Source organism: Enterobacter genomosp. S, from assembly GCF_001631805.1.
GTDB classification, from domain to species: domain Bacteria; phylum Pseudomonadota; class Gammaproteobacteria; order Enterobacterales; family Enterobacteriaceae; genus Enterobacter; species Enterobacter quasihormaechei.
Genome location: NZ_LVVA01000001.1, coordinates 282,756 through 513,441, shown reverse-complemented (window position 1 = coordinate 513,441; position 230,686 = coordinate 282,756). Strand labels below are relative to the sequence as shown.

The window sequence follows — 230,686 nt, the reverse complement described above, 5'->3', positions numbered from 1 at the left end:
GCGGCATGAATGGCGGGATAATCACGATCGGCTTCCGGCGTGCGGATAAGCCCCATCAGGATCACCCGGTGCGTTGGGGAAAGCGTCTGGTTTGCCCAGTCCATCCATTTTTCGCCCTGCGCGCGCTGGGCCGGATTTTCTACCCACAGCCGACCCTGACCGTACTGTGCGGCGAGGTAACGCACGATGGTGTTGGACTCCCACAGCGTGGCGTCTGTCTCATCATCGCGCAGCAGCGGCACCAGCCCGTTTGGGTTCATCGCCAGGTAGTCCGCGTCTTTATTCACGCCAAACTCCAGGCCCGCCATAACCTGCTTAAATGGTAAATCCAGCTCTTCCAGCGTCCACAGCACTTTTTTCACGTTGGTCGAATTGTTCCTGCCCCACAGCGTAATCATATTTACTCCCGATGAGATGTGAATCCGAGTCAGCTTTTCGCCATGGTGAGATAAACCTAACAATTACGCAACAGATGCTAAAAAAATCGCCGCAATCAAAGCGTATCTGAATGTTATTGCATAAACTTTAAAAACTTTACCTGGAACAGGTTTCTTTGAACGCTGTAGTGCGCTATTACTCATCGCTTCTTGCGACACGGTGATTGTGACGTGATTTTTAGAATGGACACTCGGGTGGCATTTATGACGCAAAAAACTTCCTCTCTGCGCAGCCTGGCGGCAGGCTCGGCGCTGCTTTTCCTTTTTGCCCCAACGCTCCACGCGGCGGAACAGACGGCGCCCGAAGCGCCGCCTGTCGATGCGCGCGCCTGGATCCTGATGGATTACGCCAGCGGGAAAGTGCTGGCGGAAGGTAACGCTGACGAAAAACTTGACCCGGCGAGCCTGACGAAAATTATGACCAGCTATGTGGTAGGCCAGGCGCTTAAAGCGGGCAAAATCAAGCTGGACGACATGGTCACCGTCGGGAAAGATGCCTGGGCGACCGGTAACCCGGCGCTGCGCGGCTCGTCCGTTATGTTCCTGAAGCCTGGCGATCGGGTTTCCGTTTCCGATCTGAATAAAGGGATAATTATTCAGTCAGGAAATGACGCCTGCATCGCGCTGGCCGATTACGTGGCGGGCAGTCAGGACTCTTTCATTGGTTTGATGAATGGCTACGCGCAAAAGCTGGGCCTGACCAACACCACCTTTAAAACCGTTCACGGCCTGGATGCGCCGGGTCAGTTCAGCACCGCGCGTGATATGGCGCTGCTGGGCAAAGCGTTGATCCACGACGTGCCGGATGAGTACGCCATTCATAAAGAGAAAGAGTTCACCTTCAACAATATCCGCCAGCCTAACCGTAACCGTCTGCTGTGGAGCAGCAACGTTAACGTGGACGGCATGAAAACCGGGACAACCGCAGGCGCGGGCTATAACCTGGTGGCTTCCGCAACCCAGGGCGACATGCGCCTGATTTCGGTGGTGCTGGGGACGAAAACCGACCGCATTCGGTTTAACGAATCAGAAAAACTGCTGACCTGGGGTTTCCGCTTCTTTGAAACCGTCACGCCGATTAAGCCGGATGCCACCTTCGTGAGCCAGCGCGTCTGGTTTGGGGATAAAAGTGAAGTGAACCTGGGCGCGGGTGAAGCCGGTTCCGTGACCATTCCACGCGGTCAGCTGAAAAACCTGAAAGCCAGCTATACCCTGACCGATCCACAGCTCACCGCGCCGCTGAAAAAAGGCCAGGTGGTCGGGACGATTGATTTCCAGCTTAACGGTAAATCCATTGAGCAGCGTCCGCTGGTAGTCATGGAAGCGGTAGAAGAGGGCGGCTTCTTTAGCCGGATGTGGGACTTTGTGCTGATGAAATTCCACGGCTGGTTTGGCAGCTGGTTTAGTTAAATTTTTGCCGGGTGGCGGCTTCGCCTTACCCGGCACAACCTCAATACATCAACTTCACCTGCTGCGCCTTTGCATACGACACCAGCTCTTCATCCGGGCGGCAATCGCTGACGATGGCGTCAAAGCGCGACAGTTCTCCCATCCTTGCCGGACGGACCTTGCCAAACTTGCTGTGATCAACCACCAGCACATGCTGCTGCGCGGCGTTGAGCGCCCAGTGTTTCACCGGCAGCTCTTCAAGATTAAAGCAGGTTGCGCCCTGCTGCACGTTCACGCCCGCCGCAGAATAGAAGGCGATGTCGGGGCATACATTGCTCAGCGTGTCCTGAATATTCAGCGGCTTAAAGATGGCATTGCTGGCATGAAACTCACCGCCACACAAAATCACCCGGCACGCCGGTTTTTCCTGCAAGGCCAGGAAGGTATTCAGGGAATAACAGACGGCGGTAAAAGGAACGCTGCTGTCGATGGCCTCGATGATCCACGGGGTTGTCGTCCCGCAGTCAAAAAACAGCGTTTGATGCGGCTGCACCAGCGAGGCGGCGAGCCGCGCGGCTTTGCGCTTCTCTTCCACCAGACGCGTTTTTTGATCGCTTAACAGGTAATGGCTGGCGCTGCGCGGCTCCAGGACAATGTATCCGCCAAGCAGCACAACGGGGGCGCTGTCGCTGTTCAGATCGCGACGAATGGTCATTTCAGACACGCCAAGCAGGGTAGCGGCTTCCTTGAGATGCAGCTTGTCGCTGCGCTTCAGCGCCTGAAGCAGCTGAGCAATGCGGTCATCGCGACGTGTTTCCATAGATCCTCGGGCTAAAAAAGTGAGCCCCCGCAGGGCGGGGGCTCAAGTGTAACCTGACGGACCGGGGTTAGTCACGTATCCATCCTTTGCGGATCGGGAGGGCAAACAGAACGCGATAGGCCTGCGATAATCCCCGGTAAAGCGCTGGACCAAAAAGGCTCCACATAATGGCTGCGCTGACGCAGCCCATCAGCCCCACCAGGAAACCGCCTACCATGTCCAGCGGCCAGTGCACGCCCAGATACACGCGGGACCAGGCGATGGCGACGGCGACCCCCATCAGCACCACGCCGGACCACAGGCGATGCCAGAACAGGAAGGCCAGCGCGAAGGTGAAGATCACCGTGCCGTGATCGCTCGGGAACGAGTCATCCGGCGCGTGGTGCAGGAAGTTATAGCCAACGTGCTCGACAAACGGCCGATCGTGCGGGAAGGCGAGCCCCAGCACATAGCTTGCCAGCACGCTGACGCCGATGGCCATCGCCATTTTAATCACCAGGTGGCGCTGGGCGGTGACCTGATTGCGCGGGCCCCATAGCCAGAGGATCGCGGCCAGCGCCGGCACGATGCTGATCAAATCCTTAGCAATGAAGGTGGCGAGATCAATCATCCATTCCGGCGACGCTGGCGTGGCGTTGAGCAGGTAAAACAGTCCGTAGTTCAGATTCTCTAGCATCGTATCGTTACTCTTTAGCAAACCAGGTAGAAACCAGCCCGTAAACCAGCACCTGGGAAAACCAGACCCACCACCCGGCCCACAGGTTGTGAGAGAAAAAATGCGCGCCGCGCATGACCTGTCCGAAGCCCATCAGCAGCCCCAGAGCGGCCCCCAACGCGACAAAGGTCCAGGCCAGGCGCGGACGTTCACGCCAGAAGGCAAAAAACAGCCCCATGACCATAAATCCGCTCGAGGCGTGGCCGCCGGGAAAGCAGCGTCCCGGTCCGCTGTCGGCCGGAATGGCGCTGAACAGGGGATACGAGACGGCTTTGCCGCCATACTCCACCAGATCCCACGGACAGCTGTGGTGGCTCATGCTTTTCAGGGCGCCTACAACGAGCGCGCCCAGACCCATCAGAAGCGCGGCCGTCACCAGCCGGGCATTGCGTCTGTAAGCCCCGTAAACCAGCGCGATGACGGCCAGGGCAATGGCCACATATTTCGCCAGCCGATGGTTCAGCAGATCCAGCAGCGGATTTTGCTGTAGCGGAAAATGGTGCGTCGCGGCGTCATACCAGAAGCCGGTTAGCCATCGGTCGAGCGATTCATCGCGAGAAAGCCAGGTAAAAAGCACCGCGAGGGCGATCAGCACGAAAAGTTGATAACCATAAAAGCGGGCGGGCAACCGGTAAAGGCGTTTTGTCTTATTTATCGGTAAGGTAGATAATTCTGAAGGGCTGACGGCGTGTGTCATAATTTCGGTCAATAACGTGAAATAGCGCTATCTTAACGAGGGCAACTTAAGGAAACCTTAAACAACAACGATAAGTGCGTTATTTCTGTTTTCTCACGTTATTGTGCTATCTCAGACAGCAGCAATTCATTACACTCATCGCGATTTTTTCATATTAAAGAGATTGCATGATAAACCGTTCTTCTTCCGGTAATCGTCTGGGCCGTCAGGCGTTACTTTTTCCTCTGTGTCTGGTGCTTTACGAATTCTCTACCTACATCGGCAACGATATGATCCAGCCGGGCATGCTGGCCGTGGTTGAGCAGTACAACGCAGGTATTGAATGGGTGCCAACATCCATGACAGCCTATCTCGCGGGCGGCATGTTTTTACAGTGGCTGTTAGGGCCGCTGTCGGATCGTATTGGCCGCCGTCCGGTGATGCTGACGGGCGTGGTGTGGTTTATCGTCACCTGTCTCGCCACGCTGCTGGCGCAGAACATTGAACAATTTACGCTGCTGCGCTTCCTTCAGGGCGTGAGCCTGTGCTTTATCGGCGCCGTGGGCTATGCCGCCATTCAGGAGTCGTTTGAGGAGGCGGTGTGTATCAAGATCACCGCGCTGATGGCGAACGTGGCGCTGATTGCACCGCTGCTGGGGCCGCTGGTGGGGGCCGCATGGGTGCACGTTGCGCCGTGGGAAGGGATGTTCGTCCTCTTTGCTGTGCTTGCGGCTATCTCTTTTTTTGGCCTGCACCGCGCGATGCCGGAGACCGCGACGCGTCTGGGAGAAAAGCTCTCGCTTAAAGAGCTGGGCCGTGATTATAACGCGGTGCTGAAAAACGGTCGTTTTGTCGCGGGCGCGCTGGCGACGGGGTTTGTCAGCCTGCCGCTGCTGGCGTGGATTGCCCAGTCGCCGGTCATTATCATCAGCGGCGAGCAGCTTAGCAGCTATGAGTATGGCCTGTTACAGGTGCCGATTTTTGGCGCGCTGATTATCGGAAACCTGGTGCTGGCGCGTCTGACGGCACGCCGTACCGTGCGTTCATTGATAATTATGGGCGGCTGGCCGATTGCGGCAGGGCTGATCGTTGCGGCGGTGGCGACCGTTGCTTCGTCGCATGCGTACCTGTGGATGACCGCGGGGCTGAGCGTTTACGCGTTTGGTATTGGCGTGGCGAATGCCGGTCTGGTGCGCCTCACGCTGTTTGCCAGCGAAATGAGTAAAGGCACGGTGTCCGCCGCGATGGGGATGCTGCAAATGCTGATTTTTACCGTCGGTATTGAGGTGAGCAAGCATGCTTACGCGTTTGGCGGTAACGGGCTCTTCAGCCTGTTTAACCTAGCCAACGGTGTGCTGTGGGTAGGGCTTCTAGTGGTGTTCCTGAAGGACAAACGCGTCGGAAGCACACTGCAACCCTAATCCTTATTCCCTCTCTTTGCGGGGTGAGGGCATCAGGCCGCAGTAAATGTCACCCGGTGGCGCTGCGCTGACCGGGCCTACGGGCTGGGTGTTTTCCCTCTCCCTGTGGAGCGCACGGAATCAATTAAACGGTGCCTTCCCATCCAGCACCTTATCAATCACGTCCAGTACGCCTTCGTCATTATTGTTCGGCGCTTCATAGCTGGCCACCGCCTTAATGTGCGGTTTGGCATTGGCCATCGCGAAGCCATACCCTGCCTGGCGCAACATTTCCACGTCGTTACCGCTGTCGCCAAAGGCCACTACTTCGCTGTCTTCAATGCCCCAGCGTGCCTGAAGGATCCGCAGGCCGTTAGCTTTATGCACGCCGGGGATGATCAGGTCGATACTGCCGTGTCCGGTGGTCACCGGCACCATGATGTCGCCGAGCTTTTCGTGCAGCAGCGCCTGAATACGCGGGATCTCTTCGTCAGAGACGTTAAGCCCGAACTTGAAGAAAATATCGTTGAGATGGTCAAAGCTGCTGACGCTTTCAAGGCGGTGATAGTACTTTGCGGCGACCGCTTTGAAGAGGTCGTCATAGGTTTGCAGCGTGTAGGCGCTGTTTTTACCGCAGGCGATAATTTCTATGCCGGGCACCTCGTTCAGCAGGGTGGCGACGGTCTGGAAGTGCGCTTTCGACAGTTCGCCGTTAAACACGTCTTCGCCGGCATCCACCACCCAGCCGCCGTTTTCGGCCACGAACGCGATTTCATGGGCGATCTCCGGGAAAAACGAGATCAGCTGGTAGTACTGGTTTCCGCTGGCAACCACAAAACGGATGCCTTGCTCTTTCATACGCGCGTACTGAGCCAGAAAACGCGCCCGATTATAGGTTTTCGCATCGCTCAGGAAAGAGCCATCCATGTCGACTGCAATCAGTTTAACGCTCATATCCCTTCTCCATTGACGTTGATTCTGCTTCCGGTTTTGCCACCGCACGTGCCACCAGTGCGGCAATAATAACTAACCCTAATACCACCAGCATCGCACTGCGTAATCCGTAGTGCTCACCAAGGAACCCAAGCAGCGGCGGCCCCACCAGGAAAGCGAGGTAGCCGGTGGTTGCCACCACGCTCACGCGCGTCGGCGCATCCGGGCCAGTATCGCTGGCAGCAGAAATGGTTAGCGGGAAGCCAAGGGAGGCGCCAAGTCCCCACAGGATCACCGACACGCCGGCAATCCAGTCAACATCCACAAAGATGATCATCGCGATGCCCAGCCCGCCCAGCAGAGCGCTGGCACGCACCACCGCCACGCGGCTGTAGCGGTCGATAAACCAGCCGCCGGTGAAGCGCCCGACGGTCATGCCGAGCGTAAACCCGGCGTAGATCAGCGAGCCGGAGGTGGGGCTAAAGCCGTGTCCGTCCACCATCAGCAACGGAAGCCAGTCGTTGGCGGAGCCTTCTGCAAACGCCATCGCCAGCACGACCACGCCAATCAGCATCAGCTGGAAGTCACGGTAGAAGGGCAACCCTTTTGCCGCGGACTTCTGTTCATCCGAGGCGTTTTGTCCCGTACCGGCGGGAATAGCCCTGATGCCGGTGAGGACAGGGATAATGCAGACCAGCGCCGCCAGCAAAATATGCACGTTAGCCGCAATGCCCAGCGCCGTCAGCGCCATCCCCACGCCCGCGCCCGCCAGCGTGCCGAGGCTGTAAAAGCCATGCATCATCGGCAGCACCGTTTTGTTCATCTCCTTCTCGACGGCGGCGCCTTCAACGTTAATGGCGACTTCTGCCGCACCAAAGCTCCCGCCGAACACCATCAGCCCGAGGGCGAACATCAGGGGCGAGGCAAACCACAGCGCCACGCTCAGCGCGATCATTCCGACCACGGCGAAGCACATGGTAGTGCGGATCACCGTACGGGTGCCAAAGCGCTTCACCAGCCAGGCCGAGCACAGGATGCCGCTCATCGAGCCAATCGACAGACCAAACAGCACAATCCCCATCTCTGCCGTCGAGACGGATAGCGTATCGCGGATGGCCGGGGTGCGCGTCGCCCAGGAGGCCATCAGCAGCCCGGGTATGAAGAAGAACATAAACAGCGCCCACATGCGCAGATGCAGGGCTTTGCGAGGAGAAGATAACGTCATTGGGATCAGCACCAGAAGAACAACAATAGCGACAACACTAGCAACTTTGTGTACATTTGTACACAAACCGGATGAGGAATTTATGAGCAGACCACCGAATGACCCTAACCGTCGGGAGAAGATACTTCAGGCGACACTGGACACCATTGCAGAGCACGGTATTCATGCCGTCACGCACCGCAAGATTGCCACCTGCGCAGGCGTACCGCTGGGGTCGATGACCTACTATTTCGACGGGATGGAGTCGCTGCTGGAAGAGGCATTCACGTGGTTTACGCAGCAGATGTCCCGGCAGTACCGGGATTTCTTCGCGGAGGTTACCGGGCGGCAGAGGGCGTGCGAGGCCATTACCACACTGATCCACAGCTCAGCCGTGACCACGCCACACAATATGGCGCTAATGTATCAGCTGTACGCCTTTATGCACCGCAGCGCCGCGCTGAAAACGGTCATGCAGGACTGGATGAAGATGAGCCAGACCACGCTTGAACAGTGGTTCGATCCGTCGACCGCCCGCGCGCTGGACGCGTTTATCGAAGGGATGACGCTGCACTTCGTGACCGACCGCGCGCCGCTAACCCGGGAGGAGATTCGGGCGATGGTGGGACGCATCGCGCAGGAGCAGGTGCCCTGCGATTAACCGCAGGGTAACCGCGACGTTATCGTCCCTGAATTTTTTTTCCGGAAGCGTCTACAACCGCTTCGCCATCCTCTTTGGTGAACGCCCCTTTTTGTGCGTCGGGCAGAATATCCAGCACGCGCTCCGACGGACGACACAGCCTCGTCCCCAGCGGAGTAACGACAATCGGGCGATTGATCAGAATTGGATAGTGCAGCATGTAGTCAACGAGCTGGCAGTCGCTAAACCTGTCTTCCGCCAGGCCAAGGTTTTCGTAAGGCTCCACGTTTTTTCGCAGCAGATCGCGGGGTGAAATGCCCATCTCAGCCAGCAGCTTCACCAGTTCGTCGCGAGACGGCGGCGTCTCCAGATACAAAATAATCTCGGGTTCGGTGCCGCTGTTGCGGATCATCTCCAGCGTATTGCGCGACGTGCCGCAGGCGGGGTTGTGGTAAATGGTAATGTTGCTCATATCAGTTACTCACTACAGTGTGACGGAGAGACGTAACGCCAGTGCGGCAAGCGTTACAAACAGGACCGGCAGCGTCATTATCAAGCCCGTCCGGAAATAGTAGCCCCAGGAAACAATCATGTTTTTCTGCGCCAGTACATGGAGCCAGAGCAGGGTGGCCAGGCTACCGATAGGGGTGATTTTCGGCCCCAGATCGCAGCCAATCACGTTCGCGTAAATCATCGCCTCTTTAATCAAACCTGTTGCCGAACTGCCATCAATCGAGAGCGCGCCAATCAGTACCGTTGGCATATTGTTCATTATGGATGACAGGAAGGCGGTGATGAATCCGGTGCCCAGCGTGGTGGCCCAGAGTCCATAACCGGCTAAGCGATCCAGAACGTCTGAGAGATGCTCCGTCAGCCCGGCGTTGCGCAGGCCATACACCACCAGATACATCCCCAGCGAGAAGATAACGATCTGCCACGGTGCGCCGCGAAGCACTTTTCCGGTATTGATAGCGTGCCCGCGTTTTGCGACGGCAAACAAAATCAGCGCGCCCACGCTCGCGATGGCGCTGACGGGAATGCCGAGAGGCTCAAGCACAAAGAATCCGACGAGAAGTAGCAGCAGCACGATCCAGCCCGCCCTGAAGGTTGGCAGATCGTTAATGGCCCGTGCCGGCTCTCGGAGTTTCGCCAGTTCGTACGTCGGAGGAATTTCCCTGCGAAAGAACAGGTGCAGCACGATGAGCGTTGCGGCAATCGCGGCGATATCAACCGGGATCATCACCGAGGCGTACTCGCTGAACCCCAGCGAGAAGAAGTCTGCCGACACAATGTTGACCAGGTTGGAGACAATCAGCGGCAGGCTGGCGGTATCGGCGATAAAGCCTGCCGCCATCACAAACGCCAGCGTGGCTTGTTGACTAAACCCGAGTGCCAGCAGCATGGCGATAACGATAGGCGTGAGGATCAGCGCCGCACCGTCATTGGCGAACAGCGCCGCAACGGCCGCACCCAGCAGCACGATCCAGGTAAACAGCACTCGCCCCCGACCGTTCCCCCAGCGGGCAACGTGCAGCGCCGCCCACTCGAAAAAACCGGACTCATCCAGCAGCAGGCTGATAACGATCACCGCGATAAACGTGGCCGTGGCGTTCCAGACAATATTCCAGACCACCGGAATATCGTTAATATGAATAACGCCGCTCGCCAGCGCCAGCGCGGCGCCAATGGTCGCGCTCCAGCCGATGCTAAGCCCTCTGGGTTGCCAGATGACCAGCACCAGCGTGAATAAAAAAATCGCTCCTGCCAGAAACATTGCTTACTCCATTATATCTGATTTTGTGAATATGTTTTACTTAGCACGCACCTTGAACTTTACCTTTCAGCTTCAGGCGGGTGTCTTCACGCAGGCAGTTCCAGCTGTTATCGATAATGGACGCTGCCCACGCGGGCATGTTCGGAGATAAACGGTAATGGACCCATTTCCCTTCACGTCGGTCTATGACCAGCCCGGAATCCCGGAGCAGTGCCATATGGCGGGAGACTTTCGGCTGTGGCTCGTTGGTGGCGGCGCAGAGATCGCAGACGCACAGTTCCCCCGCTTCACGCAGCAGCATGACGATGGCGAGCCGCGTTTCGTCGGAGAGGGTTTTGAAAAGCTGAAGGGGGTGAAGCATTTGGTCATCCTGAGGGTATCTCATTCATATTCATTAAATCATATATGTATATGGCGGGCGAGGGAAGGGGGATAAGGGCAAATAGATGCCCTTAAAGAATTGCTGTTATTTTACGCCGTCGCGCGTTCATTCCAGGCGTCGCTGTGCTGAATGTTCCCATCAACAATGCGCCAGGTGATCTTCTCATACTGTAAGCTGACGCTTTCGACGTGGTTAATTTTATCGTTGGCTGCGATTTTCACGTTAGGCACGCTACAGTTAACCCCGGTCACCTTCACGTTCTCCATAAAGACGGTGTAATAGCAGACCTCCTGACCAGCATCGTTAATATGATAAAACTTTATTTCTGCGCTTTTCAGCGCTTGGCCATTGGCGGCTGCTTTATAAGGATAAGGGGTAGAGCTATCCACCTCTTTTTCGATCCTCATGGAAGAGTGCTGACGTGTGCCGGTAATCGCTCCGTTTGCGCTGTTTACCGGAAGATTGATACCGTGACTTAAACCGATTATCTCAATGCTTCCTTCGCGGTCCTGGACATCTACTGAGCCTTTGATATCCGCGCCGCCGTCGTCTTTGAGCCACATATAGGGAGGGATTGGCATGTTATTTGTTCCTTTTTTTGTTAAATAACTTCATTGTTAAGAAATAGAAGACCGTTGTGAGAGTAACCAGGATTAAAATATCGGCGTTTATATATGTTTCGTACATTGTCTCCGCATTCACATCATCATAGATGTATTCGCAAATAGCAGTCGCAACGTCATGATTAATGTAAGCTGTTGAAGGACCCAGGGTGCGACCTACCAGGAAGCTAATTAAAACAAACCAGACGGCCTTTAACAGCCTTGAGGCCCATTTACGGGCAGGCGTAGCTATATCCACTGTCAATAACCTCAATGCAACCGCGAGCCATGAGTGAACGCATACACGGGACTTGAATAAGCTCTGTATTCATCAAAGCGCTATGAATCGCTGCATAATCGGAGTTATGAGCGATTGTTATACATCCTTCTGACACTGTACCCGGATGGAGTCTGAACAGCCCGCGATAGACGTGTTCAACCCATGTTCCATCGTCGATCCCCCAATCATCCCTATATAAAGCAAACCACTCATCACGGCCAAATTCCGCACCGGATCTTATTTTGTTCCACTGGTCCTGAACATGAGCCTTTATTGAAGATAAGAAACCGCCTGAACCTCGATCGACAATCCAATATTTACCTGGGGGAATTGGGCCTGCACCTTAAATTGCGCCGCAGGCTCCTTGATTACGGTAAGCTCCCTGACCGGAATGTGCCATAAAGATGCCAACCCCATATAAATTAAATGGGGCGTAGTCAGCACCGTTTAGCGTCATTGTTCCATTTATAGCCATACATATCTGCCTTTCGTTTTAGCGGCGGATATGATGTCTGGCATGTACTGCGCCTTTTTATCAGGGCTCAAACAAGTGTATGGGGCGATTGATGTTACCTCCGCTATTGACATTACTGCGCTTAAAAACTCCATTCCTTTCCCTGCCATCAGGTGGTTTATTCGTTCCAGCTTAAGCCCGCTACCTGTATGGAAGGTCAAACCCGATCATGTTTACGCTCAATCGGTGTTCTTTTAAGATATTGACCAGGCAAATTTTAACCGCATGAGACGATCAGCGATGCCGCCACGCTTTCGCCATGGGCATAAAGGTAGGGTTATAAGCAACGGATTGGAAAGAGGGGTAAATCTCAGGCAACAAAAAACCCATCAACCTTGAACCAAAATGGCGGGGTTGATGGGCTCCACAAATTGGGGACATCAAAGAAAAGCAGTGGCAATAGTTATGACTGTGACCTGTGTAAAAAGTTCTGCGCGTAACGAAAATTTTTTCAGCCACGCGCAAACTTAAGATTTATCCGAGTCCGGGCCAGATAATGACGATCAGCGTACCTGCCAGCGTCAACAGCACGTTTGCGATCGCGTACGTGCCTGCATAGCCCAGCGCCGGAATATTGCTGCGCGCGGTGTCGCTGATGATTTCCATCGCCGGTGCGCAGGTACGTGCGCCCATCATCGCGCCGAAGAGCAGGGCGCGGTTCATGCGTAGCACGTAGGCGCCGAACAGGAAGCAGATCACCACCGGCACCAGGCTGACAACAAGTCCGGAAAGCAACATTTGCCAGCCGACAGCGCCCAGTCCGTTGCCAATGCCGCTCCCGGCGCTTAAGCCGACACCCGCCATAAAGACCATCAGGCCGAACTCTTTCACCATGTTCAGCGCCCCCTGAGGGATATAGCCGAAGGTCGGATGGTTCGCTCGCAGGAAGCCCAGCATGATCCCGGCGAACAGCAGGCCGGCAGCGTTACCGATGCCGAAGCTAAAGTTGCTAAACTGGAAGGTGATCATCCCAATCATCAGACCGACAATGAAGAAGGCGCAGAAAGCTAACAGGTCCGTCACCTGGCTGTGAATGGAGATAAAGCCGATACGGTCGGCAACGGTTTTCACACGTCGGGCATCGCCGCTGACCTGCAACACATCGCCTTTGTTGAGCACCACGTTATCGTCGATAGGCATTTCAATCTGGCTGCGGATCACGCGGTTGAGGAAACAGCCGTGGTCGGTCAGCTTCAGCTGTGCCAGTCGGCGGCCCACGGCGTTATGGTTTTTCACCACAATCTCTTCAGTGACGATACGCATGTCCAGCAGGTCGCGGTCGAACACCTCTTTCCCGTTGCGGAAGCTGGGATCGAGACGCGCGTGGGCGTCCGGGTAGCCGACAAGGGCGATGTCATCGCCCATCTGGAGCACCGCGTCACCGTCCGGGTTAGCCAGAATACCGTTACGACGAATTCGTTCGATGTAGCAGCCGGTCTGACGGTAGATCCCAAGTTCGCGCAGGTTTTTCCCGTCGGTCCAGGCAACCAGCTCCGGGCCGACCCGGTACGCGCGGATCACCGGCAGGTAAACCTTACGTTTGGAGTCCGTGTCCAGGCCGCGCTCGCGGGCAATGGTCTGGGCGCTGGTCTGGAGATCCTGATGCTGAAGTTTCGGCAGATAGCGCGCGCCAACAATCAGGCTTACCAGACCAATCAGATAGGTCAGGGCATAGCCCAGGCTCAGGTTGTCCAGCGCGACGGAAAGCGGCGTGCCTGCCATGCCAGAATGACGAAGCGTATCCCCGGCACCCACAAGCACCGGCGTGGAGGTCATCGAGCCGGCCAGCATACCGGCCGTTAAGCCGATGTCCCAGCCAAACAGTTTGCCCAGCCCTAACGCAATCAGCAGCGCGCTGCCGACCATCACCAGCGCCAGCATCAGATAATTTTTGCCGTCACGGAAGAAAATCGAAAAAAAGTTCGGGCCGGCTTCCACGCCTACGCAAAAAATAAACAGCATGAAACCTAAGTTAAGCGCGTCCGTGTTAATACTGAAATGTTGCTGACCTAATAACAGCGAGACGACTAAAACGCCAATGGAATTACCAAGTTGAACTGAACCCAGGCGCAATTTACCCAGACAAAGGCCCAGTGCCAGTACCACAAATAATAACAGGATGTAATTCCCATTTAACAAGTCTGCGACGTTTATATTCACGGAGGCTAACTTCTTGTTTACCAGTAAGTTGTTGAATGAAAGGACTATTTGGGCTACTGTTTTCAGAGTCAGGGAATCACTGAGACTCTCCCTGCTTCCTGATAAATACCCTAAACACTAGCAGGCGGTTAGTTTAATCGTAATAGCCACCGACAGCCACCTATTATCGCACGACTTCCGTGCGTGTTTTGGCAAGGATTGCCGCAATGCTTTATCTGACCGGGCGTCCACCGGACGATTTTTGTATTTGATAGAGATAAGTCAGGAGGATAGTTTGAACTTTAAACGAAACTGGGCTGGCGTAATCAGCTGTTTTTTGCTGTTTACGGTCGTTTGCATGTCGCTTGCATTTAACGTGAAGGGCGCCTTCAGAGCGTCCGGTCATCCGGAGCTGGGCCTGCTGTTTTTCATTCTGCCGGGGGCAGTGGCCAGTTTTCTCTCGCGCAAAGGCGAGGTGGTGATGCCGCTTCTGGGAGCAATCCTTGCGGCACCCATCTGCTTGCTTCTGATGCGCGTGCTGTTTCTCTCGTCGAGGAGCGTCTGGCAGGAAGTGGCGTGGTTGTTGAGCGGCGTTTTCTGGTGTGCGCTGGGCGCGCTGTGTTTCTTATTTACGCGTAGCCTGCTGCAACAGCGGAAACACCGTAAATAAAAACGCCCTCAGGGTGAGGGCGTCTTCAGATTGCCTTACTGAGCGGCAAACAGGCCAAGGTGCTCTTTGGCGTAGGCTTCAAAATCGGTGCAGCCGCCGATGTGTTTCTGATCGAGGAAGATCTGCGGCACGGTTTCAACCGGTTTACCCACGGTTTTTTCCAGATCGGCTTTGCTGATGCCTTCCGCGTGGATATCCACGTAGCGGAAGTTAAAATCATCACGTTCTTCAGTCAGTTTCTCTGCCAGCTCTTTCGCGCGCACACAGTAAGGGCATCCTGGACGACCAAAAATTACTGCAAACATTTCTCTCTCCTCAAAAAACAAGCCTGACGGCGAATAATGCCTATAGTGCACGATAACCTGTCGTCATGGAAAGAAGGTTTCACCTGTCACTTTGATACAGTCAGGCTATGTTTCGCCAATTACATCATGGGGATCATTGCCTATACTGGCTGCCATACGTTTTACGCAATACAAAGAGAGACAAAATGACGCCAACCATTGACCTGCTTCGTTCCCACCGTTCCATTCGCCATTTTACCGATGAGCCGATTACTCAGGCACAGCGGGAAGCGATCATCGACAGCGCGCGCGGCACCTCCAGCTCCAGCTTTTTGCAGTGCAGCTCGATTATCCGCATCACCGATCCGGCGATGCGTGAACAACTGGTGACGCTCACGGGCGGACAAAAGCACGTTGCCCAGGCGGCCGAGTTCTGGGTGTTCTGCGCCGATTTTAACCGTCACCTGCAAATCTGCCCTGAGGCGGAGCTGGGGTTGGCGGAACAGCTGCTGCTGGGCGTGGTCGATACGGCGCTGATGGCGCAAAACGCCTTCACGGCGGCGGAATCGCTGGGGCTTGGCGGGGTGTATATCGGCGGGCTGCGCAACAACATCGAAAGCGTGACCGAGCTGCTGAAGCTGCCGAAACACGTGCTGCCGCTGTTTGGCCTGTGCCTCGGCTGGCCGGCGGATAACCCGGATCTGAAGCCGCGTATTCCTGCCGCGATGCTGGTGCATGAAAACCACTACCAGCCGGTCGACCAGGACGTTCTGAATCAATACGACGAAGAGCTGGCGAACTACTACCTGACGCGCGACAGCAACAACCGTCGCGACACCTGGAGCGACCATATTCGTCGCACCATTATCAAGGAGAGCCGCCCGTTCATTCTTGATTACCTGCACAAGCAGGGCTGGGCAACGCGGTAGTCCATTCCTCCCGCGCCTCGTGTATGATAGGCAGGCTTTTACCATGTCTTTAGAGAGGTGCAGGGTGAAGATTGCCATATTGTCCCGGGATGGAACGCTCTATTCATGTAAACGTCTGCGAGAAGCGGCGGCGAAGCGCGGGCATCAGATTGAGATCCTCGATCCGATGTCCTGCTATATGAACATCGATCCTGCGGCGTCGTCGATTCACTACAAGGGCCGCAAGCTGCCGCACTTCGATGCGGTGATCCCCCGCATTGGCTCCCAGATCACCTATTACGGCACGGCTGCGCTGCGCCAGTTTGAAATGCTGGGAAGCTATCCGCTCAACGAGTCCGTGGCGATTTCCCGCGCCCGCGATAAACTGCGCTCGTTACAGCTGCTGGCGCGCCAGGGAATCGATCTGCCCGTCACCGGGATTGCCCACTCCCCGGACGACACCAGCGATTTGATCGACATGGTGGGCGGTGCGCCGCTGGTCATAAAGCTGGTGGAAGGCACGCAGGGAATCGGGGTGGTACTGGCGGAGACGCGTCAGGCGGCTGAAAGCGTGATCGACGCGTTTCGCGGTCTGAATGCCCATATTCTGGTGCAGGAATATATTAAAGAGGCCAAAGGGTGCGATATCCGCTGCTTTGTGGTGGGCGATGAAGTGGTGGCTGCCATTGAGCGGCAGGCGAAAGAGGGCGACTTCCGCTCAAACCTACACCGCGGCGGTGTTGCGCGGGTGACCATTATCAGCGAGCGCGAGCGCGCGATTGCGGTGAAAGCCGCACAGACGTTAGGCCTGGACGTTGCGGGGGTCGATCTGCTGCGCGCCGAGCGCGGGCCGCTGGTGATGGAGGTCAACGCCTCGCCGGGGCTGGAAGGGGTGGAAAAAACCACGGGCGTCGATATTGCAGGTAAAATGATCGCGTGGATTGAACGTCACGCGACGCCGGGATTTTGCCTGAAAACGGGCGGTTAAATGGATCGGCGCGCACTTTTTGCGTAATCTGGACAACGTTTTTATTTAAGAGGCTGCACAGCGATGGATTTACAGGTCGTACCTACACTGGATACGTTACGTCAATGGCTTGATGATGCCGGTATTACTTTCTTCGAATGCGACTCCTGCCAGGCGCTGCATCTGCCTCACATGCAAAATTTCGACGGCATTTTCGATGCCAAAATCGATCTGATTAACGACGTCATTCTTTTCTCGGCGCTGGCCGAAGTGAAGCCTTCTGCGCTGCTGGCGCTGGCGTCCGATCTGTCTGCAATTAACGCCAGCTCTCTGACGGTCAAAGCGTTTCTCGACATACAGGATGATAACCTACCGAAGCTGGTGGTTTGCCAGTCTTTATTCTCCGGCGCCGGGCTCTCCTTCAAGCAGTTCGCCTGGTTTATGCGCCTGAGCGAAGAGCAGATTTCCATGGTAATGATGGAAGCCAACGCACACCACCTGCTGTACAGCGCGGAAGATGATGCTGAGAATAATGATGCATCTCCCAATTTTCTCCACTAAGGCCGTCTGACTTTTTGCGCAGTCGCTGCCAGAGCGGCTGCATAACACCGTTTTTTCTGCTGCTTTTAACCTTTATTTAAAGAATTTTTCACCTCCTCTCAGGCCGTTTCGGCTTATCACGTAGACATAATCTGCATAAAAAATTGATAAAAGGCGTTTTTTCGTCTGGGCTATAGCCGGAGACACGGGCTACAGTTATTCTTGCGATGCTTAAAAAAGCGAGCGGATCCTGCCGGAAAAAGGGGGGTATATTTATTTCGGGCAGAGCGACAAACTATGCATGATTATTGCATATCTTCAGGCTGCACAGTTTTGGTTCGTTTGTTAACGAGCTTTCAGAAGGAATAACAATATGATCGCCTTGAATAAAAAATGGTTATCGGGTCTGGTTGCGGGTGCTCTGATGGCCGTCTCTGCCGGCACGCTCGCTGCGGAACAAAAAACGCTGCACGTCTATAACTGGTCTGACTATATTGCGCCGGACACCGTCGCCAATTTTGAAAAAGAGACCGGGATTAAAGTGGTCTACGACGTATTCGATTCCAACGAAGTGCTGGAAGGTAAACTGATGGCGGGCAGTACCGGCTTTGATCTGGTTGTGCCGTCGGCAAGTTTCCTTGAGCGTCAGTTGACTGCCGGCGTTTTCCAGCCGCTGGATAAGAGCAAATTACCAAACTGGAAAAACCTCGACCCGGAGGTGCTGAAACTGGTGGCTAAGCACGATCCGGAGAATAAATACGCGATGCCATACCTGTGGGCGACCACCGGCATCGGCTTTAACGTGGATAAGGTCAAAGCCGCGCTGGGCCCGGACGTTAAGCTGGACAGCTGGGACGTGGTGCTGAAGCCGGAAAATCTCGAGAAACTCAAAAGCTGCGGCGTCTCTTTCCTCGATGCGCCTGAAGAAATCTTTGCCACCGTGCTTAACTACCTCGGCAAAGATCCCAACAGCAGCAAGGCCGACGACTACACCGGTCCGGCAACCGACCTGCTGCTAAAGCTGCGTCCGAATATTCGCTACTTCCACTCCTCTCAGTACATCAACGACCTGGCGAACGGCGATATCTGCGTGGCGATCGGCTGGGCGGGTGACGTCTGGCAGGCGGCGAACCGTGCGAAAGAGGCGAAAAACGGCGTGAATGTTTCCTACTTCATTCCAAAAGAGGGCGCGCTGGCGTTCTTCGACGTCTTCGCCATGCCGGCTGATGCAAAAAACAAAGAGGAAGCGTATCAGTTCCTCAACTACCTGATGCGTCCGGAAGTGATTGCCCACATTAGCGACCACGTTTACTACGCTAACGGTAACAAGGCCTCCGTGCCGATGGTCAGCGAGGAGATCCGCAATAACCCGGCAATCTATCCGCCAGCGGACGTCTTTGCCAGGCTGTTCACCCTGAAGGTGCAGGAGCCTAAGATCGACCGCGTGCGTACCCGCGCGTGGACGAAGGTGAAAAGCGGTAAGTAACGGCGTTTGATATCGTTGCCCGGTGGCGCTAACGCTTACCGGGCCGACACAACCCGTAGGCCGGGCAAGCGTTAGCGCCGCCCGGCGATGCGCACCCTGACGGTGCGTTTGCACCAGTGTTGATCTATGCCGGAGAGCACCCCGTGAATGACGCGATCCCCCGCCCGCAGGCGAAAGTCCGTAAAGCGCTGACCCCGCTTCTTGAAATTCGTAACCTCACCAAATCCTTCGACGGCCAGCATGCCGTGGACGACGTTAGCCTGACGATCTACAAAGGCGAAATATTCGCTCTGCTCGGCGCATCGGGCTGCGGTAAGTCCACGCTGCTGCGCATGCTCGCCGGGTTTGAACAGCCGACCGCCGGGCAGATAGTGCTGGACGGCGTTGATCTCTCCAGCGTGCCGCCGTACCAGCGGCCCATAAACATGATGTTTCAGTCCTACGCGCTGTTTCCGCACATGACCGTCGAGCAGAATATCGCCTTCGGCCTGAAGCAGGACAAGCTGCCAAAAGCCGAAATCACCGCGCGCGTGGCAGAGATGCTGAGCCTGGTGCACATGCAGGAGTTCGCGAAGCGCAAGCCGCACCAGCTTTCCGGCGGCCAGCGTCAGCGCGTGGCGCTGGCAAGAAGCCTGGCGAAGCGTCCGAAGCTGCTGCTGCTCGACGAGCCGATGGGCGCTCTGGATAAAAAGCTGCGCGACCGGATGCAGCTGGAAGTGGTGGATATCCTCGAGCGCGTGGGCGTGACCTGCGTGATGGTGACCCACGACCAGGAAGAGGCGATGACCATGGCCGGGCGCATTGCGATCATGAATCGCGGTAAGTTCGTGCAGATTGGCGAGCCGGAAGAGATTTACGAGCACCCGACCACCCGCTACAGCGCGGAGTTTATCGGCTCGGTGAACGTCTTCGAAGGGCTGCTGAAGGAGCGTCAGGACGATGGCCTGGTGATTGAATCGCCGGGGCTGGTGCACCCGCTGAAGGTTGACTCTGACAACTCCGTAGTAGACAACGTGCCGGTCTACGTGGCCCTGCGCCCGGAAAAAATCATGCTTTGCGATGAGCCGCCCACCGATGGCTATAACTTTGCCGTGGGCGAAGTGGTGCACATTGCCTATCTCGGCGACCTGTCGATTTATCACGTCCGCCTGAAAAGCGGGCAGATGCTCAGCGCCCAGCTACAGAACGAGCACCGGTATCGCAAGGGACAGCCAACCTGGGGCGACGAAGTGAGCCTGTGCTGGGATGCGGACAGCTGCGTCGTACTGACGGTATAAGGAGCGGCCATGAGTACACTTGAACCTCCAGCCCGCGTCAAAACACCGGGCGTCTTCGCGCGCTGGCTGGCGCGCGTGCAGATGGCGCATGGCCGCAAGCTGGTCATCGCCATGCCGTATATCTGGCTGACCCTGCTGTTTCTGCTGCCGTTCCTGATAGTCTTTAAGATCAGCCTGGCGGAGATGGCGCGGGCGATCCCGCCGTACACCGATCTGTGGGAGTGGGCCGACGGGCAGCTGACGCTGACGCTAAATCTGGGCAACTTCCTCCAGCTCACCGAGGATCCGCTCTATTTCGAAGCCTATTTACAGTCGTTACAGGTGGCTGCCGTCTCGACGATCTGCTGTCTGCTGATGGGCTACCCGCTGGCGTGGGCGGTGGCGCACAGCAAGCCGTCAACGCGAAACATTTTGCTGCTGCTGGTGATTTTACCGTCGTGGACGTCGTTCCTGATCCGCGTATACGCCTGGATGGGGATCCTGAAAAATAATGGCATCCTGAATAACTTTCTGCTGTGGCTTGGCGTCATCGACCAGCCGTTGACCATCCTGCATACTAACCTCGCGGTGTATATCGGGATTGTTTACGCCTACCTGCCGTTTATGGTGCTACCGATTTACACCGCCCTGACGCGCATTGACTACTCGCTGGTGGAAGCCTCACTGGATCTCGGCGCGCGGCCACTGAAGACCTTCTTCAGCGTGATCGTGCCGCTGACCAAAGGCGGGATCATTGCCGGGTCGATGCTGGTGTTTATCCCGGCGGTCGGGGAGTTTGTGATCCCGGAACTGCTCGGCGGTCCGGATAGCATCATGATTGGCCGCGTGCTGTGGCAGGAGTTCTTCAATAACCGCGACTGGCCGGTGGCCTCGGCGGTGGCGATCGTCATGTTGCTGCTGCTGATCGTGCCGATCATGTGGTTCCACAAGCATCAGCAGAAACAGATGGGAGATCGCGGATGAACAACTTGCCGGTAGTACGCTCTCCGTGGCGCATTCTGATCCTCGTGATTGGCTTCACCTTCCTGTATGCGCCGATGCTGATGCTGGTGATCTACTCGTTCAACAGTTCAAAGCTGGTAACCGTCTGGGCGGGCTGGTCAACGCGCTGGTATAGCGCGCTGTTCCACGACGAGGCGATGATGAGCGCGGTCGGATTAAGCCTGACCATTGCAGCGCTGGCGGCGACGATGGCCTGCGTGCTGGGCACGATTGCCGCGCTGGTGATGGTGCGCTTTGGCCGCTTCCGCGGGGCCAACGGCTTTGCGTTTATGATCACCGCGCCGCTGGTGATGCCGGACGTGATCACCGGCCTGTCGCTGCTGCTGCTGTTTGTGGCGCTGGCGCACGCCATCGGCTGGCCGGCGGATCGCGGGATGCTCACCATCTGGCTGGCGCACGTGACCTTCTGTACGGCGTACGTGGCGGTGGTGATCTCTTCGCGTCTGCGCGAGCTGGACCGCTCCATTGAAGAGGCGGCGATGGATCTCGGTGCCACGCCGCTGAAGGTTTTCTTCATCATCACGCTGCCGATGATTATGCCGGCGGTCATCTCCGGCTGGCTGCTGGCGTTCACGCTCTCGCTCGACGATCTGGTTATCGCCAGCTTTGTCTCGGGGCCGGGCGCGACGACGCTGCCGATGCTGGTCTTCTCCAGCGTGCGCATGGGGGTGAATCCGGAGATTAACGCCCTGGCGTCTATCATTCTCGGCGTGGTCGGAATTGTCGGATTTATCGCCTGGTATTTGATGGCGCGCGCGGAAAAGCAGCGCGTTCGCGATATCCAGCGTGCAAGACGCGGCTGAAGGAATTATTATTTCCAGTGATGTGCCGCGCATGACGCGGCACTGTTTTTCAGGGAAGTAAAAACATTGGGATTCTTGCAAAAAACACGTCATTCGCACGCCCGTCCGAACGTCCCTGCGCTGGTTCAGGTGGCGGCGCTCGCCATTATTATGATCCGCTGCCTGGATGTGCTGATGATTATGAACACGCTGGGCCCGCGGGGCATGGGGGAGTTCATTCATCGCAGCGCGCAGACGTGGAATCTGACGCTGGTGTTTCTTAGCAGCCTGATGCTGGTGTTTATTGAGATCTACTGCGCGTTCTCGCTGGTAAAGGGGCGCAACTGGGCGCGCTGGGTCTATTTTCTTACGCAGATCACCGCCGCCAGCTATCTGTGGGCCGCCTCGCTGGGCTACGGCTATCCGGAGCTGTTCAGCATTCCCGGCGGCTCCCGCCGCGAGATTTTCCATTCCTTAGTTATGCAGAAATTGCCGGACATGCTGGTGCTCTGCCTGCTCTATGTTCCCGCCTCCAGTCGGCGGTTCTTCCGCCTGCAATAATGTGTATAATCGCAGCCCTCGTTTTCCTTGAGGTTTTCATATGCAGTGCGCACTCTATGACGCCGGTCGCTGCCGCTCCTGTCAGTGGATAGAGCAGCCGGTCTCTCAACAACTCACCGCCAAAATGGCCGATTTACAGCAGCTGCTTGCCGGTCACGCGGTGGGCGAGTGGTGCGAACCCGTCAGCGGGCCGGAGCAGGGCTTTCGTAATAAAGCCAAAATGGTGGTCAGCGGCAGCGTCGAAAAGCCGCTGCTGGGCATGCTGCACCGTGACGGCACGCCGGAAGACCTCACCGCCTGCCCGCTGTATCCCGCTTCGTTTGAACCGGTGTTTGCCGCACTGAAGCCGTTTATCGCCCGCGCGGGGTTAACGCCCTATAACGTTGCCCGCAGGCGCGGCGAACTGAAATACCTCCTGTTGACCGAAAGCCAGATGGACGGCGGCATGATGCTGCGCTTCGTGCTGCGCTCCGAGAGCAAGCTGGAGCAGCTACGCGCAGCGCTTCCGGCATTGCAGGCCCAGCTTCCACAGTTGCGGGTGATTACGGCCAACATTCAGCCGGTGCACATGGCGATCATGGAAGGGGAGAAAGAGATTTTCTTCACCGAACAGCATGCGCTGGCGGAGAACTTCAACGGCGTGCCGTTGTGGATCCGTCCGCAAAGTTTCTTCCAGACTAACCCCACCGTCGCCAGCGCGCTGTACGCCACCGCGCGCAACTGGGTGCGCGCGTTACAGGTTCATCATATGTGGGATCTGTTCTGCGGCGTCGGCGGCTTTGGTCTGCACTGCGCCACGCCTGAGATGCAGCTCACCGGCATTGAGATCTCCGCCGAAGCGATTGCCTGCGCAAAGCAGTCCGCCGCTGAACTGGGGTTAACCAATCTGCACTTCCAGGCGCTGGACTCCACGCAGTTCGCGACCGGCCAGGGCAACGTGCCGGAGCTGGTGCTGGTGAATCCGCCGCGACGGGGTATCGGCCAGGCACTTTGCGACTACCTGAGCCAGATGGCACCTAAGTACATCGTTTATTCCAGCTGTAACGCACAGACCATGGCGAAAGATATCGCCAGCCTGCCGGGTTACCGCATTGAGCGCGTTCAGCTCTTTGATATGTTCCCGCACACCGCGCATTACGAAGTGCTGACGTTGCTCGTGAAATCTTAAACAAAATGTGAACTCTTCATCCCTGCGAAATCAGGTAAGCTTACGTCATAAAAATTGAATAAAGGCTTACCGATGAAGCAGATCCTGCTGGTGGAAGATGACCACGATATTGCGGCGCTCCTGCGCCTCAACTTAGAAGACGAAGGCTACACCATTACCCACGAGCCGGATGGGGGAAAGGCGTTACCGCTTCTGGAAAAACAGCCGTGGGACGCGGTGATCCTCGATCTGATGCTGCCGAACGTCGACGGCCTGGAAATTTGCCGCCGTATCCGCCAGATGACCCGCTACCTGCCCATTATCATCATTAGCGCCCGCAGCAGTGAAACCGATCGTATTACCGGCCTGGAAACCGGGGCGGATGATTATCTGGCAAAACCGTTCTCGGTGCAGGAGCTGATTGCCCGCATTAAGGCGCTGTTCCGCCGTCAGCAGGCGATGGGGCAGGCGCAGACGGACGGCATTATCCATGCGCACGGCCTGACTATCGATCCGCTGGCGCGCAGCGTGCGTCTCAACGGGCAACACGTCGATCTCACCCCGCGCGAATTTGAGCTGCTCTATTTCTTTGCCCGCCATCCCGGCGAGGTCTTCTCGCGGCTGGCGCTGCTGGAGCAGGTGTGGGGCTATCAGCACGAAGGCTACGAACACACCGTCAATACCCACATCAATCGCCTGCGCATCAAAATTGAGAAAGATGCCGCCGAGCCGGAAATCATTCGCACCGTCTGGGGCAAAGGCTATAAGTTTGCGGAGCGTAACCATGATGCGTCGCTTTAGCCTGAGCCAGCGCCTGACGCTGCTGTTTACGGCATTATTGCTGCTCTGCGCTACCGTTGCCTGTGCGGTGCAGCTCTACAGCAGCATGCAGTACGGCAACGCCATGGTGCAGCGGCTATCCGGCGGGCTGGCGCAGCAGATCGTCCAGCGGGAACCGATTCTGGACGCGCAGGGCAGGGTGGATCGCAGTGCCTTAAAGCCCCTGTTCGACCGGCTGATGACCTTTAATCCGAGCGTCGAGCTGTATGTTGTCTCCCCGGATGGCGAAATCCTGGCCGATGCCGCCCCGCCGGGCCACATCCAGCGGCAAAAAATTGACCTTGCGCCGATTCAAAATTTCCTGAGCGGGACGGTGATGCCGGTGCTGGGCGACGACCCCCGCAGTCAGAATAAAAAGATCTTCAGCGCCACGCCGCTGCGTCAGGACGGCGAGCTGAAGGGCTATCTGTACATTATTTTGCAGGGGGAAGAGTTCAACGCGCTGGCGGAGTTGGCCTGGCACAAAGCGCTCTGGAGTACGGCGCTGTGGTCCATGCTGCTGGTGGCGCTGTTTGGCCTGCTGGCGGGGCTGCTCATCTGGTACTGGGTGACGCGTCCGGTCAAACAGCTCACGATGGACGTGGCCGGGCTGGAGCAGGACAGCATCAGCGCGATCAAGCAGCTGGCGGCCCAGCCGCTGGCGCCTGCCGGCCAGGATGAAGTGGCGATCCTGCGCAATACCTTTATTGAGCTGGCGCGCAAAATCACCTCTCAGTGGGATCGGCTGGCCGACAGCGACCGTCAGCGCCGCGAATTTATCGCCAATATTTCACATGATTTGCGTACGCCGCTGACCTCGCTGCTGGGGTATCTGGAAACGCTGTCGCTGAAATCCGCGACGCTGACGCCGCAGGAGCACCAGCAGTATCTCGCCACCGCGCTGCGTCAGGGGCAAAAGGTGCGCCATCTGTCGCAGCAGCTGTTTGAGCTGGCGCGTCTTGAGCACGGCGGCATCAAGCCCCAGCGCGAGCGTTTTGCCATGGCCGAGCTGATTTCCGACGTGGCGCAGAAGTTTGAGCTGGCCGCCCGCACGCGGGAGTTAAATCTGCATATTGATGTGCCGGGTCCGCTGCCGCTGGTGAACGCCGACGTCTCCATGATTGAACGGGTGGTGACGAATCTGCTGGATAACGCCATACGCCATACGCCACCGGGCGGAGACATTCGTCTGGCGGTGTGGCAGGAGAACGACCGGTTGCAGGTTGAAGTGGAAGATAACGGCGCGGGCGTCGATGCGGCCTTGCGGGACGATCTGTTCCAGCGGCCTTCAGCGTTAAATCCTCAGGCGTCGCGGGACAACCGGGGCGGATTAGGGCTGTTGATTGTGAAAAGAATGCTGGAGCTGCACGGCGGGGGGATCCGGCTGATGGAGTCCGTGAGCGGGGCGCGGTTCAGGTTCTTTGTGCCGTTGTGAGAAATTGCCGGGTGGCGCTGCGCTTACCCGGCCTACAGACCACCCCCGTAGGCCAGACCACCCGGCAAAAAGAGATTACTGCGGGAACCACTGCTCGCTGATTTTCTGGTACGTACCATCAGCCTTGATCGCTTTCAGCGCGCCGTTCAGTTTCTCCAGCAGGGCTTTGTTATCCGGGCGTACCGCGATGCCGAGGCCAGTGCCGAAGTACTGCGGATCGGTCACTTTCTCGGTCGCCGTCCCCAGCTGCGGGTTGGTTTTCAGCCATTCGTTCACCACGGCGGTGTCGCCGAATACGCCGTCAATACGGCCATTTTTCAGGTCGATAATCGCGTTCTGGTAGCTGTCATAGGCCACGTTTTTGACTTCAGGATGCTTGTCCTGGAGATATTTCTGGTGCGTGGTGCCGTTTTCCATGCCGATGCGCTTGCCTTTCAGCTGGTCAAAGGAGGTGTACGCGCCTTTCTTCGCAATCACCACCGCAGAGTTCGCGTAGTACGGGTCGGTGAACGCAACCTGCTTGCTGCGCTCTGGCGTGATATCCATACCGGAGATCACCGCATCATATTTTTTGAACTTGAGGGACGGGATCAGGCTGTCAAACGCGTGGTTAGTAAAGGTGCAGTCGGCCTGCATCTGCTTGCACAGCGCTTTCGCCAGGTCGATGTCAAAGCCGACGATCTGGTTGCTGGCATCCAGCGATTCAAACGGCGGATAGGTGGCAGAAACGCCGAAATTGATTTTATCTGCGGCTGACGCGCCAGCGGCGAAGGTTGCCAGTAATGCGGCCAGAACTAACTTTTTCATTGTGTTGCTCCCGTCTGTAGGTCTTATGAACGTACAATGCCATTTAATGAATTTATATGCAATATAAATGATTATATATCAGGTGGTGGACAAAAAAAAACGGATAACCAAAAGGTTATCCGTCACGTGTATTCACGATTATGCATTTCATGCCGGGCGGCGCTGCGCTTGCCTGACCTACGATCTCCGCTCGAATGCCAGCGCCTTACGCTCGATCAGGCGCATCATCAGCGTCAGCAGGCCGTTGACCACCAGATACACAAGCCCGGCCGCACCGAACACCATCACGTCGTAGGTGCGTCCATACAGCAGCTGCCCGTGACCCATCACTTCCATCAGGGTGATGGTGTAGGCCAGAGAGGTACTTTTGAACACCAGAACGACTTCGTTGGAATAGGAAGAGAGCGCGCGCTTAAAGGCGTACGGCAGCAGGATCGCCAGCGTGTCCTTCTTGCTCATGCCCAGCGCGCCGCAGGACTGCCACTGGCCTTCCGGGATCGCGCGGATCGCACCGTAAAACAGCTGCGTGGTGTAGGCGGCGCTATTCAGCGAGAGGGCAATCAGGGCGCATAGCCACGGCTCAGAGAGCAGGTGCCAGATCACCGGGTATTTCTGCAACGACGGGAACTGCCCCGGGCCGTAGTAAATCAGGAAGATTTGCACCAGCAGCGGCGTACCGGTAAACAGCGTAATGTAACCGCGTACAATCCACACCAGCACCGGCGTTTTCAGCGTCAGGACGATGGTGAAGATCAGCGCCAGAATCAGCGCCACGATGATGGACGCCACGGTCAGCGTCAGGCTGGTGTGCAGCCCTTTCATCAGTTCGGGTAAATAGTCCAGCATCAGCCTGGTCTCCGTTCAAAACGCGTTGCACGCAGATCAATACGCTTAAGAACGTACTGGCTCAGCAACGTGATCGCCAGGTAGATCGCTGCCGCCACAATGTACCAGGTAAAAGGCTCCTGCGTACGGGTGGCGATACTTTTGGTTTGCAGCATCAAATCGTTCACGCTGATCAGGCTCACCAGCGCGGTATCTTTCAACAGGACCAGCCACTGATTACCCAGCCCTGGCAGGGCATGACGCCACATTTGCGGCATCACCAGGCGGAAGAAGATCGCCGCTTTCGACAGGCCCAGCGCCTGGCCGGATTCCCACTGACCCTGCGGTACTGCCTTCAGCGCGCCACGCAGCGTTTGTGACGCATAGGCCGAATAGAGCAGGGAGAGCGCAATCACGCCGCACAGGAACGGGCTGACGTCGAAGTTCTCGATCTGCATCTGCACCGGGATCTGCGCAACGCCGAGGTTAAGGGTAAAGCCGTCCGACAGCGTGAGCAGCAGCTGTGAGGAACCGAAATAGATAAACAGGACCACCAGAATTTCTGGCAACCCGCGCAGCACAGTCACCAGCGCTGAACCGAGCCATGCGACAGGGCGCCACTTAACGGACTCCCACACCGCAAAGAACATCGCAAGTACCAGGCCGATAATCAGTGCACAAACGGCAAGGCCGACGGTCATCCCGGCGGCGCTTGCTAAAGGAAAAATTTCATTCATCAGGAATTACTTCTGGAACCATTTTTTGTAGATGGTTTCGTAGGTGCCGTCTTTCTTCACTTTTTCCAGCGCAGCGTTGAATTTCTGCTGCAACTCGGTGTTGCCCTGACGTACAGCAATACCCAGACCTGTACCGAAGTAGTCTTTATCGGTCACCTTGTCACCCACGGCGGCCAGCTTGTCGTTCGCTTTCAGCCATTCAGTCACGACAGCCGTGTCCCCGAAGACCGCATCGATACGACCGTTTTGCAGGTCCAGCTTCGCGTTCTGGTAGCTGTCATACGGCACGGTGGTGATTTCCGGATGCTTATCCATGATGAATTTCTGGTGCGTGGTGCCGTTTTGAACGCCCACCTTCTTGCCTTTCAGCAGATCGACAGAAGCGTATTTGCCTTTCTGACCGATGAACAGGGCAGAGTTGTCATAGTAAGGCGCAGTGAACAGAACCTGCTTTTCACGCTCCGGGGTGATGTCCATGCCGGCCATCACCGCGTCGATGCGGCGGAACTTCAGGCTCGGGATCAGGCTGTCGAACGACTGGTTGCTGAAGGTGCAGGTCGCGTCGATCTCTTTACACAGGGCGTTGGCCAGGTCCACGTCGAAGCCAACAATTTTGTTGTTCGCATCGATGGATTCAAACGGAGGATAAGACGCTTCGGTGGCGAAACGGATGGTCTGGGCTGCGGTAGCGGAAAGGCTGACGCTAGCGAGCAGCGCGGCAATCAATACTTTTTTCATTATAATTTCCCTAACACGTCAGTGAGATAAGTAATTTTTGAAGGCATCGGTTTGCGGGTTAGTGAAGCAGCTCGCGTCACCTTGCTCAACGATATACCCGTTTTCCATGTAGACCACGCGGCTGGCGGTTTTGCGCGCCACTTCCACCTCGTGGGTCACGATGACCTGGGTAATGTTGGTTTCCGCCAGCTCGCGAATAATACTTACGATCTGGGCAGTAATTTCCGGATCCAGCGCCGCAGTCGGCTCATCAAACAGCAGCACCGCCGGCTCCATCATCAGCGCACGGGCAATCGCCACACGCTGCTGCTGACCACCGGAGAGGTGAAGCGGATAGCGGTCGCTGTAGGGCTTCAGGCGCAGACGTTCCAGCAACTTGTCGGCACGCGCCATCGCCCGATCTTTGCTTAAGCCGAGCACGCGACACGGGGCTTCAATCAGGTTTTGTACCACGGTCAGGTGCGGCCAGAGATTGTATTGCTGAAAAACCATACCCACGTTTTGACGCAGTTCACGAATCGCTTTATCAGAAGGGGTTTTCGCAAAATCAAAATGGTTACCGGCAATGGCCAGCGTGCCCGAGCGGGGCATTTCAAGCAGATTCAGAACGCGCAGAAGGGAGCTTTTTCCCGCGCCGCTTGGGCCGAGCAAAACCAGCGTTTCGCCCTCCGGGCAGCTCAGCGTAATGTCGAACAGCGCCTGGTGTGCGCCGTAGAAGCAGTTAATGCCGTTTAGTTTAATACTCATCGGGGCAGTCTTTACTCATCCAGGCAATCTATAGCAATTGAGGCCGCAGATAGTACCGTTGACAGAATAGTTATGCAATATTTCTGCGTTAAAAGTTAAATATAACCCGTGTTTCTACTTAAACATAGCACAAAATAGCGAAGGGGGAGGGGGGCGAGAATAAATGTCGGCATTCCGCCTGAAATGCCGGACATTTTACGGGGTTAACGTTTATTTCACCGCTGCGTTAGCGGTTTTCAACGGACTGGCGCAGTGTGCCAGCCGGGGCATGAACGCTGCCGCCAATGTAGCGAACATCATCAATGGCCCAGCACTGCCCTTCACGGATCATCAGCACTTCATCCTGCCAGGTCTGGGTGCCCTGCGTCAGTTTCACGCGCAGCGGGATATTGCGCGCGTCGGTGTTCGGAATGGTTGACGCGCTGGCAACCTCGGCGCTGTCGGGCAGCGTCGCGCGGCTGGAGAACGGATCGGCAGACAGCAGCGCGTTATGCTGCGGATCGCGCGAGGCGTCGTTAAGCAGTTTCGCCAGGTTATCGCTCAGGTACGGGCGCAGGGCGGTGAGGTCATTACCGCGATGCTGAATGCGATAATCATAGAACTGTTGCGCCACGGCATCCGGGCCGCCCTCGATGCAGGGGCCGCTGCGGGAACCGATATCCTTAAAGGCTGGCGTGACCGGCGTAGTGCAGGCGCTGAGCACCAGCGCGCAGGGCACTAAAAGCGTTAAAGCAGAGTAGCGCATGTTGATTTCCTTATTTATTAACTATCCTTTCAATCATAGCGTAACGAACCGATAATGCAGTTGCTAACGCATTGAACGCTAAAGAAGGAGAGAAAGTATGCAGTTTTCAACGACCCCAACCCTGGAAGGGCAACCGATCACCGAGTACTGCGGCGTGGTCACCGGCGAGGCGATCCTTGGCGCCAACGTCTTCCGCGACTTTTTTGCCGGCATTCGCGACATCGTCGGCGGGCGCTCCGGCGCGTATGAAAAAGAGCTGCGTAAAGCGCGAGAGATTGCGTTTAAGGAGCTGGGCGAGCAGGCCAAGGCGCTGGGCGCGGATGCGGTGGTGGGCATTGATATCGACTACGAAACGGTCGGTAAAGATGCCAGCATGCTGATGGTGAGCGTAAGCGGCACGGCGGTGAAGATCCGTTGATGAAGCGTTCGCTCTCAGCCGTCCTGCTGGCGCTGCTGCTGGCAGGATGCGCCGCAGAAAAAGGCATTGTTGATATGGGCGCTTACGAGCTGGATACCCGCCATCAGGCGCAGGCGGCCTACCCGCGTATAAAGGTGCTGGTTATTCACTACACCGCAGACGATTTTGACACCTCGCTTGCAACCCTGACCGATAAAAACGTCAGCTCGCATTATCTCATCCCCGCCAGGCCCCCCGCGCCAGACGGCAAACCGCGTATCTGGCAGCTGGTGCCGGAGAGTGAGCTTGCCTGGCATGCGGGTATCAGCTTCTGGCGCGGCACCAACCGCATCAACGATACCTCCGTGGGAATTGAGCTGGAGAACCGCGGCTGGCAGAAAGTTGGAGGGGTAAAAACCTTCGTGCCTTTCGAACCGGCACAAATCGCGGCGCTGATCCCTCTCGCCAAAGACATCATTGCCCGCTACGACATCAAACCGCAGAACGTGGTGGCCCATGCCGATATTGCCCCGCAGCGTAAGGACGATCCCGGCCCGCTGTTCCCGTGGCGCGAGCTGGCGCAGCAGGGGATAGGCGCCTGGCCCGATCCGGCGCGCGTGGCGTTCTATATGAACGGGCGATCGCGTTATGAGCCGGTGGATACCGCGGCGCTGCTCGATCTGCTGGCCCGCTACGGCTACGAGGTGCCCGAAGACAGCACCCCCGCGCAGCAAAAACGCATTATCATGGCGTTCCAGATGCATTTCCGCCCGCAGCTGTGGAACGGCGTAGCCGACGTTGAATCCCTGGCTATCGCCGAAGCGCTGTTAGAAAAATACGGACAGGGGTAATTCTTCGGAATACCCCCGAATAGGTAAATTCCCCTTACTTGTCATAAGATTAATCTTAAGTACATCGTCAATTAACTTTTAGTAAATTGACTTAAAATTATCCGGATTTAAGATAGACACATAGCTTGCTAACTAAATTGGCAAATAAATATAAGCATTATTCCTTCTTTTTTTTTCTTGAGAAGATCATCAGGACTCATATTCAGGATCCGGCATCAGTCCGGGGCCATTATTAATCATTAAAATCTTAAATCGGGTATAACAATGCTAAGCATCTACGCAAAAAAATTACGACCGCAGCCTGAAATGGAAAAAATTATTGCTGCCACTTCCGGCGTTGAGGAAAAAACGCTAAAGAAATGGCAAAAAATTTCTACGGCTGATTCCGAATATATCCATATTATCGTTAGCGGAGAGGTAGAGTTTCGCCGCGAGTCTGACGAACTGTGCATGTTCACCGTAACGGGATACTGCATATTTGGCCTCTCATCAATGTACTACCAGTCCGCCCATATGTACGGCCTCGTGCGGGCCAATACCGTGGTTCGCTCAGTTAAGAAAGAGGATTTCGCCCGGCTGATGACCGAGAAAAACCTGTGGCCTGAACTGACGAAGGTGCTTTCCTGGTATATCTGCATGCTGAGCAAACGCGATGATGTTCTGGTTGCCCGCAGCGCGTATTCCGTTGTCCGCGAATTTTTATATGAAATAAACGATCTGATTGTCCAGCATCAACGCGATATCAACGTTTATGATTACATTCAGGAATACACTAACCTGGCGCGCAGCACCATTATCAAAATTCTCTCCGACCTTAAAAAAGGCCAGTATATTGTGGTGGAAAAAGGTCGTCTGCTTAATCTCACCTCACTGCCTGAAAAATATTAATGCTGCTCCCGCCGGTCTCCTGATTCATCTGACGGAGGCCGGCTATTATCGCTCTGTTTTACGCTTGCCTGTGTATTATCCTGCGTTTCGTCTACCGGCGGCGCGGGTATTTTTCCCTGCGAATAATCCTGCTCCTGTTCTTTTAACGCCTGCTTAAGTAATTCTTCCAGCGACGCATCGTTGCTGCCTGCGGTGGCAGGCGTGACGTCGCGCTCGTGCGCCTCGGTTCCCGGTAGCGTATCCCGCGACGTGTCCTGCGGCACCGCGCCGTCGGGCGCCTGCTGCCAGTCGGCATCATCGCTGTTTATGGGCAGATCCTGCATGAGCGGAACATCAGCATGCACCGGAGCAGCTTTAGGCTGCGGATGCGGGAACGGTTTGCTCACATACACATAATGCATATCCGAAAGCTGCGTTTCCGGCTTCGCCACGCTGGCTTTGAACGGTTCGGGCGTCGGGTGGCGGAGGTGCCAGTACACATGTGCATACAGGCCGGCAACCAGCATGGCGCAAAGCCCGAACGCCCATAACACCGTTTTGCCGAATACGTTTTTCAGGCTGGGGAGGCGGTACGAGAACCAGACCGCCTCTCCGGTTGAGTAACTGCGCTGGGCCGCAAGACAGATGGTCGACATTAGGCTTTTTTCTCCTGCGTTTTCGCGTTCGCGGTGGTGCGGGCGGCCTGAATCAGTACGCTCGGCGTGCTATTAGTCACGCGCATTAATTGCATCAGCGTATCTTCTCCCGGGATACCGTCCACGTGCAGTTTCATTTGTTGCTGGAACTCGCGGGTGCGTTTCATCATCTCTGCGGTCCAGATCCGGGCGTGCGTTTCCGGCTTGCTGAGCGCGAGGCTTAACTGCTGATCGAGCCAGGTCATGTCTTTACCGTCGCTGGCGGCGCCGATCGCGTCCTGGCCTTCCGGCGTCAGGCGGTGCAGCTGGGTGAAATTGCCGGTCGCATGCTGGTTAAACCAGCTGCGGCTCACCTGCCAGGTGCGGTTATTCATGAGCAGGTCAATCGACGTGTCACCGACCCGGGCGACAACCGCATAGTTAAGGTGGCCGCCGGTTTTGAGCTCGCTGACCCACGGATACCCCTCCCGCGCCAGCGCATCCGGCGAAGCGTTCCCCTGCTTACACATCAGGTTCACCTTCGCCGCGTTATGGCACAGGGCCTCTTCTGCCGAGGCGTCATACCCCCACATCAGATAAAGCTGGTGCATCGCATCCGGCTGATTCACCACTTCGTTGTCGATAACCGGCACCATGGCTGCATCAGGTTTTGGCGTCTGCTGTTTCCAGCTGACGGGGACCGGCAGCGGGATGGGAAGGTGCGCGCTGATCGACGAGGTCAGATACCAGCCGCAGGCCGCAAACAGCACCGACGCGAACAGCCCCACGGTCGCCAGGCGTTTACCCTGTTTTTTGGCGGGCAGGATCTCTCCCGCCGCCAGGCGTAAATGAAGCGGGCTGACCTGCGCCGCGCGTTCCGTCCAGGCGGCGAGCATTGACAGGTGTGCCAGAGCATTGAGCTGGCTGATGTTGCCCTTGGTCAGCGCGTGCATTTTGCGCACGCGGGCCGGCGTTAACGGCGAATTTTCACAGCCGTGTTCTTCGCACTGCGCCTGAACGTAGCTCAGGTATTCGCGGCAGGTCAGGGGGCGCAGAACGTGATGGGTGTGCATATATTCGCGCAGTTCAGGTTGCTTAATCAGGCTTTCCCGATCCGCTGCGCCCGTTAACACCACGGACAGGCGGACGTTCAGCTCCTGGGCACGCGTGAGCAGCGTACCCAGGACTTCCAGACAGCTCTCTTTCATGGCTTCGGAGTGGGCGATGGTCAGCACTCTGGATTTCGCTTTCCCCTCCTGCCACTGGCGCAGTACGGCATCCACCGCCTGCATACGGTTGCCGATCGCTTTCGTTCCCGGGTTGAGCTTGTACAGCAGGCTACTGGCACTCAATTTCGGAAACGCGTTGATGGCAAGTACGTTGCCGCTGCTGGTTTTCAGCGCATCGCTGAAGTGAGCCAAAAGCGGCGCGTCGTCGCTAAAGAGCCCGATAATGCCCGCCTGTTGGGTTTTCTCTTTCAGCAGGTTAAAGACATCCTGATGATAAGGCACCAGAAAATCCCCGGATAAACGGGCGATCGTCCTGAATGGCGGGTTTTTAAAATTAAAGTGGCTCTGATACATAACGACTTACCGTCTCTGATTAGGAATAGCAACTGCACCAGAAAGTAAGTTAATGCTCATGAGTGGTCAATTTGCAAACAGGGTAAAAATATCCTGCTGGCAGTGTCTAACATCTGGATTTTATACGGTCAATATTTTTCTTTATGAAAGTTAGCGGCAAAGTCAGTGGTCGCATTTGCAACAGCTTATTACTATTTTCATCCATATTGGCGCAGTATGACGCTGCTTATTTTTGCTTTGCTATAGGCCGGATAAAAAATGAGGTTCTCATTTCTGTCACGGTGGATAACGCCTTGTATTATGTTTGTGCTGCTGATTTTTTGCGGCCAGCAAGGGTATCTCACCTTTAAAGATTATAAAAAAGTTACGAATAAGTTGGCTAATTCTGACGAGCAGCCGCTGAAAACCTTGCGTGAGGAAAAAGTTTTCACGCTATTCACCGCGGCCGTGCGTCAGGATAACGTGCCCGCGGCGGTAAAAGCCCCGCTGGCGGCGGAAATCGAGGGCATCGTGAGCAGCGATGACGCCTGGCTCTCCTTCGCCGTCATCAAGACGCCGGGCGGTCAGAAAAGCTACCGCGAGGGCGAACCGCTCACCGGCTTTAACGACGCATTTATTCAGGAAATTAATAAAGACAATGTGGTGGTTAATTATGAAGGTGCTACGCAGGTACTGGCATTAAATAAGCCGGACTATTTTAAGGGCGGCACAGAAAGCGGCCCGGTGACCAAATCGACAAAAGATCCCGGTGCAGACAGTTTGCATCTGGATGATTATCTGGTGTTAAAGCCGTTAATAGAAAAGGGCCAGCTGGAAGGCTACAGGATCAACCCACGGAATGCCTCCTCGTTCTACAGCCAGTCTGGTCTGGAAAAAGGGGATGTGGCGGTAAAAGTTAATTCTGTCGATATGACTGACGAAGCATAAGCGAAAAGCATTATTGCTAACTGGTCGAAAATGAAAGAGGCGGAGGTCGTGGTTCGGCGTCACGCTCACCTTGAAAATATTCGGGTCAATGTTCTAAACAATTAACAAGTGTACAGACATGAAGAAATTTCCATGGGCGTGCGTGGCGCTGACCGCATTGTCGTTATATTCCAGTTCGCTGCTTGCAGCTAACTTTAGCGCGAGTTTTAAAAATACCGATATTCGCGAGTTTATCGATACGGTAGGCCGCAATCTCAACAAAACCATCCTGGTCGATCCGTCCGTCCAGGGCACCGTCTCGGTCAGAACCTACAACGTGCTGACGGAAGATGAATATTACCAGTTCTTCCTGAGCGTGCTGGACCTGTACGGTCTGTCGGTGATCCCGATGGACAACGGCATGGTCAAAGTGGTGCGCTCCAGCGTGGCGCGTACCGCCGGTGCGCCGCTGGCGGACAGCAAAAACCCGGGCAAAGGCGATGAGATCATCACCCGCGTCGTGCGGATGGAAAACGTGCCGGTGCGCGAGCTGGCCCCGCTGCTGCGCCAGCTGAACGATGCCACCGGCATCGGTAACGTGGTGCATTTTGAACCGTCCAACGTGATGCTGTTAACCGGTAAGGCCTCGGTGGTGAACCGCCTGGTGGATCTGGTGCAGCGCGTTGACAGAGAGGGCGTTCAGCGCCGCGAAATCGTGCCGCTGCGCTTTGCCTCCGCTAAAGAGCTCTCCGACATGTTGAACAACCTCAACAATGAAGAGCAGAAGGGGCAGAACGCGCCGCAGCTCGCCACCAAGGTGGTGGCAGATGACGAAACCAACAGCCTGGTGATCAGCGGTTCGGAAGATGCACGCATGCGCACCCGCTCCCTGATTCACCAGCTCGATCGCGAGCAGAATAACGAGGGGAATACCCGCGTCTTCTACCTCAAGTATGCCAGCGCCACTAAAGTGGTTCCGGTGCTGACCGGTATCGGCGAGCAGCTGAAAGACAAACCGGGTGCGGCCAAAGCGAAAACCGCGAGCGCCGCGACGGATCTGAATATTACCGCCGACGAGTCAACCAACTCGCTGGTGATCACCGCCCAGCCTAACGTGATGAACTCCCTGGAGAAGGTGATCGACAAGCTCGATATTCGCCGTCCGCAGGTGCTGGTGGAAGCGATCATTGCGGAAGTGCAGGACGGTAACGGCATGGATCTCGGCGTGCAGTGGACCGGCAAGCACGGCGGCGTGCAGTTCGGCGCCACCGGCTTACCGATTAGCCAGATCAAGAACGGCACCATGAAGGGGACGAGCTTCACCGGCCTGGCGACCGGCTTCTTTAACGGCGACTTCGGCGCCCTGGTGACCGCGCTCTCCACCGACGGCAAAAACGACATCCTCTCCACGCCGAGCGTGGTCACGCTGGATAACAAAGAAGCGTCGTTTAACGTGGGTCAGGACGTGCCGGTCCTTTCCGGCTCGCAGACCACCAGCGGCGACAACGTCTTCAACTCTGTTGAGCGCAAGACTGTGGGTACCAAGCTGAAAATTGTGCCGCAGATTAACGACGGCGACATGATCCACCTGAAGATTGAGCAGGAAGTCTCCAGCGTTGACAACAGCGCGACGGAAGACGCCAGCCTTGGCCCGACCTTTAACACCCGCACCATCAATAATGAAGTGATGGTCCACAGCGGCCAGACGGTGGTGCTCGGCGGCCTGATGGAAAACGTCACTAAGCAGTCGGTCTCTAAGGTGCCGCTGCTCGGCGATATTCCGCTGGTGGGCCAGCTGTTCCGCTACACCTCGCAGGATACGTCCAAGCGCAACCTGATGGTGTTTATTCATACCACCGTCCTGCGTGACGACGACAACTACAGCGCGGCGTCGAAGGAGAAATATGATCAGATCCGGGTGCGCCAGATGCAGCGGCTGGAAGAGAAAAAGCTCGGCATCATTGCGCCGAGCGACAATGCCGTCCTGCCCGCGTTTCCTGTCGACGCCAGCGCCGCGCCGGTGAAATCCAGCGCCACGCGCAATCCGTTCAAACACTAAGGCGGAGGGGGCAACGTGGACGAACTGAGTAAAGCGCTGTGCAGCAGTAGCTACGCAAAGGATAACGGCGTTCTGTTTTACAACAACGAGGTCTTTATCCGTGAGGACACCCCGGCGTATGCACTGCTGGAGGTGCGCCGTGTGCTGGGACGTGCGTTCGTTCCGGTCACCCTGACGCCGGAAGCCTTCGATGAGCTGCTGGCCAAAATCTGGCAGCAGAGCAGCGGCGTTTCGCAGCAGCTGGTGGACGATATGGACGCGGATATCGACCTGATGGCGCTAACCGAGGAGATCCCGGATAACGAAGATCTGCTCGATAACGACGAAAACTCGCCGGTGATCCGCCTGATCAACGCCATTCTCAGCGAGGCGGTGAAGGACGGCGCGTCGGATATTCATATCGAAACCTTCGAGCGCACGCTGAGTATTCGCTTCCGCGTCGACGGCGTATTGCGCCCGGTGCTACAGCCGGCGCGTAAGCTCGCCCCGCTGCTGGTGTCGCGCATCAAGGTAATGTCGAAGCTGGACATCGCCGAGAAGCGCCTGCCGCAGGATGGCCGTATCTCTCTGCGCATCGGCCGCAAGGCGATCGACGTGCGTGTGTCGACCATTCCGTCCCAGTACGGCGAGCGCGTGGTCATGCGCCTGCTCGATAAAAGCAACCTGAAGCCCGACATCAACAAGCTCGGGCTGATTGATGAAGAGCTGGAGAAGCTGAAGGGGCTTATCGACCGCCCGCACGGGATCATCCTCGTTACCGGCCCGACGGGTTCCGGTAAAAGTACCACCCTGTACGCCATTCTCTCGGCGCTGAACGGTCATGAACGCAACATCCTGACCGTGGAAGACCCGATTGAATACGAGCTGGAAGGGGTGGGGCAGACACAGGTTAACCCCCGCGTGGACATGACCTTTGCCCGCGGGCTGCGCGCGATTTTGCGTCAGGACCCGGACGTGGTGATGATCGGGGAAATTCGCGACGGGGAGACCGCGCAGATTGCGGTGCAGGCGTCGCTCACCGGTCACCTGGTGATGTCGACGCTGCACACCAACAGCGCAGCCGGGGCGATAACCCGCCTGCGGGATATGGGGCTGGAGTCGTTCTTAATCGGTTCATCGCTGCTCGGCGTCATTGCCCAGCGTCTGGTGCGTCGGCTGTGCACACACTGCCGGACCACCAGTCCGCTGGACGCCAATGAAAAAGCGCTGTTCAGCTTTATGGACGCGCCGCCAAAAGCGATCTACCGCGCGGTAGGCTGTGAACACTGCCGCCAGAGCGGCTATCAGGGCCGCGCCGGTATTCATGAATTTCTGGTGGTGGACAGCACCATGCGCCGCGCCATTCATGAAGATAAGGACGAAATGTCCATCGAAACGCAGCTGTTTAAGCAGGCCTACAGCCTGCGCGAAAACGGGCTGCTGAAGGTGATTAGCGGCGTGACGTCTCTGGAAGAGGTCATGCGCGTTACCGCCGAGCGTGGGGGGGATGCGTAATGGCCTTCTACGCCTGGACAGCGACGGATGCTGCCGGAAAAACCCAGCGCGGGACGCTACAGGCCGAGGGGCAAAAGCAGGTTCGCCAGACGTTGCGCGAACAAAAGCTGATGCCCGTAAGCATCACCGAAACCCGCGAGGCGGCGGCAGCCGGAAAAGCACAAACCGGGGCGAAGCTCTCCACGCCAGTGCTGTCGATGTTTACCCGCCAGCTCTCGACGCTGGTAAACGCCGCGCTGCCGCTGGAGAGCGCGCTGAAGGCCATCTCAAAGCAGACGGAAGACAAAAAGCTGGCGGCGATGGTGGTGGAGATCCGCGAGAAGGTGGTGGAAGGGCATACGCTGTTCGACGCCTTCAGCCAGTTTCCGCGCACTTTCGACAAGCTCTACTGCACGCTGGTGATGGCCGGTGAAAAAACCGGTCACCTGGGCGACGTGCTGGAAAAGCTGGCGGAGTACAACGAGCAGCGCCAGAAGATGAAAAGCAAGTTGACGCAGGCGATGGTCTACCCGATTACCCTCACCGTGGTCGCCATCGCGGTCATCAGCATTCTGCTGGTGGCAGTGGTGCCGCAGGTGATTGAGCAGTTTACCCACATGAAGCAGCAGCTGCCGATCACCACCCGCACGCTGATTGCGGTCAGTGATTTCCTGCAAGCCTGGGGCATCTATATTGCCGGCAGCCTGGCGGGGGCGTTCGTCGGCTTTAAGACCTGGGTGCGAAACGTGAAAAACCGTTTTCGCTGGCACAGCTGGCTGGTGAACGGCTCGCCGATTAAAAAGCTGGTGTGCGCCATCAACAGCGCCCGCTATATCCGTACCCTGAGCATTTTGCAGGCCAGCAGCGTGCCGCTGCTGGAGGGGATGTACATCGCGATGGACGGTATCGAAAACCTCTATGCCCGGCAGGTGCTGGAGCAGGCCGCCGACACCGTGCGCCAGGGGGCGTCGCTGTATGCCGCGCTGGAACAGGCGAAATTATTCCCGCCGACCATGCTGTATATGATTGCCTCCGGCGAAGAGAGCGGGGAATTAGGCAATTTAATGGACCGCGCGGCGGAAAACCAGGAATCGGCATTGCAGCATCGAATTACATTAACGCTGTCGGTATTTGAACCGGCGCTGGTGGTATCCATGGCGACGATTGTTTTATTCATCGTGCTGTCAATATTACAACCGCTTCTGCAACTTAATAATATGGTAGGTTAAATCATGGCTTTAAAACGTAAAAACCTGGCTCGCCAGGCGGGTTTCACCTTGCTCGAATTAATGGTGGTCATTGTTATTCTCGGCGTACTGGCGAGCATGGTGGTGCCAAACTTAATGGGCAATAAAGAAAAAGCAGATACGCAAAAAGCAACCAGCGATATTGTCGCGCTCGAAGGTTCGCTGGATATGTATAAGCTGGATAACCACCGCTACCCGACAACCGAGCAGGGTTTACAGGCGCTGGTAACCAAGCCTGAAATCGCGCCAATCCCGAACGGCTACCGTGCTGATGGCTATATCCGCCGCCTGCCGCAGGACCCGTGGGGCGGTGATTATATTCTGGTTAGCCCGGGTGAACACGGCGCGGTGGACGTTTTCTCCGCCGGTCCGGACGGCGAAGCGAATACCGCCGATGACATTACCAACTGGTCTCTGGATAAGAAAGAGAAATAATGAAAAATCAACGCGGCTTTACGTTGCTGGAAATTATTCTGGCGCTGGTGATATTTGCCAGTTGCGCCATGATGGTGGTGTCAACCATACCTTCACGCAGCGGTGCGGATATATTTGGCCAGCAATTAAAAGCCCTCGTTGATTATGGTTCAGATCGAGCGGTCATGGACGGAAATATTGTCGGGCTGGTGATGACCCCGGATAAATATCAGCTGGTGACGATCGACGATAAAAATGGCGAGCGTCACTGGGTGCCATTATCCGCCGGACGTATTACCACCAAAGGTCATTTCCCGGAAGAGATGCACGTGTCGCTCTCGCCGCAGCGCCTGGCCGCGACGGTGACGTCCGAGCCGCAGGTGATCTTTTTACCGGACGGTGAAATCAGCCGCTTTACGCTGATGCTGCAAAGTGACGACAAACAGCACCATTTCCGCGTGGTGTCGCAGGGTGCGGCACCGGTATCGGTAGAAAACGATGACTAAGGGCAACAAAAAGCAAAAGGGGATGACGCTGCTGGAGGTGATGGTTGCCCTGGTGATTTTCTCCACTGCCGCGCTGGCGCTGATGAACTCGGTCTCCCTCAACGTGCGGTTTACCCATGGTCTGGCCGATACCTTGCAGGCCAGTTGGGTGGCGGAAAACCAGCTGGCGGAAGCACAGCTCGCCAAAACCGACTTCCCGGATGCCGAGCAGCAGGGGACGGAGATGATGGGCGGGCGCAGCTGGAACTGGCGCAAGCAGCGGGTGAAAACCGCCGACAACGTCTGGGCGAATGCCATTCGCGTTTATGCGGAAGGCGACGAGAGCCAGCCGGTCATCTCCCTGCACGTCATTCCGCCGGGAGAGAGCAAGTGAAAAAAACGCGACGCCAGCGCGGGTTTACCCTGCTGGAGATCATGATTGCGCTGACCATCTTCGCGGTGATCAGCACCCTGGCCTGGCAAATTCTGGACGGCGCGATGCGTACCAGCTCGGCGACGGATGCCAGCGCCGCCGGTCTCAACCAGCTTCAGCGCGCCTGGAGTCTGATGGAGCGTGATTTTTTCCAGCTCCAGGCGCGTGCCCCGCGCAATGAGCCGGAGCTGTTTCGTCAGGAGGGTGATGCCCTTGAGCTAACCACCCTGAACAGCGTGAGCGGAACGGTTCAGCTTGAGCGCGTCCGCTGGCGGCTGGAGGAGGGGCGGCTGTATCGCGACGTCTGGCCGGTGATTGACGGTCCGGCAGACGCGAAGCCCGACGATGTGCCGATTGTCAGCGGGGTGAAAGCGTTACAGTGGCAGTTTTACCGTCAGGGCTGGCTGAAGTCCTGGCCCGACGCCACCCATCTGCCGGACGGCGTGGAGGCCACGCTGACGATGGATAACGGGGAGACCTGGCGCTGGGTGTTTACCACGCCGGGCGATATGCCGGAAGTCGCCGCTGCCGCAGCGCCTGAGAAGGCCGCCGACGCGCCGGCGGCGACCCCGGATGCTGCCCCTTTGCCGGAGGCAAAACCATGAGCCGGATCCGTCAACAAAAGGGCGTTGCCCTGCTGGTGGTGCTGATTTTGCTGGTGATGATGTCCGCCCTGGCCGCCAAAATCAGCCAGCAGTTCTGCCGAAATTTGCAGAAAACCCATTATCAGGTAAGCCAGCAGCAGCTGCGCTGGGCGATGCAGGCCCAGGAAAAAGTGATAAAGGACCGGTTGCAGACTGACGCCAGCGGTGAAAGCAAGCCGCTGGCGCTGGATGGCGACTGGCATCAGCCGCTGGAGACGCGGGGTGAAGATTACACGGTCGTAAGCCAGGTGGAAGACGCCCAGGACTGCTTTAACGTCAATAACCTGTTGACCGCCGACGTCGCACCACAGGGGCAAAGTGCGCCTGCCGTGGTGGAAAAAACACATAAAGAGCAGAGTGTCGAACAACTGCTGACGGAGAGCGGCCTTAGCCAGAGCACGGCGGAGGAGGTCTACTTCCAGCTGGTGGATTATCTCGATGGTGACAGCACAACGGTGAAAGAGGGTGCCGAAAGCGACGCGTGGGCCGGCGTTGTGCCCGCGCGACAACCGGCAAACCAGATGATGCGCAGCATTGCGGAAATCAAGCTGCTGCCGGCGTTTCCTGCTTCGGCGTACCCGAAGGTGAGTAAGCTGCTGTGCGCGCTGCCGGATGCCGCCAGCAAGGTTGACGTGAACACCCTGCAACCGGAACAGGCCGCCGTGCTGGCGGCCATGTTCCCCGGAAAACTCACGCAGGATGATGCCGTTCGCCTGCTGGATTCGCGGCCTGAATCGGGCTGGGAGAATATGGAGGCGTTCAGCAAAGCGCTGGAGCAGACCTTCCCGCAGGTAAAAGATGACCTCCCGCAGGTGGCCGATCGCTTTTCTGTAAACAGCCGGTACTTCCGCGTGAACTACAGCGGCAATACCGACGAATTAACGCTTCGCGTGGTCAGCCAGCTTCAGATTAATAACGAAGCCGGTGAGATCGTGACGTGGCAGCGCCGTTACCGAATGATTGAATAAGAAAAGTAGAACGTTATGAAACAGGTACTTTTTGTTCGTCCCGACAGCCGCGAGGGCGGGAAAATAATGTGGTGTGAGTCCGGCAGCGAGCACGTTGAGGTGCTCGACAGCCTGGAGGCGCTGGCCGATCACCCGCTGGCGGCACGCGTCTGTCTCCTGCTGCCCGCCGGCGACATGATTTTCCGCCACTTCACGCTGCCGAAAAAGGTGGCTTCTCAGGCGATGGCCTTCTCATGGATGGCGGAAGAGACGCTGATTGGCGACGTGGACACCCTCCACTGGACGGTGCTCCACAAAAAGGGGGCCGAGGTCGACGCCGTGGCCATTGACGCCGACCGCCTGCGCGCGGCACTGGCTCGCTGTCAGGAGGCCGGACTCCGCGTGATTCAGGCTCTGCCTGATGCCTGGCTGCTGCCCGTGGCGGCAGGCGGCAGCACGCTGGTCGCGCAGGATAATGGCTACTGGCTGCGCTTATCGCCCCACGTGGCGGCAGAAATGGAGGCAAGCCTGCTGCCGCTGCTGATGCAGAAAGCCGGCGAAGGCGAGGTGTGGTGCTACGGCGACGCGCCTGCAAACGTCACCGTTGATGTGCAGCATGCCTGGCAGCATCCGCTGGTGCTGATCCAGCCGCAGTGGCAAGCCTGTCGCGCGAATCTGCTTCACGGTGAGTTCAGCCTCAAGGCCAGTAACGGGCGCGTCGCGAAACGCATGAAAGCCGCATTGGCGGCGGCGGGCCTGCTGTCCGTTGGCCTGCTGCTGGGGCCGCGCATTGCGATGGCCTGGATGCTGGTGCAGCAGGAAAACCAGATACAGGAGGAGATCCTCCAGGTGTATCAGCACCATTTCCCCAGCATGCGTCACCAGACCAACATCAAATATCACTTTGGTCAGAACGTCAAAAAACAGAGCAAGGGGATTTTCCTTCAGCTGGACGAGCTGGCGGCCGCCCGGCAGTCAGTCCCTGCGCTAGAAATCGATCTGCTGGAATACGATGCGCAGCAAAACACGCTGACGCTGAGCGTCAGCGCGCAAAACCAGCCCGCGTTGCAGGCGTTTGTTAATCAGACCCGTGAGAATTTTGATTTTACCTTACAGCCTGTTTCAACCACCGAACCGTATACCGCCATGATCGCAGGGAAACATAAATGAAAGAGCGAATCGCGCAGCTGAAAACACGCTATCAGAATTACAGTGCCCGGGAGAAAGTTATTTTAAAACTCTGCATCGTTGCCCTGTTTGGGGCTGCGGTGTATTACGCAGGAGTGATCCCTTTGGATAATATGATTCAAAATAGTAAATCGACGCTTAAAAGACAAAAAGAGACGCTTAACTGGATGCGCAGTGAAATTAATAAAAATCATCTTCAGGTCCAGTTAGTCAAAACGGATAATCCACGTACGGTGGTCGAGAAAAGCGCCCATGAAATTAATCTTACACTGACGGACGTGCGCCAGGAGGGACAAACGTTATCGTTCGTGGTGAGTCGGGTAAATGTGTATGAATTAAAAAGCTGGCTGCGCGAAATTAATCAGACCTCCGGCGTCAGGTTGCAAAAAATAAACCTCACGCCGGTGGACCATCTCAGCGATGTGAAAGCGCAGGTGCAGCTCACCTGGGCTAAAAATGCATGAATACCGTCTCGCTGATCCGGGAGGCCTGTCCGGTTAGTTTCGCGATGATGAGTGCGATCCTGGGCGGGATTATGGGCAGCTTTCTTGGCGTTGTGGCCGAGCGCCTGCCGGGGATGATGATGGACGAGGAGGGGAGCGGCAATCTACTCTTTCCTGCCTCGCACTGCCCGGTGTGCCAGCACAGGCTGGCTGCATGGGAAAATATTCCTCTGGTCAGCTGGCTGTTATTACGGGGACGCTGCCACCAGTGCGGCACGACCATCCCGCTGCGGTTATTTTTGGTCGAATTTTTCTCCGCGCTGTTTTTTGGCGTCACGGCCTGGTGCATGCCGGACGTACAGGCGATGTTTTCCCTGTGGTTACTGGCGCTCTTTTTACTGCCTCTGGCGATGATCGACTGGCAGCACCAGCTTCTCCCGGACTGCCTGACCCAGCCGCTGCTGTGGGCAGGGCTCTTGCTCCATGCGTTTGATCACCGATTGCCGTTGCACGACGCGCTGTTCGGCGCGGTAGCGGGCTATCTGTCGCTCTGGCTGCTTTACTGGGCCTTTCGTTTGGTCACGGGGCGAGAAGGCCTGGGGTACGGCGATTTTAAGCTGCTGGCGGCGCTGGGCGCCTGGTGTGGCTGGCAGGCGCTGCCCACCATTGAGCTGGCGGCAGCGTTAAGCGGTATCGTCGGTTATTTCGTCCTGAATAATTTAAATAAAAATAACCACACTATTTCTTTCGGACCTTATCTCGCCTTTGCTGGAATAATCGTGTTTATCAGCCAGCAACTGGTTTCCACATTTTAAATATAGCGGTCAAGTTATTTTATAAACTTTTTTGACGGTGGAGGAGAAGGACGTCTCTTTACGCCCGGTGTATTGTAAGGGATATAAGCTAGACGGAATTTAGGCTTGTATCTTTTTATGGAGGAATACAACGCAGTAACAATCTTTTTTTCACGGCATTCAGGTTGGTTAAATACGCATTATGCGAAGCGCATCCATGATCTCAAGGAAGACATGGATTATTAACGTTACGAATAAATTTATCAGGAAATAAAAATGAAATTTATGAAGCCTAAATATCTGGCGCTTTTTGTTGCAGCCGCAACGAGCTCGGTATTTGCAGCGGCGCCGGGTACTCCGTCAATTACATCAGGCAACGATAAGTTTGCGCTGGTAGAGGTGGATCAGGCGGCACAGGACTACAACAACCTCATCAAAGTGCATAAAGATGGCGTTGACGTGAAGGTTGAGTGGAACGTGTGGAGTGGCGACGCCCCTACGTCAGCAAAAGTGCTGCTGGACGGCCAGACCGTCTGGACCGGAGCGGGCAGCACCGCCGGCTCTGCGACGTTCAAAGTGAAAAAAGGCGGACGCTATCAGGAGCAGGTCGAGCTGTGTAATGACAGCGGCTGCACCAAAAGCGCCAGCAAGCTGATCATCGTGGCGGACACCGACGGTAGCCACCTGCTGCCGCTCAACACCCCGCTGCTGGAAAACAACAAAGCGTTCGCGCAGCACACTGATAAAGTGGTTGGCGCTTACTTCCCCGAGTGGGGCGTGTACGACCGTAACTTCTCTGCGGACAAAATTCCGGTGGCGAACATCAACCACCTGCTGTACGGCTTCATTCCAATCTGCGGCGGCGACGGCATTAACGACAGCGCCAAATCCTCCGGCGCGCTGGAGTCTCTGAAGCGCGCCTGCCAGGGCCGCCAGGACTACACCGTGGCGATCCACGATCCGTGGGCGGCGTTGCAGAAACCTCAGCAGGGCGTGACCGGCTGGGATGAACCGTATAAAGGCAACTACGGTCAGCTGATGGCGATGAAAAAAGCGCATCCGGACCTGAAAATTCTGCCATCCGTAGGCGGCTGGACCCTGTCCGACCCGTTCTATCAGATGGATAACAAAGTGCTGCGTGACCGCTTCGTTGCGTCCGTTAAAGACTTCCTGACCACCTGGAAAGTGTTCGACGGCGTGGATATCGACTGGGAATTCCCGGGCGGCGGCGGTGAAAACGCCAAGCTGGGTAACCCGCAGACCGATAAAGCGACCTACACCGCGCTGATGCATGACCTGCGTCAGATGCTGAACGAGTTGTCTGCGGAAACTGGCCGTACCTACGAACTGACCACCGCAATCGGTGCAGGTAAAGATAAGATCGAAGACGTGGATTACAACACCGCGCAGCAGTACATCGACCATATCTTCCTGATGAGCTACGACTTCTACGGTGCGTGGAGTAATACCGATTTGGGTCACCAGACCGCGCTGTACGGTGCGTCCTGGAAACCAGATACCAACTACACCACCGATAACGCAGTGAAAGAGATGCTGGCGCAGGGCGTTCAGCCTGGCAAGATCGTCGTCGGTGCGGGCATGTATGGCCGCGGCTGGACCGGCGTTCACGGTTACACGGGTGACAATCCATTCACCGGTACCGCGACGGGTCCAATCAAAGGGACATGGGAAAACGGTATTGTTGACTACCGTCAGATTGTAAACCAGATGCTGGGCAAACCAGGCTGGGAATACAAATACGACGAAGCAGCAGAAGCACCGTACGTGTTCAACAAGTCTACCGGCGAGCTGGTGAGCTACGATAACGCCCGTTCCGTGAACGCGAAGGGCAAATATGTACTGAACAAAAACCTGGGCGGCCTGTTCGCATGGTCTATCGAATCTGATAACGGCGACATCCTGAACGCCATGAACGAAAGCCTGCTGGGCGGCAGCTCTACGCCTGTTGAGCCGGTTGTAACCAACCATGCGCCGGTCGCGTCTGCTACCGACATGACGGTAACGGGCCCGGCGACGGTCACGCTCGACGGTTCAGCCTCCAGCGACCAGGACGGCGATGCGCTGACCTACAAATGGACGCAGGTTTCCGGCGCTACCGTGACCCTGGCGAACAGCACCAAAGCGAAAGCCAGCTTCAGCGTACCGGCTGTGACCAGCGATCAGAACCTGGTGTTCCGCCTGACCGTGACTGACGCGAAAGGCCTGAGCAACGCGATCGACGTGCAGGTTGTGAACAAAGCGCCGAAAGCGAACCAGGCGCCGGTGATCAATGCCATGGACGCCGTGACCGTTGAAGCCGGTGAAGCGATTTCCCTGCATGCACAGGCGACCGATCCAGACGGCGACGCGCTGACTTACAGCTGGAGCGTACCGGCAGACATGAACGCAACGGGGACAAATACCGCCAACGTTCGCATTACTGCGCCAGAGGTTAACAACACCTCTTCCTATACCCTGAGCGTTGTGGTCACTGACGGCAAAACCAGCGTGCAGTCTAACGTGCAGGTAACGGTGAACCCGAAAGCGGCGCCGGCGCCGGCACCAGTGGACGAAGACACCACCCCGGCCGACGAAGGTAACGTGCCGTCTGATGAAGGGAATACCCCATCTGACGAAGGCACTACCCCGGCGGATCAGGGTACGGCAACCGGCAGCTGCGATGCGCCAGTTGACCCGGCGGCCAGCCAGCATGCGGTTTGGGAATCCAGCAAGGTCTACAACGGTGGCGACATCGTGAGCTTCGACAACCTGGTGTGGAAAGCGAAGTACTGGACTCAGGGCAACCAGCCTGGTTTCGGCGCAGAAGCGTGGGAACTGGTCAGCCAGGTGAAATTCAACTGGCGTTCCGATGTGGTCTATAACGGCGGCGAAACCACCACGTACGAGGGCAATGTTTACCGTGCGAAATGGTGGACCCGCGGTGATAACCCTGCGAACAGCGATGTATGGGTGAAAGAAGGCGCAGCACCAGACTGCAAATAATCTGACCCGATAAACGCTCACCGCGCCCGTCACGGTGCGGTGAGCGATTTAAATTCATTTTACAGGATGTGGGTAAGGAGAAATAACCGATACTGTCAGCAGGTGAAAATGAAAAAGCTCATTTTGTTATTGTTAATAATAAGCCAAAGCGCACTGGCGAACTGTTGGGATAAAGCGGCGCATTATTATCATGTCGATCCTTATTTATTGTATGCCATCGCGAATGTGGAATCTGGAATGAATCCGTATGCGGTTGGACAAAACCGCGACGGCACGCGTGATGTTGGACTGATGCAAATTAACAGCACGCATTTTACCGCGTTGGAAAGCCGGGGCATCGATGAGTATCGCTTAATGACGGAGCCGTGTACGTCCATAATGGTGGGCGCCTCGATTCTCTCCGGCATGATTAAAGTGTATGGCTATAACTGGGAGGCGGTAGGCGCCTATAACGCCGGGTTAAAAAAAGAGAATTATCCGCAGCGTATGAAATATGCCCACAAGGTCTGGGCGAAATACCAACAGCTGAAATTAGCGGCACGGTATTAACGTTTTTTATTTTTGAAGAATTCCTGAAGGTGTTCTTCGAAAAGTGAAAACAGCTGAATGTGGTTTATGTATTAACGGAATAATACATAAGCTGGGTTTTTTAACGTTTAATCTGAAATAAACAGGAATACTGAAATGAACAAAAGGACGTTACTGAGTGTACTCATTGCGGGAGCCTGCGTGGCGCCATTGATGGCCCAGGCTGCAAATCTGAAGGAAACCAGCAGTGAGCCGTACACTATGAAAGCCAGCGATCTGGCGAAGAAAGAAAAAGAATTAACCGATTTCCCGCTCATGACGTCGGTTAAGGAGACCATCAGGACGCTGGATAACGCGCAGGTCGAAATGATTGAGCCAGGCCGCACGGCGAACCCGGAAAACGTTAAGCGCGTTGAAGGGATTGTGAAAGCCAGCGACTGGGAATATCTCTTCCCGCTGCGCGCTCAAGCCTATACCTACAGCAACTTCCTGAAGGCCGTGGGTAAATTCCCGGCGCTGTGTAAGACCTACGACGACGGTCGTGACAGCGATGCCATCTGCCGCAAAGAGCTGGCCACCATGTTTGCCCACTTTGCCCAGGAAACCGGCGGCCACGAAAGCTGGCGTCCGGAAGCCGAATGGCGCCAGGCGCTGGTGCACGTGCGTGAGATGGGCTGGAGCGAAGGGCAGAAGGGCGGCTATAACGGCGAGTGTAACCCGGACGTCTGGCAGGGGCAGACCTGGCCGTGCGGTAAAGATAAAGACGGCGACTTCCTGAGCTACTTCGGCCGCGGGGCGAAGCAGCTGTCCTACAACTACAACTACGGTCCGTTCTCGGAAGCGATGTACGGCGACGTGCGTACCCTGCTCGACAAGCCTGAGCTGGTGGCGGACACCTGGCTGAACCTGGCGAGTGCGATCTTCTTCTTCGCCTACCCGCAGCCGCCAAAACCAAGCATGTTGCAGGTTATCGACGGAACGTGGCAGCCGAACGATCACGATAAAGCCAACGGCCTGGTGCCGGGCTTCGGCGTCACCACCCAGATCATTAACGGCGGCGTTGAGTGCGGCGGTCCAACCGAGATTGCCCAGTCCCAGAACCGGATTAAGTACTACAAAGAGTTCGCCAACTACCTGAAAGTACAGGTTCCGGCAAACGAAGTGCTGGGCTGCGCCAACATGAAGCAGTTCGACGAGTACGGTGCGGGCGCCCTGAAGATTTACTGGGAGCAGGACTGGGGATGGAGTGCGGATACCCCAGACGGTAAGACCTACTCTTGCCAGCTGGTGGGCTACCAGACGCCGTTCAGCGCGTTCAAAGACGGTGACTACACCAAGTGCGTGCAGAAGTTTTATAACGTCAATATCGTGAATGATGACGGCTCTGCCGACACGCCGGTGACCCCAGCGCCAACGCCAGCTCCGACGCCAGCCGAGGATGAAACGCCGGCAGAGCCTGTCGTGGCGAACCACGCGCCGGTTGCGCAGATTGCAGGTCCAATCGGTGCCGTTGAAGCGGGCGCGCAGGTTTCGCTGAGCGCGGAAGGATCTACCGACGCAGACGGCAACACGCTGACCTATACCTGGCGCGCTCAGGACGGCCAGACCGTGGCTGGCGAAGACAAAGCGGTAGTGACCTTCACTGCACCGGAGTCTGCAACGGCGCAGCAGTATGAAGTGAGCCTGACCGTCAGCGACGGCGAGCTGAGCAGCACCACGACTTACCTGCTGAACGTGAAGGCGAAAGCGTCAACGCCATCCGAAGAAGACACGTCTTACCCGGCGTGGAGCGCGAACAGCAAGTACAACGCAGGTGATATCGTGAACAACCACGGTAAGCTGTTCCAGTGCAAACCGTTCCCGTACAGCGGCTGGTGTAACAGCGCCCCGTCGTACTATGAACCGGGCGCAGGCCTGGCATGGGCTGATGCCTGGACGGCTCTGTAAAAGCAAACGGCAACCCTCGGGTTGCCGTTTTTGTGTTTGCTCTTTCCCCTCACCCTACCCTCTCCCCAGAGGGGCGAGGGGACAGTACGGTGCAGTTGTAGGCCCGGTAAGGCGAAGCCGCCACCGGGCAAAAAGGCTAGCGGTGCAACTTCCCGTGATCCCGTAACCATGCCGCCGTACGCACAATCCCTTCATCCAGCGCCACAATCGGCTTGTACCCCAGTTCGTTCTCCGCGCGTGAGATGTCCAGCGTAAAATCAAAGTTGAGCTTCGACACGCCGTAATGGGTCAACGCAGGCTCCTTCGCTGATTTACTGCCAAAGCGCTCCATGCTGCGGGCAATCATGTCCAGCATCGGGTAAGGCACGGAACGAATACGGCAGTCGATTTTCAGCTCGTCAATCAGCCTTTGCACAATACTGCGCAGGGTGCAGGGTTCGCCGTTGGTGATGTTATACGCGCGGCCCGACACCAGCTTATCGCAGTCCGGCTGGCTCGCCAGCCACATGGCGTGAACGGCGTTCTCGTAATAGGTCATGTCCACCAGCGCATCGCCGCCGCGCGGTAAGAGCACGCTGCCGTAGTGGTGCATCATCTGTGCCAGTCGCGGGATGAATACTTTGTCGTGCGGCCCGAACAGGCTCTGCGGACGCAGCACGGTAAAGCGGGTGTGCGGGTTTGACTGGGCCAGCAGGTCGATTACCTCTTCGCTGGCCGCCTTGCTGCGGGCAAACTCACAGGCAAAGCGCGCCGGGCGGAAATCTTCCTGCACGTCACGATGGTGGTGATAGTCAAAATAGAGCGACGGGGAGGAGATATGAATAAAGTTACGCACGCCCCAGGCGACGGCCCATTCGCCCAGACGGCGCGTGGCGCGCACGTTCGCGAGATCGAAGGCTTCCTGGGTCCCCCATGGGGAGGTAAAACTGGAGCAGTGCCACAGCGTATCGATACCGGCGAGCATCACCTTAGCCTGAGAGGAGACCAGCTCCGTCAGGTCGGCATGGACAAATTCAGCGCCCATTTTTTGCAGGAGCTTGCCCATCGCCTCGTTGCGACCGGTGGCCCTCACGCTGATGCCTTTGTTGCGCAGAAACTCGACCGCATTTCGGCCTAAGCCGCTGGTCGCCCCGGTAACCAGTACCTTCATAACAATCCACTGTGTTGAAAAGAATTTCGTGCGCATTCTTTCGTGAATTACGATGTGTTGCAATGGGAAAGGTGAAAGAAAAAGGGTTTTATTTACTTACCTTCCCGCTTTTCTTCTGCCAGTTGCGCAATCCGTTTCGCCATTCCGCGGAAGATAAACAGGTGTGCCGGGATCATCAGCAGCCAGTAGAACAGGCCCGGCATCCCGTGCGGGTGCCACCACGCCCGAACGTCCAGTTCACGGTGGTCGCCGTGGTCCTTAAGCGTGAAGCAGAGCCGCCCCAGCCCCGGCGCCTTCATGCCAAACAGCAGTGCCAGCTGTTTTTCTGGCTCAACGATGATCACCTTCCAGCTGTCGACCGTATCGCCCACGTTCAGATACGGGGCGGCAGGGCGGCCTTTTGCCAGCCGGTGACCCACCAGCAGATCCAGCGCGCCGCGCGTCTGCCAGAGGATATTGCCGAAGAAATAACGCTCTTTGCCGCCGATCTGGTTCACCACGTCCCACAGCGCGCTAAGGCTGGCCGAGGTTTTTACCGTACAGCCCGCCTGTTTCGGGTAATAGCCGTATTCGGGTCGCCAGCGGGCAAAGGCCTGCGCGTCGTAGCCCCAGTCGCTGGAGTTCACCAGCTTCTCTTCTTCTTTCAGCGTATGGCGCACCGCGTCGTCAAAGCGGATCAGTTCCTGAGGGATTAAGGCCCGCAGCTCGCGATCGTCTGCCAGCAGATCGTGCTTCAGTCCCTGGATCAGCGCCTTCGCGGTTGTCGGAGGAACCGAGGTTATAACGTTTAAAAACCACACCGAGATCCAGCGGGTCGGGAAGGGGATGGGCACCAGCCAGCGTTTGCGGCCGCTCACCCGCATAAAATGTTCGAACTGCTCCTGATAACTCAGCACCTCCGGGCCTGCCGCCTCCAGCACGCGGTGTTGCTCCGCCGGGTGATCCAACAATGCCACCAGATAGTGGAGCAAATTCTCCAGCGCAATGGGCGTGGTGCGCGAGCGTACCCAGCGCGGCGGCGTCAGCACCGGCAGGTTGTAGACCATATCGCGCATCACCTCGAAGGCGGCGGAACCCGCGCCGACGATGATCCCGGCCCGTAGCTCGGTAACGGAAATATTGGCGCCGCGCAGCGTGTCCGCCGTCAGCTGGCGGGCGCGCAGGTGATCGGACTGCTCGTTCTCAGGTGCCTGGAGCGAGCTTAAAAAAATCACCTGCTTCACCGGCGTTTGCAGCAGCGCGTCGCGGACGTTCATCGCCACCTGACGCTCGTGGGCGATAAAATCCCCGCCTTCGCCCATGCTGTGCACCAGGTAGTAAAGCGTGTCCACCCCTTCCAGCAGCGCGGGAAGCGCCTTCGGCCAGCTAAGGTCAAGGTGGTGACAGGTTACGCCGGGCAAATGGAGCTTTTGCAGGCGCTCAGTGTTGCGTGCCGCTGCCAGTACCTGATGCCCCTGCTGGCTTAACGCAGTGGTCAGATGCTGACCGATATACCCGCTGGCACCAAGCACCAGAATACGTTGCGGCACGGTATGCTCCTTAACGCTGTAAAAACGCCTGCCAGTGTTTCACCACGTCAGTTAACTGCTCGCGGTTAACGTCAAGATGCATCACCAGACGCACGACCGGAGAGGCGTTGATCAGCACGCCGCGCGCTTTCATAAACTCGCCCAGCGCAGCGTGTTCATCGCCGACGCGGACAAACAGCATGTTAGTGTCGTGACGCATCACGTCAGCGCCTATCTCGCGCAGCTGTGCCGCCATCCACGCAGCATTGTCGTGATCGTCTTTCAGGCGCGCCACGTTATTTTTCAGCGCGTACAGTCCGGCAGCCGCCAGGATCCCCGCCTGACGCATCCCGCCGCCGGTCATTTTGCGCCAGCGGTTGGCGCGCTTGATGTAATCTGCGCTGCCGACCAGCAGCGAACCCACCGGCGTACCCAGCCCTTTTGAGAGGCAAATGGTGAAGGAGTCGCAATATTGGGTGATGTCCTTCAGCTCACAGCCATACTCCACCACGGCATTAAAGATGCGCGCGCCGTCCACGTGCAGGCCGAGATTGCGCTCGCGAGTGAATTCCCACGCCGCTTTCAGGTACTCGCGGGGCAGGACCTTGCCGTTGTGGGTATTTTCCAGACTGAGCAGCTTTGTGCGGGCGAAGTGAATATCGTCGGCTTTGATTTTCGCCGCGACCTTATCCAGCGGCAGCGAGCCATCCGGCGCGGCATCGATCGGCTGCGGCTGGATGCTGCCAAGCACCGCCGCGCCGCCGGCTTCGTACAGGTAGTTATGCGCGCCCTGGCCGACAATATACTCTTCCCCGCGCTCGCAGTGGCTGAGCAGCGCCACCAGGTTAGCCTGGGTGCCGGTGGGCAGGAAGAGGGCGGCCTCTTTGCCGCCAAGTTCGGCGGCATAGCGTTGCAGTTCGTTGACCGTCGGGTCATCGCCGTAGACGTCGTCCCCGACCGGGGCGGCCATCATCTCTTCGAGCATGGCGCGACCCGGGCGGGTAACGGTATCACTACGTAAATCAATCATTTCACATCCCTTTAATTTAAGAGGTCATGTGAAATGTTTTACCTGAGCCAGTTGGTTTTTGCCAGTTCGATCACCTCGTCCCCGCGCCCGCTGATGATGGCGCGCAGCATGTAGAGGCTGAAACCTTTGGCCTGTTCCAGCTTGATTTGCGGCGGGATCGCCAGCTCTTCTTTAGCCACCACCACATCCACCAGCACCGGGCCGTCGATGGAGAAGGCGCGTTGCAGGGCATCGTCCACCTCTGAGGCTTTCTCCACCCGAATGCCGGTGATGCCGCAGGCTTCGGCAATACGGGCGAAATTAGTGTCGTGTAGCTCGGTACCGTCCGTGAGGTAGCCTCCGGCCTTCATCTCCATCGCCACGAAGCCCAGCACGCTGTTGTTAAAGACCACGATTTTCAGCGGAAGCTTCATCTGCGCCACCGACAGGAAATCCCCCATCAGCATGCTGAAGCCGCCGTCGCCGCACATCGCTACCACCTGACGTTCAGGTGCCGTTGCTTTTGCGCCCAACGCCTGCGGCATGGCGTTCGCCATCGAGCCGTGGTTGAACGAGCCAAGCAGGCGACGCTTACCGTTCATCTTCAGGTAGCGTGCGGCCCAGACGGTGGGCGTACCCACATCGCAGGTGAAAATGGCATCCTCGTCGGCGAAGTGACTGATCTGCTGCGCCAGATACTGCGGGTGAATGGCTTTCTCGCTCGGTTTGGCGAGGTCGTCCAGTCCCTTGCGCGCATCGCGATAATCGCTCAGGGCTTTATCGAGGAATTTGCGGTCCGTTTTCTCTTCCAGCAGCGGCAGCAGGGCGGCGAGGGTGGATTTAATATCGCCGATAAGCGCCATATCCACCTTGCTGTGCGCGCCGATACTGCCAGGGTTAATGTCGATCTGAATAATTTTGGCGTCCGTCGGGTAGAACGCGCGGTACGGGAACTGGGTGCCGAGTAGGATCAGCGTGTCGGCGTTCATCATGGTATGGAAGCCGCTGGAAAAACCGATCAGCCCGGTCATGCCGACGTCGTACGGGTTATCGTACTCAACGTGCTCTTTCCCGCGGAGGGCGTGGACGATTGGCGCCTTCAGCTTAGCGGCAAATTCCACCAGCTCATTATGCGCACCGGCACAGCCGCTGCCGCACATCAGGGCGATATTGCTGGAGTATCGCAGCAGCTGCGCCAGCTTTTTCAGCTCTTCTTCAGCGGGGGTGACGGTCGGCTGCGGCGCCGAGTACCAATGAGTGGTGGCGGTTTCAGGTGCGGCCTTCAGTGCCACGTCGCCCGGCAGAACGACCACAGAAACCCCACGATTCAGGACCGCCTTACGCATGGCTATCGCCAGCACCTGCGGGATCTGCTCCGGCGAGGAGACCAGCTCGCAGTAGTGGCTGCATTCACGGAACAGCTCCTGGGGATGCGTCTCCTGAAAATAGCCGCTGCCGATTTCGGATGACGGAATGTGTGCGGCAATCGCCAGCACCGGCACATGGTTGCGGTGACAGTCGAAAAGACCGTTGATAAGGTGAAGGTTTCCTGGCCCGCAGGAGCCGGCACAGACGGCAAGTTCGCCCGTAAGCTGCGCTTCGGCGCCCGCGGCAAAGGCGGCGACCTCTTCATGGCGGGTGGGCATCCATTCAATGGTCTTCATCTTGTTAAGGCTGTCGCTGAGTCCGTTCAGCGAATCGCCGGTGACGCCCCAGATACGCTTTACGCCAGCCTGCTCAAGGGTTTTCGCTATGTATGCAGCCACGGTTTGTTTCATGGTTGTCCTTCTCCTTTATGTGATATCGCTTACAAGCTTAGAAGAAAGTGACTGTATTGCCCGTCAAATCCCCCCATTTAAAAGGTGCTTTTCACGCGCCACGCTTCGGCATAATCTGGTGATATCTCAGTGAAAACAGGCATAATTTCAAATGGTTAAATCATTGTTAATTGCTGTTAATGAAAAGCTATCGTGCGACGATCTTGGCAAACTCTTGTTACGACTTGCCGTCGGTGGGCTGATGCTTTTTCACGGTTTACATAAGCTGTTTGGTGGCGTGGGATTTATCAGCGGCATGCTGGTAGAGAAAGGGCTACCGGGATTTATTGCCTACGGCGTGTTGATTGGCGAAGTGGTGGCACCGATCCTGATTATTGTCGGGCTCTTTACGCGCCCGGCCGCGCTGGTGCTGGCGTTTACGATGATCGTGGCATGGCTGATGGTGGGAATGGGCGAAACGTTCGCGCTCGATAAGGTTGGGGCATGGGCGATTGAAAGCCTGGTTTACTTCTTTGTTGGCTCGCTGGCGGTGGCGTGTTTAGGGGCAGGGCGGTTTGCGTTAGGGAAAGCGCCTGCGTGGCAATAAAGCTGGGTACTGAAAATCTAAGGGTCTCTGGACCCTTTTTTATTGGTGGTTTTTAAGTGTTTGATTTTATTAAGCGGAATTATTTGTGATGAAAAAAGGGTTTAAGGGGTATTTTTTAGGGGAATTCTTTATCTGACAAGGTGATAGGTGTAGATTGTTCCAGTTCACTGCCGTACAGGCAGCTTAGAAAACAATATAAATTTGCACCGCAACATTGCTGGTGTTCACTGCCGTACAGGCAGCTTAGAAACAGCACGCCGCCGCCAATCTTCGTAAACGCTGCGTTCACTGCCGTACAGGCAGCTTAGAAAGGATGCCACCCGGAACTCAGTGATGCTCTAAGGTTCACTGCCGTACAGGCAGCTTAGAAAGTCCACAAATCCCAGGGACTTACCTGTGATCGGTTCACTGCCGTACAGGCAGCTTAGAAAATGCTGGCGCTGTTTATCACGCAGATCATCTAGTTCACTGCCGTACAGGCAGCTTAGAAAAATGAACAGGGGCTGGCTGGCGAGTTTTACACGTTCACTGCCGTACAGGCAGCTTAGAAAATAAGCAATGCGGAAATTGTTTGCGATGGTACGTTCACTGCCGTACAGGCAGCTTAGAAAGGTATATCCACCGGCTTGCCGGCAAAGAGTGAGTTCACTGCCGTACAGGCAGCTTAGAAAACAACCAGCGCCGCAATTGCCGCAATGACCAGGTTCACTGCCGTACAGGCAGCTTAGAAATTAACGGAACATGGTATAACGCAGGAGTGGCGGTTCACTGCCGTACAGGCAGCTTAGAAACACCAGCCGTGCGTTGTGAGTGTGCGCGTCCTGGTTCACTGCCGTACAGGCAGCTTAGAAAACTGAAGCGGAGACCCAAAAGACTGTAGCTGAGTTCACTGCCGTACAGGCAGCTTAGAAATTTGACTTCTGCTACTGATTTGCCGTTATTGAGTTCACTGCCGTACAGGCAGCTTAGAAAGCTCTGGCGAGGCCTTGAATTAAGCGTATTTCGTTCACTGCCGTACAGGCAGCTTAGAAACATGTAGGTTGTTTGCGTATCACGCCTTCATAGTTCACTGCCGTACAGGCAGCTTAGAAAGCGAGGATAAAAGCGGTCCAGACCTGGTCAGCGTTCACTGCCGTACAGGCAGCTTAGAAATTAGAGGGCTTGTTACAGAAAACAGCGCGGAAGTTCACTGCCGTACAGGCAGCTTAGAAACTGAGCCACGCGGCCACCGGCACGAAAATCAAGTTCACTGCCGTACAGGCAGCTTAGAAAACGAAAGCCAGCGACGGAACGCTTAAGGCTGCGTTCACTGCCGTACAGGCAGCTTAGAAAAAGCTGGAGCAGGACCAGGGCCGCAAGCTGAAGTTCACTGCCGTACAGGCAGCTTAGAAAATCAAGCGTGAGCATAAACGCCGGAGCAATCTGTTCACTGCCGTACAGGCAGCTTAGAAAAAGTACACATCAATAGGTGTTATCAACACGCTGTTCACTGCCGTACAGGCAGCATGCACAACGTAGGCCGGGTAAACGCAGTGCCACCCGGCAAAAAAGCCCGGTGGCGCTAGCGCTTACCGGGCCTACGAGCGAACGTTTATCGCTTATGCGAGCACCATATCCCCCTGCGGGTGACACGAACACGCCAGCACGTAACCCTCGGCAATTTCTGCGTCGGTCAGCGTCATGGTGCTGGTGACGGTGTACTCACCGGAAACCACTTTGGTCTTGCAGCATCCGCATACCCCAGCGCGACAGGCTGCCGCTACCGGCACGTTGTTGCTTTCCAGCGCTTCAAGCAGCGTGGTGCCCACGCGGCCAAAGAAGGTCTGCGCCGGTTGTAGCTTCGTGAACTTCATCCCGCTGGTCGCCGCTGCCGCCACGGGCGTGAAGAACTGCTCTTTGAAGAAGCGGGTCACGCCCAGCGCTTTCACTTCTTTCTCCACACTCTCCATGTACGGCGCCGGGCCACAGGTCATCACGGTACGGTTCGCAATGTCCGGCACGCTTTGCAGTAATTCGCGGCTCAGGCGGCCCGGAATAAACCCGTGCGTGGCATTGTTCTCCGCGACCAGCGTCACCGGATAGTTGCGCCATTCTTCGGCAAAAATCACATCTTCCGGGGAGCGCACGCTGAAGATCGCCTGCACGTCGGCCTGCGGACGGTATTTCGCCAGCCAGCGACGCATGGACATAATCGGCGTCACGCCACAGCCCGCCGCCAGCAGCAGGAATTTATCTTCCGTCTTATCGTCACAGGTGAACTCGCCCTGCGCGTCAGACAGCCAGATATAATCCCCGCGCTTCACGTCACGGGTCAGCCACTGGGAGCCTGCACCGTCATCAATGCGGCGGACGGTGAGCGTAATGTATTCGCTCACGCCCGGCGTTGAGGAGATCGTGTAGGCGCGCAGGGTGTCCGCCGAATTGCGGACGCTGACCAGCGCATACTGACCTGCGCGGTACGGGTAGTAGTCATGGCACAGCAGCGACAGCGTCCACACATCCGGCGTCTCCTGATGGATGTGATGCACCTGCATCCGCCACGGACATTGTGAGGTTGGCATGGTCATGAATTACTCCTTACGCGCTCAGCAGCTGTTTCATATCATCTTCAACATTGGTCACGGAACGCAGACCAAATTTCTCGTTCAGGATGGCCAGCAGGTCCGGCGTCAGGAAGCCTGGCGCGGTCGGGCCGGTGACGATGTTGGTCACGCCGAGAGAAAGCAGGGTCAACAGAATGACGATCGCTTTCTGCTCGAACCAGGAGAGCACCAGCGACAGCGGCAGATCGTTCACGCCGCAGCCGAGTTTTTCCGCCAGCGTGACCGCCAGAATGATGGCCGAGTAAGCATCATTGCACTGGCCTGCATCAATCAGGCGCGGCAGGCCTTCGATGTTGCCGAAGTCCAGCTTGTTGAAACGGTATTTACCGCACGCCAGGGTCAGGATCAGGCAATCATCCGGCACGCTGGTGGCGAAATCGGTGAAGTAGTTACGCTCGCCGCGCGCGCCGTCGCATCCGCCCACGAGGAAGATGTGGCGCAGCTTTTCACGGCTGACGAGGTCAATCAGAGAATCTGCCGCACCCAGCAGCGTTTCGCGACCGAAGCCAACGGTGATCAGATGTTCGATTTCGCTGTACGGGAAGCCCGCCATCTGCTGCGCCTGGGCAATAACCGGACCGAAATCATCGCCTTCAAGGTGGCTCACGCCCGGCCAGCCGACGATGCTGCGGGTCCAGATGCGGTCGTCATACGCGCCCACGGTAGGGTCGATGATGCAGTTTGAGGTCATCACGATAGGGCCAGGGAAGCGGGCGAACTCTACCTGCTGATTCTGCCAGCCGCTGCCGTAGTTACCCACCAGATGCCTGAACTTGCGCAGTTCCGGGTAGCCGTGGGCGGGCAGCATTTCGCCGTGGGTATAGACGTTAACGCCGGTGCCTTCGGTCTGCTTCAGCAGGTTGTAGAGATCTTTCAGGTCGTGGCCGGAAATCAGGATGCATTTGCCTTCGGTCGCTTTGACGTTGACCTGCGTCGGGGTTGGGTGGCCGTAGGTGCTGGTTTCACCGGCATCCAGAATGCTCATGACCTTGAAGTTCATCTGGCCGATTTCCATTGCGCATTCGAGCAGGGCGTTCATGTCGGAAGGCCAGGTGCCAAGCCACGCCATGATTTTGTGGTACTGGGCGTAAATGTCGTTGTCGTACTGACCAAGCACGTGCGCGTGTTCCATATAGGCCGCTGCACCTTTCAGGCCGTACAGGCACAGCAGACGCAGGCCGAGGATGTTCTCGCCAATCGCCGCTTTGTCCTTATTGGGGGTAAATTCTGCTGCCTGGCGCTGTAGCTCGCCCAGGTCGTCGCTCACCAGCTGAAGCTCCGCCATTGGGTTGTCCACGCGGGCACTGACATCGGCATTCAGGCACTGCGCTTTCAGAGCTTCACGCAGGGCAATCGCTTCGCGGGCATAGCCCACAATACGTGGAGAATCGAAGTTAACGTTGGTCAGCGTGGAGAAAAATGCGCGCGGCGCAAAGCTGTCGATATAGTGATCGACAATGCCATATTCACGGGCCTTGAAGGCCCAGGCGGACAAGCCTTGTAGCGCCGCAATCAGCAGATCCTGAAGATCGGACGTTTCTGCGGTTTTACCGCACATACCCTGCGCGTAAGAGCAGCCGTTGCCTGCCGGGGTACGGATGGTTTGTTCACATTGCACACAAAACATAATCACACCTGTTAAAGTTATATTTGAGATACATGTTTAAGGTTATGCCTGTGCCACAGCAGAGAAAAGTGCTTTCTTGTACTAAGTGGAGGGTTATTGATTTAGCGCAATTTTGGCGGCAGGGTCACTACCGCCAAAGCAGTATCAGGCTGAGAAAAACGCCATCAGAATGGGCACTAGCAGGCTCAGAATAAAGCCGTGTACGATGGCGGCAGGGACCATCTCCAGCCCCCCCGAGCGCTGTAGCACCGGCAGGGTAAAGTCCATCGAGGTGGCGCCACACAGGCCCAGCGCGGTAGAGCGGCTGCGGCGTACCAGACCGGGGATCAGCATGATGGCTATCAGCTCGCGCGCCAGATCGTTAAAGAAGGCGGCGCTGCCAATGACCGGGCCAAACGATTCGGTCAGCAAAATACCGGAGAGAGAATACCAGCCAAAACCGGATGCCATTGCCAGACTGGTTTTCAGCGGCAGGTCGAGAATAAAGGCGTTAATCACGCCCCCCGCCATTGAGCTGACCACAACGATAACGGCAACAATCATTCCCCTGCGGTTAAGGACAATCTGTTTCAGCGTCATGCCGTTATTGCGCAGCTGGATACCAATCAGGAACAGCAGGAAAATCAGCGTATATTCGCTGGCTTCCGTCGCGTGCTGTAAAAATGCCCATCCGGTTAGCCCCAGTAAAAAACCGAGCACCACAACGCCGCACAGCTTTAATGATTCCAGCGCCATCGCAATTCGGGAGGGAAGCTTTTCCTGATGGTGGTGATTTTTCCAGGGAATAGTGCGTTCCAGCCACAGTAGCGCGGCAATATTGCACAGCAAAATAACCACGACCGTGACCGCAGAATAATGCAGGATGGAAAGTAAATTTGTCGCCAGATTATCCAGGAAGGCCAGGCTGATCCCCATAAAGAAAAGAATGACGTAAACAATCCAGCTGAGAAAACGATTAATAAGCTTTAAGGCCGATTCATGACGCAGCGGAATAAGGTAGCCCAAAATCAGGGGCAGAAGAATGATGAGGAGTCCTGAGAACATGAACAGCCGGTCCTTTTGAGTTTTCGTTAAGCGCCAGTGACACTACCCAATAAAGGCTGTACAGTAAAGCGGCAAAAGAAAGCCGGGTGGCGGCTACGCCTTACCCGGCCTACAAAGTGCACACTCACGTAGGTCGGGTAAGCTTTAGCGCCACCCGACATTACAGGCCGCACTTAATTAATCGCGTTTTTCCAGCAGGGCGCGATACAGCACGCCGCCCAGAATACCGCCGACGATCGGCATCACCCAGAACAGCCACAGCTGCTCAAGCGCCCATCCGCCCTGGAAAATGGCGACGGCGGTGCTGCGCGCCGGGTTTACGGAGGTGTTGGTCACCGGAATGGAGATCAGGTGGATCAGCGTCAGCGCCAGGCCAATCGCGATGGGGGCGAAGCCGGCAGGCGCATATTTGTCTGTCGCGCCGTGGATCACCAGCAGGAAACCTGCGGTGAGGACAATTTCAATCACGATGGCTGACAGCATTGAGTAGCCGCCCGGAGAGTGTTCGCCGAAACCGTTCGCGGCAAAACCGCTGGCCGCTGCGTCAAAGCCCGCTTTACCGCTGGCAATTACGTACAGCACCGCCGCGGCAATAATACCGCCAATAACCTGAGCAATAATATAGCCAATAATGTCTTTCGCCGGGAAACGTCCGCCCGCCCATAAGCCTAACGTAACGGCCGGGTTGAAATGTCCCCCGGAAATATGTCCCACGGCGAAGGCCATCGTTAATACCGTTAAACCGAATGCCAGCGCAACGCCGACAAATCCAATACCTAATTCCGGAAATGCGGCTGCCAGTACTGCGCTACCGCAACCACCAAATACCAGCCAGAATGTACCAAAACATTCTGCCGCTAATTTTCTGAACATAACCACCTCAAAAATAAACCTCCGCACGCAGCTTTGCGCACGGTTTATATCGTCATAAAGGGATGACGACGCAAAGAGCCAGTATTTTGAAACCATCAACTTTCCTTCGCCACTCAAATAAATTCACTAAATTTGATTTAAGGCAATGTGATGTCATTCCTTGTTCAGAACGGAGGGAACCGCGCATGGCCCAATGATTAATCGGGCATATATTCTGCTGTCGTGACAGATAGCCTGCCGCTATACTGCTGATAACGTGAAGGAAAAAGTGGCCGAAATGCGGGGGATGTATGCTACTCGAACGTGTGGAGATTGTCGGGTTCCGCGGGATTAATCGCCTGTCACTACAGCTGGAACAGAACAACGTCCTGATAGGCGAGAATGCCTGGGGTAAATCCAGCCTGCTGGATGCCCTGACGCTGCTGCTTTCGCCCGAAGAGAACTTGTACCACTTCGTTCATGACGACTTCTGGTTTCCGCCGGGGGATGTCAACGGACGTGAAAAACATCTGCATATCATACTGACCTTCCGCGAATCCGAGCCCGGTCGCCATCGCGTGCGCCGTTTTCGTCCGATGTCCCCCTGCTGGGTGCCCTGTGAAGACGGTTTCCACCGTATTTTCTATCGCCTTGAGGGCGAAATGGCGCAAAACGACGGGGTATTAACCCTGCGTGAATTTCTTGATGAGAAGGGAAATCCGATCCCGCTCGAACAGATTGACGATCTTGCCCGGCATCTGATCCGCCTGTCTCCCGTGCTGCGCTTACGTGACGCGCGCTTTATGCGGCGGATCCGTAACGGCACCGTGCCGAATATGCCAGAGGTGGAGGTGACCGCCCGCGAGCTGGATTTTCTCGCCCGGGAACTGGTTTCGCGGCCGCAGAACCTCACCGACGGCCAGATCCGTCAGGGACTTTCTGCCATGGTGCAATTACTGGAGCACTACTTTTCCGAGCAGGGAACGGGGCAGGCACGCCACCGCCTGATGCGCCGCCGCTCGCACGATGAGCAACGAAGCTGGCGCTATCTCGATATCATCAACCGCATGATCGACCGCCCCGGCGGACGGGCGCATCGTGTGATCCTGCTGGGGCTCTTCTCCACGCTTTTACAGGCGAAAGGGACGGTGCGCCTGGATCGGGACGCGCGCCCGCTGCTGCTGGTGGAAGATCCGGAAACGCGTCTGCACCCGATTATGCTTTCCGTGGCGTGGCATCTTCTGAATCTGCTGCCGTTGCAACGTGTCACCACCACGAATTCCGGCGAGCTGCTCTCCCTGACGCCGGTGGAGTACGTCTGCCGCCTGGTGCGTGAATCGTCGCGCGTTACCGCCTACCGGCTCGGGCCCGGCGGGTTAAATGCCGAAGATGGCCGTCGAATTGCGTTTCATATCCGTTTTAACCGCGCCTCTTCCCTGTTTGCCCGCTGCTGGCTGCTGGTGGAAGGGGAAACCGAAACCTGGGTGATAAACGAGCTGGCTCGCCAGTGCGGACACCACTTTGATGCTGAGGGGATCAAGGTGATCGAATTTGCCCAGTCCGGCTTAAAGCCGCTGATCAAATTTGCACGCCGGATGGGGATCGAGTGGCACGTGCTGGTAGACGGCGATGAGGCGGGGAAAAAATACGCGGCGACCGTGCGCAGCCTGCTCAATAACGATCGTGAAGAGGAGCGGGAGCATCTGACCACGCTGCCCGCGATGGACATGGAGCACTTCATGTACCGCCAGGGATTTGACGACGTTTTTCACCGCGTGGCGATGATCCCGGTAGACGTGCCCATGAATATGCGTCGGGTGATTGCCAAAGCCATCCAGCGGTCGTCGAAGCCGGATTTGGCCATTGAAGTGGCGACGGAAGCGGGCAGGCGGGGCGTGGAGTCGGTGCCGACCCTGCTGCGTAAAATGTTCTCCCGCGTGCTCTGGCTGGCGCGCGGGAGGGCAGATTAGCGGGCGGTCGCCTGCGAAACCTGCTGGATCAGGCTATCAAGCAGGGCATAGCGGCGGCGGTATTCGGCCCGTTTTTTACTCGCAATCTCTTCCATCGGTTTACGGGGCATGGTTAAAGGCAGAGCAAAGTGGCCATTCTCCTGCTGCTGTCCGCCAAGAGAGCGCCAGAAGCTGTCGTAGTCAGCCAGCAATTTTCCCTCTTTTTTCTTGCGATAGCGCCAGCTGCGGTAGATGTGGGTGGCGTTGCTCACCGCGAGGATCTGCTCGACCGGGAAAGCGTCTGCCAGCGTCATGACCGCTTCCACCAGCAGACGTTTTGGGAACAGCCCGTGGCAGGCTTTTGTTGCAAGTTGAATGTGCTCGTGCGGGACATGCGCTTTCGCCCCCTGCATTCCGCCGATAAACAGCGTTGTCTTGCCTTCATATTTGCACAGCGTAAAGGTCAGTTCGGCCAGCACCGTGTTCTGGTGGTCGCAAAACGTAAGGGTCGCTTCCCCTTCTTTATCCAGAAACGCATCCGCGCTCAGGCGAATGCTAAACTGCTGCTCCTCTTTGCCCGTTAACGTCACCAGCGTGATGCCCTGGCTGGAGAGGTAGCCGTTCAGCAGCGACGCCGGAAGATGGCGGTTCATCATCTGATAGTGATCGTTCAGTGCCTCCAGCGTATGCTGACGGTCCATGTTGACGGTCAGCCACGGTCGGTGCAGGCGGCACGGCAGGCCGGGCTGTACGCGCAGGAGCTGCATCAGACGGGGCTGTTTAGCAAGGTTTGCGAGCAGGCGCGCAGTGGTCAGAGGCGTTGCCAGCGAGCGCAACATAAACTTACGTCGATAGGCCGGATTTTGCCACGCCAGCCCCGGCGTGAGGGAACCCGATGCCAGGCTTTTGAACAGTTGCCAGCCCGATTTAGGCTGGGGCAGCGTTGAATAGGGTGTATCGACGATGGAAGACATGTTAGATCCTGCTTCTGGTGGAATGTCGCTATTTCAGCAGGCGCTTTATCAACATCGGGTAAACAATTCCCGACGATTACGGGGATCGGGGGTTTCGTTGAGGAGTGGTTTAGATAAAATCAACGTTGATGGTAGCCAGAACAACTATTTGGAATATTTATGAACCTGAAGGGAAAACGCAGAAAGCTGTTTCTGCTGCTGGCGGTAGTGGTGCTGGCGGGCGGATTCTGGTTATGGAAGGTGCTGAACGCGCCGGTACCGCAGTATCAAACGCTGATTGTCCGTCCGGGCGAGCTGCAACAGAACGTGCTGGCGACGGGAAAACTGGATGCTCTGCGTAAAGTTGACGTGGGCGCGCAGGTCAGCGGCCAGCTTAAAACCCTGTCAGTTGAGATTGGCGACAAGGTGAAAAAAGGCCAGCTGCTGGGGGTGATCGATCCTGAGCAGGCGCAAAACCAGATCCGCGAAGTGGAAGCGACGCTGATGGAGCTGCGCGCGCAGCGCGCTCAGGCTCAGGCGGAGCGTAATCTTGCCCAGGTCACCCTGACGCGCCAGCAGGCGCTGGCGAAAACGCAGGCCATCTCGAAACAGGATCTGGACACTGCCGCCACGGAGCTGGCGGTGAAGCAGGCGCAGATTGGCACCATCGATGCGCAGATTAAGCGGAATCAGGCCTCGCTGGATACGGCGAAAACCAATCTCGATTACACGCAAATCGTTGCGCCTATGGCCGGGGAAGTGACGCAGATCACCACCCTGCAAGGCCAGACGGTTATCGCCGCGCAACAGGCGCCGAACATCCTGACCCTGGCGGACATGAGCACCATGCTGGTGAAAGCTCAGGTGTCCGAAGCGGACGTCATTCACCTTAAGCCGGGTCAGAAGGCCTGGTTTACGGTGCTGGGCGATCCGCAAACCCGCTATGAAGGCGTGCTGAAAGATATCCTGCCGACGCCGGAAAAGGTAAACGACGCCATCTTCTACTACGCGCGTTTCGAGGTGCCAAACCCGCAGGGCGTGCTGCGTCTGGACATGACCGCCCAGGTGCATATTCAGCTGACCGGCGTGAAAAACGTGCTGACGGTTCCGCTCTCCGCGCTGGGCGAATCCGCCGGGGATAATCGCTACAAGGTGAAAGTGCTGCGCAACGGCGAAACCCGCGAGCGGGAAGTGGTGATTGGCGCGCGTAACGATACCGACGTGGTGGTGGTGAAAGGGCTGGAAGCGGGTGAGGAAGTGGTCACCAGCGAAAGCCTGCCCGGAGCCGCGCAATGACGGCGCTGCTTGAGCTGAATGACATTCGCCGCAGCTACCCGTCCGGCGACGGGCCGGTGGAGGTGCTGAAGGGCATCTCCCTGCGCGTGGAAGCCGGAGAAATGGTGGCGATTGTCGGGGCGTCGGGCTCGGGTAAATCAACGCTGATGAACATCCTCGGCTGTCTGGATAAACCCACCGGCGGCACCTATCGCGTGGCCGGCATGGACGTGTCCACCCTGGACGGCGACGCGCTGGCGAAGCTGCGCCGCGAACATTTTGGCTTTATCTTCCAGCGCTACCATCTGCTTTCACACCTGAGCGCGGCGCAGAACGTGGAAGTGCCGGCGGTGTATGCGGGCGTGGAGCGGAAAAAACGCCTTGAGCGCGCAAAGGCGCTGTTAACGCGTCTTGGGCTGGCGGAGCGGGTGGATTATCAGCCCTCGCAGCTTTCCGGCGGTCAGCAGCAGCGTGTGAGCATTGCCCGCGCGCTGATGAACGGCGGACAGGTGATCCTCGCCGATGAGCCAACCGGTGCGCTCGACAGCCATTCCGGTGAAGAGGTGATGGCGATCCTCCACCAGCTTCGCGATCAGGGGCACACGGTGATTATCGTCACCCACGATCCGCAGGTGGCGGCACAAGCCGAACGGATCATTGAGATCCGCGACGGGGAGCTTGTCAGCAACCCGCCGCCGCGTCAGTCCAGAGCGGCCGCGCCGAAGGAAGCTTTGCCCGCGTCTGGCGGCTGGGGACAGTTTTCCAGCGGCTTTCGCGAGGCGCTGACCATGGCTTGGCTGGCGATGGCGGCCAATAAAATGCGCACCCTGCTGACCATGCTCGGCATCATCATCGGTATTGCCTCGGTGGTGTCGATTGTGGTGGTGGGCGATGCGGCCAAGCAGCTGGTGCTGGCGGACATTCGCGCCATTGGGACCAACACCATTGACGTTTATCCCGGCAAAGACTTCGGCGACGACGAGCCGCAGTATCAGCAGGCGCTGAAGTATGACGATCTGGCGGCTATTCAGAAGCAGCCGTGGGTCAATTCCGCCACGCCTGCCGTCTCGCAAAATCTGCGTCTGCGCTACGGCAACATTGACGTGGCGGCCAGCGCTAACGGCGTCAGCGGAGATTACTTCAACGTCTACGGCATGACCTTCAGCGAAGGGGCGACCTTTAACGCCGAGCAGTTGGCGGGCAGGGCGCAGGTGGTGGTGCTGGATGCCAACTCGCGCAGGCAGCTCTTCCCCAATAAAACGAACGTAGTAGGCGAAGTGATACTGGTCGGCAACATGCCTGCCACGGTAATTGGCGTGGCGGAAGAGAAGCAGTCGATGTTCGGCAGCAGTAAGATCCTGCGCGTCTGGCTGCCTTACAGCACCATTTCCGGGCGCATTATGGGCCAGTCCTGGCTCAACTCCATCACCGTGCGGGTGAAGGAGGGCTACGACAGCGCGCTGGCGGAACAGCAGCTGGAGCGGCTGTTAACCCTGCGCCACGGGAAGAAGGATTTCTTCACCTGGAACATGGACGGCCTCTTGAAAACGGCGGAAAAGACCACACGTACTCTTCAGCTGTTCCTGACGCTGGTGGCGGTGATTTCGCTGGTCGTCGGCGGGATCGGGGTGATGAACATCATGCTGGTGTCGGTGACGGAGCGTACGCGGGAGATTGGCATCCGCATGGCGGTCGGGGCCAGGGCCAGCGATGTGCTTCAGCAGTTTTTGATTGAAGCGGTGCTGGTCTGCCTGGTGGGCGGTGCGATGGGGATTGCGCTTTCGATGATGATCGCCTTTGCGCTCCAGCTCTTCTTACCCGGCTGGGAGATTGGCTTCTCGCCGATGGCGATCCTGACGGCGTTTTTATGTTCCACCTTCACCGGTATTCTGTTCGGCTGGCTGCCTGCGCGCAACGCGGCGCGGCTGGATCCGGTGGACGCGCTGGCGCGAGAATAACCCGAAAATAAAAATGCCAGCCGATCGGGCTGGCATTTTGCCTGCGGGGTGTACACAATGAATCAGAGAGCTATGCAACCGTTTCTGCTTCAACGGGCACGATAAGACTGGCGTGATTGCCTTTTGGCCCCTGGTGTACATCGAACCGGACGGACTGCCCGGCTTTGAGCGTCCTGTAACCATCCATCTGAATGGTGGAATAGTGAGCGAAGATATCCTCGCCGCCGCCTTCGGGGCAGATGAAGCCAAACCCCTTGGCGTTGTTGAACCACTTAACAGTACCCATTTCCATGCTTCGACATCCTTCGTAAATCTTATAAATTAAGATGGAATGAACCGGTGGTGGAGTGGGGGCTGTTCAAAACCTCGCCAACTCACGCTTGTACAATTTAGAGAATCGGAAGACGCCGTCAAGCGTTTGGCGCTGGAGTTGGGACAATAATCAACCAAAATTTGAGGCAGTTAACGCTATTGCAACAGTTTGTGACAGACATCGCGGATGACAGTAATAGATGATTGTTATCTAACATCTGAGGTAGATTCAAAGTGGTTATGCATCATGGGTAAGACCAACGACTGGCTGGATTTTGACCAGCTGGCGGAAGATAAAGTGCGCGACGCGCTAAAACCGCCATCTATGTATAAAGTTATGTTAATGAACGATGATTACACGCCAATGGAATTTGTTATTGACGTGCTACAAAAGTTCTTTTCTTATGATGTTGAACGTGCAACGCAACTGATGCTTACCGTTCATTATCGTGGCAAAGCGATCTGCGGCATCTTCACTGCCGAAGTCGCGGAGACCAAAGTAGCGATGGTGAACGACTATGCAAGGGAGAACGAGCATCCGTTGCTGTGTACGCTGGAAAAGGCCTGATAAGGCATAAAATTGGGGGAGGTGCCTATGCTCAATCAAGAACTGGAACTCAGTTTAAACATGGCTTTCGCCAGAGCGCGTGAGCACCGACATGAGTTTATGACCGTCGAGCACCTGCTGCTCGCATTGCTTAGCAACCCATCCGCCCGCGAAGCGCTGGAAGCCTGCTCCGTGGATCTGGTGGCGCTACGTCAGGAACTCGAAGCCTTCATCGAACAAACCACACCGGTGCTGCCCGCCAGTGAAGAAGAGCGCGACACGCAGCCGACGCTCAGCTTCCAGCGCGTATTGCAGCGCGCGGTTTTCCACGTCCAGTCTTCCGGACGTAGCGAAGTGACTGGCGCAAATGTCTTAGTCGCCATCTTCAGCGAACAGGAGTCCCAGGCGGCCTACCTGCTGCGTAAACACGAAGTCAGCCGGCTCGACGTGGTCAACTTCATCTCTCACGGAACGCGAAAAGACGAGCCTAACCAGGCGTCAGATCCCAGCGGGCAGATCAACAACAGTGAAGAGCAAGCAGGCGGGGAGGATCGTATGGAAAACTTCACCACCAACCTTAACCAGCTTGCTCGCGTCGGCGGTATCGACCCGCTGATTGGCCGCGACAAAGAGCTGGAGCGTGCCATCCAGGTGCTGTGCCGTCGCCGTAAGAACAACCCGCTGCTGGTGGGGGAATCTGGCGTGGGTAAAACCGCGATTGCCGAAGGGCTTGCCTGGCGCATCGTGCAGGGCGACGTGCCGGAAGTGATCGCTGACTGCACCATCTACTCGCTGGACATCGGTTCGCTGCTGGCGGGCACTAAATACCGCGGTGATTTTGAAAAACGCTTCAAAGCGCTGTTAAAACAGCTGGAGCAGGATACCAACAGCATTCTGTTTATCGATGAGATCCACACCATTATCGGCGCAGGTGCGGCCTCCGGTGGCCAGGTGGATGCGGCTAACCTGATTAAACCGCTGCTCTCCAGCGGCAAGATCCGCGTGATGGGCTCCACGACGTACCAGGAGTTCAGCAACATCTTTGAGAAGGATCGTGCGCTGGCGCGTCGTTTCCAGAAAATCGACGTCACCGAGCCGTCGGTTGACGAAACGGTGCAGATCATCAACGGCCTGAAAACGAAGTACGAAGCGCACCACGACGTGCGTTACACCGCGAAAGCGGTACGTGCGGCGGTGGAGCTGGCGGTGAAATACATCAACGATCGTCATCTGCCGGACAAAGCGATCGACGTGATTGATGAAGCGGGTGCGCGTGCGCGCCTGATGCCGGCCAGCAAGCGTAAGAAAACCGTGAACGTGGCGGATATCGAGTCCGTGGTCGCCCGCATCGCGCGTATTCCTGAGAAAAGCGTTTCTCAGAGCGATCGCGATACGCTGCGCACGCTCGGCAATCGCCTGAAAATGCTGGTCTTTGGTCAGGATAAAGCCATTGAGGCCTTAACCGAAGCGATCAAGATGGCCCGTGCCGGCCTGGGGCATGACCACAAGCCTGTTGGTTCCTTCCTGTTTGCCGGCCCGACCGGCGTGGGGAAAACCGAGGTGACGGTTCAGCTCTCTAAGGCGCTGGGCATCGAGCTGCTGCGCTTTGATATGTCCGAGTATATGGAACGTCACACCGTCAGCCGTTTGATCGGTGCGCCTCCGGGATATGTGGGCTTTGACCAGGGTGGCCTGCTCACTGACGCGGTGATCAAGCATCCGCACGCGGTCCTGCTGCTCGATGAAATCGAGAAAGCGCACCCGGACGTGTTCAACATCCTGTTGCAGGTGATGGACAACGGGACGCTGACCGATAACAACGGGCGCAAGGCGGACTTCCGCAACGTGGTGCTGGTGATGACCACGAACGCCGGGGTACGTGAAACCGAGCGCAAATCCATCGGCCTGATCCACCAGGATAACAGCACCGATGCGATGGAGGAGATCAAGAAGATCTTCACGCCGGAGTTCCGTAACCGTCTGGACAACATTATCTGGTTCGATCACCTGTCTACCGAGGTTATCCATCAGGTCGTAGACAAGTTCATCGTCGAGTTGCAGGTTCAGCTGGATCAGAAAGGCGTCTCGCTGGAAGTGAGCCAGGAGGCCCGCAACTGGCTGGCCGAGAAAGGCTACGACCGCGCGATGGGGGCCCGTCCAATGGCGCGCGTGATTCAGGACAACCTGAAGAAACCGCTGGCGAACGAGCTGCTGTTTGGCTCGCTGGTGGACGGCGGACAGGTGACCGTGGCGCTGGATCAGGCGAAGAACGAACTGACGTACGATTTCCAGAGTGCGGCGAAGCACAAGCCGGAAGCGGCTCACTGATTTCTTACGTAGGTCTAAAAACCGGGCAATAGCCCGGTTTTTTTATGCCTGCCTTTCTCCCTTTCCCTGTGGGAGAGCGGTGGGGTGAGGGCATCAGGCGCAGAGTAATTTTGCGAGGCGCTTTCCAGTTTCGTTCGAAGTTGGTTGCTGGATAAATCCACAGTAATAAAATGGCGGCGCACCTGCAAAATCAGGTGCCGGGATTGGCGTCCTGATTACACACATATGGAAAGATGTTGCTAACGCAACGTCACTTGTTTCGTTCACTCTTTATTTAGCTACGGTATAATCCGTATTTTCAAATATGGTGGGCTGAACCGGGGCTTCTTTTGAAGCGCCGATTTTCCATATGGTCGGTACGCCAAACCGGTTCAGTCTGCCACCCAAAGTTGGCGTTTTTGGTGGCAGTTTTCAGCTTTTAATATGGAAATTATGAATATGGAAAACCAGTCTATCTCCCAGCTCTATAGCGAACTTTCACTCGACCCCGATCTCCCAACTCTTGCCGAACGCTGTAACCTGCTCACTGAAATCCTGCTCGACTGTCATTCGCTCCCACAAACGCAGGCTGTTTGCCGCTGTCTCGGAGCTTATCTGGAAGAGGTAAAATCCGGCCTCACAGAATCCATGCGTGATTTTCAGGTGGTGGAACTTGAGGACGAAGCGGAACAACCGCGACAAAAAGAGTGGCTACTGGAAGATACCGAAACGAAATGTGACTACTGCCGGGCGTTATACCACGTACTGCTGGTATCGCATTTTGATCGCGATATGCTGCCGCATCTTACAGGACTGCTCCATGACATCACGCATTCTATGGCCGCAGATGTTGTTGCGCCTCAACGTGCAGAAACGGTAGTTCACATTATTTCCTGAATGTAGTTTGTGGCGTCCGGGGTAGGCCCCTGACGCCACTGGCTTGACCCTTTTTTTTGAGGATAATGTAAGGTATTGATTTATATGATGCGAATTTACGTTTCAGAAAAAAGGGTTTCATGCGCGAAGATTGATTATTTTCTTTTCTAACAATAAGATGGCTTAGTTTCCTTTCAGTTCACTGCCGTACAGGCAGCTTAGAAATACATCACCGCCCCGAACGGAATCACCCCGGCGTTCACTGCCGTACAGGCAGCTTAGAAAGGTAGCGTCAGTGAAGGACAGCCCCAGCTTTTTGTTCACTGCCGTACAGGCAGCTTAGAAAGGTCTCAGGCGGGATGAGCAGCTCCGCCACGAGTTCACTGCCGTACAGGCAGCTTAGAAAGCTATAACCCGCCGTAATCTCTTTAGTGGCATGTTCACTGCCGTACAGGCAGCTTAGAAAAGAATGGTGAAACCGTGGGATCGCTTTATTGCGTTCACTGCCGTACAGGCAGCTTAGAAAAGAACCTGCAAGTCCAGACGCTTGCTGACGCGAGTTCACTGCCGTACAGGCAGCTTAGAAAATCGCCAGAGGCTTTACAGCGTTTGGCTACAGGTTCACTGCCGTACAGGCAGCTTAGAAAAGTGAGAATCACATAGCCGAACGCTGCCATTGGTTCACTGCCGTACAGGCAGCTTAGAAAATGCACGAGAACGGCATCGATCGCAATACCGTGTTCACTGCCGTACAGGCAGCTTAGAAATGAGTATGGGGGCGACGGTGTGGGACTGTCGTGTTCACTGCCGTACAGGCAGCTTAGAAACGGCCGCGGGTCGCTTACGCGCTTATCTGCGGGTTCACTGCCGTACAGGCAGCTTAGAAAACTCTATCCCGCTGGTTTGAATGTCGAAGGTGGTTCACTGCCGTACAGGCAGCTTAGAAAACCTTACTCATTGGCACCAAGTCGGCATTTGGGTTCACTGCCGTACAGGCAGCTTAGAAACATGAGCATGAGCATGAAGAAGGGGGCCATGAGTTCACTGCCGTACAGGCAGCTTAGAAAAAGCTGACCGGTTAGCTTGTCGCCACATGTTAGTTCACTGCCGTACAGGCAGCTTAGAAAATTCGGTTAACAGCCGAACGCACAACCGCTGTGTTCACTGCCGTACAGGCAGCTTAGAAATGCTCATGCAGCCGCCACCGGGTGGCCACGTTGTTCACTGCCGTACAGGCAGCTTAGAAAGATGCAGCGGACATTGCTACGCGCACTTGTCTGTTCACTGCCGTACAGGCAGCTTTGTAAGCCCCTCTGGGCTTTAATGCCGTGGAAATGGCGTTACTGTCCCACAGACAGTACAAGTAAACCCATCCCTCACAGATATTCACCTCGCCTATTTAAAAACGAAATCCCATCATCCACATGCTTTCCATTTTTAGATTAAATAAAAATCCCATTCAGGGGTTAATTATATTTCTGTGTATATATTTTTTGTAAAAAAATACTTTTAAAAAGGATGTGTTTTTTGTTTGATTATCAAAGAAATTTCCATTCATTTGATATATATCACATTTGTATTTCTCTCATCTCGATAACATACCCGAATTCAATACCTTGAAATTAAAGCCGTTTCTATGCTTGCAAACAGCGTTACCCCAACAGATTTAAAAACCATCCTGCATTCAAAACGGGCCAACATTTATTACCTGGAGAAATGCCGCATCCAGGTAAATGGTGGACGCGTTGAATATGTCACCCAGGAAGGAAAAGAGTCGTTTTACTGGAATATTCCCATCGCGAATACCACGGCAGTGATGCTGGGAATGGGAACATCCGTTACGCAAATGGCGATGCGCGAGTTTGCGCGGGCAGGGGTAATGGTCGGCTTTTGCGGAACGGATGGCACGCCGCTTTATTCTGCGAACGAGGTGGATATCGATGTCTCATGGCTCAGCCCGCAAAGCGAATATCGTCCAACGGTGTATTTACAAAACTGGGCCTCGTTCTGGTTTGATGAAGAAAAACGTCTTCAGGCGGCAAAGCAGTTTCAGTTTATTCGTTTGCAGCAAATCGAAAAACAGTGGACAGGCCTGCGGATGCAGCGAGAAACGTCTTTTCAGCCCGATCGGGACGTGCTGGAGACTATTCTGGAGCGTGCGAAGCAGGGTATGGAAAACGCGAAGGATCACACCTCGCTGATGCTCCAGGAAGCGCAGCTCACAAAATCGCTCTACAAACTCACCAGCCAGACGGTGGGCTATGGCAGCTTTACCCGCGCCAAACGGGGAGGCGGGGCAGATATGGCGAACCGTTTTCTCGATCAAGGCAACTATCTGGCCTACGGGCTGGCGGCCGTCGCAGCCTGGGTGACGGGCATTCCTCATGGTCTGGCCGTCATGCACGGAAAAACCCGACGCGGTGGGCTGGTTTTTGATATTGCCGATTTAATCAAAGACGCCCTCGTTATGCCGCAGGCCTTTATTGCGGCGATGGAGGGTGAGGATAATCAACAGTTTCGTCAGCGCTGCATCAACGCGTTTCAACAGTCTGATGCGCTAGATGTGATGATCACCACCTTGCAGGACACCTCGCAATCGCTGGCGGGCGTCGCAAAATGAATGTGCTGATTATCTCCCGATGTACCAAACGTGCGCGCGAGCAAAGCTGCCGGATTATCGATCAGTTTGCTGAGCGCACGGGTGACGCGGCGTGGCAGACGACGATTACGATGGAAGGCGTCGTCACGCTGCGCAAACTGCTGCGTAAAACGGCCCGTCGTAACACCGCCGTGGCCTGCCACTGGCTGAAAAAAAACGGTCAAACCGAACTGCTGTGGATAGTCGGAAACTTGCGTCGCTTTAACGCGCAGGGGCGCGTGCCAACGAATCGCACGACGCTACAAGTTATTCGCAACGACGGTGAACACCGCTGGCAAAGCGCGGAAAGCATCGCCTTGCTGGCGGCGATCGCCGGGCTGTTTCATGATTTTGGCAAAGCGGGGATGTGCTTCCAGCAGACGCTCAAGGGGGAAAGTCAGCACGTTTGTCAGCCGTACCGCCACGAGTGGATTTCGGTTCGTCTGTTCGAGGCGTTTGTAGATGGGCGAACCGATGAACAATGGCTGACATCCCTCACTCAACTAAAAGCCACTGACGAAAAGGCGATGCTGAAAGCGCTGAAGAGGGACACAGACAAGAAATGCAGCCTTTTGGAAAAGCTTCCACCTCTGGCGAAAGTGGTGGTATGGCTGATATTGTCGCACCACCGTTTACCCCAGTCGCATTCGACTCGTCCTGAGTTGCTCTATTGCGAAGGCTGGTTTGAGAAACAGCTGAACGCAGACTGGAACGCACTTAATCATAAATCTACCGAAAAACATCAGTGGAAAGAGCGTGATTTTAAAAATGTCTGGAAATTCCCCCACGGAACGCCGCTAAAGAGTCAAACCTGGCGCGAGAAGGCCCGGCAAATTGGTAAACGCATCCGGAACCTGCCTGCGCTGCTTCACGCGGGATCGCTGGATAATCTCTTCACCCTCCATCTTGCCCGCCTGTCGCTGATGCTGGCCGATCACGTTTACTCCTCACAACCGGCTTATGCCGGATGGCAGGATGATGCCTTTCAGGCGTGGGCTAACAGCTATCGAGGGACCGGGGAACTCAAGCAAAAGCTGGATGAGCACAATGTCGGCGTAGCGCATCAGGCGCTACTGATGGGGCGTTCTCTTCCTGCGTTGCGCCGTTCATTGCCCGCCATCGCCCGGCATAAAACGTTTCGGGAACGGGCGAAAGAAGAGCGTTTTTCCTGGCAAAACAAGGCATGGGACGTTGCGTCTGCACTTCGCGAGAAGAGTGCCGGGCAGGGCTTCTTCGGCATCAATATGGCCTCCACCGGATACGGTAAAACCTTTGCCAATGCCCGAATTATGTACGCGCTGGCAGATGAACAGGAGGGATGCCGCTTCAGCGTCGCGCTGGGGCTGCGGACCCTAACCCTTCAGACGGGACATGCGTTGCAGTCTCGTCTGGGTCTTGACGATGACACGCTGGCCGTCGTGACCGGCGCGGCGGCGGTGAAGGAGCTTTACCAGGGCAACGACGCAGAAGATAACAACAGCGCCAGCGACGAAACGTTCTTCGCCAGCCATCATTACGTGCATTATGAAGGGGCGACCAGTAGCGGGATCGCGCAGCAATGGCTGGCGAAAGAACCGGCGCTAAACCGTCTGGTCAGTGCCCCGGTGCTGGTGACAACCATCGATCACCTGATGCCTGCCACGGAAGGCGTGCGCGGCGGCAGGCAGATCCCCGCCATGCTACGCCTGCTGACCAGCGACCTGGTGCTTGATGAGCCTGATGATTTTGACGTTGATGATTTGCACGCCCTTTGTCGGCTGGTGAACTGGGCGGGCATGCTCGGCTCTCGCGTGCTGCTCTCCTCCGCAACGCTGCCCCCTGCATTAACGGAAGCGCTGTTTGAAGCCTATCGGGAGGGGCGAAAAGCCTGGCAGGCTGCATGCGGTCAGTCTGACAGACCAATGAGTATCTGCTGCGCCTGGTTTGATGAGTATGGCGCGCAGTCGCAGGATGTGACCGACGACGCGCATTTTCGCCGGGCGCATGACGATTTTGTTCGCCAGCGAATCAAACGTCTGCCTGATCAGCCGCGGCTTCGGCTGGGGAAACTGGCTGCCGTTGAGCCACAGTCTTCAAGGTCGGCAGATATCATCTCCGCGCTGGCACAGACGCTACACCAGCAAATTATCGCGCTGCATGGCCATCATCACAGCACGCACAAAAGCGGCAAAACCGTGTCGTTTGGTCTGGTGCGGATGGCCAACATCAATCCGCTGGTTGCCGTCGCGCAAGCGCTGATGGCATTACCCTCACCGGACAACTTCTGCATTCATTACTGCGTTTATCACAGCCAGCACCCGCTGGCGGTACGTGCGGCGATTGAAAAACGACTCGATTGTGCATTTACGCGACATGAGCCAGAGCTGGTCTGGCAGTTGCCCGAAGTTAAGCAGGCGCTGACGTCACCGGAGCAGCATCATCTTTTTGTCGTGCTGGGAACGTCTGTTCTTGAGGTCGGGCGCGATTTTGATGCCGACTGGGGGATTATCGAGCCGAGTTCGATGCGTTCACTTATTCAGTTTGCGGGACGTATTCAGCGCCATCGTCAGATCGTGCCTGAGAGCGAAAACCTGGTAATTCTGGAACGCAACGTGCGTGCGCTTCGCGGAGAAAAGGTCGCCTACTGCCGACCCGGTTTTGAAACTGAACATCATCTTCTGCCTCACCACGATCTCCATGAGCTGCTCAGCGAAGAGGGCTATCGCACCCTGAATGCGATCCCGCGCATCGCTGAGGGTATTCCAGGCAATGCCCTTGCGGCACTGGAGCACGCCCGGTTGCGTGCCGCGCTGCTGGACGGAGGCGACAAATCTGATGTGGTCGCCGCGTTGTGGTGGCGACGGCCCCTAACCTGGAACGGTGAGCTTCAAAAACGTACGCCATTTCGGCGAGCTTCACCTCAGGCTTCATTCTTTTTGCGTTTGGAAGAGGAAGTCGATGAACCTGAGTTTTGCCTGATGCAGGAAAACGGGGTGTTAAAACCTGCGGGACGATTTTGCGGACAACCGTTATCCCTGGCAGATGGCGTTGAGCCGTGGATTGCTATTGATTATGCCGAGGTATTACAGGCGCTGGCAGACATGAAACAGCTGGAGCTGGCTGCGGTGTCGCGACGGTATGGTGAAATCACGTTGAGAGTGACCAGGGAGGAGGAAACAGATCAATGGTTGTATCACCCGGTATTGGGTGTGTTTCGCGCCCTCTGAAAGAGGGCGCGAGCTGCTTGTACAGCAGTGAACATCTAACTTCAAAACGAAGTTTGTAGGATGTATTTCTAAGCTGTCTGCTCGACAGTAAGAAAGGTTAATTGTATTCACTATGTGTGTATGAAGATACAACATTTCTCAAAATGAAGTATGAAGTATGTAGGTTGATTCACGGTGTGCAAGGACATACAATACCTGTAATGTTTAAGTGGGTATTGTGCAATGTTAATCAAAATGGTTCGTTTTTTGCTCATGTCAGGTGTTGTTGTTGCTGTTTTATACTCTGAATCATTGTTTTAATATGGTTATATTCCAATGATATTAAGGACATAGAAGTATTGGAACAGTTGGCGTGATCAAATAATAAACAAGACGCAGAAGGTGTTATGTCAAGAAATGCTCTGACCGCTTTCATCCTTGAGTACATTGCCGGACGACGGCAAACAAAGCTGGAAGCATTTGATAAAGAGGCCGCGAAGCGCAGCGATACAGATAGCGCAACGCTTGCGGCCGAACGCCGGGAGCTGGAACTTCGCTATGAACCGAAAGCATGGCTCACGGATGCCGCGAAGCGGGCCGGACAAATTAACCTCGTGACCCATGCGGCGAAGTTTACCCACGGGGATTCAAAAAGCAGCAGTATCTACAGCGAGGCAGTGGCGCAGGAAGGGTATCTCAGCACCGCGACGCTGTCAGGTCTGGAACCGGATGCGGTGGGCAACGCCGCGGCGCTGGATGTCGCGAAATTAATGCAAACGCGGGTAGAGGGTGGCGACTCCCTTCTGGCAAGCCTGAAACGAGGCGATCGCGCTGCGCTGGCCGCGTTTACCGATGACGAGAATCAACTGAGGGAGTGGATCGACGGGTTTTCCCGTGCCTTAACTCCCGGAGAACCGGCTTCGCACAAGCTGGCGAAACAGGGATATTTTCCGGTAGGAGAAGGTTACCACCTATTAAGCCCGTTATTTGCCACCTCGCTTGTTCACGCCATGCATCAGAAAATGATTGCCTACCGTTTTGGCGATGAGGTTAAAGCGATCTGGAAAGCACGACGCGAGAAAACATGGCATCCCACTCCGCTGACGCTTTTCCCTGATTCAGCGGAAATACACTTCGGTGGCACTAAACCGCAAAATATTTCGTATCTGAATAGCGTGCGCGGCGGACGTAGCTGGCTCCTTTCCTGCCAGCCGCCGCAGTGGAAAAGGGCAGAAAAGCCGCCAACGCATTTGCGTTCTGTTTTCGCCTCGGGTTGGCAATTTGACCGTCGTGCCAGGAATCACATTCAGCTGCTTGTTTCCTTGCTGACAAGAACGGGCGATTACACCAGCTTTCGTATTCGTGAAGCGCGTGATGGCTATATCAATATGCTTATCGATCTGCTGTTCGAAATTGCTTCTGAACTTCAACGTGAAGGCTGGCAGAACTGGACGCTCAACAACACGGATCTGAAACCACATCAACAGCTCTGGCTCGATCCCTGGCGCACAAAAACAGATGAAGCCTTCCGACTTGAGCGAGAAAAAGACGACTGGCAGGACGCAGTGGCAGAGGATTTTGCCCTGTGGCTGAACGCTCGTCTGCGCAAGGCGATGCCGGATTTAGGCGCCGTGGAAAAACGTGAATGGGAAACCCGCGAACGTTTACGCACCAACCTCCGCGAGATGGAAAAAATCATTCAGGAGGCGCTGAAATGAGCTCACTGATCCTGCTTCGTCGTATCAGAGTTGAAAACGCCAACGCCATTGCGGGCCTGACGTTTGGTTTTCCCGCCATTACCCATTTTCTGGGATTTTCCCATGCGTTATCTCGCAAGCTGAAGGAAACGCACGGGCTAAACATTGATGGCTGTGCTGTCGTCAGCCACGAGCACCAGATCCACGCGCATACGTCCGGTCGTGATTATCAGTTTGCCCTGACGCGCAATCCGCTTACCCGGGACGCGAAAACGGCCTCCTTTAATGAAGAGGGGCGCATGCATATGACGGTTTCGTTGCTGCTGGAATGCCATGGGGAGATCCCTAATGGCGAATACGGGCAGGGCGACCTCGCAGAGCATCTCCGGCAAGTTTGCCCGACGCTCAGGCTGGCGGGTGGCATTATCGTCGATATTCAGGCTATTACCGTCATGGCGATGCCGTCCAACAGCCGTGACCTGTGTCGGTTGCAGTGGCAGCTGATGCCCGGTTTTGCCTTACGCGATCGCAGCGGCTGGCTGGGGGAACATTATCAAACGCTTCTGGAAAACGATCCCAACACCACGATGCTTGATGCCTGGCTCGATTTCGCTGCGCTGAAGTTTCAGGCTGAAACGCCGGAGGAGGGCGACATGCGTGAAGGCGAGCCGGCAAACTGGCACTATGTTCCGAAACCAAACCCCGGTTATCTGGTGCCCTTAATGACTGGCTATCAGCGGATTTCCGAACTCTATTCCCCTGGCGTTGTAAGCAACGCACGTGATGCAGAAACACCATTTGCATTTACGGAGGCAGTATATGGCGTGGGCGAGTGGTGCGGCCTGCACCGGATCCAGTCTCTTGATGAAATTTTCTGGCGTTTTCATACGACAGAAACCGGCTACTACTGTCAGGGCGCGGGCGCGCCGGTGACATCTGCACATTCAAAATAAAAAGGATTTAGCTATGGCAAAGGCTCCAACTGCCGTTAAAACGGCATCTGTACTGGCATTTGAACGTAAACTGGCGACGTCGGATGCGGTGATGTTTGCAGGAAACTGGCAGGGTAAGACCTGGCAACCGATACGCATTCAGGAAAAAGCGGTGCGTGGCACCATTTCCAACCGCCTGAAAAACGCGCTCACCAACGATCCGGCAAAGCTGGATGCTGAGATCCAGAAAGCTAACCTCCAGCGGGTGGATGTGGCGTCGCTGCCCGCAGACGCGGATACCTTACAGGTGAAGTTTACCCTGCGCGTGCTGGGAAATTTATCCACGCCTTCCGTATGTAATGACCGCGCCTATCAGGATGAACTTCAGCAGGTTATCGACGGCTATATTAGTGAACACGGTTTTGCTGAACTGGCGCGCCGCTACGCAACTAACCTGGCGAACGGACGTTTTTTATGGCGTAACCGCGTCGGAGCAGAAAAAATTATCGTGAACGTGACGGGCAGTAAGTCGTGGACATTTGATGCGTACAATTATGCGCTGCGAGATTTTTCATCCAGCGACGAGAGTCTAAACGCCCTGGCGCAGGAAATTGAAAAAGGGCTTAGCGGCAAAGGGTTTGTGCTACTGAACGTAGAGGCGCAGGTACTTCTCGGTGCCGGACAGGAGATTTTCCCGTCGCAGGAGCTGGTCCTGGACAGCAACAGCAGTAAGAGCCGCCTGTTGTATCAGGTGGATAATATCGCTGGCATGCACTCGCAGAAAATCGGCAATGCGATTCGGACGATCGATACATGGCATCCAAAAGTGGATGAGCTTGGCGCGATAGCCGTTGAGCCGTATGGCTCTGTCACCAGCCGCGGCGTGGCCTGCCGTCAGCCGAAAGAGAAAATGGATTTCTACACGCTTCTTGATAGCTGGGTGACGAAAGGGCAGAAGCCCGACGTTGAGCAGCAGCATTACGTGATGGCCGTGCTGATCCGGGGCGGTGTCTTCGGCGAGAAGGGCGAGTAAGGAGTGATTATGGATCACTACATTGAGATCCGCGTCCTGCCCGACCCGGAGTTTAGCGAGGAGATGCTGATGGCCGCGCTGATGGCGAAACTGCATCGTGCGCTGGGTCTGCGGGGGAAGGGGGATATTGGCGTTAGCTTCCCTGCTCACGGCATCAAGCCTGGCGCGGTGTTACGCCTGCATGGCGATCGCCAGGCGTTAAGCGAACTCGAATCGCTGACATGGCGGAAAGGGCTAAACGATTACTGTCTGTGCACGGCAATTAAAGCCGTGCCAGAGGTAAATCGCTGGCGATGCGTATCCCGGATCCAGGTGAAAAGCAGCGCGCAACGGCTTATGCGTCGCTCGGTAAAGAAAGGATGGATAACCGAAGAAGAGGCGCAGGAAAGGGTTCGTACAATGGAGGAAGCGCGGACCGATTTGCCCTGGCTTAATCTACGTAGCCTCTCAACAGGTCAGTCTTTCAGGCTCTTTATCCGTCATGGTGAGCTGCTTCCCGCACCTGTGGATGGTCGCTTTTCAACCTACGGGATGAGCGCGACAGCGACAGTTCCCTGGTTCTGAGAAAACACAGCCGCATCAGCGTTCAGGGTGCGGTTTTTTCTGCGAGACGGGTATCAAAATTAAAAGGGAGTTGCTCAACAGAATTGAGTGCCTTGTGGAATGCAGGATGCAATGGATTGAGTATAGCGTTGTTTTCATAGGGAATGATGCAAGAAGGTAAAATCAGGGCAAGGGCACCGTTAACCTGTAACCAACCGGTTCCCAGGTCCATTGTCGAAACCGGCGCCGGATTTTCCTGCCAGTCGGCGGGTAACCACGCTTTATCCAGGTAATCGATCTGATCGTCCGGGATATCAATGCTGAAAAGCTGGTACTGATTCAGCACGGTATCTTTTCTGACATGCACCAGAATTTCCAGTGAAGCCAGCGAGATGGAGGTGGAGACATACACTGTAGGGTGGCCTTTATGATTCCAGCGTCCGCCATACTGGTTAGCACCACTTCCACTCCACGCTTCCCTGGCATAGCGTCCCGTCACCAGCCGATAAAAAATCATGCAAACACTCCGTGTTCCAGACGACCAATCAAATCGGTGACTTCCAGTGCACCGGTTTCCGTAGCGATTAGGTCAACAGGCGCAACATTGCCAAGCCCGCGCACCGGCGACTGAAGCCAGTTCCATGCTTCTTCTTTACTGCCAAAATAGTCGACGGCCGCATCCAGCACCCGAACAAAACGGGCTACGCGTTCGCTCTCATCCGGCGTCAGCGTCCTGCCTGCGCTTTTGCGGCGGGCCACGTTACGTTCGTTAATCCCGGTAACGCGCAAAATGTCCGCTTTCGACATGGCCGTCCATTCATGAATATTGTCGAGCACGCTGACGGGCAATCCCTGGTTGAGAAATTCTATCAGCCGCATACCTCTGTTCGCGGGTAAACCGGCGTAGCGCCAAAGTGCGTTATCAGCAGGTTTCTTGGCGGGGATCCAGGTTCTCATGTTACCTCCTGATTAATGTCATTTGTCATGGTTAAGTATAGCCATTTGTCAGATGGAGTGGAATGGGGATTTTTTGTGCTGGGTGGTTTGTGAGAAGAAGATGTTTTAACCCTAATTTTTAACGTTTGTGTAATTCATTGATTTTAAATAAGTGTTTTTGGTGGATAAAAAAGAGGGTCAGAGAAGGTTTTTTAGCTTTTTTTGTATGCAAATCAGAAGGGTGTGGAGATATTATTTCAGTGCACTGCCGTACGGGCAGCTTAGAAATGAACAACCATCAATCCATCTTACGGCATCACGTGCACTGCCGTACGGGCAGCTTAGAAAGGATCGTCAGCGGCGCAGAACGCCACTAACAGGTGCACTGCCGTACGGGCAGCTTAGAAAGCTTACGTAACGGTAGGCCAGGCGCAGTTAGCGTGCACTGCCGTACGGGCAGCTTAGAAAATTACCTTTTTATACTTTTTGTGCGCATAAAAGTGCACTGCCGTACGGGCAGCTTAGAAAACCCGCAGCCAGTACCCTCTGGCGTCGTTCGGGTGCACTGCCGTACGGGCAGCTTAGTAAGTAACGTCTAATGTATCGTTCGATAGCTTCCCGTGCACTGCCGTACGGGCAGCTTAGAAATGGCAGAGTGGCGAACCCTTCCCAATCGTATTGTGCACTGCCGTACAGGCAGCTTAGAAATGAAGCAGTGCAAAGAGCTTGGCAAAGAGCCAGTGCACTGCCGTACAGGCAGCTTAGAAAACCGGCCTAAGCATACCGGAAGGGATGCAGATGTGCACTGCCGTACAGGCAGCTTAGAAATGGCTATTGTCGGTTGATGCGCTGGACGTGCTGTGCACTGCCGTACAGGCAGCTTAGAAACGTAAATAAACCTAAAGGTGATAAATCCTTATGTGCACTGCCGTACAGGCAGCTTAGAAAAGTTTCCGCGCCGGTGCCGACGACGTTGCTGAGTGCACTGCCGTACAGGCAGCTTAGAAAATTTTGTTTCCTTAGCTGGTCGATAATGCGAAGTGCACTGCCGTACAGGCAGCTTAGAAAGAAGCACGGTTCGCGGTAGCCGGGGCGAAAAGGTGCACTGCCGTACAGGCAGCTTAGAAATAATCCACGCCTGCACAACCTTGGCTTGATTAGTGCACTGCCGTACAGGCAGCTTAGAAACTTCACTTTCTAAAAAAGTAGTAGCGAAACGTGTGCACTGCCGTACAGGCAGCTTAGAAATAACATTCAGCTCAACATATGGAACGGTGACAGTGCACTGCCGTACAGGCAGCTTAGAAATAAAATACCACTTCTAGCCTGAATATTATTATGTGCACTGCCGTACAGGCAGCTTAGAAAAATCTACGCTGTCAGCAAAGGTGTAGAGATAGGTGCACTGCCGTACAGGCAGCTTAGAAAGCTGACCGGTTGGCGTTGTTACTCCGGCTTGTGTGCACTGCCGTACAGGCAGCTTAGAAAACTGATTCGTCAGGAATTGTTCGTGTTTCGAATGTGCACTGCCGTACAGGCAGCTTAGAAAACCGGAAAAATGCTGCCAATGGGCGACATCCTGTGCACTGCCGTACAGGCAGCTTAGAAACATGATAGGCGGCATAGATTCGCCGCTTTACAGTGCACTGCCGTACAGGCAGCTTAGAAATCTCAGAAAGAGTAACCTTGCGTAAACTTCTTGTGCACTGCCGTACAGGCAGCTTAGAAAGCCGGGATGCAGAAGTCGACGAGATACGCGCCAGTGCACTGCCGTACAGGCAGCTTAGAAAGCGCCCCGGCGAAGTACGGGAACAAAAAAACGGTGCACTGCCGTACAGGCAGCTTAGAAATTGACCCTAAGCAGCAAGACGGCGGCGACGCCGTGCACTGCCGTACAGGCAGCTTAGAAACGCTGGAAAAGGATTTGCCGAACGAATACACGTGCACTGCCGTACAGGCAGCTTAGAAATGCCGCCGCGACGCAGCCGCAGACGTGGTTGAGTGCACTGCCGTACAGGCAGCTTAGAAAAGCTCAAGCTGTCCCAACATTTGCTTAATCTGGTGCACTGCCGTACAGGCAGCTTAGAAAGAGGAGTTTTTAGGCGTAAGCGGGTTACATCGGTGCACTGCCGTACAGGCAGCTAAGAAAATGATTCACAGGCTGATCCGTTCGGTAAAACGGTGCACTTCCGTACAGGCAGCTTAGAAAATTCTGCCATCATCATTTCCAGCTCGCGCAGCGTGCACTGCCGTACAGGCAGTCTAGAAATGAAGGGCCAGCGCAATGTTCTTCAGCCCCTCGTGCACTGCCGTACAGGCAGCTTAGAAAGTTATACGTAATGCGGATTTCAGAAAGCGTTCGTGCACTGCCCTACAGGCAGCTTAGAAAAATCGTTCAAATAATCGACTGTCCTAACAAAAAAATAAGGCCGGGAATATCCCGACCTTTTAAATATTCATCTGCCATTACAGGCGAAAACAATTAGCGACTACGGAAGACAATGCGGCCTTTGCTCAGGTCGTACGGGGTCAGTTCAACAGTCACTTTGTCGCCCGTCAAAATGCGGATATAGTTTTTGCGCATTTTACCGGAGATGTGCGCAGTTACCACGTGACCGTTTTCCAGTTCTACGCGAAACATGGTATTAGGCAACGTATCAAGTACGGTACCCTGCATTTCAATATTGTCTTCTTTGGCCATCTAATCCTCTGGGGTATCACTACCAAGTTTTGAACCGGCAAGATAATGCCGAAATTCATCAATTAAGTAAAGAATTGCGCGTTTAAAACGCAGCAAAACAATTTCAGCGTATTGCCCAAGCGTCACGGTACAACCGAACGGAAAGCGCATTCGTAAAGGGGAGACGACAGGATAAACGTCAGGACGTTATCTGAAGCGGGGGTCCCAAACGGCGGCGGGGCAACAGGCAGAAGCTACTCTGCGGCGTAATTATAACACCCTCATAAAAAATATGCGGAAAACATTTAGGCATTGGGCATAAAGAGCGTTCTGGGAACCCAAAAATCGCGCGGAAGGGTCTCCTGTCGGCACTGTTCAAGGTGTTCGATATAGCGTCGGCGGGAAATTTCCACGGCGCCCAGCGAGGCGGTGTGCTCATTCAGCACCTGGCAATCCATCAGCTGTCCGCCACGTTGGGCAAATTCCTCGCTAAACACCAGCAGCGCGGTTTTCGACGCATTGGTAGCGCGAGAGAACATCGACTCGCCGCAGAACAGCGTGCCCTGCGCCACGCCGTACATTCCGCCAACGAGGTCATCCTCTTTCCATACTTCGATGGAGTGCGCGTAGCCCAGCTCATGAAGCTGGTGGTAGGCGATAATAATGTCGCGGGTTATCCAGGTGCCTTCGTGACGATCTTCAGCGCAGCCTTCAATGACCTGGCCGAAGGCGTGGTTGAGCGTAACGCGATAGGGCGATTTTGCGTGAAAACGCTTCATGCTGCGGCTCAGGTGAAACTGCCCAGGCCACAGCACGGCTCGCGGGTCGGGAGACCACCATAAAATCGGGTCGCCGGGGGAAAACCACGGGAAGATGCCGCGCTGGTAAGCCATCAGGAGACGCGCCGGGCTGAGATCGCCGCCCAGAGCCAGCAATCCGTTAGGTTCACGCAGCGCCCCCTCCGGAGAAGGGAACGCAATATTATGGCGAGAAAGCTGCACCAGGCGCATGACAACAGAACTCCAGTACGCGAGAGAAGACGCTACAAATATAGTCTACAGGCGCTGTTTAAACTGGTAGTAGCGACCCTGTTTTGCCAGCAGCTCTGCGTGATTACCTTGCTCAATTATGTGTCCGTTGTCCATCACAATTATCCGATCGAAATTCACCAGCCCGCGCAGGCGGTGAGTGACCATCAGCACGGTTTTGCCTTTCATCACATTTGTCAGTAAATCTAAAATTTGACTCTCGGTTGTCGCATCCAGACCTTCTGTCGGTTCATCCAGCAGCATCAGCGGCGCATCGTGCAGCAGGGCGCGCGCGATGGCCAGACGACGCAGTTCGCCGCCGGAAAGCTGTCGACCCCCTTCACCCAGCCAGCTGTTTAATCCGTCGTCCTCAAGCAGCTTGTGCAGCCCAACCTGTTCCAGCATCGCCCGCAGCGTATCGTCGGAGGCGTCTGGTGCCGCCAGAAGAAGATTATCGCGCAGCGTAGCGCTGAACAGATGCACCCGCTGGGGCACGACGCTGACCGTTTTACGCAATGCAGCTTCGCTAAAACCAGACAGCGGAATGTCGTTAAGCCGAATCTCGCCCTGCTGCGGATCCCACGCGCGCGTGAGGAGTTGCAGAAGCGTCGATTTACCACATCCCGTACGGCCAAGGATCGCAATGCGCTGCCCGGCATCAACAGATAGGCTGATCTCTTCCAGCGCGTTTTGCGCCTGCTTGTCGTAGGCGAAGGTGACGTTGCTGAGCGTCAGCGCGACCTGCTCCGGCACGGCGGTTTGACCGGCGCTAAACTTCACTTCCGGCTCCTGTTCGGCAATGTCTGTAATGCGCAGCGCAGAGGCGATGACCTGGCCGAGATGCTGAAACGCGCCCGTGACCGGGGCTAAGGCTTCGAAGGCAGCCAGGGCACAGAAAACAAACAGCGCAATGAGCGGACCGGGCTGCGCGTTACCGCCCACGCCACCGGAGGCCATCCAGAGCATGGCGATAACGGCAATTCCACCAATTAACATCATCAGCGCCTGGGAAAACGCGGTCAGCTCAGACTGGCGACGCTGGGCTTCATGCCAGTTTAGTTCCGTATTTTCCATGCGGGCACGGTAGCGTTTGCTGGCACCAAAGATGGTGAGCTCGGCCTGTCCCTGCAACCAGGAGGTGAGCTGCTGGCGGTATTCTCCACGCAGACGCGTCAGGTTTTCCCCGGTGGTTTTACCTGCACGATAAAACAGGGGGGGCAGAATAATCAGCGTCATCAGCATGATGCCGCCGAGCGTTAGCGCGATAGGAACATCCAGGAAACTTAACCCCAGCGTGACCACGACAATCACCACAAACGCGCCCACCATAGGCGAAATGACGCGCAGATAGAGGTGATCCAGCGTATCCACATCCGCAACCACGCGGTTGAGTAATTCGCCCTGACGAAAACGTGCCAGTCCGGCAGGGGAGAGGGGCAGTAGCTTGCTGAACGTATAAATGCGCAGGTGTTGCAGCACGCGGAAGGTCGCGTCGTGGCTGACCAGACGCTCGAAGTAGCGCCCGGCAGTTCGCGTAATCGCCGTGCCGCGCACCCCGGCGGCTGGCAGCATATAGTTAAAGCTGTACAGCCCGGCAAAGCCTGCGACCGCAGACGCGGAGAGGAACCAGCCGGAAAGCGTAAGCAGGCCGATGCTGGCGAGCAGCGTGACGATCGCCAGCACAATCCCGAGCGTCAGCATCCATTTGTGGCGTTTATACAGTGCAAGATAGGGAAGCAGGGCGCGCATCAGATGTCCTCCTGACGATTCGCCAGCAGGTTCGCAAACGGCCCCTGCGCGGCAACAAGCGCGGCGTAATCGCCTTGCTCAACAATGTGTCCGTTTTCCATCACCCAGATCCGATCCCAGTCGGCTATACCTTCCAACTGGTGGGTCACCATCAGGGTGGTTTGCTGGCGTGATGCGGCGTTAAGCGCATCCATCACGCGCTGCTCGCTGTGTGCATCCAGGCTGGCCGCGGGTTCGTCCAGCAGCATTAGCGAACAGGGGTTCAGCAGCGCACGGGCAACCGCGACGCGCTGTGCCTGGCCCACCGACAGCCCGGCAGATTGATCGCCAATGACCGTATCGACGCCCTGCGCAAGCAGCGGCAGAAACTCGCTGACCCAGGCGCGGTCGAGGACCGATTGCAGCTCATCGTCACGCGCATCCGGACGTGCCAGCAGCACATTGTCGCGCAGCGTCGGGGCAGGCAGCTGCGGGTTTTGACCCACCCAGCTCAGCTGCTTACGCCAGGCATCAGGATCAAGCTCGCGCAGCTCCGTTTTGTTGATACGCAGCGATCCGGTGTAGGCCATAAAGCCTGATAGCGCATTCAGCAATGAGCTTTTACCTGAACCGCTGGTGCCCACCAGCACCACACGTTGCCCGGCGGGCAGGGTAAAGTTCAGCGGACCTGCCAGCACTTTGCCTTCAGGCGACAGAACAGAAAAATCCTGTGCTTCAATGGTCACCGGATCGTTCGTATTCAGCGTCACTTCACCACGCTCAGGATGCGCCAGCGGCGTTTCCATGAAGGTTTTCAGGCTGTCGGCTGCGCCAACCGCCTGCGCTTTAGCGTGGTAAAAGGTGCCGAGATCGCGAAGCGGCTGGAAAAATTCCGGGGCCAGGATCAGCGCCAGGAACCCGGCGGAAAGCGTGACCGCCGTACCGTAGTGGCCAAAGTCCAGTGCGCCGAGGTAGGAGAAGCCAAAGTAAACCGCCACCAGCGCAATCGACAGGGAGGTGAAGAACTCAAGCACGCCGGACGAGAGGAAGGCCATGCGCAACACTTCCATGGTACGCTGACGAAAATCCTGCGACGCCAGGCGAATGTTTTCGGTTTCCGCTTCACCGCGACCAAAGATACGCAGGGTTTCCATGCCGCGCAGACGGTCCAGGAAATGGCCGCTTAACCGACCCAGCGCCAGGAAGTTGCGGCGGTTTGCGTCTGCCGCGCCCATGCCGACCATCGCCATAAACAGCGGGATCAGCGGGGCGGTCCCCAGCAGGATTAGCGCCGCCACCCAGTTAACCGGGAAGATGGCGATAACAATCAACAGGGGCACAAATACCGCCAGCGCCATCTGGGGAAGATACCGCGCGTAGTAATCGTGCATATCGTCGATTTGCTCAAGGATCAGCGTCGCCCAGCTGCCGGCTGGCTTACCCTGGATCCACGCCGGCCCGGCTTCCGAAAGCCGATCGAGCACCTTGCGGCGAATCTCATAGCGGATGTGCTGCCCGGCGTGGAACCCAACCCGCTCGCGCAGCCAGACCACCCACGCACGAAGAACGAAAACCAGCACCAGAACGATAAACGGCAACAGCAGCGCTTCGCGCGGAATGTTCTCCATGATCATATGATTGAGAATGCGGGCCAGCAGCCATGCCTGGGCAACAATCAACAGACCGCTGATGAATCCCAGAACGCGGGAAATCATAAGCCAGCGGCGGGATAGAACGCTTTGCTGCTTCAGCCAGCGTGTTAACTCTTGTTGACGGGTTTTTTCCATTGCGTACTTTGCAGGTGACGTTATAAGAAATTAGACCTCTGCATGTTACACGTGAGCAAAAATAAAGGCGACCAATGGCCGCCTTTATTTACGTTTGTTACTGACTTGTAAAGATTATTTACCTTGTTCAGCCAATCCGTCCAGATACCGTTCTGCGTCCAGCGCGGCCATACAGCCGGTGCCCGCAGAGGTGATCGCCTGACGATAAATATGGTCCATAACGTCGCCTGCCGCAAAGACGCCCGGAACGCTGGTCTGGGTCGCGTTGCCGTGAATGCCGGACTGCACTTTGATGTAGCCGTTTTCCAGCTCCAGCTGACCTTCGAAGATAGCCGTGTTCGGGCTGTGGCCGATTGCCACGAACAGGCCAGCCACCTCCAGCGTTTCGACGGTGTCGGTGTTCTGCGTATCACGAATACGCAGACCCGCCACGCCCATCTGGTCGCCGGTCACTTCTTCCAGCGTACGGTTGGTGTGCAGCACGATGTTGCCGCTCGCCACTTTATCCATCAGGCGCTTAATGAGGATCTTCTCAGCGCGGAAGGTGTCGCGACGGTGGATCAAGTGCACTTCCGAGGCGATGTTCGCCAGATACAGCGCTTCTTCGACCGCGGTATTACCACCGCCGATCACCGCAACTTTCTGGTTGCGATAGAAGAAACCGTCGCAGGTTGCGCAGGCTGACACGCCGCGGCCTTTGAACGCTTCTTCAGACGGCAGGCCGAGATAACGGGCAGAGGCGCCAGTGGCAATGATCAGCGCATCGCAGGTGTATTCACCGCTGTCACCCGTCAGGCGGAACGGACGGTTCTGCAAATCCACTTTATTAATGTGGTCGAACAAAATTTCGGTTTCGAATTTGGCGGCATGCTCGTGCATGCGCTCCATCAGCAGCGGCCCGGTCAGGTCGTTCGGGTCGCCCGGCCAGTTCTCCACTTCCGTGGTGGTGGTCAGCTGACCGCCTTTTTCCATCCCGGTGATCAGTACCGGTTGCAGGTTAGCGCGTGCAGCATAGACCGCTGCGGTATATCCCGCAGGTCCAGAACCAAGGATTAGCAGCTTACTGTGTTTGGTCGTGCCCATGAGATCCCCATTGTTGTTGGCAGGCAATGGGCTGGATTGTAGGGAATTTGTTGCCGTAAAAAAAGAGCACGGCAGTTTTGCTTCCGATATATGCAATAGCCGCGCCCTATGAATCATATGCGTACATATCATGTCTGCTACTGAAAATCGCGCGTTTATAAGGCAATAAAATGAGGATTAATACCCCTCCGTAATGAATATCCGGCATCTTGTACTAAAAATCGATGTTTTGCTTTGACAATCCCCTGCGCTTTTGCGAAAACATTCAAGGAAGAAAAAAAGACGCATGAACTGCATGCCGAATAGACATGCACGTAAATGCCATTTTTACCGGGTCAGTGAAATCTACGCATGGTGTGGACAGATGCCATACGTGATGTCTGTGACTGCTTTCGGGCAACGGTCTTCTTACCGCAGAACCCGAATCCACATCGCGTCTAATACATAACCAGGCGATGTGATGAATAACGGGTGCAGGCTCTGAACAGTGATGTGCACAGGGTCCAGGCAGGAGTAGGGAAGGAATACAGAGAGACAATAATAATGGTAGATAGCAAGAAGCGCCCTGGCAAAGATCTCGACCGTATCGATCGTAACATTCTTAATGAATTGCAAAAGGATGGGCGTATTTCCAACGTCGAGCTTTCAAAACGTGTGGGACTTTCCCCGACGCCGTGCCTTGAGCGTGTGCGTCGACTGGAAAGACAGGGTTTTATCCAGGGCTATACGGCTCTGCTGAACCCGCATTATCTGGATGCCTCACTTCTGGTATTTGTTGAGATTACTCTGAATCGTGGTGCACCGGATGTGTTTGAGCAATTTAACGCCGCTGTACAAAAACTTGAAGAAATTCAAGAGTGTCATCTGGTTTCCGGTGATTTCGACTACCTGTTGAAAACCCGTGTGCCCGATATGTCCGCCTACCGTAAGCTGCTGGGTGAAACCCTGCTGCGTCTGCCAGGCGTGAACGACACCCGTACTTATGTGGTGATGGAAGAGGTCAAACAGAGCAATCGTCTGGTTATTAAGACGCGCTAACACGGAACAGGTGCAAAATCAGTGTAGTTTGATTACACTCCTGTTAATCCATACAGCAACAGTGCCGGGGATACCCGGCGCTGTTGTCCGTTTTAGCACACAGGCAGGACATGCCTGATACCTGGAGAGCCTTTCTTGAGCCAGGAATACACTGAAGACAAAGAAGTCACACTATCGAAGCTAAGCAGCGGACGTCGTCTCCTCGAGGCTTTGCTGATTGTTATTGCCCTTTTTGCCGTCTGGCTGATGGCCGCCTTACTCAGTTTCAATCCCTCAGATCCCAGCTGGTCACAAACCGCATGGCATGAGCCTATCCATAACTTAGGCGGCGTTCCCGGCGCCTGGCTTGCGGACACGCTCTTTTTCATTTTCGGTGTGATGGCCTATACCCTTCCCGTCATCATTATTGGCGGATGCTGGTTTGCCTGGCGTCATCGACAGAACGACGACTACATCGATTATTTTGCCGTTTCGCTGCGCCTGATTGGCGCCCTGGCGCTGATCCTCACCTCCTGTGGGCTGGCGGCAATCAACGCCGATGATATCTGGTATTTCGCCTCCGGCGGGGTGATCGGCAGCCTGCTGAGCTCCGCGCTGCAACCGATGCTTCACAGCAGCGGCGGCACGCTGGCGCTGCTGTGTATCTGGGCGGCGGGGCTGACGCTGTTTACCGGCTGGTCATGGGTGAGCATTGCTGAGAAGATCGGCAGCTTTATTCTGACGCTGCTGACGTTCGCCAGCAACCGTACCCGTCGTGACGATACGTGGGTCGATGAAGATGAATACGAAGATGAGTATGACGAAGACGATGCGCCTGATGAGCGTCGTGAGTCTCGTCGCGCGCGTATTCTGCGCGGTGCTCTGGCGCGCCGCCAGCGCGTCGCTGAAAAATTTGCGAACCCGTTAGGCCGTAAAACGGATGCCGCACTGTTCTCCGGCAAACGTATGGATGAAGACGAGCAGATTGAGTATCGCGGTGCGGCCGTCGATCCTGATGACGTACTGTTCTCTGGTCATCGAGCCACGCCGGGAGAGTATGACGAATACGATCCGCTGCTGAATGGTCATTCCGTGACTGAACCGGTAGCCGCCGCTGCTGCCGCAACGACGGCGGCGCAGGCCTATGTTGCACCTGTTGAAGCCGTGATGCCGTCCTCGCCTGTGCCTGCCCCGGAGTCCGCCATCCAGCAACCGCAGGTAGACTGGCAGACTGCGCCAGGCGTCCATACGCCTGAGCCGACCATCGCGCCTGAGCCAGAAAGCTATATTCCCGTTCAGCAGGAGCAGTGGCAGCAGCCGTATCAGCCGCCTGAGCCTGTCACCGAGCCGCAACAATCGTATCAGGCTTATACGCCAGAACCCGTTGTACATGAACAGCCCTACGTTGCGCCGGAGCCAGAACCCGAAGTGGTCGAGGAAGCGAAGCCGTCTCGTCCGCCCCTGTATTATTTTGAAGAAGTGGAAGAGCGCCGTGCCCGTGAGCGCGAGCAGCTTGCCGCCTGGTATCAGCCTGTGCCCGAGCCGGTACAGGAGCCTGTTGCAAAAGCGCCTCCTGTAAGCGTTCCACCTGTAGATCCTACGCCAGCCGTTGCGTTGGGTGCTGAAGCCGTGAAGCAGGCAACGGCAGCCGCTGCCGCATCCGCTCCGCTATTCAGCCCGGCAACCGACAGCGCCCCGCGCCCTCAGGTTAAAGAGGGCATTGGCCCACAGCTGCCGCGCCCTAACCGCGTGCGCGTACCGACTCGCCGGGAGCTGGCCTCTTATGGCATTAAACTGCCTTCCCAGCGTATGGCGGAAGAGAAAGCGCGTGGTTCTGACTACGAAGATGATGCAGACGAACTGCATCAGGACGAGCTGGCGCGTCAGTTTGCCGCCCAGCAGAATCAGCGCTACGGCGACGAGTATCAGCACGACGTGCCTTCACACCAGGACGACGATGATGCGGCCGAAGCGGAGCTGGCGCGCCAGTTTGCCGCTACGCAGCAGCAGCGTTATTCCGGTGAGCAGCCTTCGGGGGCAAACCCGTTCTCGCTGTCGGATTTCGAATTCTCACCGATGAAAGATCTGGTGGATGACGGTCCAAGCGAACCGCTGTTCACGCCGAGCGTAATGCCGGAAGCGGAACCGGTGCGTCAGGCGCCAGCGCCACAGGCGTATACTCAACCACAGACGCCTGCCCAACCGCCACAGCCACAGTTCCAGCAGCCGGCACCGCAGCCGCAGGAGAGCCTGATTCATCCGCTGCTGATGCGTAACGGAGACAGCCGCCCGCTGCAACGTCCAAGCACGCCGCTGCCGTCGCTGGATCTGTTAACGCCGCCACCGGCTGAAGTCGAGCCGGTTGATACCTTTGCCCTCGAGCAGATGGCCCGTCTGGTGGAAGCGCGTCTGGCTGACTTCCGTATTAAAGCGGACGTGGTGAACTACTCACCGGGCCCGGTGATCACCCGTTTCGAACTGAACCTGGCGCCGGGCGTAAAAGCGGCGCGTATTTCTAACCTCTCCCGCGACCTGGCGCGTTCCCTGTCGACCGTGGCTGTTCGCGTGGTGGAAGTGATCCCAGGCAAGCCTTACGTTGGCCTTGAGCTGCCAAACAAAAAACGCCAGACCGTCTATCTGCGTGAAGTGCTGGACAACACCAAGTTCCGCGATAATCCTTCCCCGCTGACCGTGGTGCTGGGGAAAGACATTGCGGGCGATCCGGTGGTTGCCGATCTCGCGAAAATGCCGCACCTGCTTGTTGCGGGTACCACCGGTTCCGGTAAATCGGTCGGTGTGAACGCCATGATCCTCAGTATGCTCTACAAAGCGCAGCCTGAAGACGTGCGTTTCATCATGATCGACCCGAAAATGCTCGAACTGTCCGTCTATGAAGGCATTCCGCACCTGCTGACGGAAGTGGTCACCGACATGAAGGACGCCGCCAACGCACTGCGCTGGAGCGTCAATGAAATGGAGCGTCGCTACAAGCTGATGTCGGCGCTGGGCGTGCGTAATCTTGCCGGTTATAACGAGAAGATCGCCGAAGCGGCGCGCATGGGTCGTCCGATTCCGGACCCATACTGGAAGCCGGGTGACAGCATGGATGCCCAACATCCGGTGCTGGAAAAACTGCCTTACATCGTGGTGCTGGTGGATGAATTTGCCGACCTGATGATGACCGTTGGTAAGAAAGTGGAAGAGCTGATTGCACGTCTGGCACAGAAAGCGCGTGCGGCGGGTATCCACCTGGTTCTGGCTACGCAGCGTCCGTCCGTGGACGTTATCACCGGTCTTATTAAGGCAAACATCCCGACCCGTATCGCGTTTACCGTGTCGAGTAAAATTGACTCGCGTACTATCCTTGATCAGGGCGGAGCAGAGTCGCTGCTGGGAATGGGTGATATGCTCTACTCCGGGCCGAACTCCACCTCGCCGGTGCGTGTTCACGGTGCGTTTGTTCGCGACCAGGAAGTGCACGCGGTTGTGCAGGACTGGAAAGCGCGTGGGCGTCCGCAATACGTTGACGGCATCACCTCTGACAGCGAAAGCGAAGGTGGCGGCGGTGGTTTTGACGGCGGCGAAGAGCTGGATCCGTTATTCGACCAGGCGGTTAATTTCGTCACCGAAAAACGTAAAGCGTCCATCTCGGGCGTGCAGCGCCAGTTCCGTATCGGCTACAACCGCGCGGCGCGTATCATTGAGCAGATGGAAGCGCAGGGCATCGTGAGCGAACAGGGGCACAACGGTAACCGTGAGGTGCTGGCGCCACCGCCGTTTGAGTAACCTTCAGCGATTGCAAAGAAGGGTAAATCAGCAAAAATTAAGCATATTCTTCTGTCGCCTGCCTTCGGGCAGGTACAGAATAGAAACGGAAACCCCATATCGGGAAGACGTATTTTAAGGAATAACAATGAAAAAAATCGCCATCGCCTGTGCATTACTCTCCAGTTTTGTTGCCAGCAGCGTCTGGGCTGATGCAGCCAGCGACCTTAAAAGCCGACTGGATAAAGTGAGCAGCTTCCACGCCAGCTTCACGCAAAAAGTGACTGACGGCAGCGGCAACGCGGTGCAGGAAGGGCAGGGAGATCTGTGGGTGAAACGCCCAAATCTGTTCAACTGGCACATGACCCAGCCGGATGAAAGCGTTCTGGTGTCTGACGGTAAAACCCTGTGGTTCTACAACCCGTTTGTTGAGCAGGCGACCGCCACCTGGCTGAAAGACGCGACCAGCAATACGCCGTTTATGCTCATTGCCCGTAACCAGTCCAGCGACTGGCAGCAGTACAACATTAAACAAAACGGCGACGAGTTTGTCCTGACGCCAAAAGGCAGCAACGGTAATCTGAAGCAGTTCACCATTAACGTGAGCAGCAACGGCACCATCAATCAGTTTGGCGCGGTTGAGCAGGACGATCAGCGCAGCAGCTATCAGTTGAAGTCTCAGCAAAACGGCGCTGTTGATGCATCGAAATTCACCTTTACCCCGCCGCAGGGCGTAACGGTGGATGACCAACGCAATAAGTAAGAGGCATGAGTGAGCAATTTGTCGCTCGATTTTTCAGATAATGCGTTTCAACCTCTGGCCGCCCGTATGCGGCCAGAAAATTTAGCGCAGTACATCGGTCAGCAACATCTGCTGGCTGCGGGGAAACCCTTGCCGCGCGCCATCGAGGCCGGGCATCTGCACTCCATGATCCTCTGGGGGCCACCCGGCACCGGAAAAACCACGCTCGCTGAAGTGATTGCCCGCTATGCCAACGCGGACGTTGAGCGCATCTCGGCGGTCACGTCGGGGGTGAAAGAGATCCGCGAGGCGATCGAGCGGGCGCGACAAAACCGCAATGCCGGACGTCGCACCATTCTGTTTGTCGACGAAGTACACCGCTTCAACAAGAGTCAGCAGGATGCTTTCCTGCCGCACATTGAAGACGGTACGATTTTCTTCATCGGCGCCACCACGGAAAACCCGTCGTTTGAACTGAACTCTGCGCTGCTGTCCCGGGCGCGCGTGTATCTGCTTAAATCGCTGACCACGGAAGATATCGAAAAGGTTCTGACGCAAGCGATGGACGACAAAGCGCGCGGTTACGGCGGGCAGGATATCATTCTGCCGGACGAGACGCGTCTTGCGATCGCCGAACTGGTGAGCGGTGATGCCCGTCGGGCGCTGAACACGCTCGAAATGATGGCCGATATGGCTGAAGTGGACGATGCGGGCAAGCGCGTATTGAAGCCTGAACTGCTCACCGAAATTGCCGGTGAACGCAGCGCGCGCTTCGATAATAAAGGCGACCGTTTCTACGACCTTATCTCTGCGTTACATAAATCCGTGCGCGGCAGTGCGCCGGATGCGGCGCTCTACTGGTATGCGCGTATTATCACCGCCGGTGGCGATCCGTTATATGTCGCGCGTCGCTGCCTGGCGATTGCGTCGGAAGACGTCGGCAATGCCGATCCGCGCGCCATGCAGGTCGCGCTTTCCGCCTGGGATTGCTTTACCCGCGTCGGGCCTGCGGAGGGTGAGCGCGCCATTGCTCAGGCGATTGTCTATCTGGCCTGCGCACCGAAAAGCAATGCAGTGTATACCGCCTTCAAAGCGGCGATGTCGGATGCACGTGAACGTCCGGATTACGACGTTCCGGTACACCTTCGCAATGCCCCTACAAAGCTGATGAAAGAGATGGGTTACGGGCAGGAGTATCGCTACGCCCATGATGAACCCAATGCCTACGCCGCTGGGGAGGAGTATTTCCCGCAGGAGATGGCACAAACCCGCTATTATCACCCTACAAACAGAGGTCTTGAGGGTAAGATTGGCGAAAAGCTCGCCTGGCTTGCCGGACAGGATCAAAATAGCCCTATAAAACGCTACCGTTAGTTCAATCGTTGCGGTAATGTTGGCAATATATCTCTGTGGCCGCAGGCTGTGGTCACTTTTTCCTTTTTTAATTCGATAAGCACAGGATAAGCATGCTCGATCCCAATCTGCTGCGTAATGAGCCAGACGCAGTCGCTGAAAAACTGGCACGCCGGGGCTTTAAGCTGGATGTAGATAAGCTGCGCGCTCTTGAAGAGCGTCGTAAAGTTTTGCAGGTACAAACTGAAAATCTGCAAGCAGAGCGTAATTCTCGATCGAAATCCATTGGCCAGGCGAAAGCGCGCGGGGAAGACATTGAGCCATTACGCCTGGAAGTGAACAAGCTGGGTGAAGAGCTGGATAAGGCGAAAGCTGAACTGGACGTTCTTCAGGCTGAAATTCGCGATATTGCTCTGGCGATCCCGAACATTCCTGACGACAGTGTGCCTGTCGGCAAAGACGAAAACGACAACGTTGAAGTGAAACGCTGGGGTACGCCTCGCGAGTTTGACTTCGAAGTGCGCGATCACGTGACGCTGGGCGAAATGCACGCGGGCCTGGACTTTGCGGCAGCGGTTAAGCTGACCGGTTCTCGCTTCGTGGTGATGAAAGGGCAAATTGCTCACCTGCACCGCGCGCTGGCTCAGTTCATGCTGGATCTGCACACCGAGCAGCACGGCTACAGCGAAACCTATGTACCGTATCTGGTTAACCACGATACGCTGTACGGTACAGGCCAGCTGCCGAAATTTGCCGGCGATCTGTTCCACACCCGTCCGCTGGACGAGGAAGCAGACAGCAGCAATTACGCGCTGATCCCAACCGCGGAAGTGCCGCTGACCAACCTGGTGCGTGACGAGATCATCGACGAAGACGATCTGCCAATCAAACTGACCGCGCACTCTCCGTGCTTCCGTTCTGAAGCGGGCTCTTACGGTCGTGATACTCGCGGCCTGATCCGTATGCACCAGTTCGATAAGGTTGAGATGGTACAGATCGTTCGTCCGGAAGAATCGATGGATGCGCTGGAAGAGATGACTGGCCACGCGGAAAAAGTGCTGGAGCTGCTGGGGCTGCCTTACCGCCGTATGGCGCTGTGCACCGGGGATATGGGCTTCGGCGCCTGCAAAACCTTCGACCTCGAAGTGTGGGTACCTGCGCAGAACACCTACCGTGAAATCTCTTCCTGCTCTAACGTCTGGGATTTCCAGGCGCGTCGTATGCAGGCGCGTTGCCGCAGCAAGTCCGACAAGAAGACCCGTCTGGTTCATACCCTGAACGGTTCTGGTCTGGCGGTTGGTCGTACGCTGGTGGCCGTGCTGGAGAACTACCAGCAGGCAGACGGTCGCATTGAGATCCCTGAGGTGCTGCGTCCTTACATGAAAGGCCAGCAGTTCATCGGCTAATATTTTGCTTCAAAACAAAAAAGCGCCTCAGGGCGCTTTTTTTATATCTCTGATTTGATACGACGCAATACCTCCTCCCTCTAAAGTAGTAATACTCCTCCGAACGAAAGTTAGCATAAAACACCGATAACGTAGCTTTTCGTTATATATAAAACTACATAGCGGTTTGCACCGCCTCTCTTTTCTTTGTGAGCAACCAAAGTGAGTCTTTATGAAAATCAAAGCGCCTGAAGCGTTAATGGCTGCCGAGGTCACTCGCCGTGGGTTGATGAAAACCACGGCAATAGGCGGCCTGGCTGTTGCCAGCAGCGCCTTTACGCTCCCCTTTACCCGACTGGCGTCGGCGGCGGAGGCTCTGTCTCCCGCTTCAGCCCCGGAAAAAGTGGTGTGGAGTGCCTGTACCGTTAACTGCGGTAGCCGCTGCCCACTGCGTATGCACGTGGTGGACGGTGAAATCAAATACGTAGAAACCGATAATACCGGCGATGATAACTACGAAGGGTTACATCAGGTTCGTGCCTGTCTGCGTGGCCGTTCAATGCGCCGTCGCGTTTATAACCCGGATCGTCTGAAATATCCGATGAAGCGTGTCGGTAAGCGTGGGGAAGGGGAGTTCGAGCGCATTAGCTGGGACGAAGCCTACGATATTATCGCGACCAACATGCAGCGCCTGATCAAAGAGTACGGCAACGAATCCATCTACCTGAACTACGGCACCGGAACGCTTGGCGGCACCATGACCCGCTCCTGGCCGCCGGGTAAAACGCTGGTAGCGCGCCTGATGAACTGCTGCGGCGGCTATCTCAACCATTACGGCGACTACTCTTCCGCACAGATTGCCGCAGGCCTCAACTACACCTACGGCGGCTGGGCAGACGGCAACAGCCCGTCGGATATCGAGAACAGTAAACTGGTGGTGTTGTTCGGCAACAACCCGGGCGAAACGCGCATGAGCGGCGGCGGGGTAACCTATTACCTTGAGCAGGCGCGCGCCAAATCCAACGCACGTATGATCATTGTCGATCCGCGCTACACCGATACCGGCGCCGGGCGTGAAGACGAGTGGATCCCCATCCGCCCTGGTACCGACGCGGCGCTGGTCAATGCGCTGGCGTATGTGATGATTACTGAAAACCTCGTCGACCAGCCGTTCCTGGATAAATACTGCGTCGGTTACGACGAGAAGACGCTGCCAGCCAGCGCACCGGCTAACGGGCACTATAAAGCCTATATTCTTGGCCAGGGCAGCGACGGCGTGGCGAAAACCCCGGAGTGGGCATCCACTATCACCGGCATTCCTGTCGAACGTATTGTTCAGCTGGCACGTGAAATTGGTTCAACCAAACCGGCTTATATCAGCCAGGGCTGGGGACCTCAGCGCCACGCGAATGGCGAAATTGCCACCCGCGCCATTTCTATGCTTTCGATTCTGACCGGCAACGTCGGCATTCATGGCGGTAATAGCGGCGCGCGTGAAGGCTCATATGAAGTACCGTTTGAACGTATGCCAACGCTGGATAATCCGGTTCAGACCAGCATCTCCATGTTTATGTGGACTGACGCGATCGAGCGCGGCCCGGAAATGACCGCGCTGCGCGACGGCGTTCGGGGCAAAGATAAGCTGGATGTGCCGATCAAAATGATCTGGAACTATGCCGGCAACTGCCTGATCAACCAGCACTCCGAAATCAACCGCACCCACGAAATCTTGCAGGATGATAAGAAGTGCGAAATGATTGTGGTGATCGACTGCCATATGACCTCGTCGGCGAAGTATGCCGATATCCTGCTACCAGACTGCACCGCCTCTGAGCAGATGGATTTTGCGCTGGACGCCTCCTGCGGCAACATGTCCTATGTGATCTTCACTGACCAGGCCATCAAACCGCGCTTCGAGTGCAAAACCATCTATGAGATGACGTCCGAGCTGGCGAAACGTCTTGGCGTTGAGCAGCAGTTCACCGAGGGACGCACACAGGAAGGGTGGATGCGCCATCTGCATGAGCTCTCCCGCAAAGCCATTCCAGACCTGCCGGACTTCGATACCTTCCGCAAGCAGGGGATGTACAAACAGCGCGACCCGGACGGGCATCACGTGGCGTACAAAGCCTTCCGTGAGGATCCGGTGGCCAATCCGCTGACCACGCCGTCGGGCAAAATCGAGATCTATTCGGAAGAGCTGGCAAAAATTGCCGCGACCTGGGAATTGCCGGAAGGGGACGTTATCGATCCACTGCCGATCTATACGCCTGGTTTCGAAAACTACAACGATCCGCTGACGGAGAAATTCCCGCTTCAGTTGACCGGTTTCCACTATAAAGCGCGTGTTCACTCTACCTACGGCAACGTTGACGTACTGAAAGCAGCCTGCCGACAGGAGATGTGGATCAACCCGATGGATGCGAAAGCGCGCGGCATCAGTAATGGCGATCGCGTACGTATCTTCAACGGGCGTGGCGAGGTGCATATCGAAGCCAAAGTGACGCCGCGCATGATGCCGGGCGTTGTCGCGCTGGGGGAAGGGGCCTGGTATAACCCGGATGCGAACCGCATCGATCAGGCGGGTTGCATCAACGTTCTCACTACGCAGCGTCCGTCGCCGCTGGCGAAGGGCAACCCATCCCACACGAACCTCGTTCAGGTTGAAAAGGCGTAAGGAGTAACCGATGACAACCCAGTATGGATTTTTTATTGATTCCAGCCGTTGCACCGGGTGCAAAACCTGCGAGCTGGCCTGCAAGGATTACAAAGACCTGACCCCGGACGTCAGCTTCCGTCGTATCTATGAATACGCGGGCGGCGACTGGCAGGAGGACAACGGCGTCTGGCATCAGAATGTCTTCGCCTATTACCTGTCGATTGCCTGCAACCACTGCGAAGATCCGGCCTGTACCAAGGTCTGTCCGAGCGGGGCAATGCACAAGCGCGACGACGGCTTTGTGGTGGTGGACGAGGACGTCTGCATCGGCTGTCGCTACTGCCACATGGCCTGCCCGTACGGCGCGCCGCAGTACAACGCCGCCAAAGGCCACATGACCAAGTGCGACGGCTGCCACAGCCGCGTCGCGGACGGCAAAAAGCCCATCTGCGTCGAGTCCTGCCCGCTGCGCGCGCTGGACTTTGGCCCGATTGAGGAGCTGCGCAAAAAACACGGCCAGCTTGCCGCCGTCGCGCCGCTGCCGTCTGCGCACTTCACGAAGCCGAGTATTGTGATTAAACCTAACGCCAACAGCCGTCCGACGGGTGATACCACCGGCTACCTGGCAAACCCGAAGGAGGTGTGAGATGGGAAGTGGATGGCATGAATGGCCGCTGATGATCTTCACGGTCTTTGGGCAGTGCGTGGTGGGCGGGTTTATTGTCCTCGCGCTGGCGCTTATGAAAGGTAATCTCAGTGCCGAACGGCAGCAGCGTCTGGTACTCAGTATGTTCGGTTTGTGGGTGCTGATGGGCATTGGCTTTATCGCCTCCACGCTGCACCTGGGTTCGCCAATGCGCGCGTTCAACTCCCTGAATCGCGTGGGCGCCTCTTCGCTGAGTAATGAGATTGCCAGCGGCGCAATCTTCTTTGCCGTAGGCGGACTGGGGTGGCTGCTGGCAGCGGTGAACAAGCTGCCGTCAGTGTTACGCGTGTTGTGGCTTATCGTCACCATGGTACTGGGTGTGGTATTCGTCTGGATGATGGTTCGGGTGTACAACACGATTGACACCGTTCCGACCTGGTACAGCGTCTGGACACCGATGAGCTTCTTCCTGACGATGTTCATTGGCGGCCCGCTGCTGGGTTATCTGCTGCTGCGCGTGGCCGGCGTTACGGGTTGGGCGATGCGCCTGCTGCCTGCGGTCTCGCTGCTGGCACTGGTCATCAGTACCGTTGTGGCGCTGATGCAGGGAGCGGAGCTGGCGACGATTCACAGCTCTATCCAACAGGCTTCGGCCCTGGTGCCGGAATACGGTTCGCTGATGGCCTGGCGCGTGGTGCTGCTGACGGCGGCGCTGGTCTGCTGGGTTGCCCCTCAGCTTAAAGGCTACCAGCCCGCGCTACCGTTGCTGTCGCTGGCATTTGTACTGGTGCTGGCCGGGGAACTGATTGGTCGCGGCGTGTTTTACGGTTTACATATGACGGTCGGTATGGCTATCGCCAGCTAGTTTTGATTTTTGTTATATAAAGCCGGGACATAGCGCCCGGCTTTTCTTTTTTCATTCATGAAATTTTTCAACTGATGTTTCGCTTAAGAATTTCCCGGATATAAATAAAAACAAATAGATAATTAATATCTGTAGCAGGCTTTGCATTAGCAGGATGAGTTTTTTAAATCGACATGGCGCATATCGTGCGTGACGCCTGAATCGGTGGATTGACTTTGTTTTTGCCAGTGGCATGATGCGCACGAAATCTGAACTTCCTCACGGTTTTTAATCCATGACCACCTATACCCGCCCGGTGCTTTTGTTGCTCTGTGGCTTGCTTTTGCTGACCCTGGCGATCGCGGTGTTAAACACACTCGTCCCGCTCTGGCTGGCCCATGAAAACTTACCGACCTGGCAGGTGGGTATGGTTAGCTCGTCCTTTTTTACGGGAAATCTGCTGGGCACCTTATTAACGGGCAGCCTTATTAAGCGTTTTGGTTTTAACCGTAGTTATTATCTGGCGTCGCTGATCTTTGCCGTCGGATGCGCCGGTTTAGGCCTGATGGTCGGCTTCTGGAGCTGGATGGTCTGGCGCTTTATTGCGGGCGTCGGCTGCGCAATGATATGGGTGGTGGTGGAAAGTGCGCTGATGTGCAGCGGCACCTCACGTAACCGTGGGCGTCTGCTGGCGGCTTACATGATGGTGTATTACGTCGGTACCGTTCTGGGACAACTGATGGTCAGCAAATTCCCAACCGACCTGATGAGCGTACTGCCGTGGGTAACGGGCATGGTGCTGGCTGCGGTCCTGCCGCTGCTCTTTACCCGAATCGTGAATCAGAGCAGTGAGCATCAGGAAGCTACGCACGTCTGGCCGATGCTCAGGCTTCGTCAGGCGCGTTTAGGCGTTAACGGCTGTATCATCTCCGGGATTGTGCTGGGTTCACTCTATGGCCTGATGCCGCTCTATCTCAACCATCAGGGCGTCAGCGATTCCGGGATCGGTTTCTGGATGGCAGTCATGGTCAGCGCAGGGATTGTAGGTCAATGGCCGATCGGTCGTCTGGCCGATCGTTTTGGTCGCCTGCTGGTGCTGCGCGTACAGGTTTTTGTGGTGATCATGGGCTGTCTCGCCATGCTCAGTAACGCCGCGATGGCGCCTGCGCTGTTCATTCTGGGGGCTGCGGGCTTTACGCTCTATCCCGTCGCGATGGCCTGGGCCTGTGAGAAAGTAGAGCATCATCAGCTGGTGGCGATGAACCAGGCTTTATTGCTAAGCTACACCATCGGCAGCTTGCTGGGGCCGACTTTCACCTCCATGCTCATGCAAAACTACTCTGATAACCTGCTGTTTATCATGATCGCCAGCGTGTCGTTTATCTATCTGTTAATGCTGCTGCGAAAAGTCGGCGAGCATCCCACGCCGGTGGCACACGCCTGATGAATTAAAAGCCTGTCGATGACAGGCTTTTTTGTCCCTGTCACATATAAGACTTTTGCTTATTGTGCGTTTTTACTGCCTGGCGATAATTCAAATGCGTACTACCACTAAAAGGCAGCCATCATGTCTACTCGTCGTTTTACCACTACCGCACTTGCCGTAGTGTTGTCCTTAACGTTTGCAACGGCTCCGGTCATGGCTAATCCCGGGAACGGGAATGGCGGTGGCCACGGAAACGGTGGCGGACAAGGTAATAGCGGCAATCATGGTAACGGCAACGCCGGCAACCATGGTAATAAGCAAAATAAGGGTCAGGATAATCCAGGAAAATCGGATAAAAGCTTCAAAAACAGCAAAGATGTCGGTAACGACGTCGATGTGCGCGTGAGCTTCGATCGCGCCCGCCATCTGGCGCTGAACTATGGCTTAACGGGCTATGACTCTCTGCCTCCGGGCATTGCGAAAAATCTTGCGCGCGGTAAACCGCTGCCTCCGGGCATTGCAAAGAAAACCGTGCCTGCCTCAATGCTCGGCCAGCTTCCGTCCTATCCGGGGTATGAATGGCGCGTGGTGGGGGACGACCTCGTCTTAATTGCCCTGAGTACCGCGATTGTGACTGCCGTTATTAACGGCGTCTTTGAATAGAATATAAAAAGGCCCGGTTCTCACCGGGCCTTTTTCTTAATACATGACCTTGTGGCCGTACTGCTCAAGAATGCCTTTGACGCGTTCCATCGTCTCTTTTTTCGGCGGCTTCACACCGTCAAGCTTGTACTCTTCGCCCATCGCCACCCATTTGTGTTTACCCAACTCGTGATAGGGCAGGAGTTCAATTTTCTCCACGTTGCCCATATCCCGGGTAAACTCGCCCAGACGATGCGCGGAATCATCATCATCTGACCAGCCCGGCACCACCACGTAGCGGATCCACGTTTTGACGCCTTTGTTGGCAATGTATTTGGCAAATTCCAGCGTACGGTGGTTCGAGACGCCAACCAGGTTCTGGTGAATTTCATCGTTCATCTGTTTGAGATCGAGCATCACCAGATCGGTTACCTCAAGCAGTTCATCAATAACCGGATCGTAGCGGCGTACAAAGCCGTTGGTGTCGAGGCAGGTATGAATGCCTTCTTTGTGGCAGGCGCGGAACCAGTCGCGCACAAACTCAGCCTGAAGAATGGCTTCACCGCCGGATGCCGTCACGCCACCGCCGGACGCGTTCATAAAGTGGCGATAGGTCACCACCTCTTTCATCAGATCCTCAACGGTGACTTCTTTGCCGCCGTGGGTATCCCAGGTGTCACGGTTGTGGCAGTACAGGCAGCGCATCAGGCAGCCCTGGAAAAAGGTGATGAAACGGATCCCCGGGCCATCGACGGTGCCACAGGATTCAAAGGAGTGAATGCGACCAATAATTGACATTGCGGTGATATCTCCAGCATCGGCCCGTCCGGGGCCTGAGTATGCACAGCTCAAAGCCGGCTGTGTTGAAGTCTGTTTTGGCTGTTATCCATAAAGTATAGATAGCGGACAAAAGAGACTGAGGAGAAGAGGGTGCTAAAAAGGCCCCACTGACGTGGAGCCTTTATTGTACGCTTTTTAACGCGTGATTTCAGTCAATTCCACTTACATGGACTGAGTGAAAGTACGGGTGATAACGTCCTGCTGCTGTTCTTTAGTCAGGGAGTTAAAACGTACTGCGTAACCTGATACACGAATGGTCAGCTGAGGATATTTCTCAGGATGTTCCATCGCGTCGAGCAGCATTTCACGGTTCATCACGTTCACGTTCAGGTGCTGACCACCTTCGATGGACGCTTCGTGGTGGAAGTAACCATCCATCAGACCCGCGAGGTTAGTTTTACGTACTTCGTCATCTTTACCCAGCGCGTTTGGCACGATAGAGAAGGTGTAAGAGATACCATCTTTCGCGTAAGCAAACGGCAGTTTAGCAACGGAGGTCAGAGAGGCAACCGCACCTTTCTGGTCACGACCGTGCATTGGGTTAGCACCTGGGCCGAATGGCGCGCCAGCACGACGACCGTCTGGGGTGTTACCGGTTTTCTTACCATACACAACGTTAGAGGTGATGGTCAGAACAGACTGAGTCGGGATAGCGTTACGGTAGGTAGTGAGTTTCTGAATTTTCTTCATGAAACGTTCTACCAGGTCAACCGCCATGTCATCAACGCGAGCGTCGTTGTTACCAAACTGCGGGTATTCGCCTTCGATTTCGAAGTCGATAGCCAGACCGTCTTCGTCACGAATTGGTTTAACTTTCGCATATTTGATTGCAGACAGGGAGTCAGCCGCAACGGACAGGCCTGCGATACCACACGCCATGGTGCGAACCACGTCACGGTCGTGCAGCGCCATCAGAGAGGCTTCGTAGCTGTACTTGTCGTGCATGTAGTGGATAACGTTCAGTGCAGTCACGTACTGCTTCGCCAGCCAGTCCATGAAGTGGTCCATGCGCTCCATGACTTCGTCATAGTTCAGCACGTCGCCTTTGATAGGTTCAGACTTAGGACCAACCTGCATTTTCAGTTTTTCATCAACGCCGCCGTTGATTGCGTACAGCATGGTTTTCGCCAGGTTTGCACGCGCACCGAAGAACTGCATTTGCTTACCAACAACCATTGGGCTTACGCAGCACGCGATAGCGTAGTCGTCGTTGTTGAAGTCCGGACGCATCAGGTCATCGTTCTCATATTGCAGAGAAGAGGTGTCGATGGACACTTTAGCGGCGAATTTCTTGAAGTTCAGAGGCAGTTTTTCAGACCACAGAACGGTGATGTTCGGCTCCGGAGAAGGACCCATGGTGTACAGGGTGTTCAGGAAGCGGAAGCTGTTTTTGGTTACCAGAGTACGGCCATCTACGCCCATACCGCCGATAGATTCGGTTGCCCAGATTGGGTCACCAGAGAACAGCTCATCATATTCTGGAGTACGCAGGAAGCGAACCATACGCAGTTTCATGACCAAGTGGTCAATCATTTCCTGAGCGTCTTGCTCGGTGATTTTACCTGCTTTCAGGTCACGTTCGATGTACGCATCCAGGAAGGTGGATACGCGGCCGAAGGACATTGCTGCACCGTTCTGAGACTTAACAGCGGCCAGGTAGCCGAAGTAGGTCCACTGGATAGCTTCCTGAGCGTTGGTTGCAGGACCAGAGATATCGCAGCCGTATTTAGCCGCCATCTCTTTGATTTGACCCAGCGCACGGTGCTGTTCAGCAATCTCTTCACGCAGACGGATAGTGGCTTCCAGGTTTACGCCGTTTTCCAGGTCAGACTGGAGAGAGACGAACTGTGCGTATTTGTCTTTCATCAGGAAGTCGATACCGTACAGCGCAACGCGACGGTAGTCACCGATGATACGGCCACGGCCATAGGCATCTGGCAGACCGGTCAGAACGCCAGATTTACGGCAGTTCAGAATGTCTTTGGTGTAAACATCAAATACGCCCTGGTTATGGGTTTTACGGTATTCGGTGAAGATTTTTTTCAGCATTGGGTCCAGCTCGCGGTTATACGCTTTGCAGGAACCTTCAACCATTTTAATGCCACCGAACGGGATGATTGCGCGTTTCAGTGGTGCTTCAGTCTGGAGACCAACGATTTTCTCAAGGGCTTTGTTGATGTAGCCAGCATCGTGAGAAGTGATGGTGGAAGCAACGGAGGTGTCAAAATCAACTGGCGCGTGAGTGCGGTTTTCCAGTTTAACGCCTTCCATTACGCTGTCCCACAGCTTGGTGGTTGCGTCAGTTGCACCAGCCAGGAAGGATTCGTCACCTTCATACGGGGTATAGTTTTTCTGAATAAAGTCACGGACGTTGACTTCATTCTGCCAGTCACCTTTCGTAAAACCTTCCCAGGCTGTGGCTAACTTTTCATTAAGCTCGGACATGTAACACCTACCTTCTTAAGTGGATTTTTTATTTACTGCCTGAGACAACCATTAATGATGATCGCCGCCACGCAGGTAAATGACCCAGTATGTCAACCCAACTAACAGACCCCCACCGATAATGTTCCCGATAGTGACGGGGATCAGGTTATCAGTAATGAAATTCATAATAGTCAGGTGTGAAAAATTTTCCGGGGTTGAACCAACAGCAGTCCAGAACTCCGGGCTTGCAAAGTTGCGGATAACAATCCCCATCGGGATCATGAACATATTCGCAATACTGTGCTCAAAGCCGCTGGCAACAAACATCGCAACCGGCAGAACCATAATCATGGCTTTATCCATCAGGCTACGACCAGAGTAGCTCATCCAGACCGCCAGGCAGACCATCAGGTTTGCAAGGATGCCGAGAGCAACAGCTTCGATAAATGTATGGTGCATTTTGTGGTCAGCGGTTTGCAGGACGTTAAGCCCCCAGCCGCCGTTGGCGGTCATGTACTCGCCAGAGAGCCACATCAACAGAACAAAGAGCAGACAGCCAATCAGGTTACCAACGTAGACGTTGAGCCAGTTGCGCCCCAGTTGACCCCAGGTAATTCTTCCGCTGGCTTTTGCCACAACAATCAACACCGTTGAGGTGAAGAGGTCGGCACCGCAGATGACGCAAAGAATCAGACCCAGTGAGAAGCAAATACCACCAATCAGTTTCGCTATGCCGAAAGGCATCCCGGCCGTGCCGGTGGTGGCTGTGATATAGAAGACGAAAGCGATGGAGATGAACACACCAGCCGTGATGGCCAGAAAGAACGTCGTCATCGGATGTTTCGTTGCTTTGTAGACACCCGCTTCTTCGGCAACTTTCGCCATCGCAGCGGGGAGTAATAGATCAAAAGGGTTGTCAGCTTTCACACTAACTCTCTCTTTATTAAGTCGGCGACGAGATACTAACAAAGCATTATAGAAGAGAAATTGATATAGATCATATCTCGCCTGGCTTATAGGCCCGCAGTGTGTATGGTTTTACAGCAAAAGCGGAGTAAGTATTTGATTATCCGTATAAAAATAAATTTTAAAAGTTATGAAAAGAGTTGAATTTTTTCCTTCAGCCTCCCTTAAAACAGTTAATTAAAATGGAGTATTTATTATAATTAGTAACAGTAAAGCACAGGTAAGTATTTTTATATTTACCCATGGTTAACTTAACTATTACATTTAAATGTCATTGCCTAAAAATAAAAAAAAAGGGGCAATAAAATTGCCCCGTAATATAGCTCAGGCGGTTGAATACGCCTACTGCCATTAATGTTATATGCGCTTATTTTGACCAGTAAGCGGCTTTTGCCTTCTGCAATTTTTCATACGCATTCAGCAGCGACTGATGCGCCGGGAAGGCTTTCAGATCGCTGTCAACCGCTTGCAGGCCATAGAACGGCTCTTCACCGCTCAGTGCCGCGCTGGCAGCTTCAACAGCATCTGCACCGTACATGCGGACAAAGGCGTTCAGATACTGCAATGGCTCGCGCTCGTCTTCCTGAGAAAGCAGAAGCAGCGTTTGCAGGCAACGGTAATAGTTAGTGCGCTCGGCGGAGAAGACGGACTGGTTAAACTCCATCGTCCACTCGGTCCAGGCCAGAGCCTGATCCAGATCGCCGCCCGCCAGTGCCAGCATCGCTTTCAGTTCGCCGATGCGCAGCGTGTACCAGCCGTTATCTTTTCCGGTTGCCAGACCCAGCAGCTCACGTACGCGGGTGAAATCATCGTGACCTTCGTCGTCCAGCTGGGCGATCAGGTTCAGATAATCTTCCTTTTCCCACTCGCTGCCCGGCAGGGCCAGCAGGGTTTCACGCAGATGTGCGCCCATGCTGTTGTTCGCCAGCCACAGATCTTCTGCCGGATAAATGTCGGACATGCCCGGTACAATGATACGGCACGCGTAAACGCCAAGGTGTTCATAGTCGGCAATATAGACTTCCTGATCCTCCGCGTTGAAGATCGCCATCAGCGTGGCGAACTCTTCTTCCGTCGTACCGGCAAAGCTCCAGTCCACGAACGGATAGTCCGCGTCCTGCTTGAACATATCCCAGGAGATCAAACCGCTGGAGTCGATGAAGTGGGTTTCGAGGTTGGTGTGCTCGGCTACTTCTTCATCGTCAAACGTTGGCGGGGTGAATACGTCGAGATCTTTCAGGCTACGGCCCTGCAGCAGCTCGGTCACGGTACGCTCCAGCGCCACGCCGAAGTCAGGATGCGCGCCAAAGGAGGCGAAGCAGGTTCCGTTAGTCGGGTTAAACAGCACGACGCAGATAACCGGATATTTACCGCCCAGCGAGCCGTCATACGCAAAGATTGGGAAACCTTCCGCTTCCAGTTTGGCGATGGATTCCACCACGCCCGGGTAGCGCGCCAGCACGTCTGCCGGAATTTCAGGCAGGCTGATGGATTCGGCAATAATGCGGTTTTTGATATGACGCTCGAAGACTTCAGAGAGACCCTGTACGCGCGCTTCATTGCGGGTGTTACCGGCGGACATACCGTTAGACACATACAGGTTGCCAACGATATTCATCGGAATATAGACGGTCTGCTCATCAGACTGGCGGGTGAACGGCAGGGCGCAGATCCCACGTTCCTCATTGCCGGATTGCAGGTCGATCAGCATGCTGGCGGTCAGTTCGTTTTCCGGATCGTAGAAGGCACGCAGACGCGCATCCAGAATACCTTCCGGCAGTTCATCGTCCTCGGTCAGCGGGAACCATTTTTCATTCGGATAGTGAACGAACGGACCGTTGGCGATGGTGTCGCCCAGCCAGAAGTCGGCGAAGAAGTAGTTGGTCGACAGACGTTCAAAATACTCACCCAGCGCAGAGGCCAGCGCCGCTTTTTTGGTTGCGCCTTTACCGTTGGTAAAGCACAGCGCACAGTCTTTGTCGCGAATATGCACGGACCAGACGTGAGGCACCGGATTCAGCCAGGAGGCTTCTTCGATATTAAAGCCCAGGTCGGTCAGTTTCTGCTGGAAGCGAGCGATGGAATCTTCCAGAGCGGCGTCTTTGCCGGGGATAAACGTTTGAGTCATGGCGTTCACTTTTATCGTACGTAAAGCGCGCAATGATACGGGTTTTGCGTGACGGGTGCTATCTCCGGCGAAAATAAATGGCTGGGCTATGCTTATAAGCAGTAACCTACTGTAAAGGCATAGAAAAATGAAAGCATTTGATCTCCAGCGGATGGCGTTTGATAAAGTTCCCCCCGAGTTTTTAGGTGAAGTGGCGCTGCGCAGCTTCTACACCTTTGTTCTCGTCTTCCTGTTTCTGAAAATCACCGGACGCCGCGGCGTCCGGCAGATGTCGTTGTTTGAGGTGCTGATCATCCTGACGCTGGGGTCGGCGGCGGGGGACGTTGCCTTTTATGATGATGTGCCTATGGTGCCGGTCTTTGTCGTCTTCGTGACGCTCGCGCTGCTCTACCGGCTGGTCATGTGGCTGATGTCGAAAAGCGAAAAGCTGGAAGATCTGTTCGAAGGGAAACCGGTGGTGATTGTCGAAGATGGTCAACTGGCCTGGGAGAACGTGCAACGCGCCAATATGACGGAGTTTGAGTTCTTTATGGAGCTTCGCATCAGCAGCGTTGAACAGCTGGGGCAGGTGCGTCTGGCGATTATGGAAACGAACGGTCAAATCAGCATTTATTACTATTCCGACGATGAGGTCAGGCCCGGGCTGTGCATCCTGCCGGATATGCTCATCGAGCGATACAAAACCGTACCTGAGGCGGGTGAGTATGCCTGCATAAAATGTAGCCACGTGGTGGGCATGCAAGCGGGCGATCATCAATTATGTCCTCGCTGTACGAATCCAGAATGGACGAAGGTTAGCCGGGCTAAGCGCATTACCTGACAGCGATTTTGTCGGTTTTGTGACAACGGTACGGCAGATTGTTTTGTGTGACGAGGGACACATTTCTCCGGCCATAAGTTTTAGACATTGCGGCGCGTGTCACTGAATGATAAAACCGATATCCACAGTTATAACTTATGGCTTTTAGCGTGGTGAGGGGAAATGGCTCAAGTCTTTAATTTCAGTTCAGGTCCGGCAATGTTACCGGCAGACGTGCTTAAACAGGCTCAACAGGAACTTTGTGACTGGAACGGTCTGGGTACGTCGGTGATGGAAATCAGCCACCGGGGTAAAGCGTTTATTCAGGTGGCGGAAGAGGCAGAAAAGGATTTTCGCGATCTGCTGAACATTCCCTCGAACTACAAAGTATTGTTCTGTCACGGCGGTGGACGCGGCCAGTTTGCGGGTATCCCGCTTAATCTGCTGGGCGACAAAACCACCGCTGATTACGTCGATGCCGGCTACTGGGCAGCCAGTGCGGTAAAAGAAGCGCACAAATACTGCACGCCGAATGTCATCGATGCCAAAGTCACCGTCGACGGCCTGCGCGCCGTGAAGCCGATGAGCGAGTGGCAGCTGTCTGACAACGCTGCGTATCTCCACTACTGCCCGAACGAAACCATCGACGGCATCGCCATTCATGAAGAGCCAGACTTTGGCGACAATGTCATTGTGACGGCAGACCTCTCTTCAACCATTCTGTCCACTCCCCTGGACGTTAGCCGCTACGGCGTCATTTATGCAGGTGCTCAGAAAAACATCGGTCCTGCGGGGCTGACTATTGTCATTGTCCGTGAAGACCTGCTGGGGAAAGCCCATAAATCCTGCCCGTCAATCCTGGATTACACTGTCCTGAATGACAACGACTCCATGTTCAACACTCCACCTACGTTTGCCTGGTATCTCTCCGGCCTGGTCTTCAAATGGCTGAAGCAAAATGGCGGCGTGGCGCAGATGGACAAGATCAATCAGCAGAAAGCCGAACTGCTGTACGGCACGATCGACAAGAGCGATTTCTACCGTAACGATGTGGCGAAAGCTAACCGTTCGCGCATGAACGTACCGTTCCAGCTGGCAGACAGCAGCCTGGACAGCGTATTCCTGGAAGAGTCGTTCGCGGCGGGTCTGCACGCGCTGAAAGGCCATCGCGTGGTTGGCGGGATGCGTGCCTCTATCTATAACGCCATGCCGCTGGAAGGCGTTAAAGCTCTGACCGATTTCATGATCGACTTCGAACGTCGTCACGGTTAACGGGCTGTTTTTCACCCCCGCAGCGTTGCTGCGGGGTTTTTATTATGTTGAGTTGAGAGTTGAGTTTCATGGAATCCCTGACGTTACAACCTATCGCGCGGGTAGATGGCACCATTAATCTGCCTGGTTCAAAAAGTGTCTCGAACCGCGCTCTGCTGCTGGCAGCTCTGGCACACGGCACCACCGTCCTCACCAACCTGCTGGACAGCGATGACGTGCGCCATATGCTCAATGCGCTGAAAGCGTTGGGAGTTCATTATACGCTGTCCGACGATCGTACCCGTTGTGAAGTCACTGGTAACGGCGGCGCGTTACGTTCTGCTGAATCGCTGGAGCTTTTCCTGGGTAACGCTGGTACGGCAATGCGTCCTCTGGCCGCAGCGCTGTGTCTGGGGAACAACAATATTGTGCTGACCGGTGAGCCGCGAATGAAAGAGCGCCCGATCGGCCATCTGGTGGATGCCCTGCGTCAGGGCGGCGCGCAGATAGATTATCTTGAGCAGGAAAATTACCCGCCACTGCGTCTGCGCGGGGGATTTACCGGGGGTAACGTTGAGGTGGACGGTAGCGTCTCCAGTCAGTTCCTGACCGCGCTGCTGATGACCGCACCGCTGGCCCCACAGGATACCGTTATCAGCATTAAAGGCGACCTGGTCTCTAAGCCGTACATTGATATTACCCTGCACCTGATGAATACCTTCGGCGTTGAGGTGGAAAACCAGTCTTACCAGCGCTTCGTGGTTCGCGGTGGGCAGCAGTATCACTCTCCGGGTCAGTACCTTGTAGAAGGTGACGCGTCATCGGCCTCTTACTTCCTGGCCGCGGGCGCGATCAAGGGCGGTACCGTCAAGGTGACCGGGATTGGCCGCAACAGCGTGCAGGGCGATATCCGCTTTGCCGATGTGCTGGAAAAAATGGGCGCGGTGGTGACCTGGGGCGATGACTTCATCGCCTGTACCCACGGTGAGCTGAATGCCATTGATATGGACATGAACCACATTCCTGATGCGGCGATGACTATTGCCACCGCTGCGCTGTTTGCGAAAGGCCCCACCACGCTGCGGAACATTTACAACTGGCGCGTAAAAGAGACGGACCGCCTGTTCGCAATGGCAACCGAGCTGCGTAAAGTGGGGGCGGAGGTCGAAGAGGGCGAAGACTACATTCGCGTTACCCCTCCGGCAAAACTGCAATTTGCAGAAATTGGTACCTACAACGATCACCGCATGGCGATGTGTTTCTCGCTGGTGGCGCTGTCAGATACGCCGGTCACTATCCTCGATCCGAAATGTACGGCAAAGACCTTCCCGGACTACTTCGAGCAGCTGGCGCGCATTAGCACCCTGGCCTGATGATCTTGTGCCGCATCACCCGATGCGGCATTTCCTTACGCTTTCTGACAGTCATCCTCTTTCATTTCTTCTACACTCTGCTTCAATCATTTCGGAATTTGCACGCAAAGTTAACAGTTGCGCACGTTGGCGCGTATAATGCGCGGCGTTCATGTTAACGGTATGCCTTAATTAAGGAGAAAAAGATGACGGCAATTGCCCCGGTAATCACCATTGACGGGCCGAGTGGCGCAGGGAAAGGTACTCTGTGCAAAGCGATGGCGGAAGCATTGCAATGGCATCTTTTAGATTCGGGAGCAATCTATCGCGTGCTGGCGCTGGCTGCGCTGCATCATCATGTGGATGTTGCGTCTGAGGAAGCGCTGGTACCGCTGGCTGCGCATCTGGATGTGCGCTTTGTCTCAACTGATGGCAACCTTGAAGTGATCCTGGAAGGGGAAGATGTCAGCGGTGAAATCCGCACGCAGGAAGTGGCCAATGCGGCTTCTCAGGTGGCGGCTTTCCCTCGCGTTCGCGAGGCGCTGTTACGTCGCCAGCGTGGTTTCCGTGAAGCGCCGGGGCTGATCGCCGACGGCCGCGACATGGGAACCGTGGTATTCCCCGATGCGCCAGTGAAAATTTTCCTCGACGCCTCTTCGGAAGAACGTGCTCAACGCCGTATGCTTCAGTTGCAGGAAAAGGGGTTTAGTGTTAACTTTGATCGCCTTTTATCCGAGATAAAAGAGCGCGATGACCGCGATCGTAACCGCGCCGTCGCACCGCTTGTTCCCGCAGAAGATGCATTAGTGCTGGATTCTACCAGTTTAACTATTGAGCAAGTGATTGAAAAAGCGCTACAATATGCGCGCCAAAAACTGGCACTCGCGTAATCGCGACCGATTTAGCAGTACCCCCGCTGCAATGGATTGACGGCGGGTATGTGAAACAACCCCATCCGGCACGGAGCCAGGTGGACGTTAATATTAACCTGAAGATTAAACATGACTGAATCTTTTGCTCAACTGTTTGAAGAATCCTTAAAAGAAATCGAAACCCGTCCGGGTTCCATCGTTCGTGGTGTTGTTGTTGCTATCGACAAAGACGTAGTACTGGTTGACGCCGGTCTGAAATCTGAGTCCGCCATTCCGGCTGAGCAGTTCAAAAACGCCCAGGGCGAGCTGGAAATCCAGGTTGGTGACGAAGTTGACGTTGCTCTGGACGCAGTAGAAGACGGCTTCGGCGAAACCCTGCTGTCTCGTGAGAAAGCTAAACGTCACGAAGCATGGATCACGCTGGAGAAAGCTTACGAAGAAGCTGAAACTGTGGTCGGTGTTATCAACGGCAAAGTTAAAGGTGGCTTCACTGTTGAGCTGAATGGTATTCGTGCGTTCCTGCCAGGTTCACTGGTAGACGTTCGTCCAGTCCGTGACACCCTGCACCTCGAAGGCAAAGAGCTTGAGTTCAAAGTAATCAAGCTGGACCAGAAGCGTAACAACGTTGTTGTTTCCCGTCGTGCCGTTATCGAATCCGAAAACAGCGCAGAACGCGATCAGCTGCTGGAAAACCTGCAGGAAGGCATGGAAGTCAAAGGTATCGTTAAGAACCTCACTGACTACGGCGCATTCGTTGACCTGGGCGGCGTTGATGGCCTGCTGCACATCACCGACATGGCGTGGAAACGCGTTAAGCACCCAAGCGAAATCGTGAACGTGGGCGACGAAATCACTGTTAAAGTGCTGAAGTTCGACCGCGAGCGTACTCGTGTCTCCCTCGGCCTGAAACAACTGGGCGAAGATCCATGGGTAGCTATCGCTAAGCGTTACCCAGAAGGGACTAAACTGACTGGTCGCGTAACCAACCTGACTGACTACGGCTGCTTCGTTGAAATCGAAGAAGGCGTTGAAGGTCTGGTGCACGTTTCCGAAATGGACTGGACCAACAAAAACATCCACCCATCCAAAGTTGTTAACGTTGGTGATGTAGTGGAAGTGATGGTTCTGGATATCGACGAAGAACGTCGTCGTATCTCCCTGGGCCTGAAGCAGTGCAAAAACAACCCATGGCAGCAGTTCGCGGAAACCCACAACAAGGGCGACCGTGTTGAAGGTAAAATCAAGTCTATCACTGACTTCGGTATCTTCATCGGCCTGGACGGCGGCATCGATGGCCTGGTTCACCTGTCTGACATCTCCTGGAACGTTGCAGGCGAAGAAGCAGTTCGTGAATACAAAAAAGGCGACGAAATCGCAGCGGTTGTTCTGCAAGTTGACGCAGAGCGTGAGCGTATCTCCCTGGGCGTTAAACAGCTCGCAGAAGATCCGTTCAACAACTGGGTTGCACTGAACAAGAAAGGCGCAATCGTAAACGGTAAAGTGACTGCTGTTGACGCTAAAGGCGCAACCGTAGAACTGGCTGACGGCGTTGAAGGTTACCTGCGCGCTTCCGAAGCTTCACGTGACCGCGTTGAAGATGCAACTCTGGTTCTGAGCGTTGGCGACGACGTTGAAGCTAAGTTCACCGGTGTTGACCGTAAGAACCGTGCAATCAGCCTGTCTGTTCGCGCTAAAGACGAAGCTGATGAGAAAGATGCAATCGCAACTGTTAACAAACAGGAAGATGCAAACTTCTCTAACAACGCAATGGCTGAAGCTTTCAAAGCAGCTAAAGGCGAGTAAGTTCAGGTTCGCACCATCATTTGAGCTGTAACGCATTTACGGCGCGAAGGATGGAGAGCAGACTTGACAGATTGCAGGATTCGTCCTGTAATCAATAACAAAGGGCGGCTACGGCCGCCCTTGTTTAATGAGCTGTTCAGCTAATTGGTTTGAAAGGAACCGGAGGAATCATGACCAAGTCAGAATTGATTGAAAGACTTGCCAGTCAGCAACCGCATATCCCTGCTAAGGCTGTGGAAGATGCCGTTAAAGAGATGCTGGAGCATATGGCTACCACTCTTGCCCAGGGCGAGCGCATTGAAATCCGCGGTTTCGGTAGTTTTTCTCTGCACTATCGTGCACCACGTACCGGGCGTAACCCGAAGACTGGCGATAAAGTGGAGCTGGAAGGAAAGTATGTTCCGCACTTTAAGCCGGGTAAAGAGCTGCGCGATCGCGCCAATATTTACGGCAACTGAGTTTAATCATCAGGGTTAAACTGAGTTTAAAGAAAGCACCTTAGGGTGCTTTTTTTGTCTCTCGCCTCTGCGATTCTGAATACGCGCCGCATTCTCAGCTGCTCTTTTCTGCAAGTACTTAAAAACGTTGCAGCGCTCGCTGTAAATCACGCCTTTTCTGTCTGACGACGCGCCAGTCCCGCCGCATAATCACCTGAAACATGGAGGTGAAGATGGGCATCCACGTCATCAGTATCTGCGCCATTCTGGCCATAATCCCGCTCTATTGGTTACCCGTTTTGCCTGATTTGCAAACTGTCTGGGTGCTGATTGCAGCAGGAATTGCGTTATCCGTGCGGCAGAAAAAGTGGCTTACGTTTTCAGGCCTCGCAGTGCTCTTTTTGTGCTGGGGATTTCTGGCCGCTCGGGAGAGCGTGTGGCCGATGAACCATTTAACGAAAGGCCCGCAGCAGGCTGAGGTAGTCATTACCGCAACGGACGGCGCAACGATGCATCAGGGAAAGATTGTCAGACTCAATGGCGAACGTGTGTGGGCTAACATGGGCGTGGCGCTATATGGCAACTACCTGCCGCAAAACGTCTGCGTCGGCCAACGCTGGGCGATGACCCTGCGGCTCAGGGCAGTACACGGAGAGCTCAACGATGGCGGCTATGATTCGCAGAAAAATGCCTTTGCCCGACACCAGACGCTGAGCGGGCGGTTTACCCATGCGGCGATCGTTGACGAACGCTGTAGCCTGCGTTCGCAATACCTGACGTCGCTACGGAATACGCTTTCCGCATATCAGTGGGGGCCCGTGATCCTGGGGCTGGGGATGGGAGAGCGTCTGTCGGTCTCGCGGGAGATAAAAAACCTGATGCGTGAAACCGGAACGATGCATCTCATGGCCATTTCGGGACTGCATATTGCGCTGGCAGCCTCTGTTGTCTGGCTACTGGCTCGAGGCATTCAGTTTTTCCTGCCGTGCCGCTGGATTATCTGGCAAATGCCCCTGCTGGCAGGGCTGCTTTTTGCCGCGTTTTACGCGTGGCTTACGGGATTGCAGCCGCCTGCGCTGCGCACGGTTATCGCGCTTGTAGTGCTGGCCGCATTAAAGATGAGCGGTCGCCAGTGGTCGCCCTGGCAGGTCTGGCTTACCTGCGTGGCGGCGATCCTGTTTTTCGATCCTCTGGCGGTGCTGTCACAAAGCCTGGCGTTATCTGCGTTTGCGGTCGCCGCGCTTATTTTTTGGTATCAGTGGTTGCCTCTTCCATCCTGGCAACGGAATCGGGGCCTGCGGCCGCTGGCGACGCTAGTGTATTTGCAGGTTGGAATGCTGCTGCTTCTGTTGCCGCTTCAGGTCCTGATTTTCCATGGTTTCAGTGTATCCTCGCTGGTGGCGAACCTGTTTGCCGTTCCTCTGGTCACCTTTATTTCAGTTCCTCTTATCCTGCTCGGCATGTTTCTGCATCTGTTTCCGGTCGCTGCGCTGGAAAGTATCGTCTGGCTGGCTGCGGATAAATCTCTGGCAGGGCTTTTCTGGGTGTTGATGCGTTTACTAAATGGCTGGCAGGACGTTGATGAGCGCTGGCAATACCTGACGTTACTGCCGTGGCTGCTGATTATTGGCTGGCGATTCAGGGCCTTCAGCGCAGTTCCCGCCGTCTGTCTGGCAGGCAGCGTGGTGCTGGCATTTCCACTCTGGCACAGGGATAAAACCGATAGCTGGTCACTGCATATGCTTGATGTAGGGCAGGGGCTGGCGATGGTCATTGAGCGTCACGGTAAGGCCATTCTGTATGACACCGGGCTGGCGTGGCCCGATGGGGACAGTGCGCAACAGCTGATTATCCCCTGGCTACGCTGGCATCATCTGAGCCCGGAAGGGGTGATCCTCAGCCATGAACACCTCGATCATGCGGGGGGACTGGCATCGTTAAAAACCGCCTGGCCCGCAATGTGGATCAGGAGCCCTTTGGCCTGGGCCGGGCATCTTCCCTGCTTTCGTGGGCAGCGATGGCAGTGGCAGGGGCTAACGTTCACCGCGCACTGGCCGCCGGAAAACACCGCTGCGAAGGGTAATAACCGCTCCTGCGTGGTAAAAATTGATGACGGCGAACAGAGCGTTTTACTGACCGGAGATATTGAAGCGCAGGCAGAGCTGGGAATGCTGAGCCACCGCTGGCGTCAACTTGCGTCTACACTGATTCAGGTGCCGCATCATGGAAGTAACACGTCATCCTCAACGCCGCTGTTACAGCGCGTAGAGGGGCAGGTTTCGCTGGCCTCAATGGCCCGCTATAACGCATGGCGTTTCCCTTCCAAAAAAGTGGTCCGGCGCTATCGAACTCAGGGATATCAGTGGCTTGACACCCCTCATTCCGGGCAGATATCTGTGACGTTTTCGCACCATAGTCGGCACATTCGCCGCTTACGTGAACACTATTTACCGCGTTGGTATCATCAGTGGTTTGGCGCGCCCGTAGATAACGGGTAGAATATGCGGCTATTTCAACAAATGCTGGTTTTTTGAATGCATAACGACAAAGATCTCTCCACGTGGCAAACGTTCCGCCGGCTCTGGCCGATGATTGCTCCTTTCAAAGCAGGCTTGATCGTGGCGGGCGTAGCGTTAATCCTCAACGCAGCCAGCGATACGTTTATGTTATCGCTCCTCAAACCGTTACTGGATGACGGTTTTGGTAAAACGGATCGTTCAGTGCTGCTATGGATGCCGCTGGTGGTTATTGGGCTGATGATCTTACGCGGAATCTCCAGCTATGTATCCAGCTACTGCATCTCCTGGGTATCCGGTAAAGTGGTGATGACCATGCGCCGCCGGCTGTTCAGCCATATGATGGGGATGCCCGTCTCTTTCTTTGACAAACAGTCAACCGGTACGCTGCTGTCACGTATTACCTACGATTCAGAGCAGGTGGCATCATCGTCGTCCAGCGCACTGATTACCGTTGTGCGTGAGGGTGCATCCATTATCGGTCTGTTTGCGATGATGTTCTATTACAGCTGGCAGCTGTCGCTCATCCTTATTGTGCTGGCGCCGATTGTCTCCATCGCTATCCGCGTGGTGTCTAAGCGTTTTCGCAACATCAGTAAAAATATGCAAAATACGATGGGTCAGGTTACTACCAGCGCCGAGCAGATGCTGAAAGGCCATAAAGAAGTGTTGATTTTCGGCGGTCAGGGAGTCGAAACCAAACGCTTTGACAAGGTCAGCAACAGAATGCGTCTGCAAGGGATGAAAATGGTATCGGCCTCGTCGATTTCCGATCCGATCATTCAGCTGATTGCCTCTCTGGCACTGGCCTTTGTTCTGTATGCCGCAAGCTTCCCGAGCGTCATGGAGACCCTGACTGCGGGTACCATTACCGTGGTGTTCTCATCCATGATTGCGCTGATGCGTCCGCTGAAATCGCTGACCAACGTCAACGCCCAGTTCCAGCGCGGGATGGCAGCCTGCCAGACGCTGTTCAGCATCCTCGATTCCGAACAGGAAAAAGATGAAGGTACACGCGTGATCGAACGTGCTAAAGGCGACCTGGAGTTCCGTAACGTCACCTTTACCTATCCAGGCCGCGAAGTGCCGGCACTGCGTGATATCAGCCTGTCCATTCCGGCGGGTAAAACCGTTGCGCTGGTGGGGCGTTCCGGTTCGGGCAAGTCGACCATTGCCAGCCTGATTACCCGTTTCTACGACATCGACCAGGGCGAGATCCTGCTGGATGGTCACGACCTGCGGGAATATACCCTACAGTCGCTGCGTAACCAAGTCGCGCTGGTATCGCAGAACGTGCACCTGTTCAACGACACGGTGGCAAACAACATTGCGTATGCCCGTACCGAAGAGTACAGCCGTGAAGAGATTGAAAACGCGGCGCGCATGGCCTATGCGATGGACTTTATTAACAAAATGGATAATGGCCTGGATACGATCATTGGCGAAAACGGCGTGCTGCTCTCCGGTGGTCAGCGTCAACGTATCGCGATTGCCCGTGCGCTGCTGCGCAACAGCCCGATTCTGATCCTGGATGAAGCGACATCCGCACTGGATACGGAATCTGAACGCGCTATCCAGTCGGCTCTGGATGAATTGCAGAAAAACCGTACTTCGCTGGTTATCGCGCACCGTCTGTCGACAATCGAACAGGCTGACGAAATCGTGGTGGTGGAAGACGGCGTTATCGTTGAACGCGGCAGCCATGCGGACCTGCTGGAACAGCGTGGTGTTTACGCGCAGCTCCATAAAATGCAGTTCGGTCAATGATTGCACGCATCTGGTCGGGTGAATCCCCCCTGTGGGTGCTGCTTCTCCCGCTCTCCTGGCTGTATGGCCTGGTGAGCGGTGCTATTCGTCTGCTTTACCGCCTCGGGATCAAGCGCGCCTGGCGCGCACCGGTACCGGTGGTGGTGGTCGGTAACCTGACAGCGGGTGGAAACGGCAAAACCCCGGTGGTGATCTGGCTGGTAGAACAGCTCCAGAAGCGCGGTATCCGCGCGGGCGTGGTCTCACGCGGTTACGGCGGTAAAGCGGCTCAGTATCCTCTGGTGCTGAGGCCGGACACGACAACCGCTGAAGCCGGTGATGAGCCAGTACTGATTTACCAGCGCACGGGTGCGCCGGTTGCGGTATCGCCGGTGCGTAGTGGTGCCGTGAAGGCACTGCTTGCGCAGCATAGCGTACAAATCATTATTACCGATGATGGCTTGCAGCATTATGCACTGGCGCGTGACAAAGAGATCGTGGTTATTGACGGCGTGCGGCGTTTTGGCAACGGCTGGTGGCTGCCAGCCGGTCCAATGCGTGAGCGTGCGTCGCGCCTGAAGACCGTTGATGCTGTGATTGTAAACGGCGGTGAAGCCAAAGCGGGCGAGATCCCGATGCATCTTCGTCCCGGACAGGCAGTGAATATGCTGACCGGCGAGCGTAAAGACGTCGCGCAGCTGGATCGTCTGGTTGCGATGGCCGGGATTGGTCATCCTCCGCGTTTTTTCGCGACGCTGGAGCAGTGTGGCGCAAGGCTTGAAAAACGGGTTCCGCTGGCCGATCACCAGGCGCTGGTGGCCGACGAGGTCGACAGGCTGGCAGCACCGGGGCAGACGCTAATCATGACGGAAAAAGACGCGGTAAAATGCCGGGCCTTTGCGAAAGAAAACTGGTGGTATCTGCCGGTTGACGCTGAACTCAGCGGTGAACAGCCGGAACATTTGCTCAGGGAACTGCTCGCGTTAGTGCAGTAGATTCAACGCGGTTCCGGTGGCGCTTTGACTGACAGGAAAACGCATGTCTCTACCGCAACTCTCACTTGCAGCCGCACGTAACCTGCATCTTGCCGCTCAGGGGCTGTTGAAAAAGCCCCGCCGTCGCGCGCAGCCAGCCGATATCCTCTCTACCGTGCAACGCATGTCGTTGCTGCAAATCGACACCATTAACATCGTGGCGCGTAGCCCGTATCTCGTCCTGTTTAGCCGCCTGGGAAACTATCCACCACAATGGCTGGATGATGCGCTGCGTCAGGGCGAACTGATGGAGTACTGGGCGCATGAAGCCTGTTTTCTCCCGCGCAGCGATTTTGCGCTGGTGCGTCACCGAATGCTCGCCCCGGACAAAATGGGCTGGAAATACCGTCAGGAGTGGATGGTGGAACACGCGGCTGAAATAGAGCAGCTGATTGCCCATATTCATGAAAACGGCCCGGTACGCTCCGCGGATTTTGAGCACCCGCGAAAAGGCGCAAGCGGATGGTGGGAGTGGAAACCGCACAAGCGCCATCTGGAAGGGCTGTTTACGTCGGGCAAGGTGATGGTGGTTGAACGCCGCAACTTTCAACGCGTCTATGACCTTACGCACCGCGTTATGCCGCACTGGGACGATACGCGCGATCTGCTGTCTCAGGACGCAGCCGAAGCCGTGATGCTCGAGAACAGCGCCCGCAGCCTGGGCATATTTCGCCCACAGTGGCTGGCGGACTATTATCGCCTGCGTCAGCCGCAGCTCAAACCGCTGCTGGAAACGTGGCAGCGCGAACAGCGCGTCTTGCCGGTCTCGGTAGCGTCGCTAGGTGACATGTGGCTGCATGCGGATTTGTGCCCGCTGCTGCCTCAGGCGCTTGAGGGAAAGCTACAGGCAACGCACAGCGCCGTGCTGTCGCCGTTCGATCCGGTTGTCTGGGACAGAAAGCGGGCCGGGCAGCTGTTTGATTTTAATTACCGTCTGGAATGCTACACCCCGGCACCAAAGCGTCAGTACGGTTATTTTGTTTTGCCGCTGCTGCATAAAGGCCAGCTGGTCGGGCGCATGGACGCTAAAATGCACCGTAAAACCGGCATGCTTGAAATTATCGCCCTCTGGCTTGAAGAGGGCATAAAGGTGACGGCTGGCCTGGAAAAGGGATTAACGACCGCGCTCAGTGACTTTGCGCGCTGGCAGGGGGCGCACGACATTGTACTGGGCCGCGTGCCTGCGGGGCTGTTTACGGCTTGTCGAGGTGGCTGGGAAACAGACACTCCCTGAAAAGGGAATGTGATAAGCTTTAGGGATTACCCATACGGAGGAACTATGGATCACCGTTTACTTGAAATTATTGCCTGCCCGGTGTGCAACGGCAAACTGTACTACAGCCAGGATAAACAAGAGCTGATTTGCAAACTGGACAGCCTGGCGTTCCCGCTGCGTGACGGTATTCCGGTCCTGCTGGAAAATGAAGCCCGTTCGCTGGTGGCAGAAGAGAGCAAACCATGAGTTTTGTTGTCATTATCCCTGCGCGTTATGCTTCAACGCGCCTGCCGGGTAAACCGCTGGTGGACATCAACGGTAAGCCGATGATTGTGCACGTCCTTGAACGGGCGCGCGAATCGGGTGCTGGCCGCGTTATTGTCGCTACCGATCACCCGGACGTTGCGCGTGCGGTTGAGGCCGCGGGTGGGGAAGTATGCATGACCCGTGCCGACCATCAGTCAGGCACCGAGCGCCTGGCGGAAGTCGTCGAAAAATGCGGTTTCAGCGACGAGACGGTGATTGTAAACGTGCAGGGCGATGAGCCGATGATCCCGGCGGCAATTATCCGTCAGGTGGCCGACAACCTGGCCCAGCGTCAGGTCGGCATGGCGACACTTGCGGTGCCGATTCACCACGCAGAAGAGGCGTTCAATCCGAATGCGGTGAAGGTTGTCATGGATGCCGAGGGCTACGCGCTCTATTTCTCCCGCGCCACCATTCCGTGGGATCGCGATCGTTTCGCACAATCGAAAGAGACGATCGGCGAAACCTTCCTGCGCCATATCGGTATTTACGGCTACCGCGCCGGCTTTATTCGCCGCTATGTCGCCTGGGCGCCAAGCCCGCTGGAACATATCGAAATGCTCGAACAGCTTCGCGTGCTGTGGTACGGCGAGAAAATTCACGTTGCGGTAGCCCAGGAAGTCCCTGGTACCGGCGTAGATACGCCTGAAGATCTTGAGCGCGTACGCGTCGAAATGCGTTAATTCGCAGCCATCCCCTCGTTCTGAGGGGATGTTCTTCTCCCTTTTCTTTTTCATTATTGATCTCGACCGGGTGACATCCGGGTTTCGCACGCTCATTATAAAAGCAGTAGTCTTAATGGGGGTAATCTCATATGGAACAACTGCGTGCTGAACTGAGCCATCTCCTTGGCGAAAAGCTAAGCCGGGTGGAGTGCGTAAATGAAAAGGCTGATACCGCACTCTGGGCGTTGTATGACGGTCAGGGAAACCCCATGCCGCTGATGGCCAGAAGTTTTAGCTCGCCGGGCGTCGCCAGACATCTGGCCTGGAAAACGTCGATGCTGGCGCGGGAAGGAACGGTCCGTATGCCGACGGTTTACGGCGTCATGACCCATGAGGAGCATCCCGGCCCGGATGTTCTGCTGATCGAGCGTTTACATGGGGTTTCTGTAGAAGCCCCGACGCGGACGCCGGCGCGCTGGGAGCAACTGAAGGACCAGATTGTCGAGGCCCTGCTTGGCTGGCACCGGCACGACAGCCGCGGTCTGGTAGGCGCGGTAGACAGCACCCAGGAAAATCTGTGGCCGCTGTGGTATCGCCAGCGCGTTGAAGTGCTGTGGGGCACGCTCAACCAGTTCAACAACACCGGTTTGACGATGCAGGACAAACGCATCCTGTTCCGCACACGGGAATGTCTGCCCGCGCTGTTTGAGGGTTTTAACGACAACTGTGTGCTGGTGCATGGCAACTTCACGCTGCGCAGCATGCTAAAAGACTCGCGCAGCGATCAGCTTCTGGCGATGGTCGGACCGGGGATAATGCTCTGGGCGCCGCGCGAGTATGAGCTGTTCAGGCTGAGCGAGGGCGGGGCGGCGGAAGAGTTGCTCTGGCATTATCTTCAGCGCGCCCCCGTTGCGGAAGCCTTTCTCTGGCGGCGCTGGCTCTATCTGCTCTGGGATGAGGTGGCGCAGCTGGTCAACACCGGGCGCTTTAATCGCGCCAGTTTCGATCGTGCCGCAACGTCACTCTTGCCCTGGCTTGCCTGACGACCCCTTAAGCCACTGCCACAGGCGGCCAAGCGTCTCGTAGCCGACGCGGTCGCTGTGCATCAGCCATACCGGGGACGGGATTATCCGTTCCCACGGGTTGAGCGGGGCGTCAATGGCCAGCTGGTTTGCCGGAGCAGGAAGCGGATGCAGGCCCTGCTTCTCAAAGAAAATCATTGCGCGTGGCAGGTGTGAAGCAGAGGTCACCAGCAGGAACGGCACGTCACCGATAGCCTGTTTCACCGCCGCCGCCTCTTCTTCGGTATCTTTTGGGCTATCCAGCGTGATGATGGCGGAACGCGGTACGCCAAGCGATTCAGCCACTCTTGCCCCTGCTTCAGCGGTGCTGACCGGGTTGGTTTTTGCCGCAGCGCCCGTGAAGATCATCTTCGATCCCGGGTTGGCAAGCCACAGGCGGATCCCCTCGTTCAGGCGCGGCAGGCTGTTGTTGATCAGGTTTGAGCTGGGGGCCCAGTCAGGATCCCAGGTATACCCGCCGCCCAGCACCACGATGTAGCCCACCTTCTGGTTTCCCTGCCACGTCGGGTAGGTGTTCTCTATCGGGCGTAATAAACCGTCGGCGACCGGTTGCAGGCTGAGCAACAGCAGTGCCAGCCAGCCCGCGGTGACGAGAGATTTACCGCTTTTCTGAAAGCGGCTAAACCATATCAATCCCAGCCCCAGGGCGATGACGAGCAGCAGCAGGGGAAGAGGAAGCATCATGCCTCCGATATATTTTTTTAGGGTAAAAAGCATCCTTTTTGGTTCCTTTTTTAACCATACAGCAGGTGATTGCCCGTGATATTACACCAGAGTGGTTCATTCTCCGCGCGGGTGTGACAAAATAGCGGTTTTGCAGTGAGTGGAACCTTCCCAATGCGGGATCGCAATTTTGATGACATCGCGGAAAAGTTTTCGCGCAACATTTATGGCACCACCAAAGGTCAGCTTCGTCAGACGATCCTCTGGCAGGATCTGGATAAGCTGCTGGCGGAATTCGGTGACCGACAGTTGCGCGTGCTGGATGCTGGCGGTGGGGAAGGTCAGACTGCAATTCTGATGGCGCAGCGGGGGCATCACGTCACGCTGTGCGATCTTTCTGCCGAGATGGTTGCGCGCGCCGAGCGAGCGGCAGAAGAGAAAGGTGTGAGCGACAACATGCATTTTATACATTGCGCCGCTCAGGACATTCCGCAGCATTTGGAAACGCAGGTTGATCTGATATTGTTTCATGCTGTGCTCGAATGGGTCGCCGAACCGCAGGCGATGTTAAAAACGCTGTGGTCGATGTTGCGCCCGGGCGGTGCGTTATCGCTGATGTTCTACAACGCCAACGGCCTGCTGATGCGAAACGTGCTGGTGGGCAATTTTGGCTACGTACAGCAGGGCATGTATAAAAAGAAACGACGCACGCTGTCACCGGATTTCCCCCGTGAACCGCAGCAGGTCTATGGCTGGCTGGAGGAGATCGGCTGGGAAATTACCGGCAAAACCGGCGTGAGGGTGTTTCATGATTATCTGCGTGATAAACAAAAACAGGACGACTGTTTAGACGCCTTAACAGAAATAGAGACGCGGTACTGCCGCCAGGAGCCTTACCTGAGCCTTGGTCGCTATATCCACGTCACCGCGCGCAAGCCGCAGATGCAAGGATAATCTATGAGTGAATTTTCCCAGACAGTCCCCGAACTGGTTGCCTGGGCCAGGAAAAACGATTTCTCCATCTCGCTGCCGGTAGACAGACTCTCTTTCCTGCTGGCGGTTGCGACGCTGAACGGCGAACGCCTGGATGGCGAAATGAGTGAAGGCGAACTGGTGGACGCGTTCCGCCACGTCAGTGATGCGTTTGAGCAAACCAGCGAAACCATTAGCGTGCGTGCCAATAACGCAATCAATGATATGGTGCGTCAACGTCTGCTGAACCGCTTTACCAGCGAGCAGGCGGAAGGAAACGCCATCTATCGTCTGACGCCACTGGGCATTGGCATTACCGATTACTACATCCGCCAGCGCGAATTTTCCACGCTGCGTCTCTCCATGCAGCTCTCCATTGTTGCAGGCGAGCTGAAGCGTGCCGCCGACGCGGCCGATGAAAACGGTGACGAGTTCCACTGGCACCGCAACGTTTATGCGCCGCTGAAATACTCGGTCGCTGAGATTTTCGACAGTATCGATCTGACTCAGCGTCTGATGGACGAACAGCAGCAGCAGGTGAAAGACGATATTGCCCAGCTGCTGAATAAAGACTGGCGCGCGGCCATTTCCAGCTGTGAACTCTTACTGTCAGAAACGTCCGGTACGCTGCGTGAGTTGCAGGATACGCTGGAGGCGGCGGGGGACAAGCTACAGGCCAACCTGCTGCGCATCCAGGACGCGACGCTGGCGCACGACGATCTGCATTTTATCGACCGTCTGGTGTTCGATCTGCAAAGCAAGCTTGACCGCATTATCAGCTGGGGCCAGCAGTCGATCGACCTGTGGATCGGGTACGATCGCCACGTGCATAAATTTATCCGTACCGCTATCGATATGGATAAGAACCGCGTCTTTGCTCAGCGTCTGCGCCAGTCGGTACAGACCTACTTTGACGCGCCGTGGGCGCTGACCTACGCCAACGCCGATCGTCTGCTGGATATGCGCGACGAAGAGATGGCGCTGCGCGATGAAGAGGTCACCGGTGAACTGCCGCCGGATCTGGAATACGAAGAATTTAACGAAATTCGCGAGCAGCTTGCGGCGATGATCGAAGAACAGCTCGCTGTCTACAAAACCAGACAAGCGCCGCTGGATCTTGGCCTCGTGGTGCGCGACTATCTGGCGCAGTATCCGCGAGCGCGCCACTTCGATGTAGCCCGCATTGTTGTAGACCAGGCGGTGCGCCTGGGCATCGCACAAGCCGATTTCACCGGACTGCCGCCGAAGTGGCAGCCGATTAACGATTACGGAGCCAAGGTACAGGCGCATGTCATTGACAAATATTGAAAACGTGATGCCAGTTAAGCTGGCACAGGCGCTGGCAAATCCGTTGTTTCCGGCGCTGGACAGCCAGCTGCGTGCCGGTCGTCACATTGGCCTTGACGAGCTGGATAATCACGCCTTTTTGATGGACTTCCAGGAGTATCTGGAAGAGTTCTACGCTCGCTATAACGTTGAGCTGATCCGCGCGCCGGAAGGGTTTTTCTACCTGCGCCCGCGCTCTACCACGCTTATTCCGCGCTCGGTGCTTTCCGAACTGGACATGATGGTCGGCAAAATTCTCTGCTACCTCTACCTCAGCCCGGAACGTCTGGCGAATGAAGGGATCTTCACCCAGCAGGAGCTTTACGATGAGCTGCTGTCGCTGGCGGATGAAAGCAAGCTCCTGAAGCTGGTAAACAACCGTTCGACGGGGTCCGATCTGGACCGTCAGAAATTACAGGAAAAAGTACGTTCCTCCCTCAACCGCCTGCGCCGTCTGGGGATGGTGTGGTTCATGGGCCACGACAGCAGCAAATTCCGCATCACCGAATCGGTCTTCCGCTTTGGCGCCGACGTGCGCGCGGGTGACGATGCGCGTGAAGCGCAGCTGCGCATGATCCGTGACGGTGAAGCGATGCCGGTGGAAAACCATTTGCAGCTCAATGACGAGCATGAAGAGAATCAGCCGGATAGCGGGGAGGAAGAGTAATGATTGAACGCGGTAAATTTCGCTCACTAACGCTGATCAACTGGAACGGCTTCTTTGCCCGAACCTTCGATCTGGATGAGCTGGTGACGACGCTCTCCGGCGGTAACGGGGCGGGTAAATCCACCACCATGGCGGCTTTCGTCACGGCGCTGATCCCTGACCTGACCCTGCTGCACTTCCGTAATACCACCGAAGCCGGCGCAACGAGCGGCTCTCGTGATAAAGGTCTGCACGGTAAGCTAAAAGCGGGCGTCTGTTATTCCGTGCTGGACGTGATCAACTCCCGTCATCAGCGCGTGGTTGTGGGCGTACGTCTGCAACAGGTTGCTGGCCGCGACCGTAAAGTGGATATCAAGCCGTTTGCGATCCAGGGGCTGCCAACCTCCGTGCAGCCGACCGCGCTGCTGACGGAAACCCTGAATGAACGTCAGGCTCGCGTCCTGACGCTCCAGGAGCTGAAGGACAAACTGGAAGCCATCGAAGGCGTGCAGTTTAAGCAGTTTAACTCCATCACCGACTACCACTCCCTGATGTTCGATCTCGGCGTGGTTGCCCGTCGTCTGCGTAGTGCGTCAGATCGTAGTAAATACTACCGTCTGATTGAAGCCTCCCTGTACGGCGGTATCTCCAGCGCCATTACCCGCTCCCTGCGCGACTACCTGCTGCCGGAAAACAGCGGTGTGCGTAAGGCCTTCCAGGATATGGAAGCTGCGCTGCGTGAAAACCGTATGACGCTGGAAGCGATTCGCGTTACGCAGTCTGACCGCGACCTGTTTAAGCACCTGATCAGCGAAGCCACCAACTACGTGGCGGCGGATTACATGCGTCACGCCAACGAGCGCCGCATTCATCTCGATCAGGCGCTGGAGTACCGCCGTGAGCTGTTTACCTCCCGTAAACAGCTGGTGGCCGAGCAGTATAAGCATGTCGAAATGGCGCGCGAGCTGGGCGAGCACAACGGTGCTGAAGGGGATCTGGAAGCCGATTACCAGGCCGCCAGCGATCATCTGAACCTGGTGCAGACCGCGCTGCGTCAGCAGGAAAAAATCGAGCGCTATGAAGCCGATCTTGACGAGCTGCAAATTCGTCTTGAGGAACAAAATGAAGTGGTGGCCGAAGCCGCCGATTTGCAGGAAGAAAACGAAGCCCGCGCTGAAGCCGCCGAGCTGGAAGTGGATGAGCTGAAAAGCCAGCTCGCGGATTACCAGCAGGCGCTGGACGTGCAGCAGACGCGTGCGATCCAGTACAACCAGGCGCTACAGGCGTTGCAGCGCGCCAAAGAGCTGTGCCACCTGCCGGATCTGACCCCGGAAAGCGCTGATGAATGGCTGGATACCTTCCAGGCCAAAGAGCAGGAGGCCACCGAAAAACTGCTTTCTCTCGACCAGAAAATGAGCGTGGCGCAAACCGCGCACAGCCAGTTTGAGCAGGCGTACCAGCTAGTGGTGGCGATTAACGGTCCGCTGGCGCGTAACGAAGCGTGGGACGTTGCCCGCGAACTGCTGCGCGATGGCGTCAATCAGCGCCATCTGGCCGAGCAGGTGCAGCCGCTGCGCATGCGCCTCAACGAGCTGGAACAGCGTCTGCGCGAACAGCAGGAAGCCGAGCGTCTGCTGGCGGAGTTCTGCAAACGCCAGGGTAAACGTTACGATTTTGACGAGCTTGAGGCCCTGCATCAGGAGCTGGAAGCGCGTATTGCGGCTCTGTCCGATACCGTATCAAATGCCAGCGAACAGCGTATGACGCTGCGTCAGGAGCTGGAACAGCTTCAGTCCCGTTCGAAGACGCTCTTGCAGCGTGCGCCGATCTGGCTGGCCGCACAAAGCAGCCTGAACCAGCTCAGCGAGCAGTGTGGCCAGGAGTTTGCGTCCAGCCAGGACGTCACCGAATACATGCAACAGCTGCTGGAGCGCGAGCGCGAAGCGATTGTTGAGCGTGACGAAGTGGGCGCGCGCAAGCGTGACGTCGATGAAGAGATCGAGCGTTTAAGCCAGCCAGGCGGCTCTGAAGATCCGCGTCTGAATGCCTTAGCCGAGCGTTTCGGCGGCGTGCTGCTGTCTGAGATTTATGACGACGTTGGCCTGGACGATGCGCCGTACTTCTCCGCCCTGTACGGTCCGTCCCGTAACGCGATTGTGGTGCCGGACCTGTCGCTGATTTCTGACCAGCTTGCAGGGCTGGAAGACTGCCCGGAAGATCTCTATCTCATCGAAGGGGATCCGCAGTCGTTTGATGACAGCGTATTCAGCGTCGACGAGCTGGAAAAAGCGGTGGTGGTGAAAATCGCCGATCGCCAGTGGCGCTACTCGCGCTTCCCGGAACTGCCGCTGTTTGGCCGCGCCGCGCGTGAAAGCCGCATTGAAAGCCTGCACGCCGAGCGCGAAACGCTTTCCGAACGGTTTGCGACCCTCTCGTTTGACGTGCAGAAAACCCAGCGTCTGCATCAGGCGTTCAGCCGCTTTATCGGCAGCCATCTGGGCGTGGCCTTTGAGCCCGATCCGGAAGCCGAAATTCGCAAGCTCAACACCCGCCGCGGTGAGCTGGAGCGTGCGCTGGCCAGCCATGAAAATGACAACCAGCAGAGCCGCGTCCAGTTCGAGCAGGCGAAAGAGGGCGTTGCGGCGCTTAACCGTATCCTGCCGCGCCTGAACCTGCTGGCGGACGATACGCTCGCCGACCGCGTGGATGAAATTCAGGAACGACTGGACGAGGCGCAGGAAGCCGCGCGCTTTATGCAGCAGCACGGCAATCAGCTGGCAAAACTGGAGCCGATGGTTTCCGTTCTCCAGAGCGACCCGGAACAGTTTGAGCAGTTAAAAGAGGATTATGCCTGGTCGCAGCAGGTGCAGCGCGAAGCGCGTCAGCAGGCCTTTGCCCTGACGGAAGTGGTGCAACGTCGTGCGCACTTCGGCTACTCCGATTCAGCAGAAATGCTGAGCGGGAACAGCGATCTTAATGAAAAGCTGCGCCAGCGCCTTGAGCAGGCCGAAGCAGAACGTACGCGCGCGCGCGAAGCGATGCGTACGCACGCCGCACAGCTGAGCCAGTACAGCCAGGTAATGGCGTCGTTGAAAAGCTCCTTCGACACCAAGAAAGAGCTGTTAAACGATCTGCATAAAGAGTTGCAGGACATTGGCGTGCGCGCCGACAGCGGTGCAGAAGAGCGGGCACGTATTCGCCGCGATGAGCTGCATGCGCAGCTCAGCAACAACCGTGCGCGTCGTAATCAGCTGGAAAAAGCGCTGACCTTCTGTGAAGCGGAGATGGACAACCTGACGCGTCGCCTGCGCAAGCTGGAACGTGACTATCACGAGATGCGCGAGCAGGTTGTGACCGCGAAGGCGGGTTGGTGCGCGGTCATGCGCATGGTGAAAGACAATAACGTGGAACGTCGTCTGCACCGCCGCGAGCTGGCGTATCTGTCGGCCGATGAACTACGTTCTATGTCGGATAAGGCGCTGGGCGCGCTGCGTCTGGCGGTAGCGGATAACGAACACCTGCGCGACGTGCTGCGCATGTCCGAAGATCCGAAGCGTCCTGAGCGCAAAATTCAGTTCTTCGTGGCGGTGTATCAGCACTTACGCGAGCGTATTCGTCAGGACATCATCCGTACCGACGATCCGGTTGAAGCGATCGAACAGATGGAGATCGAACTGGGCCGTCTGACGGAAGAGCTGACCTCCCGCGAGCAGAAGCTGGCAATCAGTTCCCGCAGCGTGGCGAATATTATTCGTAAAACTATACAACGCGAGCAGAACCGTATCCGTCAGCTGAACCAGGGCCTGCAAAGCGTGTCGTTTGGCCAGGTCAACAGCGTGCGTCTGAACGTGAACGTGCGCGAGGCGCACTCCACGCTGCTGGACGTGCTGTCTGAACAGCACGAGCAGCATCAGGATCTGTTCAACAGCAACCGCCTGACCTTCTCCGAAGCGCTGGCGAAGCTGTATCAGCGTCTGAATCCGCAGATTGACATGGGCCAGCGCACGCCGCAAACCATTGGCGAGGAGCTGCTGGACTACCGCAACTACCTGGAAATGGAGGTTGAGGTTAACCGTGGCTCTGACGGCTGGCTGCGCGCGGAATCCGGCGCGCTCTCTACCGGTGAAGCCATCGGTACCGGTATGTCGATTCTGGTGATGGTGGTGCAGAGCTGGGAAGATGAAGCGCGTCGTCTGCGCGGCAAAGACATCTCTCCATGCCGCCTGCTGTTCCTTGATGAAGCGGCGCGTCTCGACGCCCGCTCCATCGCCACGCTGTTTGAGCTTTGCGATCGTCTTGATATGCAGCTCATTATCGCGGCGCCGGAAAACATCAGTCCGGAAAAAGGGACGACCTATAAGCTGGTGCGTAAGGTGTTTCAGAACACCGAGCACGTGCACGTCGTTGGCCTGCGCGGCTTCGCACCGCAGCCGCCGGAGTCCTTACCCGGCACGGCTGACGCCTCATAAGGCGGTTCAGACAAAAGGCGGCGCGTATGCGCCGCTTTTTTTATTCACTTAACTTGTGTTCAGGGCTGCGTTATCTTTAAACTTCTTTACATAAGGTAAGGCAACAGCGTGTATGCCTTTCTATACTGAAGGAAAGCTCCAGAATAATGGGCATGTCGTGAAAAACAGGGGGCAAGGGATGTTGCTTAAGAAGAATCGTGGTCATCAGCTGTCTGCGCTGAGTTTATGCCTGACGGTGATGTTTGCTCCACTGTTTAGCGCTCAGGCCGATGAGCCTGAAATTGTACCGACTGACAGCTCCGCGACGATGGGCGCGCAGCCGACGTCGCTGTCACAACCGTTGGATCAGTCTCCGGCGACGGCCATTATGGCCGGCATCAAACCGCTGCCGGAAGGCATCGACACGGAATCATTGCGCCAGCAACTGATGACCGGGCTGCCCTCGGGCTATACTCCCGCTTATATTAATCAGCTTACGCTGCTTTACGCCGCGCGCGACATGAAGCCGATGTGGGAAAATCGCGATGCGGTCCGTGCCTTCCAGCAGCAGCTGGCTGAAGTGGCGATTGCAGGTTTTCAGCCGCAGTTCACCACCTGGGTTGAGCTTCTGACCGACCCTGCCGTGACCGGACAGGCGCGTGACGTGGTGCTGTCTGACGCCATGATGGGCTACTTACAGTTTGTGGCGGGCATTTCGGTGAACGGCAACCGCTGGTTATACAGCAGTAAACCGTACAAGCTGGCGACGCCTGCGCTTTCCGTCATCAATCAGTGGCAACTGTCGCTCGATAACGGTGAACTGCCGCGCTTTATCGCAAGCCTTGCGCCTGCCCATCCGCAATATGCCACTATGCATCAGTCGCTCCTTGAGCTGGTTGCGGATTCCCGCCCGTGGCCTCAGCTGCGAGGAACAGCAACGCTTCGTCCGGGGCAGTGGAGCAGCGATGTGCCTGCGATCCGCGAAATCATGAAACGGTCCGGCATGCTTGACGGCGGCCCTAAAATTGCCCTGCCTGGCGACGAGACGCAAAACGCGGTCGTCAGCCCGTCGGCGCCGGTGAAAGAGAAAACCGCCGTTGCGCAGAGCAATAAGCCCGCCGCTTACGATCGCGAGCTGGTTGCGGCGGTTAAGCAGTTCCAGGCGGCGCAGGGGCTGGGCGCCGACGGCGTGATTGGTCCATCCACCCGCGACTGGCTGAACGTCTCTCCGGCCCAGCGGGCAGGGGTGCTGGCGCTGAATATCCAGCGTTTGCGCTTGCTGCCGGGTACGTTATCCACCGGCATTATGGTTAACATTCCGGCCTACTCGCTGGTCTACTATCAGGACGGAAGCGAAGTGCTGGCGTCCCGTGTGATTGTAGGTCGACCTGACCGTAAAACGCCGATGATGAGCAGCGCGCTGAATAACGTGGTGGTTAACCCACCGTGGAACGTGCCGCCGACGCTGGCGCGCAAGGATATCCTGCCTAAGGTCTGGAATGACCCCGGTTATCTGGAGCGACATAACTATACGGTAATGCGCGGCTGGAACAGCAAAGAGACGATTGATCCCTGGATGGTGGACTGGTCAACGATTACCCCGTCGAACCTGCCGTTCCGTTTCCAGCAGGCACCGGGCGCGCATAACTCTCTGGGACGTTACAAGTTCAATATGCCAAGCTCGGACGCTATCTATCTGCATGATACCCCGAACCATAATCTGTTCCAGAAAGACGCTCGCGCGCTCAGTTCTGGCTGCGTTCGCGTGAATAAGGCCTCGGAGCTGGCGAATATGCTGTTGCAGGATGCAGGCTGGAACGATACGCGGATATCAGATGCCCTGAAGCAGGGGGATACGCGTTACGTCAATATCCGCCATAATATCCCGGTCAATCTTTACTATCTGACGGCGTTTGTGGGGGCAGACGGACGTACCCAGTATCGTACAGATATTTACAATTATGATCTGACAGCGCGATCCGGCGCACAAATCTTGCCAAAAGCAGAACAATTAATCAGGTAAATGAAGTAGTTCGGTGAAAATGATTGTCGTAAGTTATGGTGAATATAAGGCGATCTGTCTGCAAGCCGCGTATTCACTGGGGTTGGGCGCCTTGACGTAGCAGGTTTTGCCAGTTATGGTGCCCTTCGTGCGCTAAGCATATTGACAATTTCTTTTACCTGTAGACCTGATTATCATGGACAAATTTGACGCTAATCGCCGCAAATTGCTGGCGTTAGGTGGCGTTGCGCTGGGCGCAGCTGCCATCCTTCCGACGCCAGCATTTGCCACCCTCTCGACACCTCGTCCGCGTATTTTAACGCTCAACAATCTGCATACTGGTGAGACGCTTAAAGCGGAGTTTTTTGATGGCAGAGGCTATATTCAGGATGAATTAGCAAGACTCAACCATTTTTTCCGTGATTTCCGCGCGAACAAAATCAAAGCCATCGATCCTGGATTATTCGATCAGCTTTACCGCTTGCAGGGACTGCTGGGGACCAAAAGACCGGTACAGCTCATTTCTGGCTATCGCTCTCTGGATACCAACAATGAACTGCGCGCCCACAGCCGTGGGGTAGCGAAAAAAAGCTATCACACGAAAGGGCAGGCGATGGATTTCCATATTGAAGGCGTTTCGTTAGCCAATATTCGCAAAGCGGCGTTATCTATGCGCGCAGGTGGTGTAGGATACTACCCACGTAGCAACTTTGTGCATATTGATACCGGGCCGGTTCGGCACTGGTAATAACGAAACACAGGAGCAGTATGAACTATCGTATTATTCCGGTTACCGCGTTCTCACAGAACTGTTCATTGATCTGGTGTGAACAAACTAAACTGGCCGCGCTTGTCGATCCCGGCGGAGACGCTGAGACAATCAAGCAGGAAGTCGCTGCCAGCGGTGTGACGCTGATGCAGATTTTACTGACCCATGGTCATCTCGACCATGTGGGTGCAGCGGCTGAACTGGCTGAACACTACGGTGTGCCGATTATCGGCCCGGAAAAAGAAGATGAGTTCTGGCTACAGGGATTACCTGCTCAAAGCCGTATGTTTGGCCTGGAAGACTGTCAGCCATTGACACCTGACCGCTGGCTGAACGAAGGCGATCGCGTTAACGTAGGGAATGTAACTTTACAGGTGTTGCATTGCCCGGGGCATACGCCCGGTCATATCGTTTTCTTTGATGACTCGTCGCGTCTGCTGATCTCGGGTGACGTGATTTTCAAAGGGGGCGTAGGACGCAGCGATTTCCCGCGCGGCGATCACGGTCAGCTGATTCAGTCGATTAAGCAGAAGTTATTGCCGTTAGGTGATGATGTGACGTTTATCCCTGGCCACGGTCCGATGTCGACGCTGGGCAATGAGCGGTTGCATAACCCGTTCCTTCAGGATGAAATGCCCGTCTGGTAAACCCGGTTAAATAAAAAAGCCTGCATAATGCAGGCTTTTTTGTGGGTGCTGATTACAGCACTGCGACAATGGCTTCGCACAGTGGCGCCATGTTGTCAGGCGTCATACCTGCAACGTTCACGCGACCAGAGGCAACGGCATACACGCCAAACTCTTCACGCAGGCGCAGCACCTGCTCTTTGGTCAGGCCGCTGAAGGAGAACATGCCGTTCTGCTTGATGATGAAGCTGAAATCACGGTTAGCGCCTTTCTCTGCCAGCGTGTTCACAAACAGCAGACGCATGCGCTGAATGCGCTGACGCATATCGTTCAGCTCTTGTTCCCAGATTGCGCGCAGCGCATCGTTGCTCAGGATCGTCGCAACGACAGACGCACCGTGTGCCGGTGGGTTGGAGTAGTTAGCGCGAATCACGGATTTCATCTGGCTGAATGCGCGATCGATGGTTGCTTCGTCAGCAGCCACCAGCGTACAGGCACCGACGCGCTCGTTATACAGGCCAAAGTTCTTCGAGTAGGAGCTTGCGACAATCAGTTCCTGATGCACTGCGGCGAAGGCGCGCAGGCCTTCAGCATCTTCTTCCAGACCACGGGCAAAGCCCTGGTAAGCGAAGTCGAACAGCGGCAGCCAGCCTTTTTCTACAGACAGCTTAGCCAGCTGTTCCCACTGCTCAAGCGTAGGATCGATACCGGTTGGGTTATGGCAGCAGCCGTGGAACAGCACCACATCGCCCGCCTGGGCTTCGCTCAGGCTTGCCAGCAGGCCGTCGAAATCCAGCGCGTGGTTTGCCGCGTCGTAGTAGGCATATTCACGCACTTCCAGACCCGCAGAGTTAAACACGCTCTTGTGGTTCGGCCAGCTCGGGTTGCTTACCCACACGCGCTTGACGGAGGTGTTTTTCGCCAGAAAATCTGCCGCCACGCGCAGTGCGCCGGTACCGCCAGGGGTCTGCGCCGTGCGGGCGCGTTTTTCGCTCACAATGGTGCTGCCTTTGCCGAACAGCAGCTCCTGGGTGCAGCGACCAAATTCAGGAATACCATCAATACCGAGGTAGTTTTTGGTGGTTTCGTTTTCCAGCAGATACTGCTCAGCTTTTTTAACGCTGGTCAGTACCGGAGTTTTGCCGGTTTCATCTTTATATACACCAATACCCAGGTTGATTTTGCCAGGGCGGTCGTCGGCACGAAACAGATCGGCCAGGCCCAGAATTGGGTCGGCAGGAGCGGCAGTAATGTTCTCAAACATGACGAAGTTCCATTGTGATTACAGAAGTGAAATCCGCTATCAGGTTAACGGTAGATTTACAAAATGCCAACCGTTTGCGACGAAAAGCGTGCGGCTTTTCAAAAGTCGCTATTTTTTTCTCTCAGGAATAAAAAAACAGGGCCGAAGCCCTGTTCATTAAGCATATAACAATGAGGTGTGTTGATTAGAACTGGTAAACCAGACCCAAAGCCACGATGTCATCATTGTTGATGCCCAGCTTGTTGTCGTCTTTCAGCTGGTTGATCTGGTAGTCAACATAGGTGGACATGTTTTTGTTGAAGTAGTAGGTCGCACCGATATCGATGTAGTTGATGTAGTCTTCGTCACCGATACCTTCTACGTCTTTCGCTTTAGATTTGTAGTAAGCGATGGACGGACGCAGGCCGAAGTCGAACTGGTACTGAGCCACAACGGAGAAGTCCTGAGATTTGTTAGCGAAACCTCTGTTGCTCAGGCGCGCTGCGTTACGCATTTCGCCGTATACCGCTGCCAGGTAGATATTGTTCGCGTCGTATTTCAGACCGGTAGCCCACTGCTCAGCTTTGTCGCCTTTACCCCAGTCCAGGGTCTGCTGATTATTGGTACGGTCAGCTGCGCCGTAAGCACCCACGATGCCGAAGCCTTCGTAGTCATAGCTCAGAGAGGTCGCCCAGCCGTCGCCGTTAGAACGTACTGCGATATCACGGTCGTTCTTGCCCAGGTACTGAACGCCAAAGTTCAGACCATCTACCAGGCCGAAGAAGTTGCTGTTACGGTAAGTCGCCAGACCACCGGTACGGCCTGAGAAGAAGTTATCGGTTGCGCCGGTGTCACCACCGAACTCAGGCAGCATATCGGTGATGCCGATTGCGTCATAGACCAGGCCGTAGTTACGACCGTAGTCGAAGGAGCCTGCATCGCCGAATTTCAGACCTGCGAATGCCAGACGGGTTTTGTTGCCGTTCTGTGCATCGGCGCCTTCAGAGTTGTTACCCTGGAAGTTGTATTCCCACTGACCATAACCGGTCAGCTGATCGTTGATCTGCGTTTCGCCTTTGAAACCCAGACGCGCGTAAGTGTTGTCGCCATTGCTGCCGTCATTATCAGAGAAGTAATGCAGGCCAACTGCTTTCCCGTAAAGATCTAATTTGTTGCCGTCTTTGTTATAGATTTCAGCAGCGTTTGCTGCACCGGCTACCAGCAGGGCAGGGACTACCACTGCCAGGATATTGCGCTTCATCATTATTTATTACCCTCATTGGTTTTTTTATGACACTCGCCACTGCCGTCAATAAATTCTGTCAATAAATATTTCCGGAACTATTGATGAGAGTTAGGTGTCTTTATGTGTCTGACAGGCATCTTTCCATTCATAGAAGCGTTTCGCTACACTGAAAGTGCTACAACCTTCAAGATTCAGTTACAAAAAGAAAATATGTGTAACTAAATATGTATTATTAGGAACTTTGTGAAGCACCTCAAATTTCAGCGCAGTCTTGTGAATAAAACATCCGCTTTATTCTTATATATATGATTTCCATATGTTTAATTTAGCTAAAGGCCTTTCCTATAAACAGAAGTTAAACGGGTCATTTTTTCTTATGATCGGCAAAAGCCATCCAGATGGCTAAGAAATTGACCATTTATTGTGCTATTAGGTAAGAATTACTTTAAGCGCAATAAGAATGGGGTTATTTTTTTGTCGACAGATGTTTCGTGGAAACAAAACGTAACAGGTAGAGGTTATTGCGGGGTTGTGGTTTAAAGATGCTTACTTTTGACTGACGAAAACTGACGTTGCAGGATAAAATAACGGCCAGCATATGCTGGCCGTTAAGGATGTGGTCGGTTAGAAACTTGCGTTACGCGGCGTGCGTGGGAATGGAATCACATCACGTACGTTCTGAACGCCTGTCACGTAGGCAATCAGACGCTCGAAGCCCAGACCGAAGCCGGAGTGCGGCACGGTGCCGTAGCGACGCAGGTCGCGATACCAGCTGTAGTCCGCCGGGTTCAGACCCATCTCCTGCATACGCGCATCCAGCACGTCCAGACGCTCTTCACGCTGGGAACCACCGATGATTTCGCCGATGCCCGGGGCCAGTACGTCCATCGCAGCAACGGTTTTACCGTCTTCGTTAAGGCGCATATAGAACGCCTTAATGTCTTTCGGATAGTTTTTCACCACAACCGGTGCTTTGAAGTGCTTCTCTGCCAGATAACGTTCGTGCTCGGAGGAGAGATCCACGCCCCAGTAAACCGGGTTCTCGAATTTCTCACCGCATTTTTCCAGGATCGCGACCGCATCGGTGTAGTCCACCTGCGCGAAGTCTGCGGAAACGAAGCGCTCAAGACGGGCGATGGCGTCGTTATCGACACGCTCAGCGAAGAATTTCATGTCGTCTGCGCGCTCTTCGAGAACCGCTTTGAACACGTATTTCAGCATCGCTTCTGCTAGGCCTGCCACATCATTGAGATCCGCAAAGGCCACTTCCGGCTCCAGCATCCAGAATTCCGCCAGGTGACGGCTGGTGTTGGAGTTTTCCGCACGGAAGGTTGGGCCGAAGGTGTAGATCTTAGACAGCGCACAGGCGTAGGTTTCGCCGTTCAGCTGGCCGGAAACCGTCAGGAAGGCTTCTTTACCAAAGAAGTCTTTGTCGTAATCGACTTTACCTTCCGGCGTACGCGGCAGGTTTTCCATATCCAGCGTTGAAACGCGGAACATTTCACCTGCACCTTCGGTATCAGAAGCCGTGATCAACGGGGTAGAAACCCAGAAGTAACCCTGCTCGTCAAAGAAGCGATGCAGCGCCTGCGCCAGCGTATGGCGCACGCGCGCAACCGCACCAATCAGGTTGGTGCGCGGACGCAGGTGCGCGACTTCACGCAGATATTCGATGCTGTGACGCTTTGCAGCCATCGGATAGGTGTCCGGATCTTCAACCCAGCCGGTCACTTCCACCGAGGTCGCCTGAATTTCGTAGCTCTGACCCTGGCCCGGAGAGGCCACCACAACACCGGTGACGATCACGGAACAGCCTGTTGTCAGGTGCAGAACGTCATCATTGTAATTGGGCAGAGAATTATTAATGACGGCCTGTACAGGATCAAAGCAGGAACCGTCATAGACGGCGAGGAAGGAGATGCCAGCTTTAGAATCTCGGCGAGTACGCACCCATCCGCGCACGGTGACCTCCTGGTCAACGGCGACACGGCCCTGGAGTACGTCGGCTACAGGCACAACGCTCATAATATTCTCTCTGTTAATAGTCGGAAAAAATAAACACTTGTCCGCCCTTATTGGGGGGATATCTATGTTACCTGCCATCCGCTATCAGACAAGTAAATTTCACCGTCTTGAGAGAAGAAATAAGAAATAAATAAGAGAAGGGAGCCATGAAGGCTCCCCCGAAGCGGTTAACTGGCTTTTTTGACCTGAGGCAGATCGAAGGCTTTGCGTAATGCGCGAACAAACGCTTTATCATGGCAGATGGTTTTGCCCGGGCTGTCGGAGAGCTTCGCGACCGGCTTACCGTTACATTCCACCAGTTTTATAACGATGTTCAGCGGTTTCACCTGAGGAATATCGCAGGTTAACCGCGTACCAATCCCAAAACTCAGGTTCACCCGGGAAGAGAAGTGACGGTAAAGGTCGATGGCTTTCGCCAGGTCAAGGTTATCGGAGAAGACCAGCACCTTACTCATTGGGTCAATACCCAGCTTTTCGTAATGGGCAATGGCTTTCTCACCCCATTCAACCGGATCCCCGGAATCATGGCGTAACCCCTGGTAGCGTTCGGCAAACTCAGGGCCAAAGTCACGCAGGAACGCGTCCATGGTAATGCAGTCGGTAAGGGCAATACCCAGCCGATCCGGGTATTCATCAAGCCACGCGGCGAGGGCGGCGCGCTGGCTGTTGGCGAGGTCTGGGCTGATCTGCTGGTGCGCCTGGAACCATTCGTGCGCCTGGGTGCCCATCGGCGTTAAATCAAGACGACGCGCCAGATCGTAGTTACTGGTGCCAACGAACCACGGCTCCTGTTGCAGACGTCTGACGATAGCTTCCTGAACCTCGCGAGAGAAGCGGCGGCGCGTGCCAAAGTCCATCAGACGGAAGCGGGACATATCCAGCCCTTCGGTCAGCTGGTTAAACTCAACGAGTTTATTTTCCAGAGCGGCAACGGCCTGCGTCACACCGGTTTCAGGGGAGCGATAGCGGTGGGCCAGCTCGCTGATCACTGCCAGAAGCGGCACTTCCCACATGATCACTTCGCGCCACGGACCGGTCAGGCGAATGTCCAGCTTGCCGTTATCATTGGTGACGGTGACCTGTTCCGGCTTATAGCGGAAGTCGCGCAGCCAGTTCAGATAGTCCGCTTTAAAGAAAGGCAGGCCAGAAAGCCATTGATATTCGTCATCGGTGAGCGCCAGATGCTGCATGGCATCGACCTGTTCACGAATGGAATCTGCGTAGATACCCAGCAAGTCGTCACCCCGGCAGCGAAATTCCGCCGCAACATGAACATCATGATAGTGGTGAAACACGGCTTGCTGCATATGCAGCTTGTACGCATCGGTATCCAGCAACGTATGCAGAACCGGAGAAGCGAATTGAGTCATAGGTGCGCTGTAGCATCCTCTCACGGGAGCGTTTAGTACAATAAACAACTCCGGAGTATACCCTGTTTAGTGATTTATTGAACCCCGATCACAACATAAGCACTCTTTATGGTCGAGAACATTTCGTGCCCTGTGTTACAAAAATGTAGCTAAAAAGGGCGTTGTGCCTGAAAAGATGAACATTCTGCATAGCGTGTTTTACACAACAGGAATATATTGAATCGTTACTCGACAAACGATGCATAAGGTTTTCTATGACACAACAGCCACAAGCTAAATACCGCCACGACTACCGTGCGCCGGAATACCTGATAAGCGATATCGATCTGACCTTCGACCTGGATGCCACAAAAACCGTCGTGACGGCGGTAAGCCAGGTGACGCGCCAGAGCGCGACAGCCGTGCCGCTGCGTCTGGATGGTGAAGACCTGACGCTGGTTTCCCTGCATATTAATGATGAAGCCTGGTCAGACTATAAAGAAGAAGGCAACCAGCTGGTCATCGACAACCTGCCGGAACGCTTTACGCTGCGCATCGTGAATGAAATCAGCCCCGCCGCCAATACCGCGCTGGAAGGGCTTTACCAGTCAGGCGTGGCCCTGTGCACCCAGTGTGAAGCCGAGGGTTTCCGCCACATTACCTGGTATCTGGATCGTCCGGACGTGCTGGCGCGCTTTACCACTAAAATTATTGCCGACAAAACGCTGTACCCGTACCTGCTCTCCAACGGCAACCGTATTGGCGAAGGGGAACTTGAGAACGGCCGTCACTGGGTGCAGTGGCAGGATCCGTTCCCGAAACCATGCTATCTGTTTGCGCTGGTGGCGGGAGATTTCGATGTTCTGCGCGACACCTTCAAAACGCGTTCTGGCCGTGAAGTCGCGCTGGAGCTGTTCGTCGATCGTGGCAACCTCGACCGCGCGCCGTGGGCAATGACCTCCCTCATTAACTCCATGAAGTGGGATGAAACACGCTTTGGTCTCGAATATGACCTCGACATTTATATGATCGTGGCTGTCGATTTCTTCAACATGGGCGCGATGGAGAATAAGGGTCTTAACATCTTTAACTCCAAATACGTGCTGGCGCGCACCGATACCGCAACGGATAAAGATTACCTCGATATTGAACGCGTTATCGGCCACGAGTATTTCCACAACTGGACCGGGAACCGCGTCACCTGCCGCGACTGGTTCCAGCTGAGTCTGAAAGAGGGCTTAACCGTTTTCCGCGATCAGGAGTTCAGCTCCGATCTGGGATCGCGGGCGGTGAACCGCATCAATAACGTGCGTACCATGCGTGGCCTCCAGTTCGCAGAAGACGCCAGCCCAATGGCGCACCCGATCCGCCCGGATAAAGTCATCGAGATGAATAACTTCTACACCCTGACGGTGTATGAAAAAGGCGCTGAAATTATCCGCATGATCCACACCCTGCTGGGTGAAGAGAACTTCCAGAAAGGGATGCAGCTCTACTTCGAACGCCACGACGGCAGTGCGGCCACCTGCGACGACTTCGTCCAGGCGATGGAAGACGCGTCTAACGTGGATCTCTCGCACTTCCGCCGCTGGTACAGCCAGGCCGGCACGCCGATTGTGACCGTCAAAGACGACTACAACCCGGAAACCGAGCAGTACACGCTGACCATCAGCCAGCGCACGCCGCCTACGGCCGAGCAGGAAGAGAAATATCCGCTGCACATTCCGTTCAGCGTTGAGCTGTACGACAACGAAGGCAACGTGATCCCGTTACAAAAGGGCGGTCATCCGGTGCACAACGTACTGAACGTGACCCAGGCAGAGCAGACCTTTATCTTCGATAACGTCTATTTCCAGCCCGTTCCTGCACTGCTGTGCGAGTTTTCCGCGCCGGTTAAACTCGAGTACAAGTGGAGCGATCAGCAGCTGACGTTCCTGATGCGTCACGCGCGCAACGATTTCTCGCGCTGGGATGCGGCACAAAGCCTGCTGGCGACCTACATCAAGCTGAACGTGAACCGTTACCAGCAGGGCCAGCCGCTGACGCTGCCGGTTCATGTGGCAGACGCCTTCCGTGCCATCCTGCTGGATGAGAAAATTGACCCGGCGCTGGCGGCTGAAATTTTGACGCTGCCGTCCGCGACTGAAATCGCCGAGCTGTTTGACATCATCGATCCGATTGCGATCGTGGCGGTGCGTGAAGCGCTGACCCGCACGCTGGCGACCGAGCTGGCGGACGAGTTCCTGGCGATTTACAACGCCAACAAGCTGGACGCCTACCGCGTGGAGCATGCGGATATCGGCAAGCGTACCCTGCGCAATACCTGCCTGCGCTATCTGGCGTTTGGTGAGTCAGAGCTGGCGAACACGCTGGTGAGTAAGCAGTACCACGAGGCCGATAACATGACGGATGCGCTGGCCGCACTGTCTGCAAGCGTTGCCGCCGAGCTGCCGTGCCGCGATGCGCTGATGCAGGAGTACGACGACAGGTGGTATCAGGATGGTCTGGTAATGGACAAGTGGTTCATCCTTCAGGCCACCAGCCCGGCAGCCGATGTGCTCAGCAACGTACGCAGCCTGCTGAAGCACCGTTCGTTCACTATGAGCAACCCGAACCGCGTCCGCTCGCTGATTGGCGCGTTTGCCAGCAGCAACCCGGCCGCGTTCCACGCCGAAGACGGCAGCGGATATCAGTTCATGGTTGAAATGCTGACCGAGCTGAACAGCCGTAACCCGCAGGTGGCGTCTCGTCTGATTGAGCCGCTGATCCGCCTGAAACGCTACGATGCGCAGCGCCAGGCGAAAATGCGCGCCGCGCTTGAGCAACTGAAAGGGCTGGAAAACCTGTCTGGCGATCTGTACGAGAAGATTGCAAAGGCGCTGGCCTGATGTAAAAAAAAGCCCGGTGGCGCTACGCTTACCGGGCCTACGTGGAGTAGCGGGGCATCGGTTTTCTCCCTCTCCCACAGGGAGAGGGCATCAGGCATTAGCCTTAATCAATGCCCGTTCACTCACTCCACGTTTCATCACTCTATCCAGCACTTCCGCCTCCAGCTCCGCCAGTCTCGCTGACCCCACCCGGCGAGGGCGTGGAATATCCACCATCAGATCCAGCCCGATTTTTCCCTCTTCTATTAACAGCACCCGGTCGGCCATCGCCACGGCTTCGCTGACGTCATGCGTCACCAGCAGCACCGTAAAGCCGTGCGCCTTCCAGAGCGATTCAATCAAATCCTGCATCTCGATCCGCGTCAGGGCGTCGAGGGCGCCGAGCGGTTCATCAAGCAGCAGCAGGCCGGGACGATGAATCAGCGCGCGCGCCAGCGCCACGCGCTGCTTCTGTCCACCCGAAAGGGCAGCAGGCCATTCATCGGCGCGATTTTCAAGCCCAACGGCGGCCAGCGCCTGGCGGGCTTCATCGCGCCAGCTGCCTTTAAGGCCTAGCCCGACATTGTCGATAACCGATTTCCACGGCAGCAGGCGCGCGTCCTGGAACATCATGCGGGTATCGTCCTGAATATTCGAAAGCGGCGTGGTGCCCGCCAGAATGTCGCCGCCGTTGGGGGCTTCCAGTCCGGCCAGCAGCCGTAGCAGCGTACTCTTGCCGCCGCCGCTGCGCCCGACAACGGCCACAAACTGTCCGGCGGGGATATGCAGATCCAGTGCATTCAGAATGGTGTTTTTGCCGTAGCGTTTGGTCACGCCGTTCAGCAGTAACGGTGTCCCCTGGTTCAGTCGTGCAGTATTCATGCTTTCGCCTCCTGAGCGGTATAGGCCGGGTTCCAGCGCAGCCAGCTACGTTCCAGCCACTGGGCGCTGACGTCCGCCAGTTTGCCGAGCAGGGCGTAAAGGATAATGGCAACCACCACCACGTCCGTTTGCAGGAACTCGCGGGCGTTCATCGCCAGATAACCAATGCCGGAGTTAGCTGAAATGGTTTCCGCCACGATCAGTGTGAGCCACATCAGGCCGAGCGCAAAACGTACGCCGACCATAATGGAGGGCAGGGCGCCCGGCAGGATCACATGGATAAACAGAGCAAAACCCGACAGGCCATAGCTGCGGGCCATCTCAACCAGCCCGCGATCGATATTGCGGATCCCATGCCAGGTATTGATATAAATCGGGAACAACGTCCCCAGCGCCACGAGGAAGATTTTGGCGCTCTCGTCAATGCCAAACCACAGGATAACCAGCGGGATCAGCGCCAGATGCGGCACGTTACGCAGCATCTGAACGGAGGTATCCAGCAGCCGCTCGCCCCAGCGGGACAGGCCGCTGATGAGCCCCAGGGTCAGGCCGATGCTGCCGCCAATCGAAAAGCCGATGACGGCGCGCCAGGAGCTGATAGCCAGATGCTGCCACAGCTCACCGCTGGCGCTGAGCGTCCAGAACGCTTCCACAACGCCCTCCGGCGAGGGCAAAATGCGGCTGGACAGCCAGCCGGTTGTCGACGCCAACTGCCAGACGAGGACAATGCCGACGGGCAGAAACCACGGCGCGGCGCGCAGCAGCCATTTTTGTGCGATTGCAGACATGGCGGCTCCTTAGCTTTGCGCGACTTTTCTCGGAATAAACGCGTTCGCCACGGCTTCGCCCTGCAACTGAAGCTGACGCGGCTGGGGAATTTCCGGGATAGCGACATCCAGATGCGGGAACAGCAGTTCACCCACCTTGTACGCCTCTTCCAGATGCGGATAGCCGGAGAGAATAAAACTGTCGATCCCCAGCTCGGCGTATTCATTAATGCGTGCCGCCACGGTGGGACCGTCGCCTACCAGCGCCGTACCGGCGCCTCCGCGCACCAGTCCCACACCGGCCCACAGGTTTGGGCTGATCTCCAGATTCTCGCGCTTGCCGTTGTGCAGGGAGGCCATTCGGTGCTGCCCGACGGAGTCGGTTTTGGCAAACGCGGCCTGCGCCTTTGCGATGGTCTCGTCGTCCAGATGGGAAATCAGGCGATCAGCGGCCTGCCAGGCTTCTTCATTGGTTTCGCGCACAAGCACGTGCAGGCGGATACCGAAGCGTACCTTACGACCATGTTCTGCGGCTTTAGCGCGTACCTGGGCAATTTTCTCTTTAACCAGCTCCGGGGGCTCGCCCCAGGTCAGATAGAGATCGACCTGCTCGGCCGCCAGCGCCTGCGCCACGTCAGACGATCCGCCGAAATAGAGGGGAGGGCGCGGCTGCTGTACCGGCGGGAAGTAGAGCTTCGCATCGCGAACGTGGATATGTTTTCCTTCGAAGGTAACGGTTTCCCCTTCCAGCAGACGGCGCCAGACGCGGGTGAACTCCGCGGAAGCTTCATAACGCTCGGTATGATCGAGAAAGACGCCGTCGCCCGCCAGCTCCTGCGGATCGCTGCCCGTCACCAGGTTGAACAGCGCGCGTCCGTTGGACAGCCTGTCCAGCGTTGCGGCCTGGCGCGCCGCGACGGTGGGCGACACCACGCTCGGGCGCAAGGCTACCAGGAACTTCAGGCGCTGGGTGACGGGGATCATGGATGCGGCAACCAGCCACGCATCCTCACATGAGCGGCCCGTCGGGATCAGCACCCCGGTAAAACCGATGCGGTCTGCCGCCTGGGCGATCTGCTGTAGATAGCCGTGATCGACCGGGCGGGCGCCTTCTTCTGTACCAAGATAGTGTCCATCACCGTGGGTGGGTAAAAACCAGAAAAGATTCAGACTCATGATTTTTTTCCTTCAATGCTTGCGGGTTGCCAGATGCGTTCGCGAATATTCACCTGCTTTGGAACCAGGCGGTTTTGATAAAAGAGATCGGCCGTTTGCTGCTGAAGCGCGGCAACGTGAGCGTTAACTGGCGCAATGGTGGTGGGTGGACGATGATCAAGATATGTGGCGATCACCGGTTCAGGTAAGCCCATGGTTTTTGCCAGCAACGTGATGCTCTGCTGACGCTGGCTCTGGGTCAGTGCATCGGCCTGGGTAAAGGTATCCAGCACCTGCTGAATAAAGGCGCCATTTTTCTCTGCGTACGGACGTGCCGCCAGGTAGAACGAACCGGTCTGCTTCAGGATGGTGCCGTCTTTCAGCACCCTTACCCCGCCCTGCAACAGCGCGGCGGAGTAGTACGGATCCCAGATTGCCCAGGCATCGACGTTCTTCTGCTGAAACGCCGCGCGCGCATCGGCAGGCGTCAGGTAAACGGGCTGGATATCGGTGAATTTAAGGCCGGCTTCCTGCAACGCGCGCAGCAGCAGGTTGTGCGAGCTGGAACCTTTCTGGAAAGCAACCTTATGGCCTTTAAGATCGGCGACGCGTTTAATATCGCTGTTTTCCGGTACCAGGATCACCTCTGCCTTCGGCTTGGCGGGTTCAACGCCAACGTAAACCAGATCCGCCCCGGCAGCCTGAGCAAAGATAGGCGGGATATCGCCGGTGCTGCCTAAATCAATACTCCCGACGTTCAGCGCCTCCAGCATTTGTGGTCCGGCGGGGAACTCGACCCAGGAAAACGTGGTTTCCGGAAAGCGCGTCTCCAGCAGTGCATGGCTTTTCGCCAGCACCATGCTGACGCTGCCTTTCTGATAACCGATACGCAGGCTCTCCGGCGTGGTCTCCGCCGCCTGAGCCAGTGACGCCACTGCCAGCAGACCTGCCAGCCCGATACGGGTAACGGTTTTAAACATGGGCCACTCCTTGTGATTGATGACTTGCCGCTGCGTGACGATCCCGGCGGTTCAGGGCATGCCAGAAGGTTTCAAGCGCGCCGTCGAGGCGGGTTTGCAGGTTCGGCGTAAAATGCGGTTTATGTTGATAATCAATCACCTGTGAGTCGTCAGCGAACACGCCATGCAGGATCTCCTGGGCTTTTAGCGCGTTCAGAACCGGCTTGAGGGCATAATCTACCGCCAGCAAATGGGCGACTGTGCCGCCCGTGGCCAGCGGCAGGACGACCTTGCCGTCCAGCGCGCGTTCGGGCAGCAGATCGAGCAGCGTTTTCAGCGCGCCGGAAAAAGAGGCTTTATAAATCGGTGTCGCGACGATCAGCCCGTCAGCACTCTTAAACTGTTCGATCAAGGTTTTCAGCGCCGGGCTGTCGAAACGGGCGTAGAGCAGATCTTCAGGCGCGAAATTGTGTAAATTCCAGTGGCACACTTCCACATCCAGAGCATTAAGCTTTTCGCGAGCGTATTCCAGCAGAGCGCTGGAGCGAGAGGGGAAGCGTGGGCTTCCGGCCAGAGTAATGACGCGCATGGTTGCTCCTTATAACTAATTGTTTGCTTTTATCTAACATTAATAACAATTTTCAGGAGTGTGACATTACGTGGTTATTCCACTAAATGATTTATCCTCAGGATGAATGCTGAAAAATGCATAAGAAGCTTGCCAATAAGTAAACGATTGCGTTTTAAACGGCTTTTTTTGCCACAGGTCAATTCCCTTTCCGGGCGGGATCGCACATAATCCCCTCCCGGTTTGCACACCGGGAATCCAGGAGAGTTCATGTACTACCCCTTCGTTCGTAAAGCCCTTTTCCAGCTCGATCCTGAGCGCGCTCATGAATTTACATTTCAGCAGTTACGCCGTATTACAGGGACGCCTCTGGCCACGCTGGTGCGTCAAAACGTGCCGGAAAAACCCGTTCAGTGCATGGGCCTGACGTTCAAAAATCCACTGGGCCTGGCGGCCGGTCTGGATAAAAATGGCGAATGCATTGATGCGCTCGGTGCGATGGGCTTTGGCGCAATCGAAATCGGGACGGTGACGCCGCGCCCGCAGCCGGGAAATGACAAGCCGCGTCTCTTCCGCCTGGTTGAAGCCGAGGGGCTGATCAACCGCATGGGCTTTAATAACCTTGGCGTCGATCGTCTGGTTGAGAACGTAAAAAAAGCCCATTTTGATGGCGTGCTGGGTATTAATATCGGCAAAAATAAAGACACGCCGGTCGAGCAGGGTAAAGATGACTATCTGATTTGTATGGAAAAAGTCTATGCCTATGCGGGTTATATTGCGGTGAATATATCATCGCCTAACACCCCAGGGCTGCGTTCATTACAATATGGCGAAGCGCTCGACGATCTTCTGAGCGCCATTAAAAATAAACAAATGGCGCTACAGGCGATCCACCATAAATATGTCCCGGTCGCGGTTAAGATCGCCCCGGATCTTTCGGTTGAAGAATTGATCCAGGTTGCCGACAGTTTAGTTCGCCATAATATTGACGGTGTGATTGCGACCAATACAACGCTCGACCGTTCTCTCGTTCAGGGAATGAAAAACTGTGACGAAGCGGGTGGTTTAAGCGGACGTCCGGTTCAATTAAAGAGTACCGAAATTATTCGCGCACTGTCTGCGGAATTAAAAGGCCAGCTGCCGATTATAGGCGTGGGCGGCATTGATTCCGTCATCGCTGCACGTGAGAAGATGGCGGCAGGTGCATCACTGGTGCAAATTTATTCCGGCTTTATTTTCAAAGGGCCGCCGTTGATTAAAGAAATCGTCACGCATATCTAATCTTTTCTCTTAATCAGACAACCAGGGCTTTATTTCCAGCCCTGGTTGTTTTATATTCCGTCATTGTTGCTTATTTAGACATTATAGTCTTTTATTACTAATGTTATAAGCGAAGCGGCAAACAGGACATTTTTAGTACAGGACGTTTTGGGGACGGGAGAGAAGCATGCGAATTAAACCTGACGATAACTGGCGCTGGTATTTTTGTGAAGAGCATGACCGCATGATGCTCGACTTAGCCAATGGCATGTTGTTTCGTTCTCGTTTTGCGCGCCGAATGTTAACCCCAGACGCGTTTGCTCCTTCAGGCTTTTGCGTTGACGACGCTGCGCTCTATTTCTCTTTCGAAGAAAAATGCCGCGACTTCGATCTCTCCAAAGAACAGCGCGCTGAACTGGTACTAAATGCGCTGGTGGCGATCCGTTTCCTGAAACCACAAATGCCGAAAAGCTGGCATTTCCTCGCGCACGGCATGAGCTGGACTCCGGCTATCGGCGATGCGGCAAGCGTCAATCTGAGCGATACCGAAGAAGAGGTGAATTTGCTGGTGGTTGAACCCGGTGAAAACGCCGCGCTCTGCCTGCTGGCGCAACCCGGCGTGACCATTGCCGGGCGAGTGATGCAGTTAGGCGACGCTATAAAAGTGATGAATGACAGGCTGAAGCCACAGCTGCGCGTCGATGCCTTCAGCCTCGAGCAGGCGGTTTAAGCTTCGAGTTGTACGCTCGTTTTTGGCACACAGCTACAGCACAGGATCGTGCCATCTTTGCCAATCGCAGATTTCTTCAGGGCACTCACTTCCCCATCGACCAGTTTAATGCGACAGCATCCGCAGATCCCCGCGCGACAGGAATACGGTACGCGGATCCCTGCCTGCTCCAGCTGCTCCAGTAGCACCTGCTGATTATTGCCTCGAATGACCTTGCCTTCCCAGTGAATATCCACCGCAGCGGCGGCGTTTGTCTCAGGGGCGGCCATGTCTTCTTGCTGGCCTGCGCCGTACACTCGTGCAGGCCCGCGAGTCAGAATTTCGACCTCGTCGCCCACGCGGATCACGCCGCTTGAGCGGGGGATCAGGTTCTGGCCGAAGTCGACATCACCCTTATCCTGCGCGGTACGAAATGACTGCAAGGTTTTCAGCGGTTCGCCGGAAGGGTGTTTCTCGCCTTTCTCCGGGCTGACGGTGGTGAAAATACAGCGGCTGCACGGCTTCACGACATCAAAAATAACGCTGCCGATGCGGATGACTTTCCAGGTATCTTCATCCCAGGCATCCGCGCCGGTCACCACCAGATTTGGACGGAACTGCTCCATCTGCACGCTGGCTTTGCAGCGGCGCTGTAGATCACGCAGCGAGGCCTCGCTGGTCAGCAGGAAGGGAAAACCATCCGCGAAGGAGAGGGGTACCGCGTCGTGGCGTTTTACGCGACGGGTCAGCGCGGGTCCAACCCAGCGCAGTTGAACGTCGCGGGAGAAAAAGCCGCTTAGCCACTGGTTTATAGCGTCCGGCGCGATACGCGCGGTAAAATGATTCCCCCATACTTCCGTTGGCGCATCGACGGTCGCAAAATCAGCAAAGCGGACAACCACGCTTGAGCCGTCCGGTGCGGTCAAATGCAAACCGTCATGAAGCGGGGCAGGGGTAAAGCGAACCATCTGCGGGAACTGGCGCGCGGTGATGAACGTACCGTCAGGCTCGGTGACCATAAAAATGCGATCGAAAGCGAAGCCGCTCATATCGGCCAGCGCGTGGGTCACGCCGATGCCGCGCATGGATTTCACCGGATGAATAAAAAGCCTTGATAACGTCGCCACTGCACACTCCCGCAAAAGAAATAAGCCTTCAACTTTATGACATACACGTCATATTAGCTATAATGCGCGACAATTTTCTATGAGTAAAAGTGACGATATGAATTCTCTGTTTGCCAGTACGGCCCGTGGGCTGGAAGAGCTGTTAAAAACTGAACTGGAAGGCCTGGGCGCGAAAGAGTGCCAGGTGGTTCAGGGTGGTGTCCATTTTGAGGGCGACACGCGGCTTATTTACCAGAGCCTGATGTGGAGCCGTCTGGCGTCGCGCATCATGCTGCCGATGAAAGAGTGCAAGGTCTACAGCGATCTTGATCTCTACACCGGCGTACAGATGATCGACTGGACAGAGATCTTCACGCCGGATGCCACCTTTGCGGTGCATTTCAACGGCGTCAACGACGAGATCCGCAACAGCCAGTACGGTGCCCTGCGCGTCAAAGACGCCATTGTGGACTGCTTCACGCGTCGTAATAAAGAACGTCCGAACGTTGACCGTGAAAACCCGGATCTGCGCATCAACGTCTGGCTTAACGGCGACACGGCGAGCATCTCCCTGGATCTGAGCGGGGCGGGCCTGCACCTGCGAGGCTACCGCGATCGCACCGGCATGGCGCCAATCAAAGAGACCCTGGCCGCCGCGATCGTGATGCGCTCCGGCTGGCAGCCAGGTACGCCGCTGCTCGATCCGATGTGCGGTTCCGGTACGCTGCTAATTGAGGCCGCGATGCTGGCCACCGACCGTGCGCCAGGGTTGCATCGTGGACAGTGGGGCTTTAAAGGCTGGGCGCAGCACGATGAAGCCATCTGGAAAGAGGTTAAAGACGACGCGCAGACCCGCGCGCGTAAGGGGCTGGCGGAGTACACGTCTCGCTTTTACGGTTCGGACAGCGACGCGCGGGTAATTGAGCGCGCGCGCAGCAACGCCCGCCGTGCCGGGATCGGTGAGCTGGTGACCTTTGACGTTAAGGATGTGGCGAACCTGACCAATCCGCTGCCAAAAGGCCCGTACGGTACTGTTATCAGCAACCCGCCGTACGGTGAGCGTCTGGGCAGCGAGCCGGCGCTGATTGCCCTGCACAGCCTGCTGGGGCGCAACATGAAGGCGCATTTCGGCGGCTGGAATCTTTCTCTGTTTAGCGCCTCGCCGGAACTGCTGAGCTGCCTGCAACTGCGTGCAGATCGCCAGTTCAAGGCGAAAAACGGCCCGCTGGACTGCGTGCAGAAAAACTACCATCTGGCAGAGATTGCAGCGGACAGTAAACCGTCCGGCGTGGCGGAAGACTACGCCAACCGCCTGCGCAAGAATTTGAAAAAATTTGAGAAGTGGGCGAAGCAGGAAGGCATTGAATGTTATCGCCTGTACGACGCTGATCTGCCGGAATACAACGTGGCGGTTGACCGCTATGCGGACTGGGTGGTGGTTCAGGAATACGCTCCGCCGAAAACCATCGATGCGCAAAAAGCGCGTCAGCGTATGCTGGACGTGATTGCGGCTACCATCGCCGTACTCGGCATTTCGCCTAACAAGCTGGTGCTGAAAACCCGCGAGCGTCAGAAAGGCAAAAACCAGTATCAGAAGATGGGCGAGAAGGGCGACTTCATCGAAGTGGGCGAATATAACGCTCGCCTGTGGGTAAACCTGACCGACTACCTCGATACCGGCCTGTTCCTCGACCACCGTATCGCCCGCCGTATGCTGGGCCAGATGAGCAAGGGCAAAGACTTCCTGAACCTGTTCTCCTACACCGGCAGCGCCAGCGTTCATGCGGGGCTTGGCGGGGCGCGTAGCACCACCACGGTAGATATGTCCCGTACCTATCTGGAGTGGGCAGAGCGCAACCTGCGTCTTAACGGCTTAACCGGTCGGCAGCATCGTCTGCTACAGGCCGACGTGCTGGGTTGGCTGCGTGACACCGACGAGCAGTTCGATCTGATCTTCATCGATCCGCCAACCTTCTCTAACTCCAAGCGTATGGAGGATAGCTTTGATGTTCAACGCGATCACCTGCGCCTGATGACCGACCTGAAGCGTCTGCTGCGTAAAGGCGGCACCATTATGTTCTCGAACAACAAGCGCGGATTCCGCATGGATCACGACGGCCTGGCCGAACTGGGACTGAAAGCACAAGAAATCAGCCAAAAAACGCTGTCTCAGGACTTTGCCCGTAACCGTCAAATTCATAACTGCTGGCTGATCTCCGCGGTCTGAAAGGAAAAATAAATGTCTTTAATTAGTATGCATGGCGCGTGGCTCTCTTTCAGCGACGCACCGCTTCTCGATAACGCAGAGCTGCATATCGAAGATAACGAGCGCGTCTGTCTGGTGGGCCGTAACGGCGCGGGTAAATCGACGCTGATGAAAATCCTCAACCGTGAGCAGGGGCTGGATGATGGGCGTATTGTTTACGAGCAGGATCTGATCGTCTCTCGCCTGCAACAAGATCCGCCGCGTAACGTTACCGGCAGCGTGTACGATTTCGTGGCCGAAGGGATTTCAGAGCAGGCGGAATACCTCAAGCGCTACCACGAGATTTCGCATCTGGTGATGACCGATCCAAGCGACAAGAATCTCAACGAGCTGGCAAAAGTGCAGGAGATGCTCGATCACCACGGCCTGTGGCAGCTGGAAAACCGCATTAACGAAGTGCTGGCTCAGCTTGGCCTGGAAGCGGATATGGAGCTGTCGGCGCTCTCTGGCGGCTGGCTGCGTAAAGCCGCGCTGGGACGTGCCCTGGTGAGCGGGCCTAAGGTACTGCTGCTGGACGAACCGACGAACCACCTGGATATCGAAGCGATTGACTGGCTGGAAGGGTTCCTGAAAACCTTTAGCGGCACCATTATCTTCATCTCGCACGACCGTTCGTTCATCCGCAATATGGCCACGCGCATTGTCGACCTCGACCGCGGCAAGCTGGTGACCTATCCTGGCGATTACGATACCTATCTGCTGGAAAAAGAAGAGAATCTGCGCGTTGAAGAGCTGCAAAACGCCGAATTCGACCGCAAGCTGGCGCAGGAAGAGGTCTGGATCCGTCAGGGCATCAAGGCGCGTCGTACCCGTAACGAAGGCCGGGTTCGTGCCCTGAAGGCGATGCGCCGCGAACGTAGCGAACGCCGCGAAGTTATGGGCAGCGCCAAAATGCAGGTGGAAGAGGCGTCCCGCTCGGGCAAGATTGTCTTCGAAATGGAGAACGTGAATTATTCGGTTGACGGCAAAGTGCTGGTGAACGATTTCTCCGCTCAGGTTCAGCGCGGCGACAAAATTGCGCTTATCGGTCCAAACGGCTGCGGCAAAACCACGCTGTTGAAGCTGATGCTGGGCCAGTTACAGGCCGACAGCGGTCGCATTCACTGCGGTACTAAACTGGAAGTGGCGTACTTCGACCAGCACCGCGCAGAGCTGGATCCGGACCGTACGGTGATGGATAACCTCGCAGAGGGTAAACAGGAGGTGATGGTTAACGGCAAGCCGCGTCACGTGCTGGGCTACCTTCAGGACTTCCTGTTCCACCCGAAACGCGCCCTGACGCCTGTGCGCGCGCTGTCCGGCGGTGAGCGTAACCGTCTTTTGCTGGCGCGCCTGTTCCTGAAACCCAGTAACTTACTGATTCTCGATGAACCGACCAACGATCTGGATGTCGAAACGCTGGAACTGCTGGAAGAGTTGATTGATGGTTATCAGGGAACTGTGATGCTGGTCAGCCACGATCGTCAGTTTGTCGATAACACCGTGACCGAGTGCTGGATCTTCGAAGGTGAAGGACGCATCGGGCAATATGTGGGCGGCTATCATGACGCGCGTGGTCAGCAAGCGCAGTCGATGGTGCAAAAACAGGCGAAGACCAAAAATGTCGCCGAACCTGCTGTTGCAAAAGCAGAAAGTGCCAAAAAATCTCCAGCTAAAATGAGCTATAACTTGCAGCGCGAGCTGGAAGGGCTGCCGCAGCGTCTGGAAGAACTGGAAGCGGCGCTGGAAGCACTGCAAATTCAGGTCGCGGATGCGTCATTCTTTACGCAGCCTCACGACTATACTCAGAAAGTATTGGCTGAACTCTCCCAGGCCGAGCAGGCGCTGGAAGAAGCTTTTGAGCGCTGGGAGTACCTTGAGTCTCTGAAAAACGGCGCATAACAGGGATAATCTATGTGTGACCAGCACCGTGCCGATCGGCATATATTATGCTCGCAATGCGATATGCTCGTGGCGTTGCCAGAGCTTGGTCACGGACATAAGGCTGCCTGCCCGCGCTGCGGAGCTACGCTGACGACCGAGTGGGACGCGCCAAGGCAGCGTCCTACGGCTTACGCGCTGGCAGCCCTGTTCATGTTACTGCTCTCCAATCTCTTCCCTTTCATCTCTATGAAAGTGGGCGGGATGACAAGCCAGGTGGATTTACTGGAAATTCCAGGCGTGATGTTCTCGGAAAATTACGCCAGCCTTGGCACCTTCTTTCTTCTGTTCGTTCAGATAGTCCCGGCTTTTTGCCTGGTGGTCATTCTTTTGCTGGTCAACCGCGTCAGGATGCCTACCGCCCTTAAAATCAAACTCGCGCGGATCCTGTTCCAGCTGAAAAGCTGGGGGATGGCGGAAATTTTTCTGGCAGGCATCCTGGTCAGCTTCGTGAAGTTGATGGCCTACGGCGACGTGGGGATTGGCAGCAGCTTTATTCCCTGGTGTCTGTATTGCGTGCTGCAACTGCGCGCGTTCCAGTGCGTGGACCGACGCTGGGCCTGGGACGATATCGCCCCGGCCCCGACGCTTTCGCGGACGGTAAAGGTGGGCGTACCGGGTATTCGTCAGGGGCTTCGCTCCTGCTCCTGCTGCACCGCCGTGCTGCCAGCGGAGGTCGAGGTGTGCCCGCGCTGTGAAACAAAAGGTCACGTGCGGCGAAAAAATAGCCTGCAATGGACCATGGCGCTGCTGGTGACTTCCATCATGCTCTATCTGCCCGCCAATATATTGCCAATCATGATCACCGATCTGCTTGGCGACAGAATGCCCTCGACCATCCTTGCCGGGGTAATTTTGCTGTGGAGCGAGGGATCATATCCTGTTGCAGGGGTCATATTTCTCGCCAGTATTATGGTCCCGACCTTGAAGATGATTGCCATTGCCTGGCTTTGCTGGGATGCAAAAGGGCACGGTAAGCGTGACAGTGAGCGCATGCATCTGATTTATGAGGTCGTGGAATTTGTTGGTCGCTGGTCAATGATTGACGTGTTCGTGATTGCGGTTCTCTCTGCGCTGGTGCGTATGGGAGGGCTGATGAGTATTTATCCCGCTATGGGAGCGCTGATGTTTGCGTTGGTCGTCATTATGACCATGTTTGCGGCCATGACCTTCGACCCTCGTTTATCGTGGGATCGTGAGCCAGATTCAAGCCATGAGGAAGAGTAAGAGCATGGAAAATAAAAGTGGAGAGGCTAAAGTGCAGAAGGTCAGAAACTGGTCGCCGGTGTGGATTTTCCCCATCGTGACCGCGCTGATCGGAGCATGGATCCTGTTTTATCATTACAGCCATCAGGGACCGGAAGTGACGCTCATCACCACCAATGCAGAGGGGATTGAGGGCGGGAAAACCACCATCAAGAGCCGCAGTGTGGATGTGGGCGTCGTCGAAAGCGCGACCCTGACCGATGATTTAACCCATGTTGAAATCAAGGCTCGCCTGAATGCCGGCATGGAAAAACTGCTCCATGAAGATTCCGTTTTTTGGGTGGTGAAACCTCAGGTCGGAAGAGAAGGCATCAGCGGTTTAGGGACGTTGCTCTCAGGGGCTTACATTGAACTCCAGCCCGGCAGCAAAGGTATCCAGCCAGCAGACTATCAGCTGCTGGATTCACCGCCGCTTGCGCCGCCGGATGCAAAAGGGATCCGCGTTATTTTGGACAGCAAAAAAGCGGGCCAGCTCTCGCCGGGCGATCCGGTGTTGTTCCGTGGGTATCGTGTCGGTTCGGTTGAAACAAGCACCTTCGATCCGCAAAAACGGACCATCAGCTATCAGCTTTTTATCAATGCGCCTAATGACCGCCTGGTGACCAGCAACGTTCGCTTCTGGAAAGACAGCGGGATCGCGGTGGATCTAACCTCTGCGGGTATGCGCGTTGAAATGGGATCGCTCACCACGCTGTTTGGCGGGGGCGTCAGTTTCGACGTGCCGGAAGGCATGGATCTCGGACAACCGGTGGCGGAGAAAACCGCCTTCAGGCTGTTTGACGATCAAAAAAGTATTCAGGATGCGCTCTATACCGATCACATTGACTACCTGATGTTCTTTAAGGACTCTGTACGTGGCTTGCAGCCAGGGGCGCCAGTCGAGTTCCGCGGTATCCGTCTGGGGACTGTGGGACAAGTGCCTTATTTTGTTCCGGGTCTTAAGCAGATGCTTGATGATGATTATCGTATTCCGGTACTGATCCGTATTGAACCTGAGCGTTTGATTAATCAGATAGGTGAGGATCAGGATATCGGGGAGCATATCAGCGACCTGCTGAACCGCGGCCTGCGTGGCTCGCTGAAAACCGGCAACCTGGTGACAGGGGCGCTGTATGTGGATATGGACTTCTATCCTAAAGCGCCTGCCATGACGGGTATCCGCGAATTTGGCGGCTACAAAATCATTCCTACGGTCAGCAGTGGTCTGGCGCAGATCCAACAGCGTCTGATGGAAACGCTGGATAAGATTAATAATCTGCCGTTGAATCCTATGCTTGAAGCCGCGACGGGTTCACTGCATCAGAGCCAGGCGACGATGCAACGTCTGCAAACCACGCTGGATAATATCAACAAGATCACTGCTAACCAGTCCATGCAGCAGCTGCCGCAGGATATGCAGAAAACCTTGCGTGAGCTGAACCGCAGCATGCAGGGCTTCCAGCCGGGCTCGGCGGCCTACAACAAGATGGTGGCGGATATGCAACGTCTTGATCAGGTTTTACGCGAGCTACAGCCCGTTCTGAAAACGCTCAATGAAAAGAGCAACGCGCTGGTATTTGAAGCGAAAGATAAAAAGGATCCTGAGCCTAAGAGGGCGAAACAATGAAAAAATGGCTAATCATCGTGGGTGCACTGGTATTAACGGCCTGTAGCTCCGGAAGCGACAACAAAAGCTACTACCAGCTACCGCTAAGCGCGCAGCCGGGTGCGCAGAGCAGCACCTCGCAGGGCAGTCGTCTGCTGTGGGTTGAACAGGTTGCCGTGCCGGATTATCTGGCGGGCAACGGGGTGGTCTACCAGACCAGCGATGTGCAGTACGTTATCGCCAACAATAACCTGTGGGCCAGCCCGCTGGATCAGCAGCTTCGCAATACGCTGGTGGCGAACCTGAGCAGCCAGCTTCCTGGTTGGGTAGTCGCCTCACAGCCTCTGGGAAGCGATCAGGACACACTGAATGTTAACGTGACGGGGTTCCACGGCCGCTATGACGGCGCCGTGGTTATCAGCGGAGAGTGGCTGTTGAATCACCAGGGCCAGCTGATTAAGCGTCCTTTCCATCTGGAGCTTAAACAGCAGAAAGATGGCTATGACGAAATGGTGAAAGTGCTGGCACAGGGCTGGGCACAGGAGTCAGCGGCCATTGCCAGAGAGATTTCACGCCTTCCATAAGTAAAATTCATCGACAAAAGCCGCACTCAGCGACGCGCTGATGGCGGCTTTTTTTTCGTTTTGCGTTCAGGCTGTTACTTGTGCCGCATCACATTTTTTGTACAAACGATCTTCCATGTAGCTCACAAATATGACACCCGTATGAATTTTGAACGTTGACGCTGAAGCTGATTCGGGGTATTCGTTAACTGTGCTTGCACATATTGCAACCACTGTTTTCTTTCCACCAGACAAAAGAATGAGGGAAACGAGGCATGAAGAGACAGAAACGAGATCGCCTGGAAAGGGCTCATCAACGTGGTTATCAGGCTGGCATCGCCGGACGTTCTAAAGAAATGTGTCCCTATCAGGCCCTGAATCAAAGGTCCCAATGGCTAGGGGGCTGGCGAGAAGCCATCGGAGACAGGGCAGTACTTGCCTGATACCGTCTCTTTAAAAAGAAACCTCCGCAATGCGGAGGTTTCGCCTTTCTGGGAGGCGCTAAAAGCCGTTATCAGAAAGCAGAGGTATCCTGGAACAGACCCACTTTCAGGTCGTTTGCGGTATAGATCAGTCGACCATCTACCAGCACTTCGCCATCCGCCAGGCCCATGATCAGACGACGGTTAACGATACGTTTGAAGTGGATGCGGTAGGTGACTTTCTTTGCGGTAGGCAGAACCTGACCGGTAAATTTCACTTCGCCTACGCCCAGCGCGCGGCCTTTGCCTTCACCGCCAAGCCAGCCCAGATAGAAGCCTACCAGCTGCCACATGGCATCGAGGCCCAGGCAGCCAGGCATTACCGGATCGCCAATAAAGTGGCAACCGAAGAACCACAGGTCCGGGTTGATATCGAGTTCTGCTTCTACGTAACCCTTATCAAAGTTGCCGCCGGTTTCGGTCATTTTCACGACACGGTCCATCATCAGCATATTTGGGGCCGGTAACTGCGGACCTTTCGCGCCAAACAGTTCACCGCGACCAGAGGCAAGAAGGTCTTCTTTCGTATAAGATTCGCGTTTATCTACCATGTTCTCAGTAAGCCTTATTTTAGTGAAGCACGCAGGATAGCTAACACGTGTACGCTGAACAAGTCCGATCAGTTTGAACTAAACCAACTTAACCAGCGCAACGGCCACGGATAACGATGACGAGCATCCTGCTGTGTCGCCTGAGCTATACGTTCCTGAATGGTCTGCATCAGGGTGGTCTGGCCTTCGCCATCCCAGACCAGGTTCGTCAGTAAGGGTAGTGCATCCTCAACGCCTTCGATGGCCCAGACGGTGAATTGTTCCTGCTCTACCGCATCCAGAATCGCCTGGCTCAGGCTCAAATGGCGAGCGTTAGGTGCCGGAATAATCACGCCCTGTTTGCCGTTTAAACCGCGCTGCTGGCAGATAGCAAAGAAACCTTCGATTTTCTCATTCAGTCCACCCACCGGTTGGGCACGACCAAACTGATCCACGGACCCGGTAATCGCAATGTTCTGGTTAATCGGCACGTCTGCAAGCGCGCTGATCACGGCGCACAGCTCCGCCATGGAGGCGCTGTCGCCGTCGACTTCGCTGTAGGACTGCTCAAAGGTCAACGAGGCAGAGAAGGGGAGCTGCTGCTCAAGCTGGAGTTCAGACATCAGGAATGCCTGCATGATCATCATGCCTTTAGCATGAATATTTCCGCCCAGTTCCGCCTTGCGTTCAATATCGGTAAATTCGCCGTCACCAATGTGCACCACGCAGCTGATGCGGGAAGGCTCGCCGAAGGCGCGCGGGTGTCCTGGGAACTCGATGACGGATAAGGCGTTGATTTGCCCGATACGTTCGCCCTCGGTCTCCACCAGAATCTGTTCCAGCAGAATTTCATCCTGCATACGGTCAGCAAGATAGCCTTCGCGCCATTCACGCTGGGCCAGCATCTGGCTAAGCTGCTCGCCGGTAAACGTACCGTTGCCGTTGATTACGCCGACTTCACGCAGCTGTTTGCCGATCCAGAGCGGGCAGAGCGGCAGGGTTTCCTGATCGCCGGTGTAGCGTACGGCCTCGCGGATTAAGCCAGGCCACGCATCGCTGGCAGGCGAGGGCAGCGCAAAACGTTCCGCCACGGCCATCACCCACTGGCACCACTGCGCCATGTCATCGGCATCAGCAATCTGAATATTGTCTTCAAATTCGCTGTAGACAGCCTGCTCCGCGAGTTCTGGCTCCATTTCCTGGAAGTCCGCCAGCGATTCGCGATCGCCCGTCAGCACGACGGTCAGCGACAGCGGCATAGACGGGATGGAGACCGGCAGAGGACGTGAATCGTCGTAGCCTACCCAGTCAAAACGTTGCTGCGTCACTACCGTTTTCAGGCGCATCCACAGCAGCGGCTGCGCAAGCAGCGTGCGAAGGGAGATGAGCAGCACGCCGCCGTTCGCGCGGTGTACCAGCCCGGGTTGCAGTGACACCTCGCCATTGAACTGACGAAGGCAGCCGAACAGCTGTTCGGCTTCCGCCCAGCTGGCAGTAATCACTTCGCCTTTGGCAGCGAACAGCCCGTCGGCCTGCGCGGCGGGTTCGAACGTCACGTCACGTCCGGCAATATGATACTGACCACCAAAAACGGCGTTCGTTTTTGGCTGCAACTGGCGCATGGCATCACCGAGAAGCGTCAGATACTCGGCTTCTTCCGGGGCTTTGAGCAGCATGAAGGGAGATGTGGCCCATGGGGATGACATCTGCTCCAGCGCGTAATGCAAACGCGGTTGTGTCTCGCTAAGTATGTATTCGTGTTCTTTTGTGAGGTCTGGCTGTGTAAACAGTTCCTGATAGCTCTCGGTATCCGGAACAAGGTCACGCCATGCAAGTTTCGTAATGGTCAAAGTTGATGTTTTTTAGTCAGAAGTAAAACCGTGGAGTATACCGTAAGCGGCGCACTCTGCCCAACCAGGATTCGGGTTTTCATCATGCGTATTGCCGCAGCGTTTCACAGGATATGATTTCTTTTCAGCAGATTGCCAAAAAACTGATATTCTGAACTGAGTTACACGGTAACACTGAGATCGCAATGAAATATCAACAACTGGAAAACCTCGAAAGCGGCTGGAAATGGAAGTACCTGGTCAAAAAGCACCGTGAAGGGGAGCTGATCACCTGCTACATCGAAGCCAGCGCGGCACAAGAAGCTGTGGATATGTTGCTGACCCTCGAAAACGAACCGGTACAGGTCAACGGCTGGATCGAGAAACATATTAATCCGGCCTTGTTGAACCGGATGAAGCAAACTATCCGTGCTCGTCGTAAACGGCATTTCAATGCCGAGCATCAGCACACCCGTAAAAAATCTATCGACCTGGAGTTTATGGTCTGGCAGCGTCTGGCCGGGCTTGCGCAACGGCGCGGGAAAACGCTGTCGGAGACGGTGGTGCAGCTGATTGAAGATGCCGAGCATAAAGAGAAGTATGCCAGCCAGATGTCGACGCTGAAGAACGATTTGCAGGCACTGCTGGGTAAAAAATAACGTTTTTGCTTTTGTTCAGATAATAAAAAACCCCGCATGGCGGGGTTTTTTTATAAGACGATAACTTATGCCGCAGGCTGAGTTACAACGTCTTTGATACCTTTAACTTCGATCTCTACGCGACGATCTGGTGCCAGGCAGTCGATCAGTGCAGCGCGTGGTTTCACGTTGTCACAGGTAGAACCGGTAACTGGGTTAGATTCGCCCATACCACGTGGGGAGATCTTGTTAGCTGGGATACCTTTAGAGATCAGGTAATCAACAACAGACTGAGCACGTTTCTCAGACAGACCCTGGTTGTAAGCGTCAGAACCGATACGGTCGGTATAGCCCAGAACCACTACAGAACCGTCTTTAGGATCCATGTTGCTCAGCTGGGTGTACAGCTGATCCAGTGCCTGCTGACCTTCTGGTTTCAGGGTAGCTTTGTTGAAGTTGAACAGAACGTCAGACTTCAGAGTGAAGTGCTTGGTCTGTACTTCTGGAGCTGGAGCCGGCGCTGGAGCTACGACTGGCGCATCTTCCTGCTGACCGAAACGGTAAGAAACACCAACGCTCAGCATGCCGTTGTCTGGACGAACGCCAACGGTAGCACCGTCACCGATGTTGTTAACCCACTGGTATTCCAGACGGGTAGCGATGTCACGGGTCATTGCCCACTCAACGCCGCCAGCGAATACTGGGGAAACGCCAGTGTCGTGGTCGTCACCAGCGATGCTGTTGCTGGAGTCTGCACGCCATACCATGCCGCCCAGACGGGTGTACACGTCCAGATCGTCAGTTACTGGGTAACCCAGTTTAGCGGTCAGCTGAACGCCTTGAGCTTTGAAAGCGCCATTTACGTTGTCGCCTTTGTACGGCATACGACCTAACCAGTCGTAACCCATTTCAAAGCCAACATACGGGTTAACCTGATAGCCACCGAACGCACCTGCACCCAGCTGGCTCTCGTGAGTAGGGCCATCGTTGTTCAGGCTGCTGTTGTACCAACCGGTGTCATGGAACTGAGACCAGCCCAGTTTACCACCTGCATACCAGGTATTATCTTTCGGAGCGGCCTGCGCTACGGTAGCGAAGCCAGCCAGTGCCACTGCAATCGCGATAGCTGTCTTTTTCATTTTTTGCGCCTCGTTATCATCCAAAATTTGCCATGAATATCTCCATCGGAGAAATCACGGTTAAATCCTTCACCGGGGGGCGTGGTCAAATATAAACCTACCGATATCTTCGGCTTAGGCCGAGCACCCCTGGCGATGTAAAGTCTACAACGTAGCTGAAAACTTACAAGTGTGAAGTCCGTCAGGCATATGAAAAAAAAAGTTCCGTATACCTAATATTTAACATTTTCTGAACGATTTTTGTGCAGTAAAATTAACGAGAACCGCGTCAGACAAGCCTTGCCGCAGTTTTGGCGCATTGAACTTTTTTTGCATACTGCGGTCGAAAAAAATTCCAGGAAAACTCTTAAAATGACTCAATGGTACACATTTGAGTGAATTTTTAGCCCGGGATGTTGTCCTCTGCGATAGGAATCTTCACGAACCGGCCGCATGATGAACCCCATCGCGTTACCTTCTTCAGCAGCTTCAGTCAGACGCAAATGTTCCTCTTGCGACAGATCTTCAGGTAACCATCCAATCACGACGCTATAGTTCCCGGTACGTAATGCCCGAACCATCGACTCGACCGTATCGCAAGGGGAGAGTTGGTTGATCTGCATTACCTTCGCCAACGGCAGACCCGCCGACTGAACCCATTCACGACTTAGTTTTTGCTGTGGCGTCAGCCAGAGCTGCCAGCGAGACTGTTGGCCGAGCTGCTGCAAAAGCGGCAGGAGTAACAGTTGTGTTAACAGCGGCTGGTCTTCACGGTAAACCACTTCACTGATAAGCCCTGTCGATACACGCCCGATAGAATTCTGCGCAACATTGCCTGCGGCAGAAGTAGAAGGTGTTAAGTGATTTGCATAGCCTGAAGTGTACATGTTCATTCCAGCCCTGTAGTTACTGTATGGATATACAGTAACCCCTGTGTGCATAAAGATCAACCTCATTTTCGGAAAGCGACTCGCAAATTTCATCCATTCCCGGTGAACCTGAAAAAATCATCTTGCCCAACGGCAATAAGTTGCCTATTTTCCTGCTAACGGATCCGTTAGTAAGAAATATCGTGTTTACTGTATGATTTTAAATGGAATTATCATGAAAAAGATATCCTATGAGCGGATTTATCAATCGCAGGAATACCTCTCTCCGCTGGGTGAAATTCACCATCGAGCCCTGTTTGGCGGTTATACCCTGGCCGTGGATGAAGCGGTGTTTGCAATGGTGTCTGACGGTGAGCTTTATCTTCGCGCCTGTGAGCAGAGTGCAAAATACTGTGTAAAAAATGCCTCCTCTTTTCTGACGCTGATGAAACGAGGACGTCCTGTTCTGCTTAATTACTATCGTGTGGATGAGGGGCTTTGGCAAAACAGGGAAAAGTTGCTTCAGCTCTCCTCGTTTGCGCTCGATGCTGCCAGGAAAGAGCGCTACCAGCGCCATCAGCGTAACCGGCTAAAAGACCTGCCAAACCTGACTTTTCAGATTGAGGTCCTGCTGATGGAAGCGGGCATCACCAATGAAGAGACGCTACGACAGCTGGGTGCGAAGACGAGCTGGCTGAAAATGCGCTCCAGGAATAAGGCGCTGAGCATCCGGGTTTTGTTCGCGCTTGAAGGTGCCATCGAAGGGCTTCACGAAGCGGCGCTCCCGGCGGATATTCGCCGGGAGCTTACGGAGTGGTTTAATGCGCTGCCTGAGTCGCAGGGGCATCATTCCGCCAGGTAGCAATCTGCTGTCGCAGTCGACAAATTTCCGGCAGCAAAGCGATAAGCAGGCCAATTTGCTGTAGGACCAGCGGAGCTTTGTTGTCGGTGCCCGGATCAAGGTGTGCGATACGCTGCACCAGTTCATCCAGTGCCTGGTGTACCCGCGGCTCGTCCGCAGGTTGATGATGAAGCGCGTCATCAACGTAGCAAACGGCATCGTCCAGCAGCGCCAGGATCCCCGGATTGGTCAGCTTCTCGCGGTGGGCGCCCAGGGTAGAGATATAGCTGGTGAACGTATGGTTCAGGCACAGCAGCCGGAAGGCCGTTTCGCGAATTTCTGCCGTGGCGCGCGGCTCTGTTGACATATTAGAGACGACTGAAGCCAGCTCTGCGTCAGTATTATGCGCGTCGCGGCGGGCAATGCGATAGGCCAGACGGTTATCGCGACCCTGATGGTACTGCTCAAGAATGGCGTCCAGATAGCGGCAGTTGGCGTTCATTGCTCTGTCGGAGACGCGCGGTAAGTTTCGAAAACGCCAGTCCGGCCAGATGAAGCTCACCGCTGCCCAGGCAATGGCGCAGCCGATTAGCGTGTCGATCACGCGGGGGAGGGCCACTTCAAATCCTTCCCCCAGCAAATTGAAGCAGAGCAGCACCAGCAACGTGATGAACATCGTGGCGTGGGCGTACTGCACATTGCGGAAGGCGAAGAACAATACGCCGGTGATCACAATAAGGATAAGCTGTCCTTCTACAGAAGGCACAAAATAGAGCACCGGCAGCCCGATGGCGACCCCGACTAACGTCCCGACAATACGCAGCGCGAGCCGATGGCGGGTAGCGTTATAGTTCGGCTGGCAGACGAACAGGCTGGTCAGCAGGATCCAGTATCCGTGATGCAACCCTGTTATCTGGATAAACGCATAGCCCACGCACAGCACCAGCGACATCCTCACCGCATGGCGAAAGAGTGCGGAATCCGGCGTAAAATGACGGCTCAGGCGCAGCCAGATATCGCTGAAGCCGTTCAGACTGTCATCCGCAAGCCGGTTGTCAGCATCGTTGGCCGGCATCGCCATCGCCTGTTCAGACTCAATGGTGGCCAGCTGAGCATCAATGGCTCGCAGGTTGTTGAGCAGGAATCCCAGGGCTTTGAACTGTTCCGGCGAGGTTCCGCTGGCCTGAACGCGATCGAGCGCCGCATCCAGGTGACTGAACGCGCGCTCAAAGCGAGGATCATGCTGATAGGGCGTGCGCAGCAGTATTGAGCGCGCAAGCTGCTGGCAGGCCTGAGACTGCATCGACAGCAGGCGCTGGAAGCGAAACATCACGTCGCTGTAGCGGAATTTCTCGCGCAGGTCAGCGTACTGCACATGCGAGGAGCTGGCGCGCTCGTGAATATCCTGGGCGACGAAGTAGTAGTGGAGGGTGCGTCGGGTACCGCGCTGACCGCGATCGCCGCGCAGACGGGTGAGCAGAGACGCTTTGGTCTGGTTCAGCGTAGCGACCAGTTGGCCATTTGCCAGCGCCAGATCGTACAGTGGCGCCTGGCTATCCTCTTCGATATCCGGATCGAACAGCCGTGATTTCAGCTCCAGATAGTGGGCCAGCTGTTCATAGCTGCGGGCAAGGTTGTCCTGCAAGGCACGAACCGGGAAAATAAGATGCCCGGTTAAGGTCAGCAGGTTATACCAGATAGCGCCCAACAGCAGCAGGACCGGCTGCTGATACCACTGATCGTAAAGGGAGACCCCCAGCATGGTGTAAATGGCAATCAGCAGGGCGCCGAACGCGATAGTGGCGTAGCGTTGCCCGAGGCCGCCGAGCAAAATGAAGCCGCTGGTCGACACCGTCAGCCCTAAGGCAAACAGCCAGGGCCAGGGGAAAAGCAGCTCCACGGAGGCGGAGGCAATAAAGAAGCAGACCAGCGTGATAACCAGGTTACGCAAACGTCCGGCCAGGCGGTCGTCGAGATCGGCCAGCGCGCCGGCCACCACCCCAAGCGTGAGGGGAATGGTGAGCTTAACGTCATTCAGCCACCACGGCAGCCCCACGGTGCCGCAGAGAGCGATAAAGATCCTGACGTTATACAGCCAGTTACTGTTCCACGTATAGCGACGAATCAGGGGGCTTAGCATGAGAGCGGCCAGTCCTTATTACTGAAAACGACGACGGGCATTGGCTTCACGCGCGGCTTGCGCCACTTCGACCGGGACAACGCGGCGTCCGACCGGCCACAGGGCGATGGTGGCAATCTTGAAATTAGCGATGCCAACCGGAATGCCAATAATCGTAATGCACTGGGCAATACCGGCGAAGATATGCATCAGACACAGCCACCAGCCAAAGAAGATCAGCCACAGAATATTCAGCAGCGTGCCGCCGGTATTCATCAGGGCATTTTTTCTTTCCGGCTCCAGCTCATCCACGTGTACGGCTTCATTTCCATAAGGAACGAGGGACAGTTTGGTGATTTCCCAGCAGGAGCGCGTCAGCGGAAGCGTAAAGATGAGCACAATGCTCACCAGGGTGGCGAAAAGCCAGGAAAGGGTGGTGGCAAAACCGCCAAGGACAAAATTCAACACATTCAGAACGGTACGCATAAACCCTCATTTCCTTCGATATGATTAACGCCTGGTGATTGTAACGTTTTTTTGGGCTGGAGCACCTTAAAACTGGCAGTTAAACTGTCTGACAAATTATTACCTCGTGGATCCGGCAGGATATGGAACTGAAAGCTACTTCAATGGGCAAACGCCTGGCGCAGCACCCTTACGACAAGGTTGTCCTCCTCAATGCGGGAGTGAAAGTCTCCGGTGAACGCCACGAATACCTTATTCCGTTTAATCAGCTGCTGGCCATCCACTGCAAGCGTGGGCTGGTGTGGGGCGAACTGGAGTTCGTCCTGCCGGCAGAGAAAGTGGTGCGACTCCACGGGACGGAGTGGGCTGAAACCCAGCGCTTCCATCATCATCTGAACACGCGCTGGCAGCAGTGGAGCCAGGAGATGAGCGTGATTGCCGCACAGGTACTGCACCAGGTGCTGGACGATATCGCGTTAAGCAATACCCAGCAGAAGTGGCTGACGCGTCAGCAAACCGCCGGGCTTCAGCAAAAAATCACCCAGGCGCTGACGGCGTTGCCTTTACCCGTGGCGCGGCTTGAGGCATTTGATAACTGCCGTGACGCGTGGCGGCAGTGTCAGGCATGGCTCAGCGATATTGAGAAAAGCCGTCTGGCGCACAACCAGGCCTGGACCGATGCGATGCTTACGCAATATGCCGATTTCTTCAGCACGGTGGAATCATCGCCCCTCAATCCTGCCCAGGCGCGCGCCGTGGTGAATGGCGAGCAGTCTTTGCTGGTGCTGGCAGGGGCCGGTAGCGGCAAAACATCGGTGCTGGTGGCGCGCGCGGGCTGGCTTCTGACGACGGGCGAGGCGGTTGCCGATCAGATTTTGCTGCTGGCCTTTGGCCGCAAAGCGGCCCAGGAAATGGACGAGCGCATTCAGGCGCGTTTGCATACCCAGGATATCTCGGCGCGCACGTTCCACTCTCTGGCGTTACATATCATTCAACAGGGCAGCAAAAAAGTCCCTGTGGTCAGCAAGCTGGAGAGTGATGCTCAGGCTCGCCAGGCGCTGTTTATCAAGACATGGCGTCAGCAGTGCAGCGAGAAAAAGGCGCAGGCGAAAGGCTGGCGTCAGTGGCTTGAAGAGGAGCTGAACTGGGCGGTGCCGGAGGGCAGCTTCTGGCAGGATGAAAAGCTGGCGCGCCGGCTGGGTTCCCGTCTCGACCGGTGGGTAAGCCTGATGCGCATGCACGGCGGCTCTCAGGCCGAGATGATAGAAAGCGCACCGGAAGCGATCCGCGCCGTCTTCTCTAAGCGGGTTAAGCTGATGGCGCCGATGCTCAAAGCGTGGAAAACCGCGCTGAAAGAAGAAAACGCGGTCGATTTTTCCGGGCTGATCCATCAGGCCATTATCATTCTGGAAAAAGGGCGCTTCGTCAGTCCGTGGAAACACATTTTGGTGGATGAATTTCAGGATATCTCGCCGCAGCGCGCTGCGCTGCTTTCGGCGCTGCGGGCGCAGAATAAACACACGTCGCTGTTTGCCGTGGGCGATGACTGGCAGGCTATCTACCGTTTCAGCGGGGCGCAGCTTTCCCTCACCACGGCTTTCCACCACTATTTTGGTGAAGGCGACCGCAGCGATCTCGACACCACCTACCGCTTTAACGCGCGAATTGGTGAAATTGCCAACCGCTTCATTCAGCAGAACCCGCATCAGCTGTCGAAGCCGCTTAACAGCCTGACGCCGGGGGATAAAAAGGCCGTCACCCTGTTGGCGGAGGATCAGCTGGAGCCGCTGCTGGACAAACTGAGCGGCTATGCGAAACCCGATGAGCGGATCCTGGTGCTGGCGCGTTACCACCACCTCAAACCCGCGGCGCTGGAAAAAGCGGCGACGCGCTGGCCAAAACTACAGCTCGATTTTATGACCATTCACGCCAGTAAAGGGCAGCAGGCTGATTACGTGATTGTGGTGGGGCTAAAAGAGGGGAGCGACGGTTTCCCGGCACCCGCGCGGGAATCCGTGATGGAAGAGGCGTTACTGCCGGTTCCCGAAGATTTCCCGGATGCCGAAGAGCGGCGTTTGCTGTACGTGGCGATAACCCGCGCGCGGCATCGCGTGTGGCTATTGTTCAACAAAGAGGAGCCGTCGGTGTTTGTCGATATTTTGAAGAGTATTGACGTGCCGGTAGCGAGAAAGCCGTAACATGTCGGCCCGGTAAGCGCAGCGCCACCGGGCAAAAAACTACTTCAGCCTTTCCGCAAGATAGCGCGGGTAATCCGGGATCAAAATCTCTACCGGATCGTTAAACTGCGGTGATTCAATGATGAAATCGGCCGTTGAAAGATTTGTCGCCACCGGAATGTTCCACACTGTCGCCAGACGCAGCAGCGCCTTAACGTCCGGGTCATGCGGCACCGCGTTCAGCGGGTCCCAGAAGAAAATCAGCACGTCGATTTTGCCTTCCGAAATCTGAGCGCCGACCTGCTGGTCACCCCCCATCGGGCCGCTCAGCATGGCATTCACTTCCAGACCGGTTTCGCGGTGGATCAGATTACCGGTTGTCCCCGTGGCGGAAAGGGCATGATGCTGGAGAAGAGGCTGATGGCGACGAACCCAGTTAAGCAGCATTTGTTTACAGTGATCGTGCGCAACCAGAGCAATGTGCTTGCGCGCCGGAAGTGTGCGTGTTGTCAGTTCCATAATCTTATCCGTGAAGTTACCTCGCTACACGATGACGGGAACTGACTGATGCTGCAAGAGAAAGGACGAAAAAATGTGGCTTACGACGACGGTTGTCGTTTCACCCATTGCAGAAAACGGGCCCGCGTATCCGTATCGGCATTCTGGAACCAGAACCTGAGGCGTTGCTCGGTGAGCGTCTGCGACTGAGGGGGAAGCACATCCAGTTCCGATACGCCCGAAAGCAGGGGGCTGTCGTCTGCCATCATGGTAGCGAACTGAGGCAGGGAGGCGGGCCGGCTGGCTCTGTTAGAGATCGCCGTGTCTGCTTCGTAATCCGTTCCTTTGGGCCTGTTTGTCAGCGCCAGGACATCCAGCTTTACCGGGATGGGTATGGAATCCCCGTCCACCAGTTCAAGGCGTGGCGAAGCGTCAAAGGCCTGTGACTCTTTCTCTGTATCGAGACGCGGAAGCCTGAAGTTGACCTTACTGATACGCTGCGTGTTAAAGCTGACGACCAGCGGCGGAGAAATGTATATATGCTGTTCGTCGTCGGCGAGGCGAATCGTCTTTTCCACCCGAAAAACGACCTGATGCGGACCGTTATCCAGCTCGATGCTGTCTGCGCCTCGCAGCAGGGAGCTGGAGACTTTTTTCCCGTCCAGCACCAGCAGGTCAACGTCCGGTGAGAGTCTGAGGGTGGTTGCGAAAACACACACCGGCATGATTAACGCAACCACAGCCGAGGCAATGCCGGTTTTCATAGCAGACTCCTGTAGACAAACTACCCATGTAAGAATGTATCAAAATTTTTCGATAATCACGTTTACTAACATATAGACATATTCTGCCGTTTTGCCCTCATACTTCTGTAGGGACAGCGTGGTTGAGATGGCTGCTTTGACGTACACTTTGAAAAAAACTAGGAGGAAGAGCATGAAAGAGAACGACATTGTCGAGATCCTGACGTCCACGCGCACTATCGCGCTGGTTGGCGCGAGCGACAAACCGGATCGCCCAAGCTATCGGGTAATGAAATACCTTCTGGATCAGGGTTATCACGTGATCCCGGTCTCGCCGAAGGTGGCGGGGAAAACGCTGCTGGGCCAGCAGGGCTATGCGACGCTCGCGGACGTGCCGGAAAAGGTGGATATGGTAGACGTGTTCCGCAATTCTGAGGCGGCCTGGGGCGTGGCGCAGGAGGCGATCGCCATTGGCGCGAAAACGCTGTGGATGCAGCTGGGCGTGATCAATGAGCAGGCGGCCGTGCTGGCACGCGATGCCGGGCTTAAGGTGGTGATGGATCGCTGTCCGGCAATCGACATCCCCCGTCTGGGGCTCGCAAAATAAAAAAAGCCCGCTTGACGGGCTTTTTTACACCTTTAGTTTCGCAGTCTTGGTGCCTGTAACTGTTTGCGGATGGTCTGAGCAAGCTCGTCCATAGTGGGTTGTTCCGGATGCTCATCCTGTAATTCGCCACTCAACTGCGCTTCGGCAAGATAGGTATGGACAGGCTGACCATCGTCGCCCTCCATGACCACATGATACCAGGGCGCGGCGCGAAGCTCTGCGTCAACCGCCAGCTCGTCTGCTGACGGTTCATCAAGGGAATACTCCGGGTCGATATCCACGACCACACCCAAATATCCAAGCAAGGTGTGGCGGACCTGCTGGCCGATACCGAATTTGCTGGCAATCATAGTCACCTCCCGGGAAACATCACATACACACTATGTGCGGGCAATATTTCTCTTTTCAAGTTACATGACGCGACAGGCAAACCCTTTCAGATACAGCCCTTCCGGGTAGGTGGCGATCACCGGGTGATCGGCGGCCTGACGGAACTGCTCTATAAATTGTACATCACGACCCGCATCTATTGCGGCATCGGCGATGATTTTTTGGAATAAATCTGTCGTCATCAGTCCAGAGCAGGAGAATGTCAGCAGTACGCCGCTCGGGTTCAGCAGCTGGATCGCCAGCATGTTAATGTCTTTATAGCCACGGCAGGCGCCCATCAGCTGGCTTTTGTTTTCCACAAATTTTGGCGGATCCATTACGATGACGTCAAATTTCTCGCCCTGATCGCGGTATTTACGCAGCAGCTTAAACACGTCGTCGCGCACAAACTCCGCTTTGCTCAGATCCAGCTTGTTCAGCTCGACGTTCTGCTTCGCCACGTCCAGCGCTTCCTGGGAGGTGTCGACGCTGACAACCTGGGCACAGCCGCCCATCAGAGCAGAGACCGCAAAGCCGCCGGTATAGGAGAAGCAGTTCAGCACGCGCTTATCGGCAACGTACTGGCGCGTTGCCAGACGGCTGTCACGCTGGTCGAGATAATAACCGGTCTTATGGCCGCCCTGGATGTCCACCAGCAGCTTCATGCCATGCTCCTCGATAGGCAGCAGGGCAGGCGGCAATTCTCCGGTGACCGGGCCTTGCGTCAGCTCCATTCCCTCTTTTTTACGTACCGCCACGTCGCTGCGGTCGTAAATGGCGCATGACGGGAACAGCGTTTGCAGGGCGCTGATCAGCGCAGCACGCTGGTATTCCGCCCCGGCGCTCAGCAGCTGCAACACCAGGAAATTGCCGAAGCGGTCGATGGTCACGCCCGGCAGGCCGTCAGACTCACCGGCAATCAGACGATAGCTGTCCAGCCCGTCGCGCTTTGCCAGCCACTCGCGCCACTGCTGCGCCTGTTGCAGACGGCGGACAAAGAAATCGATATCGATGGTTTCATCTTTATCGAACGTCCAGACGCGCGCGCGGATCTGGGAGGCGGGCGAGTATGCGCCGCGCGCTAACCATTTCCCCTGATGGTCAACAATATCGATGGTTTCGCCGAGGCTGGCTTTGCCTTCCATGCGGGCAACCGCGCCGGAGAAGACCCAGGGATGACGGCGCAGTAATGACTTCTCGCGCCCTTTGGCTAACACTAAACGTACGCTCATAATTTGCTATTCTGTCGATTCCAGTAAAATGGCCGCCATTTTCCCGACTTCAGTGAGGAAATGCAACGCGCCAGTCGGATAAGGAGAAGGATGATGTCAAATGTTTGCACCATTGCCTGGGTCCACGGCCTCGTACAGGGCGTCGGTTTCCGCTACAGCACTCAGCGCGAAGCTCTTCAGCTCGGGCTGACGGGGTATGCGCGTAACATGGATGATGGCAGCGTGGAGGTAGTCGCCTGCGGTGATGCGGATAAGGTTGAGAAGCTGGTGGCGTGGCTAAAAGCGGGCGGACCGCGAAGCGCGCGGGTTGATAAGGTCTTAACGGAACCGCATCAACCCGGCCGGGAATACCCTGATTTCAGTATTCATTATTAAATGCATTTTACCGGTTTTGGCAGGCCGGCAATTTTGGTTGCCTGTTTTGCCGGACCTTTCGGAAACAGGCGATACAGATAACGGCTGTTGCCTTTCTCTTCGCCAAACTTATTCGCCATGGCTTTGACCAGCATGCGGATCGCCGGTGAAGTGTTGAATTCCAGGTAAAACTCGCGCACAAAGCGCACCACTTCCCAGTGCTCCGGGGAGAGGGTGATTCCTTCGTTTTCCGCAATTTTCTCCGCCAGCGCTTCGCTCCACTGGCTGCTCTCTTTCAGATAACCGTCGTTATCGGTTTCGATCTCTTTGCCTTCAAAACTCAACATAATCATTCACGCATTAGTCAAAAACCGCATCAGTTTACCAAAAAAACAAAGCCCCGCATAAGCGGGGCCATGTTCACAGCACGGTGGGTTAATCGCGGCTAGCGAAGCCCAGAATGCTCAGCAGGCTGACGAAGATGTTGTACAGCGACACATACAGGCTCACGGTGGCGCGGATGTAGTTGGTCTCGCCGCCGTGAATGATGTTGCTGGTTTCATACAGGATTGCGCCGGATGAAATCAGGATGAACACCGCGCTGATTGCCAGATGCAGAGCAGGCAATTGCAGGAAGATGTTTGCCAGCATACCGACCAGCACAATCACGATACCCGCCATCAGCATACCGCCGAGGAAGGACATGTCCTTACGGGTGGTCAGCACGTAGGCCGAGCAGCAGAAGAACACCAGCGCGGTGCCGCCCAGCGCCATACCGATCACGTCGCCCATTCCGGCAGACAGGTAGGCGTTCAGGATTGGCCCCAGGATGTAGCCCAGGAAGCCCGTAAAGGCGAAAGCGGAAAGAATACCCACCGGCTTATCCGCAGTTTTATAGGTCAGGAACATCAGACCATACATACCCACCAGCGTCAGGATCAGGCCCGGAGAAGGTAGCATCAGCACGGTGCTGGCCGTCGCGGTGATGGCTGAAAACGCCAGCGTCAGGCTGAGCATGAAATAGGTATTGCGCAGCACCTTATGAGTGCTGAGTAGCGATGTGCGGTCGCGTGAAGAAGAAATTATACGATCCATGAGTCACTCTCTTATGACAGATGTAATTAGCGCAAAGAATAAGAAACGGCGCGGCAGACGCAAAGTGGTTTTACCCATCTTTACTCAGCCCCTTAGAGATTATGCTGGTTTTTTATTCTGAAAAATCGCTAGTCCTCAGAATGAAGTGCGGTTTGCAAAGCGGATGCAGATCAACCTCTTATAGGTTACTGAAAAATATTGCGTTATTTCCCTAAGGCCGCTAAGAGTTATTTCCGGATCGTCATAAAAACAGACAATAAGGCGAAGGAAATGAAACCACAAACACGCACGCACTTTACGCTCTCTTTGTTAACCGCGGGGATCCTGTGCGCCAGCACGGCAACCTGGGCGGCTAACGTGCCGGCAGGAACCCAGCTGGCAGAGAAGCAGGAACTGGTCAGGAACAACGGCAATGAACCCGCCTCGCTCGACCCGCATAAAGTCGAAAGCGATGTCGAATTTAATATTATCAGCGATTTATTCGACGGGCTGGTCAGCGTCTCTCCAACAGGTGAAATCCAGCCGCGCCTGGCGGAGAAATGGGAAAATAAAGATAACACCGTCTGGACCTTTCATTTGCGCCCGGGCATCACCTGGAGCGATGGAACCCCCATCACCGCAGAAGACATCGTCTGGAGCTGGCAGCGACTGGTCGACCCGAAAACCGTTTCACCGTATGCCAGCTATCCCGGCAGCATGCGTATCGTTAACGGCACCGATATCGCAGAAGGCAAAAAAGCCCCCGAGTCGCTGGGCGTGAAAGCTATCAATGACGCCACGCTGGAAGTTACGCTCACGCAGCCAAATGCCGCTTTCCTGGCGATGCTGGCTCACCCGTCTCTGGTGCCGATAGATAAAGTCCTGGTCGGTCGTTTCGGTGAGAAGTGGACCAAACCGGAGCACTTCGTCAGCAGCGGGGCCTATAAGCTGGCACAGTGGGTGGTTAACGAACGCATCGTGGCGGTGCGGAACCCACATTACTGGGATAACGCACATACCGTCATCAACAAGGTGACCTATCTGCCCATCTCCTCTGAAGCCGCAGACGTTAACCGCTACAAAGCGGGGGAAATCGACATTGTATACACGGTGCCGATCAACCAGTTTGCTCAGCTGAAGAAAACGCTGGGGAGCGAGCTGGACGTTTCACCACAGCTTGCCACCTATTATTATCAGTTCAATACCACCCGGCCGCCGTTCAACGACGCCCGCGTGCGCAAGGCGCTGAACCTGGCGCTGGATAAAGACATTATCGCCGGGAAAGTGTTAGGGCAGGGGCAGCGCCCGGCATGGCTGATCAGCCAGCCGGACATTGGCGGCGTCAAGCTACAGACCCCGGATTACGCCAGCTGGCCGATGGATAAACGCATTGCCGAGGCGAAAAAGCTGCTGGCCGAAGCCGGATTTAACGATAGCCATCCGCTCAGCTTTAATCTCCTCTATAACACCTCGGAATCGCACCAGCGCATTGCGATTGCCGCCAGCTCAATGTGGAAGAAGAACCTTGGCGTGGAGGCGAAGCTGCAAAATCAGGAGTGGAAAACCATGCTTGATACCATGCACACCCATAACTTTGACGCGGTGCGCTACGCCTGGATTGCCGATTACGACGATGCGGCAACCTTCCTGAATAACTTCCGTACCGGGGACAGCCAAAACACCACTCAGTACAGCAATCCGGACTACGATCGGGCTTTAGTGGATGCGGCGAAATCGAAAACGGCACAGGAGCGCGGTAAGTTCTACCAGCAGGCAGAAGATCTGCTGGGACGTGACGTACCGGCGATCCCTGTCTATCACTACGTGCGCACGCACCTGGTGAAACCGTGGGTAGGGGGATTCACGCCGGACAAGCTTGGGTACTACTACACCAAAGATATGTACATCAAAAAGCACTCGCGCTAAGCCGGGGAGAATATGCTGGCAAAATGGCCAATCTGTCGTCAATTCAACCGATTAAACGTATTTTGGCTATTTTTAAAGCGAACGAATGCCCGCACTCTTTACAGCGCGCGGTGAGGTGTTTATAGTTCGCCTCACTTAGGAAGCGTGGCCGAGCGGTTGAAGGCACCGGTCTTGAAAACCGGCGACCCGAAAGGGTTCTAGAGTTCGAATCTCTACGCTTCCGCCAAATTCGAAAACCCTGCGATAGCAATATCGCAGGGTTTTTTGCTTTTGCGCCTGGTCTCTGCCATGTCACCCATGCTGTAGCTGATCGTTATCCCGTCGTCGGTCTTGTAGACCTGAGCTTTTACGCACCAGGTGTTCTCGATGTTCGCTGGAGTCAACACCTCTTCGGGCAGGCCCGTGGCTGATATCTGTCCGGCTTTCAGGAGGATCAGCCGCTGGCAGAAATTGGCCGCAAGACTGAGATCGTGCAGCGCAACCACGACGGTAAGCGGCAGGCGCGAAATCAGCCGCATCAGCTCCAGCTGGTGCTGTATGTCCAGGTGGTTTGTCGGCTCATCGAGCAGCAGCACCTGCGGCTGCTGTGCCAGCGCGCGGGCAATCTGGCTTCGCTGACGTTCCCCGCCGGACAAATGCTGCCAGCGCCGCTGGCGTAATCCGCCCAGTTGCATCAGGCTTATCGCCTCTTCAACCGCCTCATCATCCTCGCGTGTGCTTCTTTGAAACGCCTTTCGGTAAGGGGTACGTCCCAGCCGTACGATTTCCTCGACGGTCAGTTCCCCATCGACTTCAGCATGTTGCGGGACAAACGCCATGTGCTGCGCACGTTTTTTCAGCGGCAACATGTCAAGCGTCGTGCCATTAAGCGCAACACATTCGCTGAGTCGCGGAAACAGCCCGGCAAGACAGCGCAGCAGCGTAGACTTGCCCGAGCCGTTTGGTCCTAACAGGCCGACAATCTGCCCGGATGACAGTTTGAGATCGATCTCCTTAAGCACCGTCTGCGCTTGTCGGGTTACGGTTAACCCGGCCACGGTAATATTCATCTATGCTCCTTCCGGTTCTGATAAAGCAACGCCATAAAGACGGGGGCACCCACCAGCGCAGTCACCACACCGATGGGCAGCACCTGGTGCACAATCAGCGTGCGCGACACGATATCGGCCAGGATCATAAAGTGTGCGCCGATAAGAAACGTCAGCGGGAGCGTGCGCCGATGGCCCGGACCGCTCAGCATGCGCGTCACATGGGGAATGACCAGCCCCACAAAGCCGACTGCACCAATAGCGCTCACCAGCGTTGCGGTAACGACGGCACAGGTCAGCAACAAAAGAATACGCACGGCGGTGACCGGTATGCCCAGCGTTGTAGAGATTTCATCCCCGAAGGTAAAGGTGTCCAGCGCACGTGAAAAGAGAAGAACCACCAGTAAACCCGCAAGCGTCACGGCCAGGGCCAGCAGCGCGTCCGGCCAGCGCACGCCGCTCAGGCTACCCATTAACCAGAACATAACGCTACGGGACTGCTCGGCATTCGCGGAGGTGCTGACGATATAAGCGGTCATAGCGTTGAAGAGCTGGGTGCCCGCAATGCCGGCCAGCAAAATGCGCGACGGGCTTTCACTCATGCCGTTGGTAATCAGCATGATGAGCGCAAAGGCGGCGCAGGCGCCCACAAACGCACCGCTGCTCACGCCAATCACGCTTCCTCCGATGCCGAGAAGCATCACGCAGACGGCCCCCAGCGAGGCGCCCGCGGAAATGCCCAGCAGATAGGGTTCCGCCAGGGGATTACGCAGGATCGACTGTAACACCAGCCCGCACAGCGCCAGGCCGCCGCCGCTGCACGCAGCCATCAGCGCCCGGCTCATGCGGTACTGCCAGACGATGCCTTCCTCTGGCTGCGGCAGATCGTATGACGTCAATCCCAGGCCGTTGAGGATCGCTTTTCCGGTAATAGCATACGATACCGGCATATCACCGATACTCGCGGCAAAAACCAGCATCAGCGGCAGCGCCAGGAGGCCTGCCGCCAGTAACCCCTGCTGGCGGCGGTCAGTGAAGAAATGACGCATTATTCGTCCTGAAATGAAGCCAGCCGATCGCTGATAAGCTCAACCGCATCGACGTTACGCATTGAAGGGTTTAACGACATCGCCGGCACCACAATAATGTGGTTGTTCCTGACCGCAGGCAGGTTCTTTGTCACCGGGTCACTTCGTAAGAACGCCTGTTTTACCGCAACGTCATCGGCAGGGTAGAGCCTGCGGGACATCTCTGCGATGACAATCACGTCCGGCTGCGATTGGGCAATATGTTCCCACGTTACGGCAGGCCATTCGTCGTGGGAGTCAATAATGTTCTTCAACCCCAGCGTACGGCTGATCCAGCCCGGCGCGCCATAATTTCCCGCCACCCAGGGATCGCCATTCAGACGGCTGCTGGAGAACCAGAAAACGACGCTAAGCGGTTTCGCAAAGACGCGCGCCCGGGCCTTTTCGATACGTGCCGTCAGGGTGCGGTTGAGCTGTTCACCCCGTGCGGAAACATCAAAAATCGTCGCCAGCTCTGTCACTTCCCGCGTGATTTCCGCCAGCGAAAACGGCGCGCTTCGTGCCCCGTCTGCGTTTGACGTTTCCGTCACCGCTTTATCCGTGCAGTCGGCAGGGGAGATCCACGTATTAATCCCCAGCGACGCAAACTGCTTACGTGTCCCCACTTCGCCCTGCGGACCAATGTGCCAGTGATACTGCGCGAGAACGAGCTCAGGCTTCTGTCCCACTACGGCTTCAAAAGATGGCGAGTTATCCGCAAGCCGGGGAAGGTGTTTCCCGGCCTCCGCCAGCGGAGCCGGAAGTTTGCCAAACCAGACCGACGTCGCGGCTATCTTTTTCTCCAGCCCCAGAGCGAGCAGTAATTCTGTTTCATGCTGACCTACGGTCACGACGCGCTGAGGAGCCTTCGCAAAGGTCTGCTTTATGCCGCAATTTTCAACCGTAAGGGGCCAGGAGGTCACTGCAAAAGCGGCAGGCGCAATGGAAAGCAGCGATGCCAGTAATAACCCTTTTTTAAGAAACATAGAACGCAACCCAGTAATTGTTATGTTATAACATAATACAGGTATTGTGATTGAGAGCAACCGCAGTTGCCCGCAATGAACTGCATAGCCGGATACAGGGTGCGTTTAAGGAATGTAACGGGCAGATCGGGTCACAGTTTCTGATCGACAATCGCCGATTTAACCCGGGACATCGCCAGAATGTTTTTAGCGCGCATATTTAATTTTTCGAGGATCTTCACGCGGTAGGTGCTGGTCGTTTTTTGTGACAGTTGCAGCTTTTTCGCAATTTCATGGTTTTCCAGATGAAAAAGCTTCAGCACGTCATACTCGCGTCGCGTAAACGAGTGCGTTCTGAGCGCCCGATAAAATCGCATCAGCTGTTGAAAAGGATGAACGCTAAAATGCATTGATGAATAGATAATATTGTCGATTCTCACCGCGCGATTCGCTTCTATCTCATGCATCAGGACAATGTAATCACGCCTGATTTTTTTGACCTGCTGGATAGTGCTATTGCGTAACGTATCCTGTTCAATTGCAATGATGAAATCCAGCGTCGGATCGACCTCATCAAGATCGTGAATATCTTTCTTATCGCGAATTAAATGGGTCGATGTCATGGCGCTTGAGACCCCGCGGCACAGGTAATAGTTATCACTGATAAAAATAAAATTCATAATTGCCGTTGAATAAAGTCATGGGGACTCACTTATCGCAGTGAGGCTGGGTTAACGGGGGTTGTACGAAAAAAAAGTCTAAATCACACCCGGTAAAACTGATAAAAGTAATGTATGTAAAAATAAATGTTTACATTTTAGCCAGTCGATGACGAAGAAATCATCTGTGCGGAAGGGAACGACGCAAGATGCTCAAGGTAATGCAATTTCCTGCTTTACATCATGCTCAGAGATGTTTATAGTGCGCCTCACTTTGGAAGCGTGGCCGAGCGGTTGAAGGCACCGGTCTTGAAAACCGGCGACCCGAAAGGGTTCTAGAGTTCGAATCTCTACGCTTCCGCCAAATTCAGAAACCCTGCGATAGCAATATCGCAGGGTTTTTTCGTTATTCCAGCCCCAGCGTATACTGCGCGATTTTGAAGTAGATAATCAGCCCGGTACCGTCGATCAGCGTGGCGATAAACGGCGCGGAGACGACCGCCGGGTCGATTTTGCAGCGTTTCAGTACCATCGGGATCACCGACGAGACGATGGCGCTCCACAGCGTAATGCAGACCAGCGTCAGGCTGACGATAAGCGTGATTTCCATCCCGATACCCATCATCCAGGCGCGAACGCAGCCCGCCAGACCCAGCGTGGCGGCAATCATCAACGACGTGCTCATCTCTTTGCGCAGCACGCGGCCCACATCGCGAAGGTGGACTTCACCCAACGCCATGGCGCGCACCAGCGTGGAGGTGATCTGCGTTCCGCTGTTCCCGCCCGTGCCAATCAGCAGCGGAATAAAGAACGCCAGCGCAATGGCAGACTCCAGCGCCTCTTCAAAATGCTGGATCACCGAGCTGGTATACGCTTCCGCAACGAACAGCAGCAGCAGCCAGACGGAGCGCTTCTTCCACAGGCTGAAGGCGCTGGTTTCCAGGTAGGGTTTTTCCAGCGGCAGGGTCGCCCCCTGAAGCTGCGCATCTTCGGTGACGTCATCTTCCAGCAGGTGGGCGATTTCACGCTCGGTGAGGCAGCCCACCAGCGTGCCGTGGGTGACCACCGGCACGACATCCGCACCCGCGTGCGCCAGCACCCCGGCGACATCCGCCCGCTCATCTTCCGGTTTAAGCTGAATAAAATCCGATATCATCAGTCGCTTAACTGGCTGCACGGTATCCGTGACCTGCAATAATTTGCGAACGGCAATCAAACCCGCGAGGCGACCGTTATCCTCGATAAAAATATGTGAAGGAATATCATCGTCTTTTAATTTTTCGAAGAACTGCTCGCGTGCAAGAGCCACGCATAATGAAATATCGATAACAATAAAATCGGTATTCATATATTGCGCGATGGCGCTGTCATTAAAAGCCGGGTTTTGGTTGTGAATAGCGTAAGACATAGTAAATTCCCTTTGAATAATAAAATCTCTCAGGGGCGAGCAAGACAGGGCATGTCGGAAAGGAGATCCCCACGTCCTGGGTTCAGCACTGTACACCGTATCCCGTAAGGGAAGTTATACTGACAAAGCCTTGATTCGACAGTGCCTGTTTTACCCTGTGCCGGTTCTCTCGAACCCACCAGAGCGATAACGTGTATTTGTACAGGAGCCTCGCCATAACGAGATCGTTGTAAAACGTGAGGGATAATACGCTTATTTAAAACCGCTGCTGAGGAATTTTAATAATGTTTAAGAACGGTTTAAATGAATAGTATTAAACGCATGTTGAGGTTTTATTTAACTGTTTTCTTTTTAAATGGAGAATTCATGTGTTACCGGAGAGAGTAAAATGGCATGGCTGGACACACTGCTGGATCATTTTGCGCATTATCCGACGCATCTGTTCGCGCTGCTCGTTGTTATGGCGTTGAGTAAATCGACGGTGCTGGTCTCCTCGGTGCTGCCGCCCGCATCGGTCATGCTTATGGCGGGGATCGCCGTCAGCCAGTCGAGTCTGCATCCCGGCATGACGTGGCTGGCGGTGGTGATGGGCGCTACGGCAGGTTCGGTGCTGAATTACCATATCGGCCAGCTGATGGGGCATACCCGGCTGGTGTCACGCCTCACCGCAAAACATGCCGATAAGTTTCTGCGGGTACAGCATCAGCTGCAAAAGAACGGTGTAGTCGCGCTGTTCACCTCGCGTTTCCTGGCGGTGCTGCGCTATATCGTGCCGCTGGCGGCCGGTATGCTCAGGATGAGCGCGATGAAGGTTTATGTCGTTAGCCTGTTGTCAGCCTGCGCATGGGCGGCGCTGTATGTCGGCATCGTCACCGGCATCAGCATCTGAACGTATTCATCAGTTTGAGAAATGCTTCCCGAAAAAACGGTCACCAGTCTGTCACACTCAGCGTAACGATAAAAACGCATGAGGAAAAAGGGATGAGAAAAGCACTACTCGCTGTCGCCGTGGCAGGAACGCTTTCAGTGACGTTTGGGGCGCAGGCACAGGACGCGCCGGAAGGTTATCAGTTACAACAAGTGCTCATCATGAGCCGCCATAACCTGCGCGCGCCGCTCGCCAATAACGGCAGCGTGCTGGAACAGTCCACGCCGAAGCAGTGGCCGGAATGGGACGTACCCGGTGGACAGCTGACCACCAAAGGCGGCGTGCTGGAAGTGTATATGGGCCACTATATGCGCGAGTGGCTGGCAGAGCAGGGGATGGTGAAGACGGGAGAGTGCCCGCCAGCGGATACCGTCTATGCCTACGCTAATAGTCTTCAGCGCACCGTGGCGACCGCGCAGTTCTTTATCACCGGCGCGTTCCCGGGGTGCGACGTTCCTGTGCATCATCAGGAAAAGATGGGCACCATGGACCCCACCTTCAATCCGGTCATTACCGATAACTCCCCTGAGTTTCGTGAGAAAGCGCTGAGGGCGATGGAGACGGAACGGCAGAAAATGCAGCTGGATGAGAGTTATAAATTGCTGGAACAGCTGACTAACTACAGCGACTCGCCGTCCTGCAAGGAGAAAAACGTCTGCTCCCTGACGGAGACAAAAGATACGTTCAGCGCCGACTATGAAAAAGAGCCGGGCGTATCGGGGCCGCTGAAGGTGGGTAACTCACTGGTGGATGCCTTCACCCTGCAATATTACGAAGGCTTCCCGGCCGACCGGGTAGCCTGGGGAGAGATCAAAACCGATCAGCAGTGGCGGGTGCTGTCGAAGCTGAAAAACGGCTATCAGGACTCGCTGTTTACCTCGACGGAGGTGGCGCAAAACGTGGCGAAACCGCTGGTGAAGTACATTGATAAAACCCTGGTGACGGAACAGGCAAACGCGCCCAGAATCACCCTGCTGGTGGGGCATGACTCCAACATCGCCTCGCTGCTGACCGCGCTGGACTTCAGGCCGTATCAGCTGCACGACCAGCAGGAACGCACCCCGATTGGCGGCAAAATTGTTTTCCAGCGCTGGCATGACAAAAACAGCAACCAGGAGCTGATGAAAATTGAGTATGTCTACCAGAGTTCAGCCCAGTTGCGGAACGCCAGCGTACTGTCGCTGCAATCCCCTGCTCAGCGCGTAACGCTGGAGCTGAAGGGGTGTCCGGTTGACGGAAACGGCTTCTGTCCGATTGATAAATTCAATGCGGTGATGAATAACGCGGCGAAATAGAAGAGACCCCCCGCGCGAGCGGGGGAAACGTTCAGACGTTTTTACGTTCTATGGTTTGCTCGCCCCAGAACAGCGAGTCTTTGTCGGTTTTTTCGAAGGCGCGAATCAGCACCTCATCGTTGCCTTCTTCCCAAATCTGCTCGGCCAGCTTTTCGTCATAATTGGCGACTTCAAAGATGGCTTCGGCAATCTCCGGAGAGGTATTGCGTAAACTTGCCCATTCGCCCACGTGATGAGCTTTGGATTCTTGCGTTGGCATACTTGTCCTCCTGTTGGGTTAGCCGTTCAGTTTTTTGGCAAGACCCGCGACGTATTCACCCTGGTAGCGGGCGATTGAAAGTTCTTCATTGCTTGGCTGACGTGAACCATCCCCACCGGCAATCGTTGTTGCGCCATAGGGCGTACCCCCACGGACCTGGGAGACATCAAACAGTTCCTGCGCGCCGTAGCCAATCGGCACAATGACCATCCCATGATGCGCAAGCGTTGTCCAGGTGGAAGTGATCGTCTGCTCCTGGCCGCCGCCCGTGCCGGTAGAGCTGAACACGCTGGCCAGCTTGCCGTACAGCGCGCCGGAGGCCCATAGCCCGCCAGTCTGGTCGAGGAAGGTACGCATCTGGCCCGACATATTGCCGAAGCGGGTTGGGGTGCCGAAGATAATGGCATCATAGTCCGCGAGTTCCTGCGGGGTGGCCACCGGGGCATTTTGTGTTTTCCCGCCGGCTTTGGCGAAGGCTTCCGCCTGCATGGTTTCCGGTACGCGTTTAACCACGACCTCAACGCCGTCTACTCTGTTAGCGCCTTCTGCTACAGCGTGAGCCATGGTTTCAATGTGTCCATACATGGAATAATAGAGCACCAGAACTTTTGCCATTTTGCATCACTCCTCGTTGGTTTTTCTGACAGCGGATCGCTGCGTTACTTTAAAGATATGACATCACGGCCAGACTGCAAAAATGAACGGCATTTATTTGATATATAACAATATCTTCTGGATATGTGCTTTGTAGCAAAATGAAACAACTTTCGCAGCGCGGATTTTTCAAAATATAAGAACGGCTTATGAATAACCCGCGCAATATTTCATACGAAAGGCTGTGATCATGTTGCAGAATATTACCTCTCGCTTGCCGGATAGCCGCATTACACTAATCTTAACTTCACGCGGCACAGATAAAGGCACTGTCCTTGAGCCGCGAGGTGAAAGAATCCTCTTTTACTGAATGCAATATGATGTCTAATGTTTCACACTCTGGAGGTTAGAGATGGCAAACCATCGTGGTGGTTCAGGTAATTTCGCTGAAGACCGTGAAAGAGCATCAGAAGCAGGTCGTAAAGGTGGCCAGTCCAGCGGGGGCAACTTCAAAAATGACCCTCAGCGCGCATCAGAGGCTGGTAAAAAAGGGGGTAAAAATAGCCACGGCAGCAACAAGTAGTACGCCGGGTTAACTCTCTGCCGCCGGGTTTCCCGGCGGTTTTTTATGTCTGTCACATTGAACTGTCGCCAAAGGCATCGCACACTACAGGATTGAATCTTCGTGCTGGTGTCTCATGTCCGTTTCCCGTTTTACCTTCTCCATTAAGCCTCAGGAAGCCATCCTGATCCTAATCACCATGTTCTGGGGCGGAACCTTTCTCGCCGTTCAGTACGCGGTCACGCTCAGCGATCCCTTTTTCTTCGTCGGGCTGCGCTTTGCAACGGCGGCCATTGCCGTGGCGCTTATCTCGCTGAAAACCCTGCGCGGGTTGACCCTGAGGGAGCTTAAAGCCGGCGTGGCCATTGGCGTGGCGATTGCCATGGGCTACAGCCTGCAAACGTGGGGACTACAGTCTATCTCCAGCAGCAAATCCGCCTTCATCACCGCCATGTACGTGCCGCTGGTGCCGCTATTGCAATGGCTGTGCCTCGGCAGGATCCCGGGCCTGATGTCGTGCATCGGCATCGTGCTGGCGTTCATCGGTCTGATTTTATTAGCCGGACCGGAAAATAATCTGCTGGCGCTGGGGCCAGGGGAGATCATCACCCTGGTGGGGGCCGTTGCCATTGCGGCAGAAATTATTCTGATTAGCGCCTGGGCAGGAAAAGTGGACGTCAAGCGGGTGACGGTCGTGCAGCTTGCCACCGCGTCGCTGGTGGCGTTCGCGACAATGGTACCGGCAGGGGAGTCTGTCCCACCGATGTCCACCGGACTGATCGTGGTGGCGCTGGGTCTGGGCATTTTCAGCGCCATTATCCAGGTCACCATGAACTGGGCGCAGCGCAGCGTGTCGCCGACGCGGGCGACGGTTATTTACACCGGTGAACCGGTGTGGGCGGGGATATTCGGGCGTATTGCCGGGGAGCGTCTGCCGCTGCTGGCGCTGTTGGGTGCGGCGTTTATTATCGCCGGGGTGCTGGTGAGCGAGTTGAAGTTAAAAAAACGACGTAAGGCGGCTGCCGGGTTGGGCGCTGAACAAGGGGCAGATAGCTAACAATGCGCATTCTGCCCGTTTAGCCCGGCGGCGCTTCGCTTGCGCGGGCCTACTTGCCCATTGCAGGCCGGGTAAGCGCAGCGTCACCCGGCAAGAAAGCGGCACGTATTTCAGGTGGAGGGGGCGATGGCTTTCCCTTGCGTGACATCCCTTTTCCGGCGGCACAGCAGGGCGTTGAGCAGGATCGCGCCGAACGTCGCCGTGCCAATCCCGCCAACCGTAAATCCGCCCAGCGTCAGGGCGAAATCACCTGCCCCCAGCACCAGCGTCACCGCCACCATGATCAGGTTACCGTTCTGGCTCAGGTCAACATGGTTCTGCACCCAGATGCGTGCTCCCGCGACGGCAATCAGACCAAAGACCACAATCGAGGCGCCGCCAATGACGGGGGCCGGAATGGTGTGGATCAGCGCGCCGAATTTCGGTGAGAAGCCGAGCAGCATCGCCATGACCGCTGCCGCCACGAAGACCAGTGTGGAGTAGACTTTGGTCACGGCCATGACGCCGATGTTTTCCGCGTAGGTCGTGACGCCGCTGCCGCCGACCGAGCCGGAGAGCATGGTCGCCAGACCGTCGCCCACAAACGCCCGTCCCATATACGGGTCCATATTGCGCCCGGTCATTCCCGCTACGGCTTTCAGGTGACCCAGGTTTTCAGCCACCAGAATCACCGCGACAGGTGCGATGAGCATCATCGCCTGAGCGTTAAAGGTGGGCGAGGTCAGCTGCGGCATGCCGAACCAGGCGGCCTGATAAATCAACGTGAAATCGACCGGCTTGCCAAGACCGAACGTGTTCGTCAGCAGCGCGTAGATCAGACAGGCCGCAATCAGCCCGACCAGGATCAGCAGCCGCTGGATCATCCCGCGCGTAAAGACCGCCACCACGCCGATGCACAGCACCGTCATCACCGCCATCCAGCTTTCAAACGGCGAGCCGGAAACGCTCTTCACCGCTATCGGCGCCAGGTTCAGGCCAATCGCCATCACCACCGCCCCGGTGACGACGGGGGGCATCATTCGCTCGATCCAGCGCGTGCCGACTTTCATTACCACCAGACCGGTCAGGGTGTAGACCAGCCCGCAGGCAATAATGCCGCCGAGGGCCACGCTCAGGTTGGGGTTAATGCCCTGGCCGTTAAATCCGGTCGCTGCAATGACCACCCCCACGAAGGCGGCGCTGGAGCCCAGATAGCTGGGCACGCGCCCGCCGGTGACAAAAAAGAACAGCAGGGTACCGATACCCGACATCAAAATGGCGAGGTTAGGATCCAGCCCCATCAGCATGGGCATCAGCACCGTCGCGCCAAACATCGCGACTGCATGCTGTACGCCCATCACCATCGTCTGCCCGAGCGGGAGCCTTTCATCCGGCGCGACCACGCCTGCGTCTGTGGAGGTCGATTTCAACTGCCAGTGGGGAAGTCCGAACATGATCTGTCTCCTCATACGGGTTAACAGGCGGGTCGCATAAGCGCGTGGTAGCCGCGGTCGAACCACACCAGCCCTTGCGGCGCAGGGTGGCGAACAATGGACACAATGTCGCAGAACAGAATGTCATGGGTGCCGACGCTGACCACCTGGCTGATGCGGCAGTCGAACGAGGCCAGCGCCGCCTCCAGACGCGGGCAGCCCGTCTTACCCGTCTCCCATTGCGCGGCGGCAAAGCGTTCCTCCATCGGGGTTTTGCCGCCAAAAAGAGTGGATAACGGCTCCTGTCCGGCGCTGAGCGTGTTTACGCACAGGGTGCGGTTTTCGCTAAACGTCGGCCAGACGGACGCGCCGCGGTTGAGGCAAACCAGCAGCGTCGGCGGCGAATCGGTCACGCTGCATACCGCGCTGGCGGTAAAGCCCGCCATTCCCGCCGGGCCGTCGGTGGTGATGATATTGACCGCCGCACCGACGCAGGCCATGGCGTCGCGGAACGTTTGTTGGTCGGGTGTGTTCATGATGGCTCCTTACGCCAGTCCGCAGGCATCTTCGAAGGTCAGACGCGGTAAGCGTCCATAGACTTTGCTCATATCGCCGTAGCCGATGTTGATCAGCAGGTTGCTTTTCAGCAGCGTGCCGGTGAAAAAGGCATCGTCGACCTTTTGCCGGTCAAAGCCGGACATCGGCCCGGTGTCCAGCCCCAGCGCGCGGCAGGCAAAAATCAGGTAGGCGGCCTGCATTGCGCTGTTGCGAAAGGCCGTTTCTTCGGCGTGTGCGGGGCTGGAGGTAAACCAACGCTTTGCATCGGCGTGCGGAAACAGTTCGGGCAGGCGCTCATAGAATTCGCTATCCCAGGCGACAATCGCCGTGACCGGGGCAGTGAGCGTTTTTTCCAGGTTGCCGCTGGAGAGCGCCGGGCGCAGCTTCGCTTTCCCCTCAGCGCTTCGCACAAAGACAATGCGCGCCGGTGAGCAGTTGGCAGACGTCGGGCCCCATTTCATCAGGTCATATATCTCACGCAGCGTCTCGTCGCTGACCGGTATATCCAGCCAGCCGTTATGGGTGCGTGCGCCGGTAAACAGCGTTTCCAGCGCGGCGGGCGTAATGGCTTCGCTCATTAAAACTCCTTACAAAGCGGGTTCAGGGCTGTGCAGCAGGCTGGCAAGCCCGTTCAGCAGCAGGGTGTTAAAGGTGTCCGGCTCGGTCACGTTGCAGGCATGCCCGCCCTGGCGCATAACCGTTCTACGGGCATGCGGAAGGGCGGCGTGCAGTTCAGCGGAGCAGACGGACGGCACCAGCAGATCGTCGGTGGAACAGATAATCTGCACGGGGCAGCGAACGCGTGCAGCGTGGCGGCTAAAATCGGCCTGTTTCAGCGCATGCAGCCGGCGCAGCAGGTTGGCTTTGCCCTGAAAATGGGCCAGCGCCAGCGCTTCTTCAGCCTCCAGGCGCGGGGCGCGGGCGGCCATCCAGTCTGCCGGGTAGAGGAACAGCGGCTGCGCCTCGACCCACGCCTGCGCGCCACCCGCATGCAGCAGGCGTTCGCGAACGTCAAAACAGCGGCGGGTATGGGCATTGAGGGTCAGCCAGCCGTTGATGCAGACCAGCGCGGTAAGGGCATCTGGCTTATCGATGGCCAGCCGCAGGCCCACCAATGCCCCCAGCGCGTGGCCCACCACGCAGTAACGGGCGAACCCGGCCCCGGCTAACGCCAGCGCAAGCTCGTCGGCCATCTGCGCCAGGGTGTAGTCGTCCGGCAGGGTATCCGGGTTATTTCCCGTGCCCCGCTGGTCATAGCACACCACCTGATACTCTTGCTCCAGCACGGCGAGCTGGGGCAGCCAGTAGCTCCCGCTGCCGCCGAGCCCGGCAATCAGCACCACCACGGGTGCGCCCTCGAAGGGGGGCGGTGAAATAGACAGTTTCATGGCTGCCTCACTGTGCAATGTGCGCCACGGTGGCGATTTCAACCAGCGCGTCCGGCTTCACCAGCCCGCACTGAATGCAAAACCGCGCCGGTTTATCCCCGGGGAAGAACTCCGCGTAGATCTCGTTAATCGCGGCGTAGTTTTTCCAGTCGGTGATAAAGATGCTGTTGAAGGTCACGTCCTCCATGGTGCCACCCGCCGTTTCGATCACGGTTTTGATCGTCTCCAGCACGTGGCGGGTTTGCGCCTTTGGGTCGTTGATAAACACCACGTTGTTGTCTTTATCAAACGGCAGCGTGCCCGAGACATACACCACGCCGTCGGCGAGGGTGCCGGGAACGAACGGGGCAATCGGAGTGCTGGTGCCCGGCGGAATAATCACGGATTTCGGCATAGCGGTTCTCCTCAGGCGATACGGGCGAGCGGGGGATCCAGCGCGTCGCAGAAATCATTGACGTTACTGACCCAGCCAAAAAAGGTTTCGATATTGAACAGGGCGGCTTTCTGGGCGAAATCCGGTCCGGCCTGGTGGGTAGCGTCTTCCAGCACCACGCCAAAATACTCGAGGAAAAAGCCGTCGCGCAGGGTCGACTCCACGCACACGTTGGTGGCAATGCCCGTAAAGACCAGATGACGAATGCCCCGGCTGCGCAGCAGGCTGTCGAGCGGGGTATTGAAAAAGCCGCTGTAGCGCGGTTTCGGCAGCACGATATCGCCAGCTTCCGGTACAAGCTCATCCACCAGCTGATAATCCCAGCCGCCTTTCGCCAGCAGCGTGCCCTGGAGTTCGGGCCGTTTGCGCATGGTTTTCAGGGCGTTGGATTTGTGGAAGTTGGGTGAGCCGGGGCCGCCGGCTTCGACGTACTCGTCGTCCCAGCCGTTCTGGAACCAGACGATGAGCATGCCCGCAGCGCGCGCGGCGTGCACGGCGGTTTTGATGTTCTCGATCACCGGCCGCGTGGCGGAGACGTCAAACCCCGCCAGATCCAGATAACCGCCCTTGCTGGCGTAGGCGTTTTGCATGTCCACCACGATCAGTGCGCTCTGCTGCGGCGCAAAGGTGATGGCTTCCGGGCGAGCGTTTAACGTCGTCATTACGCCACCTCCTTCGTGACGGCAGGGATGTGGGCGCGGCACTGCATCAGCGGCTGAATGCGCTCGCCGAAGGTTTCCACGCCGCTAAGAAAATCATCGAAGGTCAGCAGCACGCCTTCCGCGCCGGGCACGGCAGCCACTTCGTCGAGCATTCTGGCGACGCTGGCATACGAGCCCACCAGGGTGCCCATGTTGATATTGACGGCGGAGGTCGGGTCGGCCATCTGGCGCACGTTGGTGTCCGAACCGGAACGGGTGTCTTTCTGGCTCTGCTCGGTAAGCCAGCTCAGGGCGTCGTCGTCAGCGCCGTCCTTATACCGCTCCCATTTGGCGCGCGCGGCGTCGTCGGTTTCGTCGGCAATGATCATGAACAGCACGTACGAGCCCACGTCGCGCCCGGTTTTGTCGGCGGCCTCTTTCATCCGCGCGGCGGTTGGGGCGAAGGCGGCAGGGGTGTTAACGCCTTTGCCGAAGCAGAAGTTGAAGTCAGCATATTTCGCGGAGAATTCCATCCCCGCGTCGCTCTGCCCGGCGCAAATCACCTTCATCGGCACCGACGGCTGCGGGCTGACGCGGCAGTCGTTCATGGTAAAGAAGTCGCCTTTGAAGTCGCTTTTGCCGGTGCCCCACAGATTGCGCAGCACTTGTACGTATTCGGTCAGGTAGTCGTAGCGGCGGGAGAAGTAATCATCCCCCGGCCAGAGCCCCATCTGCTCGTACTCCGGCTTTTGCCAGCCGGTGACCAGGTTAACGCCAAAGCGTCCGCCGGAAATGGAGTCAATGGTGGAGGCCATCCGCGCCACGATCGCGGGCGGAAGGGTGAGGGTGGCGGCGGTGGCGTAAATCTGGATGCGGGAGGTTACCGCCGCCAGGCCCGCCATCAGGGTAAAGGACTCCAGGTTGTGGTCCCAGAATTCGGTCTTGCCGCCGAAACCGCGCAGCTTAATCATCGAGAGCGCAAAATCGAAATGGTAGTGTTCCGCCTTCTGCACGATAGCTTTGTTCAGCTCAAAGGTCGGCATGTACTGCGGGGCAGTGGTCGAGATAAGCCAGCCGTTGTTGCCGATCGGTACAAATACGCCAATTTTCATCACGAACCTCTATTCATTACGTCGCAGGTGTAACGGCTTTTTTGCAAAGGGAGTGCCAGTTTTGAAATCTTCTTTGTTATTAATGTGTTAACTATTGGTTGATTGTCTGGGTGCTAAAAATGTGGACTGACTGGTCAAAAACATTGCACAGAAAACAGGCGCTCATGCGCGATGGGAGTGCAGAAGGTCGTGGCGAGGCGGGGGTTTTGCTATGCTGAGCGCAGGAAAGAAAATGGAGAGCGGAAATGACACAAGGCGCAGTGAAAACACCCGGAAAACGTTCGCAGGCGGTGAGCGCCAAGAAACAGGCGATCCTTAGCGCCGCGCTGGAGACCTTTTCGCAGTTTGGTATTCACGGCACGCGCCTTGAGCAGGTGGCCGATCAGGCCGGGGTTTCCAAGACCAATCTGCTCTACTACTACCCGTCGAAAGAGGCGCTGTATGTGGCGGTGATGCAACAGATCCTCGATATATGGCTCGCGCCGCTCAAGGCATTTCGCGAAGAGCTGGCCCCGCTGGTGGCGATCGAGGAGTACATACGCCTGAAGCTGGAGGTGTCGCGTGATTATCCGCAGGCATCCAGGCTGTTCTGTCTGGAGATGTTACAGGGCGCGCCGCTATTGCAGGCGGAGCTGACCGGCGATTTAAAGCAGCTGGTGGACGATAAGTCGGCCATTATTGCCGGATGGGTCGCCAGCGGAAAGCTGGCGCCGGTTGACCCGCAGCATCTGATCTTTATGATCTGGGCCGCTACCCAGCATTACGCTGACTTCGCGGCCCAGGTTGAGGCGGTAACCGGTAAAACGCTTCAGGACGAGGCATTTTTCCAGAGCACCCTCCAAAACGTGCAGCGGATGATTATCGAAGGGATCCGCGTGCGTTAATTGCCCGGCGGGAGAGGGCAGCTTAGGTCGCCCTCTTCACACTGCATCAGCGAGGCCAGAAACGCTTCGCGCTCCACGGTTTTCTCCGCCAGGCACTGGTTTACAATCATTGGCTGAACGCTCCCGCCCTCCGTGCCCGAACCGATAAACGCGCAGTCCGCATCGCGCAGGGTAATCCACGCCTGTTGCGCTTTTTTCAACAAGTCGCGCTGGGGGGCCGCCGCGCGTTTGATGGCGGCCTGATAGGTCTCGTTAAGCTTTTTATCGGCGGCCTGGTACTGCTGCGCGCTACAGGTGTTCAGTTCAAGCTGCGTGGTGGCGTTGTCGCACTCGTTGGCCAGCGCGCTGGTGCTGAGCAGCAGTGTCGCACCGGCGATAAGATATCGTTTCATATACTCCCCAATAAAATAAGGCTCCGTCTCCGGAGCCTTATTAGCACAGCGTTAGCCGATTGTCATCAGGCTGGCGTTACCACCCGCCGCTGCGGTGTTGACGCTGAGCGAGCGCTCCACGTACAGACGCTCCAGCAGCAGGTTGGTTTCCCCGCGGGCGAAGCCCTGCACGGAAACAATCGCGCCGCTGCGGGCCGCCACCTGCTCGCAAAGTTCGCACAGCTGGTCGGAATCACCGTGGTAGATCACCGCATCGAACGGCTGGGTCAGCAGCGCATCGGCCTTCGCAAAGCGAATACGGGCCGAGACCGCTTTCGGCAGCTGTTTGGCGAGATCGCGATGCAGCGCATCGTCCGGCCACAGCACCTCACAGCCCGTTGCCGTCGCGGCAGCCAGCTGCACCAGTGCGTCCTGCTCGTTATCCGCCACGCACAGCACGCGCTCGCGCGGCATCAGCGTCCAGGTGTTGCGCTCGCCGGTAGGGCCCGGCAGCAGACGCTGGGTACCGGCCTGCGCCAGCTCCCCGTACTGCTGCGCAATCGCACGCAGTTCAGGACGGTTATCGGCCCACTTAATCAGCGCGTCCAGCGGTTGGGTCAGCACGGCTTTCACCTGCGCGTCCACCGGATATTCAGCGTCCTGACGCGCCAGCGTCACGGCCAGCGCATTTTCCGGACGGTTCGCCAGCAGACGGTACAGATAGAGCGGACCGCCCGCTTTCGGACCCGTACCGGAAAGACCTTCACCGCCGAACGGCTGTACGCCCACGACAGCGCCTACCATATTACGGTTGACGTACAGGTTGCCGACTTTGGCCGTGCCGGTGACCTGCGCAATGGTCTCGTCGATACGGGTATGCACGCCGAGCGTCAGGCCGTAGCCGGAGGCGTTGATCTGGTCGATAAGCGCGTTGAGGTTGTTACGGTTGTAACGCACCACGTGCAGCACCGGGCCGAAGACCTCTTTTTTCAGCTCGTCGAAGCTTGCCAGCTCAATCAGCGTTGGCGGCACGAAGGTGCCGGTCTGCCACTCGCGGGCATCTTCACCGTTCTCGCGCACCGCCTGGAACACCGGACGGCCTTTGGCACGCATGGTCTGAATGTGGTTTTCAATGTTGGCTTTGGCTTCCGCGTCGATCACCGGCCCGATGTCGGTGGTGAGACGGCCCGGGTTGCCCATACGGCATTCCGCCATTGCGCCGCGCAGCATCTTCAGCGTGTGGTCAGCCACGTCATCCTGTAAGCACAGCACGCGCAGGGCGGAACAGCGCTGACCCGCGCTGTCGAAAGCGGAGGCCAGCACGTCAACCACCACCTGCTCGGTGAGGGCGGAGGAGTCAACAATCATGGCGTTCATGCCGCCGGTTTCGGCGATAAGCGGGGTAGGACGACCCTGCGCATCCAGACGGGTGGCGATGTTGCGTTGCAGCAGGGAGGCCACTTCGGTCGAACCGGTAAACATCACGCCGCGCACGCGGTTATCGGAGGTGAGTTTGGCGCCCACCGTTTCACCGCGCCCTGGCAGCAGTTGCACCACGCCCGCCGGTACGCCGGCTTCCAGCAGAATGTTAATGCCCTGAGCGGCAATCAGCGGGGTTTGCTCCGCCGGTTTCGCCAGCACGCTGTTGCCTGCGGCAAGAGCGGCGGCAATCTGGCCGGTGAAGATCGCCAGCGGGAAGTTCCACGGGCTGATACAGACCACCGGACCGAGCGGGCGGTGCGTTTCGTTGTCGAAATCATCACGCACCTGACCGGCGTAGTAGTGCAGGAAATCGACCGCCTCACGCACTTCGGCGATGGCGTTGCTGAAGGTTTTACCCGCTTCGCGCACCAGAATGCCGATGAGCGACTGCATCTGATCTTCCATCAGCACTGCGGCGCGTTCCAGAATGGCGGCACGCTCCTGCGGCGGGGTGGCGAACCAGATTGGCGCGTTGTTCACAGCGCTCTCCAGCGCCTGGTCCACTTCCGCTTCCGTGGCTTCACGCGCGTAGCCGACGATGTCCTTCGGCTCTGCCGGGTTGATCACCGGCTGCATTTCACCGTCCTCAACGGACTGCTCAAGGATCGGTTTGGCCTGCCATTTCTGCAATGCGCTGTTGAGCAGGGCAGAAGAGAGCGACGCCAGACGGTGTTCGTTCGCCAGATCCAGGCCCGCCGAGTTGACGCGGCCCGCGCCGTACAGCTCGCGCGGCAGGGCAATTTTCGGATGCGGCAGACCAATCTGGCCTTCCTGCGCCGCCAGCTTCTCTACGGCCTGCACCGGATCGGCCACCAGCTCGTCGAGTGGCAGGGTGGTGTCGGCGATGCGGTTAACGAAGGAGGTGTTCGCGCCGTTTTCCAGCAGACGACGCACCAGGTACGCCAGCAGGGTTTCGTGGGTGCCTACCGGGGCATAGATACGGCACGGGCGGTTCAGCTTGCCGTCCGCCACTTTACCGGTGACCTGCTCGTACAGCGGTTCGCCCATGCCGTGCAGGCACTGGAACTCGTACTGGCCCGGATAGTAGTTCTGCCCGGCCAGGCTGTAGATCGCCGCCAGGGTATGGGCGTTGTGGGTCGCGAACTGCGGATAAATCAGGTTCGGCACGCCGAGCAGTTTTTTCGCACAGGCGAGGTAAGAGACGTCGGTGTACACCTTGCGGGTATAGACCGGATAACCTTCCAGCCCTTCCATCTGAGCGCGTTTGATTTCGCTGTCCCAGTAGGCGCCTTTCACCAGGCGGATCATCAGGCGGCGACGGCTGCGGCTGGCCAGGTCAATCAGGTAATCAATGACGAACGGGCAGCGTTTCTGGTAGGCCTGGATAACGAAACCAATCCCGTTCCAGCCCGCCAGCTCCGGCTCGAAGCACAGTTTTTCCAGCAGATCGAGGGAGATCTCCAGACGGTCAGCCTCTTCGGCGTCGATGTTGATGCCGATGTCGTACTGACGCGCCAGCAGGGTCAGGGATTTCAGGCGCGGATAGAGTTCTTCCATCACCCGGTCATACTGCGCACGGCTGTAGCGCGGGTGCAGGGCAGAAAGCTTGATAGAGATGCCCGGACCTTCATAAATACCGCGACCGTTGGACGCTTTACCGATGGCGTGGATCGCCTGCTGGTAAGAGACCATGTAGGCCTGCGCGTCGGCGGCGGTCAGCGCCGCTTCACCCAGCATGTCGTAGGAGTAGCGGAAACCTTTGTCTTCCAGCTTGCGGGCGTTCGCCAGCGCTTCAGCAATGGTCTCCCCGGTGACGAACTGCTCGCCCATCAGGCGCATCGCCATGTCCACGCCCTTGCGGATCAGCGGCTCGCCGCGCTTGCCGATAATGCGGTTTAGCGAGCGTGACAGGTTGGCTTCATTATGGGTAGAAACCAGCTTGCCGGTAAACAGCAGGCCCCAGGTGGCGGCGTTAACGAACAGCGACGGGCTGCGGCCAATGTGGGACTGCCAGTTGCCGTTGCTGATCTTGTCGCGGATCAGCGCATCGCGGGTCGCTTTATCCGGAATACGCAGCAGCGCTTCTGCCAGACACATCAGCGCCACGCCTTCCTGTGAGGAGAGGGAGAACTCCTGCAACAGGCCCTGCACCATGCCGGCGCGTCCGCTGGCGGTTTTCTGGTTACGCAGCTTGTCGGCTAACTGATACGCCAGGCTGTGCGCCTGGGCGGCCACGGCTTCCGGCAGGCGCGCCTGCTCCAGCAGCATCGGCACGGCGTCGGTTTCGGCACGGCGATAGGCACCGGTAATGGCGGCACGGCTGACGGACTGCGGCAGGATCTGCTCGGCGAAGTCGAGGAAGGGCTGGTGGTTCTCTTCAACGGCCGTAACGGCCTCTTCGCTTTCGTTCGCTGCGCCCGCCAGCAGGGCAGGCAGCTCCGGCAGACCTTCTTCACTCTCCAGTCTTTCCAGATAGTTAAAAATCGCCTGCTTGATTAACCAGTGCGGTGTGCGGTCGATGCGGGTCGCAGCGGTTTTAATCCGTTCGCGGGTAGCGTCATCCAGCTTAACCCCCATGGTGGTCATCCCCATGCCAAAACTCCTGTTGTTCTGTAATAGCGTTCTGTTGATAGCGTGAAATATCCACCATGTTGCAACTTTGTGCAACCGTGTTAAATGTGACTTGGGCTGCAAGCTGGAAAATGAATGGATTGTTAACGATTAGTTAGCTGAGAAAAAGAACGCGCAGCGGTCTGCAAAGCCAGTTTTTATGCGGTGCTTAACACTTTTTAAAGGTGCAACCCGTAAAAGCGTGAGCGAGTGCAACCTATAGGAAAGACGTATAAAACCAGGGATGAAATTCATGTAAATGCAGTGTTAAATCGTTTGTCAGTGGGAAGCGTATACGGCAGGATAGCGCGCCCAACGGAAACACATACACACATCACTACGTTCCGGTGATGACATAACAAGGCAACCCGGACGGTTGTCGCTCGACATTTTGGAGAATTTGAATGGCTATTAGCACACCGATGCTGGTGACATTTCTCGTTTATATTTTTGGCATGATCCTGATAGGGTTTTTGGCATGGCGTTCCACTAAAAACTTTGACGACTACATCCTTGGCGGGCGCAGCTTAGGCCCAATGGTCACCGCACTCTCTGCGGGCGCATCCGACATGAGCGGCTGGCTGCTGATGGGGCTGCCGGGCGCGATTTTCATCTCCGGTATCTCCGAAAGCTGGATCGCCATCGGCCTGACCGTCGGCGCGTGGATCAACTGGAAGCTGGTGGCAGGCCGTCTGCGCGTGCATACCGAAGCCAACAACAACGCCCTGACGCTGCCGGATTACTTCACCGGACGCTTTGAGGATAACAGCCGTATTCTGCGTATTATTTCTGCGGTGGTGATCCTGTTGTTCTTCACCATTTACTGCGCCTCCGGCATCGTGGCGGGCGCACGCCTGTTCGAAAGCACCTTCGGCATGAGCTATGAAACCGCCCTGTGGGCCGGTGCCGCGGCAACCATCCTCTATACCTTCGTGGGCGGCTTCCTGGCGGTAAGCTGGACCGACACAGTGCAGGCGAGCCTGATGATTTTTGCCCTGATCCTGACCCCGGTGATTGTCATTTTCACCGTCGGCGGCTTTGGCGAATCGCTGGAAGTGATCAAGCAGAAGAGCATTGAAAACGTCGATATGCTGAAAGGGCTGAACTTCGTGGCCATCGTCTCCCTGATGGGCTGGGGCTTGGGCTACTTCGGTCAGCCGCACATTCTGGCGCGCTTTATGGCGGCGGATTCTCACCACACCATCGTTCACGCGCGTCGCATCAGCATGACGTGGATGATCCTGTGTCTGGCGGGCGCGTGCGCGGTTGGCTTCTTCGGTATCGCCTACTTCAACAATAACCCGGCGCAGGCGGGCGCGGTGAACCAGAACGCCGAGCGCGTGTTCATCGAGCTGGCGCAGATCCTGTTCAACCCGTGGATTGCCGGTATCCTGCTCTCCGCGATCCTGGCGGCGGTGATGTCCACCCTGAGCTGCCAGCTGCTGGTTTGCTCCAGTGCAATCACCGAAGACCTCTACAAAGCCTTCCTGCGTAAAAATGCGAGCCAGAAAGAGCTGGTGTGGGTAGGGCGCTTTATGGTGCTGGTGGTGGCGCTGGTGGCCATTGCGCTGGCGGCTAACCCGGAAAACCGCGTGCTGGGTCTCGTGAGCTACGCGTGGGCGGGCTTCGGTGCCGCGTTTGGGCCGGTGGTGCTGTTCTCCGTCATGTGGTCACGCATGACCCGCAACGGCGCGCTGGCGGGGATGATCATCGGTGCGTTGACCGTCATCGTCTGGAAGCAGTTCGCGTGGCTGGGCCTGTACGAAATCATTCCGGGCTTCATCTTCGGCAGCCTCGGTATTGTGGTGTTCAGCCTGCTGGGTAAAGCGCCGTCTGCCTCTATGCAGAAGCGCTTTGCGGAAGCGGATGCGCACTACCACACTGCGCCGCCGACTAAGCTTCAGGCAGAATAATTTTCCCCTCACCCTAACCCTCTCCCAAAATGGGAGAGGGGACAGACCGTTCACCCGTTCGAGATGATAAATGATGATTAAACCAGGGTTGATGATGGCAGCATTAATGCTGCTGGCGGGGTGTAACGCACCCTTGCAGCATGCGGCGGTGGAGACCTGCAAAGCGGATAACCAGATGCAGCAGACCACGCTCTATTTTGGCTTGAATCGCCCGGCAGGGGCGCAGATTACCGGCAGCGAGTGGCAGCAGTTTGTTGACCAGGACGTGACGCCGCGTTTTCGCGATGGCTTAACGGTGTTTGATGCGCGCGGGCAGTGGCTGGGGAACGACGGGAAAGTGGCGCGTGAATCCAGCAAAGCGTTAATGCTGATCCACGGTAAAGACGCGCAGAGCGAGAAGAACATCGAAGCGTTGCGCGGGATCTATAAGTCTCGTTTCGCGCAGGAATCGGTGATGCGGGTCGACCAGCCGGTGTGCGTACAGTTCTGAGAAATCGATGCCCGGTGGCGGCTACGCCTTACCGGGCCTACAAAACCCGTAGACCCGTGCAAGCGAAGCGCCGCCGGGCACAAACGGCAAAAAAACTTACAGCACTAATCCCGCAAAGCTTGCCGACAGCAAACTCACCAGCGTCGCCCCGTACACCAGGCGTAAACCAAACCGCGACACCACGTTACCCTGTTGCTCGTTCAGCCCTTTTATTGCCCCCGCTACAATGCCAATCGAGGCGAAGTTAGCAAATGACACCAGGAACACGGACAAAATGCCCAGACCGCGCGGGGACAATTGATGGGCTATTTTTTGCAACTCAATCATCGCCACAAATTCATTCGCCACCAGTTTCGTTGCCATAATACTCCCCGCGTTTAAGGCATCGCTCAGCGGAATACCGATAAGCCACGCCAGCGGATAAAATACGTAACCCAGGATCTGCTGGAAGCTCATGCCAAATACGCTGGAGAAAAGAGCGTTAACGGCGCTAATAAGAGCGATAAAGCCAATCAGCATCGCCAGAATAATCATCGCCACCTTAAAGCCCGCCAGAATATATTCGCCCAGCATTTCAAAGAAGCTCTGGGATTCATGCAGCTTTTCCAGTTTGATATCGGGTTCGGCTTCCGGGCGGGCCGGGTTAATGACCGAAAGAATAATAAAGGTGCTGAACATGTTCAGGATCAGCGCCGCGACGACAAATTTGGCGTCGAGCATGGTCATGTAGGCGCCAACAATCGACAGCGAAACCGTCGACATCGCCGTTGCGGCCATCGTAAACAGGCGACGCGAGGAGAGATCGCCCAGCACCCCCTTATACGCAATGAAGTTTTCAGACTGACCGAGGATCAGCGAGCTCACCGCGTTGAAGGATTCCAGCTTGCCCATGCCGTTGAGCTTTGACAGGAGCGTTCCGATAATCCGAATAAAAATCGGCAGAATGCGCCAGTGCTGAAGAATACCAATCAGTGCCGAGATAAAAATAATGGGGCAGAGTACACCAAGAAAAATGAACGCCAGCCCTTTTTCACCCATCCCGCCAAAGACAAAATTTGTCCCTTCGGCAGCGAATTTAAGCAGAGACTCAAAGAAACCAGAGACATATTTAATAATGAACAGGCCGCTTTGCGCATGCAGAAAAAAGAATGCCAGCACGATTTCCATCACGATCAGCTGTAATACGAAACGAATACGAATTTTTCGGCGGTCGAAACTCACCAGCCAGGCAAGCGCAAGAATAATCACCAGCGCCAGCAGGAAATGAACAATTTTAAACATGGGTTATTTTCAGTTGGTTTTCGAGGCGGACATTTAGCCACAGCCCCGGTTAACCGTAAATGGGCATTTTCGTTATACCTTATAAACGTAACGGTTACTCAGGCAATTATTACTCCGCAATGCGTTTACATCTGGTCATCAAAACTCCACATATTTCGCTTGTTTTTCTTTGTGCCGTAATGATAATCACTATCACTAGAATTTACGTTTCTTTGCATCAGTTGACCGCGATAAACATTTAAGGTGTCGGCATGTTTGTTCCATTTCTCATTATGTTACGTGAAGGCCTTGAAGCGGCCCTGATCGTGAGCCTTATCGCCAGTTATCTTAAGCGCACCCAGCGCGGTCGTTGGATTGGCGTGATGTGGGTTGGCGTTTTCCTTGCCGCGGCGCTGTGCCTGGGGCTGGGTATTCTTATCAACGAAACCACCGGTGAATTTCCTCAGAAAGAACAAGAGCTTTTTGAAGGCATCGTTGCCGTGATAGCCGTAGTGATCCTCACCTGGATGGTGTTCTGGATGCGCAAAGTTTCTCGTAACGTGAAAGTGCAGCTGGAGCAGGCGGTGGATAACGCCCTGCAAAAAGGCAACCACCACGGCTGGGCGCTGATCCTGATGGTCTTTTTCGCCGTGGCGCGTGAGGGGCTGGAGTCCGTTTTCTTCCTGCTCGCGGCGTTTCAGCAGGACGTCGGCATCTGGCCGCCGTTGGGCGCCATGCTCGGGCTGGCTACGGCGGTTGTGCTTGGCTTCCTGCTCTACTGGGGCGGCATTCGGCTTAACCTGGGCGCGTTCTTCAGGTGGACCAGCCTGTTTATTCTGCTGGTGGCCGCGGGGCTGGCGGCTGGGGCGATCCGCGCTTTCCACGAGGCGGGCCTGTGGAACCATTTCCAGGACGTGGCGTTCGATCTCAGTCACGTTCTGTCCACCCATTCGCTGACCGGCACCTTGCTTGAAGGGATCTTCGGCTACCAGGAAACGCCGACCGTCAGCGAAGTGGCAGTGTACTTTATCTATCTGGTTCCGGCGCTGATCCTGTTCGCTATGCCGCCGCGTACCGGCTCGCAGGCGTCGCGCATTGCGCCGTAAGTGATGTATTAGTTACAACATACTTTTTAAGGGAAGAGTCATGACCAGTCAGTTCCGTCGTAGTGCGTCAGGCGCAGGCATTGCCGCGCTGTTCGTGTCTTCCTTTGCCGCTCAGGCAGCAGATATCCCGCAGGTGAAAGTCACCGTCAACGATAAACAGTGCGAGCCGATGACCATCACGGTTAACAGCGGTAAAACCCAGTTTATTATTCAGAACCACAGCCAGAAGGCGCTGGAGTGGGAGATCCTTAAAGGCGTGATGGTGGTGGAAGAGCGCGAAAATATCGCGCCGGGCTTCAGCCAGAAGATGACCGCTAATCTACAGCCGGGCGAATATGATATGACCTGCGGCCTGCTGACGAACCCGAAAGGTAAGCTGATCGTCAAAGGCGCAGCGACGGCAGACGCGGCCAAAGGCACGGCGCTGTTAAGCCTTGGCGATGCCATTACCGCCTATAAAGCCTACGTCACTAAAGAGACGGCGGACCTGGTGGCGGGCACCCAAGCCTTTACCGACGCGGTGAAAGCGGGCGATATCGAAAAAGCGAAATTGCTGTATGCGCCTACCCGTCAGCACTACGAGCGCATCGAGCCGATTGCCGAGCTGTTCTCCGATCTCGACGGTAGCATTGATGCCCGCGAAGACGACTACGAGCAGAAGGCCGCCGATCCGAAATTCACCGGCTTCCACCGTCTGGAAAAAGCGCTGTTTGGCGATAACTCCACCAAAGGGATGGAGAAATACGCCGCTCAGCTGAACGCCGACGTGCTGGAGCTGCAAAAGCGCATTAGCGAGCTGGCCTTCCCGCCGTCGAAAGTGGTGGGTGGCGCGGCGGGCCTGATTGAAGAAGTGGCCGCAAGCAAAATCAGCGGTGAGGAAGATCGCTACAGCCACACCGACCTGTGGGACTTCCAGGCGAACGTTGACGGCGCGCAGAAAATTGTCGATCTGCTGCGGCCTCAGCTGCAAAAAGAGAACGGCGAGCTGCTGGCGAAAGTGGATGCCAACTTCAAAAAGGTCGATACCATCCTGGCGAAGTACCGCACTAAGGACGGGTTCGAAACCTACGACAAGTTGACCGATGCCGACCGTAACGCGCTGAAAGGCCCGATTACAACGCTGGCAGAAGATCTCTCCCTGCTGCGCGGCGTTCTGGGTCTGGATTAAGCACGATGAACAAGCATGACGAGTACGACGTCGCTGAGCCTTCACGGCGTCGGTTGTTAAAAGGGGTAGGGGCGCTGGGCGGTGCGTTTGCCCTGGCGGGAGGTTGCCCGGTGGCGCATGCGGCGAAACCGCAGAGCGCGCCCGGCACGCTGTCGCCGGATGCGCGCATGGAGACGCAGCCGTTTTACGGCGAGCACCAGGCAGGGATTTTGACGCCGCAGCAGGCCTCGATGATGCTGGTGGCTTTCGATTCGCTGGCGAGCGATAAGGCCGACCTGGAGCGTCTCTTCAGGCTACTGACCACGCGCATTGCCTTCCTCACCGCGGGCGGTCCGGCGCCGGAAACACCGAATCCGCGCCTGCCACCGATGGATTCCGGGATCCTTGGGGCGTTCATTGCTCCCGATAACCTGACCATCACCGTGTCGGTGGGGGAATCGCTGTTTGATGACCGCTACGGCCTGGCAAAGCAGAAGCCGAAAGCGCTGCAAAAAATGACCCGTTTCCCGAATGACTCTCTCGACGCGGCGCTGTGCCACGGCGATGTGCTGTTGCAGATTTGCGCCAATACCCAGGATACGGTGATCCACGCCCTGCGCGATATCATTAAGCACACTCCGGATCTGCTCAGTGTGCGCTGGAAGCGGGAAGGATTTATCTCAGACCACGCCGCGCGCAGTAAAGGGAAAGAGACGCCGGTGAACCTGCTGGGCTTCAAAGACGGCACCGCCAACCCGGACAGCAGCGATGCCGCGCTGATGAAAAACGTGGTCTGGGTGACTGCGGATCAGGGTGAACCGGCCTGGGCCGTGGGCGGCAGCTACCAGGCGGTGCGCATTATCCAGTTCCACGTGGAGTTCTGGGACCGCACGCCACTAAAAGAGCAGCAGACAATTTTCGGTCGCGATAAGCAAACCGGGGCGCCGCTCGGCATGAAGCATGAGCACGATGAACCCGACTACGCGCGCGATCCAAACGGCGATGTCATCGCCCTGGACAGCCATATTCGTCTCGCCAATCCTCGCACCCGGGAGACGCAATCCAGCCTGATGATGCGAAGGGGTTACAGCTACTCTCTGGGTGTGACCCACTCCGGTCAGCTTGATATGGGGCTGCTATTTGTCTGCTATCAGCATGACCTGGAGAAAGGATTTCTCACCGTACAGAAGCGGCTGAACGGCGAAGCGCTGGAGGAGTACATTAAGCCCATCGGCGGCGGCTATTTCTTTGCTCTGCCCGGAGCGCGTGACGCGAATGCCTGGCTTGCTCAGGGTCTGACAGAAGCCTGATAATCGTCCCTGCGACAGTTCGTGGGGACATTATTTTTTTCACGGACTATCTTATTGTTATATTTCTGTAATATTTCTATATGAGACTGATTTTCCATGTAGGGGCAGTCTGAAAAGTTGCATTCAGGTAAAATAAATGTTGCATTTATGATAATCCCTGATGTACTTAAGATAAGACAGCGGTAGTTCCCGGCAGTGATGTTACTCACTATGGAGATCGCGAATGGTTGCGTCCTGTACTGGACAAGGTAAACACAACAACCGCAGTACCCGGCGCGGAGGCTCAGACTCCGGCAGCGATTTCCTCACCACTCAATTCTCTCCTTCACCTCAAGAACCTGTTTCGACCGACGTGCATAGCGGTGCGCGTAGCCGTTCTGTATCGTCATCCGGTAATGCAAGCAATGGCTTACAAGGAAGCCAACCCTCTGATGTTCGTGCGCATAATCGTGCCGATGCTGGCGCGTGTGATGAATACCAACAACTCAAGGTGCTATCCATGGGAAGACAAAAAGCAGTGATCAAAGCTCGTCGTGAAGCAAAACGTGTGCTGAGACGGGATTCACGTAGCCATAAACAGCGTGAAGAAGAATCGGTCACCTCGCTTGTGCAGATGAGCGGCGTAGAATCCATTGGCATGGCGCGGGACAGCCGCGACGCATCGCCAATCGTGGCGCGCAATGAGGCTCAGGCGCACTACCTGAATGCTATCGAGAGTAAACAGCTCATCTTTGCAACCGGTGAAGCCGGATGCGGGAAAACCTGGATCAGTGCCGCCAAAGCGGCGGAGGCGCTGATTCATAAGGACGTGGAAAGGATCATCGTTACCCGTCCGGTACTGCAAGCTGATGAAGATCTGGGCTTCCTGCCCGGCGATATTTCGGAGAAGTTTGCTCCATACTTCAGGCCCGTCTATGACGTGCTGGTGAAGCGGCTGGGCGCTTCCTTTATGCAGTACTGCCTGCGACCAGAGATTGGCAAGGTGGAAATCGCGCCGTTCGCCTATATGCGCGGACGTACATTTGAAAATGCGGTCGTTATTCTCGACGAGGCTCAGAATGTGACCGCTGCGCAAATGAAGATGTTTTTAACGCGCCTCGGGGAGAACGTGACGGTGATCGTCAACGGCGATATTACCCAGTGTGACCTGCCGTCGGGCGTGAAGTCCGGCCTCAGCGATGCCATGTCACGTTTTGCGGAAGATGAGATGATTGGGGTGGTCCGCTTCACAAAAGAAGATTGCGTCCGCTCAGCGCTGTGTCAACGCACGCTGGAAGTCTATTCCGATTAAGATCATTCTTTTAAGCCATTTCTTCCCGGCGTCATGCCGGGAAGCTTCGTTTATTCCCACTGAAACAGTGACGTTTGTTTGAATCATATTTATTTCCTATAGCGTTCAACGGGGTTTAGAAATCGTTTTGCGGTATTAATAATATTACCGCCCATTAGTTATGCGCGTTTTTTATACAAAAAGAAAAGTGTGATATGTATTTACAATACCCACAAAATATCTATAAATATAATGATCGCGCTAATTGTTCGTTAAAATCAAACGTGAATGTTGTCACAGAACATGACTAAGCAGCAAAAATTAAGTTGGTGTCTTCTGGGTAATTATCTATGTTTCGTACTTGTTCAAACAAAATTCTAACAAGAAACACGCCGGGGGATCGTTTCCTCTGGAACATCACGCTGAGGGTCATACATGAACGAACTGGTTAGTGCAATTAACGGTGTTATCTGGAGCCCGGCGTTAATATTTTTATGTCTGGGTGTCGGCCTCTATTTCTCACTACGCAGCCGTTTTCTGCAATTACGCCATATTAAGCATATGATTACTCTTATGTTTGAGGGCCGCCCTACCGAGGCAGGCGTATCATCGTTTCAGGCGCTGACGATGACGCTGGCCGGTCGCGTGGGGACGGGGAATATCGCGGGGGTAGCGACCGCCATTACTTTTGGTGGACCGGGTGCGCTTTTCTGGATGTGGATAGTGGCTTTTTTAGGGGCCAGTTCTGCTTTTGTCGAATCCACCTTAGGTCAGGTTTATAAAGAAAAAATTAACGGTGAATATCGTGGCGGCCCTGCCTTTTATATTGAGAAAGGGTTAGGCGTGAAGTGGTACGCATGGTTATTTGCTATCGTAACCATTTTCTCCTGCGGATTATTACTGCCAGGCGTGCAGGCAAACTCTATTGGTGCGAGTCTGGATATTGCCTTTGGCCTGAGTCCGAACGTCACGGCGGCATTACTTGCCCTGTTATTAAGTTTTATTATTTTTGGTGGCGTGAAAAGGATCGCCAGTTTTAGCAGTATGGTGGTTCCGTTTATGGCGCTGGGCTATATTATTGTCGCCTGCGTGATTATCGCTATCAATATCGATCAGCTTCCCGCGGTTATTCTGCTGATCTGGAAAAGCGCTTTCGGGCTTGAAGCTGGCTTTGGCGCTATTCTGGGCCAGGCTATCATGTGGGGCGTGAAGCGCGGCGTCTATTCTAACGAAGCGGCGCAGGGTACCGGGCCGCATGCTTCATCCGCGGCGGCCGTAAGCCATCCGGTGAAGCAGGGGCTGGTTCAGGCGTTCTCCGTTTATATCGACACGCTGTTTGTCTGCTCCGCGACCGGCTTTATGCTGTTGATTACCGGGCTGTATAACGTCCAGGGTGTCGACGGTGCTGCCCTCTATACCGGTATTGCTGGCGTGGCTGCTGGTCCTGGCTATGTGCAGACGGCGATGGAAAGTATGATGCCTGGCTTTGGTAATTACTTTGTTGCTATCGCGCTGTTCTTCTTCGCCTTCACCACAATCATTGCCTACTACTACATCGCTGAAACCAATATCGCCTACATCAACCGTAAAATTCACCGCCCGTGGCTGACGTTCCTGCTGAAATTATGTCTGATGGCTTCCACCGTCTATGGCACCGTCCGCACTGCGGATCTGGCATGGGGATTAGGCGATATTGGGGTAGGGCTGATGGCATGGCTCAACATTATCGCCATTGTGCTGTTGCATAAAAAAGCGTTTGCCAGCCTGAAAGACTATGAAACCCAGAACGCGCAGGGGTTGGATCCCCAGTTTGACCCGGTTCGGCTTGGGATAAAAAATGCCGATTACTGGCTGGAGGATCGCAGGGATGAAGAGGGTTTGAATAGCGGCCAGAGTCCTGCTCCCGAGGGAAAGCAACCGGCTGGAAAGCTGAATAGCTGAGGAATGGTTAAGACGGGCCCGTACTTTGTACGGGCTTTCTTTTATAGGTGAGGCGGCTCAGTCTGCCCCGGGGGGATTGACTCGCTTCGCTCGCCCTGCGGGCAGCCTGTTCGCTTCGCTCTCAGTCTGTCCAACTGGCTGCGCCAGTTGTCGAACCCCGGTGGGGGGTTCTCATCCCCCCCCACAGGCATGCAATATGCAAAAAAAAAGCCCGCATTTTCATGCGAGCTCTTCTTCAATATGGCGGTGAGGGGGGGATTCGAACCCCCGATACGTTGCCGTATACACACTTTCCAGGCGTGCTCCTTCAGCCACTCGGACACCTCACCATATTGTTTTGCTGCCTGACCGCTTGGGGGGCAACGGGGCGCTACTATAGGGAGTTGCGCGAAAGCGGTCAAGCAGATTTTCTGCATTCGTGCCTGTTCGGTTAAGCCTTAATCAGCTTATGGCGCACCGCGCAGGATTAACGCTGCGAATCGAGCACTTCGCTGTTTTTCACCACCTCCTGCGCTTTGCCGTAGCTTTCGATCAGCAGCTGGTAGGCCGGGAAGATATGGGTGTAGACTTCCGCCCAAGCCGCCGCATCTTCACGATTCCATGTCCGCTGAATTTCAGAGGCAACGGCTGCCGTGTCCATCGGCACCACGCCTGCCTGTACCACGCGTGCCAGGGTGATCTCCTGTGCCATTTTGCTGTAGGTGCCGGAGGCATCAATCACCGCAAACACTTTATATCCGTCCGCCACCGCGCTGATGGACGGGAAGGCCATGCAGACGCTGGTGATCGTGCCTGCAATAATTAACGTCTTGCGACCGGTAGCTTTTACCGCCGCCACGAATTCCGGGTTATCCCAGGCGTTGATCTCACCTTTGCGGGCCACATACTGCGCATGCGGCGCGTTGGCGTGGATCTCGGAATAAGCGGGCCGTTCGGCCCCTGTGGAACCGACGCCGTGGTGATCACCGGGATCTCCGCCAGCGTGGCGATTTTTGCCAGCGCCGCCGCACGGGCGCGCAGCTCAGGCATCGGCATATCGCCAACGGTCTGGAACAGCCCGCTCTGGTGATCGATAAGCAGCATAACGGCATCATTAACTTCAATAACGGGACGCGCACCGTTGAAGTTAGCAGGTGTAGGCATAATGCTCTCCTTTATCAGGTTTAGATCTGGCCAAAGCGGCCGGAGTTAAAATCGCGTATAGCTTCGGCGATCTCGGTTTTACTGTTCATCACAAACGGGCCGTAGCCCACAATCGGTTCATTCAGCGGCTCACCGGCCATCAGCAGCACTTTGGCATCGCTGCTGGCTTCGAGATGCAGTTTGTCACCGCTCTGACTCAACACGACCAGCTGCGCCTCACCGGCGGGCGTAGTGCCGTTCACCGTCACGCTCCCCTCAAGTACAACCAGCGCCGTGCTCCAGCCTTCGGGCTGATTAAGCGTCAGGTGGCTGCCCTGGTGCAGCGTGAGATCCCATACGTTCAGCGGTGAGAAGGTATGCGCCGGGCCGGTGACATCGTCAAAGCGGCCAGCAATCACGCGCAATGTTCCGCTGTTATCCGGCAGGGGGACCACCGGGATATCTGCCTTTGTGATGCTCTGGTAGCCTGGCGTCGCCATTTTGTCCCTGGCGGGCAGGTTGACCCACAGCTGCATCATTTTCAGTTCACCACCTTTCTGCGAGAACGTGCTGGAGTGGAACTCCTCGTGCAAAATGCCGGCGCCTGCCGTCATCCACTGCACGTCGCCCGGGCCGATTACGCCGCCTCTGCCGGTGGAATCACGGTGCTCCACTTCGCCTGAGTAAACGATGGTCACCGTTTCAAAACCGCGATGAGGATGCTCACCCACCCCACGTTTCGCGCCGTCCGCCGGAAAGTTGTAGGGACCGGCATAGTCCAGCAGCAGGAACGGGCTCAGCGGTTCGCCGTGCGTCTGGTAAGAAAACATTGAACGAACCGGGAAACCATCACCGACCCAGTGCGGACGAGGGGCGGTATAGACGCCTGTTACGTTTTTCATGATTAACTCCTGATGTTCTGTTGATGTAATTAGCTTATATTCACGGTTAATATCCCGGTAGATAGCGAAAATGACATTCACTGTTCCTGAAATGGAACAATGGAGGCGTATGCAGGATCTCAATGATTTCGTATGGTTTGTGAAGGTGGTGGAGCATGGCGGCTTTGCGGCGGCAGGTCGGGCGCTCGATCAGCCCAAGTCAAAACTAAGCCGCCGGATTGCCCAGCTGGAAGAGCGCCTGGGCGTTCGGCTGATACAGCGAACCACGCGGCAGTTTACGGTGACGGAAGTGGGGCAGACTTTCTATCAGCACTGTAAAGCCATGCTGGTAGAGGCCGAAGCGGCGGAGGAGGCGGTGGCGGCGTTGCAGGCCGAGCCACGCGGCGTGGTCAGGATCACTTGCCCCGTAACCCTGCTGCACGTGCACGTGGGTCCCATGCTGGCGCGATTTATGGCGCGCTATCCGGGGATCAACCTCCAGCTCGAAGCGACCAACCGCCGGGTGGATCTGGTGGCGGAGGGGGTGGATGTGGCGATCCGCGTTCGTCCGCGCCCGTTTGATGACAGCGATCTTGTATTAAGGGTGCTGGCGGACAGGGGGCACTGTCTGGTTGCCGGGCCGGCACTGCTGGAACGGATGGGCAACCCGACGGCGCCTTCTGAACTCAGCGCATGGCCGGGTTTAAGCATGGGCGCGGGTAAGCATCTGCATAAGTGGGAGTTAAGCGGGCCGGAAGGCGCGAAAGCAGAAGTTCACTTCACGCCGCGCCTGGTGACCACCGACATGCTGGCGCTGCGGGAAGCGGCGATGGCGGGGGTGGGCCTGGTGCAGCTGCCCATTTTGATGGTGAAGAATCAGCTGGCATCAGGTGAACTTATTCGTGTGCTAAATGCGTGGGAACCCAAACGGGAGGTGATCCATGCGGTGTATCCTTCCAGACGAGGTTTGCTGCCGTCGGTCAGGACGCTGGTGGATTTTCTCACCGAAGAGTACGCACGGATGGTGGAGGAGTAAAGTCCCTGTAGGTCGGGTAAGCGAAGCGCCACCCGACAGGCGTTTCGCACGGAGCCAAAGGGTTAGAATCCCCCCACAGACGTGCAATATGCAAAAAAAAAGCCCGCATTTTCATGCGAGCTCTTCTTCAAATATGGCGGTGAGGGGGGGATTCGAACCCCCGATACGTTGCCGTATACACACTTTCCAGGCGTGCTCCTTCAGCCACTCGGACACCTCACCATATTGTCATCCCGTTGTTGCCGGGACGGGCGCTAATGTAAGGAAAAGCCGTACTGGCGTCAACCCACTTTTTCAGTAATTTAGCGCGTTTATACAAACTTCAGGCAACCTGATTCCGAAATGTGCGAAAAGCGCCTCTTTTATCAGCAACGCGGTTCGCTGATAAATTTGTTATGCTGGCAATCCAGTTGAAAATGAAAATAAAACAGCGCAATAAAAGGCAGGAATGACTATGGATATTATCTTCTATCACCCCACTTTTGATACGGCTTACTGGATCAACGCGCTCACGGCGGCACTGCCTGGCGCACGCGTTCGCGAATGGAAGCGGGGCGATAATGAACATGCCGACTACGCGCTGGTCTGGCATCCCCCGGTCGAAATGCTACAGGGCCGCCGTTTGAAGGCGGTGTTTGCCCTTGGTGCGGGGGTAGACTCCATCCTGAGCAAGCTGAAGGCTCACCCTGAAATGCTGCCGGAAGATATTCCTTTGTTCCGTCTGGAGGATACCGGTATGGGACAGCAGATGCAGGAATATGCCGTGAGTCAGGTGCTGCACTGGTTCCGCCGCTTCGACGATTATCAGGCCTTTAAGCAGCAATCCCACTGGGAACCTCTCCCGGATTATCAGCGTGAAGATTTCACCATCGGCATCCTCGGTGCAGGCGTCCTGGGCTCGAAAGTCGCAGAGGCACTCGCCCCGTGGGGCTTCCCGCTGCGCTGCTGGAGCCGCAGCCGTAAGGATTATCCGGGCGTCGAGAGCTTTGCTGGAATGGATGAACTTCCGGCGTTCCTGAAAGAGACACGGGTACTCATTAACCTGCTGCCGAATACCGCGGAAACGGTGGGCATAATCAATGGCGCGCTCCTCAACCAGCTGGCAGACGATAGCTACTTAATGAACCTGGCGCGCGGGGTGCACGTGGTGGAAGACGATCTGCTGAAAGCGCTGGACAGCGGTAAGCTGAAAGGCGCAATGCTCGATGTCTATAGCCGCGAACCGCTGCCAACAGAAAGCCCGCTCTGGGCTCACCCACGCGTGGCGATGACGCCCCATATTGCGGCCGTAACGCGACCGGCGGAGGCCGTGGCGTACATCTCGCATACCATCAGCGAAATAGAGAAGGGCAACGCGGTGACCGGACAGGTCGACAGACAGCGAGGCTACTGAGATAAACCCGGCGTTCGCCGGGTTTTTGCTAATATTCGACGCTGATAACTGCTATCCTTTGGAAAAACCGCAGAGGAGAGAAAGATGTATCCCGTTGACCTGCATATGCACACCGTCGCCAGTACTCACGCTTACAGTAACCTCCATGATTATATCGCTCAGGCGAAGCTGAAAGGCATCAAACTGTTTGCGATTACCGATCACGGCCCGGATATGGCGGATGCGCCGCACTACTGGCATTTTGTGAATATGCGTATCTGGCCACGTCTGGTGGACGGTATCGGGATACTGCGCGGCATCGAAGCGAACATCAAAAATACCGACGGTGAAATTGACTGCACTGGCCCGATGCTGGCTTCGTTAGATCTGATCCTCGCCGGTTTCCATGAGCCGGTTTTTGCGCCGCAGGATAAAGAGACCAACACCGCAGCGATGATTGCCACCATCGCCAGCGGCAACGTGCACATTATCAGCCACCCGGGTAACCCTAAATACCCGATTGATATTCAGGCCGTGGCGCAGGCGGCGGCGAAGCACCGCGTGGCGCTGGAGATCAACAACTCTTCGTTCGTTCACTCGCGTAAGGGCAGTGAAGCCAATTGTCGCGACGTGGCGGCTGCCGTGCGTGACGCGGGCGGAATGGTGGCGCTGGGCTCTGATTCTCACACGGCCTTTACGCTGGGTGATTTCAGCGAATGCCTGAAAATATTGCAGGATGTGGATTTCCCGGAAGAACGCATCCTGAACGTCACGCCGCGTCGTATGCTCGACTTCCTTGAGTCGCGCGGCATGGCGCCGATTGATGAATTTGCCGATCTTTAATGACTAATGGAATAAAAACATGAATGAGTTTTCCATCCTTTGCCGCGTGCTGGGCACCTTATATTACCGCCAGCCGCAGGATCCGCTTCTGGTTCCGCTGTTTACCCTAATCCGTGAAGGTAAGCTGGCGCAGAACTGGCCGCTGGAACAGGATGAGCTGCTGGAACGCTTGCAAAAAAGCTGCGATATGCAGCAGATTTCCACCGATTATAACGCGCTGTTCGTGGGAGAAGAGTGTCGCGTGTCGCCGTATCGTTCTGCCTGGCAGGAAGGGGCAACCGAAGCGGAAGTACGGGCATTTCTCTCAGAACGCGGTATGCCGCTGACGGATATGCCAGCCGATCATATCGGTACGCTGCTACTGGCGGCCTCCTGGATTGAAGATAATGCTGGTGACGATGAGAACGAGGCGATTGAAACCCTGTTCGAAACGTATCTCCTGCCTTGGGTTGGAACCTTCCTGGGCAAAGTGGAAGCGCACGCAACGTCACCATTCTGGAGAACGCTGGCTCCGCTGACGCGTGATGCTATCGCTGCCATGTGGGATGAGCTGGAAGAAGAGAACGAAGAGTGATTTAGATCACAAAAATTCTGCAACGATACATTTCAACTTGCACGTAATGTGCTTCCGATCTCATTTCCCGGGTGCGCATCTGCTAAGATGCGCACCATGAATATATTACTTTGTATTGCAATCACGACTGGCATCCTTTCCGGCCTTTGGGGTTGGGTGGCGGTGTCGCTCGGTTTGTTGAGCTGGGCCGGTTTCCTTGGCTGCACGGCCTACTTCGCCTGCCCGCAGGGGGGTCTCAAAGGGCTGTTTATTTCAGGCTGCACGTTGCTAAGTGGCGTGGTCTGGGCACTGGTCATCATGAAAGGCAGCGCGCTGGCACCGCATATGGAAATCCTGGGTTACGTCATGACCGGTGTTGTGGCCTTCCTGATGTGCGTTCAGGCAAAACATCTGCTGTTGTCCTTTGTGCCCGGCACGTTCATGGGTGCCTGCGCGACCTTTGCAGGGCAGGGGGACTGGAAGCTGGTGGTTCCTTCACTCATGCTGGGTTTACTGTTTGGCTATGCCATGAAGAACAGCGGCCTCTGGCTGGCAGCCCGACGCGAGAAGAGCCAGAACGTTTCGGCGGTAAGTGAATAAAAAAAGGCGAGACGGAAATCTCGCCTTTTTGTTGCACTGTCGATCAACGTGAAACCGTTCGCCGGCGGCGCGGCAGAAAAATACCCTTCTAATACCCGTTAATCAGCCGATTGATTTAACGCGGATCGGTTTAAATATTTACTCAGGGGATGCGGTAAAAATGATTGTCACCGTTTCTGATGAAAATTCGCTCCATTTATCGCAGCAGTGGAATGCACCGGCCAGTACGCTTTAATCATTCATGAAATCAATCATTTATTAAAGTGGCGGCGCTGCGCAGGTAAGCTATGCTGATATCAAGAACCCGGTAATTGGGTTGCTTAAATTGATACTTCACAGGTCATAACGGAGCGTTTTTACCCCTCATGGACGAATTTCATTGAGGAGTACAAATAATGTTCAAATCCGCAGCGTGTATTATTTCTGGTCTGGGACTGATCCTGTCCTCTTTTTTTTCTCCGGCTTATTCCGCAACCATTGAAAATGGTGGGGTTATTCATTTTCGTGGCGCGGTGGTGGCCGACCCGTGCGAAGTCGCTCCTCAGCATCAGCAGTTTGCGATTTCCTGCCCGGAAAATAACCGTATGAAAACGCATACCATCAGTTATGACGAGGCGCTCCGGGGACATCATCCTCATTCAAACCTGGCCGCTGTCACCATGAAATACCTGAATGAAGAGAAAACGCTCGCGGTTGTTCAGGTGGACTACCGCTAGCAGCCGTTTCTTTCACGACGGTTTTTCTCCCTCTCCCTCTGCGATACACTTAAGAAAAGGGCGGGTTGCAGAGGGTGTTTATGAGACCGCAAATCGACGTTATTCATGGCGATATCACGACGGTGCACGTTGACGTGATCGTCAACGCAGCCAATTCCTCCTTGCTGGGCGGAGGGGGAGTGGACGGTGCCATTCACCGGGCCGCAGGCCCACAGCTTCTGGAAGCATGCAAAACCGTGCGCCAGCAGCAGGGAGAGTGCCCGCCGGGGCATGCCGTCATTACGCTGGCGGGGGATCTCCCGGCCAAAGCGGTTATCCATACCGTTGGCCCCGTCTGGCACGGCGGCGACCATCATGAAGCTGAGATTCTGGAGCAGGCGTATCGTAACTGCCTGCGGCTTGCGGCCGATAACGGCTATAAGACCATGGCGTTTCCCGCCATCAGCACGGGGGTTTACGGTTATCCAAAGGAAGCGGCCGCAACGATCGCCGTGAATACCGTTTATCACTACCTTTCCCTTAAGCCCATGCCGGAAAAAGTTATTTTTGTCTGTTTCGACGAGCACACCGCCGACCTGTATCAGCGGATATTGACCGAGCGCAGCCAGCTATTTTGATGTCTGAGATGCAAAAACGGCGCCCTGATGGCGCCGTTTTGTTATCACGCTTTAACCTGAGGCTTGCCTGAAAACAGGAAACGCAAAAGCGGGATCCGCAGGTGGATTTCATACAGCACGATGGCAATGCCAACCACAAAGACCAGACCGGTGAAGAAGCCCAGCGCATTCGAGGCAATATGTGGCGTAATGTATGCCCCGAAAAACAGCGTCAGCGGATGGTGAACCAGGTAGATAAACAGCGAAGCATTAACGAAATAGGTTACGCGGCTGGATTTAAAATTCAGCAGGCGATGGCCCAGCGCGAACACCACGTTCACCATCCACAGGCCCATCAGCATCGTTATTACGCTCTCGGTTTCATACATCCACGCGTCCCCGCTGCCGTAGCGCTGATTGAGAAGATAGGCAGCAAAGGCCAGCGCAGCACCCACTGCACACCAGGGGGAGGGGGTGGTAAACAGCGCTTTAAGCCGCGGATGAATAAACGCCAGCGCGCCAATCAGGAAGAAGGAAATGTAAAACAGCGTCTGCATCACCACGAAATTAAACAGCCCATCGCTCAGAATAGGGGGATAGACGAGGAACAGGGTACGCCTGACGGCGGCATACGCAATCCCCAGCGCAAGAAACAGCAGCGACAGCTTGCCCAGAGTGATGTTGGCAAAAAAGGCAGAGGATGTTGAGCTCGCGCGCTGGCGCAGCCGGCTGAAGATCAGCACGCTTACCGTGGTTAACACCACCAGAACCAGCAGGAACCAGAGGTGGGAAATCAGCTCCCAGACCAGGGTGTTGTATTTCTCATAAAGGGAGAGATTCGACCAGGTTTCCGTTTTCCCTTTAACATACTGCAACATAATGAACTGCGGCAGCGTCAGCAGCGGGATGGCCGTCAACATCGGTATGCCCACGCGCTCCACGCGCACTTTCCACCAACGCTTCAGGGGATAGCGCAAAAAGAGCATGTAGGAGAAATATCCAGAAATGACAAAAAACACCTGCATGCGGAAGGCATGAATAAAATCATTAAACAGCGTAAGCCACCAGGAAGGCATCTGACTGTTCACGTGCCAGGTGTGGCTGGAATAAATCAGTGAAATATGAAAAGGGATCCCCAATAGCATGAGCCATGCGCGGATCGAGTCGAGGAAATATTCACGTTGTACAGGGGTTGTGCTCATATAACTTTGCGCATTCTCAGACTTTTCGCCTTATCCCTAAGGCTCATAATGGTTACATTCGGAGCCAACCCTACACCAAGACCGACACCCTGTCTCCAGGATAAGCACGCAAAGTGAAAAGCGGGTTCTTTCATTTGCTTAATCCATGAGCCAGCGAGCTGAACAAAGCAGTGATAATGTTGTCGGATTGCCTGAGTTTCCATTAAAATGGATCGGATCGATATAAGCACACAAAGGGGGAAGTGCTTACTTATTATGAAACATAAACCACAAATGATGAAAATGCGTTGGTTGGGTGTTGCAGTGCTGTTGTCACTGTATACCTCATCTGCACTGGCCTTTAACATCGATGATGTCGCAAAACAGGCAAAATCGATGGCGGGCAAGAGCTATGAAGCGCCAAAAAGTAACCTGCCCTCCGTTTTCCGCGACATGAAATACGCGGACTATCAGCAGATCCAGTTCAATCACGATAAAGCGTACTGGAACAATATTAAAACCCCGTTCAAGCTTGAATTTTACCACCAGGGTATGTACTTCGATACGCCGGTTGCCATCAATGAAGTGACGGCGACTGCGGTACGCAAAATCAAGTACAGCCCGGATTATTTCAATTTTGGCGATGTGCAACACGATAAAGACACGGTGAAAGACCTCGGCTTCGCAGGCTTCAAGGTGCTTTATCCGATTAACAGCAAAGATAAAAACGACGAAATCGTCAGCATGCTTGGCGCCAGCTACTTCCGCGTGATTGGCGCGGGGCAGGTGTACGGGCTTTCTGCGCGCGGTCTGGCGATTGATACCGCGCTGCCATCAGGTGAAGAATTCCCTCGTTTTCGCGAGTTCTGGATCGAACGTCCAAAACCAACCGACAAACGTCTGACAATTTATGCGCTGCTGGACTCCCCTCGTGCGACCGGCGCTTATCGCTTCGTGATCATGCCAGGGCGTGACACGGTGGTTGACGTGCAGTCTAAAGTTTACCTGCGCGATAAAGTGGGCAAGCTGGGCGTTGCGCCGCTGACCAGTATGTTCCTGTTTGGGCCGAATCAGCCGTCTCCGGCAACCAACTTCCGTCCTCAATTGCATGATTCTAATGGCCTTTCCATCCATGCCGGTAACGGCGAGTGGATCTGGCGTCCGCTGAACAACCCGAAACACCTCGCGGTCAGCAGCTTTGCGATGGAAAACCCGCAGGGCTTTGGTCTGCTGCAACGTGGCCGTCAGTTCTCCCGCTTTGAAGATCTGGATGACCGCTACGATCTGCGCCCAAGCGCCTGGGTTACGCCGAAAGGTGACTGGGGTAAAGGCAAGGTTGAGCTGGTTGAAATTCCAACCAACGATGAAACCAACGATAACATCGTGGCGTACTGGACACCGGATCAGCTGCCGGAAGCCGGTAAAGAGATGAACTTCAAGTATGCGATCACCTTCAGCCGTGACGAAGACAAACTGCACGCGCCGGATAACGCGTACGTGATGCAGACGCGTCGTTCGACGGGTGACGTGAAGCAGTCCAACCTGATTCGTCAGCCGGATGGCACGCTGGCGTTTATCGTGGACTTCACCGGGCAGGATATGAAAAAACTGGCGCCGGATACTCCCGTGACGTCACAGGCGAGCATTGGCGATAACGGTGAAATCGTTGAAAACGCCGTGCGCTACAATCCGGTGACTAAAGGGTGGCGTTTAACCCTGCGCGTGAAGGTGAAAGATCCGAAACAGACCACTGAAATGCGCGCCGCGCTGGTCAGTAACGATAAGCCGCTGAGTGAAACCTGGAGCTATCAGCTACCTGCCAATGAATAATACATCTGAATATATTGATGCCATGCCGCTGACGGACATCGAAAAAGCGGCGCTGCCTGCGAGCGACATCCGCGCGGTTCACACCGCGCTGGATGGTGAACACCGTCACTTTTCCCGTGATGATGATACGCCGCTGGGGTCAGTGAAGGCGCGTCTGGAGCAGGCCTGGCCAGACTCGCTGGCAGAAGGGCAGTTGATTAAAGACGACGAAGGACGCGATCAGCTTCAGGCGATGCCGAAAGCGACGCGTTCCTCTATGTTCCCCGACCCGTGGCGCACCAACCCGGTGGGCCGCTTCTGGGATCGCCTGCGTGGGCGTGACGTAACGCCGCGCTATCTGTCACGTCTGACCAAAGAACAGCAGGCGTCCGAGCAGAAATGGCGTACCGTAGGAACGATTCGTCGTTACATTCTGCTGTTGCTGACGCTGGCGCAAACGGTCGTCGCCACCTGGTACATGAAAACCATTCTGCCGTACCAGGGCTGGGCGTTAATTAACCCTGCTGACATGATTGGCCAGGATATCTGGGTCTCCTTCATGCAGCTGCTGCCGTACATTTTACAGAGCGGCATCCTTCTGCTGTTCGCCGTGCTGTTCTGCTGGGTCTCCGCTGGGTTCTGGACCGCGCTGATGGGCTTCCTGCAACTGCTGATGGGACGTGACAAATACAGCATTTCCGCGTCAACGGTCGGGGATGAACCCCTCAATCCCGAGCACCGTACCGCGCTGATCATGCCTATCTGTAACGAAGATGTTGACCGCGTATTTGCAGGGCTGCGTGCAACCTGGGAGTCCGTGAAGGCGACCGGTAACGCGGCGCATTTCGACGTCTATATCCTGAGCGACAGCTACAACCCGGATATCTGCGTGGCAGAGCAAAAAGCCTGGATGGAGCTGATTGCCGAAGTGCAGGGCGAAGGGCAGATCTTCTACCGTCGTCGCCGCCGCCGCGTGAAGCGTAAAAGCGGGAACATCGATGACTTCTGTCGTCGTTGGGGTAATCAGTACAGCTATATGGTGGTACTGGATGCAGACTCCGTCATGAGCGGCGATTGCCTGAGCGGTCTGGTGCGTCTGATGGAAGCTAACCCGAACGCGGGTATCATTCAGTCCTCGCCAAAAGCCTCCGGTATGGACACGCTGTATGCGCGCTGCCAGCAGTTTGCGACCCGCGTCTACGGGCCACTGTTTACCGCCGGCCTGCACTTCTGGCAGCTGGGCGAGTCTCACTACTGGGGCCACAACGCCATTATCCGCGTGAAGCCGTTCATCGAGCACTGTGCGCTGGCGCCGCTGCCGGGTGAAGGGTCGTTTGCCGGGTCCATTCTGTCGCATGACTTTGTGGAAGCCGCGCTGATGCGCCGTGCAGGGTGGGGCGTCTGGATTGCCTACGATCTGCCGGGCTCGTATGAAGAGCTGCCGCCGAACCTGCTGGATGAGCTCAAGCGTGACCGCCGCTGGTGTCACGGTAACCTGATGAACTTCCGCCTGTTCCTGGTGAAGGGGATGCATCCTGTTCACCGGGCGGTGTTCCTGACGGGCGTGATGTCCTATCTTTCTGCACCGCTGTGGTTTATGTTCCTCGCGCTCTCAACCGCGTTGCAGGTCGTGCATGCCCTGACGGAGCCGCAGTACTTCCTGCAACCGCGCCAGCTGTTCCCGGTGTGGCCGCAGTGGCGTCCGGAGCTGGCGATTGCGCTGTTCGCGTCGACCATGGTGCTGCTGTTCCTGCCGAAGCTGCTCAGTATCGTTCTGATCTGGTGTAAAGGTTCGAAGGAGTACGGTGGTTTCTGCCGCGTAACCCTTTCACTGCTGCTGGAAGTGCTGTTCTCGGTCCTGCTGGCACCGGTGCGTATGCTGTTCCACACGGTATTCGTGGTAAGCGCGTTCCTGGGTTGGGAAGTGGTGTGGAATTCACCGCAGCGTGACGATGACTCCACGCCGTGGAGTGAAGCCTTTATGCGCCACGGCTCTCAGCTGCTACTGGGGCTGGTGTGGGCCGTCGGGATGGCCTGGCTGGATCTGCGTTTCCTGTTCTGGCTTGCGCCAATCGTCTTCTCGCTGATCCTCTCGCCGTTTGTGTCGGTGATCTCCAGCCGTTCCACGGTGGGCCTGCGTACCAAACGCTGGAAGCTGTTCCTGATCCCGGAAGAGTATTCTCCGCCGCAGGTGCTGGTGGATACCGATACCTACCTGGAGCAGAACCGCAAACGCACGCTGGATGATGGCTTTATGCACGCCGTGTTCAACCCGTCATTCAACGCCCTGGCAACCGCAATGGCGACCGCGCGTCACCGCGCCAGCCAGGTGCTGGAGATCGCCCGCGATCGCCACGTTGAGCAGGCGCTGAACGAGACGCCAGAAAAGCTTAACCGTGACCGTCGTCTGGTGCTGCTGAGCGATCCGGTGACGATGGCAAGGCTTCACTACCGCGTGTGGTCCGCGCCGGAGAGATACTCTTCGTGGGTGAACTACTATAAAGACGTGAAGCTGAACCCGCTGGCGCTGAAGGCGAAATAAGTAGTTAAGTAGGGCGGGTAAGCGAAGCGCCATCCGCCAAATAAAATACCGGCTTAATCGCCGGTATTTTTTTAGAGGTTACTCATGAGAATAATCATTGTCGTGATGATGGCATGCCTGCTCAGCGGCTGCGGCAGCATTATCAGCCGCACCATCCCCGGACAGGGCCACGGGAATCAGTACTATCCCGGCGTGCAGTGGGATGTGCGCGATTCCGCGTGGCGCTATCTCACCGTGCTCGATCTGCCGTTTTCACTGATTTTCGATACGCTATTGCTGCCCATCGATGCCAGCCACGGCCCGTACGAGTAACGGGAGCTTAACGCTCGTCCCATTCATCCGCTGCGGCCTGACCTTCTTCCGTATCCAGCGGCGGTTCGAGCTGAAACTCACCTTCGTCCCATTCGTGCAGCGTATTTTCTTCGAGCCACTCCTGACGTAACTCAATTTCGTCATAGTCGCCGTCGAATACGGCCTGCGCACCTTCACCACTCAGTATCGGCAGACATTCTCCGTCTTCACCTTCATCAGCAAAGAACTCGGCCTGCCACATAATATCGCCGTCCTGAAGGACATATTTTTGGATATTGAGTTGTTGCACGTCAGCATCTTCTTCCTCAATACCGGGATTATCGGCGAGGAATTCTTCGCGAGCGGCATCAATTGCTTCTTCCAGCGTGGCGTACATGGTCATTAGTGTCTCCCTGTTTTACGTGAAGGTATTCAGGGAAAGAATAGCTGATTATATGATTTTGCAAGTATGAATAAGAAAATTAGCCGTCACGATGTTGTGTTATGCGCGCCGGGCGTAGCGCCCGGGACAAGCTGAGCCAGGAATAGATGGCGTTGAACAGTACGACGCCTGCCGTCACGATAAAAACGGCCCGGAAACCAAAACTGGCCGAAACCCCCGCCCCGACCAGCGGCCCGGTGACGTTACCCAGATCGCGAAACGACTGGTTGTAGCTGAAAATACGCCCGGCAATCTGGTTGGTGGAGTTATAAACCAGCAGCGTCTGCACCGCCGGGAGCAACGCGCCGTCCGCAGCCCCCAGCAGGAAGCGCAGCACCCCGAGCTGCCACGGCGATTGCACCATCGACATGGGGATAAGCAGCAGAACGGAGACGATCAGGGCGCAGATGAGGATCTTCTCCGGGCCGATACGGTCTCCCAGCTTGCCGAGCCGCGGCGCGCTCAGCAGCGCGGCCACGCCGGGCACGGAGGCGATCAGTCCGCTGATAAAGGCAATGTTTCCGACGTTTCCGGCCAGATCACGCACATAAAGCGTCAAAATAGGCGCAATGGAGCCGGTAGCCACCTGGATAATCATGGTGGTCACAAACAGGCTCAGCACCAGCTTTGGATTTTTTAGCGAGGCCAGCACGTCACGGGCGTGCAGCATCTCTTTTTTGGCCACGGGGGTGAAATTCTCGCGGATGCAGATAAGCGTCACGAGGAAGCAGAGGAACAACACGCTGGCGGTAATGAAGAAGACCGGCCGCAGTCCGTAGTGGTCGGCCAGCAGCCCGCCTGCCAGCGGACCGAGCAGCGCGCCGCTTACGCCGCCAGTGGAAAGCGTACCCAACGCCCAGCCGCTTTTCTGGCGCGGGATTTGGGTGGCAATCAGAGCGTTAGCATTCGGGATAAACCCTCCGAGCAGGCCCAGGAGCGCGCGTAATATCAGGAACTGCCAGACGTTCTGCGCCACGCCCATCAGCAGCATAATGATTGCCATCCCGAGCGCGGAGCGCAGCAGCATGATTTTGCGGCCTTTACGGTCGGCCAGGCCACCCCAGAACGGCGACGCAATGGCGGAGAACAGGAACGTAATGCTGAACACCAGCCCGGACCACATATTCAGCGCGCTGTGGCCGGTCACGCCGAGCTGTTCAACGTAAAGGGGCAGGAAGGGCATGACCAGGCTGAAGGCGGCGCCGGTAAGAAAACAGCCCAGCCACGCAACCGTCAGGTTACGTTTCCAGTTTATGGGAGCATCTGAGGGGGACATAACTATCCGCATTATGGGGTGCAGGGCACCGTGACCAGTGAGGTAATAAGCCTGCTAATTATGCGCCAGGGTTATGATTGCCGCAATGACGGGAGCTTTTAAAGCTAAAACAACATGCGACCCGGAAGGCCGCATGTCGATTAATAACGAGAAGGGACGCCCTGAGGCCGGGTTTTGAAGCGGCGATGCAGCCACATGTACTGCTCCGGGGCGAGCATAATGCATTTCTCGACAATGCCGTTCATCCAGCGCGCGGTGGTTTCCGCGTCGTCGAGCGGCGGAGCGAGTTCCGGCTCCAGCATGATGAGCTGATAGCCTGAACCGTCCGGCTTACGGCGTGGCACAAACGGCACGATAGCGGCTTTGGACATCCGCGCCAGCATCCAGGTCCCGGTGGTCGTCGCGGCCTCGTCAACCGCAAAGAACGGGACAAACACGCTGGATTGCGGGCCGTAGTCATGATCAGGGGCATACCAGACCACCTCACCTGATTTCAGGGCGCGGATCATTCCCTTCAGATCTTTGCGGTCGATCATGCTTTTGTTGGAGCGCATGCGTCCGTTGGTCTGGATCAAATCGATCACCGGATTGTCGTTAGGACGATAAACGCCAATACCTGGCGCCTGCATACCGAACATGCGTGCGCCAATTTCGAGGGTCAGGAAATGAACGCCAATCAGCAGGACGCCAGTCTGGTTGGCCTGGAGATGGTGCACGGGATCCATGCCGGTGCCGGCCACTTCCGTCCAGCGCGCCATGCGCTTATCCGACCAGAACCAGGCCATGCCGGTCTCCATCAGCCCCATACCGACCGATTCGAAGTTTTTCACCACCATGTCGTGGCGCTCAGATTCACTCATCTGAGGAAAGCAAAGCTCAAGGTTGCGATACGCGATCCTGGCGCGACGCTTCATAAACTGTTGAGCAACGCGGCCCAGTCCTTTACCCATGCGGAAAATAATCGGATAAGGCAGCTGTACAATGAGCCACAACAAGCCAATGCCTGACCAGGTTAACCAATAGCGGGGGTGCAAAAGCGCGGCAGTAAATTTCGGTAACTGGGTCATGTCTGTCCTGTGTTCTTACGTCCTGAAGGGCTATTGTCTCATTTTTTAATGGATAGCCAAAATATCTGTCATCGAAACATGAAAGAGTCTGCAAGTGTTAAGTCTGATAAATCAGATTGACTGAAATGTAGCGTAAATTGTGTGGATGTAAATTGTCTTTGTTTGCTATATCATGCCGACCGATTTTTATTTCTCAACGATTGCAGGACTTGTACACCATGCCAGTGTTACACAACCGCGTTTCGAATGAGATGTTGAAAGCGCGCATGTTGGCCGAAACCGAACCGCGCACAACGATCTCTTTCTATAAATATTTCACCATCAACGATCCACAGGCGACCCGCGATGCGCTTTACCAGGCTTTCACCGCCCTGAACGTGTTTGGCCGCGTCTATCTGGCGCGAGAGGGGATTAACGCGCAGATCAGCGTGCCGGAAAGCAAGGTCAGCGCCTTCCGCGAACTCCTCTACGGGTTTGATCCCGCGCTCGATGGGGTGCGCCTGAACATTGCGCTGGATGATGACGGTAAATCATTCTGGGTGCTGCGCATGAAGGTGCGTGAGCGTATTGTGGCGGATGGTATTGACGATCCGAGCTTCAATGCCGGCAATGTGGGTGAGTACCTTAAGGCCGCTGAAGTGAATGCGATGCTCGACGATCCGGATGCGGTATTCATCGATATGCGTAACCACTATGAATATGAAGTGGGCCACTTTGAAAATGCGATGGAGATCCCTGCCGACACCTTCCGCGAGCAGCTGCCGAAAGCCGTAGAGATGATGCAGGAGCATAAAGACAAAAAGATCGTGATGTACTGCACCGGGGGGATCCGCTGCGAAAAAGCCAGTGCCTGGATGAAGCACAACGGTTTTAATAAAGTCTGGCACATTGAGGGCGGGATCATTGAGTATGCCCGCCGCGCCCGCGAGCAGGGTTTACCGGTGCGTTTTATCGGTAAGAACTTTGTGTTTGACGAGCGTATGGGCGAGCGAATTTCAGAGGATGTGATCGCGCACTGCCACCAGTGCGGTACGCCGTGCGATACGCATACCAACTGCAAAAACGACGGTTGTCATCTGCTGTTTATTCAGTGTCCTGCCTGTGCCGAGAAGTACAATGGCTGCTGTAGCGAGCTGTGCAGTGAAGAGAGTCTGCTGCCTGAAGAAGAGCAACGCCGCCGCCGTGCCGGCCGCGAGAATGGGAATAAGATCTTTAATAAATCCCGGGGTCGACTGAATACTAAACTGGGTATTCCGGACCCGGAGTAAAACGATGCCCGGCGGCGCAAAAGCCTGCCGGGCCTTTTTTTATGACTTCTGCTGAACGCCTTCCACCGAAATAATCAGCTCCACGTCCTGCGATGCCGGGCCTAAATCCGTGGTGATATTAAAATCTTTCAGATGAATTTTGCCTGCGGCTTCAAAACCAGCGCGTTTGCCG

The 230,686-nt window shown here is 55.9% G+C and carries 200 protein-coding genes, 4 tRNA genes, 4 pseudogenes, 3 CRISPR repeat arrays and 1 riboswitch (2 of these 212 only partly in view); of the genes and pseudogenes, 117 read left to right on the top strand and 91 right to left on the bottom strand.

Features of this window, described 5'->3' with window-relative positions; genetic code table 11:
* Window positions 1-398, bottom strand: partial view of a glutathione S-transferase family protein gene (locus A3466_RS02460; protein ID WP_063449247.1) — the 5' portion only. 229 nt of this gene lie to the left of the window's left edge; only the first 398 of its 627 coding nucleotides appear in the window; the start codon lies at window positions 396-398; the stop codon falls past the left edge of the window.
* 243 nt (window positions 399-641) lie between these two features.
* On the opposite strand from A3466_RS02460, the gene dacC reads away from it, so the two are divergent.
* Window positions 642-1,847, top strand: a complete 1,206-nt coding sequence (gene dacC, locus A3466_RS02455; protein ID WP_063449461.1) for a serine-type D-Ala-D-Ala carboxypeptidase — start codon at window positions 642-644, stop codon at window positions 1,845-1,847.
* A 40-nt stretch (window positions 1,848-1,887) separates the two neighbouring features.
* Here dacC and deoR read toward each other — a convergent pair whose 3' ends face one another.
* The 3 genes from deoR to A3466_RS02440 all read right to left on the bottom strand — a co-directional run bounded on the left by deoR (window position 1,888) and on the right by A3466_RS02440 (window position 4,058).
* Window positions 1,888-2,646 (bottom strand): DNA-binding transcriptional repressor DeoR, encoded by a 759-nt coding sequence (gene deoR, locus A3466_RS02450; protein WP_063449246.1) that lies wholly within the window; start codon window positions 2,644-2,646, stop codon window positions 1,888-1,890.
* 67 nt (window positions 2,647-2,713) lie between these two features.
* Complete coding sequence (gene ybjG / locus A3466_RS02445) at window positions 2,714-3,322, bottom strand: undecaprenyl-diphosphate phosphatase (protein WP_063449245.1); 609 nt, start codon at window positions 3,320-3,322, stop codon at window positions 2,714-2,716.
* A 7-nt stretch (window positions 3,323-3,329) separates the two neighbouring features.
* On the bottom strand, window positions 3,330-4,058 hold the full coding sequence (locus tag A3466_RS02440) for a phosphatase PAP2 family protein (protein WP_063449244.1): 729 nt from the start codon (window positions 4,056-4,058) through the stop codon (window positions 3,330-3,332).
* A gap of 167 nt (window positions 4,059-4,225) precedes the next feature.
* Here A3466_RS02440 and A3466_RS02435 point away from each other — a divergent pair, with 167 nt between their 5' ends.
* The gene (locus A3466_RS02435) at window positions 4,226-5,458 is read left to right on the top strand and encodes an MFS transporter (RefSeq protein WP_063449243.1); all 1,233 of its coding nucleotides are present in this window, start codon (window positions 4,226-4,228) and stop codon (window positions 5,456-5,458) included.
* A gap of 120 nt (window positions 5,459-5,578) precedes the next feature.
* Here the strand turns inward: A3466_RS02435 and A3466_RS02430 are convergent, their stop codons facing one another.
* Together A3466_RS02430 and A3466_RS02425 are read right to left on the bottom strand one after the other, a co-directional pair.
* On the bottom strand, window positions 5,579-6,391 hold the full coding sequence (locus A3466_RS02430) for a Cof-type HAD-IIB family hydrolase (RefSeq protein ID WP_063449242.1): 813 nt from the start codon (window positions 6,389-6,391) through the stop codon (window positions 5,579-5,581).
* A complete protein-coding gene (locus A3466_RS02425) occupies window positions 6,381-7,595 on the bottom strand; it encodes an MFS transporter (protein WP_063449241.1) in 1,215 nt (404 codons plus the stop codon). The genes A3466_RS02430 and A3466_RS02425 overlap by 11 nt, the downstream gene beginning before the upstream one ends.
* 82 nt (window positions 7,596-7,677) lie before the next feature.
* Between A3466_RS02425 and A3466_RS02420 the strand changes: the two genes are divergently transcribed.
* Entirely contained in the window at window positions 7,678-8,235 is a 558-nt protein-coding gene (locus A3466_RS02420) for a TetR/AcrR family transcriptional regulator (protein WP_063449240.1), read from the top strand.
* 19 nt (window positions 8,236-8,254) lie between these two features.
* Here A3466_RS02420 and arsC read toward each other — a convergent pair whose 3' ends face one another.
* From arsC to A3466_RS02390, 6 genes and pseudogenes are all read right to left on the bottom strand, one after another.
* Complete coding sequence (gene arsC, locus A3466_RS02415; protein WP_063449239.1) at window positions 8,255-8,686, bottom strand: glutaredoxin-dependent arsenate reductase; 432 nt, start codon at window positions 8,684-8,686, stop codon at window positions 8,255-8,257.
* Window positions 8,687-8,698: 12 nt separating this feature from the next.
* The gene (locus A3466_RS02410) at window positions 8,699-9,988 is read right to left on the bottom strand and encodes an arsenic transporter (RefSeq protein ID WP_063449238.1); all 1,290 of its coding nucleotides are present in this window, start codon (window positions 9,986-9,988) and stop codon (window positions 8,699-8,701) included.
* A 40-nt stretch (window positions 9,989-10,028) separates the two neighbouring features.
* Window positions 10,029-10,349, bottom strand: coding sequence for a metalloregulator ArsR/SmtB family transcription factor (locus tag A3466_RS02405; RefSeq protein WP_063449237.1), 321 nt, complete (start codon window positions 10,347-10,349; stop codon window positions 10,029-10,031).
* 110 nt (window positions 10,350-10,459) lie between these two features.
* Window positions 10,460-10,951 (bottom strand): Hcp family type VI secretion system effector, encoded by a 492-nt coding sequence (locus A3466_RS02400; RefSeq protein ID WP_063449236.1) that lies wholly within the window; start codon window positions 10,949-10,951, stop codon window positions 10,460-10,462.
* Between the two features lie 254 nt (window positions 10,952-11,205).
* A pseudogene (locus A3466_RS21945) lies at window positions 11,206-11,727 on the bottom strand (DUF2778 domain-containing protein).
* Window positions 11,728-12,240: 513 nt separating this feature from the next.
* Complete coding sequence (locus tag A3466_RS02390; protein ID WP_063449234.1) at window positions 12,241-13,926, bottom strand: aspartate:alanine antiporter; 1,686 nt, start codon at window positions 13,924-13,926, stop codon at window positions 12,241-12,243.
* 274 nt (window positions 13,927-14,200) lie between these two features.
* On the opposite strand from A3466_RS02390, the gene A3466_RS02385 reads away from it, so the two are divergent.
* A complete protein-coding gene (locus A3466_RS02385; protein WP_063449233.1) occupies window positions 14,201-14,575 on the top strand; it encodes an inner membrane protein YbjM in 375 nt (124 codons plus the stop codon).
* Between the two features lie 35 nt (window positions 14,576-14,610).
* On the opposite strand, the gene A3466_RS02380 is transcribed toward A3466_RS02385, so the two are convergent.
* Window positions 14,611-14,880, bottom strand: coding sequence for a GrxA family glutaredoxin (locus A3466_RS02380; RefSeq protein ID WP_014169305.1), 270 nt, complete (start codon window positions 14,878-14,880; stop codon window positions 14,611-14,613).
* Window positions 14,881-15,065: 185 nt separating this feature from the next.
* On the opposite strand from A3466_RS02380, the gene nfsA reads away from it, so the two are divergent.
* The 11 genes from nfsA (at window position 15,066) to A3466_RS02320 (ending at window position 25,783) form a co-directional block, all read left to right on the top strand.
* Window positions 15,066-15,788 (top strand): nitroreductase NfsA, encoded by a 723-nt coding sequence (nfsA, locus tag A3466_RS02375; protein WP_063449232.1) that lies wholly within the window; start codon window positions 15,066-15,068, stop codon window positions 15,786-15,788.
* 64 nt (window positions 15,789-15,852) lie between these two features.
* The gene (gene rimK / locus A3466_RS02370) at window positions 15,853-16,755 is read left to right on the top strand and encodes a 30S ribosomal protein S6--L-glutamate ligase (protein ID WP_063449231.1); all 903 of its coding nucleotides are present in this window, start codon (window positions 15,853-15,855) and stop codon (window positions 16,753-16,755) included.
* Window positions 16,756-16,818: 63 nt separating this feature from the next.
* Window positions 16,819-17,295: a YbjN domain-containing protein gene (locus tag A3466_RS02365; protein ID WP_003858385.1), complete on the top strand. Its 477-nt coding sequence runs from the start codon at window positions 16,819-16,821 to the stop codon at window positions 17,293-17,295.
* Window positions 17,296-17,647: 352 nt separating this feature from the next.
* The gene (gene potF, locus A3466_RS02360) at window positions 17,648-18,760 is read left to right on the top strand and encodes a spermidine/putrescine ABC transporter substrate-binding protein PotF (protein ID WP_063449230.1); all 1,113 of its coding nucleotides are present in this window, start codon (window positions 17,648-17,650) and stop codon (window positions 18,758-18,760) included.
* A 143-nt stretch (window positions 18,761-18,903) separates the two neighbouring features.
* Window positions 18,904-20,037, top strand: a complete 1,134-nt coding sequence (gene potG, locus A3466_RS02355; protein WP_047735313.1) for a putrescine ABC transporter ATP-binding subunit PotG — start codon at window positions 18,904-18,906, stop codon at window positions 20,035-20,037.
* Window positions 20,038-20,046: 9 nt separating this feature from the next.
* The gene (potH, locus tag A3466_RS02350) at window positions 20,047-21,000 is read left to right on the top strand and encodes a putrescine ABC transporter permease PotH (protein ID WP_063449229.1); all 954 of its coding nucleotides are present in this window, start codon (window positions 20,047-20,049) and stop codon (window positions 20,998-21,000) included.
* Window positions 20,997-21,842 (top strand): putrescine ABC transporter permease PotI, encoded by an 846-nt coding sequence (potI, locus tag A3466_RS02345; RefSeq protein WP_063449228.1) that lies wholly within the window; start codon window positions 20,997-20,999, stop codon window positions 21,840-21,842. Before potH ends, potI begins: the two co-directional genes overlap by 4 nt.
* Window positions 21,843-21,884: 42 nt before the next feature.
* Window positions 21,885-22,382, top strand: coding sequence for a YbjO family protein (locus tag A3466_RS02340; RefSeq protein WP_087878582.1), 498 nt, complete (start codon window positions 21,885-21,887; stop codon window positions 22,380-22,382).
* A 40-nt stretch (window positions 22,383-22,422) separates the two neighbouring features.
* Window positions 22,423-23,550 carry a 23S rRNA (uracil(747)-C(5))-methyltransferase RlmC gene (rlmC, locus tag A3466_RS02335; RefSeq protein ID WP_063449227.1) on the top strand — a complete coding sequence of 376 codons (1,128 nt, stop codon included), beginning with the start codon at window positions 22,423-22,425 and terminating at the stop codon, window positions 23,548-23,550.
* Between the two features lie 72 nt (window positions 23,551-23,622).
* On the top strand, window positions 23,623-24,330 hold the full coding sequence (locus A3466_RS02325; protein WP_063449226.1) for a response regulator transcription factor: 708 nt from the start codon (window positions 23,623-23,625) through the stop codon (window positions 24,328-24,330).
* The gene (locus A3466_RS02320; RefSeq protein ID WP_063449225.1) at window positions 24,314-25,783 is read left to right on the top strand and encodes a sensor histidine kinase; all 1,470 of its coding nucleotides are present in this window, start codon (window positions 24,314-24,316) and stop codon (window positions 25,781-25,783) included. The genes A3466_RS02325 and A3466_RS02320 overlap by 17 nt, the downstream gene beginning before the upstream one ends.
* Window positions 25,784-25,858: 75 nt before the next feature.
* On the opposite strand, the gene artJ is transcribed toward A3466_RS02320, so the two are convergent.
* The 6 genes from artJ to A3466_RS02290 all read right to left on the bottom strand — a co-directional run bounded on the left by artJ (window position 25,859) and on the right by A3466_RS02290 (window position 30,382).
* On the bottom strand, window positions 25,859-26,590 hold the full coding sequence (gene artJ, locus A3466_RS02315; protein ID WP_063449224.1) for an arginine ABC transporter substrate-binding protein ArtJ: 732 nt from the start codon (window positions 26,588-26,590) through the stop codon (window positions 25,859-25,861).
* A 177-nt stretch (window positions 26,591-26,767) separates the two neighbouring features.
* Window positions 26,768-27,436: an arginine ABC transporter permease ArtM gene (gene artM, locus A3466_RS02310; protein WP_063449223.1), complete on the bottom strand. Its 669-nt coding sequence runs from the start codon at window positions 27,434-27,436 to the stop codon at window positions 26,768-26,770.
* Window positions 27,436-28,152, bottom strand: a complete 717-nt coding sequence (gene artQ / locus A3466_RS02305) for an arginine ABC transporter permease ArtQ (RefSeq protein ID WP_063449222.1) — start codon at window positions 28,150-28,152, stop codon at window positions 27,436-27,438. The genes artM and artQ overlap by 1 nt, the downstream gene beginning before the upstream one ends.
* Window positions 28,153-28,158: 6 nt before the next feature.
* Complete coding sequence (artI, locus tag A3466_RS02300; protein WP_063449221.1) at window positions 28,159-28,890, bottom strand: arginine ABC transporter substrate-binding protein ArtI; 732 nt, start codon at window positions 28,888-28,890, stop codon at window positions 28,159-28,161.
* 18 nt (window positions 28,891-28,908) lie between these two features.
* The gene (gene artP / locus A3466_RS02295; protein ID WP_063449220.1) at window positions 28,909-29,637 is read right to left on the bottom strand and encodes an arginine ABC transporter ATP-binding protein ArtP; all 729 of its coding nucleotides are present in this window, start codon (window positions 29,635-29,637) and stop codon (window positions 28,909-28,911) included.
* 226 nt (window positions 29,638-29,863) lie between these two features.
* Window positions 29,864-30,382 (bottom strand): lipoprotein, encoded by a 519-nt coding sequence (locus A3466_RS02290; protein ID WP_063449219.1) that lies wholly within the window; start codon window positions 30,380-30,382, stop codon window positions 29,864-29,866.
* Window positions 30,383-30,479: 97 nt separating this feature from the next.
* Between A3466_RS02290 and A3466_RS02285 the strand changes: the two genes are divergently transcribed.
* From A3466_RS02285 to A3466_RS02275, 3 genes are all read left to right on the top strand, one after another.
* Window positions 30,480-30,800 (top strand): heavy metal-binding domain-containing protein, encoded by a 321-nt coding sequence (locus A3466_RS02285; protein ID WP_063449218.1) that lies wholly within the window; start codon window positions 30,480-30,482, stop codon window positions 30,798-30,800.
* Window positions 30,800-31,630, top strand: a complete 831-nt coding sequence (locus A3466_RS02280; protein WP_063449217.1) for an N-acetylmuramoyl-L-alanine amidase — start codon at window positions 30,800-30,802, stop codon at window positions 31,628-31,630. Before A3466_RS02285 ends, A3466_RS02280 begins: the two co-directional genes overlap by 1 nt.
* A 264-nt stretch (window positions 31,631-31,894) precedes the next feature.
* Window positions 31,895-32,518, top strand: a complete 624-nt coding sequence (locus tag A3466_RS02275) for a helix-turn-helix domain-containing protein (RefSeq protein WP_063449216.1) — start codon at window positions 31,895-31,897, stop codon at window positions 32,516-32,518.
* Here A3466_RS02275 and A3466_RS02270 read toward each other — a convergent pair.
* A complete protein-coding gene (locus A3466_RS02270; RefSeq protein ID WP_063449215.1) occupies window positions 32,515-33,153 on the bottom strand; it encodes a hypothetical protein in 639 nt (212 codons plus the stop codon). The two genes, A3466_RS02275 and A3466_RS02270, sit on opposite strands and share 4 nt — an antisense overlap.
* A complete protein-coding gene (locus tag A3466_RS02265) occupies window positions 33,153-34,715 on the bottom strand; it encodes an ExeA family protein (RefSeq protein WP_063449214.1) in 1,563 nt (520 codons plus the stop codon). The genes A3466_RS02270 and A3466_RS02265 overlap by 1 nt, the downstream gene beginning before the upstream one ends.
* 300 nt (window positions 34,716-35,015) lie before the next feature.
* Between A3466_RS02265 and gspC the strand changes: the two are divergent.
* The 15 genes and pseudogenes from gspC to A3466_RS02190 all read left to right on the top strand — a co-directional run bounded on the left by gspC (window position 35,016) and on the right by A3466_RS02190 (window position 51,226).
* Window positions 35,016-35,747: pseudogene (gspC, locus tag A3466_RS02260) on the top strand (type II secretion system protein GspC).
* Between the two features lie 13 nt (window positions 35,748-35,760).
* Entirely contained in the window at window positions 35,761-37,680 is a 1,920-nt protein-coding gene (gene gspD, locus A3466_RS02255) for a type II secretion system secretin GspD (protein WP_063449213.1), read from the top strand.
* Between the two features lie 15 nt (window positions 37,681-37,695).
* Window positions 37,696-39,174, top strand: a complete 1,479-nt coding sequence (gene gspE / locus A3466_RS02250) for a type II secretion system ATPase GspE (protein ID WP_063449212.1) — start codon at window positions 37,696-37,698, stop codon at window positions 39,172-39,174.
* On the top strand, window positions 39,174-40,382 hold the full coding sequence (gspF, locus tag A3466_RS02245; RefSeq protein WP_063449211.1) for a type II secretion system inner membrane protein GspF: 1,209 nt from the start codon (window positions 39,174-39,176) through the stop codon (window positions 40,380-40,382). Before gspE ends, gspF begins: the two co-directional genes overlap by 1 nt.
* A gap of 3 nt (window positions 40,383-40,385) precedes the next feature.
* A complete protein-coding gene (gspG, locus tag A3466_RS02240) occupies window positions 40,386-40,835 on the top strand; it encodes a type II secretion system major pseudopilin GspG (protein WP_028012525.1) in 450 nt (149 codons plus the stop codon).
* Window positions 40,835-41,320, top strand: coding sequence for a type II secretion system minor pseudopilin GspH (gene gspH, locus A3466_RS02235; RefSeq protein ID WP_063449210.1), 486 nt, complete (start codon window positions 40,835-40,837; stop codon window positions 41,318-41,320). The genes gspG and gspH overlap by 1 nt, the downstream gene beginning before the upstream one ends.
* Window positions 41,313-41,693, top strand: a complete 381-nt coding sequence (gene gspI, locus A3466_RS02230) for a type II secretion system minor pseudopilin GspI (RefSeq protein ID WP_063449209.1) — start codon at window positions 41,313-41,315, stop codon at window positions 41,691-41,693. The genes gspH and gspI overlap by 8 nt, the downstream gene beginning before the upstream one ends.
* Entirely contained in the window at window positions 41,690-42,337 is a 648-nt protein-coding gene (gene gspJ, locus A3466_RS02225) for a type II secretion system minor pseudopilin GspJ (RefSeq protein WP_063449208.1), read from the top strand. Before gspI ends, gspJ begins: the two co-directional genes overlap by 4 nt.
* On the top strand, window positions 42,334-43,344 hold the full coding sequence (gene gspK / locus A3466_RS02220; RefSeq protein WP_063449207.1) for a type II secretion system minor pseudopilin GspK: 1,011 nt from the start codon (window positions 42,334-42,336) through the stop codon (window positions 43,342-43,344). The genes gspJ and gspK overlap by 4 nt, the downstream gene beginning before the upstream one ends.
* A 15-nt stretch (window positions 43,345-43,359) precedes the next feature.
* Window positions 43,360-44,493, top strand: coding sequence for a type II secretion system protein GspL (gspL, locus tag A3466_RS02215; RefSeq protein ID WP_063449206.1), 1,134 nt, complete (start codon window positions 43,360-43,362; stop codon window positions 44,491-44,493).
* On the top strand, window positions 44,490-44,975 hold the full coding sequence (gene gspM, locus A3466_RS02210; RefSeq protein ID WP_063449205.1) for a type II secretion system protein GspM: 486 nt from the start codon (window positions 44,490-44,492) through the stop codon (window positions 44,973-44,975). Before gspL ends, gspM begins: the two co-directional genes overlap by 4 nt.
* Entirely contained in the window at window positions 44,972-45,769 is a 798-nt protein-coding gene (locus tag A3466_RS02205; RefSeq protein ID WP_063449204.1) for a prepilin peptidase, read from the top strand. Before gspM ends, A3466_RS02205 begins: the two co-directional genes overlap by 4 nt.
* Window positions 45,770-46,024: 255 nt before the next feature.
* The gene (locus A3466_RS02200) at window positions 46,025-48,751 is read left to right on the top strand and encodes a glycosyl hydrolase family 18 protein (RefSeq protein WP_063449203.1); all 2,727 of its coding nucleotides are present in this window, start codon (window positions 46,025-46,027) and stop codon (window positions 48,749-48,751) included.
* Between the two features lie 108 nt (window positions 48,752-48,859).
* Complete coding sequence (iagB, locus tag A3466_RS02195; RefSeq protein WP_063449202.1) at window positions 48,860-49,300, top strand: type III secretion system invasion protein IagB; 441 nt, start codon at window positions 48,860-48,862, stop codon at window positions 49,298-49,300.
* A gap of 135 nt (window positions 49,301-49,435) precedes the next feature.
* Window positions 49,436-51,226, top strand: coding sequence for a chitinase (locus tag A3466_RS02190; RefSeq protein ID WP_063449201.1), 1,791 nt, complete (start codon window positions 49,436-49,438; stop codon window positions 51,224-51,226).
* Window positions 51,227-51,362: 136 nt separating this feature from the next.
* Here the strand turns inward: A3466_RS02190 and A3466_RS02185 are convergent, their stop codons facing one another.
* The 4 genes from A3466_RS02185 to poxB all read right to left on the bottom strand — a co-directional run bounded on the left by A3466_RS02185 (window position 51,363) and on the right by poxB (window position 56,671).
* Window positions 51,363-52,376, bottom strand: coding sequence for an NAD-dependent epimerase/dehydratase family protein (locus tag A3466_RS02185; protein ID WP_063449460.1), 1,014 nt, complete (start codon window positions 52,374-52,376; stop codon window positions 51,363-51,365).
* A gap of 92 nt (window positions 52,377-52,468) precedes the next feature.
* Window positions 52,469-53,905 carry an SDR family oxidoreductase gene (locus A3466_RS02180; RefSeq protein ID WP_063449200.1) on the bottom strand — a complete coding sequence of 479 codons (1,437 nt, stop codon included), beginning with the start codon at window positions 53,903-53,905 and terminating at the stop codon, window positions 52,469-52,471.
* Between the two features lie 10 nt (window positions 53,906-53,915).
* On the bottom strand, window positions 53,916-54,914 hold the full coding sequence (gene ltaE / locus A3466_RS02175; protein ID WP_063449199.1) for a low-specificity L-threonine aldolase: 999 nt from the start codon (window positions 54,912-54,914) through the stop codon (window positions 53,916-53,918).
* Window positions 54,915-54,952: 38 nt separating this feature from the next.
* Window positions 54,953-56,671, bottom strand: coding sequence for a ubiquinone-dependent pyruvate dehydrogenase (gene poxB, locus A3466_RS02170; protein ID WP_063449198.1), 1,719 nt, complete (start codon window positions 56,669-56,671; stop codon window positions 54,953-54,955).
* Window positions 56,672-56,822: 151 nt separating this feature from the next.
* On the opposite strand from poxB, the gene A3466_RS02165 reads away from it, so the two are divergent.
* Window positions 56,823-57,257: a DoxX family protein gene (locus A3466_RS02165; protein ID WP_063449197.1), complete on the top strand. Its 435-nt coding sequence runs from the start codon at window positions 56,823-56,825 to the stop codon at window positions 57,255-57,257.
* Window positions 57,258-57,419: 162 nt separating this feature from the next.
* Window positions 57,420-58,769: direct repeats of the CRISPR family, unit length 28 nt; unit sequence GTTCACTGCCGTACAGGCAGCTTAGAAA.
* 86 nt (window positions 58,770-58,855) lie between these two features.
* On the opposite strand, the gene hcr is transcribed toward A3466_RS02165, so the two are convergent.
* The 4 genes from hcr to aqpZ form a co-directional block, all read right to left on the bottom strand.
* The gene (gene hcr / locus A3466_RS02160) at window positions 58,856-59,824 is read right to left on the bottom strand and encodes an NADH oxidoreductase (RefSeq protein ID WP_063449196.1); all 969 of its coding nucleotides are present in this window, start codon (window positions 59,822-59,824) and stop codon (window positions 58,856-58,858) included.
* A 10-nt stretch (window positions 59,825-59,834) separates the two neighbouring features.
* Window positions 59,835-61,487 (bottom strand): hydroxylamine reductase, encoded by a 1,653-nt coding sequence (hcp, locus tag A3466_RS02155; protein WP_063449195.1) that lies wholly within the window; start codon window positions 61,485-61,487, stop codon window positions 59,835-59,837.
* A 144-nt stretch (window positions 61,488-61,631) separates the two neighbouring features.
* The gene (locus A3466_RS02150; protein WP_063449194.1) at window positions 61,632-62,531 is read right to left on the bottom strand and encodes a lysine exporter LysO family protein; all 900 of its coding nucleotides are present in this window, start codon (window positions 62,529-62,531) and stop codon (window positions 61,632-61,634) included.
* Between the two features lie 177 nt (window positions 62,532-62,708).
* Complete coding sequence (gene aqpZ / locus A3466_RS02145) at window positions 62,709-63,404, bottom strand: aquaporin Z (protein ID WP_063449459.1); 696 nt, start codon at window positions 63,402-63,404, stop codon at window positions 62,709-62,711.
* A gap of 290 nt (window positions 63,405-63,694) precedes the next feature.
* Here aqpZ and A3466_RS02140 point away from each other — a divergent pair, with 290 nt between their 5' ends.
* Window positions 63,695-65,353: an ATP-dependent endonuclease gene (locus A3466_RS02140; protein WP_063449193.1), complete on the top strand. Its 1,659-nt coding sequence runs from the start codon at window positions 63,695-63,697 to the stop codon at window positions 65,351-65,353.
* Here A3466_RS02140 and A3466_RS02135 read toward each other — a convergent pair.
* Complete coding sequence (locus A3466_RS02135) at window positions 65,350-66,306, bottom strand: VirK/YbjX family protein (RefSeq protein ID WP_063449192.1); 957 nt, start codon at window positions 66,304-66,306, stop codon at window positions 65,350-65,352. The two genes, A3466_RS02140 and A3466_RS02135, sit on opposite strands and share 4 nt — an antisense overlap.
* A gap of 159 nt (window positions 66,307-66,465) precedes the next feature.
* Here A3466_RS02135 and macA point away from each other — a divergent pair, with 159 nt between their 5' ends.
* Window positions 66,466-67,581 carry a macrolide transporter subunit MacA gene (macA, locus tag A3466_RS02130; protein WP_063449191.1) on the top strand — a complete coding sequence of 372 codons (1,116 nt, stop codon included), beginning with the start codon at window positions 66,466-66,468 and terminating at the stop codon, window positions 67,579-67,581.
* The gene (gene macB / locus A3466_RS02125) at window positions 67,578-69,518 is read left to right on the top strand and encodes a macrolide ABC transporter ATP-binding protein/permease MacB (RefSeq protein WP_063449190.1); all 1,941 of its coding nucleotides are present in this window, start codon (window positions 67,578-67,580) and stop codon (window positions 69,516-69,518) included. Before macA ends, macB begins: the two co-directional genes overlap by 4 nt.
* Window positions 69,519-69,588: 70 nt before the next feature.
* On the opposite strand, the gene cspD is transcribed toward macB, so the two are convergent.
* Window positions 69,589-69,810, bottom strand: coding sequence for a cold shock-like protein CspD (gene cspD / locus A3466_RS02120; protein ID WP_006809408.1), 222 nt, complete (start codon window positions 69,808-69,810; stop codon window positions 69,589-69,591).
* Window positions 69,811-70,077: 267 nt separating this feature from the next.
* Here cspD and clpS point away from each other — a divergent pair, with 267 nt between their 5' ends.
* From clpS to cas6f, 9 genes are all read left to right on the top strand, one after another.
* Complete coding sequence (clpS, locus tag A3466_RS02115) at window positions 70,078-70,398, top strand: ATP-dependent Clp protease adapter ClpS (RefSeq protein ID WP_006174393.1); 321 nt, start codon at window positions 70,078-70,080, stop codon at window positions 70,396-70,398.
* A 27-nt stretch (window positions 70,399-70,425) separates the two neighbouring features.
* Window positions 70,426-72,705, top strand: coding sequence for an ATP-dependent Clp protease ATP-binding subunit ClpA (gene clpA, locus A3466_RS02110; protein WP_063449189.1), 2,280 nt, complete (start codon window positions 70,426-70,428; stop codon window positions 72,703-72,705).
* A gap of 432 nt (window positions 72,706-73,137) precedes the next feature.
* The gene (locus A3466_RS02105) at window positions 73,138-73,581 is read left to right on the top strand and encodes a hypothetical protein (protein WP_063449188.1); all 444 of its coding nucleotides are present in this window, start codon (window positions 73,138-73,140) and stop codon (window positions 73,579-73,581) included.
* Window positions 73,582-73,757: 176 nt separating this feature from the next.
* Window positions 73,758-74,867: direct repeats of the CRISPR family, unit length 28 nt; unit sequence GTTCACTGCCGTACAGGCAGCTTAGAAA.
* 329 nt (window positions 74,868-75,196) lie between these two features.
* Window positions 75,197-76,180 carry a type I-F CRISPR-associated endonuclease Cas1f gene (gene cas1f / locus A3466_RS02100; protein WP_063449187.1) on the top strand — a complete coding sequence of 328 codons (984 nt, stop codon included), beginning with the start codon at window positions 75,197-75,199 and terminating at the stop codon, window positions 76,178-76,180.
* A complete protein-coding gene (gene cas3f / locus A3466_RS02095; RefSeq protein WP_063449186.1) occupies window positions 76,177-79,404 on the top strand; it encodes a type I-F CRISPR-associated helicase Cas3f in 3,228 nt (1,075 codons plus the stop codon). Before cas1f ends, cas3f begins: the two co-directional genes overlap by 4 nt.
* Before the next feature lie 386 nt (window positions 79,405-79,790).
* Entirely contained in the window at window positions 79,791-81,101 is a 1,311-nt protein-coding gene (gene csy1, locus A3466_RS02090) for a type I-F CRISPR-associated protein Csy1 (RefSeq protein WP_063449185.1), read from the top strand.
* Window positions 81,098-82,033: a type I-F CRISPR-associated protein Csy2 gene (gene csy2, locus A3466_RS02085; RefSeq protein ID WP_063449184.1), complete on the top strand. Its 936-nt coding sequence runs from the start codon at window positions 81,098-81,100 to the stop codon at window positions 82,031-82,033. Before csy1 ends, csy2 begins: the two co-directional genes overlap by 4 nt.
* A gap of 13 nt (window positions 82,034-82,046) precedes the next feature.
* The gene (gene csy3, locus A3466_RS02080) at window positions 82,047-83,045 is read left to right on the top strand and encodes a type I-F CRISPR-associated protein Csy3 (protein WP_063449183.1); all 999 of its coding nucleotides are present in this window, start codon (window positions 82,047-82,049) and stop codon (window positions 83,043-83,045) included.
* Window positions 83,046-83,054: 9 nt separating this feature from the next.
* Window positions 83,055-83,609 (top strand): type I-F CRISPR-associated endoribonuclease Cas6/Csy4, encoded by a 555-nt coding sequence (cas6f, locus tag A3466_RS02075; protein WP_063449182.1) that lies wholly within the window; start codon window positions 83,055-83,057, stop codon window positions 83,607-83,609.
* Between the two features lie 22 nt (window positions 83,610-83,631).
* On the opposite strand, the gene A3466_RS02070 is transcribed toward cas6f, so the two are convergent.
* The 7 genes from A3466_RS02070 to trxB form a co-directional block, all read right to left on the bottom strand.
* A complete protein-coding gene (locus tag A3466_RS02070) occupies window positions 83,632-84,105 on the bottom strand; it encodes an RES family NAD+ phosphorylase (protein ID WP_063449181.1) in 474 nt (157 codons plus the stop codon).
* Window positions 84,102-84,545, bottom strand: a complete 444-nt coding sequence (parS, locus tag A3466_RS02065) for a type II RES/Xre toxin-antitoxin system antitoxin (RefSeq protein ID WP_045261776.1) — start codon at window positions 84,543-84,545, stop codon at window positions 84,102-84,104. The genes A3466_RS02070 and parS overlap by 4 nt, the downstream gene beginning before the upstream one ends.
* 239 nt (window positions 84,546-84,784) lie before the next feature.
* A CRISPR array of direct repeats spans window positions 84,785-86,913; the repeat unit is 28 nt; unit sequence GTGCACTGCCGTACAGGCAGCTTAGAAA.
* Between the two features lie 93 nt (window positions 86,914-87,006).
* Window positions 87,007-87,225, bottom strand: a complete 219-nt coding sequence (gene infA, locus A3466_RS02060) for a translation initiation factor IF-1 (RefSeq protein WP_002211347.1) — start codon at window positions 87,223-87,225, stop codon at window positions 87,007-87,009.
* A 284-nt stretch (window positions 87,226-87,509) separates the two neighbouring features.
* Entirely contained in the window at window positions 87,510-88,214 is a 705-nt protein-coding gene (aat, locus tag A3466_RS02055) for a leucyl/phenylalanyl-tRNA--protein transferase (RefSeq protein ID WP_063449180.1), read from the bottom strand.
* A 45-nt stretch (window positions 88,215-88,259) separates the two neighbouring features.
* Window positions 88,260-89,981, bottom strand: coding sequence for a heme ABC transporter ATP-binding protein/permease CydC (cydC, locus tag A3466_RS02050; protein ID WP_063449179.1), 1,722 nt, complete (start codon window positions 89,979-89,981; stop codon window positions 88,260-88,262).
* Window positions 89,981-91,747, bottom strand: coding sequence for a heme ABC transporter permease/ATP-binding protein CydD (cydD, locus tag A3466_RS02045; RefSeq protein WP_063449178.1), 1,767 nt, complete (start codon window positions 91,745-91,747; stop codon window positions 89,981-89,983). Before cydD ends, cydC begins: the two co-directional genes overlap by 1 nt.
* Window positions 91,748-91,861: 114 nt before the next feature.
* Window positions 91,862-92,830, bottom strand: a complete 969-nt coding sequence (gene trxB, locus A3466_RS02040) for a thioredoxin-disulfide reductase (RefSeq protein WP_063449177.1) — start codon at window positions 92,828-92,830, stop codon at window positions 91,862-91,864.
* Between the two features lie 543 nt (window positions 92,831-93,373).
* Between trxB and lrp the strand changes: the two genes are divergently transcribed.
* The 10 genes from lrp to A3466_RS01990 all read left to right on the top strand — a co-directional run bounded on the left by lrp (window position 93,374) and on the right by A3466_RS01990 (window position 107,330).
* Window positions 93,374-93,868, top strand: a complete 495-nt coding sequence (gene lrp, locus A3466_RS02035; protein ID WP_000228469.1) for a leucine-responsive transcriptional regulator Lrp — start codon at window positions 93,374-93,376, stop codon at window positions 93,866-93,868.
* Between the two features lie 135 nt (window positions 93,869-94,003).
* On the top strand, window positions 94,004-97,633 hold the full coding sequence (locus A3466_RS02030; RefSeq protein ID WP_063449176.1) for a DNA translocase FtsK 4TM domain-containing protein: 3,630 nt from the start codon (window positions 94,004-94,006) through the stop codon (window positions 97,631-97,633).
* Window positions 97,634-97,760: 127 nt separating this feature from the next.
* Window positions 97,761-98,375: an outer membrane lipoprotein chaperone LolA gene (gene lolA / locus A3466_RS02025; RefSeq protein ID WP_003858270.1), complete on the top strand. Its 615-nt coding sequence runs from the start codon at window positions 97,761-97,763 to the stop codon at window positions 98,373-98,375.
* 9 nt (window positions 98,376-98,384) lie between these two features.
* On the top strand, window positions 98,385-99,728 hold the full coding sequence (rarA, locus tag A3466_RS02020) for a replication-associated recombination protein RarA (RefSeq protein WP_063449175.1): 1,344 nt from the start codon (window positions 98,385-98,387) through the stop codon (window positions 99,726-99,728).
* 92 nt (window positions 99,729-99,820) lie between these two features.
* Window positions 99,821-101,113, top strand: coding sequence for a serine--tRNA ligase (gene serS, locus A3466_RS02015; RefSeq protein WP_063449174.1), 1,293 nt, complete (start codon window positions 99,821-99,823; stop codon window positions 101,111-101,113).
* A 211-nt stretch (window positions 101,114-101,324) separates the two neighbouring features.
* Window positions 101,325-103,769, top strand: a complete 2,445-nt coding sequence (dmsA, locus tag A3466_RS02010) for a dimethylsulfoxide reductase subunit A (protein ID WP_063449173.1) — start codon at window positions 101,325-101,327, stop codon at window positions 103,767-103,769.
* A gap of 10 nt (window positions 103,770-103,779) precedes the next feature.
* Window positions 103,780-104,397 (top strand): DMSO/selenate family reductase complex B subunit, encoded by a 618-nt coding sequence (locus A3466_RS02005; RefSeq protein WP_017384545.1) that lies wholly within the window; start codon window positions 103,780-103,782, stop codon window positions 104,395-104,397.
* Window position 104,398: 1 nt separating this feature from the next.
* Window positions 104,399-105,262 carry a dimethyl sulfoxide reductase anchor subunit family protein gene (locus A3466_RS02000; protein ID WP_063449172.1) on the top strand — a complete coding sequence of 288 codons (864 nt, stop codon included), beginning with the start codon at window positions 104,399-104,401 and terminating at the stop codon, window positions 105,260-105,262.
* Window positions 105,263-105,536: 274 nt separating this feature from the next.
* Window positions 105,537-106,685 (top strand): MFS transporter, encoded by a 1,149-nt coding sequence (locus A3466_RS01995; protein WP_063449171.1) that lies wholly within the window; start codon window positions 105,537-105,539, stop codon window positions 106,683-106,685.
* 123 nt (window positions 106,686-106,808) lie between these two features.
* Entirely contained in the window at window positions 106,809-107,330 is a 522-nt protein-coding gene (locus A3466_RS01990; RefSeq protein WP_063449170.1) for an anti-virulence regulator CigR family protein, read from the top strand.
* A gap of 36 nt (window positions 107,331-107,366) precedes the next feature.
* Here A3466_RS01990 and pflA read toward each other — a convergent pair whose 3' ends face one another.
* The 4 genes from pflA to ycaO form a co-directional block, all read right to left on the bottom strand.
* Complete coding sequence (gene pflA, locus A3466_RS01985; RefSeq protein WP_003858250.1) at window positions 107,367-108,107, bottom strand: pyruvate formate lyase 1-activating protein; 741 nt, start codon at window positions 108,105-108,107, stop codon at window positions 107,367-107,369.
* A 204-nt stretch (window positions 108,108-108,311) separates the two neighbouring features.
* On the bottom strand, window positions 108,312-110,594 hold the full coding sequence (pflB, locus tag A3466_RS01980; protein WP_015570975.1) for a formate C-acetyltransferase: 2,283 nt from the start codon (window positions 110,592-110,594) through the stop codon (window positions 108,312-108,314).
* A gap of 51 nt (window positions 110,595-110,645) precedes the next feature.
* Window positions 110,646-111,503: a formate transporter FocA gene (gene focA, locus A3466_RS01975; protein ID WP_063449169.1), complete on the bottom strand. Its 858-nt coding sequence runs from the start codon at window positions 111,501-111,503 to the stop codon at window positions 110,646-110,648.
* Window positions 111,504-111,909: 406 nt separating this feature from the next.
* A complete protein-coding gene (ycaO, locus tag A3466_RS01970) occupies window positions 111,910-113,670 on the bottom strand; it encodes a 30S ribosomal protein S12 methylthiotransferase accessory factor YcaO (RefSeq protein ID WP_165602739.1) in 1,761 nt (586 codons plus the stop codon).
* A 127-nt stretch (window positions 113,671-113,797) separates the two neighbouring features.
* On the opposite strand from ycaO, the gene A3466_RS01965 reads away from it, so the two are divergent.
* The 13 genes from A3466_RS01965 to A3466_RS01905 all read left to right on the top strand — a co-directional run bounded on the left by A3466_RS01965 (window position 113,798) and on the right by A3466_RS01905 (window position 128,710).
* Window positions 113,798-114,490 (top strand): DUF421 domain-containing protein, encoded by a 693-nt coding sequence (locus tag A3466_RS01965; RefSeq protein ID WP_063449167.1) that lies wholly within the window; start codon window positions 113,798-113,800, stop codon window positions 114,488-114,490.
* A 162-nt stretch (window positions 114,491-114,652) separates the two neighbouring features.
* Window positions 114,653-115,741 (top strand): 3-phosphoserine/phosphohydroxythreonine transaminase, encoded by a 1,089-nt coding sequence (gene serC, locus A3466_RS01960; RefSeq protein WP_063449166.1) that lies wholly within the window; start codon window positions 114,653-114,655, stop codon window positions 115,739-115,741.
* Window positions 115,742-115,809: 68 nt separating this feature from the next.
* Complete coding sequence (aroA, locus tag A3466_RS01955; RefSeq protein WP_063449165.1) at window positions 115,810-117,093, top strand: 3-phosphoshikimate 1-carboxyvinyltransferase; 1,284 nt, start codon at window positions 115,810-115,812, stop codon at window positions 117,091-117,093.
* Between the two features lie 185 nt (window positions 117,094-117,278).
* The gene (gene cmk, locus A3466_RS01950; RefSeq protein WP_000125020.1) at window positions 117,279-117,962 is read left to right on the top strand and encodes a (d)CMP kinase; all 684 of its coding nucleotides are present in this window, start codon (window positions 117,279-117,281) and stop codon (window positions 117,960-117,962) included.
* A gap of 111 nt (window positions 117,963-118,073) precedes the next feature.
* Window positions 118,074-119,747: a 30S ribosomal protein S1 gene (rpsA, locus tag A3466_RS01945; RefSeq protein ID WP_003858235.1), complete on the top strand. Its 1,674-nt coding sequence runs from the start codon at window positions 118,074-118,076 to the stop codon at window positions 119,745-119,747.
* 170 nt (window positions 119,748-119,917) lie between these two features.
* Window positions 119,918-120,205 (top strand): integration host factor subunit beta, encoded by a 288-nt coding sequence (ihfB, locus tag A3466_RS01940; protein ID WP_003858233.1) that lies wholly within the window; start codon window positions 119,918-119,920, stop codon window positions 120,203-120,205.
* 212 nt (window positions 120,206-120,417) lie between these two features.
* Window positions 120,418-122,682: a ComEC family protein gene (locus A3466_RS01935; protein WP_063449164.1), complete on the top strand. Its 2,265-nt coding sequence runs from the start codon at window positions 120,418-120,420 to the stop codon at window positions 122,680-122,682.
* Between the two features lie 36 nt (window positions 122,683-122,718).
* Complete coding sequence (msbA, locus tag A3466_RS01930) at window positions 122,719-124,467, top strand: lipid A ABC transporter ATP-binding protein/permease MsbA (protein ID WP_063449163.1); 1,749 nt, start codon at window positions 122,719-122,721, stop codon at window positions 124,465-124,467.
* Window positions 124,464-125,441 (top strand): tetraacyldisaccharide 4'-kinase, encoded by a 978-nt coding sequence (gene lpxK / locus A3466_RS01925; RefSeq protein ID WP_063449162.1) that lies wholly within the window; start codon window positions 124,464-124,466, stop codon window positions 125,439-125,441. Before msbA ends, lpxK begins: the two co-directional genes overlap by 4 nt.
* Before the next feature lie 43 nt (window positions 125,442-125,484).
* A complete protein-coding gene (locus A3466_RS01920; protein ID WP_063449161.1) occupies window positions 125,485-126,714 on the top strand; it encodes a winged helix-turn-helix domain-containing protein in 1,230 nt (409 codons plus the stop codon).
* Window positions 126,715-126,759: 45 nt separating this feature from the next.
* The gene (ycaR, locus tag A3466_RS01915) at window positions 126,760-126,942 is read left to right on the top strand and encodes a protein YcaR (protein ID WP_006174474.1); all 183 of its coding nucleotides are present in this window, start codon (window positions 126,760-126,762) and stop codon (window positions 126,940-126,942) included.
* The gene (gene kdsB / locus A3466_RS01910; RefSeq protein WP_063449160.1) at window positions 126,939-127,685 is read left to right on the top strand and encodes a 3-deoxy-manno-octulosonate cytidylyltransferase; all 747 of its coding nucleotides are present in this window, start codon (window positions 126,939-126,941) and stop codon (window positions 127,683-127,685) included. The genes ycaR and kdsB overlap by 4 nt, the downstream gene beginning before the upstream one ends.
* Window positions 127,686-127,816: 131 nt before the next feature.
* Window positions 127,817-128,710, top strand: coding sequence for a YcbJ family phosphotransferase (locus tag A3466_RS01905; RefSeq protein WP_063449159.1), 894 nt, complete (start codon window positions 127,817-127,819; stop codon window positions 128,708-128,710).
* On the opposite strand, the gene elyC is transcribed toward A3466_RS01905, so the two are convergent.
* Window positions 128,687-129,466: an envelope biogenesis factor ElyC gene (gene elyC / locus A3466_RS01900; protein WP_063449158.1), complete on the bottom strand. Its 780-nt coding sequence runs from the start codon at window positions 129,464-129,466 to the stop codon at window positions 128,687-128,689. The genes A3466_RS01905 and elyC overlap by 24 nt on opposite strands.
* Window positions 129,467-129,586: 120 nt before the next feature.
* On the opposite strand from elyC, the gene cmoM reads away from it, so the two are divergent.
* The 7 genes from cmoM to A3466_RS01865 all read left to right on the top strand — a co-directional run bounded on the left by cmoM (window position 129,587) and on the right by A3466_RS01865 (window position 140,222).
* Window positions 129,587-130,366 carry a tRNA uridine 5-oxyacetic acid(34) methyltransferase CmoM gene (cmoM, locus tag A3466_RS01895; RefSeq protein WP_063449157.1) on the top strand — a complete coding sequence of 260 codons (780 nt, stop codon included), beginning with the start codon at window positions 129,587-129,589 and terminating at the stop codon, window positions 130,364-130,366.
* Between the two features lie 3 nt (window positions 130,367-130,369).
* The gene (gene mukF / locus A3466_RS01890; protein ID WP_041910621.1) at window positions 130,370-131,692 is read left to right on the top strand and encodes a chromosome partition protein MukF; all 1,323 of its coding nucleotides are present in this window, start codon (window positions 130,370-130,372) and stop codon (window positions 131,690-131,692) included.
* A complete protein-coding gene (gene mukE / locus A3466_RS01885) occupies window positions 131,673-132,377 on the top strand; it encodes a chromosome partition protein MukE (protein ID WP_049132609.1) in 705 nt (234 codons plus the stop codon). The genes mukF and mukE overlap by 20 nt, the downstream gene beginning before the upstream one ends.
* Complete coding sequence (gene mukB, locus A3466_RS01880; protein WP_063449156.1) at window positions 132,377-136,825, top strand: chromosome partition protein MukB; 4,449 nt, start codon at window positions 132,377-132,379, stop codon at window positions 136,823-136,825. Before mukE ends, mukB begins: the two co-directional genes overlap by 1 nt.
* Window positions 136,826-137,003: 178 nt before the next feature.
* On the top strand, window positions 137,004-138,827 hold the full coding sequence (ldtD, locus tag A3466_RS01875) for a L,D-transpeptidase (protein ID WP_063449155.1): 1,824 nt from the start codon (window positions 137,004-137,006) through the stop codon (window positions 138,825-138,827).
* Window positions 138,828-139,002: 175 nt separating this feature from the next.
* Window positions 139,003-139,554: a YcbK family protein gene (locus tag A3466_RS01870; RefSeq protein ID WP_003858202.1), complete on the top strand. Its 552-nt coding sequence runs from the start codon at window positions 139,003-139,005 to the stop codon at window positions 139,552-139,554.
* Window positions 139,555-139,574: 20 nt separating this feature from the next.
* Window positions 139,575-140,222: an MBL fold metallo-hydrolase gene (locus A3466_RS01865; RefSeq protein ID WP_063449154.1), complete on the top strand. Its 648-nt coding sequence runs from the start codon at window positions 139,575-139,577 to the stop codon at window positions 140,220-140,222.
* 52 nt (window positions 140,223-140,274) lie between these two features.
* Here the strand turns inward: A3466_RS01865 and A3466_RS01860 are convergent, their stop codons facing one another.
* The 4 genes from A3466_RS01860 to pncB form a co-directional block, all read right to left on the bottom strand.
* Window positions 140,275-141,465: an amino acid aminotransferase gene (locus A3466_RS01860; RefSeq protein ID WP_063449153.1), complete on the bottom strand. Its 1,191-nt coding sequence runs from the start codon at window positions 141,463-141,465 to the stop codon at window positions 140,275-140,277.
* 184 nt (window positions 141,466-141,649) lie between these two features.
* Window positions 141,650-142,708, bottom strand: a complete 1,059-nt coding sequence (gene ompF, locus A3466_RS01855) for a porin OmpF (RefSeq protein WP_063449152.1) — start codon at window positions 142,706-142,708, stop codon at window positions 141,650-141,652.
* A gap of 606 nt (window positions 142,709-143,314) precedes the next feature.
* A complete protein-coding gene (gene asnS / locus A3466_RS01850) occupies window positions 143,315-144,715 on the bottom strand; it encodes an asparagine--tRNA ligase (RefSeq protein ID WP_003858191.1) in 1,401 nt (466 codons plus the stop codon).
* Window positions 144,716-144,882: 167 nt separating this feature from the next.
* Window positions 144,883-146,085 (bottom strand): nicotinate phosphoribosyltransferase, encoded by a 1,203-nt coding sequence (gene pncB / locus A3466_RS01845; RefSeq protein ID WP_063449151.1) that lies wholly within the window; start codon window positions 146,083-146,085, stop codon window positions 144,883-144,885.
* A 254-nt stretch (window positions 146,086-146,339) separates the two neighbouring features.
* Here pncB and pepN point away from each other — a divergent pair, with 254 nt between their 5' ends.
* On the top strand, window positions 146,340-148,952 hold the full coding sequence (pepN, locus tag A3466_RS01840) for an aminopeptidase N (RefSeq protein WP_063449150.1): 2,613 nt from the start codon (window positions 146,340-146,342) through the stop codon (window positions 148,950-148,952).
* Between the two features lie 90 nt (window positions 148,953-149,042).
* Here the strand turns inward: pepN and ssuB are convergent, their stop codons facing one another.
* The 5 genes from ssuB to ssuE are packed head-to-tail and all read right to left on the bottom strand — an operon-like array spanning window position 149,043 to window position 153,283.
* A complete protein-coding gene (gene ssuB / locus A3466_RS01835; protein ID WP_063449149.1) occupies window positions 149,043-149,813 on the bottom strand; it encodes an aliphatic sulfonates ABC transporter ATP-binding protein in 771 nt (256 codons plus the stop codon).
* Window positions 149,810-150,601, bottom strand: coding sequence for an aliphatic sulfonate ABC transporter permease SsuC (gene ssuC, locus A3466_RS01830; protein WP_063449148.1), 792 nt, complete (start codon window positions 150,599-150,601; stop codon window positions 149,810-149,812). Before ssuC ends, ssuB begins: the two co-directional genes overlap by 4 nt.
* Window positions 150,602-150,610: 9 nt before the next feature.
* Window positions 150,611-151,756: an FMNH2-dependent alkanesulfonate monooxygenase gene (gene ssuD / locus A3466_RS01825; RefSeq protein WP_063449147.1), complete on the bottom strand. Its 1,146-nt coding sequence runs from the start codon at window positions 151,754-151,756 to the stop codon at window positions 150,611-150,613.
* The gene (locus A3466_RS01820; protein ID WP_063449146.1) at window positions 151,753-152,715 is read right to left on the bottom strand and encodes a sulfonate ABC transporter substrate-binding protein; all 963 of its coding nucleotides are present in this window, start codon (window positions 152,713-152,715) and stop codon (window positions 151,753-151,755) included. The genes ssuD and A3466_RS01820 overlap by 4 nt, the downstream gene beginning before the upstream one ends.
* The gene (gene ssuE, locus A3466_RS01815) at window positions 152,708-153,283 is read right to left on the bottom strand and encodes an NADPH-dependent FMN reductase (RefSeq protein WP_063449145.1); all 576 of its coding nucleotides are present in this window, start codon (window positions 153,281-153,283) and stop codon (window positions 152,708-152,710) included. The genes A3466_RS01820 and ssuE overlap by 8 nt, the downstream gene beginning before the upstream one ends.
* 249 nt (window positions 153,284-153,532) lie before the next feature.
* Here ssuE and pyrD point away from each other — a divergent pair, with 249 nt between their 5' ends.
* Both pyrD and zapC read left to right on the top strand, forming a co-directional pair.
* Window positions 153,533-154,543 carry a quinone-dependent dihydroorotate dehydrogenase gene (gene pyrD, locus A3466_RS01810; RefSeq protein WP_063449144.1) on the top strand — a complete coding sequence of 337 codons (1,011 nt, stop codon included), beginning with the start codon at window positions 153,533-153,535 and terminating at the stop codon, window positions 154,541-154,543.
* 166 nt (window positions 154,544-154,709) lie between these two features.
* A complete protein-coding gene (gene zapC, locus A3466_RS01805; RefSeq protein WP_063449143.1) occupies window positions 154,710-155,252 on the top strand; it encodes a cell division protein ZapC in 543 nt (180 codons plus the stop codon).
* On the opposite strand, the gene A3466_RS01800 is transcribed toward zapC, so the two are convergent.
* Window positions 155,249-156,358, bottom strand: coding sequence for a YcbX family protein (locus A3466_RS01800; RefSeq protein WP_063449142.1), 1,110 nt, complete (start codon window positions 156,356-156,358; stop codon window positions 155,249-155,251). The two genes, zapC and A3466_RS01800, sit on opposite strands and share 4 nt — an antisense overlap.
* 97 nt (window positions 156,359-156,455) lie before the next feature.
* On the opposite strand from A3466_RS01800, the gene rlmKL reads away from it, so the two are divergent.
* From rlmKL to rmf, 6 genes are all read left to right on the top strand, one after another.
* Window positions 156,456-158,564, top strand: coding sequence for a bifunctional 23S rRNA (guanine(2069)-N(7))-methyltransferase RlmK/23S rRNA (guanine(2445)-N(2))-methyltransferase RlmL (gene rlmKL, locus A3466_RS01795; RefSeq protein WP_063449458.1), 2,109 nt, complete (start codon window positions 156,456-156,458; stop codon window positions 158,562-158,564).
* A gap of 12 nt (window positions 158,565-158,576) precedes the next feature.
* A complete protein-coding gene (locus A3466_RS01790; RefSeq protein WP_063449141.1) occupies window positions 158,577-160,484 on the top strand; it encodes an ABC transporter ATP-binding protein in 1,908 nt (635 codons plus the stop codon).
* A 12-nt stretch (window positions 160,485-160,496) separates the two neighbouring features.
* The gene (gene pqiA / locus A3466_RS01785) at window positions 160,497-161,750 is read left to right on the top strand and encodes a membrane integrity-associated transporter subunit PqiA (RefSeq protein WP_063449140.1); all 1,254 of its coding nucleotides are present in this window, start codon (window positions 160,497-160,499) and stop codon (window positions 161,748-161,750) included.
* Between the two features lie 4 nt (window positions 161,751-161,754).
* Complete coding sequence (gene pqiB, locus A3466_RS01780; protein ID WP_063449139.1) at window positions 161,755-163,395, top strand: intermembrane transport protein PqiB; 1,641 nt, start codon at window positions 161,755-161,757, stop codon at window positions 163,393-163,395.
* Window positions 163,392-163,958 carry a membrane integrity-associated transporter subunit PqiC gene (gene pqiC / locus A3466_RS01775; protein WP_063449138.1) on the top strand — a complete coding sequence of 189 codons (567 nt, stop codon included), beginning with the start codon at window positions 163,392-163,394 and terminating at the stop codon, window positions 163,956-163,958. The genes pqiB and pqiC overlap by 4 nt, the downstream gene beginning before the upstream one ends.
* 254 nt (window positions 163,959-164,212) lie before the next feature.
* On the top strand, window positions 164,213-164,380 hold the full coding sequence (rmf, locus tag A3466_RS01770) for a ribosome modulation factor (protein ID WP_003858162.1): 168 nt from the start codon (window positions 164,213-164,215) through the stop codon (window positions 164,378-164,380).
* Window positions 164,381-164,451: 71 nt separating this feature from the next.
* Here rmf and fabA read toward each other — a convergent pair whose 3' ends face one another.
* The gene (fabA, locus tag A3466_RS01765; RefSeq protein ID WP_000227926.1) at window positions 164,452-164,970 is read right to left on the bottom strand and encodes a bifunctional 3-hydroxydecanoyl-ACP dehydratase/trans-2-decenoyl-ACP isomerase; all 519 of its coding nucleotides are present in this window, start codon (window positions 164,968-164,970) and stop codon (window positions 164,452-164,454) included.
* 68 nt (window positions 164,971-165,038) lie between these two features.
* Window positions 165,039-166,799, bottom strand: coding sequence for an AAA family ATPase (locus tag A3466_RS01760; RefSeq protein WP_063449137.1), 1,761 nt, complete (start codon window positions 166,797-166,799; stop codon window positions 165,039-165,041).
* A 185-nt stretch (window positions 166,800-166,984) separates the two neighbouring features.
* Here A3466_RS01760 and matP point away from each other — a divergent pair, with 185 nt between their 5' ends.
* On the top strand, window positions 166,985-167,437 hold the full coding sequence (gene matP / locus A3466_RS01755; protein WP_006809347.1) for a macrodomain Ter protein MatP: 453 nt from the start codon (window positions 166,985-166,987) through the stop codon (window positions 167,435-167,437).
* A gap of 65 nt (window positions 167,438-167,502) precedes the next feature.
* Here the strand turns inward: matP and ompA are convergent, their stop codons facing one another.
* Both ompA and sulA read right to left on the bottom strand, forming a co-directional pair.
* The gene (gene ompA / locus A3466_RS01750; protein WP_120286572.1) at window positions 167,503-168,555 is read right to left on the bottom strand and encodes a porin OmpA; all 1,053 of its coding nucleotides are present in this window, start codon (window positions 168,553-168,555) and stop codon (window positions 167,503-167,505) included.
* A gap of 356 nt (window positions 168,556-168,911) precedes the next feature.
* Window positions 168,912-169,421, bottom strand: a complete 510-nt coding sequence (gene sulA, locus A3466_RS01745) for an SOS-induced cell division inhibitor SulA (protein WP_063449135.1) — start codon at window positions 169,419-169,421, stop codon at window positions 168,912-168,914.
* 217 nt (window positions 169,422-169,638) lie between these two features.
* Between sulA and A3466_RS01740 the strand changes: the two genes are divergently transcribed.
* Window positions 169,639-170,265, top strand: coding sequence for a TfoX/Sxy family DNA transformation protein (locus A3466_RS01740; protein WP_063449134.1), 627 nt, complete (start codon window positions 169,639-169,641; stop codon window positions 170,263-170,265).
* Here A3466_RS01740 and yccS read toward each other — a convergent pair.
* Both yccS and A3466_RS01730 read right to left on the bottom strand, forming a co-directional pair.
* The gene (gene yccS / locus A3466_RS01735; RefSeq protein WP_063449133.1) at window positions 170,222-172,384 is read right to left on the bottom strand and encodes a YccS family putative transporter; all 2,163 of its coding nucleotides are present in this window, start codon (window positions 172,382-172,384) and stop codon (window positions 170,222-170,224) included. The genes A3466_RS01740 and yccS overlap by 44 nt on opposite strands.
* Before the next feature lie 18 nt (window positions 172,385-172,402).
* On the bottom strand, window positions 172,403-172,849 hold the full coding sequence (locus A3466_RS01730) for a YccF domain-containing protein (protein ID WP_003858149.1): 447 nt from the start codon (window positions 172,847-172,849) through the stop codon (window positions 172,403-172,405).
* A gap of 122 nt (window positions 172,850-172,971) precedes the next feature.
* Between A3466_RS01730 and helD the strand changes: the two genes are divergently transcribed.
* Window positions 172,972-175,026 (top strand): DNA helicase IV, encoded by a 2,055-nt coding sequence (gene helD / locus A3466_RS01725; RefSeq protein WP_063449132.1) that lies wholly within the window; start codon window positions 172,972-172,974, stop codon window positions 175,024-175,026.
* 39 nt (window positions 175,027-175,065) lie between these two features.
* Here the strand turns inward: helD and mgsA are convergent, their stop codons facing one another.
* Together mgsA and csgI are read right to left on the bottom strand one after the other, a co-directional pair.
* Window positions 175,066-175,524, bottom strand: a complete 459-nt coding sequence (mgsA, locus tag A3466_RS01720; RefSeq protein ID WP_006809340.1) for a methylglyoxal synthase — start codon at window positions 175,522-175,524, stop codon at window positions 175,066-175,068.
* 80 nt (window positions 175,525-175,604) lie between these two features.
* Window positions 175,605-176,267 (bottom strand): curli synthesis inhibitor, encoded by a 663-nt coding sequence (gene csgI / locus A3466_RS01715; protein ID WP_063449131.1) that lies wholly within the window; start codon window positions 176,265-176,267, stop codon window positions 175,605-175,607.
* A 172-nt stretch (window positions 176,268-176,439) separates the two neighbouring features.
* Between csgI and A3466_RS01710 the strand changes: the two genes are divergently transcribed.
* Window positions 176,440-176,853 (top strand): CoA-binding protein, encoded by a 414-nt coding sequence (locus A3466_RS01710; protein WP_006809337.1) that lies wholly within the window; start codon window positions 176,440-176,442, stop codon window positions 176,851-176,853.
* A gap of 32 nt (window positions 176,854-176,885) precedes the next feature.
* Here A3466_RS01710 and hspQ read toward each other — a convergent pair whose 3' ends face one another.
* Both hspQ and rlmI read right to left on the bottom strand, forming a co-directional pair.
* Window positions 176,886-177,203: a heat shock protein HspQ gene (gene hspQ, locus A3466_RS01705; RefSeq protein ID WP_006809336.1), complete on the bottom strand. Its 318-nt coding sequence runs from the start codon at window positions 177,201-177,203 to the stop codon at window positions 176,886-176,888.
* Between the two features lie 60 nt (window positions 177,204-177,263).
* Complete coding sequence (gene rlmI / locus A3466_RS01700) at window positions 177,264-178,454, bottom strand: 23S rRNA (cytosine(1962)-C(5))-methyltransferase RlmI (protein WP_063449130.1); 1,191 nt, start codon at window positions 178,452-178,454, stop codon at window positions 177,264-177,266.
* Window positions 178,455-178,547: 93 nt separating this feature from the next.
* Here rlmI and yccX point away from each other — a divergent pair, with 93 nt between their 5' ends.
* Complete coding sequence (gene yccX / locus A3466_RS01695; RefSeq protein ID WP_074160893.1) at window positions 178,548-178,829, top strand: acylphosphatase; 282 nt, start codon at window positions 178,548-178,550, stop codon at window positions 178,827-178,829.
* On the opposite strand, the gene tusE is transcribed toward yccX, so the two are convergent.
* Complete coding sequence (gene tusE, locus A3466_RS01690) at window positions 178,826-179,155, bottom strand: sulfurtransferase TusE (protein WP_003858129.1); 330 nt, start codon at window positions 179,153-179,155, stop codon at window positions 178,826-178,828. The two genes, yccX and tusE, sit on opposite strands and share 4 nt — an antisense overlap.
* 88 nt (window positions 179,156-179,243) lie before the next feature.
* Window positions 179,244-179,903, bottom strand: coding sequence for an FtsH protease modulator YccA (gene yccA, locus A3466_RS01685; RefSeq protein ID WP_047726838.1), 660 nt, complete (start codon window positions 179,901-179,903; stop codon window positions 179,244-179,246).
* A 270-nt stretch (window positions 179,904-180,173) separates the two neighbouring features.
* Between yccA and A3466_RS01680 the strand changes: the two genes are divergently transcribed.
* Both A3466_RS01680 and A3466_RS01675 read left to right on the top strand, forming a co-directional pair.
* Window positions 180,174-181,808, top strand: a complete 1,635-nt coding sequence (locus tag A3466_RS01680) for an ABC transporter substrate-binding protein (protein ID WP_063449128.1) — start codon at window positions 180,174-180,176, stop codon at window positions 181,806-181,808.
* Window positions 181,809-181,946: 138 nt separating this feature from the next.
* Window positions 181,947-182,034 (top strand) — tRNA-Ser (locus A3466_RS01675).
* Here A3466_RS01675 and A3466_RS01670 read toward each other — a convergent pair.
* The 4 genes from A3466_RS01670 to A3466_RS01655 form a co-directional block, all read right to left on the bottom strand.
* Window positions 182,021-182,857, bottom strand: coding sequence for an ABC transporter ATP-binding protein (locus A3466_RS01670; RefSeq protein ID WP_082830904.1), 837 nt, complete (start codon window positions 182,855-182,857; stop codon window positions 182,021-182,023). The genes A3466_RS01675 and A3466_RS01670 overlap by 14 nt on opposite strands.
* The gene (locus A3466_RS01665; RefSeq protein ID WP_063449127.1) at window positions 182,854-183,885 is read right to left on the bottom strand and encodes a FecCD family ABC transporter permease; all 1,032 of its coding nucleotides are present in this window, start codon (window positions 183,883-183,885) and stop codon (window positions 182,854-182,856) included. The genes A3466_RS01670 and A3466_RS01665 overlap by 4 nt, the downstream gene beginning before the upstream one ends.
* The gene (locus tag A3466_RS01660) at window positions 183,885-184,889 is read right to left on the bottom strand and encodes an ABC transporter substrate-binding protein (protein ID WP_063449126.1); all 1,005 of its coding nucleotides are present in this window, start codon (window positions 184,887-184,889) and stop codon (window positions 183,885-183,887) included. Before A3466_RS01660 ends, A3466_RS01665 begins: the two co-directional genes overlap by 1 nt.
* Window positions 184,890-185,020: 131 nt before the next feature.
* Window positions 185,021-185,491, bottom strand: coding sequence for a LuxR C-terminal-related transcriptional regulator (locus A3466_RS01655; RefSeq protein ID WP_226842023.1), 471 nt, complete (start codon window positions 185,489-185,491; stop codon window positions 185,021-185,023).
* Between the two features lie 312 nt (window positions 185,492-185,803).
* Here A3466_RS01655 and A3466_RS01650 point away from each other — a divergent pair.
* Window positions 185,804-185,891: transfer RNA gene (locus tag A3466_RS01650), tRNA-Ser, on the top strand.
* 42 nt (window positions 185,892-185,933) lie between these two features.
* Here the strand turns inward: A3466_RS01650 and A3466_RS01645 are convergent.
* Complete coding sequence (locus tag A3466_RS01645) at window positions 185,934-186,935, bottom strand: magnesium transporter (RefSeq protein WP_063449124.1); 1,002 nt, start codon at window positions 186,933-186,935, stop codon at window positions 185,934-185,936.
* 60 nt (window positions 186,936-186,995) lie between these two features.
* Window positions 186,996-187,165: riboswitch (M-box (ykoK) riboswitch) on the bottom strand.
* Window positions 187,166-187,323: 158 nt separating this feature from the next.
* On the opposite strand from A3466_RS01645, the gene A3466_RS01640 reads away from it, so the two are divergent.
* Window positions 187,324-187,824, top strand: coding sequence for a DedA family protein (locus A3466_RS01640; protein WP_063449123.1), 501 nt, complete (start codon window positions 187,324-187,326; stop codon window positions 187,822-187,824).
* Between the two features lie 92 nt (window positions 187,825-187,916).
* Window positions 187,917-189,158 carry a bifunctional glucose-1-phosphatase/inositol phosphatase gene (gene agp / locus A3466_RS01635; RefSeq protein ID WP_063449122.1) on the top strand — a complete coding sequence of 414 codons (1,242 nt, stop codon included), beginning with the start codon at window positions 187,917-187,919 and terminating at the stop codon, window positions 189,156-189,158.
* 31 nt (window positions 189,159-189,189) lie between these two features.
* Here agp and A3466_RS01630 read toward each other — a convergent pair whose 3' ends face one another.
* Together A3466_RS01630 and wrbA are read right to left on the bottom strand one after the other, a co-directional pair.
* Entirely contained in the window at window positions 189,190-189,417 is a 228-nt protein-coding gene (locus tag A3466_RS01630) for a YccJ family protein (protein ID WP_028012649.1), read from the bottom strand.
* A gap of 18 nt (window positions 189,418-189,435) precedes the next feature.
* Window positions 189,436-190,032, bottom strand: a complete 597-nt coding sequence (gene wrbA, locus A3466_RS01625; protein WP_006809323.1) for an NAD(P)H:quinone oxidoreductase — start codon at window positions 190,030-190,032, stop codon at window positions 189,436-189,438.
* A 391-nt stretch (window positions 190,033-190,423) separates the two neighbouring features.
* Here wrbA and A3466_RS01620 point away from each other — a divergent pair, with 391 nt between their 5' ends.
* On the top strand, window positions 190,424-190,594 hold the full coding sequence (locus A3466_RS01620) for a general stress protein (RefSeq protein WP_001273664.1): 171 nt from the start codon (window positions 190,424-190,426) through the stop codon (window positions 190,592-190,594).
* Between the two features lie 115 nt (window positions 190,595-190,709).
* Window positions 190,710-191,630 carry a DMT family transporter gene (locus A3466_RS01615; RefSeq protein WP_063449121.1) on the top strand — a complete coding sequence of 307 codons (921 nt, stop codon included), beginning with the start codon at window positions 190,710-190,712 and terminating at the stop codon, window positions 191,628-191,630.
* A 110-nt stretch (window positions 191,631-191,740) separates the two neighbouring features.
* Here the strand turns inward: A3466_RS01615 and rutG are convergent, their stop codons facing one another.
* The 7 genes from rutG to rutA are packed head-to-tail and all read right to left on the bottom strand — an operon-like array spanning window position 191,741 to window position 197,174.
* A complete protein-coding gene (rutG, locus tag A3466_RS01610; RefSeq protein ID WP_063449120.1) occupies window positions 191,741-193,063 on the bottom strand; it encodes a pyrimidine utilization transport protein G in 1,323 nt (440 codons plus the stop codon).
* 20 nt (window positions 193,064-193,083) lie between these two features.
* Entirely contained in the window at window positions 193,084-193,578 is a 495-nt protein-coding gene (rutF, locus tag A3466_RS01605) for an NADH-dependent FMN reductase RutF (protein WP_063449119.1), read from the bottom strand.
* Between the two features lie 9 nt (window positions 193,579-193,587).
* On the bottom strand, window positions 193,588-194,178 hold the full coding sequence (locus tag A3466_RS01600; RefSeq protein WP_063449118.1) for a malonic semialdehyde reductase: 591 nt from the start codon (window positions 194,176-194,178) through the stop codon (window positions 193,588-193,590).
* Window positions 194,179-194,187: 9 nt separating this feature from the next.
* Window positions 194,188-194,988 carry a pyrimidine utilization protein D gene (gene rutD / locus A3466_RS01595; protein WP_063449117.1) on the bottom strand — a complete coding sequence of 267 codons (801 nt, stop codon included), beginning with the start codon at window positions 194,986-194,988 and terminating at the stop codon, window positions 194,188-194,190.
* 7 nt (window positions 194,989-194,995) lie between these two features.
* A complete protein-coding gene (rutC, locus tag A3466_RS01590) occupies window positions 194,996-195,382 on the bottom strand; it encodes a pyrimidine utilization protein C (RefSeq protein WP_063449116.1) in 387 nt (128 codons plus the stop codon).
* Window positions 195,383-195,393: 11 nt separating this feature from the next.
* Window positions 195,394-196,083 carry a pyrimidine utilization protein B gene (rutB, locus tag A3466_RS01585; protein WP_063449115.1) on the bottom strand — a complete coding sequence of 230 codons (690 nt, stop codon included), beginning with the start codon at window positions 196,081-196,083 and terminating at the stop codon, window positions 195,394-195,396.
* A complete protein-coding gene (gene rutA, locus A3466_RS01580; protein ID WP_063449114.1) occupies window positions 196,083-197,174 on the bottom strand; it encodes a pyrimidine utilization protein A in 1,092 nt (363 codons plus the stop codon). Before rutA ends, rutB begins: the two co-directional genes overlap by 1 nt.
* A 245-nt stretch (window positions 197,175-197,419) precedes the next feature.
* Here rutA and rutR point away from each other — a divergent pair, with 245 nt between their 5' ends.
* Window positions 197,420-198,058, top strand: a complete 639-nt coding sequence (rutR, locus tag A3466_RS01575; protein WP_063449113.1) for an HTH-type transcriptional regulator RutR — start codon at window positions 197,420-197,422, stop codon at window positions 198,056-198,058.
* Here the strand turns inward: rutR and A3466_RS01570 are convergent.
* Window positions 198,055-198,450, bottom strand: a complete 396-nt coding sequence (locus A3466_RS01570; RefSeq protein ID WP_063449112.1) for a lysozyme inhibitor LprI family protein — start codon at window positions 198,448-198,450, stop codon at window positions 198,055-198,057. The two genes, rutR and A3466_RS01570, sit on opposite strands and share 4 nt — an antisense overlap.
* A 51-nt stretch (window positions 198,451-198,501) precedes the next feature.
* The gene (gene putA, locus A3466_RS01565; RefSeq protein ID WP_063449111.1) at window positions 198,502-202,464 is read right to left on the bottom strand and encodes a trifunctional transcriptional regulator/proline dehydrogenase/L-glutamate gamma-semialdehyde dehydrogenase; all 3,963 of its coding nucleotides are present in this window, start codon (window positions 202,462-202,464) and stop codon (window positions 198,502-198,504) included.
* 422 nt (window positions 202,465-202,886) lie between these two features.
* Between putA and putP the strand changes: the two genes are divergently transcribed.
* Window positions 202,887-204,395, top strand: a complete 1,509-nt coding sequence (gene putP / locus A3466_RS01560; RefSeq protein WP_063449110.1) for a sodium/proline symporter PutP — start codon at window positions 202,887-202,889, stop codon at window positions 204,393-204,395.
* Window positions 204,396-204,465: 70 nt separating this feature from the next.
* The gene (locus A3466_RS01555) at window positions 204,466-204,885 is read left to right on the top strand and encodes a DUF3574 domain-containing protein (RefSeq protein ID WP_063449109.1); all 420 of its coding nucleotides are present in this window, start codon (window positions 204,466-204,468) and stop codon (window positions 204,883-204,885) included.
* A 96-nt stretch (window positions 204,886-204,981) separates the two neighbouring features.
* Here A3466_RS01555 and A3466_RS01550 read toward each other — a convergent pair whose 3' ends face one another.
* A complete protein-coding gene (locus tag A3466_RS01550) occupies window positions 204,982-206,166 on the bottom strand; it encodes a NupC/NupG family nucleoside CNT transporter (RefSeq protein WP_063449108.1) in 1,185 nt (394 codons plus the stop codon).
* Between the two features lie 251 nt (window positions 206,167-206,417).
* On the opposite strand from A3466_RS01550, the gene efeU reads away from it, so the two are divergent.
* The 5 genes from efeU to A3466_RS01525 all read left to right on the top strand — a co-directional run bounded on the left by efeU (window position 206,418) and on the right by A3466_RS01525 (window position 212,919).
* Window positions 206,418-207,251: an iron uptake transporter permease EfeU gene (gene efeU, locus A3466_RS01545; protein ID WP_063449107.1), complete on the top strand. Its 834-nt coding sequence runs from the start codon at window positions 206,418-206,420 to the stop codon at window positions 207,249-207,251.
* A gap of 40 nt (window positions 207,252-207,291) precedes the next feature.
* Window positions 207,292-208,419, top strand: a complete 1,128-nt coding sequence (gene efeO / locus A3466_RS01540) for an iron uptake system protein EfeO (RefSeq protein ID WP_063449106.1) — start codon at window positions 207,292-207,294, stop codon at window positions 208,417-208,419.
* Window positions 208,420-208,424: 5 nt separating this feature from the next.
* Window positions 208,425-209,708 carry an iron uptake transporter deferrochelatase/peroxidase subunit gene (efeB, locus tag A3466_RS01535; RefSeq protein ID WP_063449105.1) on the top strand — a complete coding sequence of 428 codons (1,284 nt, stop codon included), beginning with the start codon at window positions 208,425-208,427 and terminating at the stop codon, window positions 209,706-209,708.
* A gap of 499 nt (window positions 209,709-210,207) precedes the next feature.
* Window positions 210,208-210,999 carry a phosphate starvation-inducible protein PhoH gene (gene phoH, locus A3466_RS01530; RefSeq protein WP_172807014.1) on the top strand — a complete coding sequence of 264 codons (792 nt, stop codon included), beginning with the start codon at window positions 210,208-210,210 and terminating at the stop codon, window positions 210,997-210,999.
* 414 nt (window positions 211,000-211,413) lie between these two features.
* On the top strand, window positions 211,414-212,919 hold the full coding sequence (locus A3466_RS01525; RefSeq protein WP_063449103.1) for an alanine/glycine:cation symporter family protein: 1,506 nt from the start codon (window positions 211,414-211,416) through the stop codon (window positions 212,917-212,919).
* A gap of 241 nt (window positions 212,920-213,160) precedes the next feature.
* Here the strand turns inward: A3466_RS01525 and A3466_RS01520 are convergent.
* The 3 genes and pseudogenes from A3466_RS01520 to A3466_RS01510 all read right to left on the bottom strand — a co-directional run bounded on the left by A3466_RS01520 (window position 213,161) and on the right by A3466_RS01510 (window position 214,943).
* A tRNA-Ser gene (locus A3466_RS01520) sits at window positions 213,161-213,248 on the bottom strand.
* A gap of 137 nt (window positions 213,249-213,385) precedes the next feature.
* Window positions 213,386-214,062: pseudogene (locus A3466_RS01515) on the bottom strand (isochorismatase family protein).
* A gap of 20 nt (window positions 214,063-214,082) precedes the next feature.
* Window positions 214,083-214,943: a pirin family protein gene (locus A3466_RS01510; protein ID WP_063449102.1), complete on the bottom strand. Its 861-nt coding sequence runs from the start codon at window positions 214,941-214,943 to the stop codon at window positions 214,083-214,085.
* 109 nt (window positions 214,944-215,052) lie between these two features.
* On the opposite strand from A3466_RS01510, the gene A3466_RS01505 reads away from it, so the two are divergent.
* Window positions 215,053-215,958, top strand: coding sequence for a LysR family transcriptional regulator (locus A3466_RS01505; RefSeq protein ID WP_063449101.1), 906 nt, complete (start codon window positions 215,053-215,055; stop codon window positions 215,956-215,958).
* 134 nt (window positions 215,959-216,092) lie between these two features.
* Here A3466_RS01505 and A3466_RS01500 read toward each other — a convergent pair.
* Window positions 216,093-216,180, bottom strand: a tRNA-Ser gene (locus A3466_RS01500).
* Between the two features lie 232 nt (window positions 216,181-216,412).
* Here A3466_RS01500 and ghrA point away from each other — a divergent pair.
* From ghrA to ymdB, 7 genes and pseudogenes are all read left to right on the top strand, one after another.
* Window positions 216,413-217,351: a glyoxylate/hydroxypyruvate reductase GhrA gene (ghrA, locus tag A3466_RS01495; RefSeq protein WP_063449100.1), complete on the top strand. Its 939-nt coding sequence runs from the start codon at window positions 216,413-216,415 to the stop codon at window positions 217,349-217,351.
* 84 nt (window positions 217,352-217,435) lie between these two features.
* A complete protein-coding gene (locus A3466_RS01490) occupies window positions 217,436-218,173 on the top strand; it encodes a phosphatase (protein ID WP_063449099.1) in 738 nt (245 codons plus the stop codon).
* A gap of 19 nt (window positions 218,174-218,192) precedes the next feature.
* Window positions 218,193-218,747, top strand: coding sequence for a TorD/DmsD family molecular chaperone (locus A3466_RS01485; protein ID WP_063449098.1), 555 nt, complete (start codon window positions 218,193-218,195; stop codon window positions 218,745-218,747).
* Window positions 218,748-218,843: 96 nt separating this feature from the next.
* Window positions 218,844-219,326, top strand: coding sequence for a DUF1097 domain-containing protein (locus tag A3466_RS01480; RefSeq protein ID WP_074160891.1), 483 nt, complete (start codon window positions 218,844-218,846; stop codon window positions 219,324-219,326).
* A gap of 70 nt (window positions 219,327-219,396) precedes the next feature.
* Window positions 219,397-219,561: pseudogene (locus A3466_RS21915) on the top strand (curli assembly chaperone CsgC); the annotation flags it as partial.
* A 160-nt stretch (window positions 219,562-219,721) separates the two neighbouring features.
* On the top strand, window positions 219,722-220,042 hold the full coding sequence (locus A3466_RS01475; protein WP_063449096.1) for a type 1 fimbrial protein: 321 nt from the start codon (window positions 219,722-219,724) through the stop codon (window positions 220,040-220,042).
* Window positions 220,043-220,122: 80 nt separating this feature from the next.
* A complete protein-coding gene (gene ymdB, locus A3466_RS01470) occupies window positions 220,123-220,659 on the top strand; it encodes an O-acetyl-ADP-ribose deacetylase (protein WP_063449095.1) in 537 nt (178 codons plus the stop codon).
* A gap of 44 nt (window positions 220,660-220,703) precedes the next feature.
* Here the strand turns inward: ymdB and mdoC are convergent, their stop codons facing one another.
* The gene (gene mdoC / locus A3466_RS01465; protein WP_063449094.1) at window positions 220,704-221,840 is read right to left on the bottom strand and encodes a glucans biosynthesis protein MdoC; all 1,137 of its coding nucleotides are present in this window, start codon (window positions 221,838-221,840) and stop codon (window positions 220,704-220,706) included.
* A 255-nt stretch (window positions 221,841-222,095) separates the two neighbouring features.
* On the opposite strand from mdoC, the gene mdoG reads away from it, so the two are divergent.
* From mdoG to A3466_RS01450, 3 genes are all read left to right on the top strand, one after another.
* Entirely contained in the window at window positions 222,096-223,649 is a 1,554-nt protein-coding gene (gene mdoG / locus A3466_RS01460; protein WP_063449093.1) for a glucans biosynthesis protein MdoG, read from the top strand.
* The gene (gene mdoH / locus A3466_RS01455; RefSeq protein ID WP_063449092.1) at window positions 223,642-226,170 is read left to right on the top strand and encodes a glucans biosynthesis glucosyltransferase MdoH; all 2,529 of its coding nucleotides are present in this window, start codon (window positions 223,642-223,644) and stop codon (window positions 226,168-226,170) included. Before mdoG ends, mdoH begins: the two co-directional genes overlap by 8 nt.
* 84 nt (window positions 226,171-226,254) lie before the next feature.
* Window positions 226,255-226,482, top strand: a complete 228-nt coding sequence (locus A3466_RS01450) for a YceK/YidQ family lipoprotein (RefSeq protein ID WP_063449091.1) — start codon at window positions 226,255-226,257, stop codon at window positions 226,480-226,482.
* Window positions 226,483-226,489: 7 nt separating this feature from the next.
* On the opposite strand, the gene A3466_RS01445 is transcribed toward A3466_RS01450, so the two are convergent.
* The 3 genes from A3466_RS01445 to A3466_RS01435 form a co-directional block, all read right to left on the bottom strand.
* On the bottom strand, window positions 226,490-226,864 hold the full coding sequence (locus tag A3466_RS01445; RefSeq protein WP_003858026.1) for a MysB family protein: 375 nt from the start codon (window positions 226,862-226,864) through the stop codon (window positions 226,490-226,492).
* A gap of 79 nt (window positions 226,865-226,943) precedes the next feature.
* Window positions 226,944-228,179 carry a multidrug efflux MFS transporter MdtG gene (gene mdtG, locus A3466_RS01440; RefSeq protein WP_063449090.1) on the bottom strand — a complete coding sequence of 412 codons (1,236 nt, stop codon included), beginning with the start codon at window positions 228,177-228,179 and terminating at the stop codon, window positions 226,944-226,946.
* A 140-nt stretch (window positions 228,180-228,319) separates the two neighbouring features.
* Window positions 228,320-229,246, bottom strand: a complete 927-nt coding sequence (locus tag A3466_RS01435; RefSeq protein ID WP_063449089.1) for a Kdo(2)-lipid IV(A) acyltransferase — start codon at window positions 229,244-229,246, stop codon at window positions 228,320-228,322.
* Between the two features lie 218 nt (window positions 229,247-229,464).
* Between A3466_RS01435 and A3466_RS01430 the strand changes: the two genes are divergently transcribed.
* Entirely contained in the window at window positions 229,465-230,514 is a 1,050-nt protein-coding gene (locus A3466_RS01430; protein ID WP_063449088.1) for a rhodanese-related sulfurtransferase, read from the top strand.
* A 39-nt stretch (window positions 230,515-230,553) separates the two neighbouring features.
* Here the strand turns inward: A3466_RS01430 and A3466_RS01425 are convergent, their stop codons facing one another.
* Window positions 230,554-230,686: the 3' portion of a YceI family protein gene (locus tag A3466_RS01425; protein ID WP_063449087.1), read on the bottom strand. 446 nt of this gene lie beyond the right edge of the window; only the last 133 of its 579 coding nucleotides appear in the window; the start codon falls outside the window, past its right edge — the gene reads right to left on this strand; it ends in the stop codon at window positions 230,554-230,556.

Coding starts and splice junctions, on each gene's coding strand:
- rutG (WP_063449120.1), bottom strand. CDS start 193,063: ATGTTCGGACTTCCCCACTGGCAGTTGAAATCGACCTCCACAGACGCA.
- rmf (WP_003858162.1), top strand. CDS start 164,213: ATGAAGAGACAGAAACGAGATCGCCTGGAAAGGGCTCATCAACGTGGT.
- A3466_RS02150 (WP_063449194.1), bottom strand. CDS start 62,531: ATGTTCTCAGGACTCCTCATCATTCTTCTGCCCCTGATTTTGGGCTAC.
- cmoM (WP_063449157.1), top strand. CDS start 129,587: ATGCGGGATCGCAATTTTGATGACATCGCGGAAAAGTTTTCGCGCAAC.
- tusE (WP_003858129.1), bottom strand. CDS start 179,155: ATGTTGAGTTTTGAAGGCAAAGAGATCGAAACCGATAACGACGGTTAT.
- A3466_RS01505 (WP_063449101.1), top strand. CDS start 215,053: ATGCAGGATCTCAATGATTTCGTATGGTTTGTGAAGGTGGTGGAGCAT.
- dacC (WP_063449461.1), top strand. CDS start 642: ATGACGCAAAAAACTTCCTCTCTGCGCAGCCTGGCGGCAGGCTCGGCG.
- pqiC (WP_063449138.1), top strand. CDS start 163,392: ATGAAAAAATGGCTAATCATCGTGGGTGCACTGGTATTAACGGCCTGT.
- mgsA (WP_006809340.1), bottom strand. CDS start 175,524: ATGGAACTGACAACACGCACACTTCCGGCGCGCAAGCACATTGCTCTG.
- pqiB (WP_063449139.1), top strand. CDS start 161,755: ATGGAAAATAAAAGTGGAGAGGCTAAAGTGCAGAAGGTCAGAAACTGG.
- A3466_RS01905 (WP_063449159.1), top strand. CDS start 127,817: ATGGAACAACTGCGTGCTGAACTGAGCCATCTCCTTGGCGAAAAGCTA.
- A3466_RS01660 (WP_063449126.1), bottom strand. CDS start 184,889: ATGTTTCTTAAAAAAGGGTTATTACTGGCATCGCTGCTTTCCATTGCG.
- ssuB (WP_063449149.1), bottom strand. CDS start 149,813: ATGAATACTGCACGACTGAACCAGGGGACACCGTTACTGCTGAACGGC.
- mukB (WP_063449156.1), top strand. CDS start 132,377: ATGATTGAACGCGGTAAATTTCGCTCACTAACGCTGATCAACTGGAAC.
- gspH (WP_063449210.1), top strand. CDS start 40,835: ATGAAAAATCAACGCGGCTTTACGTTGCTGGAAATTATTCTGGCGCTG.
- artM (WP_063449223.1), bottom strand. CDS start 27,436: ATGCTGGACTATTTACCCGAACTGATGAAAGGGCTGCACACCAGCCTG.
- A3466_RS01525 (WP_063449103.1), top strand. CDS start 211,414: ATGAACGAACTGGTTAGTGCAATTAACGGTGTTATCTGGAGCCCGGCG.
- artP (WP_063449220.1), bottom strand. CDS start 29,637: ATGAGTATTAAACTAAACGGCATTAACTGCTTCTACGGCGCACACCAG.
- ldtD (WP_063449155.1), top strand. CDS start 137,004: ATGTTGCTTAAGAAGAATCGTGGTCATCAGCTGTCTGCGCTGAGTTTA.
- A3466_RS01620 (WP_001273664.1), top strand. CDS start 190,424: ATGGCAAACCATCGTGGTGGTTCAGGTAATTTCGCTGAAGACCGTGAA.
- efeU (WP_063449107.1), top strand. CDS start 206,418: ATGTTTGTTCCATTTCTCATTATGTTACGTGAAGGCCTTGAAGCGGCC.
- gspM (WP_063449205.1), top strand. CDS start 44,490: ATGAAAGAGCGAATCGCGCAGCTGAAAACACGCTATCAGAATTACAGT.
- ymdB (WP_063449095.1), top strand. CDS start 220,123: ATGAGACCGCAAATCGACGTTATTCATGGCGATATCACGACGGTGCAC.
- ltaE (WP_063449199.1), bottom strand. CDS start 54,914: ATGATTGATTTACGTAGTGATACCGTTACCCGCCCGGGTCGCGCCATG.
- ybjG (WP_063449245.1), bottom strand. CDS start 3,322: ATGCTAGAGAATCTGAACTACGGACTGTTTTACCTGCTCAACGCCACG.
- A3466_RS02205 (WP_063449204.1), top strand. CDS start 44,972: ATGAATACCGTCTCGCTGATCCGGGAGGCCTGTCCGGTTAGTTTCGCG.
- cydD (WP_063449178.1), bottom strand. CDS start 91,747: ATGGAAAAAACCCGTCAACAAGAGTTAACACGCTGGCTGAAGCAGCAA.
- infA (WP_002211347.1), bottom strand. CDS start 87,225: ATGGCCAAAGAAGACAATATTGAAATGCAGGGTACCGTACTTGATACG.
- hspQ (WP_006809336.1), bottom strand. CDS start 177,203: ATGATTGCCAGCAAATTCGGTATCGGCCAGCAGGTCCGCCACACCTTG.
- cspD (WP_006809408.1), bottom strand. CDS start 69,810: ATGGAAATGGGTACTGTTAAGTGGTTCAACAACGCCAAGGGGTTTGGC.
- A3466_RS01995 (WP_063449171.1), top strand. CDS start 105,537: ATGACCACCTATACCCGCCCGGTGCTTTTGTTGCTCTGTGGCTTGCTT.
- rutA (WP_063449114.1), bottom strand. CDS start 197,174: ATGAAAATTGGCGTATTTGTACCGATCGGCAACAACGGCTGGCTTATC.
- A3466_RS02365 (WP_003858385.1), top strand. CDS start 16,819: ATGGATTTACAGGTCGTACCTACACTGGATACGTTACGTCAATGGCTT.
- serS (WP_063449174.1), top strand. CDS start 99,821: ATGCTCGATCCCAATCTGCTGCGTAATGAGCCAGACGCAGTCGCTGAA.
- asnS (WP_003858191.1), bottom strand. CDS start 144,715: ATGAGCGTTGTGCCTGTAGCCGACGTACTCCAGGGCCGTGTCGCCGTT.
- elyC (WP_063449158.1), bottom strand. CDS start 129,466: ATGCTTTTTACCCTAAAAAAATATATCGGAGGCATGATGCTTCCTCTT.
- A3466_RS02285 (WP_063449218.1), top strand. CDS start 30,480: ATGCAGTTTTCAACGACCCCAACCCTGGAAGGGCAACCGATCACCGAG.
- A3466_RS02320 (WP_063449225.1), top strand. CDS start 24,314: ATGATGCGTCGCTTTAGCCTGAGCCAGCGCCTGACGCTGCTGTTTACG.
- lrp (WP_000228469.1), top strand. CDS start 93,374: ATGGTAGATAGCAAGAAGCGCCCTGGCAAAGATCTCGACCGTATCGAT.
- A3466_RS02200 (WP_063449203.1), top strand. CDS start 46,025: ATGAAATTTATGAAGCCTAAATATCTGGCGCTTTTTGTTGCAGCCGCA.
- mukE (WP_049132609.1), top strand. CDS start 131,673: ATGTCATTGACAAATATTGAAAACGTGATGCCAGTTAAGCTGGCACAG.
- yccX (WP_074160893.1), top strand. CDS start 178,548: ATGTCAAATGTTTGCACCATTGCCTGGGTCCACGGCCTCGTACAGGGC.
- macA (WP_063449191.1), top strand. CDS start 66,466: ATGAACCTGAAGGGAAAACGCAGAAAGCTGTTTCTGCTGCTGGCGGTA.
- A3466_RS01820 (WP_063449146.1), bottom strand. CDS start 152,715: ATGTTTAAAACCGTTACCCGTATCGGGCTGGCAGGTCTGCTGGCAGTG.
- A3466_RS01865 (WP_063449154.1), top strand. CDS start 139,575: ATGAACTATCGTATTATTCCGGTTACCGCGTTCTCACAGAACTGTTCA.
- A3466_RS02105 (WP_063449188.1), top strand. CDS start 73,138: ATGAATATGGAAAACCAGTCTATCTCCCAGCTCTATAGCGAACTTTCA.
- A3466_RS01510 (WP_063449102.1), bottom strand. CDS start 214,943: ATGAAAAACGTAACAGGCGTCTATACCGCCCCTCGTCCGCACTGGGTC.
- A3466_RS02430 (WP_063449242.1), bottom strand. CDS start 6,391: ATGAGCGTTAAACTGATTGCAGTCGACATGGATGGCTCTTTCCTGAGC.
- A3466_RS01480 (WP_074160891.1), top strand. CDS start 218,844: ATGAATATATTACTTTGTATTGCAATCACGACTGGCATCCTTTCCGGC.
- A3466_RS02400 (WP_063449236.1), bottom strand. CDS start 10,951: ATGCCAATCCCTCCCTATATGTGGCTCAAAGACGACGGCGGCGCGGAT.
- mukF (WP_041910621.1), top strand. CDS start 130,370: ATGAGTGAATTTTCCCAGACAGTCCCCGAACTGGTTGCCTGGGCCAGG.
- iagB (WP_063449202.1), top strand. CDS start 48,860: ATGAAAAAGCTCATTTTGTTATTGTTAATAATAAGCCAAAGCGCACTG.
- ssuC (WP_063449148.1), bottom strand. CDS start 150,601: ATGTCTGCAATCGCACAAAAATGGCTGCTGCGCGCCGCGCCGTGGTTT.
- A3466_RS01450 (WP_063449091.1), top strand. CDS start 226,255: ATGAGAATAATCATTGTCGTGATGATGGCATGCCTGCTCAGCGGCTGC.
- arsC (WP_063449239.1), bottom strand. CDS start 8,686: ATGAGCAACATTACCATTTACCACAACCCCGCCTGCGGCACGTCGCGC.
- A3466_RS02190 (WP_063449201.1), top strand. CDS start 49,436: ATGAACAAAAGGACGTTACTGAGTGTACTCATTGCGGGAGCCTGCGTG.
- csy2 (WP_063449184.1), top strand. CDS start 81,098: ATGAGCTCACTGATCCTGCTTCGTCGTATCAGAGTTGAAAACGCCAAC.
- pepN (WP_063449150.1), top strand. CDS start 146,340: ATGACACAACAGCCACAAGCTAAATACCGCCACGACTACCGTGCGCCG.
- gspK (WP_063449207.1), top strand. CDS start 42,334: ATGAGCCGGATCCGTCAACAAAAGGGCGTTGCCCTGCTGGTGGTGCTG.
- deoR (WP_063449246.1), bottom strand. CDS start 2,646: ATGGAAACACGTCGCGATGACCGCATTGCTCAGCTGCTTCAGGCGCTG.
- pncB (WP_063449151.1), bottom strand. CDS start 146,085: ATGACTCAATTCGCTTCTCCGGTTCTGCATACGTTGCTGGATACCGAT.
- msbA (WP_063449163.1), top strand. CDS start 122,719: ATGCATAACGACAAAGATCTCTCCACGTGGCAAACGTTCCGCCGGCTC.
- A3466_RS02380 (WP_014169305.1), bottom strand. CDS start 14,880: ATGTTTGCAGTAATTTTTGGTCGTCCAGGATGCCCTTACTGTGTGCGC.
- hcr (WP_063449196.1), bottom strand. CDS start 59,824: ATGACCATGCCAACCTCACAATGTCCGTGGCGGATGCAGGTGCATCAC.
- A3466_RS02000 (WP_063449172.1), top strand. CDS start 104,399: ATGGGAAGTGGATGGCATGAATGGCCGCTGATGATCTTCACGGTCTTT.
- mdtG (WP_063449090.1), bottom strand. CDS start 228,179: ATGTCCCCCTCAGATGCTCCCATAAACTGGAAACGTAACCTGACGGTT.
- fabA (WP_000227926.1), bottom strand. CDS start 164,970: ATGGTAGATAAACGCGAATCTTATACGAAAGAAGACCTTCTTGCCTCT.
- csy3 (WP_063449183.1), top strand. CDS start 82,047: ATGGCAAAGGCTCCAACTGCCGTTAAAACGGCATCTGTACTGGCATTT.
- A3466_RS01430 (WP_063449088.1), top strand. CDS start 229,465: ATGCCAGTGTTACACAACCGCGTTTCGAATGAGATGTTGAAAGCGCGC.
- ycaO (WP_165602739.1), bottom strand. CDS start 113,670: ATGACTCAAACGTTTATCCCCGGCAAAGACGCCGCTCTGGAAGATTCC.
- poxB (WP_063449198.1), bottom strand. CDS start 56,671: ATGAAACAAACCGTGGCTGCATACATAGCGAAAACCCTTGAGCAGGCT.
- A3466_RS02280 (WP_063449217.1), top strand. CDS start 30,800: ATGAAGCGTTCGCTCTCAGCCGTCCTGCTGGCGCTGCTGCTGGCAGGA.
- A3466_RS02425 (WP_063449241.1), bottom strand. CDS start 7,595: ATGACGTTATCTTCTCCTCGCAAAGCCCTGCATCTGCGCATGTGGGCG.
- A3466_RS01645 (WP_063449124.1), bottom strand. CDS start 186,935: ATGTCTTACGCTATTCACAACCAAAACCCGGCTTTTAATGACAGCGCC.
- lolA (WP_003858270.1), top strand. CDS start 97,761: ATGAAAAAAATCGCCATCGCCTGTGCATTACTCTCCAGTTTTGTTGCC.
- A3466_RS02420 (WP_063449240.1), top strand. CDS start 7,678: ATGAGCAGACCACCGAATGACCCTAACCGTCGGGAGAAGATACTTCAG.
- serC (WP_063449166.1), top strand. CDS start 114,653: ATGGCTCAAGTCTTTAATTTCAGTTCAGGTCCGGCAATGTTACCGGCA.
- cmk (WP_000125020.1), top strand. CDS start 117,279: ATGACGGCAATTGCCCCGGTAATCACCATTGACGGGCCGAGTGGCGCA.
- rutD (WP_063449117.1), bottom strand. CDS start 194,988: ATGAAACTGTCTATTTCACCGCCCCCCTTCGAGGGCGCACCCGTGGTG.
- trxB (WP_063449177.1), bottom strand. CDS start 92,830: ATGGGCACGACCAAACACAGTAAGCTGCTAATCCTTGGTTCTGGACCT.
- A3466_RS01640 (WP_063449123.1), top strand. CDS start 187,324: ATGGCATGGCTGGACACACTGCTGGATCATTTTGCGCATTATCCGACG.
- A3466_RS02290 (WP_063449219.1), bottom strand. CDS start 30,382: ATGCGCTACTCTGCTTTAACGCTTTTAGTGCCCTGCGCGCTGGTGCTC.
- A3466_RS01435 (WP_063449089.1), bottom strand. CDS start 229,246: ATGACCCAGTTACCGAAATTTACTGCCGCGCTTTTGCACCCCCGCTAT.
- zapC (WP_063449143.1), top strand. CDS start 154,710: ATGCGAATTAAACCTGACGATAACTGGCGCTGGTATTTTTGTGAAGAG.
- dmsA (WP_063449173.1), top strand. CDS start 101,325: ATGAAAATCAAAGCGCCTGAAGCGTTAATGGCTGCCGAGGTCACTCGC.
- hcp (WP_063449195.1), bottom strand. CDS start 61,487: ATGTTTTGTGTGCAATGTGAACAAACCATCCGTACCCCGGCAGGCAAC.
- A3466_RS01615 (WP_063449121.1), top strand. CDS start 190,710: ATGTCCGTTTCCCGTTTTACCTTCTCCATTAAGCCTCAGGAAGCCATC.
- gspL (WP_063449206.1), top strand. CDS start 43,360: ATGAAACAGGTACTTTTTGTTCGTCCCGACAGCCGCGAGGGCGGGAAA.
- yccA (WP_047726838.1), bottom strand. CDS start 179,903: ATGGATCGTATAATTTCTTCTTCACGCGACCGCACATCGCTACTCAGC.
- pflB (WP_015570975.1), bottom strand. CDS start 110,594: ATGTCCGAGCTTAATGAAAAGTTAGCCACAGCCTGGGAAGGTTTTACG.
- rlmKL (WP_063449458.1), top strand. CDS start 156,456: ATGAATTCTCTGTTTGCCAGTACGGCCCGTGGGCTGGAAGAGCTGTTA.
- aqpZ (WP_063449459.1), bottom strand. CDS start 63,404: ATGTTCAGAAAATTAGCGGCAGAATGTTTTGGTACATTCTGGCTGGTA.
- A3466_RS01670 (WP_082830904.1), bottom strand. CDS start 182,857: ATGAATATTACCGTGGCCGGGTTAACCGTAACCCGACAAGCGCAGACG.
- cydC (WP_063449179.1), bottom strand. CDS start 89,981: ATGCGCGCCCTGCTTCCCTATCTTGCACTGTATAAACGCCACAAATGG.
- helD (WP_063449132.1), top strand. CDS start 172,972: ATGGAACTGAAAGCTACTTCAATGGGCAAACGCCTGGCGCAGCACCCT.
- ihfB (WP_003858233.1), top strand. CDS start 119,918: ATGACCAAGTCAGAATTGATTGAAAGACTTGCCAGTCAGCAACCGCAT.
- aat (WP_063449180.1), bottom strand. CDS start 88,214: ATGCGCCTGGTGCAGCTTTCTCGCCATAATATTGCGTTCCCTTCTCCG.
- A3466_RS02325 (WP_063449226.1), top strand. CDS start 23,623: ATGAAGCAGATCCTGCTGGTGGAAGATGACCACGATATTGCGGCGCTC.
- pyrD (WP_063449144.1), top strand. CDS start 153,533: ATGTACTACCCCTTCGTTCGTAAAGCCCTTTTCCAGCTCGATCCTGAG.
- ompF (WP_063449152.1), bottom strand. CDS start 142,708: ATGATGAAGCGCAATATCCTGGCAGTGGTAGTCCCTGCCCTGCTGGTA.
- rpsA (WP_003858235.1), top strand. CDS start 118,074: ATGACTGAATCTTTTGCTCAACTGTTTGAAGAATCCTTAAAAGAAATC.
- A3466_RS01920 (WP_063449161.1), top strand. CDS start 125,485: ATGTCTCTACCGCAACTCTCACTTGCAGCCGCACGTAACCTGCATCTT.
- sulA (WP_063449135.1), bottom strand. CDS start 169,421: ATGTACACTTCAGGCTATGCAAATCACTTAACACCTTCTACTTCTGCC.
- kdsB (WP_063449160.1), top strand. CDS start 126,939: ATGAGTTTTGTTGTCATTATCCCTGCGCGTTATGCTTCAACGCGCCTG.
- ycaR (WP_006174474.1), top strand. CDS start 126,760: ATGGATCACCGTTTACTTGAAATTATTGCCTGCCCGGTGTGCAACGGC.
- efeB (WP_063449105.1), top strand. CDS start 208,425: ATGAACAAGCATGACGAGTACGACGTCGCTGAGCCTTCACGGCGTCGG.
- ompA (WP_120286572.1), bottom strand. CDS start 168,555: ATGAAAAAGACAGCTATCGCGATTGCAGTGGCACTGGCTGGCTTCGCT.
- A3466_RS01680 (WP_063449128.1), top strand. CDS start 180,174: ATGAAACCACAAACACGCACGCACTTTACGCTCTCTTTGTTAACCGCG.
- A3466_RS01935 (WP_063449164.1), top strand. CDS start 120,418: ATGGGCATCCACGTCATCAGTATCTGCGCCATTCTGGCCATAATCCCG.
- A3466_RS01740 (WP_063449134.1), top strand. CDS start 169,639: ATGAAAAAGATATCCTATGAGCGGATTTATCAATCGCAGGAATACCTC.
- A3466_RS02275 (WP_063449216.1), top strand. CDS start 31,895: ATGCTAAGCATCTACGCAAAAAAATTACGACCGCAGCCTGAAATGGAA.
- A3466_RS02270 (WP_063449215.1), bottom strand. CDS start 33,153: ATGTCGACCATCTGTCTTGCGGCCCAGCGCAGTTACTCAACCGGAGAG.
- potF (WP_063449230.1), top strand. CDS start 17,648: ATGATCGCCTTGAATAAAAAATGGTTATCGGGTCTGGTTGCGGGTGCT.
- A3466_RS01485 (WP_063449098.1), top strand. CDS start 218,193: ATGAATGAGTTTTCCATCCTTTGCCGCGTGCTGGGCACCTTATATTAC.
- A3466_RS01555 (WP_063449109.1), top strand. CDS start 204,466: ATGATGATTAAACCAGGGTTGATGATGGCAGCATTAATGCTGCTGGCG.
- rutB (WP_063449115.1), bottom strand. CDS start 196,083: ATGACGACGTTAAACGCTCGCCCGGAAGCCATCACCTTTGCGCCGCAG.
- wrbA (WP_006809323.1), bottom strand. CDS start 190,032: ATGGCAAAAGTTCTGGTGCTCTATTATTCCATGTATGGACACATTGAA.
- rutC (WP_063449116.1), bottom strand. CDS start 195,382: ATGCCGAAATCCGTGATTATTCCGCCGGGCACCAGCACTCCGATTGCC.
- pqiA (WP_063449140.1), top strand. CDS start 160,497: ATGTGTGACCAGCACCGTGCCGATCGGCATATATTATGCTCGCAATGC.
- A3466_RS01445 (WP_003858026.1), bottom strand. CDS start 226,864: ATGACCATGTACGCCACGCTGGAAGAAGCAATTGATGCCGCTCGCGAA.
- gspF (WP_063449211.1), top strand. CDS start 39,174: ATGGCCTTCTACGCCTGGACAGCGACGGATGCTGCCGGAAAAACCCAG.
- A3466_RS01790 (WP_063449141.1), top strand. CDS start 158,577: ATGTCTTTAATTAGTATGCATGGCGCGTGGCTCTCTTTCAGCGACGCA.
- efeO (WP_063449106.1), top strand. CDS start 207,292: ATGACCAGTCAGTTCCGTCGTAGTGCGTCAGGCGCAGGCATTGCCGCG.
- A3466_RS01570 (WP_063449112.1), bottom strand. CDS start 198,450: ATGAAACGATATCTTATCGCCGGTGCGACACTGCTGCTCAGCACCAGC.
- A3466_RS02165 (WP_063449197.1), top strand. CDS start 56,823: ATGGTTAAATCATTGTTAATTGCTGTTAATGAAAAGCTATCGTGCGAC.
- A3466_RS01630 (WP_028012649.1), bottom strand. CDS start 189,417: ATGCCAACGCAAGAATCCAAAGCTCATCACGTGGGCGAATGGGCAAGT.
- A3466_RS01990 (WP_063449170.1), top strand. CDS start 106,809: ATGTCTACTCGTCGTTTTACCACTACCGCACTTGCCGTAGTGTTGTCC.
- csy1 (WP_063449185.1), top strand. CDS start 79,791: ATGTCAAGAAATGCTCTGACCGCTTTCATCCTTGAGTACATTGCCGGA.
- A3466_RS01550 (WP_063449108.1), bottom strand. CDS start 206,166: ATGTTTAAAATTGTTCATTTCCTGCTGGCGCTGGTGATTATTCTTGCG.
- potI (WP_063449228.1), top strand. CDS start 20,997: ATGAACAACTTGCCGGTAGTACGCTCTCCGTGGCGCATTCTGATCCTC.
- yccS (WP_063449133.1), bottom strand. CDS start 172,384: ATGCTAAGCCCCCTGATTCGTCGCTATACGTGGAACAGTAACTGGCTG.
- clpS (WP_006174393.1), top strand. CDS start 70,078: ATGGGTAAGACCAACGACTGGCTGGATTTTGACCAGCTGGCGGAAGAT.
- rlmC (WP_063449227.1), top strand. CDS start 22,423: ATGCAGTGCGCACTCTATGACGCCGGTCGCTGCCGCTCCTGTCAGTGG.
- A3466_RS01965 (WP_063449167.1), top strand. CDS start 113,798: ATGAAAGCATTTGATCTCCAGCGGATGGCGTTTGATAAAGTTCCCCCC.
- phoH (WP_172807014.1), top strand. CDS start 210,208: ATGGGAAGACAAAAAGCAGTGATCAAAGCTCGTCGTGAAGCAAAACGT.
- gspI (WP_063449209.1), top strand. CDS start 41,313: ATGACTAAGGGCAACAAAAAGCAAAAGGGGATGACGCTGCTGGAGGTG.
- A3466_RS02265 (WP_063449214.1), bottom strand. CDS start 34,715: ATGTATCAGAGCCACTTTAATTTTAAAAACCCGCCATTCAGGACGATC.
- ghrA (WP_063449100.1), top strand. CDS start 216,413: ATGGATATTATCTTCTATCACCCCACTTTTGATACGGCTTACTGGATC.
- A3466_RS02005 (WP_017384545.1), top strand. CDS start 103,780: ATGACAACCCAGTATGGATTTTTTATTGATTCCAGCCGTTGCACCGGG.
- potH (WP_063449229.1), top strand. CDS start 20,047: ATGAGTACACTTGAACCTCCAGCCCGCGTCAAAACACCGGGCGTCTTC.
- A3466_RS02140 (WP_063449193.1), top strand. CDS start 63,695: ATGCTACTCGAACGTGTGGAGATTGTCGGGTTCCGCGGGATTAATCGC.
- lpxK (WP_063449162.1), top strand. CDS start 124,464: ATGATTGCACGCATCTGGTCGGGTGAATCCCCCCTGTGGGTGCTGCTT.
- mdoC (WP_063449094.1), bottom strand. CDS start 221,840: ATGAGCACAACCCCTGTACAACGTGAATATTTCCTCGACTCGATCCGC.
- A3466_RS01730 (WP_003858149.1), bottom strand. CDS start 172,849: ATGCGTACCGTTCTGAATGTGTTGAATTTTGTCCTTGGCGGTTTTGCC.
- A3466_RS02185 (WP_063449460.1), bottom strand. CDS start 52,376: ATGAAGGTACTGGTTACCGGGGCGACCAGCGGCTTAGGCCGAAATGCG.
- A3466_RS02405 (WP_063449237.1), bottom strand. CDS start 10,349: ATGCTTCACCCCCTTCAGCTTTTCAAAACCCTCTCCGACGAAACGCGG.
- nfsA (WP_063449232.1), top strand. CDS start 15,066: ATGACGCCAACCATTGACCTGCTTCGTTCCCACCGTTCCATTCGCCAT.
- mdoH (WP_063449092.1), top strand. CDS start 223,642: ATGAATAATACATCTGAATATATTGATGCCATGCCGCTGACGGACATC.
- csgI (WP_063449131.1), bottom strand. CDS start 176,267: ATGAAAACCGGCATTGCCTCGGCTGTGGTTGCGTTAATCATGCCGGTG.
- cas6f (WP_063449182.1), top strand. CDS start 83,055: ATGGATCACTACATTGAGATCCGCGTCCTGCCCGACCCGGAGTTTAGC.
- gspG (WP_028012525.1), top strand. CDS start 40,386: ATGGCTTTAAAACGTAAAAACCTGGCTCGCCAGGCGGGTTTCACCTTG.
- parS (WP_045261776.1), bottom strand. CDS start 84,545: ATGAGAACCTGGATCCCCGCCAAGAAACCTGCTGATAACGCACTTTGG.
- macB (WP_063449190.1), top strand. CDS start 67,578: ATGACGGCGCTGCTTGAGCTGAATGACATTCGCCGCAGCTACCCGTCC.
- rutF (WP_063449119.1), bottom strand. CDS start 193,578: ATGAACACACCCGACCAACAAACGTTCCGCGACGCCATGGCCTGCGTC.
- A3466_RS02070 (WP_063449181.1), bottom strand. CDS start 84,105: ATGATTTTTTATCGGCTGGTGACGGGACGCTATGCCAGGGAAGCGTGG.
- A3466_RS02435 (WP_063449243.1), top strand. CDS start 4,226: ATGATAAACCGTTCTTCTTCCGGTAATCGTCTGGGCCGTCAGGCGTTA.
- A3466_RS01475 (WP_063449096.1), top strand. CDS start 219,722: ATGTTCAAATCCGCAGCGTGTATTATTTCTGGTCTGGGACTGATCCTG.
- A3466_RS01490 (WP_063449099.1), top strand. CDS start 217,436: ATGTATCCCGTTGACCTGCATATGCACACCGTCGCCAGTACTCACGCT.
- A3466_RS01665 (WP_063449127.1), bottom strand. CDS start 183,885: ATGCGTCATTTCTTCACTGACCGCCGCCAGCAGGGGTTACTGGCGGCA.
- clpA (WP_063449189.1), top strand. CDS start 70,426: ATGCTCAATCAAGAACTGGAACTCAGTTTAAACATGGCTTTCGCCAGA.
- mdoG (WP_063449093.1), top strand. CDS start 222,096: ATGAAACATAAACCACAAATGATGAAAATGCGTTGGTTGGGTGTTGCA.
- gspD (WP_063449213.1), top strand. CDS start 35,761: ATGAAGAAATTTCCATGGGCGTGCGTGGCGCTGACCGCATTGTCGTTA.
- A3466_RS01870 (WP_003858202.1), top strand. CDS start 139,003: ATGGACAAATTTGACGCTAATCGCCGCAAATTGCTGGCGTTAGGTGGC.
- A3466_RS01655 (WP_226842023.1), bottom strand. CDS start 185,491: ATGACATCGACCCATTTAATTCGCGATAAGAAAGATATTCACGATCTT.
- artQ (WP_063449222.1), bottom strand. CDS start 28,152: ATGAATGAAATTTTTCCTTTAGCAAGCGCCGCCGGGATGACCGTCGGC.
- agp (WP_063449122.1), top strand. CDS start 187,917: ATGAGAAAAGCACTACTCGCTGTCGCCGTGGCAGGAACGCTTTCAGTG.
- A3466_RS02410 (WP_063449238.1), bottom strand. CDS start 9,988: ATGTTTCTGGCAGGAGCGATTTTTTTATTCACGCTGGTGCTGGTCATC.
- A3466_RS01710 (WP_006809337.1), top strand. CDS start 176,440: ATGAAAGAGAACGACATTGTCGAGATCCTGACGTCCACGCGCACTATC.
- cas1f (WP_063449187.1), top strand. CDS start 75,197: ATGCTTGCAAACAGCGTTACCCCAACAGATTTAAAAACCATCCTGCAT.
- matP (WP_006809347.1), top strand. CDS start 166,985: ATGAAATATCAACAACTGGAAAACCTCGAAAGCGGCTGGAAATGGAAG.
- rutR (WP_063449113.1), top strand. CDS start 197,420: ATGACACAAGGCGCAGTGAAAACACCCGGAAAACGTTCGCAGGCGGTG.
- rlmI (WP_063449130.1), bottom strand. CDS start 178,454: ATGAGCGTACGTTTAGTGTTAGCCAAAGGGCGCGAGAAGTCATTACTG.
- A3466_RS01600 (WP_063449118.1), bottom strand. CDS start 194,178: ATGAGCGAAGCCATTACGCCCGCCGCGCTGGAAACGCTGTTTACCGGC.
- A3466_RS02440 (WP_063449244.1), bottom strand. CDS start 4,058: ATGACACACGCCGTCAGCCCTTCAGAATTATCTACCTTACCGATAAAT.
- A3466_RS02135 (WP_063449192.1), bottom strand. CDS start 66,306: ATGTCTTCCATCGTCGATACACCCTATTCAACGCTGCCCCAGCCTAAA.
- artJ (WP_063449224.1), bottom strand. CDS start 26,590: ATGAAAAAGTTAGTTCTGGCCGCATTACTGGCAACCTTCGCCGCTGGC.
- putP (WP_063449110.1), top strand. CDS start 202,887: ATGGCTATTAGCACACCGATGCTGGTGACATTTCTCGTTTATATTTTT.
- ssuD (WP_063449147.1), bottom strand. CDS start 151,756: ATGAGTCTGAATCTTTTCTGGTTTTTACCCACCCACGGTGATGGACAC.
- putA (WP_063449111.1), bottom strand. CDS start 202,464: ATGGGGATGACCACCATGGGGGTTAAGCTGGATGACGCTACCCGCGAA.
- artI (WP_063449221.1), bottom strand. CDS start 28,890: ATGAAAAAAGTATTGATTGCCGCGCTGCTCGCTAGCGTCAGCCTTTCC.
- A3466_RS01860 (WP_063449153.1), bottom strand. CDS start 141,465: ATGTTTGAGAACATTACTGCCGCTCCTGCCGACCCAATTCTGGGCCTG.
- aroA (WP_063449165.1), top strand. CDS start 115,810: ATGGAATCCCTGACGTTACAACCTATCGCGCGGGTAGATGGCACCATT.
- ssuE (WP_063449145.1), bottom strand. CDS start 153,283: ATGCGCGTCATTACTCTGGCCGGAAGCCCACGCTTCCCCTCTCGCTCC.
- pflA (WP_003858250.1), bottom strand. CDS start 108,107: ATGTCAATTATTGGTCGCATTCACTCCTTTGAATCCTGTGGCACCGTC.
- cas3f (WP_063449186.1), top strand. CDS start 76,177: ATGAATGTGCTGATTATCTCCCGATGTACCAAACGTGCGCGCGAGCAA.